The sequence below is a fragment of the Pedobacter africanus genome, assembly GCF_040548825.1.
GTDB lineage: Bacteria > Bacteroidota > Bacteroidia > Sphingobacteriales > Sphingobacteriaceae > Pedobacter > Pedobacter africanus_A.
Map to the genome: position 1 here is coordinate 1 of NZ_JBEPSL010000004.1, position 230,686 is coordinate 230,686.

General features: G+C 43.6%; 169 protein-coding genes (1 of these 169 cut by a window edge). 56 read left to right on the forward strand and 113 right to left on the reverse strand.

From position 1 onward, the window contains the following. Positions 1-207 precede the first annotated feature (207 nt). The 5 genes from uxaC to ABIE26_RS19790 all read right to left on the reverse strand — a co-directional run bounded on the left by uxaC (position 208) and on the right by ABIE26_RS19790 (position 7,794). Entirely contained in the window at positions 208-1,608 is a 1,401-nt protein-coding gene (uxaC, locus tag ABIE26_RS19770) for a glucuronate isomerase (RefSeq protein ID WP_310145117.1), read from the reverse strand. A 52-nt stretch (positions 1,609-1,660) separates the two neighbouring features. Beyond that, positions 1,661-3,313 (reverse strand): UxaA family hydrolase, encoded by a 1,653-nt coding sequence (locus tag ABIE26_RS19775; protein WP_310145118.1) that lies wholly within the window; start codon positions 3,311-3,313, stop codon positions 1,661-1,663. Beyond that, positions 3,310-4,827, reverse strand: coding sequence for a tagaturonate reductase (locus ABIE26_RS19780; protein ID WP_310145119.1), 1,518 nt, complete (start codon positions 4,825-4,827; stop codon positions 3,310-3,312). The genes ABIE26_RS19775 and ABIE26_RS19780 overlap by 4 nt, the downstream gene beginning before the upstream one ends. Positions 4,828-4,968: 141 nt before the next feature. Next, the gene (xylA, locus tag ABIE26_RS19785; protein ID WP_310145120.1) at positions 4,969-6,297 is read right to left on the reverse strand and encodes a xylose isomerase; all 1,329 of its coding nucleotides are present in this window, start codon (positions 6,295-6,297) and stop codon (positions 4,969-4,971) included. A 24-nt stretch (positions 6,298-6,321) separates the two neighbouring features. Further along, on the reverse strand, positions 6,322-7,794 hold the full coding sequence (locus ABIE26_RS19790) for a xylulokinase (protein WP_310145121.1): 1,473 nt from the start codon (positions 7,792-7,794) through the stop codon (positions 6,322-6,324). A 91-nt stretch (positions 7,795-7,885) separates the two neighbouring features. On the opposite strand from ABIE26_RS19790, the gene ABIE26_RS19795 reads away from it, so the two are divergent. The 12 genes from ABIE26_RS19795 to ABIE26_RS19850 all read left to right on the forward strand — a co-directional run bounded on the left by ABIE26_RS19795 (position 7,886) and on the right by ABIE26_RS19850 (position 22,650). After that, positions 7,886-8,920: a LacI family DNA-binding transcriptional regulator gene (locus tag ABIE26_RS19795; protein ID WP_310145122.1), complete on the forward strand. Its 1,035-nt coding sequence runs from the start codon at positions 7,886-7,888 to the stop codon at positions 8,918-8,920. Between the two features lie 171 nt (positions 8,921-9,091). Next, a complete protein-coding gene (locus ABIE26_RS19800) occupies positions 9,092-9,976 on the forward strand; it encodes an aldo/keto reductase (RefSeq protein WP_310145123.1) in 885 nt (294 codons plus the stop codon). A 120-nt stretch (positions 9,977-10,096) separates the two neighbouring features. Further along, the gene (locus tag ABIE26_RS19805) at positions 10,097-12,940 is read left to right on the forward strand and encodes a TonB-dependent receptor domain-containing protein (RefSeq protein WP_310145124.1); all 2,844 of its coding nucleotides are present in this window, start codon (positions 10,097-10,099) and stop codon (positions 12,938-12,940) included. A gap of 34 nt (positions 12,941-12,974) precedes the next feature. Then, positions 12,975-14,216, forward strand: coding sequence for a hypothetical protein (locus ABIE26_RS19810; protein ID WP_310145125.1), 1,242 nt, complete (start codon positions 12,975-12,977; stop codon positions 14,214-14,216). Between the two features lie 109 nt (positions 14,217-14,325). Further along, on the forward strand, positions 14,326-15,252 hold the full coding sequence (locus ABIE26_RS19815) for an outer membrane protein assembly factor BamD (protein ID WP_310145127.1): 927 nt from the start codon (positions 14,326-14,328) through the stop codon (positions 15,250-15,252). Continuing rightward, positions 15,252-15,578 (forward strand): DNA-directed RNA polymerase subunit omega, encoded by a 327-nt coding sequence (locus tag ABIE26_RS19820; protein ID WP_084241569.1) that lies wholly within the window; start codon positions 15,252-15,254, stop codon positions 15,576-15,578. Before ABIE26_RS19815 ends, ABIE26_RS19820 begins: the two co-directional genes overlap by 1 nt. A 23-nt stretch (positions 15,579-15,601) precedes the next feature. After that, positions 15,602-16,795: a bifunctional phosphopantothenoylcysteine decarboxylase/phosphopantothenate--cysteine ligase CoaBC gene (gene coaBC, locus ABIE26_RS19825; protein WP_310145128.1), complete on the forward strand. Its 1,194-nt coding sequence runs from the start codon at positions 15,602-15,604 to the stop codon at positions 16,793-16,795. Position 16,796: 1 nt separating this feature from the next. After that, positions 16,797-17,705, forward strand: coding sequence for a DUF4835 family protein (locus ABIE26_RS19830; RefSeq protein ID WP_310145129.1), 909 nt, complete (start codon positions 16,797-16,799; stop codon positions 17,703-17,705). 87 nt (positions 17,706-17,792) lie between these two features. Continuing rightward, complete coding sequence (locus ABIE26_RS19835; RefSeq protein ID WP_310145130.1) at positions 17,793-18,176, forward strand: BlaI/MecI/CopY family transcriptional regulator; 384 nt, start codon at positions 17,793-17,795, stop codon at positions 18,174-18,176. Between the two features lie 2 nt (positions 18,177-18,178). Next, complete coding sequence (locus tag ABIE26_RS19840) at positions 18,179-20,005, forward strand: M56 family metallopeptidase (RefSeq protein ID WP_310145131.1); 1,827 nt, start codon at positions 18,179-18,181, stop codon at positions 20,003-20,005. 105 nt (positions 20,006-20,110) lie between these two features. Further along, entirely contained in the window at positions 20,111-21,772 is a 1,662-nt protein-coding gene (gene recN / locus ABIE26_RS19845) for a DNA repair protein RecN (protein WP_310145132.1), read from the forward strand. Positions 21,773-21,831: 59 nt separating this feature from the next. Further along, on the forward strand, positions 21,832-22,650 hold the full coding sequence (locus tag ABIE26_RS19850) for an enoyl-ACP reductase FabI (protein WP_310145133.1): 819 nt from the start codon (positions 21,832-21,834) through the stop codon (positions 22,648-22,650). A 45-nt stretch (positions 22,651-22,695) separates the two neighbouring features. Here the strand turns inward: ABIE26_RS19850 and ABIE26_RS19855 are convergent, their stop codons facing one another. The 8 genes from ABIE26_RS19855 to ABIE26_RS19890 all read right to left on the reverse strand — a co-directional run bounded on the left by ABIE26_RS19855 (position 22,696) and on the right by ABIE26_RS19890 (position 39,827). Further along, positions 22,696-24,732, reverse strand: coding sequence for a hypothetical protein (locus ABIE26_RS19855; RefSeq protein WP_310145134.1), 2,037 nt, complete (start codon positions 24,730-24,732; stop codon positions 22,696-22,698). A gap of 11 nt (positions 24,733-24,743) precedes the next feature. Then, positions 24,744-32,180 (reverse strand): hypothetical protein, encoded by a 7,437-nt coding sequence (locus tag ABIE26_RS19860; RefSeq protein ID WP_310145135.1) that lies wholly within the window; start codon positions 32,178-32,180, stop codon positions 24,744-24,746. A gap of 112 nt (positions 32,181-32,292) precedes the next feature. Then, a complete protein-coding gene (locus ABIE26_RS19865) occupies positions 32,293-33,969 on the reverse strand; it encodes a hypothetical protein (RefSeq protein WP_310145136.1) in 1,677 nt (558 codons plus the stop codon). Positions 33,970-33,980: 11 nt separating this feature from the next. Next, a complete protein-coding gene (locus ABIE26_RS19870) occupies positions 33,981-35,360 on the reverse strand; it encodes a hypothetical protein (protein ID WP_310145137.1) in 1,380 nt (459 codons plus the stop codon). Positions 35,361-35,403: 43 nt separating this feature from the next. Continuing rightward, the gene (locus ABIE26_RS19875) at positions 35,404-36,012 is read right to left on the reverse strand and encodes a hypothetical protein (protein WP_310145138.1); all 609 of its coding nucleotides are present in this window, start codon (positions 36,010-36,012) and stop codon (positions 35,404-35,406) included. Between the two features lie 99 nt (positions 36,013-36,111). Next, positions 36,112-38,223 carry a tetratricopeptide repeat-containing sensor histidine kinase gene (locus ABIE26_RS19880; protein WP_310145139.1) on the reverse strand — a complete coding sequence of 704 codons (2,112 nt, stop codon included), beginning with the start codon at positions 38,221-38,223 and terminating at the stop codon, positions 36,112-36,114. 1 nt (position 38,224) lies between these two features. Continuing rightward, the gene (locus ABIE26_RS19885) at positions 38,225-38,941 is read right to left on the reverse strand and encodes a LytR/AlgR family response regulator transcription factor (protein ID WP_310145140.1); all 717 of its coding nucleotides are present in this window, start codon (positions 38,939-38,941) and stop codon (positions 38,225-38,227) included. Between the two features lie 70 nt (positions 38,942-39,011). Beyond that, a complete protein-coding gene (locus ABIE26_RS19890; protein WP_310145141.1) occupies positions 39,012-39,827 on the reverse strand; it encodes a helix-turn-helix domain-containing protein in 816 nt (271 codons plus the stop codon). Between the two features lie 136 nt (positions 39,828-39,963). Between ABIE26_RS19890 and ABIE26_RS19895 the strand changes: the two genes are divergently transcribed. After that, on the forward strand, positions 39,964-41,037 hold the full coding sequence (locus tag ABIE26_RS19895; protein WP_310145142.1) for a PA0069 family radical SAM protein: 1,074 nt from the start codon (positions 39,964-39,966) through the stop codon (positions 41,035-41,037). On the opposite strand, the gene ABIE26_RS19900 is transcribed toward ABIE26_RS19895, so the two are convergent. The 16 genes from ABIE26_RS19900 to ABIE26_RS19975 form a co-directional block, all read right to left on the reverse strand. Beyond that, a complete protein-coding gene (locus ABIE26_RS19900) occupies positions 41,012-41,983 on the reverse strand; it encodes an FAD:protein FMN transferase (protein ID WP_310145143.1) in 972 nt (323 codons plus the stop codon). The genes ABIE26_RS19895 and ABIE26_RS19900 overlap by 26 nt on opposite strands. A 45-nt stretch (positions 41,984-42,028) precedes the next feature. Beyond that, the gene (locus tag ABIE26_RS19905) at positions 42,029-43,348 is read right to left on the reverse strand and encodes a Gfo/Idh/MocA family protein (RefSeq protein WP_310145144.1); all 1,320 of its coding nucleotides are present in this window, start codon (positions 43,346-43,348) and stop codon (positions 42,029-42,031) included. A 40-nt stretch (positions 43,349-43,388) separates the two neighbouring features. Next, positions 43,389-44,354 (reverse strand): formylglycine-generating enzyme family protein, encoded by a 966-nt coding sequence (locus tag ABIE26_RS19910; RefSeq protein ID WP_310145145.1) that lies wholly within the window; start codon positions 44,352-44,354, stop codon positions 43,389-43,391. A gap of 200 nt (positions 44,355-44,554) precedes the next feature. Next, entirely contained in the window at positions 44,555-47,095 is a 2,541-nt protein-coding gene (locus ABIE26_RS19915; RefSeq protein WP_310145146.1) for an ATP-dependent Clp protease ATP-binding subunit, read from the reverse strand. A 427-nt stretch (positions 47,096-47,522) separates the two neighbouring features. After that, positions 47,523-50,267, reverse strand: coding sequence for an MGH1-like glycoside hydrolase domain-containing protein (locus ABIE26_RS19920; RefSeq protein ID WP_310145147.1), 2,745 nt, complete (start codon positions 50,265-50,267; stop codon positions 47,523-47,525). A 14-nt stretch (positions 50,268-50,281) separates the two neighbouring features. Next, positions 50,282-52,078 carry a RagB/SusD family nutrient uptake outer membrane protein gene (locus ABIE26_RS19925; protein WP_310145148.1) on the reverse strand — a complete coding sequence of 599 codons (1,797 nt, stop codon included), beginning with the start codon at positions 52,076-52,078 and terminating at the stop codon, positions 50,282-50,284. Positions 52,079-52,095: 17 nt separating this feature from the next. Then, a complete protein-coding gene (locus tag ABIE26_RS19930; RefSeq protein ID WP_310145149.1) occupies positions 52,096-55,233 on the reverse strand; it encodes a SusC/RagA family TonB-linked outer membrane protein in 3,138 nt (1,045 codons plus the stop codon). Positions 55,234-55,250: 17 nt separating this feature from the next. Continuing rightward, entirely contained in the window at positions 55,251-57,026 is a 1,776-nt protein-coding gene (locus ABIE26_RS19935; RefSeq protein ID WP_310145150.1) for a RagB/SusD family nutrient uptake outer membrane protein, read from the reverse strand. 11 nt (positions 57,027-57,037) lie between these two features. Beyond that, positions 57,038-59,848, reverse strand: a complete 2,811-nt coding sequence (locus tag ABIE26_RS19940; protein ID WP_310145151.1) for a SusC/RagA family TonB-linked outer membrane protein — start codon at positions 59,846-59,848, stop codon at positions 57,038-57,040. A gap of 15 nt (positions 59,849-59,863) precedes the next feature. Next, positions 59,864-61,015: a hypothetical protein gene (locus ABIE26_RS19945; RefSeq protein WP_310145152.1), complete on the reverse strand. Its 1,152-nt coding sequence runs from the start codon at positions 61,013-61,015 to the stop codon at positions 59,864-59,866. A gap of 51 nt (positions 61,016-61,066) precedes the next feature. Then, positions 61,067-62,152 carry a hypothetical protein gene (locus ABIE26_RS19950; RefSeq protein ID WP_310145153.1) on the reverse strand — a complete coding sequence of 362 codons (1,086 nt, stop codon included), beginning with the start codon at positions 62,150-62,152 and terminating at the stop codon, positions 61,067-61,069. A 194-nt stretch (positions 62,153-62,346) separates the two neighbouring features. Then, positions 62,347-62,931: an RNA polymerase sigma factor gene (locus ABIE26_RS19955; RefSeq protein ID WP_310145154.1), complete on the reverse strand. Its 585-nt coding sequence runs from the start codon at positions 62,929-62,931 to the stop codon at positions 62,347-62,349. Positions 62,932-63,016: 85 nt separating this feature from the next. Beyond that, a complete protein-coding gene (locus ABIE26_RS19960) occupies positions 63,017-66,427 on the reverse strand; it encodes a SusC/RagA family TonB-linked outer membrane protein (protein ID WP_310145155.1) in 3,411 nt (1,136 codons plus the stop codon). Between the two features lie 12 nt (positions 66,428-66,439). After that, positions 66,440-67,594 carry a FecR family protein gene (locus ABIE26_RS19965; RefSeq protein WP_310145156.1) on the reverse strand — a complete coding sequence of 385 codons (1,155 nt, stop codon included), beginning with the start codon at positions 67,592-67,594 and terminating at the stop codon, positions 66,440-66,442. A 68-nt stretch (positions 67,595-67,662) separates the two neighbouring features. Continuing rightward, on the reverse strand, positions 67,663-68,553 hold the full coding sequence (locus ABIE26_RS19970) for a PorP/SprF family type IX secretion system membrane protein (RefSeq protein ID WP_354376246.1): 891 nt from the start codon (positions 68,551-68,553) through the stop codon (positions 67,663-67,665). Positions 68,554-68,565: 12 nt separating this feature from the next. Beyond that, positions 68,566-79,935 carry a Calx-beta domain-containing protein gene (locus tag ABIE26_RS19975; RefSeq protein WP_310145159.1) on the reverse strand — a complete coding sequence of 3,790 codons (11,370 nt, stop codon included), beginning with the start codon at positions 79,933-79,935 and terminating at the stop codon, positions 68,566-68,568. Positions 79,936-80,471: 536 nt separating this feature from the next. Here ABIE26_RS19975 and ettA point away from each other — a divergent pair. Further along, positions 80,472-82,148, forward strand: a complete 1,677-nt coding sequence (gene ettA / locus ABIE26_RS19980) for an energy-dependent translational throttle protein EttA (protein ID WP_310145160.1) — start codon at positions 80,472-80,474, stop codon at positions 82,146-82,148. Between the two features lie 110 nt (positions 82,149-82,258). Here the strand turns inward: ettA and ABIE26_RS19985 are convergent, their stop codons facing one another. The 8 genes from ABIE26_RS19985 to ABIE26_RS20020 form a co-directional block, all read right to left on the reverse strand. Continuing rightward, the gene (locus tag ABIE26_RS19985; protein ID WP_310145161.1) at positions 82,259-82,693 is read right to left on the reverse strand and encodes an energy transducer TonB; all 435 of its coding nucleotides are present in this window, start codon (positions 82,691-82,693) and stop codon (positions 82,259-82,261) included. Positions 82,694-82,813: 120 nt separating this feature from the next. Further along, the gene (locus ABIE26_RS19990; protein WP_310145163.1) at positions 82,814-84,235 is read right to left on the reverse strand and encodes a serine hydrolase; all 1,422 of its coding nucleotides are present in this window, start codon (positions 84,233-84,235) and stop codon (positions 82,814-82,816) included. Between the two features lie 60 nt (positions 84,236-84,295). Beyond that, positions 84,296-84,799, reverse strand: a complete 504-nt coding sequence (locus ABIE26_RS19995) for a SixA phosphatase family protein (RefSeq protein ID WP_310145164.1) — start codon at positions 84,797-84,799, stop codon at positions 84,296-84,298. 72 nt (positions 84,800-84,871) lie between these two features. Then, positions 84,872-85,795 (reverse strand): TIM barrel protein, encoded by a 924-nt coding sequence (locus tag ABIE26_RS20000; protein WP_310145165.1) that lies wholly within the window; start codon positions 85,793-85,795, stop codon positions 84,872-84,874. 177 nt (positions 85,796-85,972) lie between these two features. Then, the gene (locus ABIE26_RS20005; RefSeq protein WP_310145166.1) at positions 85,973-86,791 is read right to left on the reverse strand and encodes an alpha/beta hydrolase; all 819 of its coding nucleotides are present in this window, start codon (positions 86,789-86,791) and stop codon (positions 85,973-85,975) included. Positions 86,792-86,803: 12 nt separating this feature from the next. Then, on the reverse strand, positions 86,804-87,673 hold the full coding sequence (locus ABIE26_RS20010) for an ROK family protein (RefSeq protein ID WP_310145167.1): 870 nt from the start codon (positions 87,671-87,673) through the stop codon (positions 86,804-86,806). A gap of 97 nt (positions 87,674-87,770) precedes the next feature. After that, complete coding sequence (locus ABIE26_RS20015; protein ID WP_310145168.1) at positions 87,771-89,504, reverse strand: OmpA family protein; 1,734 nt, start codon at positions 89,502-89,504, stop codon at positions 87,771-87,773. An 11-nt stretch (positions 89,505-89,515) separates the two neighbouring features. Continuing rightward, positions 89,516-90,520 carry a PorP/SprF family type IX secretion system membrane protein gene (locus ABIE26_RS20020; protein ID WP_310145169.1) on the reverse strand — a complete coding sequence of 335 codons (1,005 nt, stop codon included), beginning with the start codon at positions 90,518-90,520 and terminating at the stop codon, positions 89,516-89,518. Between the two features lie 149 nt (positions 90,521-90,669). Here ABIE26_RS20020 and yiaK point away from each other — a divergent pair, with 149 nt between their 5' ends. Then, entirely contained in the window at positions 90,670-91,656 is a 987-nt protein-coding gene (gene yiaK, locus ABIE26_RS20025) for a 3-dehydro-L-gulonate 2-dehydrogenase (RefSeq protein WP_310145170.1), read from the forward strand. A 7-nt stretch (positions 91,657-91,663) separates the two neighbouring features. Here yiaK and ABIE26_RS20030 read toward each other — a convergent pair whose 3' ends face one another. From ABIE26_RS20030 to ABIE26_RS20050, 5 genes are all read right to left on the reverse strand, one after another. Next, a complete protein-coding gene (locus tag ABIE26_RS20030; protein ID WP_310145172.1) occupies positions 91,664-91,957 on the reverse strand; it encodes a pyrimidine/purine nucleoside phosphorylase in 294 nt (97 codons plus the stop codon). A 45-nt stretch (positions 91,958-92,002) separates the two neighbouring features. Continuing rightward, a complete protein-coding gene (locus ABIE26_RS20035) occupies positions 92,003-92,557 on the reverse strand; it encodes a hypothetical protein (RefSeq protein WP_310145173.1) in 555 nt (184 codons plus the stop codon). Between the two features lie 16 nt (positions 92,558-92,573). Beyond that, positions 92,574-93,464 carry a PorP/SprF family type IX secretion system membrane protein gene (locus tag ABIE26_RS20040; RefSeq protein WP_310145174.1) on the reverse strand — a complete coding sequence of 297 codons (891 nt, stop codon included), beginning with the start codon at positions 93,462-93,464 and terminating at the stop codon, positions 92,574-92,576. Positions 93,465-93,488: 24 nt separating this feature from the next. After that, on the reverse strand, positions 93,489-101,294 hold the full coding sequence (locus tag ABIE26_RS20045; RefSeq protein ID WP_310145175.1) for an MBG domain-containing protein: 7,806 nt from the start codon (positions 101,292-101,294) through the stop codon (positions 93,489-93,491). A gap of 120 nt (positions 101,295-101,414) precedes the next feature. Beyond that, positions 101,415-102,362 (reverse strand): helix-turn-helix domain-containing protein, encoded by a 948-nt coding sequence (locus ABIE26_RS20050; protein WP_310145176.1) that lies wholly within the window; start codon positions 102,360-102,362, stop codon positions 101,415-101,417. A 462-nt stretch (positions 102,363-102,824) separates the two neighbouring features. Between ABIE26_RS20050 and ABIE26_RS20055 the strand changes: the two genes are divergently transcribed. Then, complete coding sequence (locus ABIE26_RS20055; protein ID WP_310145177.1) at positions 102,825-103,538, forward strand: 2OG-Fe(II) oxygenase; 714 nt, start codon at positions 102,825-102,827, stop codon at positions 103,536-103,538. Between the two features lie 4 nt (positions 103,539-103,542). Continuing rightward, positions 103,543-104,151 carry an alpha-ketoglutarate-dependent dioxygenase AlkB family protein gene (locus ABIE26_RS20060; RefSeq protein WP_310145178.1) on the forward strand — a complete coding sequence of 203 codons (609 nt, stop codon included), beginning with the start codon at positions 103,543-103,545 and terminating at the stop codon, positions 104,149-104,151. Here the strand turns inward: ABIE26_RS20060 and ABIE26_RS20065 are convergent. The 5 genes from ABIE26_RS20065 to ABIE26_RS20085 all read right to left on the reverse strand — a co-directional run bounded on the left by ABIE26_RS20065 (position 104,148) and on the right by ABIE26_RS20085 (position 107,211). Beyond that, on the reverse strand, positions 104,148-104,357 hold the full coding sequence (locus tag ABIE26_RS20065; protein ID WP_310145179.1) for a helix-turn-helix domain-containing protein: 210 nt from the start codon (positions 104,355-104,357) through the stop codon (positions 104,148-104,150). The two genes, ABIE26_RS20060 and ABIE26_RS20065, sit on opposite strands and share 4 nt — an antisense overlap. A gap of 2 nt (positions 104,358-104,359) precedes the next feature. Further along, on the reverse strand, positions 104,360-105,079 hold the full coding sequence (locus ABIE26_RS20070) for a DUF2975 domain-containing protein (protein WP_310145180.1): 720 nt from the start codon (positions 105,077-105,079) through the stop codon (positions 104,360-104,362). 326 nt (positions 105,080-105,405) lie between these two features. Beyond that, positions 105,406-105,657: a DUF1456 family protein gene (locus ABIE26_RS20075; protein WP_310145181.1), complete on the reverse strand. Its 252-nt coding sequence runs from the start codon at positions 105,655-105,657 to the stop codon at positions 105,406-105,408. A gap of 1 nt (position 105,658) precedes the next feature. Then, positions 105,659-106,966 carry a DEAD/DEAH box helicase gene (locus ABIE26_RS20080; protein WP_310145183.1) on the reverse strand — a complete coding sequence of 436 codons (1,308 nt, stop codon included), beginning with the start codon at positions 106,964-106,966 and terminating at the stop codon, positions 105,659-105,661. Between the two features lie 26 nt (positions 106,967-106,992). Further along, positions 106,993-107,211 carry a hypothetical protein gene (locus ABIE26_RS20085; RefSeq protein ID WP_310145184.1) on the reverse strand — a complete coding sequence of 73 codons (219 nt, stop codon included), beginning with the start codon at positions 107,209-107,211 and terminating at the stop codon, positions 106,993-106,995. A 220-nt stretch (positions 107,212-107,431) separates the two neighbouring features. On the opposite strand from ABIE26_RS20085, the gene ABIE26_RS20090 reads away from it, so the two are divergent. Continuing rightward, positions 107,432-107,905, forward strand: coding sequence for a ribonuclease H-like YkuK family protein (locus tag ABIE26_RS20090; protein WP_310145185.1), 474 nt, complete (start codon positions 107,432-107,434; stop codon positions 107,903-107,905). Here the strand turns inward: ABIE26_RS20090 and ABIE26_RS20095 are convergent, their stop codons facing one another. The 7 genes from ABIE26_RS20095 to ABIE26_RS20125 form a co-directional block, all read right to left on the reverse strand. Continuing rightward, positions 107,906-108,487, reverse strand: coding sequence for a DUF4468 domain-containing protein (locus tag ABIE26_RS20095; RefSeq protein WP_310145187.1), 582 nt, complete (start codon positions 108,485-108,487; stop codon positions 107,906-107,908). It abuts the gene before it with no gap. 59 nt (positions 108,488-108,546) lie between these two features. Then, entirely contained in the window at positions 108,547-109,605 is a 1,059-nt protein-coding gene (locus tag ABIE26_RS20100) for a porin (protein WP_310145188.1), read from the reverse strand. Positions 109,606-109,661: 56 nt separating this feature from the next. Then, entirely contained in the window at positions 109,662-111,038 is a 1,377-nt protein-coding gene (locus ABIE26_RS20105) for an ammonium transporter (protein ID WP_310145190.1), read from the reverse strand. Positions 111,039-111,389: 351 nt separating this feature from the next. Further along, complete coding sequence (locus tag ABIE26_RS20110) at positions 111,390-112,343, reverse strand: TIGR01212 family radical SAM protein (protein ID WP_310145192.1); 954 nt, start codon at positions 112,341-112,343, stop codon at positions 111,390-111,392. Positions 112,344-112,380: 37 nt separating this feature from the next. After that, entirely contained in the window at positions 112,381-113,181 is an 801-nt protein-coding gene (locus tag ABIE26_RS20115) for a glycoside hydrolase family 16 protein (protein WP_310145193.1), read from the reverse strand. Positions 113,182-113,267: 86 nt separating this feature from the next. Next, positions 113,268-114,923 (reverse strand): RagB/SusD family nutrient uptake outer membrane protein, encoded by a 1,656-nt coding sequence (locus tag ABIE26_RS20120; RefSeq protein WP_310145194.1) that lies wholly within the window; start codon positions 114,921-114,923, stop codon positions 113,268-113,270. A gap of 21 nt (positions 114,924-114,944) precedes the next feature. Then, positions 114,945-117,983 carry a SusC/RagA family TonB-linked outer membrane protein gene (locus tag ABIE26_RS20125; RefSeq protein ID WP_310145196.1) on the reverse strand — a complete coding sequence of 1,013 codons (3,039 nt, stop codon included), beginning with the start codon at positions 117,981-117,983 and terminating at the stop codon, positions 114,945-114,947. 244 nt (positions 117,984-118,227) lie between these two features. Here ABIE26_RS20125 and ABIE26_RS20130 point away from each other — a divergent pair, with 244 nt between their 5' ends. Beyond that, a complete protein-coding gene (locus ABIE26_RS20130; protein WP_354376247.1) occupies positions 118,228-121,161 on the forward strand; it encodes a triple tyrosine motif-containing protein in 2,934 nt (977 codons plus the stop codon). A 2-nt stretch (positions 121,162-121,163) separates the two neighbouring features. Here ABIE26_RS20130 and ABIE26_RS20135 read toward each other — a convergent pair whose 3' ends face one another. The 4 genes from ABIE26_RS20135 to ABIE26_RS20150 all read right to left on the reverse strand — a co-directional run bounded on the left by ABIE26_RS20135 (position 121,164) and on the right by ABIE26_RS20150 (position 124,612). Next, complete coding sequence (locus tag ABIE26_RS20135; protein WP_310145199.1) at positions 121,164-121,709, reverse strand: hypothetical protein; 546 nt, start codon at positions 121,707-121,709, stop codon at positions 121,164-121,166. Between the two features lie 47 nt (positions 121,710-121,756). After that, a complete protein-coding gene (locus ABIE26_RS20140) occupies positions 121,757-122,287 on the reverse strand; it encodes an OmpA family protein (protein ID WP_310145200.1) in 531 nt (176 codons plus the stop codon). 352 nt (positions 122,288-122,639) lie between these two features. Then, entirely contained in the window at positions 122,640-123,461 is an 822-nt protein-coding gene (locus ABIE26_RS20145; protein WP_310145201.1) for a sterol desaturase family protein, read from the reverse strand. Further along, positions 123,461-124,612 (reverse strand): TlpA disulfide reductase family protein, encoded by a 1,152-nt coding sequence (locus tag ABIE26_RS20150; protein ID WP_310145203.1) that lies wholly within the window; start codon positions 124,610-124,612, stop codon positions 123,461-123,463. The genes ABIE26_RS20145 and ABIE26_RS20150 overlap by 1 nt, the downstream gene beginning before the upstream one ends. Before the next feature lie 125 nt (positions 124,613-124,737). On the opposite strand from ABIE26_RS20150, the gene ABIE26_RS20155 reads away from it, so the two are divergent. Continuing rightward, entirely contained in the window at positions 124,738-125,196 is a 459-nt protein-coding gene (locus tag ABIE26_RS20155; RefSeq protein WP_310145205.1) for an LEA type 2 family protein, read from the forward strand. Here the strand turns inward: ABIE26_RS20155 and ABIE26_RS20160 are convergent. From ABIE26_RS20160 to ABIE26_RS20200, 9 genes are all read right to left on the reverse strand, one after another. After that, positions 125,193-127,103: a TlpA disulfide reductase family protein gene (locus ABIE26_RS20160; RefSeq protein WP_310145207.1), complete on the reverse strand. Its 1,911-nt coding sequence runs from the start codon at positions 127,101-127,103 to the stop codon at positions 125,193-125,195. The two genes, ABIE26_RS20155 and ABIE26_RS20160, sit on opposite strands and share 4 nt — an antisense overlap. 11 nt (positions 127,104-127,114) lie before the next feature. Further along, a complete protein-coding gene (locus tag ABIE26_RS20165; protein ID WP_310145209.1) occupies positions 127,115-127,930 on the reverse strand; it encodes a hypothetical protein in 816 nt (271 codons plus the stop codon). A gap of 10 nt (positions 127,931-127,940) precedes the next feature. Then, on the reverse strand, positions 127,941-129,362 hold the full coding sequence (locus ABIE26_RS20170) for a RagB/SusD family nutrient uptake outer membrane protein (protein ID WP_310145211.1): 1,422 nt from the start codon (positions 129,360-129,362) through the stop codon (positions 127,941-127,943). Between the two features lie 12 nt (positions 129,363-129,374). After that, positions 129,375-132,938 carry a SusC/RagA family TonB-linked outer membrane protein gene (locus tag ABIE26_RS20175; RefSeq protein ID WP_310145213.1) on the reverse strand — a complete coding sequence of 1,188 codons (3,564 nt, stop codon included), beginning with the start codon at positions 132,936-132,938 and terminating at the stop codon, positions 129,375-129,377. Between the two features lie 31 nt (positions 132,939-132,969). Then, positions 132,970-134,109, reverse strand: a complete 1,140-nt coding sequence (locus ABIE26_RS20180; RefSeq protein ID WP_310145214.1) for a TlpA family protein disulfide reductase — start codon at positions 134,107-134,109, stop codon at positions 132,970-132,972. Positions 134,110-134,206: 97 nt separating this feature from the next. Further along, positions 134,207-135,334 carry a FecR family protein gene (locus tag ABIE26_RS20185; protein WP_310145216.1) on the reverse strand — a complete coding sequence of 376 codons (1,128 nt, stop codon included), beginning with the start codon at positions 135,332-135,334 and terminating at the stop codon, positions 134,207-134,209. A 6-nt stretch (positions 135,335-135,340) separates the two neighbouring features. Further along, positions 135,341-135,889 (reverse strand): sigma-70 family RNA polymerase sigma factor, encoded by a 549-nt coding sequence (locus tag ABIE26_RS20190; protein WP_310145218.1) that lies wholly within the window; start codon positions 135,887-135,889, stop codon positions 135,341-135,343. 27 nt (positions 135,890-135,916) lie between these two features. After that, the gene (locus tag ABIE26_RS20195; protein WP_310145220.1) at positions 135,917-137,992 is read right to left on the reverse strand and encodes a carboxy terminal-processing peptidase; all 2,076 of its coding nucleotides are present in this window, start codon (positions 137,990-137,992) and stop codon (positions 135,917-135,919) included. 4 nt (positions 137,993-137,996) lie between these two features. After that, positions 137,997-139,682: a trypsin-like peptidase domain-containing protein gene (locus tag ABIE26_RS20200; protein ID WP_310145222.1), complete on the reverse strand. Its 1,686-nt coding sequence runs from the start codon at positions 139,680-139,682 to the stop codon at positions 137,997-137,999. A 143-nt stretch (positions 139,683-139,825) separates the two neighbouring features. Here ABIE26_RS20200 and ABIE26_RS20205 point away from each other — a divergent pair, with 143 nt between their 5' ends. Continuing rightward, positions 139,826-140,242, forward strand: coding sequence for a hypothetical protein (locus ABIE26_RS20205; RefSeq protein WP_310145224.1), 417 nt, complete (start codon positions 139,826-139,828; stop codon positions 140,240-140,242). 68 nt (positions 140,243-140,310) lie between these two features. Here the strand turns inward: ABIE26_RS20205 and ABIE26_RS20210 are convergent, their stop codons facing one another. Together ABIE26_RS20210 and ABIE26_RS20215 are read right to left on the reverse strand one after the other, a co-directional pair. Then, a complete protein-coding gene (locus ABIE26_RS20210) occupies positions 140,311-140,940 on the reverse strand; it encodes a DUF6266 family protein (protein ID WP_310145227.1) in 630 nt (209 codons plus the stop codon). A gap of 489 nt (positions 140,941-141,429) precedes the next feature. Further along, on the reverse strand, positions 141,430-141,978 hold the full coding sequence (locus ABIE26_RS20215) for a fasciclin domain-containing protein (protein ID WP_310145229.1): 549 nt from the start codon (positions 141,976-141,978) through the stop codon (positions 141,430-141,432). Between the two features lie 110 nt (positions 141,979-142,088). Here ABIE26_RS20215 and ABIE26_RS20220 point away from each other — a divergent pair, with 110 nt between their 5' ends. Together ABIE26_RS20220 and ABIE26_RS20225 are read left to right on the forward strand one after the other, a co-directional pair. After that, the gene (locus ABIE26_RS20220; RefSeq protein ID WP_310145231.1) at positions 142,089-142,637 is read left to right on the forward strand and encodes an RNA polymerase sigma factor; all 549 of its coding nucleotides are present in this window, start codon (positions 142,089-142,091) and stop codon (positions 142,635-142,637) included. A 1-nt stretch (position 142,638) separates the two neighbouring features. Further along, complete coding sequence (locus ABIE26_RS20225; RefSeq protein WP_310145234.1) at positions 142,639-143,469, forward strand: anti-sigma factor; 831 nt, start codon at positions 142,639-142,641, stop codon at positions 143,467-143,469. A 5-nt stretch (positions 143,470-143,474) separates the two neighbouring features. Here ABIE26_RS20225 and ABIE26_RS20230 read toward each other — a convergent pair whose 3' ends face one another. From ABIE26_RS20230 to ABIE26_RS20265, 8 genes are all read right to left on the reverse strand, one after another. After that, positions 143,475-144,323 carry a ferritin-like domain-containing protein gene (locus ABIE26_RS20230; RefSeq protein WP_310145236.1) on the reverse strand — a complete coding sequence of 283 codons (849 nt, stop codon included), beginning with the start codon at positions 144,321-144,323 and terminating at the stop codon, positions 143,475-143,477. An 11-nt stretch (positions 144,324-144,334) separates the two neighbouring features. Further along, positions 144,335-145,024 carry a ferritin-like domain-containing protein gene (locus tag ABIE26_RS20235; protein ID WP_310145238.1) on the reverse strand — a complete coding sequence of 230 codons (690 nt, stop codon included), beginning with the start codon at positions 145,022-145,024 and terminating at the stop codon, positions 144,335-144,337. Between the two features lie 83 nt (positions 145,025-145,107). Next, positions 145,108-146,625, reverse strand: coding sequence for a SusD/RagB family nutrient-binding outer membrane lipoprotein (locus tag ABIE26_RS20240; protein ID WP_310145239.1), 1,518 nt, complete (start codon positions 146,623-146,625; stop codon positions 145,108-145,110). Positions 146,626-146,648: 23 nt separating this feature from the next. Beyond that, complete coding sequence (locus ABIE26_RS20245; protein ID WP_310145241.1) at positions 146,649-149,963, reverse strand: SusC/RagA family TonB-linked outer membrane protein; 3,315 nt, start codon at positions 149,961-149,963, stop codon at positions 146,649-146,651. Between the two features lie 19 nt (positions 149,964-149,982). Next, positions 149,983-151,050, reverse strand: a complete 1,068-nt coding sequence (locus ABIE26_RS20250; RefSeq protein ID WP_310145242.1) for a FecR family protein — start codon at positions 151,048-151,050, stop codon at positions 149,983-149,985. 65 nt (positions 151,051-151,115) lie between these two features. Further along, a complete protein-coding gene (locus ABIE26_RS20255) occupies positions 151,116-151,652 on the reverse strand; it encodes an RNA polymerase sigma factor (protein ID WP_310145244.1) in 537 nt (178 codons plus the stop codon). A 73-nt stretch (positions 151,653-151,725) separates the two neighbouring features. After that, on the reverse strand, positions 151,726-152,037 hold the full coding sequence (locus ABIE26_RS20260; protein WP_310145245.1) for a hypothetical protein: 312 nt from the start codon (positions 152,035-152,037) through the stop codon (positions 151,726-151,728). Between the two features lie 103 nt (positions 152,038-152,140). Then, the gene (locus tag ABIE26_RS20265) at positions 152,141-153,583 is read right to left on the reverse strand and encodes an APC family permease (protein ID WP_310145247.1); all 1,443 of its coding nucleotides are present in this window, start codon (positions 153,581-153,583) and stop codon (positions 152,141-152,143) included. A 340-nt stretch (positions 153,584-153,923) separates the two neighbouring features. On the opposite strand from ABIE26_RS20265, the gene ABIE26_RS20270 reads away from it, so the two are divergent. Next, entirely contained in the window at positions 153,924-156,221 is a 2,298-nt protein-coding gene (locus ABIE26_RS20270) for a sodium-translocating pyrophosphatase (protein ID WP_310145249.1), read from the forward strand. A gap of 164 nt (positions 156,222-156,385) precedes the next feature. Then, entirely contained in the window at positions 156,386-158,083 is a 1,698-nt protein-coding gene (locus ABIE26_RS20275; RefSeq protein WP_310145251.1) for an amino acid permease, read from the forward strand. 70 nt (positions 158,084-158,153) lie between these two features. Here the strand turns inward: ABIE26_RS20275 and ABIE26_RS20280 are convergent, their stop codons facing one another. Further along, a complete protein-coding gene (locus tag ABIE26_RS20280) occupies positions 158,154-158,360 on the reverse strand; it encodes a hypothetical protein (protein WP_084241276.1) in 207 nt (68 codons plus the stop codon). Positions 158,361-158,515: 155 nt separating this feature from the next. On the opposite strand from ABIE26_RS20280, the gene ABIE26_RS20285 reads away from it, so the two are divergent. Then, a complete protein-coding gene (locus ABIE26_RS20285) occupies positions 158,516-159,085 on the forward strand; it encodes a MarC family protein (protein WP_084241277.1) in 570 nt (189 codons plus the stop codon). Between the two features lie 3 nt (positions 159,086-159,088). Here the strand turns inward: ABIE26_RS20285 and ABIE26_RS20290 are convergent, their stop codons facing one another. From ABIE26_RS20290 to ABIE26_RS20305, 4 genes are read right to left on the reverse strand one after another with little or no spacing between them, the layout of a single operon-like run. After that, complete coding sequence (locus tag ABIE26_RS20290) at positions 159,089-160,252, reverse strand: RsmB/NOP family class I SAM-dependent RNA methyltransferase (protein WP_310145254.1); 1,164 nt, start codon at positions 160,250-160,252, stop codon at positions 159,089-159,091. Continuing rightward, complete coding sequence (locus ABIE26_RS20295) at positions 160,249-161,469, reverse strand: ABC transporter substrate-binding protein (protein ID WP_310145256.1); 1,221 nt, start codon at positions 161,467-161,469, stop codon at positions 160,249-160,251. Before ABIE26_RS20295 ends, ABIE26_RS20290 begins: the two co-directional genes overlap by 4 nt. Beyond that, positions 161,426-162,952, reverse strand: a complete 1,527-nt coding sequence (gene guaA / locus ABIE26_RS20300) for a glutamine-hydrolyzing GMP synthase (RefSeq protein ID WP_310145257.1) — start codon at positions 162,950-162,952, stop codon at positions 161,426-161,428. The genes ABIE26_RS20295 and guaA overlap by 44 nt, the downstream gene beginning before the upstream one ends. Before the next feature lie 8 nt (positions 162,953-162,960). Further along, positions 162,961-163,383, reverse strand: coding sequence for a deoxycytidylate deaminase (locus ABIE26_RS20305; protein WP_310145259.1), 423 nt, complete (start codon positions 163,381-163,383; stop codon positions 162,961-162,963). Positions 163,384-163,556: 173 nt separating this feature from the next. Here ABIE26_RS20305 and ABIE26_RS20310 point away from each other — a divergent pair, with 173 nt between their 5' ends. After that, a complete protein-coding gene (locus ABIE26_RS20310; protein WP_310145261.1) occupies positions 163,557-164,183 on the forward strand; it encodes a LysE family translocator in 627 nt (208 codons plus the stop codon). 100 nt (positions 164,184-164,283) lie between these two features. Next, the gene (locus tag ABIE26_RS20315) at positions 164,284-166,014 is read left to right on the forward strand and encodes a trypsin-like peptidase domain-containing protein (protein WP_310145263.1); all 1,731 of its coding nucleotides are present in this window, start codon (positions 164,284-164,286) and stop codon (positions 166,012-166,014) included. Between the two features lie 65 nt (positions 166,015-166,079). Here ABIE26_RS20315 and ABIE26_RS20320 read toward each other — a convergent pair whose 3' ends face one another. The 14 genes from ABIE26_RS20320 to ubiE all read right to left on the reverse strand — a co-directional run bounded on the left by ABIE26_RS20320 (position 166,080) and on the right by ubiE (position 179,643). Beyond that, positions 166,080-167,981 carry a class II glutamine amidotransferase gene (locus ABIE26_RS20320; RefSeq protein WP_310145265.1) on the reverse strand — a complete coding sequence of 634 codons (1,902 nt, stop codon included), beginning with the start codon at positions 167,979-167,981 and terminating at the stop codon, positions 166,080-166,082. Between the two features lie 146 nt (positions 167,982-168,127). Beyond that, positions 168,128-168,958 (reverse strand): glutamate racemase, encoded by an 831-nt coding sequence (gene murI, locus ABIE26_RS20325; protein WP_310145266.1) that lies wholly within the window; start codon positions 168,956-168,958, stop codon positions 168,128-168,130. A 57-nt stretch (positions 168,959-169,015) separates the two neighbouring features. Next, positions 169,016-169,552 (reverse strand): OmpH family outer membrane protein, encoded by a 537-nt coding sequence (locus ABIE26_RS20330; RefSeq protein WP_354376248.1) that lies wholly within the window; start codon positions 169,550-169,552, stop codon positions 169,016-169,018. 63 nt (positions 169,553-169,615) lie between these two features. Next, on the reverse strand, positions 169,616-170,146 hold the full coding sequence (locus ABIE26_RS20335; RefSeq protein WP_084241286.1) for an OmpH family outer membrane protein: 531 nt from the start codon (positions 170,144-170,146) through the stop codon (positions 169,616-169,618). A gap of 111 nt (positions 170,147-170,257) precedes the next feature. After that, complete coding sequence (bamA, locus tag ABIE26_RS20340; RefSeq protein ID WP_310145269.1) at positions 170,258-172,825, reverse strand: outer membrane protein assembly factor BamA; 2,568 nt, start codon at positions 172,823-172,825, stop codon at positions 170,258-170,260. Positions 172,826-172,887: 62 nt separating this feature from the next. Further along, entirely contained in the window at positions 172,888-173,628 is a 741-nt protein-coding gene (locus ABIE26_RS20345) for an isoprenyl transferase (RefSeq protein ID WP_310145270.1), read from the reverse strand. A 19-nt stretch (positions 173,629-173,647) separates the two neighbouring features. Then, on the reverse strand, positions 173,648-174,445 hold the full coding sequence (locus ABIE26_RS20350) for a DUF6089 family protein (RefSeq protein WP_310145271.1): 798 nt from the start codon (positions 174,443-174,445) through the stop codon (positions 173,648-173,650). Between the two features lies 1 nt (position 174,446). After that, complete coding sequence (locus ABIE26_RS20355) at positions 174,447-175,328, reverse strand: NAD kinase (RefSeq protein WP_310145273.1); 882 nt, start codon at positions 175,326-175,328, stop codon at positions 174,447-174,449. 30 nt (positions 175,329-175,358) lie between these two features. Next, on the reverse strand, positions 175,359-176,021 hold the full coding sequence (locus ABIE26_RS20360) for a CBS domain-containing protein (RefSeq protein ID WP_310145275.1): 663 nt from the start codon (positions 176,019-176,021) through the stop codon (positions 175,359-175,361). Beyond that, the gene (locus ABIE26_RS20365; RefSeq protein ID WP_310145277.1) at positions 176,021-176,785 is read right to left on the reverse strand and encodes an alpha/beta fold hydrolase; all 765 of its coding nucleotides are present in this window, start codon (positions 176,783-176,785) and stop codon (positions 176,021-176,023) included. Before ABIE26_RS20365 ends, ABIE26_RS20360 begins: the two co-directional genes overlap by 1 nt. A gap of 108 nt (positions 176,786-176,893) precedes the next feature. Further along, entirely contained in the window at positions 176,894-177,340 is a 447-nt protein-coding gene (locus ABIE26_RS20370; RefSeq protein WP_310145279.1) for a GatB/YqeY domain-containing protein, read from the reverse strand. 10 nt (positions 177,341-177,350) lie between these two features. After that, on the reverse strand, positions 177,351-178,106 hold the full coding sequence (locus ABIE26_RS20375) for an SDR family NAD(P)-dependent oxidoreductase (RefSeq protein WP_310145281.1): 756 nt from the start codon (positions 178,104-178,106) through the stop codon (positions 177,351-177,353). 66 nt (positions 178,107-178,172) lie between these two features. Then, positions 178,173-178,901 carry an outer membrane beta-barrel protein gene (locus ABIE26_RS20380; protein ID WP_310145283.1) on the reverse strand — a complete coding sequence of 243 codons (729 nt, stop codon included), beginning with the start codon at positions 178,899-178,901 and terminating at the stop codon, positions 178,173-178,175. Between the two features lie 10 nt (positions 178,902-178,911). Next, positions 178,912-179,643 carry a bifunctional demethylmenaquinone methyltransferase/2-methoxy-6-polyprenyl-1,4-benzoquinol methylase UbiE gene (gene ubiE, locus ABIE26_RS20385; RefSeq protein ID WP_310145284.1) on the reverse strand — a complete coding sequence of 244 codons (732 nt, stop codon included), beginning with the start codon at positions 179,641-179,643 and terminating at the stop codon, positions 178,912-178,914. Between the two features lie 52 nt (positions 179,644-179,695). Between ubiE and yihA the strand changes: the two genes are divergently transcribed. The 5 genes from yihA to ABIE26_RS20410 all read left to right on the forward strand — a co-directional run bounded on the left by yihA (position 179,696) and on the right by ABIE26_RS20410 (position 186,105). Next, complete coding sequence (gene yihA, locus ABIE26_RS20390; protein WP_310145286.1) at positions 179,696-180,325, forward strand: ribosome biogenesis GTP-binding protein YihA/YsxC; 630 nt, start codon at positions 179,696-179,698, stop codon at positions 180,323-180,325. A 15-nt stretch (positions 180,326-180,340) separates the two neighbouring features. Further along, complete coding sequence (locus ABIE26_RS20395) at positions 180,341-181,207, forward strand: UbiA-like polyprenyltransferase (protein WP_310145288.1); 867 nt, start codon at positions 180,341-180,343, stop codon at positions 181,205-181,207. A gap of 5 nt (positions 181,208-181,212) precedes the next feature. Further along, entirely contained in the window at positions 181,213-182,928 is a 1,716-nt protein-coding gene (locus tag ABIE26_RS20400; RefSeq protein WP_310145290.1) for a M3 family oligoendopeptidase, read from the forward strand. Between the two features lie 56 nt (positions 182,929-182,984). Beyond that, on the forward strand, positions 182,985-184,934 hold the full coding sequence (locus tag ABIE26_RS20405; RefSeq protein WP_310145291.1) for an amino acid permease: 1,950 nt from the start codon (positions 182,985-182,987) through the stop codon (positions 184,932-184,934). 241 nt (positions 184,935-185,175) lie between these two features. Further along, a complete protein-coding gene (locus ABIE26_RS20410; protein ID WP_310145293.1) occupies positions 185,176-186,105 on the forward strand; it encodes a glycosyltransferase family 2 protein in 930 nt (309 codons plus the stop codon). A gap of 18 nt (positions 186,106-186,123) precedes the next feature. Here ABIE26_RS20410 and ABIE26_RS20415 read toward each other — a convergent pair whose 3' ends face one another. The 5 genes from ABIE26_RS20415 to ABIE26_RS20435 form a co-directional block, all read right to left on the reverse strand. Then, on the reverse strand, positions 186,124-186,597 hold the full coding sequence (locus ABIE26_RS20415; RefSeq protein WP_310145295.1) for a DUF4625 domain-containing protein: 474 nt from the start codon (positions 186,595-186,597) through the stop codon (positions 186,124-186,126). 11 nt (positions 186,598-186,608) lie between these two features. Beyond that, positions 186,609-187,520, reverse strand: coding sequence for a DUF4625 domain-containing protein (locus ABIE26_RS20420; RefSeq protein ID WP_310145296.1), 912 nt, complete (start codon positions 187,518-187,520; stop codon positions 186,609-186,611). 55 nt (positions 187,521-187,575) lie between these two features. Beyond that, positions 187,576-189,795, reverse strand: coding sequence for a TonB-dependent receptor (locus ABIE26_RS20425; protein WP_310145298.1), 2,220 nt, complete (start codon positions 189,793-189,795; stop codon positions 187,576-187,578). A gap of 66 nt (positions 189,796-189,861) precedes the next feature. Next, positions 189,862-190,221, reverse strand: coding sequence for a hypothetical protein (locus ABIE26_RS20430; RefSeq protein ID WP_310145300.1), 360 nt, complete (start codon positions 190,219-190,221; stop codon positions 189,862-189,864). 69 nt (positions 190,222-190,290) lie between these two features. Further along, positions 190,291-192,249 (reverse strand): KUP/HAK/KT family potassium transporter, encoded by a 1,959-nt coding sequence (locus tag ABIE26_RS20435; RefSeq protein WP_310145301.1) that lies wholly within the window; start codon positions 192,247-192,249, stop codon positions 190,291-190,293. Positions 192,250-192,567: 318 nt separating this feature from the next. Here ABIE26_RS20435 and ABIE26_RS20440 point away from each other — a divergent pair, with 318 nt between their 5' ends. The 4 genes from ABIE26_RS20440 to bcp all read left to right on the forward strand — a co-directional run bounded on the left by ABIE26_RS20440 (position 192,568) and on the right by bcp (position 195,937). Next, complete coding sequence (locus tag ABIE26_RS20440) at positions 192,568-193,029, forward strand: T9SS type A sorting domain-containing protein (protein WP_310145303.1); 462 nt, start codon at positions 192,568-192,570, stop codon at positions 193,027-193,029. Positions 193,030-193,129: 100 nt separating this feature from the next. Beyond that, the gene (locus tag ABIE26_RS20445) at positions 193,130-193,741 is read left to right on the forward strand and encodes a fumarylacetoacetate hydrolase family protein (protein ID WP_310145304.1); all 612 of its coding nucleotides are present in this window, start codon (positions 193,130-193,132) and stop codon (positions 193,739-193,741) included. Positions 193,742-193,746: 5 nt separating this feature from the next. Continuing rightward, positions 193,747-195,471 (forward strand): M23 family metallopeptidase, encoded by a 1,725-nt coding sequence (locus ABIE26_RS20450; RefSeq protein WP_310145305.1) that lies wholly within the window; start codon positions 193,747-193,749, stop codon positions 195,469-195,471. Between the two features lie 4 nt (positions 195,472-195,475). Beyond that, positions 195,476-195,937 carry a thioredoxin-dependent thiol peroxidase gene (gene bcp, locus ABIE26_RS20455; RefSeq protein WP_310145307.1) on the forward strand — a complete coding sequence of 154 codons (462 nt, stop codon included), beginning with the start codon at positions 195,476-195,478 and terminating at the stop codon, positions 195,935-195,937. A 260-nt stretch (positions 195,938-196,197) separates the two neighbouring features. Here the strand turns inward: bcp and ABIE26_RS20460 are convergent, their stop codons facing one another. The 3 genes from ABIE26_RS20460 to ABIE26_RS20470 all read right to left on the reverse strand — a co-directional run bounded on the left by ABIE26_RS20460 (position 196,198) and on the right by ABIE26_RS20470 (position 200,211). Beyond that, positions 196,198-197,094 (reverse strand): DUF4886 domain-containing protein, encoded by an 897-nt coding sequence (locus ABIE26_RS20460; protein WP_310145308.1) that lies wholly within the window; start codon positions 197,092-197,094, stop codon positions 196,198-196,200. An 81-nt stretch (positions 197,095-197,175) separates the two neighbouring features. Continuing rightward, positions 197,176-198,567 (reverse strand): response regulator, encoded by a 1,392-nt coding sequence (locus ABIE26_RS20465; protein WP_310145309.1) that lies wholly within the window; start codon positions 198,565-198,567, stop codon positions 197,176-197,178. A 357-nt stretch (positions 198,568-198,924) separates the two neighbouring features. After that, positions 198,925-200,211, reverse strand: a complete 1,287-nt coding sequence (locus tag ABIE26_RS20470) for a sugar MFS transporter (protein ID WP_310145310.1) — start codon at positions 200,209-200,211, stop codon at positions 198,925-198,927. A gap of 229 nt (positions 200,212-200,440) precedes the next feature. Here ABIE26_RS20470 and ABIE26_RS20475 point away from each other — a divergent pair, with 229 nt between their 5' ends. The 6 genes from ABIE26_RS20475 to ABIE26_RS20500 are packed head-to-tail and all read left to right on the forward strand — an operon-like array spanning position 200,441 to position 205,052. Beyond that, a complete protein-coding gene (locus ABIE26_RS20475; protein ID WP_310145713.1) occupies positions 200,441-201,307 on the forward strand; it encodes a transketolase in 867 nt (288 codons plus the stop codon). Positions 201,308-201,309: 2 nt separating this feature from the next. Next, on the forward strand, positions 201,310-202,269 hold the full coding sequence (locus tag ABIE26_RS20480) for a transketolase family protein (protein ID WP_310145311.1): 960 nt from the start codon (positions 201,310-201,312) through the stop codon (positions 202,267-202,269). A 17-nt stretch (positions 202,270-202,286) separates the two neighbouring features. After that, on the forward strand, positions 202,287-202,847 hold the full coding sequence (locus tag ABIE26_RS20485) for an RNA polymerase sigma factor (protein WP_310145313.1): 561 nt from the start codon (positions 202,287-202,289) through the stop codon (positions 202,845-202,847). A gap of 34 nt (positions 202,848-202,881) precedes the next feature. Then, positions 202,882-203,376, forward strand: coding sequence for a hypothetical protein (locus tag ABIE26_RS20490; protein WP_310145314.1), 495 nt, complete (start codon positions 202,882-202,884; stop codon positions 203,374-203,376). A 10-nt stretch (positions 203,377-203,386) separates the two neighbouring features. Further along, complete coding sequence (locus tag ABIE26_RS20495; RefSeq protein ID WP_310145315.1) at positions 203,387-203,845, forward strand: hypothetical protein; 459 nt, start codon at positions 203,387-203,389, stop codon at positions 203,843-203,845. 16 nt (positions 203,846-203,861) lie between these two features. Then, positions 203,862-205,052 (forward strand): aspartate aminotransferase family protein, encoded by a 1,191-nt coding sequence (locus ABIE26_RS20500; protein WP_310145316.1) that lies wholly within the window; start codon positions 203,862-203,864, stop codon positions 205,050-205,052. Here ABIE26_RS20500 and ABIE26_RS20505 read toward each other — a convergent pair. The 4 genes from ABIE26_RS20505 to ABIE26_RS20520 all read right to left on the reverse strand — a co-directional run bounded on the left by ABIE26_RS20505 (position 205,049) and on the right by ABIE26_RS20520 (position 211,482). After that, positions 205,049-205,969, reverse strand: coding sequence for a DUF58 domain-containing protein (locus ABIE26_RS20505; protein WP_310145317.1), 921 nt, complete (start codon positions 205,967-205,969; stop codon positions 205,049-205,051). The two genes, ABIE26_RS20500 and ABIE26_RS20505, sit on opposite strands and share 4 nt — an antisense overlap. A 67-nt stretch (positions 205,970-206,036) precedes the next feature. After that, entirely contained in the window at positions 206,037-206,354 is a 318-nt protein-coding gene (gene trxA, locus ABIE26_RS20510) for a thioredoxin (RefSeq protein WP_310145318.1), read from the reverse strand. A gap of 135 nt (positions 206,355-206,489) precedes the next feature. Further along, complete coding sequence (gene dnaE, locus ABIE26_RS20515; RefSeq protein ID WP_310145320.1) at positions 206,490-210,920, reverse strand: DNA polymerase III subunit alpha; 4,431 nt, start codon at positions 210,918-210,920, stop codon at positions 206,490-206,492. 76 nt (positions 210,921-210,996) lie between these two features. Continuing rightward, positions 210,997-211,482: a lipocalin family protein gene (locus ABIE26_RS20520; RefSeq protein WP_310145321.1), complete on the reverse strand. Its 486-nt coding sequence runs from the start codon at positions 211,480-211,482 to the stop codon at positions 210,997-210,999. Positions 211,483-211,632: 150 nt separating this feature from the next. Here ABIE26_RS20520 and mdh point away from each other — a divergent pair, with 150 nt between their 5' ends. Both mdh and ABIE26_RS20530 read left to right on the forward strand, forming a co-directional pair. Continuing rightward, positions 211,633-212,571: a malate dehydrogenase gene (mdh, locus tag ABIE26_RS20525; protein WP_310145323.1), complete on the forward strand. Its 939-nt coding sequence runs from the start codon at positions 211,633-211,635 to the stop codon at positions 212,569-212,571. Between the two features lie 11 nt (positions 212,572-212,582). Beyond that, positions 212,583-213,008: a retropepsin-like aspartic protease gene (locus tag ABIE26_RS20530; RefSeq protein ID WP_310145324.1), complete on the forward strand. Its 426-nt coding sequence runs from the start codon at positions 212,583-212,585 to the stop codon at positions 213,006-213,008. A gap of 30 nt (positions 213,009-213,038) precedes the next feature. Here ABIE26_RS20530 and gyrB read toward each other — a convergent pair whose 3' ends face one another. After that, positions 213,039-214,997: a DNA topoisomerase (ATP-hydrolyzing) subunit B gene (gyrB, locus tag ABIE26_RS20535; RefSeq protein ID WP_310145326.1), complete on the reverse strand. Its 1,959-nt coding sequence runs from the start codon at positions 214,995-214,997 to the stop codon at positions 213,039-213,041. A gap of 189 nt (positions 214,998-215,186) precedes the next feature. Here gyrB and ABIE26_RS20540 point away from each other — a divergent pair, with 189 nt between their 5' ends. Next, positions 215,187-215,783: an OmpH family outer membrane protein gene (locus ABIE26_RS20540; protein WP_310145328.1), complete on the forward strand. Its 597-nt coding sequence runs from the start codon at positions 215,187-215,189 to the stop codon at positions 215,781-215,783. A 66-nt stretch (positions 215,784-215,849) separates the two neighbouring features. Beyond that, positions 215,850-216,332, forward strand: a complete 483-nt coding sequence (locus ABIE26_RS20545) for a nucleoside deaminase (protein ID WP_310145330.1) — start codon at positions 215,850-215,852, stop codon at positions 216,330-216,332. Positions 216,333-216,336: 4 nt separating this feature from the next. Here ABIE26_RS20545 and ABIE26_RS20550 read toward each other — a convergent pair whose 3' ends face one another. Further along, positions 216,337-218,247 carry a TlpA family protein disulfide reductase gene (locus tag ABIE26_RS20550; protein ID WP_310145331.1) on the reverse strand — a complete coding sequence of 637 codons (1,911 nt, stop codon included), beginning with the start codon at positions 218,245-218,247 and terminating at the stop codon, positions 216,337-216,339. Between the two features lie 113 nt (positions 218,248-218,360). On the opposite strand from ABIE26_RS20550, the gene ABIE26_RS20555 reads away from it, so the two are divergent. Continuing rightward, the gene (locus ABIE26_RS20555; RefSeq protein ID WP_310145333.1) at positions 218,361-219,095 is read left to right on the forward strand and encodes an EcsC family protein; all 735 of its coding nucleotides are present in this window, start codon (positions 218,361-218,363) and stop codon (positions 219,093-219,095) included. Here the strand turns inward: ABIE26_RS20555 and ABIE26_RS20560 are convergent. Next, entirely contained in the window at positions 219,092-219,490 is a 399-nt protein-coding gene (locus ABIE26_RS20560) for an RNA-binding S4 domain-containing protein (RefSeq protein WP_084241326.1), read from the reverse strand. The genes ABIE26_RS20555 and ABIE26_RS20560 overlap by 4 nt on opposite strands. 74 nt (positions 219,491-219,564) lie before the next feature. Here ABIE26_RS20560 and ABIE26_RS20565 point away from each other — a divergent pair, with 74 nt between their 5' ends. The 8 genes from ABIE26_RS20565 to miaA are packed head-to-tail and all read left to right on the forward strand — an operon-like array spanning position 219,565 to position 226,594. Further along, positions 219,565-220,383: a 2,3,4,5-tetrahydropyridine-2,6-dicarboxylate N-succinyltransferase gene (locus ABIE26_RS20565; protein WP_200815718.1), complete on the forward strand. Its 819-nt coding sequence runs from the start codon at positions 219,565-219,567 to the stop codon at positions 220,381-220,383. Continuing rightward, positions 220,384-221,322, forward strand: a complete 939-nt coding sequence (locus ABIE26_RS20570) for a glycosyltransferase family 2 protein (RefSeq protein ID WP_310145337.1) — start codon at positions 220,384-220,386, stop codon at positions 221,320-221,322. It abuts the gene before it with no gap. Positions 221,323-221,332: 10 nt separating this feature from the next. Next, the gene (locus ABIE26_RS20575) at positions 221,333-222,139 is read left to right on the forward strand and encodes a glycosyltransferase family 2 protein (protein WP_310145339.1); all 807 of its coding nucleotides are present in this window, start codon (positions 221,333-221,335) and stop codon (positions 222,137-222,139) included. Next, positions 222,136-222,957 (forward strand): glycosyltransferase family 2 protein, encoded by an 822-nt coding sequence (locus ABIE26_RS20580; protein ID WP_310145341.1) that lies wholly within the window; start codon positions 222,136-222,138, stop codon positions 222,955-222,957. The genes ABIE26_RS20575 and ABIE26_RS20580 overlap by 4 nt, the downstream gene beginning before the upstream one ends. Before the next feature lie 11 nt (positions 222,958-222,968). Beyond that, positions 222,969-223,535 carry an L-threonylcarbamoyladenylate synthase gene (locus ABIE26_RS20585; protein WP_310145342.1) on the forward strand — a complete coding sequence of 189 codons (567 nt, stop codon included), beginning with the start codon at positions 222,969-222,971 and terminating at the stop codon, positions 223,533-223,535. A gap of 26 nt (positions 223,536-223,561) precedes the next feature. Continuing rightward, entirely contained in the window at positions 223,562-224,968 is a 1,407-nt protein-coding gene (locus ABIE26_RS20590; protein WP_310145345.1) for a CCA tRNA nucleotidyltransferase, read from the forward strand. A 57-nt stretch (positions 224,969-225,025) separates the two neighbouring features. Next, positions 225,026-225,676, forward strand: a complete 651-nt coding sequence (locus ABIE26_RS20595; protein ID WP_310145347.1) for an IS1096 element passenger TnpR family protein — start codon at positions 225,026-225,028, stop codon at positions 225,674-225,676. 9 nt (positions 225,677-225,685) lie between these two features. Continuing rightward, positions 225,686-226,594 carry a tRNA (adenosine(37)-N6)-dimethylallyltransferase MiaA gene (miaA, locus tag ABIE26_RS20600; protein ID WP_310145348.1) on the forward strand — a complete coding sequence of 303 codons (909 nt, stop codon included), beginning with the start codon at positions 225,686-225,688 and terminating at the stop codon, positions 226,592-226,594. Here the strand turns inward: miaA and ABIE26_RS20605 are convergent. Together ABIE26_RS20605 and rpoC are read right to left on the reverse strand one after the other, a co-directional pair. After that, positions 226,591-226,905 carry a DUF3467 domain-containing protein gene (locus ABIE26_RS20605; protein WP_310145350.1) on the reverse strand — a complete coding sequence of 105 codons (315 nt, stop codon included), beginning with the start codon at positions 226,903-226,905 and terminating at the stop codon, positions 226,591-226,593. The genes miaA and ABIE26_RS20605 overlap by 4 nt on opposite strands. A gap of 102 nt (positions 226,906-227,007) precedes the next feature. Beyond that, on the reverse strand, positions 227,008-230,686 hold the 3' portion of the coding sequence (gene rpoC / locus ABIE26_RS20610; protein ID WP_310145352.1) for a DNA-directed RNA polymerase subunit beta'. The gene runs 608 nt beyond the window's last position; 3,679 of the gene's 4,287 nt are visible here — the last part of the coding sequence; its start codon lies off the right edge, out of view; the stop codon is at positions 227,008-227,010.

Here is a 230,686-nt window from a genome sequence, read left to right on the forward strand (position 1 = left end):
TCACATCAGACACACATTCTACACACTTTCTTCACAAAAAGGTACCCTTTTGTGGCTTTGGTGTGAAGCAGGGGTGAACAAGATGTGAACATGCACGCGCTTTGTGAAGAAAATAGCACCTCCAGGTGCCACATAAAAAAAGCCCCTAAAACTTTCAGGTCTTAAGGGCCAATCTAAAATTAATAAAAAGTAAGCTTACACCAAGTCCTAAAACTTAAAATACGCCTTCGCATTATTGTAGCAAATATCCTGAATGACTTTTCCAAGCCATTCCCTATCGTCCGGTAATTCACCCTTTTCTACATCTTCTCCAAACAGGTTACACAAGATCCTTCTGAAATATTCATGGCGCGGATAAGAAAGGAAGCTTCTGGAATCGGTCAGCATCCCTACAAAACGACTCAACAGCCCCATATTAGAAAGCGTATTGATCTGTTTGATCATTCCGTCCTTTTGATCGAGGAACCACCAGCCCGAACCCCATTGCACTTTACCTGCAACTGTTCCATCATTATAGTTACCGATCATGGTTGCCATTAATTCATTGTCGGCCGGATTAAGGTTATACAGTATGGTCTTTGCCAATCGGTTCTGACCGTCCAGGTTATTCAGGAAACGCGACAATTGTTTGGCCTGACTAAAATCACCGATCGAATCAAACCCCGTATCAGGTCCCAGCTGAGTCAGCAGTCTGTCGTTGTTATTTCTTAAAGCGCCCAGATGGTATTGCTGCACCCAACCCTTTTCATGGTCCCAAAGTGCAAATTCGAACAGCATGGCTGATTTAAACTTCAGTACCTCTTCTAAAGTCAGCGCAGTATTGCTCCGGATCTTTACAAAGATCACCTTTACTTCCTCGAGGGTATAATTTTCAGCATAGATCTGTTCCAGCCCGTGGTCCGAAACCGTACAGCCATTGGCTGCAAAATAATCATGGCGGGCCTTCAGCGCTGCGAGATAGTCGTCGAGGTTATTGATTCTTGAGCCCCACAACTCCGCAAGCTTATTGATATAAGCATTCAAACCTGCAATATCATCTGCATTCATGGCTTTATCAGGTCTGAAAGCGGGGAAGATTTTAATGTCTACACCATCGTTTTTAAGTTTTTGGTGAAATTCCAGGTTATCCAGCGGATCATCCGTAGTACACAATGTCTTCACATTCATTTTGCGCAGCAGGTTCAGCACAGAATATTCTGGTGTCTGAAGTTTGGCAGTACATTCATTGTAAATACGCTCGGCGTTGGCGGGCGACAAGACATCATACACTTCAAAATACCTTTGCAGTTCCAGATGGGTCCAGTGGTATAAGGGATTCCTTAAAGTATAAGGAACGGTTTCGGCCCATTTCTTGAACTTTTCCAGATCAGAGGCTCCGCCTGTAATATAATATTCATCTATACCGTTGGCACGCATGGCACGCCATTTATAATGGTCGCCATAAAGCCAGGCCTGGGTAATGTTCTCAAAATTGATGTCATTTGCCATTTGTTCAGGGATCAAATGGTTATGATAATCTATCACCGGCATCTGTTTGGCAAAATCATGGTACAGCGACTGGGCTGTTTTGCTTTCCAATAAAAAATTCTCGTCTAAAAATTTCTTCATACAATAGTTATATAAGGTATTACGCTCTTCATTCAATGTTTTTCCGGTCTCTTTATAACGAAACCCCTCTCTTCCATGGAATAAAATCGTCTTGAACGTGGCGCACAGCACTTACCGTGGTTACCCCGCTGGCTACGTCAATCACATAGTTTAAAATTCTGCTCCCAGCCTGCTCTATGGTTTCTTCACCTTCAATAATCGGCCCTGTATCCAGGTCGATGATATCGCTCATTTTGTTAAACAGTTTGGTATTGCTTGATATTTTGACCACTGGTGCGATAGGGTTTCCGGTTGGTGTACCCAGTCCGGTTGTAAAAAGCACCACGTTTGCACCTGAGCCTACTTCTGCTGTTGTAGATTCCACATCGTTACCAGGTGTACACAACAGGTTTAATCCGGGTTTAAATACTTTTTCAGGATAATCCAATACTGCAACTACCGGAGAGGTTCCCCCTTTTTTGGCGGCTCCGGCCGATTTAATGGCATCGGTGATCAGGCCATCCTTAATGTTGCCCGGTGAAGGGTTCATATCAAACCCAGAACCTGCTTCCGTAGCCCTTTTGCTGTAGGTTTTCATCAGGTATTCAAAGCGCTCGGCATCTTCCTTATCTACACAGCGGTCACTCAGGTTCTGTTCTACCCCACAAAGTTCCGGGAATTCAGCAAGGATTACCGATCCGCCCAGTGCAACCAGCAGATCTGAAGCGTAACCAATTGCCGGGTTGGCAGAAATACCTGAAAAACCATCTGAACCACCACATTCCAGGCCGATACACAATTTACTTAAGGGCGCCGGTTTTCTTTCGTTGGCGTTGGCCTGGATCAATCCGGCGAAAGTCTGCTTTATGGCCTGGCTTAGCAACTCCGACTCTTTACCTATAGTTTGCTGATCCAGTATATATATAGGTTTATCAAAATTTCTGCTTCTTTTCTCTATTTCTTCCTTAAGGATACTTACCTGAGCATTCTGGCAACCCAGGCTCAGCACTGTTGCTCCTGCTACATTGGGATGGGTAATGTATCCGGCCAGCAATCCACATAAGGTTTCTGAATCCTGACGGGTACCGCCACAGCCACCTGTATGCGTTAAAAACTTGATCCCGTCTACATTGGGGAACATGCGGTTCTGTTTTTGGGTTTGCTCCGAATAGGTAAGCTGGGCATTCAGGATTTCACTTACACCGGCACCTTTTTCATAAAGGGCCATCAGTTCTTTGGCCTGCTGCTGGTAAGTTTCATTTCTTCCATAGCCGAGGTTATTCATCAAAGCTTCCTGTAGTACTTCCAGGTTCCTGTTCTCACAAAAAACCATCGGAATCACCAGCCAGTAATTGGCCGTTCCTACCTGCCCATCCGCACGGTGAAAGCCTTGAAAGGTTTTATCTTTCCAGGCTTCAACATCAGGTTTATGCCAGTCTACGTGCACATCAGTTGTATTAAATTCAGTTGCCGCATGTTTAATGTTGGCCGTGGTTAAAATAGAACCCACCGGAATGTCCATCTGGGCCTTACCTACCAGAACGCCATACATGACTACTTTATCTCCGGCGGCCAGGTCGGTAGTCGTAAACTTATGTTTGGCCGGTACGTTTTCTGTCAGCAAATAAGATTCACCTTCATAAACCACTTCGTCTCCTTTAACAAGGTCGGCAAGCGCAACCAGCACATTATCCTTAGGATGAACCTTTAATATTCTCTGTTTCATTTTGATACTTCTAATGTCTGATCAAGTCTGGCCAGAGCACCAGCCATACCATATTTCAATATATTGTTATAATTATCTTTTACAGCTTCATTAAAACCTGCCAATGCAGAGAGGTCCTCGCCCCACAACTTTCTGTCGATCAACATTAAATTTACATAATCAGATTCTTTTTGCTGTGCTGCACTGTAGAAATACTCTGCCTCATCATCGGTTATGGCGTAGGTATGACCATTGTAGTTCCCAAAGTACTGGTTACCTTCTTTTTTATCTGATTTCATGAATAGCAAAAATGCTGCAAAGCCAAAGGCAATGTGTGATGGTACCTTTTGAAACAGTTTATAGTAGTTTAGCAGAACAGGTAGTATTCTAATTTTCATTTTCATGGTATACTGAAACGTAATGTTGATCCACAGGTGCTGTATGCTTGGGTTCGCAAAGCGATCTATTACGGTATTGGCAAAAGCCATAGCTTCGACCTCAGCCACTTTATAAGGAATGGCCCCCGCAATCTCATGCATCATCAGTTCATTTACGTAATTCCGCGTTGCTTCATTGTTCATGGCTTTGGTTACAGTATCAATACCCAGCAGGTAAGCGATACCGGATGTAAGTGTATGTGAACCATTCAGCAAACGTACTTTCAATTCTTTAAATATCTCGATATCCGGTCTTACAATAACACCATGATCTGCCGCTTCAAGATTTAAAAGTTCAGAGACTTTCTGATTTCCCTCAATAGCCCAAAGCCTGTAGGGTTCGGCCATAATCAGCAGCTGGTCTTTATACCCAAGTTCTGCTTCCAGCTTCTCAAATGACGCAGTATCGGGCTTACCCGGCACAATACGATCAACCAGTGAATTACAGAAATGGACCTTTGTATCCAGCCATTTCACAAATGCCCCCTCCAGTTGGTTAAAAGTGATAAGCTGGCGCACAATGGTCTCCAGCTTTTTTCCATTATCTGATATCAGTTCAGTTGCAATTACGGCCAGTTCAGCATCTGCACTTTCACCCAGCGACTCATAGCGGGCATATAAAACAGCCAATAGTTTTGCAGGAAAAGATACTGGCGTTTTTTGATGGATACTTTCTTCTACCAGTTGTATGCCTACTTCTGTGGTGTTGGAGACAATAACCTTTAACAATGGCGAAACCGCAATATCTAATATTTCGCCCCATTGCTGATCAGCAACAAGCACGCGGCTGATGGCTGACGAGATGATATTTTCTTCAACGGGATGCCCGTTTTCTATGCCCCTTACACATATAGTATATAAACCATCCTGTTCCTCAAATTCTGCTGTCCCACCTTTGCTGGTTGATTTTACCACGGCCACCCGGCCATTAAACAATCCCTGTTTATTGGCCTTATCTATAAAATAATCGGGCAGACCACGCAACAGCACACCAGTTCCGAATTGCAGTACTTTTTCAGGGAGGTTAAATAACTCTTCCCGGGGAAGCTCAAGGTTAGCAGCTTTTATGCTGTTTAAAGCATTTTTTGATAAAATCATTTTGTTCTTATATAAGGTCGCAAAACAATTCTACGCAATTATTACTAGTTAAAAACCCTGTTTTGGGGTAATTATTTACGCAAACGTTATCGGTAACGTTTGCGTTGAAGGTGAATTAGAGTGCTATTGCCGGCATCCGTTTTAAATGTACCTGTTGATCAGGTTTTCCAGATACTCCTGTTTTCCACTGATTGTCTTCGGTTCTCCATTTGACAATGCATAATCGCGCAGGTCCTCAAGGTTCAGCCCCCCCTTTTCAAATACTTTGCCTTTTCCACTATCGTACGAGACATATCTATCCGCTCTAACTTTTTTGTATTCTGAGTGCTGTAGGATATTATCGGCAATTAGCAGCGCCCTGGCGAAGGTATCCATTCCACCAATATGTGCATGAAACAGATCTGCAGGGTCGGTTGAATTCCTTCGGATCCTGGCGTCAAAATTTATCCCACCTCCCTGCAGCCCTCCGGCTTCCAGGATAATCAGCATCGCCTCGGTAACCTCGTTAAGGTTATTTGGGAACTGGTCTGTATCCCATCCGTTCTGATAATCGCCACGGTTGGCATCAATGGAGCCCAGCTTACCGGCATCGGCTGCAACCTGCAATTCGTGCTGAAAGGTGTGCCCGGCAAGAGTTGCATGATTTACCTCCAGATTAAGCTTAAAATCATCGAGCAGGTTGTATTGCCGCAAAAAACCAAGAACTGTCGCTGCGTCATAGTCGTACTGGTGTTTGGTTGGCTCGCAAGGCTTGGGCTCGATAAAGAAAGTACCTCTAAAACCGTTTTTACGGGCATAATCTTTTGCCGCATGCAAAAATTTTGCAAGGTGTTCCTGTTCGCGTTTCATATCAGTATTTAGCAAGGTCATATACCCCTCACGGCCTCCCCAAAACACATAGTTTTCTCCATCTAGCGCTATTGTTGCATCCAGCGCTGCTTTTACCTGGGCAGCGGCATGCGTCAACACATGAAAATCAGGGTTCGTTGCGGCTCCGTTCATATATCTCCTGTGGGAGAAAAGATTAGCGGTGCCCCATAACAGTTTGATGCCGGTTTCGGCTTGTTTGGCCCTGGCATAATCAGTCATCAGCTGCATTCTTTTCTCATTTTCGATGATATCATTACCATAATCAATCACATCTACATCGTGAAAGCAATAGTAAGGAAGATTCATTTTACTTAAAAATTCAAAAGCGGCATCCATTTTAGCTTTTGCACGGTCGAGTGGATCGGATTTAACATCCCAGGGAAAAAGATGAGTCGGACCGCCAAAAGGATCTGAACCATTTCCACAGAAGGAATGCCAGTAGGCCCCGGCAAAGCGCAGGTGGTCTTTCATCTTTTTTCCGGCAACCAGTTGATCGGGATTGTACCATCTGAATGCAAGAGGATTGTCTGTACCCTGTCCTTCGAAACCGATCTTGCCAATTCCTTTAAAGTATTCTGCTTCTGAATTCCATGTAATCATGTGTAATAAATATTAGGTTTAAAATTAGGTCAGTTGTTTTGTTAAGAGTTCCTTCCAGTCCAGGTACTGTGCTTCCAGGTCTACCTGCGGATCTATCAAGCTGGATTTTTTTTTACTGCTGAAAGCATCACTTGCAGAAGTAAATATTCCGGCACCGATACCAGCGCCTATCGCAGCGCCATAACTGCTATCATTGTCGTACAATTCAACAGGAACACCTGTAACATTCACAAATGTCTGCGTAAAAACATCACTTAAAAAGAGATTGGAGCGTCCTGCCCTGATTATTGCAGGGATCATTCCATTTTCTTTTAAAATATCCAACCCGTATCGGAATGCAAAAGCGATTCCTTCCTGAACAGCACGAAAAATATGTGCACTGCTGTGTTTGTTCAAGTCTAACTGCTGCAAATGCGCAGCAACTATTTTGTTGTTTAGCATGCGTTCTGCGCCATTCCCAAACGGCAGTATGCGTAAACCTTCGCTTCCTGGGCTTACATATTTTGCCGCTTCATTCATGGCTTCGTATCCCATTGAGGGCGCAAGATTGTCTTTAGCCCATCTGTTCATGCTGCCAGTACCATTAATGCACAGCAATACGCCTAGGCGCTGTCTGGAGGAACTATGATTTACATGTGCAAAAGTATTTACACGTGAGGCTTTATCGGCCAGCAACTGGTCTGTTACCCCATAAATCACACCGGAAGTACCCGCAGTAGCTGCCACTTCTCCCGGCTCGGTTACATTTAAGGATAAGGCATTGTTGGGTTGGTCACCGGCTTTATAGGTTACTGGTATGCCTCGCTTCAGACCAAGAAGATTGGCAGCCTGTTGTGTCAACTGGCCATGTTCAGAAAAAACATCTTTTATTTCAGGGATCAGCGCATTGTCAAAACCAAAGTACCTCATGACTTCAGTTGAAAGCTTGCCTGCTTTGAAATCCCAGAAAATCCCCTCAGACAATGCTGCAACGCTTGTGCTCACTTCTCCTGTCAGTTTCATGGCTATAAAATCTCCGGGCAGCATTACTTTCACAATTTCTCCGTAAATTTCGGGTTCATTCTGCTTTACCCAGGCCAGTTTAGCAGCTGTAAAATTTCCTGGGGAATTCAACAGGTGCTCCAGGCAAAAGTCCCTTCCTAAATCATTGGAAGCTTTATCGCCAATCCCGACCGCCCTGCTGTCGCACCAGATAATACTGTTCCTTAAGCTCTGTTGTTTTTTATTCACCATCACCAGGCCATGCATCTGATAGGCGATGCCAATTGCAGCGATATCTTCCGGATCATAAGTGCATCGTGCATTACAAATTGCAATGGCATTTTTAACGTTCTCCCACCATAAGTCGGGTGATTGTTCGGCCCAGCCTTTACAGTGGCTGATAATTTCAGATTCACTTTCGGGATAGATAGCATGAGCAAGGGTATTACCTTTGGTTGCATCGATTACAGAAACTTTTATAGAAGATGTACCTACATCAATACCAAGTAGCAGCATTCATTTTAAGAGTTGGTTAAACGAAAATAAGCAAATACTTATTATTTGCAATCGATTGCACAAAATATATTTTACCATATTTACTTTCTGTATGAAGAACCATAAAAGGACAACCATTTACGATATCGCAAAAAAACTGAACCTGAATGCTTCATCGGTTTCAAGGGCATTAAATAACGATTCCAATATCAGCGAGGTTACGAAAAAGCTGATCCTGGACACAGCCAGGGAACTGAATTATAAGCAAAACAGCCTTGCTTCAAATCTTCGCAGGGGGCATAACCGTACCATTGGTGTGATTGTTCCCCATATCAATCAGAATTTCTTTGCTAATGTAATTGCCGGAATAGAGGAAGTAACTTACAAAAAAGGTTACAGCCTGATCATTTGTCAGTCTAACGAATCCTACGAGCGGGAGGTTGACTGTGTGAATACGTTAATTAACCAGCATGTAAATTGTATTGTCATTTCAGTTAGTGCCGACTTTAAAGAAGATACCCATTTAAAGAGTATTGTTGAACATGGGATTAAGCTGATCCAGTTTGACCGCGTGGCCGACAATCTGGATACTTATAAGGTAGTCAATAACAATGAACAAGCCTCAATGGAAGCTGTAAGCCATATGATTAAAGAAGGCTATAAAAGAATCGCACTATTGGAAGGCCCTCAGAATCTGAATATATTTCGCCAGCGTAAATCAGGCTATCTGGCAGCATTAAAAAAACATGGCATTGCGGTTATACCAGAACTGATTATAGAAAATGCCTGGACCAAGGAGCTTGGTGCAGCTGCCACAAGGAAACTGCTTAGTCTTACCCAGCCACCTGATGCCATTTTTGCGTCTACATCTGATTTTTCGGCTTTAGGCGTACTTGAAATTGCCACTAAAATGAATATCCCCGTACCTGAAACTTTGGGTATTTGCGGGTATTCCAACGAGGCGTTTACTGAGATCACAAGTCCGGCAATCACCACCATTGATCAGCACAGCATTACCATGGGCCAGACCATTGCCAACCTTTACTTCGACGAAGCGGGTTCGGGAACGGAAAGTCTAGGGAATAAGGTGATTAACATACAGCCGGAACTGATCATTCGCAAATCTACCTCCAAATGTAATGTTTGAAGCTTTTGCTTTAAGCGACATTACCGATAGGCCTGACCATATTATTTCTACAGCTTTCAGTCCTTAAAGTACCAGGCACATTTATCTGTCAGCATAGAACAAATTTAAAATGCATCTTTGATTTGTTCTCAAAAAAGGTCATATTGGTCGTGTTACAATAAGATAAAGCATATGCAAAAAGTTTACATGGGTGATTCCGGCGTAAAAGTTTCTCCGGCAGTTTATGGATTTTACAGGTGGGACGAGGTTAAGGATCCCGGAACAGTATTGAAGAGCACGGTTCATTTATGCCTTGAGCTGGGCATCAATACTTTTGAACACAGTGCCGGTTACGGCTCTTTTGCCTGCGAAGAACTTTTTGGTAACCTGATGGCCGATGGTGCATTTAAAAGAGAAGAAGTGGTGTTGTTCAGCAAATGCGGCTTAAGGGTTCCACATCCTCAGACGCCTGAAGTAAGGGTAAGACATTACGACAGCTCTTGCGCCCACATCACCAAAAGCATTGAAAGCTCATTGAAAAAACTCCGGACGGATTATCTGGACATTTTTTTATTGGACACGCTTGATCCGATATCTAACCTTGAAGAGACCGCCCTTACACTTGATAAATTAAAGGAATCCGGTAAAATTAAAAACATTGGCGTAGCTAATTTTACGGTTTTCCAGCACCAGCTGCTGGCCTCTTATCTAACCAAACCCATAGTAACCAACCATATTGAACTGAACCTTTTAAGCACCCAGGCGCTGGACAATGGTCAGATAGATTATATCAAACAGCGTTATATGCGCCCTCTGGCCTATGCTCCGCTGGCGGAAGGCAGAATTGCTACCGGGACCGACCCTCAAGCTGTCAAAGTACGTGAAAAACTTGAAGAACTAAGTGTCAAATACAATGCAAATATTGAGTCCCTTGCCGTAGCCTGGCTGGTAAAACTTGGCGCATTGCCTCTTATTGGAACTACCAATGAACAAAGGATAAGAAATGCAGCAAATGCATTTACCATTGATCTGGATCATCAGGATTGGTATGCCTTATATAACATCAGCAGAAGCTAATCAATAATCATTCTACAGAAGGCTTGTCTTTTTTAAAGATATTGTTACCTTTGCGCGTTTATTTTTATTTAGATTCAAAATAAATAAGAAGAGCGAAGGGGAATAAAGACAAAGCTTTATATGAATAGAATTTTTACGATTTTAGTTTTTTTCATGTGCCTGACTGCGGTTGCAAATGCGCAGTTAATTAAGGGTGTTTTATACGATAAAACCACTGGACAACAAATTCCGGGGGCAAGTGTGTGGCCAAAGGAACGCTCAAAATCCGGTGTTATTACTGATGCACAAGGCAAATTCAGTATCCATCTAAACGGCGGAGAGCACCTGATAATCAGAATGGTTGGCTATAAAGATTTTCAAAAACATTATGCCATAGTCCCTTCTGATTTACAGGAGATTTATCTCGAGCCTGGTTTGGCCCTGAACGAAGTAATGGTAACTGCGAGTCTGGCCAACTCCAGGAGTAAAAAAGCTATAGGAACCAATGTGGATCACATCAACGCTGCTGATATCGTAGCTACCACCAACCCCGCATCCCTGGCTAGTCTGGTTAACGGCAGGATCAGTGGGGCGCAGGTTTACAACACCAATGGTAAGGTGGGTATGCCCATCCGTTTCGACATCCGCTCTGCTGCTACATTCAGCATGGAACGCGACCCTTTAATTTTTATAGATGGAGTACGCTATAATAATGGCAACACAGCTGATGTGAATTCGTCGCAGGAAGCCATGAGCGCCCTGAACGATCTGCCGATGAACGACATTGAATCTATAGATGTGATCAAAGGACCGGCCGCGGCAGCCTCTTATGGTGCAGAAGCTGCGAATGGTGTGGTAATTATCCAGACAAAGCGTGGTTTGAGTACTAAAAAGGGAGTTGCTGTAAATGTAAAGTATACTGGTGGTTTCAATGAACTGGCCAATAAATATGATCAGTTTGTAAATAATGGTCCATTAAATGACTTTTTCATTAAAGGACAGCAGCATCAGCTCTATACCAACCTTACTGCACAATTTGAACCGGGGAACAGTCTCTTCTTTTCGGCAAACACCAATAAAAACACCGGGATAATCCCCGGAAATACCGATGACAGGCAAACCATCCGTGCAGGATATGAGTTTACAAAAGATCGTTTTAAATTGTCGTTAACTGCAGGATATGTGAACGGAAAATTAAGCATCCCTCAGTCGGCCTCGGGACGTGATGATGCCATCTGGAATCTGATGCGCGATCAGAGCCCATGGCCTTTTATTAGTGAGGAAAGCTGGAGGGCCATTCAAAAAGAATATCAGAATGACCGTTTTACAGGTAGCTTGAAACTGGGTTATACACTACCGCTTGAAATTAAAGTGGAGACTTTACTGGGGTTCGACCTGAACCAGATCGACGGATTGAACTATCTGCCTTATGGCTATCTGCAGGGCACCAATAATACGGGCTCCAAACAGGTGAGCAACCGCAAAAATGAAAACATGAACTGGGATTTTAAATTGTCCAGAAACTTTGTTTTTGATCCGAAATGGCAACTGAATGTCTCTTTACTCTCGCAGCTTACCCGCGCTACAGAAAAGGTAGACGGCATCAGCGTTCGGAATTTTGCTACCCCTGGCATCAGCAATATCGCCTCAGCTGCCGAAATACTGAGCACTACCGACACCTATTTTGAAAAACGCACGCATGGTTTATACGGAGAAGCTTTTCTGAATTACGACAATCGTTTGTTTGTGAATGCAGGTGTGCGCAGGGATGTTTCCAACATGATCGGGAGAAATGTGGCCAGCATCTGGTACCCTACCGTTAGTGCAGCTTACAACATTGCTGATATGGGTTTTCTGCAGGGCAAAGTGGAAGAATGGAAACTGAGGGCTGCTTATGGCGAATCGGGCCGCCTGCCCTACCCAAATGACGCACAAACTGCCTACCTGGTAGAAAACTCTTCTTTCGGAACCGTAGTGAGGCCGTTACGAAAAGGAAACCCCGACATTAAACCCGAAAGAACCGGAGAACTGGAATTTGGAACAGACATTACCATCTTTAAACAAAAAATAGGCTTTACTTATTACAGGCAAAATACCCGTGACGCCATTGTTTATACTACATTACTTCCTTCTTTGGGCTGGCCGTCGAGCTTAAGCGGCGACTATCCGGAAAACATCGGAAAAATAAAAGGCCAGGGAATTGAGGTAACCTATAACGGTCGTCTGTTTACCAGTACAAATAAGAAACACAGTCTGGACTTGTTTGCCATCTTTAACCACCAGTCGAACGAAGTGGTAAATGCTGGTGGCAGGGAGTTATTGAATACCGTTAACCTGATCCGCGAAGGATTACCTGCTTTTGCATTCTATACAGGTGTTGCTGAAGGTGCAGTTTTTAATGGCAGTGGTGTGTATACCGGCGCCAAAGAAAGTGCCCCTCAGGTACTGGGCAAACCCTTCCCTACCTTCAATGGTTCTTTTGGCTTTAACCTTCAGTTGATCAGCAACTTCCACCTGCAATCTTTATTTACCTATTCGCAGGGGGCAAAAGTTTACAACATCTCGATGCGTAACGTAGCCAGCCAGGGTACCAACTTTAAAGCCAGTGAAGCTTTAAAAGCAAAACTGGCTACCCAGACTCCGGGATCAGCAGATTATATAGCTACAGCAAATGAATTGTCCAAATATGCCGGCCCTCGTGGCAATTTTATTGAGAAAGCCGATTTCATCAGATTGAGTAACCTTACACTTTCTTACGACCTGGGCAGCTGGGCCAAAGCACAAACCAAAGGCTTGTTAAAACGCTGTGTCGTTTCTGTAACGGGAAACAACCTTTGGCTGAAAACCAATTATGGAGGTGCCGAGCCGCAGATCGACTCTCAAGGTGGAAGCAAACGTACCCGGGGTATCAGTTATTTATCGAGCGACTGGACGGCAGTTCCGGCTCCCCGCAGCTATGCATTTAGTTTAAATATTGGATTTTAACCTGGTCTGAAGGCAGATCATTATACATAAAGGTATGTTAACAGTTATAAAGAGTTTTTGGAAAATCGGAACCCTACTGGTGGTTTCCGCATTACTTACTTCATGCGACAAATGGGTAAACGACACCAAATTGCCAGACAATACAATTGACGAATCGCAACTGAGCGGCATTGACATGCTGGGTAAAATTGACAAAGGAAATTATGTTTACGGGCCGGTAATAGCAGGTGTATGGCGTGCAGGAGCTACATCGGCTTCAGATTTACTGGTAGCTTCGGGAGCAATAGCAGACGAGATCACTTCTACCGCTGTACCGAATTCTCCCTTTTATAAAGAACTGGATGAAGATAAGCTTAGTCCCGATAACACTTCCCTTTTCAGCACCTGGTCTAACGTTCAGAACTATCGGGCACGCGCTGAAGATGCCATACGCATTGCAGAGCAGCTAAACCCAGGCGAAGCAGATCAGCAGAAAGTGAAACAGGCAGCGCTGGTAAACGCCCGCCTACATGCAGGCTATGCCTGGCTGTTGATGGCCGACTATTTTAGTGTAAGCAGTACCAACAAAGTAGTTTATGCCGACAATAAAGCGGTATCTCATCAGGAAGCCTATGCCAAAGCCCAGGCTTATTGGGAACAGGCCATTCCGCAAGCCAGCGATGCGAAAAAAAGAATGCTGCATTCGTTATTGGCCAAACTGGGTATCCATACCGGAAATTATGCGCTGGCCGCGCAACACATTGGTTCATCATTCGGTACTGCAGAGAATTTCAGCTTTTTAAATACAGTAGGCACAGTAAGCAATGGATTTTTCAGCGCATTAAGCATCAATTCCAGGGATGCGGCTGTTGATCCAACATTGGTAAGCACATTGATAACCACAGCCGATAAAGCAAGGAACCCGGTAGTAAAGGCAGCAAAAGGGCATTGGTCGCTCACACTATTCAAAGAGAGGGATCCTTTACTGGTAAGCGACTATGATGAAATGCAACTGATCCGGGCCGAACTTGTGGCAAGGGGATTACTGAGCGGAAATGCAACAGACCTTGTTAACTCGGTTATCTTGAAGTATGATGCATCGGGAGCCTCAAATAAGCCAGCAACACCGGCACTTACCTTACAGGATATTACAGCAATCCGCAGGATATACCTGTCCTGGAAGGGTACCCGTTTAATTGACCTCAGAAGGTTTGGCATAGATGGTGATTTGAACCCGGGCTTTACTAAACGAAAATGGCAATGGATAGGTGTACCGGAAATTGAAACACAGAAATAAGGTTTGTGTTAAAAAGTGTTAAGGCCTTGTTAAGGTCAAAGCCTTTACATAGCTTAGCGTCCTGTTATTTTTAATTGACGTTGTCGTATTATTACCTTATCTTTGCAGAATGTTTAAAATTAAACACGTATTACTATTCAGTTTCATTATTATAGCCCTAAGCATTGCGGGCTGCAAAAGCCAGTTTGAAAAGATCAGACTGAGCAATGACGTAAAGAAAAAATATGAAGAGGCGATGCGCTTGTATAACAAGAAAAACTATTCAAAGGCCTTGATCCTGTTTGAAGACCTTTCTCAGAAATACAGGGGAAGAGCGGAAGCCGAGGAGTTGAATTACCATTACGCGATGACCCTTTATAAATTAAGGGACTATACCACTGCAAGATACCAGTTTAAGTCGTTTGCCGACACCTATCCAAGCAGCAGATATGCTGAGGAATGCAGGTATATGGGCGCTTATTGCTATTACCTGGATTCTCCGGCCCCTAGTCTGGATCAGGAGAATACCTATAAAGCCATTGACGCTTTACAATTGTTCATCAACTTTTACCCTAAAAGCGAACGTGCAGCAGATGCAGCCAAATACATTGGTTTGTTAAGGGCCAAGCTGGAAGATAAAGCTTATACAAATGCCAAGCTTTATTACGATCTGGGCGGTTACGATGTAACCAATTATAAAGCTGCTGTTATTGCATTAAAAAATGCACAGATCGATTTCCCTGACATTAAGTATGCAGAAGAAATGGACTTTCTGATCATCAAATCTCAATTTGCTTATGCAAAAAACAGCTATGAGACCCGTCAGGAAGACAGATTTAATGAGGCCATTACCTATGCGGACGAATTCATTGAAGGCCACCCGCAGAGTAAGCTGGTTGAAGATGCAAAAGCTTTAAAAAAAGATAGTCAGGCTGGAATAGAGAGCGCGAAAAAATTCCTTGCCCAGTTGGCAAAAGATCAGGAAAAATATAAAGCAATGTTGGCAAAGGATGCCAAATCGGACAGTACAAAGACAATAAAAACACCCATTAAATAATGAATACGAATAAACCAGCAGTACCGAATACTACGGTAACCAGAAATGTTAATGATCTTGATCAGAAAACAAAAAATATCTATGAGTCTCTGGTAATCATTTCTAAAAGGGCTAATCAGATCTCCAACAACATGAAAGAAGAATTACACGGCAAACTGGCCGAATTTGCTTCTTCTAATGACAACCTGGAAGAGATTTTTGAGAACAGAGAGCAGATTGAGATCAGCAAGCATTATGAGCGTTTACCAAAACCAAGCTTAATTGCTATTGATGAATTCCTGAACGATAAGGTCTACTTCAGAAACCCTGCTAAAGAGCAACAATAAGACTACGCATAGGGGTTAAATCCATGCTTAAGAATAAAAAAGTAATCCTTGGCGTTTGCGGCAGCATTGCAGCATACAAATCGGCTATACTGGTTAGGTTACTGGTAAAGGCTGGTGCAAACGTTAAGGTAATCCTTACCGCCGATGCGGCTAATTTCATTACGCCGCTTACCCTGGCTACGCTCTCTAAAAATCCTGTTTACACCCAATATTTTGAAGAAGAAACCGGTGTCTGGAGTAACCATGTAGAATTGGGTCTTTGGGCCGACATAATGGTTATTGCCCCCGCCAGTGCCAATACCCTGGCTAAAATGGCTTCAGGTTTATGCGACAACTTACTTACCGCTGTCTATTTATCTGCCAAATGCCCGGTATACTTTGCTCCGGCAATGGACCTGGATATGTGGAAACACGAGAGTACAAAAAATAACATTTCAAAGCTGCTTTCTTATGGGAACCAGGTGATACAACCCGGGAGTGGTGAATTGGCCAGCGGCCTCTTTGGTGAGGGTAGAATGGCCGAACCCGAAGAAATTACAGCATTTTTGTCCACGCAAATACAGGCCGCTCTTCCGCTTACCGGCAAAAGGATTTTGGTTACCGCTGGCCCAACCTATGAGGCCATAGACCCGGTGCGTTTTATTGGCAACCATTCTTCAGGTAAAATGGGTTTCGCTATAGCCGACAGGTTTGCCGCATTAGGCGCCGAGGTAACCCTGGTTACGGGACCTACTTCCCAGATCAGCACTTATGAGCTGAACCGGATTGACGTAGTTAGTGCGGCAGATATGCTTGAAGCCTGCAAAGCTGAATTCAGCGCCGCCGATATTACAGTAATGAGCGCCGCAGTTGCCGATTATATGCCGGTAACGAGGGCAGACCAAAAGATCAAAAAAACAAATAACGAGTTTAGTCTGGATCTGAAAAAAACAACCGATATACTGGCTACCCTCGGTGCATTAAAAACAAACAAACAGTTATTGATAGGCTTTGCCCTGGAAACCGAGAATGAGGAAGAATACGCCAAAGCAAAGCTGGCAAAAAAGAACCTGGACCTGATTGTCCTTAACTCGCTTAACGATAAAGGTGCCGGTTTTAAAAAGGATACCAATAAAATAACTATCTTTAATAAAGCAGCTGAGAAAACTGTATTTGAAATGAAATCAAAAAGCGAGGTTGCCGTTGACATTTGTAATGAAATATTAAAATTGTTATAGCATGAAGAAACGCTGCTCATTCATTTTCCTATTGTTTTTTTGCTGCTGCAGCTGGATACAGGCACAGGAACTGAATACCCGGGTACAGGTAATGGCCCCTACCGTTCCCAATATCAACAAAAAAAACCTGGAAGTCCTTCAGAATACCATCCGCGAATTTTTAAATAACAATAAGTGGAGTAATGAAGCTTATGCTCCGGCAGAAAGGATTGAGTGCAATTTTGTAATTACAGTAACTGCATGGGACGGCAGTTCGGCTTATAAAGCAGAAGCGCAGATCCAGTCGAGCCGCCCTGTTTACAATACAGCGTATAACAGTACACTGCTGAACATCAGTGACAAGGATTTTGACTTCAATTATAATGAAGGACAATCCCTGGACTTCTCTGATCAGAATTTCATTTCCAATTTAAGTTCCCTGCTTAGTTTTTATGCCTACACCATTATAGGCCTGGATAAGGATAGTTTCAGTAAACTTGGGGGCACACATTTCTATAACAAAGCGCAGAATATCTTAAATGTTGCCCAGGTATCCGGAAATAAAGGCTGGAAAGCTTTTGACGGCCTTCGGAACCGGTACTGGCTGAATGAGAACCTGCAAAACAAAAGTTTCGAGGAACTGAGACAGTTCATTTACGATTACCATTATAACGGACTGGACCGCATGCAGGAAGATCAGTCGAAAAGTGCCAAAAAGATCATCTCTCTCCTTTCCACTTTAAAACAAATGGACAAGCAGAAACTGGGTTCTATTTTTCCGAACATGTACCTCGCTACCAAAGCAGATGAACTGGTAAATGTCATATCCACACTGCCTGATCCGCAGGATAAACTAAAGGCTTACAACCTTTTATCTGAAGTTGATCCGGCCAATCTAAATAAATACGAAGCCTTAAGGGCCAGTCGCTAAGGACTGATTTGTAAAAAAATGTTAAATTATTTTGCATCTACGAATAGATTCGTATATTTGATTACGAAACAATTCGTAGATATAGATATGACAACAGCAACAAGCCCTAAGCCTACCGAAAGTGAACTTGAGATCCTGCAAATCTTGTGGGACAAGGGCAGCTGTACGGTAAGGGAGGTGCATGAGGTTTTAGAAAAAAATAAAGATTCGGGCTATACTACCACACTTAAACTGATGCAGATCATGCATGAAAAAGGGCTGGTTGCCAGAGATACCTCATCGAAGACACACATTTACCGCCCCCTGGTAAACCAGGAAAAAACACAACAGCACCTGGTCAATAAAATGATTGACAATGTTTTTAACGGTTCTGCTGCCAGGCTGGTGATGCAGGCCCTGGGAAACCATACTGCAAGCAAGGAGGAGATTGATTCAATAAAAAAATATCTGGATGAATTAAGCAATCAATAAAAATGGAAGCAATTGTAAACAACCTGATCAAAGCTATTGGATGGAGTATCTTTCATTCCTTATGGCAGGCCGCAATTATTTACGGAATATTACTGGCGGTAGTTGGTCTTTTTCCAAACCTGACGGCCAGATTAAAACATAACCTGGCCTATGGGGCCATGTGTCTGATGTTTGCCGGTTTCTGCATCACCTTTTTCGCTGTGTTTAAATGGCCAGCTGAAAACCAGCCAGTGCTTATGGGCAATGCCCCACAGGGAATAAACGCAGCACAGGAAATGACTGGTTTCCCAGCCACACTCAGTAACCAGACTGAACAGCTTTTCCCCTACATTACCGCTATCTATGGTATCGGCATATTGTTCCAGCTGCTCATCCTGGCTGCGGGTTATAAAAGACTACAGGCTTTAAAAGAGTCCGTTAAAAATCAGGTCCCCTCCTCCTGGGAGCAGATTTTTGAGGAAATGACAGCCAGGCTGGGCATCCGGCGGCCTATTGGTTTTTACCTTTCCGAACACGTGAACATCCCATTGGTGATAGGGTATTTCAAACCGATAGTCCTTTTTCCGATGGCCCTGGTTGCCCAACTGGACATCCGGCAGGTAGAAGCCATATTGATCCATGAGCTCTCTCATATCCGCCGAAACGACTACCTTTTAAACCTGATAAAAACAGCCATTGAAACCCTGATGTTCTTTAACCCATTCATCTGGTTAAGCAACAGGTTCATCAATATTGAAAGGGAACACGCCTGCGATGACCTGGTATTAAAACTAACAGGAACGCCATTAACCTATGCTCACGCCCTGCTGAAACTGGAAATACTTAAAGATAAAACTACCCCTGCCTTATCTATGGCTGCCAGCGGCAAACAACAACACCTTTACCAGCGCATTAAAAGAATCACAGATATGAAAACAAATTATATGAACGCAAAGCAACAGCTCTTTGCCATTACGCTCACTGTAGCGACTGTAATTTCGTTGGCATGGATCGGCCCTGCCAAAACCGAACCTGAAATTATAAAACCAGGTGTAACGCATAAACAGCCCGCACTAAAACGGGAGGCAAAAAGCCCTTTTGAACCGGCGCTGCTAAAACAGGAAGTTAAATCTGCAGCAGACGAGGCAAAACAGGATACCACAAAGAAAAAACGCAAATTCAGGATCATTACCATCGACCCGCAAGGCAATAAAAAGGAGTACAATTCCATAAAGGAAATGCCTGACAGCCTGAGAAAAGAGGTGGTAAAAGAGACGTTCAGTGATATGGATAATTTTCACCTGAACTACAATTTCAAAACAGGCTTAGATACCATCATCAGCAAAAGCATGCATTTCATGAAATCACCAGAATGGCAGGCAAACATAAAAGCAATGTCGGAAGACATGGCAAAAAAATTCAGTTCGGATGAATGGAAAAAACAACAGGACCTGATCAGGAAACAAACTGCGGAAATTCACAAATATTTCAACTCTGAAGATTGGAAAAAGCAGCAGAAAGAACTAATGGAACAGGGCAAAAACGCTAAACTTTATTTCAGCTCACCAGAATGGAAAAAAGCCCAGAAAAAAATGGCCGAGGACGCAAAAAAGACTCAGGCAGATTCAAAACTAATCCATGAGCATATTTCTGCCCAGATTAAAGATGCTCAGGAAAAAGCAAAATCGATACAGGTTTACCTTTCTTCACCAGAATTGAAGAAAAAACTGGATGAAGCTAAGGCCCTGGAAAATTCAGCTGAGTATAAAGAACTAAAAAAGAAATTTGAAGCTGAAGTTGAAGCTTTAAAAAAGAAAAAAGCGGGCCAGCCAGACAATTCCCCTTTTTAAACTTTGTACTAATTTTTAGTACCATACACACAATTGAAGGCAGGAGATAATCTTCTGCCTTTTTTTGTGGTTCGTCGTTAAACTTTTTCTAATTTAGCAGTGTATATGCTGCAAAAACTTTCCATCCGTAATTACGCTTTGATTGACAGTGTTGAACTGGAACCAGACAAAGGCCTGAACATCATCACCGGAGAAACTGGTGCCGGTAAATCCATCATGCTCGGGGCACTGTCGCTGATACTGGGCCAAAGGGCCGAAACAAAGTATTTCTTTAACCAGGACAGGAAATGTATTATTGAGGGTCAGTTCTTATTAAATAACAATCTGCTCCGTCCCCTTTTTGAAGAAAACGATCTGGATTTTTATCCTGAAAGTACTTTGAGAAGGGAGATTTCTACTGATGGCAAGTCCAGATCATTTATCAACGATACCCCTGTCACACTCAGTGTGATGAAACAGATTGGAGAGCAGCTCATAGACATCCATTCGCAACATGCCACGCTTGAAATCAGTGATCCTGAATTTCAGTTGTCAGTTGTAGACACACTTGCAGATCACGCCATATTATTGTCTGATTACCGCAGCCTTTTTAAAACCTATAAGCAGCAGCAAAAACACCTTAATGAGCTGCAGGCAAAGGCCGATGAAGCGAGAAACAGACAGGATTATGAGCAGTTCCTCTTTAATGAACTTGAGCATGCCAACCTGCATCCGGCAGAACAGGAAAAACTGGAAACCGAATTGCAAATGCTCAACAATGCTGAAAGCATTAAAAGAAGCCTGTTGACCAGTTACCATTTACTAAGTGAGCAGGAAAGTGCCGTACTTTCCATTTTGAAAGAAGTGGTAGGGCAGCTGCAAAGTGTAGAAAAATTTAACCCTGCTTATGCAGAACTCAATGAGCGGCTACGTTCTTCCCTTATAGAGATTAAGGATATAGCCGAAGAAACATCCGTTCTGGAAGACAATATTGTTTTTAATCCTGCACGCATTGAAGAGATCAATACCCGTCTGGACCTCATTTATGGTTTGCAGCAAAAACATAAAGTGAGCAGTATTGAAGAATTAATTGCAATACAGGAGCAACTATCGGCAAACCTGGCCAATCTGCTGAGCAGCGACGAGGAGATAACCCAACTAACCAGAATACTGAAAGAAACGCTCCTGGAGCTGGAACAAATGGCTGCAACCTTGTCTGGCAACCGCCAAAAAGCCATCAGCACTACAGAAAAAAGTGTTGGAGAAATATTGCATCAGGTGGGCATGCCCAATGCGAAAATAAAAATTGAACAGCAAACCACCGCAGAACTCAATAAAGACGGGAAAGACCTGATCGTCCTGTTGTTCTCTGCAAACAGTGGTCAGCCCCCTGCCCCTGTTGGTAAAGTAGCATCCGGTGGTGAGTTGTCACGCTTAATGCTGGCCATTAAATCCATTATGGCCCGACATACCTCTTTACCTACCCTGATCTTCGATGAAATTGATACAGGAATTTCAGGTGAAACCGCTTTACGGGTTGGAGATGTGATCGGCGAACTGGAGAAAAACATGCAGGTGATCTGTATCACCCATCTTCCGCAGATCGCTGCCAAGGGTGATGCCCATTATTTTGTATATAAGAACGAAGAAACCGACCGTACCACGACCGGTATACGCAGGTTAAGCAAGACAGAGCGTATAGCTGCCATTGCCGAGATGCTGAGTGGTAAAAGCCCTGGTGCCTCTGCTCTCGAAAATGCAAAAGACCTGCTGGGCTACAAAAGCTAGATGCGGCTTCGGGCAAAAGAAAAATTCCTTAACTTCGGCCTGTTTTAAAACAAAATACTATGTACAACTTATTAAAAGGTAAACGCGGCATCATTACCGGCGCATTAGATCAGAATTCAATTGCCTGGAAAGTGGCCGAAAAAGCACATGAAGAAGGCGCAACATTTGTTTTGACCAATGCTCCTATTGCCATGCGTATGGGAGAGATCAATGCCCTGGCTGAAAAAACAAATTCACAGATTGTTCCAGCCGATGCAACCAATGTTGATGAACTGACCAACCTGTTTACCCAATCACAAGAAATATTAGGCGGCAAAATAGACTTTGTACTGCACTCCATAGGAATGAGCGTTAACATCCGCAAAAAGATACCTTATGTGGAGTCCAACTACGATTATTTCATGAAGGGGATTGATGTTTCCGCTTTATCATTTCATAAAATGCTTGCTGTTGCAAAAAAACTGGATGCCATTAACGAAGGGGGAAGTGTAGTGGCCCTAACTTATATGGCTGCCCAGCGCACCTACCCGTTCTATACAGATATGGCCGACATCAAAGCAATGCTGGAATCTATTGCCCGCAGTTTTGGCTATCATTACGGATTGGAGAAAAAAGTAAGGATCAATACCGTTTCCCAATCGCCAACCAAAACAACCGCAGGAACAGGAATCAAAGGTTTTGGCGACTTCTATGATTATGCCAACGCCATCGCCCCATTGGGTAATGCCGATGCGGAATCCTGTGCAGATTACTGTATCACCCTGTTCTCTGATCTTACCCGCATGGTAACCATGCAGAACCTTTTCCACGATGGAGGTTACTCTTCAACAGGGGTAAGTGATGTGGTGATGCAGAAAATGGGGCTGGAAGAACAATAAATATTTTTATATAAATCCCCGCAGTTCACAACCAGCGGGGATTTTCTATTCATAAACCTTGATTCCGACAGCATCCGTCATTCTACTCTTTTTTCCCAGCTTGTTTTCTATCTGTACCTGATAGTAATAGGTATTGCCAACAGTAACTTTGGTATCTGCAAAATTCTCGGTGGTGGCATTCAGGCTGGCTATTTCTTCGGTTTCTTCCCTCCCTTCGGTACTACGGATTATTTTCACCGACTTTAATTCATCACCTACCGGATTGTTCCATTTTACAGCTACTGCGGCACCCGAACGGAACACCCTGACATTAGCCGCTCCGTTTATAACATGTGGTTGGATGGTAATACCAGCCTCCAAACTCGGACTGCTCATTGTCTCTTCATCATTACCTACGGTTCTTAAACTATAGTAATAAACCATATCTGTTTTAACTGCACTATCCCTGTAAGTATTGGTAACCGGATCCAGCAAGCCCAGCCCCAGGGGCTTTAAAGGCTCTGTCACCGTGTCATTTATAGCTTTTGCCCTGCGATAAAGCATATAGCCTTGCACAAATGGAGACTCGTTGCGCATATCCGGCCAAGAAACCCGCAACACACCCCTTCCCTCATTCATTACAGTAAGATCATGTGGAACAGGCAAAGGATCAGGTCCCTGAATATGCGCAAAAACCGGCTTACTTAAATCACTGAGTTCATAAGATGTGTTCTGATCACTCACTGCATAGGCATACATACCGGGTCCCATATTTTTCGCCAGGGTATCTGTATAAGAAACGATAGCGCTATCGGTAATAATGACAGGGCTTATCCTTTCCATCCGCTGCGTTTTACCCACAGAACGGTAAACATAATAAGCGCGGGTATCCTCTTCTGTGCGTTCCCAAACTAAATTTACAACATTCTTGCGCTGCATCAAACGTAAATTTTTTGGAGGAAAATAGTTACCACTGCTGGCTTTCAATATACCGGATACACGCGGTGAAGCTGGCGATTTTTCGTAGGTACCATTTAACCTGATGGTATAATAATAGGTTTCTACAGGGTTTGCATAATGGTCTAAATAAGTCGTATCTTTTGGAGACACGCTGGCAATTTTGACATAATTGCCATCATAATCGGCCCCTTTAAAGATATCTATTGAAATCACATCTTTACTGTCCTTTAAATTCCAGCTCAGCTGTATGGCCTTTTCTTTCTCAACAGAACTGGTTTTAAAATTCATTACTGAGGGAATTATACTTTTATCAGCGACATTAAAGGCACTCAGTTCAGCAGAAAAACCACCTGTATTCCCAGCCGCATCAACTGAACGAATGGCATACGTATAGGGAACTTTCTCAACGGTAGTTTTGTCTGTAAACTGAAGGATCAAGGCACTGTCCCTGGTTAAAAAAATGGGTTCGCCCTGTACCTCTTCAAATCCTTTACGCAGGTAATAACTTCTGAAAATCCTGCAGCTATTCATTAAACCCCGGTTTACCACACTGTATTCACCAGTTATGGTGCCATTTACAGATCTGATGCTCAGAGGGCTTAAATTTGTTTCGGGGCTTTTGCCCGGAAAGTAAGTTTCTTTACTACTGCTTTCACTAATCACTTCCTCTTTACTACCTATCACCTGTACTTTATAGGCGTAACCAATTGCACTGTCCGCAGTACTGTCGTACCAAGCTGTGCCATTTGCCTGACGCAGAGGATAGTTTTCTAACATCTCATTGGGTAAATTTACCGTAAGTACATCCGTTAATCTGTCCCATACCAATTCAAGACCGGCATCTGCCATCGGACTGGCGGTTAAACCAGATAACCCCTGAATCTTCAGCAGCTCGCCTCGCAGCTCCTCCTTACTTTCAGGAAATCTTAAATCAACCTGTTTTACCCAGGCTTCTTTATTTTTTTGGCGCAATACCCTGTAGGTAAAATCCTTTGGCAGCTGCTTTCCGCACAATACCCAGATACCTTTTGGCCCAGCATGGGTACTTACGGTATTGTTCTGTGCATTTACCAGTGTTATATTAAGCAGCAGCACAACAGCAAACATAAATCTTTTAAAGCCAATTTTATTTGAAACTAACATAGTTATAGTGATTATTTTGGTAATGGACATTCTGACATTCCTGTATCTTTTCCAAGGAAGAAGTTGATGCTGGTATTTTTAGGTTGATACCGGAACCTTACCCCGGCATCAACAGAACCATCAAATGTTAAGGTTTCTACCAAAAGGGATTGTTTAATCTTATAGCCCAGGGTCATACCTGCACTACCCGCAATACTAAAGCCTTTTGGGTCATATCCGCCCGAAGCAGTAATCCGCGCTTTCATAGATCCGGAAATTGATGTCCCGGTTATGGCGCTCATACCTGCACTTACATCAGCGTGTGCACTAACCAGGGCCCTGAAGTCGGGTTTATTAAAGTTAGCACCAATTGAGGCTTCTACACCTACTACTGCATTAAAATAGATGGCAGCAACGCCAACATCAATGCCCTTACGTTCGTTAATTATATCATAACCTCCGGTTAAAAAGAAACCCTTGAAATTGTCACGGTTATCCTGAAGCCAGCAGATATTTTCTTTAGCCCTGCTATACTGGGTTACCTTTGCAATATTGCCCTCATTAAGGTTAGCGTTTGCAAACAACACGCCTACATTAAAGGTCCCAAAGCCATCAACAGGAAAAGTACCTGTGTTCAATTGTCCGGCCCCAAGTACCAAGAAGCCCTGGCTACCACCATACCCGACTTCAACATCCCCTGAGAATTTATAGCTTCCAAACGGCACTCCATTCATCCGCAGGCTTCCGGTCATCCTTCGGCTTTTAAAGTCGTACAGCATCTGAACATCTCCCAAAGGGGTTGAAATTTGTTCGACAGAGATGCCTTTGGAATTCGCCTGAATCTCTCCGAGCACTTCAAAATCGTAGATTGGCTTTTTAGTAACCAGTGCTGTCGACTGTGGATCATTTAATTCGCCTGAAAATTTGAGGGTGGTCCAGTCTTTATTCTGAACTTTCATCCCATTCTTTTCCAGATCGTCTGAGATCTTTAAAGTAAGATTTGTAGTACCTGGCTCGCCTTCACCATCTAAATTCAGCACACCTTTATCCAGAATGATCCTGCCTTCGTTCCCCAATCCGAATTTTAAGGTACAAGGTATAGGGTTCAGCTTACCGGGTTCTACAACGGTGCCCCTGATACTGGTAAGACCTTTAACATTGGGATCTATCGAAGGCTCCTTCTGATCATTTGCAAACTGCACATAGCCTCTACCTTCAAAGCCCATTTTAAAGCTCTGCGTCCTCATGGTCATACTGCTGCCTGACTTTTCAAACAGCAGGTCTAGCGCTGCATTATTTACACGTGGCAGGTTAAAAGCAGCCTGGCCAGCCAATGAATAACTACCCACATTACTGGTAACCGAGGCCGGAAAAAACGTAAATTTTGGGTTGTCATACAATGGAATTCCTTTTTCGGCACCCGACAGGCTAATGATATCTTCTTTATTGTAACTAATGAGCTGGAAATAATTGACCTTTAAATTCGTGCCCGGAAATTTATTCGGCACCACAGGTATCGCAATGGTTGCCACCGGATCTGCACCAACCGGTGTTGCCGAGAAGCGCCAGTGAGGCCCCTGATCGCTACCACAAGCTTCATCAAATACCAGGTTAAAATTGGTTTTCGTTTTGCTTATACCTGTTAGCGGCAACAGCCCTCCTCCCAGCGATAATTTGCTTAAATCAAAATCTTTAATCACGCACATATCGCTACGCAAGTTAAAAGTACCTACCGGAATATCTACCAGACCTGTTTTGATCAATGAATTGGTAGAATAAATCCCCCCTTTTTCCGGATTAAGCTCCCAATCCCTCACCTCCAATTTCCAGGTTTGGAGGTTTACAATCAGCGGATCGGTTTTTTTAGCAGGATATATTTTATTCCCGTCCAATACCAGGTCATTGATATCAATATCTACCGTGCCGGGGGTACTTTTCGGGACAGTACCTTTAAAATTAATATCGAGGTGTATCTTACCATCCTCGCCGATATAAGATTTCTTTGCATTCGCAGTGGTTTTGAAGCCGATAAAGGAGAAACTGAGCGACCCGCCGGTCTTGTCTGACAAATAATATTCAGCAGTTTCTTTGGGACCACTATAGATAGCAGAAATTTTAGTTTTGTTCGGTTCTCTTGAACTATTACCAGGCTCAGAAAGATAAAACTGGATTGGTTTGTTGTACCCTTCCTTTGCAGGGTCTGTTTGCGTAAAATTGAGATAAGATGCAGGAAAATTAAAAGAATTATCTGCGATGCTTACCCTTGCCACAACAGCCCCCCCTTTACTGGTAGATTGAATCCCTAAAACCGCACCGCTTGTTCTTTCCAGCAATACATTATATTGGTCGCGGTATTTCATTTTCAGTTCTTTCAAGGCATCAAGAGGTACAATATCAGTGGGCTGATAATTATTCCCCCCGTCAAAAACAATGTCACTAATCCTCAATTTGGTATCCGGGTTTAGCCAGCCGAATGCGGAGTTGTTTTTACTCAGGTCCACAATGCCTGTAACCAGCACTTTATTGTCCGGCAGTTTTTTTATTTTCTCAACGCTAAGCGGAAATCCATAAACCTGGTTAATGAGTGGTCCGTCAAAAGTGTTTAACGCAAAGTCTGCATTGGCTGCTTTATTGATAATCTGAACCGGCCTTGCCGCTCCGTTTACCGTAACATTTGAAGCCATGGTTACATGGAGTGTAACATATTCATTGTTAGCCATGGGCAGACCCTTTATTTCATAAAAGCCATTTTCGTCGGTGTAATCTTCCAATGCCGCCAAATCCGTTTTTACAAGCCCCGCCGACGGTGAGGCTTCCGAGGCAGAATAATCAACATATACCCGGGCATTTTTAGCAGCAATACCATTTAAAGTTACCTTGCCGCTTATTTTTGCCCCTTTCTCCACTGTTACTGGGTAAGTAAACTCTTTGTCTCCCTCTTCATTACTGATGCTGAAAATTTTAGGAATATAACCGTTACCTTTCTCATCCGCGATTTGAATGGTGTAGTTATTTACAGATACATTCTCAAATTCAAATTTAACTTTGGAATCCAGACTAAGTTTGCTCAATACGGTACCATCAGTATTGTTGACATCATTATTAATCGTAATACGGATATCGGCGTTAGGAACTTTCTGCCCGTCGGTTGTGGTAATATCAAACAACATACGATGCTTACGGCGTTTTAAAATAAAGTTTTTGACAAACGTACTTCCTTCCGTAATGGGCTCAACAAGCACTTCAACAGGAATGAATGCCGGGTCAACAGGAATAATTTTTAATTTCTGGGTTTTACCCGCTGCCACAGCCAAACCCGCAACATAGTTTTCCACTGCGGCTTTTCCAGCAGGCTGCTTACTCACAATCAGATAATCGTCCTCCCGTATCACATAAGCGTCAATTGCTACCGGTAAACTGCCCGAACCGGTTTCTCCCATTACCTGTCCTTTAATCGTCGCCCCGTAAGTTTTTTTGATAATTACGTCATAGTTCTGTCCGTTGGCTTTCAATATCCTGAGCGCATTTACTTTTGTTATATCGCTTAGCTTTCCTGCATCCGGATTACTGTAGCCCTTGGGTGATGCCGACACAGAAAAACGATCACCATCAGTCCAGCTAAAGCCATCAATTGATGCGTTGGTAATTTCAAAATACCCATTTTCATTGGTAATTATTGTTTTCGGGGATTTGCTGATTATTTTTTCTTGTTTGCTGTTTTTATCGTACACCACCAGGTTTACCGGGGCGGCAGGTATGGCCACACTACTGTTGTTGTCAATTACCCTACCCGAAATGCGGCTTGGCGACAGTCTCACGTCAATCTTTGTACTTGTACCATCACTAAATAACTTTGTGATGATCGGGTCAAACCTTCCGCCATTTCCATCTGGGCCCGGGGTAATAATGGCCCAGTACTCTCCCTTTTTCCATAACCTTTTATTGCTCAGGTTGAAGGTCCCGGTGTTTCCTGATCCCATTACAATACCCACAGATTCCTCCAGCACCCATTCTACCTCACCATCGTAACCGCTGGCCTGGGCCTGCGCACTTTTCCAGGTACCGCCCCCATTTTCAGCTTTTGAAAAATATTTAGGTGTATTGTCATTATACCCAGTATTGATTAATTTCTTGATTGGATGGATGGAAGACCCTTCACCAGGGGGATAAGTACCCGCGGCGGGCCTTTTCTTTTCTGGTCTGAAAAGCACCAGTTTAGCACCATTTAGCCCGCTGTTATCCGGCGCATTGACCACGTCATACCATTTTGAATTTGAATTTTTAACTACCGTAGCAACCTTGGCGCTTACTTCTACCTTATGTTCCTTAATTTCATCAATATTGATTACCGAAACGCCCAGATTAACACTGCCAAAAGGCTGTACAACAAAATGGTCAATGGTATTGCCTGCATCATTATTGATTGTACTTACCGGTACAATCCCCTCAAAAGCAAAGTACCTGGTCAACACCCCTGTTTCAGCCATAGGTCCGGTACTTAAGCTGTTGTCATCTTCTTCAACTATGGCAAACGGGCCGGAAATATTACCCAATCCACCTACATTAACTTTACCCATTTTTGCTGGTGCCGACAATTGCTGTATCTGTAAATTCACAGGGTTTATTGGACTACCACCGGATTGAAATGGATTCCCTCCGCTACCACCTACTCCATATTTTGCAGTCAGGTCCGCAGCTCCTGCACCTATAACAATCACCTCCAAACCTCCCCCTTTATTGTCTGCCCCGGCAGATTCACCGGTAAGCACCCCTCTTCCGGTAGCCTTCCCTAAGTCTGCAATCTGTCTTTCCAGCATCTTGCTGCTCCCCTTATCGGTCAGCATGGTCCCTGTCTTAGATTGTTCTTTTAGTTTTTCAATCATTGCGGCCTGCGCCGCCGCTTCTTTCGCTGCTTTTTCGGCAGCTATCTCGGCACAGGTCGGACCAACTGGTACATTGCTTGTGGCAACAAGCTCAACATTGTAGTCTTTCATTTCTACAAAGTCAAAAATAGAAAGGTCGTAATTCCCATCCTTATCAGTAACTCCCGTAGCCACTATCTTATCAAAATTACTGCCTGTCCCGGGTATATTCACATATCGGGTCTGTCCATCAGGCCCGGTTATTTTTTGCTGCACAGCGCTGGGATAAACCTGACAGTTATCATTCGCAATAACCTGACTCGCAAAACTATTTTTATTGGTCATTTTAACCGTAAAGGGCTTATTGGCATAGGGATACAATACCCCGGGTGCACTTGGCCATTGCTGCATAATCTTACCTTTAATACGTGCAGTAGGCGGTTTTTTAGAAACCATCGTGTAATTAACGCTATTGGTATATTTTACCTTTACCGCAGCAGACATCCCCATACTGGTGCCCAGCCACTGTTCCGGAGCTGCAAGATCCTCTTCAGCAGGTGCTACAGCCCTGATGTAATACTCATCCAGGTCAGCGTATCTGAACAGCAGTCTGTCAAAAACGACCTGGGCCTGCCCCTCTTTAATAAAAGACTTCGCTTCTGCCACCAGGATATAATCTTTTGGCACTTTAAACAAGGGGTTCTTCAAACCAATATCGCCCTCATACTTCGGTACAAATTCAGACTTTACCTTTCGGTAAATACCCACCAGCACTCCGGCACCAACTTTTGATTGAGAATTGATCAGGCCCTTATCTACCGTATAATTCTGGGACACATTTTTACCGTTTTCGTCCTTAAAAGTCCCTGTATAATCTCCTCCGAATTCTTTAAACAATTTAACCGTAACTGTTTGATGAAAAACATTGGTATTGATATCCTTTACATCTAAAATATCTTGTGTTTGTTTAACGCTATTTCCATCAGAGCCGATAATTATTTTTGGGACATTGATCAATTTATTCTTTACCCGGTTCTGATAATAACCGCTGTTAATTGCTATGGCAAGGTATTTAAGGCCTGTATCTGCTGGCAATTGGTCTATTTGCGCAGTAAAATTCCCTTCGGCATCGGTAGTGGCATAAGCAACAGGTTGCGGAACCGATTTACCATTTGCCAGCACCACACGGTTTTTATCCAGGCCCTCATCAACATTTTTTACAACCTGCAGGCTAATCGAAGCTTTATTGGCCCCATAATATTTAAGTTCATCAAAAGTATAATTTAGTTTTCCTTTGACGGTTAATTTAGGGGTCGTCATTGGAGCTTCGTCCACTAACAGCCAGTCGCATGACTCTGTTCTTGAAATTTGTTTCCCGTTTTCATTCGAAGCTGTTAAAATGAACTTATAACTTTGCCCTGTAACCAGCCCCAGTTGCTGTGCCTCCTGCTTGTTAAGGTTTAAAGCCTGCACAGGCGCATCTATTTTTAAACTAATTACGCTTTTGCCTAAACTCCCCTTCTGCCTGTAAATACTTAAATTATAACTTTTTATATTTTCATAGCCAAAATTATCAGCACCGCCTTTAGGTTTAGCGGCTGCATTTACTTTAACCCTGGTATAGTGTTTTAGCAGGTTGCTGTCTAAATTCCCAAACAACCTTATGCTTTCTATCTGGTCTTTCCATAGCCAGTTAAAATACAACCTGGTGTTGGGGCCAACTGTTACTTTACCCGTTCCGTTTTTACATACCGGAGAAATGATATTTAACAGGTCTGGAATTATATTGGGCCGGTCCACAATTGCAAGCTGATCAGAACTACCGTATACAAAAACACTGGCCTGGCTTTTGCCATCGTTCATGAAACCGGTTTTACCGCTAGGGTCTGAAGCAATAACCCTCCACGCATACTTTTTCCCTACCTTTAAAGGTATGTTTGCTGTGCCATACCTGTAGCTTGTACCAATCACTCTTTGATTTAACATTGGAAAAGTTGCGGCATTTAAAACCTGGTTAGGATCGGCTGGTACATCTGGCATTTGCATAAGCTGAATAATGTATTGGGTGTTCATAGGAACAGTACCAGCATTTATCCAGTTAAAACTAACGCTCTGAGGGCTAACGGCATTTACCTTTTCAAAGGCCATGGGCGATATCAATATAGGGGCATTGGGATAGCTGATGTCAAATTTTGTACAGCCGGCATCAGAAATAGTCTGATTGCTGTTCATGTCTACTGCCTGAATGCAGAAATCGTAATTCCCTTCAGGAAGGCGTGAAGTCTGAACCAGTTTTACCTTATTAACCCCATAAACATTTAAAGAATTGAGGTCAAATATATCCTTTAACGCTGTCCCGTTTAACTGTTTCGTTTCGTTAGGCTGCAATACAATAGGCTGTAAAGGCGTATAGGTAGACTTGGTAGAAACTGAAATGCCATTGCTCCCGGTTAGCTGTCCCTTTAACTTTACATTTTTTGGAGTGGTTGTTAAATTTCTCAGAATTAGCAATACTTTCCCGGCATTTGCGCCGGAGTAATCAGAATAATAAGGCGAATATGGCGGCTGAATATTCACGGTAACAGTAACCTGAGCCGCTTGTCCCATTGCGTCATGATTCACAAAAAAGCAGGTCAGTAATAAGCATAAGGGTAGGATAAGTCTTTTCAAGTCTTTAATCAATGATAAAATATTTTGCATGGCTTAGCTTATTTAATGATTAAAAGGAATGAGTTAAAGAGAGGTTGCTATAAATTTCATTGAACGAAGGGAGGGTAATATCTTTTGAATTACTCCTGAGGTAATTGACCGATAGATTAGCCGCATTTCTTTTGGTAAAGCGGAAAGAACCATTAAAACTGCCATTTAAGATATTCCCGGCATCTTTTCCATTATTTTTCTGTTGCTGGTAACTCAGCATTGCATTCAGGCCCAGCTTTCCTTCTAACAGATCTTTACTTGCGCCAACAGAAGGTCCAAAGAACACGGTATGCCCCAGATAAATATCAGCAATCGTGTAATTAAAGGATGTGTTAAAATTCAGGCCCTTTCTGGGAAAGCCCAACTGATAAGATAAATTGGCCATTTTACTGTCAGACTGGCTTTGGGCTGAAGTAAATTTGTTTAAATCAACCAATGCCTGAATATTGCCCACCAGAATAAAACTGTGTGAAATCAGAGTATCGGCAATGCTGTATCTCAACATAGCATTCAGGTTATGGTTGGTTTTCGCTACCCTTAAAGTGTCAACCACGGGGTTTAAGCCCCTGTCCTGGGTAACCCCATAATTGGAATAACGCAGGTCGATACCAAACTGCTGTTTGTTATAGGATGCATTTATTGAGCCTATTTTTCTGTTCGACTGATACGCCTTATCATGTAAAAGATTATCGTTTTGCAGGCCAAAAGTACCGTTGAGCTGCATCTGCCCTTTCAAAAGTTTAACACCCCCTTCAAGGGTATAATTTTGTACATCGTTTTCGAAGTAATAAGCGCCCATTGATTTAAAGTCAGGGTCTATCCGCTTGTATTTTACCAGCACATTATAGTTTTTGCCCTGGTAGCCCAAACTGGTATGCCCGGCAGTTAACAATTGTGTGGATGCATTGAGTGTAATGAGGTCTTTAATAAAATCTACTTTTTCCAGTTTCAGATTTTTAACCGTATCAGCCAGCAGGTTACGGGTAAATATGCTACCTGCGGCTTCCATATCAAATGTAAAATACTTTAGAAAACTGAACCTACTGGAAATCCCTAATACCAGGTTTTCAGAGGGAGTTAAGTTAAAAGAACTGGGTTGGTTTTTTATAGAGCCAACCTGGTCTTTTCCCTTTACAACAATCACGTCCACATGGTTTCGCTCTGTTCCCCAGCCCAGTTTAGCACTAAAGCCCTTACGACGGTAGGCCGGTGTCTGAGAAAAAGCAGATACCTGCAAAGGGTCTTCTTCAACAGCTTTATTGAAACGACCATAAATAAATCCAAACCTCAGTTTACCAGGGTTTAGTTCCAGTCCGCCACCCAAAAAATTATAGCCCGCCAGTGTATAGGGCGACCATTGTATACTTTGCCAGCCTGCATGCAGGGTAACCCATTTGTAAGTAGGACTGATGCCATACTGATTAAAAGGTTGTGTAAAACCTCTTTGCTGGTCGCTAACCACCACACTAAAGGGGAAAGCAATACCATACAAGGAAATGGTAGGGGCACCATTGAAAAGGTAAGAGAAAGCCCTTTGTCTGGCCGGGATACCGCTTGAACTATAGGTCCCCAGCCCTAAGCCCAAGGTGCCATTTATGGTAAATGGTTTTTGCTTAACCAGTTGTTCCACATCCTGCGCAGCAAGGTATCCGATATTCAGCACCAGGATAAAAGAGAAAATCAGCAAGGTTTTCATAAAGAAAGTAATTAATAGAGCTGTTTAAAATCTCTCTCCTGTAAGTTGAGCTGCTGCATTGTTTTCTGCATAGGCGTATTACGGTTAACACTGCTGATTACGCCTGTAACCGTTTTCGGAATTATTACAAACCTGATCTTACTAAATCGCCGCGGTTCGTTGTCTTTTCCAGCTGCCGTATTCGCATAAATACGTATGGTAGCTTCTGTGGCTGTGGTGTTGAGCGTGTAATTGTAGTTGACATAACCATCCAGAGAACTAAAAGGTAGCGCTACCCATTCCGCAGCCAAAGGCGTAGTAGTATATGGCATAAACAGTGCATAAACCAATACAGCAGCACCATTAATGACAGGTTGTGTGGCAGGTGCAGGTATTTTAAACACTGTGGTTGAATCGTTAGAATTTCCATTCTTTATCATCCGCAACCTAAAATCGTATCTGTTATCGAAATCCACAAAATTCCACGAAAACGTACTTATATCCTGTGTTTCAAATGTATAAACGGTGGCACCTACACCGTCCGATCCTCTTAAGGAGGTGCCTACTGGCCATACGCCATTAACTTTTGGCCCATATATCACATAATTGGATAAAGCAATATAAAAATCTCCATCGTTTCCTATGGTATTTTGAGGCGCATTTAAACCGCTTAATATGGTATTTCCATTTGTTCCGTTGGTCCCATTTATTCCGTCATTACCATTTACACCATCGGCACCTCTAAGGGAAATACCCCCACCCCAGCCATCTACAGATTTAGGGCCATACATGGACGCCGTACTGCGATTAAAGTAATAATCTCCGGTTTTACCTAATGCCAGATCAGGCGCCCCCATACCGCTGTAAATGATGGTTCCATCAGCTCCGGGAGGACCAGCAGGCCCTTGTGCACCAGCTGTACCGCGCAACAAAATGGGGATGCCCCAACCATTAGCTGCCTTTGGCCCATATAACTGGTAATTGGTTTTATCCAGGTAATAATCGCCTGCAACGCCCATACCGGCTGTCGGAATACCATTGCCACTCAACGTTGTACTTCCATTAACCCCATTTGTCCCGTTTGTACCATTGGTGCCATTTGTTCCGTTGGTACCATTTGCACCCATCAGGGTAAGCGGGGTACCCCAACCGCCGGCAAGCTTGGGGCCATATAAATTGCCTGTGGCCTTGTCCAGATAATAATCTCCCAGGTTACCGGTACCAGCAGCAGGAACACCGGTTCCGCTATACATGACACTCCCATCTTTTCCTGCAGCACCTACGGCGCCGGCATTGCCTGTTGCCCCCTGAGGACCGGCAGGTCCCTCGGGACCTACCAAACCTTGTTCAGAGCAAGCGCTCATCATAATATACAGACTGAATATAATAACAGATAAGTATTGCTTTTTCATAATAATAGATAATAAGGATGATATACTTTGTTGGTTGATTTGATCAAAATGCCGGGTTAATTGAATCGGGGTGGTAGATGACCCTGAATTTCCCCTCTGCCAGTTTACTGGTTCTATTCGGATTCGTTTCATAGGATGCATACAATACCGGAGAAAATGTTCCCTCGATCACATAAGCTGTTTTATCACTTTTATCCACTTTTGTAATTTGTACAGCATTTTCCTGCACCGTTACCTCTGAGTTTACACTGGCCATTTCCCTGTCAGAGCTTTTGGCCTCAGGATAATAAAATATACCGCTTAAAATGCCATTATCGTTATTCGTGGACGGGTAGTTACCGGGTACAATTTTATCTATCGTATGAAAAGATAAATCCATTCTCGACCCATCCGGCGCCTCGGCAAAAATGGAGAACTGCCGGCTCAGCGTTTTATAACTTAAATTATAGGTGTTGTATGCTTTGGATGGAAAGGCCTCCCATAGAACTCCATCTATTTTAACAGAAAAGTACTGATCAGTGTCCCTTTTCACATCAGCCTTAACTTCCTGTTTACTAGTCCCGGAATTTGTGCCACACGATCCTAGGAAAAGAGCAACAGACAGCAAAAAATAACTGCCTGTTGATTTGATAAACTTGAACCTGCTTTTCATTGGTATATGTTTTTATTGACTAAATCTAGGTTCAGAACAATAAAAACCCCGGTACTAATCTACCGGGGTATCGAAATAATCGGTGAACGGATGGTGTTTTTATAAAAAGATAACCTGTATGGTTGTGCCCTCAGTATTACTCGTAATCTTCAATACTGCATTTATTTTGAGCAGGAGTTCTTTTACGATCAACAAGCCATAGCCAGAGGATTTACTTTTTACATGGTTATTGTTCAATAACTCTTCAATCTTGTCGCGCGGAATAACCTCTCCATGGTTTAATATAGATAAGAAGGATTGTTTCTGGTCGTTCAGTCCCGCATTCAGATAAATAACACCACCGCTAAAGGCATGATTAATGGCATTCTGAAGCAAATTGCGCAATACAATCGTCAGTAAATTCTGATCAGTCCGGATATGGCCGGGACCGGAAGCTATGCGGATTTCTAATTCTCTGACCTCAGCCTGCCCCAGCATCAGCGAAGTCGTTTCCTCAAAAAGTTCCTGTATATTGACCTCATCGGTGTTCAACTCAAAGTTGTCCATCTGACTCTTAGACCAGATCAGCAGGTCTTCCATAGTTTCCAATAAATGGGATGAAGATTGCATCAGCCGCTGCTGGTGTTTCTTTTTCTCTTCCTCTGGCATCAAACCGGCCTGCTCCTGTTGTAATTTCAAAAAGGTAAAAAGCTGACTTACAGGGCTACGCAAATCATGCGCAATAATGCCAAAAAGCTTTGTTTTTACTTCATTGGCATTAGTTAACTGCTCGTTCAGCGAATCCAGTTCCTTGTTCTTCTTATCCAGCAAAAGATTTGCTTTCTGTTTGTTCCTAAAGTTCAGGTAAATTAACGCCAGGGCCCCCAGCAACAGCAATGCGCCGCCAATCAATAACCAACGTGTAACGGCCTCCTGTTTTAATTCCAGCTTTTTAAGTTCATTTTCCCTGTTCAGTTCTGCTATCTTTTTTTGCTTGAAATCGTTCTGAAACCTGGCTTCCATTTCTGCCAGGTTCAAGGATATTTTGCCCTGGCTCAAGGAATCAGAAACCATTACATATTTGCCAAAATAGGCTGCAGCATCAGCATCCTTACCCGATTTGATCAGTACTGCGGTCAGTGATCTCAGCAAATCTGCATATTGCTCCTTATTGTAAATGCGCGCGCCGTGTTCTGCCATTTTATAATACTTAACGGCTTCCGCATACTTATCCAGTTGTTTATAATAATCGCCGTAGGCAATATTGACCGATGATGCCAGCAGCTCACTGTTGTCTAATCGCAGCTGTTTACCGGCTTTATCTACATACAATTTAGCGGCTTCGTAATTACCCGCCTTTAATTCCAGTGTGGCCATTTCAATATTCGAAGAAACCAGCTCTGACCATCGGGAAGGTTTTGTACCTGCAGCTTTATGCAGCAACCCATAATACTTAAGCGCTTCTTTTTTGTCGTTCAAAAGGCTATACGTTCTAACCAGCTTGCCGTAGGCACTGATATCGTAAATGATAGACAGGTTCAAATAAGGCCGGGCCTCGTTTAAATATTCCAGGGCTTTGTTAGGCTGCTTTAAATACAGGTAAATCTCTGCAACCATCATCAGGATCACCCCATAGTCCAGTTTCCTTTTTATAATTTTTGTGGTATCGGCAATGGGTTTATGTAAAGCTGCGCTTTTCAGAAAATTGCCCAGGGCAATACTATAATAAAATTTCTGCTGCTGGTTGTACAAACCCAGGTTATAATATACATCCCCTTTGTTTTTTAAAGTGTCTGTGCTTTCTGCAAGCAGTTTCAATTTCTGTGCAGCTTCATCGGCCTTACTTTGCAGACCCATGTAATGATATACGGCAACCAGGTTCCCCAGAGGCTTTAAACTGCTTTCCAGCAAATTTGCCTGTGTAGCTTCGGCATATGCTGCTTCAAAATGTAGCCTGGTTTTAGCAAAATTCTGCTTGTAGTAGTAGCCCGTACCAATTGCCTGGTTAAAAAAGAACCTGTAAGCATGCTCTTTTGCAGTGGTAAGACGCAAACCTTCTTCCGCAGTACCGATCAACTGGTCCAAACTCTCGGGTTTCCCCGATAATACAGCACCAATTGCTTCACAAGCTTTTTTCTTTTCTTTAAGTAACTTAATATGCTCAGTATCCTTTGCCAGGCAAACTGCACTTAAAAAAAAAGCGCATACAATCAACAGTGTTCTGCTATACATCTCAATTGAACTTAAAGGCCGATCTGGCCTGACTAAGGTAGGTTTTGCCAACAGGCAGCATTCCGGCACCCATATCTATTTGTTTTACATGAAAGCATTGTACCTTATTTATCGCAATTACGTAGCTCCTGTGGATCCGCATAAATTTACCTGCAGGTAACGACTCCAGAAAAACAGACAGGGTTGCCAGAGTCAGATATGTCCTTTTTTCTGTTACAATCTTTGTGTAATCGCCAAAAGCTTCCAGATAGATCACCTCACTGGCCTGAAGCCTGACCGTCGTATGTCCTTCTTTAAATACGATTTGCTCAGAATCAAACAAAACATCGTAAGACCTTGCCTTTTCCCTGAGCGACAAAAAATCGTCTAATCGGCTTACACAAGCATTAAACCGCTCTGTTTCCAACGGTTTTAGGATATAGTCGAAGATCTTTAGCTCAAAGCACTCCAGTGCGTATTCCGGATGGGAAGATATAACTACACACAGGGGTACACAGCCGTATATACTTTTAAACAATTGGAGGCCACTTACATCCGGCATGTCAACATCAAGAAATAAAAGGTCTGGTTTGTTCGTGCCTATGCTTTCAAGGGCCGCGGCCGCATTTTCATAGCTTCCCAGCAACCTGATATGGCTAAATGGTTTAAGCGCTGTTTCGACAGCTATTCTGTCTAAATAACTGTCATCAACAACAATACAGCTAAGGGTCCCCATCATAAAAACGTTACATTTATTCATCCGAAGGTAGTGCTATGCTGAAACTACACATAGTAAAAATCGACGGATTTTAGGTTATCGGATTGAAAAACTGGCTTGAGTGCCACTCAGAAGGTGTGCATCCATAAAAGCGCTTAAATTCTTTAATAAAATGGTTCTGGTCAAAAAAACCATAGGTATAAACCAGTTCCTGCCAATCCGTATGCTGCTGCCTGCCTATAAAACTATTGATGTGATTGAAGCGGACAATACGGCTAAATGTTTTAGGGCCAAACCCCACCTTTTCCCTGAACTGATCCCCCAGTGTAGTTGTAGACATCCCAATACTTCTTGAAAGTTCTTCAATCCTGATGATCCCCCGGCTTTTCTGAATCGTTTCACACGCATAGGCAATCCGGTCAACGTCAGTTTTTTCAGTCAAAAGCAAACGCTTCAGAAGCCAGGCTTCCAGGAGCTCAATAACCTTAAACGGGCTATGGGCAACCGCTCTAAGCTGTTCAGTTAAACTTATAGTCTCTGGGAACAACAATCTCATATCGGTACCCTGATTGGCCAAATACCGTTGCGGAATCTTAAAAAATTTAAAGGCCCCATAGGGCTTAAATATGATCTGGACAAATTTCTTAGGGAAACGGTCAAAGACCCTGCCCTGGTCAATCAATCCTACAAAACAAAGCGGGTAACCCGAAATCTCCTCGACTCCGGTTTCACGGAACTGATGGTACTCATCTAAAACAAATGACATCTGCGTATGCGCCACCGGATAAATACTCAATGAAGTAAGATTATCGTCGATCGCACCAGGCCCCATATAACAATAGTGCTGTACATAAGGCTGAAGCACCGGATGAGGGGCAAACACATTGATGTTTACATTATCTTTCATAGTTCACAAGCGCGCCATTTATTTCAAAAACCATTATAAAAATAAGTAAAAAAAAGACGCCAATACTATTCCTTTCATTCAAAATATTTTATCAACATTTTGAATGAAATACTAATATTATTAGTATTTTTAGCTAATGATATTAGAAGACGAAAAACCGGATAATTATGTGAAAGGAAGGGGTGCTCAGTTCAATCCTCATAACCGTTTTGCAAAAAACGATTATGTGAAAGATCATGAAGAAGCCATCGACGACTGGGAAGAAGAAGACCATAAGACCACTTTCATCTTTGGCAAGTCCAAATCTATCGTCAACAAAGTAGAAAGCCCAGACGTTGGTATGGCCTATTCACTCAATCCCTACCAGGGCTGCGAGCATGGCTGCACCTATTGCTATGCCCGGAATGCACATGAATACTGGGGTTTCAGCGCTGGTCTCGACTTTGAACGTAAGATCATTGTTAAAACAGATGCACCAGAACTTTTTAAAAAGTTCCTTCAAAAGAAAGGATGGGATGCTTCGGTTATTTCTCTATCAGGCAATACAGATTGTTATCAACCTGCAGAACGTAAGTTCAGGATCACCAGGCGGCTGCTCGAAATTGCATTGGAATACCGGCAGCCTATTGCTATGATCACCAAAAACGCCCTGATATTAAGAGACATTGACCTCCTCACCGAAATGGCTAAACTAAACCTCTGCATGGTGTACGTATCCATCAACAGCCTCAATGAACAGTTGCGGCAAAAAATGGAGCCCCGCACCACAACTGCAAAACAGCGGCTTAAAATAGTAGAGCAACTGAGCAAAGCCGGTGTACCTATGGGCGTAATGGTAGCCCCGCTTGTCCCTGGATTGAGCGACCATGAGATCCCTGCTATACTGAAAACCATAGCCAATTGTGGCGCTATAGCCGCTGGTTATACCGTGGTCAGGCTTAACGGGGCAATCGGAAGCATATTTGAAGACTGGCTCCGAAAAAACTATCCCGATCGTTTTGAAAAGGTATGGCACATGATCCAGTCCTGCCACGGGGGGAATGTAAACGACAGCAGGTTTGGTGAAAGAATGCGGGGCGATGGCAATATTGCTAAGATGATAAGAGATAACTTTAAACTGCATTGCCGGCTAAACCACCTGAATGAAATAAAGCCATCCCTGGATTCAAGCCTTTTCCGTGTGCCTAAAGATCAGTTAAGTATGTTCTGAACCCCTTTGTAAGCGTATCGGCAATGCTGCCATCTTTACGATGATAAATGATATAAGCTTCCATACCTTTCCGGGCATTCACAAATTTTAAGGCCTCGTCTACATCCATAGCCATTATGGGACTATCATAACCATCGGCTGTCATCGCATCTTTGGCATAAATGGTTACACTGATCAATGCGTTCTCAATCGGATAACCTGTTTTGGGATCAATTAAATGGGTTATTTTTTTTGCCCCTTTTTGCAGATACTTTCTATAATTTCCAGCGGTAGTTATTGCCCCGTTATTGATCTTCACTACATGCCTGATCACCGGTTCTGCCCCGGCCGAAACAGCAGGACCTTCAATTCCTATACGCAGGGAAGTACCATCGGGCTTAGGGCCTTTCATTCTCAACTCGCCCCCTATCTCTACAACAAAGCAGGATATTCTTTTTTTCAACAGGTAGCCCGCAACCACATCTACACTATAGCCCTGGGCAATCCCGTTAAGGTCAACCTTAATACAGTGCTTGCTTTTCTTCAGATAATTTCCTTTCAGGCTCAGGTTGTTCATGCCCACACATCCCAGCAGTTCCTTAACCCTGGCACTATCCGGGAACTTACTTACCGGTTTTGCACCGAATCCCCAGGCTTGTACAAGCGGCTCAACCGTCGCATCAAATTTACCCTGCGTATCCTTATAAATGTCAAACGACCTGCGCATCACCTTTGCAAAATGCGGATCAATAAAAAGACCATCTTCTGTAGCATTAAACCTGCAAATTGCAGAATAAGGCTTATATAAGGACATGGAGGAGTCTATAACACTCAAAATACTATCTACTGCCCTTTTGGTAACGATACTATCAACAGCAAAATACTTTACTGTATAATCCGTTCCCTGGGCATAGCCATGAATGCTATACTCCCGCAGCTCTTTCTTTTCATGAAGGAGAAAGAACAACGGGAGTAATAATAAAATGATATATTTCTGGATAAGCAGCAAACCTTAAACCACTTTGGTTTTTCCCGGAACAGGAACCGGGTACAATCCGTCCGCATCAGGCATCAGGCGCGGATTGGCATTCCAGCTCAACGTTTCAGGCATCAGGCTATTGTCGGCCTTTAATGCATCATCCCATTTGATCACCTGTCCGGAATAAGTAGCATACCTGCCAATGATAGCTGTAAAGCAGCTTTTAGCAGCCCGCTCCGCATCCTGGAACTTAAATTCACCCTTGGTTATAGCAGCAAACAGCTCATCGTGCTCGGTCTGATAGGGATTAGGGTTTCCTTTTGTAGGGTGGTTGTATATTTCCTTGCCTTTATGGTCCCATAAAACTCCGTTATGTCCTGCCGACAGGTAAACCCTTCCTTTGGTTCCCTGAAAAGTCTCATCCACACGGTTGGCAGTACCTTCAAAATGCCTGCACTGGCTATAGATTACAGCACCATCGGCATAGGTCAGCTCCACGGCATGGTTATCATAAATCTCACCATAATCCTTACCTGTTCTCCAGGCACGGCTTCCGGTTCCCTGAACCGAAACCGGATAAGCATTTTTAACCCAGTTTGCAATGTCTATATTGTGTACGTGCTGCTCTACAATGTGGTCACCACAAAGCCAGTTAAAGTAATACCAGTTACGCATCTGGTATTCCATCTCTGTCTGGTTAGGCTGGCGCTTTTTAACCCATACCCCACCACTGTTCCAGTATACCTGTCCGCCAACAATATCGCCAATCGCATCGTTCTGAATGCGTTTCAATACCTCTCTGTAATTTGCCTGGTATCTGCGCTGCAAGCCTACCACAACATTTAATTTCTTTTGTTTGGCTATTTCCGCTGCCGCAAGCACCTTACGGATCCCCGGAGCATCAACAGCTACCGGTTTTTCCATGAAAACATGTTTCCCTTGTTTTACCGCCTCTTCAAAGTGCATCGGGCGGAATCCCGGAGGCGTAACCAGCAATACCACATCAGCAAGGGCTATAGCCTTCAGATAAGCATCAAAGCCCACAAACCTGCGGTCCTGCGGAACATCTACTTTTTCTTTAAACCTTTCCGCAAGCTTGGTATAGCTGCTGTTCAGCCTATCCTCAAAAGCATCGGCCATAGCTACCAGCTTAACATTGGCTTTGGTACCAAGGGCCTGGAAAGCAGCACCCGTTCCACGGTCGCCACAGCCTATTAAAGCAATTTTAATGGTATCATCGGTAGAAGAATGTGCTCCGGCAAAAGCAAACTGATCTAACATTACCCCTCCTGCAACCAGTGCAGAGGCTTTGAGAAATTCGCGGCGTTTATCCCGCAGTTCAAGGTTGTTCATTTTGGTTGATTATTTGGTTTTTAAATTTGTGAGTTAGGTATTAATAATCTGCTATTGGTGCTTTATTGTAATAGGCATCAATTTCAGCTTTCGATGGGGCTTTCGCCGGCCTCACCAACCTGATGCCAATAAAAGGTGCTTCCGGAAACCACCAGTTGCTTTTTGGAATCTGTGGATCCAGTTGCTTCCACACCGGATCAGAAGGCAACCTGGATGCAGAACGAACGTCCCTGGCCGCATCATCATACGAGCCTCCGCGAATCACATTGGCATACAATTTATTGGGAACAGCAACCGGGTTATTGGCTTTCTCTCCCTTTACACCTGCATAAAAATCAGGCACATACTGGTCATAAGTCCATTCGCCTACATTTCCGTACATATCATACAGGCCCCATGGGTTGGGTTGTTTTTTACCTACGGGATGTGTTTTACCCTCACTGTTTGTTTTATACCAGGCATATTCACCCAGCTTCGATTCATCATCCCCAAAAAAGTATTCTGTAGCACTTCCTGAACGGCTGGCATACTCCCATTCCGCTTCGGTAGGCAGGCGATAAAATACGCCTGTCCGGGCATATAACCATTTACAAAATTGTATGGCATTGTAATGCGTCATCGCCAGGGCAGGATGGTTTTCCTTTCCCATCCCAAAGGTCATATCCAGATAAGGTTTGGTTGGCCTGGTCACAGCATCTACATTTGCAGGTACCGGGCCTGTGCTGTGCGTAGTCTCATAATCCTTATACAAAAAGGGCTCAAATATATCCCAGGTTACTTCCACCGCACTCATCCAAAAAGGATCAAGCTTAACTTTGTGTACCGGCTGCTCATCCGGCTTTCCTTTTTTACTGCCCATTAAAAACTCTCCGGCAGGGATAGCTTTCATTTCAAAGCTTAGCCTGGTGCCGTCAATCTGTTGTGTGTAGGCCTCATGTTTTTCCTGGGCAGTGGCCTGGACAACAAAGAAAACAAGGGGCAGAAACGTGGATATTCTAGACTTCATTTGTTAATATTTGGTACAATTGATATTTAACCCTAACCTATTTTCTATCTAAAATAGAGGCATTTATCTGAATAACCAAAATCTATTTTCACAAATTGTGTAAAAATAACACTAAGTAAGATAAAGTAATAAAAATTAACCCATAAAAAACCCCGGTCAGCTTTTCGCCAACCAGGGTCTTCTCTCCATCTCTCCGCACCTTATTCTATACTACCTTCTTCTTTTTTCTTTTTTTTACCCGGACTTCTGTTCTCCACCACAATCTGTTCTGTTTCTTTATTGTAGTCAATTTCCAGAATATCCCCGTCGTGGATCTCGCCTTTAAGGATTTCCTCGGCAATAGGATCCTCCAGGTACTTCTGAATGGCACGTTTAAGCGGCCTTGCACCAAAGTTCGAATCAAAGCCTTTATCGGCAATAAAATCTTTGGCTTTATCGGTCAGCTTCACCTCATAACCTAAATTATGTACGCGGCCAAACAATGATTTCAATTCTATATCAATGATTTTGAAGATCTCTTCTTTACCCAATGAATTAAACACCACCACATCATCCACACGATTCAGGAACTCAGGGGCAAAAGCACGCTTCAAAGCATTCTCAATTACACCTCTTGAATGGGCATCTGCCTGATTGGTTTTTGCCGAAGTAGAGAAACCTACTCCCTGTCCGAAATCTTTCAGCTGGCGCGCGCCGATATTAGAAGTCATAATGATGATCGTATTTCTAAAATCAACTTTACGGCCCAGGCTGTCTGTCAACTGCCCTTCATCCAGCACCTGCAACAGGATATTGAATACATCAGGGTGTGCTTTTTCAATCTCATCCAGCAAAATTACAGCATAAGGTTTTCTGCGCACTTTTTCGGTCAGCTGCCCGCCTTCTTCATAACCCACATATCCCGGAGGCGCACCCACTAAACGTGATACCGCGAATTTCTCCATATACTCGCTCATGTCTATCTGAATCAGTGAATCATCACTGTCGAACATGAAGCGGGCAAGTTCTTTGGCCAACTCAGTTTTACCCACCCCTGTCGGACCTAAGAAAATGAAAGAGCCGATAGGTTTTTTAGGGTCTTTTAATCCGGCCCTTGTACGTTGTATCGCTTTGGTCAGCTTTTTAATCGCATCGTCCTGTCCAATGATCTTGGCAGCAACTGTATCGTACATGTTCAGCAGCTTAGCGCTGTCTGTTTGTCCAACACGTTGCAAAGGAATCCCGGTCATCATCGAAACCACTTCCGCAACATTGTCTTCCGTAACGGTATAACGTTTTGTTTTGGTTTCTGCTTCCCATTCGGCCTTCGCACGGTCAAGCTCTTCCAAAAGGTTCTTTTCAGTATCCCTTAGTTTCGCAGCTTCTTCGTATTTCTGGCTTTTTACAACTTTATTTTTTTCAACTTTAATCTCTTCAATCTTGTTCTCAATGCCAATGATATTTTCAGGAACATGGATATTTGTCAAATGCACCCTTGATCCGGCTTCATCCAAAGCATCAATTGCTTTGTCTGGTAAGAACCTGTCTGTAATGTACCTTGAAGTTAAGGCTACACAGGCATTGATGGCTTCATCCGTATAAGTTACCCCATGGTGATCTTCGTATTTCTCTTTGATACGGTTCAGGATCTCGATGGTTTCATCAGGTGAAGCAGGCTCAATCATTACTTTCTGGAAACGACGGTCTAAAGCCCCATCTTTTTCAATATACTGACGGTATTCATCCAATGTGGTAGCACCTATGCATTGTATTTCGCCCCTTGCCAGTGCAGGTTTAAACATGTTCGAAGCGTCCAGTGAACCGGAAGCCCCGCCAGCACCTACAATGGTATGGATTTCATCAATAAACAGGATGACGTCTGTAGATTTCTCCAACTCGTTCATCACGGCTTTCATACGCTCTTCAAATTGTCCGCGGTACTTGGTACCTGCAACAAGTGATGCCAGATCTAAAGTAACCACACGTTTATTGAACAGCACCCTCGATACTTTACGCTGAACGATACGCAGTGCCAGCCCTTCTGCAATGGCCGACTTACCTACACCCGGCTCACCAATCAGGATTGGGTTGTTCTTTTTACGGCGCGACAAGATCTGTGACACACGTTCAATTTCTTTTTCGCGGCCCACAATCGGGTCTAAACGTCCTTCTTCCGCAGCCTTGGTCAAGTCTCTTCCAAAATTATCCAGAACCGGGGTTTTAGATTTGATATCAGATACCTTTTTAGGGCTGCTGAATGATTCTTCTTCGCGGTAGTCATCATCTCCACCTGTTGATGCACTGTTTTGCGTTTCGTCTCTGAATCCGTTTTTATTCACTTCAACCTCCTGTTTAAATATCTCGTAATTGATGTTAAACTGTAACAAGATCTGCGAAGCGATATTATCATCATCGCGAAGGATAGAAAGCAACAGGTGCTCTGTACCTATCAAATCGCTTTTGAAGATCTTTGCTTCAAGATAAGTGATCTTTAAAACCTTTTCTGCTTGTTTGGTTAAAGGGATATTCCCCAGATTAACCGTTACACTGGACGTACCCCTAACTGAATCTTCTATTGAACGACGAAGTTTTGAAGTATCAACACCTAGTGATTTTAATATCTTAATGGCCATACCATCGCCTTCGCGAATAAGGCCTAACAAAAGATGTTCTGCGCCTATGTAATCGTGACCTAGTCTCAGGGCTTCTTCCCTGCTAAAAGAAATCACGTCTTTTACTTGTGGAGAAAATTTAGCTTCCATATATACCTTTCTAAATCAGGAATGCTCTAAACTATAAAATTTGTTTTATAAATGAGCACCTGCATTTTTATTATTTTATCAACAATTACGCCATAGCGGTGGAAATAGATGTTGTAACTGCCATTATTTCAGAAAACTTACCATGTTTTGACTTAAAACACGCGCCTACGTTTAAAGGTACCACAATTTCAGCAAGCCTGCATACCCAATTGAAAAGGTTTATGACATTCAGTAAACACAAGCCTGTATCAACTGCAGCAATTCGGCCCCCTTTAGGTTTCCTGTCAAAAATGGCTTTCCCTCCTCTATTTCCTAGCAAAATGACAGCTATCCCATTTAATTGTACTAACGTATTGGCACAAAGTTTAGTTTTTTTAGGCAACGTAATATCTTCGTTATCGATAAAATACGGTATATATAGCTTTTTTTATTTTTTCATAGCCTGAATCGTTAGTGATACATCTTTATTGCTTGCAGGCAGGGTAATCTGGAGCAAACCAGCATAAGGCACGTTGGCTTGCGCCGGTTTCCCATTTGCCAATACCTCATACTCAAATGCCGGGTTCATACACACCAGAAAGCTTCTGGCATGGGCAACTGTGGCCTGGTCAAAAGAAAGATTTGCTTTGTAAGCCGACTGCTTAACATTGAATTCCTGGTCCCGAACCCATATTTCAAAACCGGTAGTTACAGTACCCGGCTTAAAATAAGCCGAAAACCAGGACAGCACTGGGGAGGAGAGCCCTCCAAACTGATGCCAGCCTGCGCCCCGCCCTGTTTTGGCAGAGAAATATTCAAATGTCGCGTACGAGTTATCGACCTCTTTCTTAAATACGTCCAAACCTTTCAACGCTATTTTCTGTGCCAGATCAAAGCGCCCAAGATCAAGCATGGCCTTCCATGCAAACCACTGGTGCGGCATCCATACCGAACCGTTCCAATAACCTATCGGCTTAAAATACGGGGCCGACTGGTCAACCACACATATACCGGAAGGTGTCCACATGTGTTTTTCTGAGAAGATCTTTTCTATCAATCTGGCTTCCTGTGCCGGTGTGCAAATACCAGCAAAAAGCGGATAGGCTCCATCCAACCCCATATTGTGGTCCTCACCACTCAGTGGGTCCTTAAAATGTCCCGTCGGATTTCCCTGTTTATCATGCAGCACGTAACTGAAATACCCTGAGTTTTCATTCCATGAATGCTGCTGCAAAGCTGTTGTAAATGCTTTAATATCGGCATCGTAAGCGCTCAAATCCCTGTCTTTCTTTAAGGCAATGGCCGCCATTCTCAGCATTTTTGCAATCCGGATGCTATAAGCATTATTCACCGCAGCGGCAACTTGTTTAGTGGCCTTTTGCTCATGAACAGTCACCTGTGCAGGGTAGTCGTCCCAGCCGCCCGAATTGTAAAAATAATCCCAGGATGTCAGCATATCCGATTTTAATGACCTGGTGGTTGAACTGCCGTAACGCCCGGCCATAAATTCATAGTAACGCTTAAGGCGCGGATAGAAATAAGCAAGGGCCTCGCGCGATTGTGTTTTGTTCCAAAGATCAAAAAAAGCATAGATCTGCACCGGGTATGGGGTACCGTGCTGGATAAATGCATTCTGGTTCCCCTCAGCAGTGGTATATACGTTGATGCACTCAGCCGCCAGTTTTGAACTGATCTCATTTAGCCCCACCGCAATAAAACCAGAGTCCCAGGTGTACAGGGAATTGTACCATTTGCCCGGAGTAAAATGACGGATATAACTGTTTTGGGTATACACCGGGTACATAATATTGGTCATGAGGGTTGCTTTGAGTATCTGCTGGCTAAATGCATATTTTTCACCCGCAGGCAGCAGTTCCGTATCAGTCGGAGTCCCCTTTATAGCTATCACCTTTTGCTTCAGTTCATTTAACCGGCCCAGTCCTTTTTTTACCTGTTCATAACCGCCTTTGCACAATAGCGCATAAACCGTTTTCTCTTCATGGGCATCCAATTCCACAGGTCGGATGTAAATATTCGCGAAATTTCCCTTGTTGTTCCCCACAAATGTTTTATGCGTCTGGTTATTTACATGACGTCTGAAAAAATAGTCCAGTTCATCGTTTTTAAATTCCCTTATCCTGGCGTTGTTGTCATCCCAGGCTATTCCATAGTAATTGGCGATCTCCTTATATTTCAGCACCAGTGTTTTCGAATCCATATCTTCTTTTACCTCGGGAGTAAACTGCTTCTCCAATGCCACTACCTGGGGCAATGGGTCACCTGAGGGCACCAGCGCAAAGCCGTTAAACTCTACTACATCCCCAGCCTCAGATGCTAGCCAAAACGCCTTCAAACCTGGTTTAGCAACACGATAAGGAATCTTTAATTGCTCCAGGTTCCCCGTACCTTTTAACCTGATGCTTTCAGCTATCAAACCACCTGTATGAAAAACCTGGCTTGTGCCTTTTTTCATGCGGTAGAACAGGATCAGCTGGCCTTCCAGCTGCCTGTCGTTTAATGAAACCTGGTAATCTACCCTGTTACCTTTTGTACTGCTAAACGCAGCGCCAATGCCCCGTCCATTTAGGAGTGCTTCGTTTCTCAGTTCAGCGGCCAGCCATCCATCATAAACCAGATTGTCACGTGGTCCGGGTTTGGCAAACTTAAGCGATTGATAGTCCACTGCGTTTATCCACACTGAACCCTTTCCCAAATGAAGGCCATACAGAGGATAGTTTTCGGGATAATCCAGGTACGACATCAGGTTAATGTCCATACTTTGCGGCAAGGCCGTGTTATTCACGCATTGTACAGCCACCAGTACCGATGAAGAATCGATTACTTCATAAGTTACGTCGGCATAAGCTTCATCCTTCCAAAGCAATTCATGCCTGAATGTATATTTTGTTAATTCGTCATTCGATTTCCAGGGGAAATAATCCGATTGCAGCAAAACATGTGGAACAGAAGGCTTATATCGGTACAGGCCCGGAAAGACCGAAAAATCAAACCGGATGCCCGACTTAAATTCCGGAATATGTGAAATTCCTGCATATCGCTTGGAATATGGCCCCCACGCTGAAAGCAACATGTCGTGCGTAGTATTCAGCGCTTTGAAATCAGTCATTTTCTTTTGCTGCGCAAAAAGCAACACCGGCAGGCATAGGGCAACAATTTTAAACAGTACTTTCATGGTTAAGTTATCATTTACCAGTCTGGATTTTGAACCAATTTCGGATTTGCCTGTATCTCTGCCTGCGGTATTGGCATGCGGTACATCTTTGAATCGAAGTACCTGTTGTCTATGGTCTTGATCTGGTACTGTACAGCAGTTGGGGAAACCCAAACCGGAATCTGTGCCTTGATGTCGAGATCGGGTGTCAGCTTCCAGCGGCGCAGGTCCCAGAACCAGTGTTCTTCAAAGCAGAATTCCACCCGGCGTTCGTGCCTTAATTTCAAGCGAAACTCCTCCTTGCCAAGCCCCGAGGCAAGCGGAGGCATTCCACCGCTAAGCCCCATATACTCCGGTTTACCTGGAGGGTATTTCGCCCTGGTGCGCACTTCGTTCAGCGCATCCAAAGCAGTTCGGGTTAAACCCGGCCCTGTACCTTCCGGTCCATACACTTCGTTCATCGCTTCCGCATAATTCAGTAATATTTCAGCATACCGCAGGTAGGGATAATTCTGATTGGTACGGGTACCGGCCGAAGGGCTGCGTGCGTTCCAGGTTACGTTCAGGGTCAGGTCACAAAACTTCACGTTAAATACATAAGTGTTGTAAATGCTGGGCAGCATATTGTGGGCCGGCGTTTTTGCCACCCCAGCAGCCACATCGCCAAATTCAGCAGTTTTGCCCAGTATCTGTGCACCATTGTAAATACAATCACGGTAAAAACGTGGGTCCCTGTTCTTATAGGGGTCCTGTAAATTATGCCCCGAGGCCGGATCATCAACCGAATAGGCTACACCATTTTTCAGCACCTCATATTCCTTCACCATATTATACGTTACCTGATTGGCACCGCCCAGTGCGTAGGCCCCGGTACCATTGTACAAACGGTAAGGCACATTGGTAGCACTGAAATAGGCCATCGGCTCCTGCATGCGGGCGTATATGATTTCAGTATTGGTGCGTGTATTAAACAAAGTGGCAATATCCTGGTGCAGCTGGTAGGCATTCAGGTTCATTACCGCCTGCGCGGCCTGTGCAGCTTTAAGCCATTTTCCTGCATCATATTTCCCGTTAAAAGGTGAATCGGCCGGGCTGCTGCTGTCATTCCAAAGCGGACTTGCTGCATACAGCAGCATTCTGGCTTTCAATGCAAGGGCTGCTCCCCTGGTAGCCCTCCCCAGTTCGTTATCTGTATAAACTGGCGGCAAATCCACCGCGGCCTCATCACATAACTGCACAACATAGTTTATCGTTTCGTCAAAAGAGCTTCGTGCAACAGTAACATCATCCAGGGGATCTACTACCTTTTTAACCAGGGGCAGGCCACCAAATTCTTTGGCCAGCTCGGCATAGTTAAATGCCAGCAGCCACTTTGCTTCGGCCTTACGAATTTTCCGGGTAGTCTCATCATAATTAAACTGGGGGTCCAGCGGCACCTCATCAATATGTGCCAGAAAAAGGTAACAGGCACGGATGGCCACATAACCGTCCCTCCAGTCGCTATACGAAAATAAACCGGTACTGCTGGGTGTCAGCGAACCTGCATTGTAATCGCGTACGGGAAGGTTGCCCTGAATATTGCTCGACCCATTTTCCGTTCCTACATCAAGCAGGTAATTGTGCCTCCAGCGCGAACCTGCAAAGTCTGTTCTTGGCAGCACCGGAAGTATCTGCCGGTAAATGTCCATTAAAAATTTATCGCTGTTGGTCGCATTGCCAAACACATCACTTATTCCTCTGCTGGCTGTAGGATCCAGCAGGTCTGCCCCGTCTTTGGTGCAGGACAAACATGCGGTCATTACAAAAGTCACAACTAAAAATATCTTTCTCATAATCTTCATTCTGATCCTTAAAAGGTAATGTTAAGCCCGAAAGCATAGAATTTATTTTGTGGAGAATACACTCCTGTTGATGCACCGTTTGTCCCGGGAGCATCCGGATTGCTGGAACCAACGTACTCGGGGTCGATATGATACTTTTTCATCCCCGAGAAGGTAAGCAAATTAGAACCGCTTACAAAAAGCCTCAGCGCCGATACCCGGAGTTTTTGGGTAATGGTTTTAGGGAAATCATACCCCAGTTCAACAGCCCTTAGCCTCAGGTATGCTGCATTCAGTTTATGAAAGGTAGAGGCCAGCCTGGTCTGCGGGGCGCCCCCAATCATCAGCAACGGATACTTAGCCGTGGCACGGGTATCCAGCCCACGTTCCGGATCATATACCCAGCGGTCTTCCATCTGAAAGGGCTGAACGTTATTTGCAAATTCATACCGGATGGCACCTGATGGCCGATAAGCGACATTCGAAGCCCCATACCAGTTGGTTGAAAGATAAAAGCCTTTATAATCTGCCCCAAATGTAAAGCCAAAGGTTATCTCAGGTGTTTCGGTATAACCCTGATAAGCCATATCATCGTTATTGATCACCTTATCTCCATTCAGGTCGGCAAACATCAATTCCCCAGCACGCACCCCTGAAGGTTTGGCCACATCCGGGTTCAGCAGGTCCTCCTCACTGTAAAACTTACCCGTCCAGGTATACAGGCTTTCTGTCCCAATGGGATGTCCCGTTGCGTATTGCCAGTCATACTTCTGCTTGGCTTCCCCCTTGAAAATCACTTTATTTCTCACAAAGGTATAATTGCCCCCAAGGTTATAACCCAATCCCCCTATCTTGTCGGTATAACTCAGCGACAGTTCCAGGCCTTTATTATCTACCTTACCAATATTCAGTGCCGGAAGTTTGGCCGTAGTCAGCCCGGTATAAATAGGAAAATCAGACCGCTGGGCAAGGATGTCGTTCCGTTTTTCATAAAACAAATCCCCGGTGAAACTCAGACGGTTGTTAAACAACTTTATTTCCAGGCCAAAATCAAGTTTGCGTGCCGTTTCCCAGGTTACCAGATCGTTTCCCAGCATACCTTCTACCAAACCGATTTGCGGGGTACCTGCACCCGTTCCCAGGTTATAATAACCATTGAGCGTATTATCTGTAGCAGGAGCTGATGGGGCTGCAAAATTATACTGGTAAAAGTACAGCAAACCGCCGTTCAGCCTGTCGTTCCCTACTTCACCATAGGAAGCCCTCAGTTTCATGAAATTAATAAGCTTCAGGTTCTTTTTCATAAAGTTCTCTTCCGAAAGCACCCAGCCCAAAGCACCTGCCGGGAAAAAAGCATAACGGCGGCCTTTCTTAAAAGCATCAGATCCGTTGTAGCCAAGATTGGCCTCGGCAAGGTACTTGTTTTTATAAGCATAAGTCATACGGCCAGCCACGCCCTGAAAATAACGGGGCAAAGCGGCTTGCGACTCGTTGGTTGATTGTGTCAAAACCCCCATCGCAGTCAGGTGGTGGTCATCAGCAATCGTTTTATCATAATTCAGTGCTGCCTCTATCTGCTGCGTCCGTCCAAAATCCTGAAATTGCCCACCTACCGCACTATACCAGGGTAATACTTCGGCCCTTTCCAATGTATAAATACCAGTTGAACGCTCATAGCTAAATATAGCGGGGTTTCTGTTCAGCTGCCTGGTTGATCCATTGCCAAAAGTCATCCCATATAAAGCACGAAACCACAAGCCGGGGGTAATGAAATCCAGTTTCTGGTTCAAAGTAAAATTCGACTCTATGCTATTGGATAACCGCCGGATAAAACCACCGTCATACAGATCAGACAGTGCATTCCAGCCAGAAATTGCTCCTGCCCCAGCGTTATAAGAACCATTGGGATTGTACAATTGCCCTTCATTGGGTCTTCTCGTTACAATGTCGTACCAGGCCACACCGTTTACCCGCTGTCCGCTGCTCTCAGCTTTAATGGGTGTATTCAGGTCATTTAGCCTTCCGTTAAGCTTCACGCTGAGTTCCGTACTCTTGGTAATGGAAAAGTCCAGGTTCGACCGAAGGTTGTAGCGTCGGTAATTATAGTCGGTATTGTTTTCCTTACGGCCAACAAAAATGCCGCCCGACTGGTTATATTCTCCACCAACATAATACCTTATCCGTTCAGTTCCACCCGAAATATTGGCCACATGCTGCTGCTCCATAAAATGATTGTTCTTTAGCACGTCGGCCCAGTTTACGTCCGAATGCCCGATAGGATCCTTTCCGTTACGGTAAAGTTCCAGGTCTTCAGCTGTATATAAGGTAGAAAGATTTGCATTTTTCATGGCTTCATTGTAAAGCGTAGCATAATCATAAGACCCCAGAAACTTCGGAAAGTCCATCGGCTGCATTCTCCTGAACTGGCTGGTTACGCTAACCCTTGGCTTACCGGCCTCGCCTTTCCTGGTGGTGATCAGGATAACCCCATTGGCTCCTCTTACCCCGTATATTGCGGTAGCAGAAGCGTCTTTTAAAATGGTAAACTGTTCAATATCCTCTGGATTGATCCTCGAAAGGGAACCTTCTACCCCATCAATCAAGATCAGGGCACCGGTCGCATTCAGTGTAGATTTTCCACGGATATAGATCTGTGCGTCATCAATGCCGCCATTAGAGTACCTGTTTTGTACCCCACCCACCGCACCATCCCCCATACGGGTGATCAATCCGGGTACACTGCCCCCCAAAGCATTGCTTAGGTTGGAGGGGGCAGCCCTGCGCAATTCCTTTACATTGATATTAGAAATTGCCCCCACCACACTTGCTTTCTTTTGCGTACCATAGCCTACAACTACCACCTCATCCATCGATCTTGCGTCTTCCGTAAGGCTTACGTTAATTACTGTGCGCCCATTAAGCGGCATTTTTTTTGAACTGTAACCTACCGAGGAAAAGACAAGCACCGCATTGGCATTAGGCACGCTAATGGTATACTGCCCCGAACCATCTGATGTTGTTCCCAGTCTGGTTCCCTCAACCACAATATTTATTCCCGGCAGTCCGGCCCCCTGGCTATCTGTAACCTTCCCCTTAACGCTCAATTGCTGCGCCATGGCATCTAAAAAAATGATGCTGAACATCAATAATATAAATAATTTCTTCATAATTCCTTTGTTTAGATTTACCAACCTGTGTTTTGCACCAATCCCGGATTTCTGCTGAGTTCCTCCTGAGGGAAGGGGTAATAATACATTTTGGATGTAAACACTCTCGGTTCTACCACCTCGGGCGTATAGCTGTATGTAGTGGCTCCCGTTTTCAGGATTTTCAGGCCCGATACGGGTTGGTTGAGTACCGATTCCGCTATTTTCCACCTCCGCAGGTCCATATGGCGGTGTTCTTCAAAAGCCAGTTCAATACGCCTTTCGTGACGGATGGCCGACCGCATCAGGGCCTGTGTAGTGGCCTGCGGCACAGTCAGGTTACCCGTTAAGCCTGCGCGGGTGCGGATCAATGCAATGGCCTGCCTTGCAGTCAACCCGTAGGTAGCGGCATTATCCGGCCCATAAGCCTCGTTCATGGCTTCTGCATAATTCAGCAATACCTCGGCATACCGGAACAAAGGAAAACAATGATTTGTATTGCCTGTAGGTGCAACCCAGCGGGCATTTACATTCAGGAATTTCCGCAGGTAGAAACCGGTGCGGGTTGGGTTGGTACCAACTTTGTCTTTTCCACCTTCAAATGTCTCTACAAGGGCCGATGTCCCGCTGTTCATCCAGGTGGCACCATTAAAAATAATACTTTTGCCAAAACGCGGATCTCTGTTGGCAAAAGGGTTTGCCGCATGCGCGGGATTATTCCAGTCAAACGGCACCCCCGTAACCATTTCATAGTCATTTACCAGGTCCAGTGTAGGGCAGGTACCCCCTAATCCACCACTGATGCTTGGCAGTCCGTTTAAACGCTCGATGGTATTGTTTGCCGGTTCCATTTTCGAGAAAATGATCTCGTTGTTCCCTGCAATAGTGGTAAAAAAAGCTTCATAACCGGCACCTGATGTACCCGCAGGATATAAGCCGTACACATTGGCAGCTCCGTCTTTAAGGTTAATTACCGCAGCAGCAGCCTGGGCCGCGGCTTCCCATTTTGTCACATCAGCAGCAGTGTTGTTTAGCGGACTGGCCGCGTACAGCAGCAAACGAGCTTTCAGGGCCAGTGCAGCGCCACGCGTAGCCCGGCCAAAATCTGACGTTGAAGTCGGATATACCAGCGGCAGTAACGGTGCCGCTTCGTTACAGAGCTCAGTTATATACTTTACACAGTCTGCATAAGAACTTTTAGGAATGTTCATATCATCAGCAGCGCTCAATTGCTTTTTCACTATCGGGTATCCCCCGAAACGTTTCAAGAGTTCGAAATTGAACAGGGCCCTCAAAAATATAACCTGCCCATGATATTGGTCGCGCTCAGCAGCTTTCAGTTCATTGGCCCCATTACCAATAATCAGGTTAGGCCCTATATCTTCAGTATAATTAAATGTACGTCTGATGCCTGCGTACATGGTCCGGTACGGGCTATCCCATAAATTTGCTGCCGAAGAATTCCATTGCCCGGCACCCCAGCGCTCAGCAGCCGAATTGCGTGTGGCATGTACAGCCTCATCAGTGGCAGATGCCAGCATCGCTGTAAAGGCACCCGGAGCAGGCACACCGGGTGTAGCACCGGCCGCACCGCTGATCTCGTCATTACTGCCGGGGTTTACATCCATACGGTTATAGCCCCTGGGCACAAAAGTGTACAGGTTATTGATAAATTGCAGTACCGTTACCTTATTGCCATAAATTGAACTTGCCTGCGGAAAATTAGCCGGTACAGCATTGATGTTCTCTTCAGAACAGGATTGAACCAACAGGGCCATTGCAAGGCATATCATAGAAAATATTGTCTTTTTCATCTCCGTCACCATTAAAATTTAACATTAAGCCCTACACTAAAAGAGCGTTGAAGCGGATAACTCAAACCGTTATCCTGGGCCTCCGGATCCTTCTGTTTTACCTTATCCCACAAAAACACATTATTGCCATTCACAAACAGACGTGCGGTCGATATCCCAATTTTGTTCAGCACACCTGCAGGCAGCATATAACCCAGCTCAACATACTTGAGCCTTAAAAACGAATTGTCCCTTAACCAGTAAGAGTTCTGCACAAAGTTGTTGGTATTGTTTAAGGTCAGCCGTGGATAGGCGGCCGACTGCCCTGAACCCGGCGTCCACCGCTGCAGGTGGTGCTCCAGTACATTGCCCCTTCCGCTATTGGTAAACTCATTATAGGTAGCACCCGAATTATAGGTAGTACCCCTGGCCGTTCCCTGAAAAAATACATTCAGGTCAAGCCACTTGTATTTTAAACCCAGATTAGCCCCATAATTCACTTCAGGAATTTTAGCATAACCTATAGCCATGATGTCGTTGTTGTCGATCACATTATCGCCGTTTAGATCTTTGTACTTCAGATCACCGGGGCGCTGTGTCCCTAAGGAAGACTGGTCAGGAAGACTGGCAAAATTGTCTGTTTCTGTATAAAAACGATCAAAAACGTAGCCCATCCTTGTCCCCCTTGGGTTACCGGTCTCGTACATCCAGGGATAATTCCTGAATTGCTCGGCCTTTTCTGTAACCTCGTTTTTTGCAGATGAATAGGTAGCCGTTATGGAATATTGAAGTTCGCCCGCCTTATCTGCCCAGCCGGCCCCAATTTCAAACCCGCTGTTTTTAAAAGTACCAATAGGGGCCACAATTGGCGCCCCGTACATGGCACTGATGGCATTAGCGACCAGAATGTCATTTGTTTTCTCATTGAAATAATCCAATGAAGCATTAAACCTCTTGTTAAACAGGCTAAAATCAAGACCCACATTTGATTTCAGACTTTTTTCCCAGGTAATAAAGGGATTCCCGATCTGGCTCTGGAACACGCCTTGTGTATTGGCGGGTACTGTACCAAAAGCAGCGCCCCCAACCCCTGCTGCGCCCTGAGTGTAGGCATTCAGGTAGTCGAAATATACTCCGTTTGCCAGCGAACCTGTCCGCCCGTAGGAGCCCCTGATCTTTAAAAAGCTGATGAAGCTATCCTTCAGGAAAGCCTCCTCTGAAAGGATCCACCCGGCCGATACCGCAGGAAAAAAACCATAGCGGTTGCCCTTAGGGTATTGCTCGCTTCCCTGCAGCGCAGCCACCATTTCCAGCAGATACGTGTTTTTAAAGCGATAAGAAATCCGGCCTTTAGGCCCCTGGAAATTTCTGGTCAGCTCTGTCGAATTCCCATTGTCCAGCTGTTGCCTTTCGTACATCAGCATTGCAGCAATGCTGTGCTCACCAAAAACGGCATCATAGTCAAGCGTGGCCGAATGATCAAAAATCCGTTGCCTGGCCGTGTAGCCCCCCGAGCCCGTTCCCTGGGTCCCATCGGTCCCAAGCCTGGTATAGGTAGCAGGATGGCTTCCGGCGTTTAAGGAATATACCGCAAAGGTCTTGCTCCGGCTAAACTGAAGTTCGGCATAGCTGGTAAAACCCAGGTTGGCCCTCAGCTTTAAGCCTTTCAGCAGGCTATTGAAATCGTAAGTCAGTTCAGAAAAAGTAGACAAAGAAGTAATGATGTAATTGGAATAACCGCTGTAATTGAGCATTCCGTAGGGGTTATTGGTATAAGTCAGGTTCCCTCCAAGTGATCCGTCGGCGTTTTTGAGGGGATAAGCATTGGCAGGCGTGCTGTACAAAGCACCAAAAATCGTTTCATCATAACTGTCGCTATAGGCACCCGGCGCATTCCTTTTTTCTCTTTTAGACCTTACATCTGTAAACAGGCTCAGGTTCTTTGTGATGTCCAGATCTATGTTCGCCCTGACGTTCAATACGTTCAGGTTGGAATTGGTGTTATAGGTATTGATATTTTTATCCGTATTAAAAATACCATTGTCATTTAAGTAGCTGGCCGAAAAGTAGTATTTCGCCTGCTCTGTTCCACCTGTAATGTTCAGGTTGTTCCTGGTTTGCAGCGAGAATTTTTTCAGCAATGTTCCGGTCCAGTCTACATCCGGATACAGGAAGGGGTCGCTGCCACTCCGGAAGCCCTCCAGTGCCGCAGCGTTGTATTTTGGTGTAGCTGCCGGATTATCGTTCAGCTGTGCTTCATTGTACAGCAATGCATAATTGTAGGCGTTCAGAAATTTGGGTGCCCGTGTAGGCTGCTGAAAAGAAGATTCTACATTATAATTTACCCTGATCTTTCCGGGCTGACCTCTTTTGGTGGTGATGAGCAGCACACCGTTTGCAGAATTCAATCCCGACAAAACCGCAGCGGCAGCATCCTTCAGAACGGTCACACTTTCTATGTCATTTGGTTCAAGCATGGTCACATCGTCCATCCTGCCATTGATCAGGATCAGCGGCCTTCCGGTCCCGTTAAAAGAATGAAAGCCCCTGATCTGGTACGAATTTTCTTCTGTGCCCGGCAGGCCGTCGAGCTGACTTACAAAAAAGCCCGTTGTGCGTCCTGAAAATGAGTTTAACCTGTTGGTACCCGGCACATTGCTTACCTCGGCCCCTTTTATTTCGGAAACTGCTCCTGTAATGTATTTTTTGTGCTGACTGCCATACAATAGCGGTACCGGCTTGTCCAGGCTATCGGTTTTCTTTTCCTGTGCTTCGGCCTGGTAACAGGAGAACAGCAGGAACCCTGCGGCGGCTATGCTGAGTTGTGTAATTTTTTTTATCATATAAATGACGTTTGATTAAGATCCGGGAATAGTTGTAAAGTCAAACAATTGTATTTGAAACCTTGGATAGCCGCCACTTTGCGGCCCCGTAGCGGGCGGATTTTGCGACTCCATACCTACCACGCCACGCATATCGCCATTATCGTCAATAATCTGCATCAAGGCCGAAGGATGCATATTGCCATTATAGCCCGGCCAATGGTTGGCGGTTGTTCCATTGTGCGACAGGCAGGCGCAGAAATTTATCCAGGCCATCTGCCGGCCATTGTTATTGCTCGACATATGGTAAATGATGCCTTCCCTTGCAGTGGCGCAGGATCCGGTACAGGCCGTACTTGGCTTCCAGGCATGCTTTGTATTTTTTGGATTTGGATTGGAAGGCGTGGTAAAATCAGCCAGCCCCCAGGCAGCACCAGTCCATGCACTTGCGGTTGCAGGCGTAATGGTAGTCACTGCCGGAGGCCCGTCATTGTAGGAAACCATTACCCTTCTGCCGGTTGTACTGGTAACAGACAATGTGGGCACATCACTGATGGTTTTGAAAGTACTCCATGCCGCATTACTGCCATAACCGCGACCATGAGTCACATTATAACTGGAAGAGGCCGGAACAAACTTCAGCCTTGCCAATCCGGGTTCCGGAAGGCTTACATCCCAGCTTTCCGAATGGCCTGCCCCAAGGCCCGATGTCCAGCTGATCACCAGCCTTCCTGTTGTGGTGTCATAGGTATAATCACCAGCCCAGTTGGCATATACTCCTGCCGGAACCATCCAGCCATAGGGTGTATGATTGTTTACTGTTTTGGTTACCCCATCAAAAGTACAGGTATGTGTGCCCAGCACCTGAACGTCGTGTTTATCATTATAAGACCAGGACCAGAAGGTTGCGGCCACAGTGCCATTGGTTTCATTAAATGTCCAATTGCCCAGTCTCACCCAGGGCGTGGTATCCATATTGCCCAGGGTTACCGAAAAGTTCTTTTTGCCCTGCGGCAGCGGCTGGGCAGCAGCAACCTTGCTTACCGAAGCCAGATGCCTGCTGCTTTCCTTACTTTCGGTAGCAACCTCTGCAGCCTGGTATTTGCTGCAGGATTGAAACGAGAACTGGACAACGAATAAAATCGTCATATACGCCCAGGCACGGGAATTAATGTTTTGCTTTTTCATTGTGGTGGTTATTTCTGTTTACGTTAAAAGTTGGTTAGGATGCTTTTGTTGTCATTGAAAATATTCCTTAAGCTGGTATTGATAGCCAACCGACCCGGGCTCATCCTGCTGTTCTATTCCCACAAAGCCCCTCATATTGCCATTGTCATCAATGATCTGCTGAAAAGCATACGGGTGTAAATTGCGGTTGTACGTCGGAAACTCCTCGTTGGTAGGCAGGCAGGCACAAAAATGGTTGTAAACCATACTCCGGCCATTGTTATTACTGGCAAGGTGATAGATGATGCCGTTTCTGCTGGTTGAGCAGCCATCATCGCACACATCATCAGAGCTGGGCAACAGCGCATGCAGGGTATTGCCATTGGCCGATGCGGTAAAAGGCGATAAATTTAGTTTATCGGCCTTCCATGCACCGGTCCCAATGGTGTCTATATAGATAGTAGTCCCGTTTTTAGACCAAACGGCGATCCTAAAACCACGATAAAGTATACGGGGCACCTGCGCAACTGTTTTAAAGGTACTCCATGAGGCATTGCTGCCGTAACCCCTGCCATGGGTAAGTCCGTAATTGGAACTTCTGAGCGATACTTTCGCGCTAAAGGCATCAGGATTGCTTACATTCCAGCTTTCCGTTACCCCTGTCCAGGGCGCATCCCAGGCAATGGAAAGTATACCTGTGGTTGCATTGTAGGTGTACGCACCTGTCCGGCCAAAATACTGGGCCGCGGGTAGCATCCAGCCTGTAGGGGTATAAGGATTGGCTGTCCTGCTGATGCCCTCAAAAGTGCAGGTATGTGCATTAAACAACGTTTTGCCCTTTTCATCTGCCGTATTCCAATCCCAATAGGTAGCAGCCACAGTTCCGGCGCCGGCGTTAAATGTCCAGTTGCAAATCCTGACAACGGTTGCTCCTGCAAGGTCCATATTGCCCATTACTGCTGAAAAACGGGCTTTACCACCTGGCAGGTCCTGGGCTGTAGCCACTAAGGCTGCTGAATTGCTTTGCTTCCGCTGCACACTTTCAGGATCATCGGCAACAGGTGCCTTACTTTTGGTACAGGATAGAGATAAGAGCGAAAAAACTAAAAAAGTCATTGCGTACATCAAAGTACAACGGGTTAGGTTTTGCTTTTTCATCGTGGTGGTTATTTCTGTTTAGTTTGTTTGGCAGTAAAGCCTGCGGCGGCATTGTACCTGAATTTTAGCCACACCGCATGCTGTCCGGCAAACCAAAATCCAGATCAGCGCCAACCCGCAGGTTTTACTGACTTGTTAATAATAAAACAGTTAGCCCTGCACCTGGTAGTAGAAGAGCGCTTCAGAAATTTTATTTATGGAAAGAAAATGAGCAGGAGCACCACTCTGGTCAGCACATCCAGCTTCAGCTTGATCATCCTTATGGCATAACCAATCTGCTTTTTTACCGTTTTATCGGAAATATCCAGTTCGTCTGCAATCTCCTTATGGGAGAGGTATTGTTTACGGCTCAGTTCAAACACCTGACGCATTTTATGGGGAAGGGCCTGAATTTCTTTTTCAACAATCAGCAACAGTTCTTTTTCGTCTATCTGCTCTATAGTGCCGTTACTTGCCTCCTCAGCAAAGGCGGCCAATCCGCTTAAATAATCCCGGCGGACTTTCCTTTGCTGTATCAGGTTGATGATCTTGTTCCTGGCGGTGATGTACAGGTAACCCGAAAGGTTGTTGCTAAAGGGAATGCTGGCAGCCCTGGTCCATACCGAAGCAAAAAGTTCCTGTACCAGATCTTTAGCATCGTCTTCATCCCCCAGCATTTTTAATGCATGGAAATACATAGTCTTCCAATACCGTTCGTAGATTTCAGCGAATGCGGCACGGTCTCCTGATTTTAAGCAATCCAGCAGTTCCCGATCAGTATATGATTTGTAGGCCAGCATGAGGTTCTGTTGTTACGAATATACTATAGAAATATTTAATATACAACAATTGTTTACGTCACCGAAGCTATAAATCAATAAAAGATCAAAAGACAATATTAAGCCCCAGCGCATAGAATTTATTTTGCGGGGAATACACTCCCGTTGATGCCCCGTTGGTACCTGCTGCATCCGGATTATTGGCGCCGATATATTCCGGATCGATGTGGTATTTTTTCATGCCCGAAAAAGTAAGCAGGTTGGAGCCGCTTAGAAATACACGCAATGCGGTTACCCTAAGCTTTTGTACCAGGGGCTTTGGGAAATCATAGCCCAGCTCTATTGCCCTTAACCTCAGGTAAGCTGCGTTCAGTTTATGGAAAGTAGAAGCCTGGCGCGTTTGAGGTGCAGCGCCCACCATCAGCAAGGGGTATTTTGCAGTACTCCGGGTATCCAGTCCGCGTTCCGGATCGTAAACCCAGCGTTCGGCCATCTGGTAAGGCTGGATGTTGTTCGCAAACTCGTACCGTATGGCTCCTGAAGGCCTGTAGGCTACATTCGATGCGCCATACCAGCTGGCAGACAGGTAAAGCCCCTTATAATCCAGGCCGATATTCATGCCATAAGTTATTTCGGGTGTTTCTGTATAACCCTGGTAAGCCATATCATCGCTATTGATCAGCTTATCGCTGTTCAGGTCGGCAAACATGAGTTCCCCAGCCTTGGTTATCCCTGCCGGCTTGGGCACATCGGGATTTAGCAGATCTTCTTCACTGTAAAACCTGCCCGTCCAGGTGTACAAACTTTCCGTCCCAATGGGGTGGCCGGTAGCGTACTGCCATGCATATTTCTGACTGGCCTCACCGCGGTAAACAATTTTATTGCGTACAAAAGTATAATTGCCCCCAATATTGTAACCAAGCCCCCCTGCCCGGTCGGTATAACCTAAAGAAAATTCTATTCCTCTATTGTCTACCTTGCCAATATTCAGGGCCGGGAGCCGTGAAGTTGTTAACCCGGTATACATGGGAAAATCTGCCCGCTGCGTAAGGATATCGTTCCGTTTTTCATAAAATACATCCCCTGTAAAACTCAAACGGCCGTTAAATAATTTCAGGTCCAGCCCCAGATTGGTTTTTCGTGCCGTTTCCCAGGTTACCTGGTCATTCCCCAAGGTGCCCTCCACCAATCCAATCTGCTGTGAACCTGCACCAGTTCCCAGGTTATAGTATCCGTTTACCGTATTGTCGGAGCCTGGAATTGGCGAGGGTGCCGTGAAATTATACTGGTAAAAGTACTGCAGGCCACCATTGAGCCTGTCGTTCCCAACTTCTCCATAAGAAGCCCTCAACTTCATAAAACTGATGAATTTCAAATGTTTTTTCAGGAAATGCTCTTCCGAAAGTACCCAGCCCAATGCCCCTGCCGGGAACAGGGCGTAACGACGGGCTTTATTAAAAGCATCAGAGCCATTGTAGCCCAGGTTCCCTTCGGCCAGGTATTTATTTTTATAGGCATAAGTAACGCGCCCTGCCATCCCCTGGAAATAACGGGGCAATGCGGCCTGCAATTCATTGGTCGATTGGGTAAAAACACCCATGGCGCTAAGGTGATGGTCAGCTGCGATGACCTTATCGTAATTCAGGGCCAGTTCAATCTGCCGGGTACGCCCAAAATCCTGAAACGGGCCACTTACAATACTGTACCAGGGCAATATTGCCGGTTTTTCCAGCGTATAAATCCCGTTAAGGGGATCGTAGCTAAAAATGCCCGGGCTCCGGTTCAGCTGTTTGGTAGAGCCATTGCTAAAACTCATGCCATATAAGGCCCTGAACCACAACCCAGAGGTAATAAAATCAAGTTTCTGGTTTAAAGTAAAATTTGATTCTATGGTGTTAGACAGCCGCCTGATAAAGCCACCGTCATACAAATCGGCCAGCGTGTTCCAGGTGGGGATGGCTCCCAGTCCGGCGCTGTAAGACCCGTCGGGATTGTAAAGCTGCCCCTCAATCGGTCTTCTCGCTACAATATCGGCCCAGGCCACCCCGTTTATCCGCTGCCCGCTGCTTTCGGCTTTAATAGGGGTATTCAGGTCGTTCAGCCGCCCATTTAATTTCACACTCAGTTCCGTACTTTTGGTAATTGTAAAATCCAGGTTCGAGCGCAGATTGTAACGCCTGTAATTGTAATCCGTGTTGTTCGCCTTGCTGCCCACAAAAATGCCGCCCGACTGGTTGTACTCTCCGCTGATATAATACCTTACCCTTGCTGTACCTCCGGATATACTGGCCACATGCTGCTGTTCCATAAAATGATCCTTCATCAATACATCGGCCCAGTTGACATCTGAATGCCCGAAAGGATCTTTCCCGTTACGGTACAGTTCCAGGTCCCCGGCCGTATACAGTTCAGGGAGATCAGCATTCCTCAGCGCCTCATTGTACAAGTTTGCATAATCATATGAGCCCAGGAACTTCGGGAAGTCCAATGGTTTCATCCGCCTGAACTGACTGGTCGCACTCAGCTTAGGTTTGCCCGGCTCGCCCCTCCTGGTGGTAATCAGGATTACCCCATTGCCCCCTCTCACACCGTATATCGCTGTAGCAGAAGCATCTTTTAACACGGTAAACTGTTCAATGTCTTCCGGGTTCATGCGCGAAAGCGATCCCTCCACCCCATCAATCAGCACCAGTGCAGCCTGGGCATTCAGGGTAGATTTACCACGGATATAGATCTGTGCATCATCCAGACTCCCATTTGAATAACGGTTTTGCACTCCGCCTATAGCCCCATCGCCCATGCGGGTAATCAGTCCGGGCATACTTCCCCCAAGCGCATTGCTCAGGTTAGAGGGCGCTGCCCTTCTCAGCTCTGGCAGGTTGATATTGGAAATGGCCCCTACCACGCTTGCTTTTTTCTGAATTCCATAGCCCACCACCTGGAGCTCGGCTATGGCCGCGGCATCCTCTGCCAGGTTCACATTTAACTGTGTACGTCCGTTTACGTTTAGTTTCCTGGCTGTAAAGCCAACAAAAGAAAACACCAGCACAGCCTTAGGGTCTGGAATCTTCAGGCTATATTCACCGGCAGGACCGGAAATGGTCCCTATATTGGTATTTTCGATACGGATGGTAGCTCCAGCCAGGGCCAGTCCTTTGTTATCGCTCACCGTCCCTTCCACCCTTAGCGGCAAGTCTTGCTGTTTTGGGGCAGCAAGCCCTGCAGCCTGTTTTTCTTTCCTTACCAGAATATTGTTCTCCACAATTTTAAAGGTATAGGGCAGATCTTTAAAACAGTGTTCTAATGCTTCGGCAATACCCAGGTCTTTAACCTTTATATCAATTCTGATTTCGGGAAGTGCCCTATCTGTATACAGGAATACATAGCCGGTCTGTTTTTCTATCACCTGAAAAACCTGCGCCAGCCTGATGTCCTTTTTATCCAGCGTAACCTGGGCCTGGGCCTTAATGCCTATCTGAACTAGAGCTATGGTTATCAACAGAACAATCAGTTTCATAGCCCGGGTTATTTATTGGATCACAATGGTCTTTTTCCCTTTTTGTTTCCTGGTATCTGCAAGTTTGTAATTCACATTGAAATAACTCAATGCCTCCAGCATTTTCAGTATATCTACATTCCGGTACATTTTGCCCGAGAAGGCCATTTCCGGAACATTGCCCTGGTATTCCACCTCCACATCGTACCACCTCGAAACCTGTCGCATCACCGTCCTGATGTCCGCATCCTTAAAGTAAAAATAGCCCCGCTTCCAGGCAATAACCTCTTCGGCATCCACGGACTTTACGCCTATTTTCCCGTTCAGGACCCTTGCCTGTTGCCCGGGTTTCAAAATACCTTCAGTCTTACCGGTCGAAACCTTTACACTACCTTCCAGCAGCGTGGTATTTACACTGGCCTCATCGGGGTAGGCCATCACATTAAAATGTGTACCCAGTACACGGATATTTGTCTTTCCGGCGGCTACGTTAAAAGGTTTGGCCTTGTTTTCAGCAACCTCAAAATATGCTTCACCGGTCAACTCTACGTTTCTTTGGGCAGTTTCGAAGCTTGTAGGGAACCGGATCGAAGAGGCCGCGTTCAGCCAAACGATAGTTCCATCGGGAAGTACAACCCGGTACTGCCCACCTTTTGGCGTGCTGATGGTGTTGTATTTCGCAATGGCATTGCCGACCCCATCCCCGGTCTTTGCCGAAACATGGTAATTCAGCTGCCCATCGCCCAGCTTGCTGATCAAAGTACTGCCTTGACTGGCCAGCGTGCCTTTGGCCGCCTTGTCTAAAATAATCTTAGAGCCATCGTCAAGCGTAAGTACAGCCTCGTTTCTTCCCGGTAGTTTACTGTTATTCACCTCTCTCACAAAAGTAGCTGGGGGTTCAGGTTTATGGGTATAAAAATAAAGCCCGGCACTCATCAGCATAAATAAAACAGCGGCCGCTGCAATCCACATCTTAGGCTTTCGTCTGCTCGTTTCGGCCGAAAGTCCGGCCCGTTCCACCACTCCGTTCCATATTTCACCTTTGGTATCATCCAGGCCCTTTACATTGGGAACAGGCTTGGCGGCCAATTCACCGGCATACCAGCGTTCAACAATTGCCTTTTCTTCCGGTGTACATAAATTTGCAGCATATTTATCAAACAACTCCTGCGCTTCTTTCTTATTCATTAATGATTTTAGTAATGTAATAATAAATAACAGCTAAGCATGGCCCTGGTAGTAGATGATCTTAAAATTTATTTATTAAATATACTATAACTGATACCGAGTTCATAATCGCCGGTGGTGTATCCCTGTAATGGTGATGTATTAGTGGTATACATACCGTTAACTGCAAGCCTATTGTTCCAGTTAATACCTATTCCAAAGGTGGCGCTGCCAGCACTATGGTAAAGGGCAAGCAGGTTTACCTTGCTGACAGTAGGAGAACTAAATTCAAAATTTACTCCTGCATCCAGTAAATTGCGATATCCGTTTACACCGCGATAAACAACTTTAGGTTCGGCCGTTGCAAAACTTAAAGGTATGCGGTAACTAACTGCCGTGAAGAATATCGGCTGGTCTGAAGCATGATAGGTATCTTTTTTGAGCAGGCGCTTTAAATTGGTTAGCGCACCCTGTACCTGGAGCCTGTCTGTCCTGTATGCTATCCCAAAATCCCCATCCAGATACGTATCACGCATATTTACCCCATATACGTCCAGATCGTCATAGTCGCCACGCATAGCGGCAACATTGATATCGTCGTCAGCGAATGACAAAGATAGACCAAAGCTAAGTTGACGGCTGGCCTCATCCAAGGGAAGATGATAGGCAAATGAGGCGGCCGCACGGGTACGTTTAAGCAGCCCCGCACGATCATTATGGACTTGAAGGCCCAATGCGGCCTTACCGGCAAAGCCATAGTCGGCCGTTACAAACTGGCTAAACGGCGCACCCGGCATGGTGCTGAACTGCTGGCGTATTCCGGCGTTTAAAGTAAGCTGCTGCTGCAACCCTGCCATTGCAGGGTTGGCCAGGTACTGGTTCTGATAATATACCGCAGTCATTGGATTGAGCTGGGCATTGCTTTTTACAAAAGGAAAAATTATAAAGAGCACCACAATATACTTATTCATTGTTTTCATTGTCGCGATGTATTAATATTTTCTAACAATAGATATAAACCCTCTTTTTGGTTTCACGCCCTTACCCAGTTCTATAATGTAATAGTAGGTTTCTTCGTGAAGCGGTGTACCGTTTATGGTACCATCCCATTCATTATTATAACCTTTCTTGCTGTAAATTGCCCTTCCGGCACGGTCAAATATGCGGACCTCATTGTTTGGATACATGTCAATGTTCTGGATCACAAAGAAATCGTTCTTGCCATCGCCATTAGGGGTAAGCACGTTATTGGCTACCAGGTTATAATCTTCAATTACGGTGATAGTAATAGATTGTGTGCTGGTACATCCGGCAGCACTGGTACCTGTTACTGTATAGGTGGTGGTTTGCGCAGGGCGTACAGTAAGTGTAGCAGAATTCTGGCCGCTGATGATACCGGCTGCATTTGCCCAGGTATAACCCGCGGCCCCACTTGCCCTGAGGTCCAGTGTTTGCCCCTTACTTACACTTGTTCCCGGGCTGGCTTCAATAAGCAGTTGCGGGAGCGGCGAAGCCACCAGTGTAAAGCTGCGGCTAAAGGTATCGGTTCCTCCGTTTGCTGTGCCACCATTGTCTTTAACCGTTACGGTAATCAATGCGGTTCCGCCGGCACTATTGTTAAGTGTATAGTTCAGGACAGCATTGCCACCCACCAGCTGCGTCACTGAAAGCGCCGAAAACAGGCCCGGATTGTTACTGCTTACACTTAAAGTAATTGTCTGGTTTGTTTCCGTACCTGCAGTGATGCCACTTAGTGTAACATTTTGCGTGGCAGTGGCAAAACAAGCCTGCTGGTTGGCAATAGCTGCCAGTGTTGGTGCAGTATTAGGCGGCACCAGAACAGTTAATACCTGTGTCACATTTGCAGCAGCATGATAAATAGCATTACCCGCCTGCGAAGCGGTGATGCTGGCAGTACCTACCCCTATAATGGTTACGGTATTTCCTGAAACCATAGCTACCGCAGGGTTAGAGCTGGTAAAAACTACAGGGTTTCCTGAAGCACCACCGGTAGCACTGAGGGTAAATGCCGGATCACCAAACGTTTTAACAGGTAAAGCGGTGAAGGTAATCACCTGGTCCATCTTATCATCATCAGTAATGCTGGCTGTTGCTGTAGCGCTGCTGCCTGATGCGGTAAAAGTAAAGTTTGCTGATGTTCCTCCGCTAAGCGTTAAAGTAAGCGTTTCTGGTGTTTCATACACATTATCATTTATTACAGTTACCGGAATGGCTACCGCGTTCTGTCCGGTTGGAATAACAGCTGAACCTGTTAGTGCCGCGTAATCTGTTCCTGCCGTGGCCGTGCCAGATACTGTATAGTTTACTGTGATTTGCTCAGCAGCGGTAATGCCAGCAGGCAAGCCTATATTAAAGCCCCCATTTGCTGCCGGTTCGGCGGCATCTGCTGTTTTACTGATCAACAAAACTTTATTTAACGTTGTATTTTCATCATCGGTAATGTTCAATGTAGCGCTGCCGTTGCCGGTAAATGCAAAGCTGGTGCTGCTGCCGCCGTTCAATGTTACAATCACCGTTTCAGTTTGTTCTATAAGCTGATCATCAGTTACCGTCAGCGGCAGGCTAACGCCGTTTTGTCCGGCTATAATCACTGCAGTACCCGTTAATGGGGTATAATCTGTTCCTGCAGCAGCCGTACCGGTTACCGTGTAGTTTACGGTAATGTTTTCGGTGGCGGTAATGCCTGCAGGCAGACTGATGTTAAAACCACCATTTGTTGCCGGTTCTGCTGCATCGGCTGTTTTACTAATCGCCAGGACTTTATTCAGCGTTGCATTCTCGTCATCTGTAATGTTAAGCCTGGCGCTGCCGGTACCTGTAAAGGCAAAGTTGGCGCTTGTACCTCCGTTTAGGGTTAGTATAACCGTCTCTGTATTTTCCATGATCTGGTCATCGCTTACTATAACAGGAACCAGTACACTGTTCTCGCCCGCCGGAATGGTAATGGCACCGCTTATCGGGCTGTAATCCACACCGGCCGTAGCTGTACCGCTCATGGTATAGTTCAGTGTTATAGCCTCAGGAGCCAAGATGCCCGCAGGCAGGCTAATGGCAAAGCTGCCATTTGTGCCTGGTTCGGCAGCGTTTGTTGTGGCACTGGCTGTAACAACAAAATTGGCCGGGTTGCTGATGTCATCATCTGCAATATTTATCGTGACGTTACCGGTAGCGGTAAAGCTGAAACTGGTGCTGCTGCCGCTGGTTAAAGTGGCTATTACGGTTTCATTGCTTTCTATCAACTGATCGTCTGCAACAGTTACCGGAATCGCTATACTATTGTTTCCAGTCGGGATAACTGCCGTTCCACTGAGTTCATCGTAATCAACACCGGCAGTGGCTGTACCACTTATGGCATAGCTTACAGTGATGTCTTCCGTGGATGTCACATTTTCAGGGAGCGCAATGATAAAGCCGCCCGGTGTATTCGGCTCGGTGGCATCTGTATCTTTGCTGATGCTCAGGACCAGGTTGGCAGGTATACTCTCATCATCTGAAATATTCAGGGTCACAGTACCTGCACCGGTATAAACATTAGCCGGGCTGCTACCTCCGCTGAGGGTTATTGTTACGGTTTCCAGAGGTTCTATAAGCTGGTCGTCTATTACAGAAACAGGTATTGTTACACTGTTTCTACCTGCCAGAATTGTTGCAGTACCCGGCAGGGCTGCATAATCTGCATCCGCCGTGGCACTACCAGACACAGTATAGTTAACCGTAATGTTTTGTGTAGCTGTAATGCCTGCCGGCAGCGCAAAAGTTATGCGCCCGGAGGTGGAAGGCTCTGATGCATCGTTTAGTTTGCTGATGCTGAGGGCCAGGTTTGCAGGTATGTTATCCGCATCTGTAATATTCACTGTCGCATTTGCATTTGCTGCATTTGGTGTGAAAGTGAAACTGCCGGATCTGCCACCTGTAAGGGTTAGGGTTACCGTTTCAAGGCCTTCTATAATCTGGTCAAGCGCTGCACTTACGGGTATTTTTACTTCATGATCCCCTGCCGGGATCACTACTGCACCCGTTAAAGCGGTATAATCTGTACCATTAGTTGCTGTACCAGTCAAGGTATAATTTACAGTAATGGTTTCTGTTGCTATGGTAGTTGTACCTGGCAGACTGATGATAAATTCACCATTGGCACCACCTTCAACGGCATCGGCTGTCTTGTTAACAGCCAGTTCAAGATTAGCCGGTGCATTGTCGTTGTCTGCTATAGTGGCCGCGGCAGGAGCACCAAAAGTATAGGTAAAATTGGGGGAAGTAACGCTTGTGATTGTAATAACTACGTTTTCTGTGCCTTCTATGATCTGATCGTCTACCGGGTTGCCAATCAGGCTTATGCCGTTCTGTCCTGCGCCGATCGTTACTGCACCGGTAAATGCGCCTGTAGGTATCCTTGTATAGTCCGTCCCATTCAATGCTGTACCGCCTATTGTATAATTAACTGCAATTGCTTCGGAAGTACTTATGCCGCTGGGAAGGTTGATATCAAACCTGAAACTGCCGGTGGATGCAGGGAGCCCCTCTTCGCCGTCGCGGGCGTTTGTGAGGCTTATTGTGCGGTTGGCTGGTGTATTTTCATCATCAGTGATGTTCACTGTAACGGCCCCACTACCAAATGTGAAGGTTGAACCAGGGCTTAAACCCGCGGTGTTTATACCTGAAGGAGCCACAATCACAGTTTCAGTTTGCTCAATTATATTGTCGTTAACCACGCTTACCGGTATATCCACATAGTTTTGACCAGCCGGAATAACTATAACAGGAAAGTTGAGATAGTCAGTACCTCCGGCAGCAGTACCACTACGAAAAACATTTACAGTGATGTTAACCTGACACAGGATATTTGGCGGCAGACTGAAACGGACGTTGCCATTGGTCCCTGGTTCTGCTGCATCAGCAGTTTTTGTAAGGGTTACCACCCTGTTCGCGGGGATATTTTCATCGTCAACGATATTTAAGCTTGTTGAACGCAAAGCTGCATTGGCAGAAGGAACAAAGGTAAAACTGGCCGAATTACCACCTGTCAGCGTTAGTATTACCGTTTCATTTATCGGTTCTATTAACTGATCATCCTTCACCAGTACGCTTACAGGGATGCTGCTTTGCCCTGCCGGGAGCACTACAGTGCCACTTAAGGCGGTGTAGTCTGTTCCACTAGTCGCAGTACCCGCAATTGTATAATTTACGGTGATATCTTCAGATGATGTAATGCTGGCTGCCTCAAACCCGATGCTGAAGGCACCGTTGCTGCCCGGTTCTGCGGCATGCGCAGTCCTTACAACCTTTAGGGACTTATTGCCTGCAACATTATCATTATCAGCAATATTCAATGAAGCAGTTTCGCTGCCGGTTGCAGGGGTGTATGTTCCGCCGGTACCTGTACCGCCAGTAATGGTTAGTGTTACTGTTTCAGTGAGTTCAATTACGTTATCGTTTACTGGTGTTACTGTTACAGTTGTACTGTTCTGGCCAGTGGCAATGGTTGCCGTTCCTGTCAATGCAGCGTAATCAGCAACACTTGTAGCGGTACCGCCAAGAGTATAGTTAACATTAACCGGGGTAGTGGCAGTAATACCGTCAGGCAGTTTGATGGTAAAGCTACCGGCTGCCCCACCTTCTGTGGCATTGGCAACAGCTACTACGGCCAGTGTCCTGTTTACCGCAGTGTTGTCATCATCTGCTATGTTCATGGCGGCGGTCAATGCAGCCGGATCGGCTGTATAAGTGAATGAGTTGCCATCTGTACCACCTGTAAGGTTAAAGATAGCTGTTTCCGTACCCTCAACTATCTGGTCGTTAATCACAGAAACCGGAAGGGACACACTGTTGGAGTATGCAGGAAGCGTTATCGTAAATATCGAGTAATCCGTGTTACGCGTTGCGCTACCACTCATGTTGTAATTAAGCGTAAGGTTGGCACTTGATGTATAACCTGCAGGCAGGCTTACCGTAAAACTGCCATTGGCACCAGGTTCTGCCGCATCGGTTGTTTTTACCACCTTCAATATCTGGTTGGCGGCCAAATCATCATTATCGGCAAGATTTACCATGATATCGTCGTTTGCCAGGTCCGGCGGAAAGATGAAGGCGTTGCCTCCGCCATCGGTAGCGCTACCCGATAGTAATGTGAATACCACTGTTTCTGCTGTTTCAATGATTTGATCATCTTTAACATTCAGGTTAACAGTAACGCTGTTCTGATTTGCAGGGATGGTAACGGTTCCGATGCCCTGATAATCGATGCCCGATACAGCTGTACCCGAAACACGGTAACCTACAGTTACCGGCCATGCAGAGGTTGCCACACCGGCTAGTTTTACAAGGAATGAGCCATTGGTTGAAGGTTCGGCGGCGTTTGAATTGGTAAAGACCTGCAGCGGCGTACTGCTGGCGGCATTGGCATCAACAATGTTAACAACCGCACCGTTTCCGGCCGGATCTATCGCGTACAACTGAGATGCCGAAATAGCGCTTGTCAGGTTCAGTATCATAGCTTCAGGACCTTCAATGAGGCCATCGTTAGCTGCATTCACATCAATGTTCACCGCATTGGCACCGGCAGGGATAGTAATGTTTCCACCGGTAACACCAGGCAGTGTATAATCAGTATTACGTATTGCGGTACCAGTATTGGTAAAGCTGATTGTTATATCTTCCGCACTGGTAACACCCGGAGGCAATGATATCCTGTACTGACCGTTCGTACCACCTTCAATGGCATCAGAAACTTTTGTAAGCAATACAAGCGTGCTGTTGCCGGCAGCGTCATCGTCCGTAATATTGGCAGTCGCGCTGCTAATTGCTGCCTGTGTGTAGCTAAAGTTTGCGGATGTGCCACCCGCAACGGTTAGAACTACTGTTTCTGTGGCCTCTATCACACCGTTGTCTACAATCGTCACCGGCACCTGCACACTGTTCTGACCTGCAGGAATGATGATAGATCCGGCTATTGCCACGTAATCACTTCCCGGTGTGGCCGTCCCTCCCACTGTGTAGGTAACGGATATGTCTTCTGATGCAAGCAGGCCTGAAGGCAGGCTCACCGTAAACGAACCGTTTGTAACAGGTTCTGCACCATTCTGCGCAGTCACTGTCAACGTCCTGTTGCCCGGGGTGTTGTCTTCGTCGGTAATATTGAGACTTGCATTGGAAGCTGACGCATTGGGCGACAGTGTAAAAACCGTACTTCCGCCCTGACTGGCAACACCACCGGTAACCGTCAGTATAACCGTTTCTGTTTGTTCAATCAAATCGTCATTGATCACGTTTACAGGAACCTGTATACTGTTTTGACCAGCTGGTAGTGTAATGGTAGTGGCGGGAGCGTTATAGTCCGCACCATGTGCAGCTGTGCCTGTAAGCGTGTAGCTAACTGTAACTGGCAGGGAACTTACATAGCCTGTTGGCAAGCTGATGGTAAAACTACTGTTGGTACCTGGCTCTGCAGCATTGCCATTACTGGCTACCGAAAGCTGCCTTGTGGCCACAGTATAATCATTGTCGGTCTGGATCAAGGTGGCCGCAGCATTGGCGCCATCCACTCCAAAGTTCCCGGCAGTAGCAGTTGTACCGCCTGTTATTGTTAATATAATATCTTTAGTTTGTTCGATGATCTGGTCGTCCAGGGCTTTCACATTGATCACGATACTGTTTTGACCTGCCGGAATGATTGTTGTTCCAGTCAATGTTTCATAATCAACACCATTGGCGGCAGTTCCGCTCATGGCATAGGCAACAGTAATAGCTTCCGGTGCCTGTACACCATTAGGCAAAGCAATGGTAAAGGTGCCTGTATTCGCGGGCTCATTTGCATTGAGCTGAGCTGTTGCGCTCAGCAAGCGGTTAGCAGGAACATCGTCGTCATCAGCAATCTGCACAGTAACATTTGCTGCTGCGCCATCTATTGTATAGGTATAATTAGCGGAAGTACCGGCAGTTAAAGTTGCAATAACGGTTTCCGCGCTTTCTATCTGTGTATCGTTGATTAAATCAACAGGAACAGCAACACTGTTTTGACCTGCTACAATAGTTGCAGTTCCAGTTAGAGCGGTATAGTCACTGCCTGCAGTAGCAGTACCTGTAACGGTATAGCTAACTGTGATATTTTCTATGGCGTTTACACCTGCCGGTAAACTAATGGCTAACGCACCAGGGGTAGCAGGTTCTGCAGCGTCGGCAGTTTTGGTAATGCTCAACACCCGTTTTGCCGGATCAAAGGCATCTACCGTAAGGGCTGTTGTAGTGGCAGCGGTGCAGCCACCTGTACCGGTAACAGTATAAATAATGTTCACTGTTCCAGCGGCAACACCGGTAACGAGGCCACTGGCATCTACCGTAGCTACAGCAGTATTACTGCTGCTCCAAACACCACCTATAGTAGCGTTGGTTAAAGTAATGTTGTCTCCTGCAAATACCGAGTTTGGTCCTGCAGTAGTTGCCACAGCTGGCGTGGCATTTACGGTTACGGTTTGTTGCAGGGTTCCTGTACAACCGTTACCATTGGTTACAGTATAAATGATATCGGCCGTACCAGCTGCAACTCCGGTTACCGCGCCACTGGTGCTTACAGTAGCCACAGCGGTGTTGCTGCTGCTCCAAACACCACCGGCAGTGGCGCTGCTTAAGTTTGTTACCGCGCCGGTACATACATTGGCTGTGCCAGTGATCGGTGCAATTACCACATCGCTTCGGGTGATCACAATTTCATCCGTACGTGTACAGCCATCAGGGTAGCTTACGGTTACTGTATAAGTGCCAGGAGCAGCTACAACTAAAGTTGGATTGCTGCTGCCATTGCCCCAGGTATAAGTGGCCAGTGGAGAAGCAAAGAAACCATCGGTTTTAATGGTATAAGGGAACTCGCCTGCACAGAGGATTTTATCTGGGCCAAGACCTACAATAGGCGTTGAACCGTTGTACGGGGCAATGTCCCAGTTGGTATTACCGCCCAGGTTTTCACTATGTTCCAGTGCCTTAAACGGGGTAGCGCCCGTGGCAGTTATATTGCGCAACCTCACATAGTCAAAATTAACTTCACCGGCCGTTTTTGCAACGGTAAAGGCGCCAGCGGCTGAGCTTGTGATCTCAGTAAGGTTACATGGGGTACCACTACCAAACCAGTCTTTGGTAATGGTAGTAGTAGAACCGCTCAGGAAAGTATATACCCTACCCGGAGCAAAAATCAGTGTTTCGATGGCATTGCCTGTACCATTGATCGCACCCCTGCCTCTATATTCCAAACGGCCAATAGTATTGTTAGCACCAATGTAAGCCTGGGAGGTGTTAGAAGCATTACTGAATAAAAGATCTGTAAAGGTAGTGTTGAGGATCCCAATATTGGTGGAACTTGCTGCGAGCACATCTACTTTATTGTATACCCCACCATTAGCTCTGAAAATACCTGCTTTTATACTTGAACCAGCAGCCTGCAATGACTTAATGCTACCAGTATATTGCCAGTTTGCAGTAATGTTGGCGTTCCTGATGTCAAGACTCGTTCCTTGCGTGCTTGAATTGTCGGTAATCACTGATACCGCGATGGTACGACCATTTAGGTTAAGCGTACCACTATTTATTACCAACACAGCATTGGTATTATTGTAATCTCCGAGGAAAGTTAAGCCACTACCAGGTTTGATAATATCCATGCTAAAGGTACCAAGGGTAGCATTGTTAGGCGTGAAGGTGGCATTGGCTGGTCCCATAAAAGCAACCCTGATGTTAGGGCTTAAAGCTGGGCTCAGCACCAGATTACCCCATATTTCCAAAGTAAAGGTGGCGGGTTTGGTAAATGTTGGCGCATAGGCAGCGCCTGTCCAATCCATGTTTCGGCAATAAGCATTTCCTGCTGCGATGGTCACAGCGCTGCTGCCGGTAGTAAAGCTGTTCGCGTCAAAGAACACGTCATTGCTTACCGTTGGTACACAAGCACCACCTGTTCCCCCGCTGGAAGTACTCCAGTGCGACGAGTCATTCCAATCGCCCGAACCACCTACCCAGTAACGTGAGCCACCAGCAGAAGAAGTGAAGACAAAGCCCGTATTGCCACCCGCATCTGCACCAGCTACCGACACAGGTACACCAGCTCCCGTAGCTGCCATGTTCTGCACATACACATTGTTAAAATCTTGTGTAGAGGCAGGCCCAAAGTTTAAGGTTGCTGAGGTACCCTCGAAGCCCCTCATTTCTCCTAAACCTTCACAATCAGGATTATTGAAACGGAAAAGCCCATTAATGGTTTGTCTGTTGCGGAAATTGTAAGTGCGTGAAGGGCTCAACAATAGGTTAGTTATGGTATTGTTACCCATAAAAGTTACCCCGCCGCATCTTACATCGAGTGTACCAATAGTGTTGCCACCCGCACCGCTCAATGCAAATACTGAAGAAGTAGAACTGGTATTGGTAAACACCAGTTCGCTGATGGAGGTACCTGTGATGTTAATGGCATTTAGAACGGTGTTGCAGTGAACTTTTGGATAGGTTAATCCGTTTACCACAAAATACACCTTGGCGGTAATAAATGAGCCAGCCGCGTTGTTGACAAAGGTGCAGTTTCTTGAATCGTTAGCCCAGTCATTTACCGTGATGGTGGCATTACTGAAATCTGTACTACGTACATTGGTTGTTTGACTTCTGATTTCTGCAATGTTTATGCTGCGTCCCGGCATCAACAGTTTGCCGCTGGCCAATCTTAAGCTGCAGGCAGGAAAGGTCAGGTCATCAAGAATAGTAAGCCCGCCATTTACGCCTGTTTTTTCAATATTGAACAAAGGGTTACCCAGGCTGGCCCCATTAGCGGTAAATGTAGATGCCTCGGTTCCTTTGAGCAGGTAAATCCCCCTCAAATATTGAGTGTTTGCCGAGGCCAGCGTAACTGTAGGACCTAACACAATAGAGCCCCAGATTTCCATCGTATATCCGCCGATATCTAAAACCGGCGAATTGGTCACGTTAGTCCAGGTCATGTTATGGCATCTTATAGTACTGGTTGCCATAACCGTTTTACTCACACTGGTAAAACCACTATTGGCATCGAATATGACATTGTCTGTAGTAAAGGGCACACAAGCCCCTCCTGGCCCGCCGCTTGTGGCGCTCCAATGGGCCTTATCATTCCATTCGCCTTCGCCTCCTACCCAGTACAGGGTAGCATTGCCTCCCGTCCTGGGCGTGAAGTTGAAACCTGTATTACCACCCCCGTCTTCTCCAACTACTGCAATAGGGATTATACCGCCTACAGCTGTAAGACTGGTAATCAAAACGTTTCGTATATCGGCAGTAGCACCCGCTCCAAAAGTGAGTCTGGCATTTGCATCTGCGCCCCTTAGTTCGCCCATGGCATCACAATCTGCAGTATTGGCCTGTATTGAAGTATTGATGGTATTGTTACCATGAAAGATGTAACCCTTTCCTGGGGCCAGTATCAGGGTGCCAATCACGTTGCCAGCACCAGCTATACGGCCTCCCCCCTTAAATTCCAAACGACCTATGGTATTACTTGCTCCTATCCTTTGAGTGCCAATCTGTCCTGCCTCAGCAGATAGTATGAGCTCCTCAAAGGTGTTGCCGTAGATGTCCATGTCTGGATTGTTCCGGGTTGCAATCACTTTTGCAAACGTAAGACCGCCAGAGTGAAACATATCGGCAGAGATGGCAGACCCTGTAGCCGTAAGTGTCATGTTTGATCCCTTTGTATCCCATGTAGCACCTACTGTAATGGTCGAATTGGTAATGTTCAGGTTTCTCACACCTGTTCCATTTGCCACAAAATTGGAGATAGAGTGACTATTCCCCGATAGGTCTAAGGTTCCTGCGGTTAGCGTAAGGTATTGAACCGCTAAATCAATTTTTATCTCATCTAGCAAGGTGAGCGACCCACCAGGTTTGTTGACCACAAAAGAGTTGTAATAACCTGCCTGATTAATCCTTGCTGCACCATTTGTACGGAAAGTAGCATTGCTGTTCCCTGTGAAAGTGAGAGCCATAATGGCGTATCGAACCGGAGCTGCCAGTTCAAGGTTACCGTTGATCTGTAACTGGAAACTGCCCGTATTCCTGAATATGGCCGCGGCAGTGACACCGTTCCAGGACATGTTACGACAGTAGGCATGGCCGCCGGTTGGCAAAGTAACCAGAGTGTTGTTGGCTAAACCACTATTGGCATCAAAATAAACATCATCTCCGGTACCCGGCACAATGGATTTATTGGCTACGCCACCCGAAACGGATGCCCAATGGTTGAGGTCGGTCCAGTTACCTGCACCGCCAACCCAATAGTAGTCGGCCGCAAAAGTACAGGTTACAAATAGCATAAGAATGCTGGAAAGAAGGAGTCTTTTCATTTTATATAGGGAATAGGTTGAAAACATGGGGGCATGATGCGATCAGAAAGCCACAGACAGGGCGTCATTGTTCCGCCTGCATTGGTTTCTAATGCTGTCCTTTAATAGATTGGATATAGCTTTGTAAATACGTGTTTCTACAAAGCCTTAGATGCTATATCTTAGGAAAGATGACTGGTTTTTTTCTTCGAAACTGGCTGGCCTGTACAGGGCATACCATTTGGTGGTGATCAATCTTGTTGGCGTTCATAAGGGATTAATTTAGATAAGCGCTGCTTGTAGTAATCAGATCCAGAAATACTTAAGCATTTGTTTGGCCGTAAGCAAAATATCGGAAATATTTATCTACGGTTATTGCCTGCAATTTACAAGCTTTATTAAGAAATATTATTTTCTAAATGTAAAGAAATAATTACAAAAACTATTAATTATGACATTTAACTGGTTTTAAGCAAAAAAAAGATATAATATTCTACTATTACGTAATATTAATGATCCCCTTCAGCTATTAGTTTACCTTTCTTATCTTTGCCCTCATGGACGAAAAGATCATATTCTCAATGGCTGGGGTAAATAAGATTTACCCACCTCAAAAACAAGTTTTAAAAAACATTTACCTGTCCTTTTTCTATGGTGCCAAAATTGGCGTGATCGGTTTAAACGGATCGGGTAAATCCTCACTTTTAAAAATTATAGCCGGCCTTGATAAATCCTTCCAGGGAGAAGTGGTTTTCTCGCCCGGTTATACCGTTGGCTACCTGGCACAGGAACCTGAGCTGGACAATGATAAAACCGTAAGGGAGGTTGTAGAAGAAGGCGTAGCCGAAATTACTGCCATCCTTAAAGAATACGAAGAAGTTAACGAAGCATTTGGCCTGGAAGAAAACTATTCTGACCCGGACAAAATGGATAAACTGATGGCCCGTCAGGGCGAACTGCAGGACAAAATTGATGCGGTTAATGCCTGGGAACTGGATGCCAAACTGGAAAGGGCGATGGATGCATTGCGCTGTCCTGATCCTGAGACCAAAATTGCCGTACTTTCAGGAGGTGAGCGCCGCAGGGTTGCGATGTGCCGTTTGCTGTTGCAGGAACCAGATGTATTGTTACTGGATGAGCCTACCAACCACTTAGATGCAGAAAGCATCGACTGGCTGGAACAGTTTTTACAAAACTATAAAGGGACTGTTATTGCGGTTACCCACGACAGGTACTTCCTTGACAATGTGGCCGGATGGATCCTGGAGCTTGACCGTGGCGAAGGTATTCCATGGAAAGGCAATTACTCTTCATGGCTGGACCAGAAAGCCAAACGTTTATCTCAGGAAGAAAAAACAGAAAGCAAGCGTCAGAAAACCCTGGAACGTGAGCTGGAATGGGTGCGTATGGCGCCAAAAGCACGTCACGCCAAGTCTAAAGCGCGATTGTCTAACTACGATAAACTGGCTTCCGAAGATACCAAGGAAAGAGAAGACAAACTGGAACTGTTTATTCCTGCAGGCCCGCGTTTGGGTAATGTGGTTATTGAAGCCAATAATGTAACCAAGGCTTATGGCGATAAACTGCTGTTCGAAAACCTGAGCTTCTCCTTACCTCCGGCAGGTATTGTAGGAATTATTGGGCCCAATGGTGCAGGTAAAACCACCTTGTTCCGCTTAATTACAGGCCAGGAAACTGCTGATACAGGTACTTTCCGCGTTGGCGAGACCGTTGCCCTCGGTTATGTAGACCAGATGCACAACGACCTGAACCCTGAAAAAACTGTTTACGAGAACATTACCGACGGGCTGGACAATATCCAGCTGGGCAATAAGGCCGTAAACGGAAGGGCTTACGTTTCCAAATTCAATTTTAACGGAGGCGATCAGCAGAAAAAAGTGGGTATCCTTTCGGGCGGAGAGCGCAACCGGGTACACCTGGCCATCACTTTGAAAAAGGGTGCCAACGTGCTGCTGCTGGATGAGCCTACCAACGATATCGACGTAAACACGCTGCGTGCATTGGAAGAGGCATTAGAGAACTTTGGCGGTTGCGCCGTAGTGATCAGTCACGACCGCTGGTTCCTTGACCGTATCTGTACACACATCCTTGCCTTTGAAGGCGAATCGCAGGTTTACTTCTTTGAAGGGAACTACAGCGATTACGAGGAAAACCGTAAGAAAAGACTGGGCGATGTAACCCCGCACCGGATTAAATATAAGAAACTGGCTTAGTGCTTATCTAAACAGGCTTCATCTTCTATATTGCTTTATGAAAAGAGCAGTTTATTGAAAAACTGCTCTTTTCATAAAGCAATTTTTGTATGGTTACATCACAAATCACCTTACTTCTGAAGATTGATAAGAAAGGGAGCAATAAACCTTACAGGAACCTTTTTCCCATTACACCTCCCCGGTTTCCATTTTAAAGTTTTGGTCAATACACTTAAATACTCCTTTTCCAACCTGGAATTGTCTTTTGCTAACTTTTTATAAATGCCAGCATTTCTGACATTCCCCAAAGTATCCACTATAAAAACAAGAGTTACTTTACCTTGCAAGGTTTCAGAATTGCTGGTGTCATATTTAACTCTTGTGGCAAAAAAAGAAGAAAAATTGCCATACCCACCAGGGTATTCAGGCATTTCATCAACGGAGGTATAAACAAAAGAACGCATCGTTTTATCATAATACTTTTCACAAGGGGCCTGCTGGGCCTCGCTATCCTTCTTAAAAAGAATAATCCCAATAAAACACAGTGCAAAGATTAGATATTTCATATTTTTTATTTTCAGGACATGGTTTTGCCATTCGAATCTTATAACGCAATTTAAAGATTATCTGTGATGCATCCAGAAATTACCTAACCAATCGTTCTCATTAAGCTAAAGGGCTTAATATTATTTTAAAAACCTCTCTCCGAGAGCAGTAACATCCTCTGCTGCGTTAGACAGGATCACTATTGCTGTCTGCCTTTCCGGATCAAACCCAACGAAAGATCTAAAGCCACCTGTACCACCCGAATGATGCAGGTAATTATGCCCACTGTTCCGGCTAATCCTCCAGCCCAATCCCATGCTTTGAGTGGCACTGATAAAAGTGGGCTGATGGCTAAGCGCTATAGCTTTACCCAAAGCACCTTTCATTTCCACTTGGGCGCGGGCGTATATAACCATATCGTTCAATGTAGATCGAAGCGCTCCTGATCCTTTTAATGAAGCAAGGTCCCAGGGGCCAGTTGCTTCGCCAGTTTCATTATAACCCTGCGCAAAATTCTGTTGTGCAGCACCATCAAGGGCAACGTTGGTATGATTCATACCCAAAGGTTTGCAGATTCGGCTTTGGATCAATTCTTCAAAACTGCGGTTAAGCCTACGTTCCAGAATTGTGCCCAACACTCCTGCACCATAATTCGAATAAGAAAACACGCTGCCCGGCATAACCGAGGGCTGATAATGCATCAGGAAACTGTACAGAGAATCTGGAGTATAATGTTTATAAGGATCTTTTGGATCTACTTTGGCATTAAAAATATTGGCAGGCAGCCGTGGAAAACCCGAAGTATGATTGGCCAGGTGTTGTAATGTGATGGGTTGGTCCCGGAACTTAAGTGCAGGTATGGAATCCGGCAGGTAAAGGTTTATCGGATCATTGAGCTTCATTTTGCCTGCAACAACTTCCTGAGCGAGTACCAATGTATTGAAAGTTTTTGTGACAGAACCTATTTCAAAAATGGTTTGTGCTGCATCGGGCAATTGTTTTACCGTCTTATTCACCGAACCGTAACTGTATTTACGCACATGGCCTTTATTGATAACTGCCAGCACCAGTCCGCAGGTATTTCCTTTTTGAATATAAGGCCTTACAGCCCGCTCTACCATAAGATCAAGAGAGTCTTTGAGCGGATTATTGCTGGCTACCTTTTCAGTTTTGTTGGAAATCACAATTGGGACAGCGGCAAAATTGAGCCTATCTATCTTGCCCTGCTCATTTAGCCTGATGGAAAATACCTGTTGGGAATTCTCAAAAACAGCAAGATAGTCCAACCCTTTTTCATTCTTTTCTTTAAAAGTGTTGCTTATCCAGTCGCCCGTTTTTGCATGGAACTTGTTCATTCCAAGTGCAAATTGTTTCCCCGTCATTTTTTTCTGAAATACTGCAGAGGTTAAGGCGTATATTTTTTCGGGTTGATGTTGGTTGAAATTGCTCCTTACCTGTGCTACGATACCGTCGTAGTCTTTCGCCTCCTGTTGGGCATAGGTAAAACTAACTGTAAAAAACGCAAGAAAAAGGCAAAGCTTAAAGATCAGGGATTTAGGCATATCTATACTTCTAAGGTTCTCAAGTGGTATATTCAATTTGAGATCAAAAAAGCAGATTTGTTACATAATGTCCCCGTAAGTATTCATATCCAGTGCCATAAGATCTGCTTCCAGGGTAATGTGAAAGATGTTATTGAATTCTTTTTCTCCTATGGTCGCAACAGGGCGGGCAATGCCAAAAGCTTCTACAATTTCCAGAATGGTGTTGGAGTGTCCGGCGATAATTACTTTTTTCCCGGAATAATCTTTCCTGATCTGCTTAGCCAGCTGTGCAACATCGTTATAATCTACCAGCTCAATGCCTTTTGCTTTTACCAAAGGCACCAGGGTTTGCCTGGTTCTTCTATAAGGGGTGGTAAAGGCCTTGTCTAACTTAACATCGGCCATATAATTCACTAATTTTTGTGCTCTCTTCTGGCCTTCAGCAGACAAATCCGGATTTGTGTTCTTAGGGTCACTATTGTCCTTTTCAGCATGGCGCACAATCCAGATTTCAGTTTTTTGCGCCACAGCCAGTTGTGCAAATACAAATGTGAGGGATAAAAGTATAAACAGTTTTTTCATCTGTATATAATTTATTTTCAAATTATGATAAGGCTACCTCGAAAACCACCGCTTTTAAAATAAACAGGGAACTTATTTTCCCTGTTTAAATACTTTTTCCAGCAAGGCCTTGGTTTTCCTGATCCCTTCATCTTCCAGCTCAACGGACCCGGCTGAATATTCAATCCCAACAATACCACTCCATTTTGCAGCCCTGATGATGCTGAACATACGGCTGTAATCAATGTCGCTTTCTTCGCCATCGGCATTGAATTTCATCGACTTGGCACTTACCCCTTTGGCAAAAGGCATCATCTCCTGAACGCCCAGGTATTTATCATACTCCTTGCCATTGCCAAGACCAAAATTACCGAAATCGGGCAGTGTACCACAAAACGGACTGTTTACACCTTTTATTACAGCACTCAGCCATTTGCCATCCGAAGAATAACCGCCATGGTTTTCTACAATAACATTGATCTTGTGCTTTTTACCATATTCCGTTAAACGGCCCAGGCCATCAATAGCTGCAGCCTTTACCTCTTCGGCAGTACCCTTACCTGCAGCATTTACACGTATGGTTTTGCAGCCCAGGTATTTGGCAGCCTCTACCCATTTGTAGTGGTTCTCTACCGCGGTATGCCTGGCCTTGCTGTCCAGATCGCCCAGGTTCCCCTCACGGTCTACCATGATCAGGTGGTTCTGGATCCCCTCCGAATCGGTACGGTTCTTTAACTCTTTCAGATAAGCAGGGTCTTTTTCCTTACCCTCAAAAAACACACTTACATACTCTACAATATCAATCCCAAAGTCCTTTTTTGCCTTCAGTGGAAAATCAAGGTTATTGAGTTTTTTGGCAAACAGGGTGTTGTGCAGCGACCACTCGGCCAGGGAAATGCGGAAAGTCTCCTTTTTGCCTATACTGAAAGCCTCCAGGGGCAATACCGAAGCCAGGCCTGCTCCTGCCGTTAACATTCCTAAATCTTTAATAAAATCTCTGCGGTTCTTTGTTTCCATATGTGTTTGTTTTTGATTGCGGTTAATAATGATTGCGGTTATTATAAATTGTGGTTAAACAACTATGAGGGGCCACTCAGAAGAAAATATACCTTCTCAGAGGAGACCTAGCGTCTTTTTAGTTTTTTCAATAGAAAAAACTAAAATTATGCAGGCTCCGAAGAGAATGGTTTATTTTCACTTCTTATTAAAAAAATCATTAAAATAAAGCAACTGGTATTTTATGGCATTGGTCCAGTATTCCCAGTTGTGCGTACCTGGCCTGATGATAAAATCGTGCGGAATGTTATTGTACTGCAGTTCCTCATGAAGTTTCATATTCACATGGTAAAAGAAATCTTCTTTACCACAATCAATAATAAGTGCAAGGCGCTTGGGCACCAGTAAATGCGTCATGTTAACAATGGTGTTCTCTTTCCAGCGTTGCGGAAACTGGCTGTAAGTGCCCAGGCGCTCTGCAATGTTCCAGTTTAAAGGAAAGGGCGTAAAATCTACCCCTCCGCTCATGCTGCCCGCAGCACCAAATACATCCTGATGCCTGAAAGAAAGGTACAGCGCCCCATGACCACCCATGCTTAGGCCTGTAATGGCCCTGCCCTTGCGGTCTTTGATGGTTTTATAGCGGCTATCTATCCAGTTTACCAGTTCTGTGGCCACATAGGTTTCATATTTCCAGGCAGGATCAACCGGGCTGTCGAAATACCAGCTGGTCACATTGCCATCGGGGCATACCAATATAGTCTGGTACAAATCTGCATATTCGGCCAGTGCAGGCACTTTGGTAATCCAGTTGGCATAACTGCCACCAGCCCCATGCAAAATATAAACTACAGGATAGTTTTTGCTTTCGCTGTACTTATCGGGTGTAACCACTACTGCCTTAATGTTCTTTTTCATGGAAGCACTATAGGTTTGTACCGTATCTACCTTAGCAGCAAAAGCTAGCTGGGTGCCAAACAGCAAAACAAGGCACCATACAAATAAAGATCTGCTCATTTTTTAAAACGACTATTGATTTAACCATATGCATGCAGCGCCTACCAGCGCTGCACTTTCCCACATCCTGGTTTGAGTGATGACTACATTTTTATTGACGATGAGCTGCTCCAGGCGCGGCATAAAATGATCCCAGGTACGGGCAATATTACCTCCTATAACCAGCACTTCAGGATCTTCATCGGCAATGAAATCATTGATAAAAGCAGCCAGGTTGGTTGCAAATTCATCAAATATCTGGTTCTTTAAGTCCGGCTCTGCGGTATTTAAAAGTTCTTCCACATTTTTAAGCTCATGCCCGGTAAGCTCCTGGTACCTCCCTAAAAACCACCTGGTAGAAAGGTATTCTTCGGCATGCTGGTCCAGAAAAGGCAGGGCTGCCCGGTTTACATCTACAACATCGCCTTTGCAATTACTGGCCGAGCCTAAGCCCGTACCTAAAGTAATCCCAATTGCTTTGTGCTTACCCGCTGCAGCACCAGCGGCAAGTTCGCCCCGCAGGAAAGCCTCGGCATCATTGATAAAAATAATATGGTCACGCGAAATGCCCAGGCGTTCAGACAACACTTTGCCTACATCCATGCCATACAATGAATCGTATTTCTTTACATTTTTAAACAAGGCTATGCCCTCCTGGTAATTAAAAGGGCCCGGCATGGCAATGCCTATTTTGACTTCCCCCGCAGAAAAACCTGTTATCAATGGCTGCAATGCAGCTGCCCAGGCATCAAAAATAACCGGGGCACTGTCTTTAGATGCCACGCGCTCCCGCTTCAAGCTATCTTCAATTACGCTATAAGCAGTACAATCTACAAGCGCGGCGGTGATGTGCGAACCGCCTATGTCTACACCAATAAAGGGTACCTGTTTGTTTAAAGCCATGTGAAAATTTAAAATCTGGTTCTCTTTTCAAATAAAGCCATTTAAAATGCTTTATTAAAATGTTTTAACAGATTTTTTAAAATTTTAATTAATGCTTTTACTCTCCCCTGGTAACCTTAAACTCCGTTCTCCTATTGGCCTGATGTTCAGCATCGCTGCATTTAACCCCATTACCGCAGCTGTTCACCAGCATCGTTTCCCCATATCCCCTGGCACTTAGCCTGCTGCGTTCAATACCCTTGCTGATGAGGTACGCCACTGCCGATTCGGCCCTGCGCTGAGACAGGCGACGGTTGTAATCGTCGTTACCCCTGCTATCGGTATGCGAACCGAGCTCAATGTGCATTGCCGGATGTCCATTTAATATGGTTACCAGTTTGTCCAGTTCTCTTGCGGCATCAGGCCTGATGTTTGATTTGTCAAAGTCGTAATAAATGTCTTTCAGCACATAGGTCTTCCCTACTTCGTACTTTATGGTATCCACCGGTTTTGGAGGCTCAGGCTTAACCACTTCAGGGGCTTTGTAGCTAAAGCTGTAAATGTCATCATCTCCAAGCCCCCCCTTACGGTTGGAAGAAAGGTAACCAGTAAGGCCGTCTGCTGTGCTGAAATAAAAATCATCATAGGTGGTATTTACGGGATATTTCAAATTCAGCGGGGCCGACCAGCTGGCTTTCTCTCCTTTGCTGGTATAAATATCATAGCCGCCCATACCTGTTTTACCTTTGGATGAATAATACAAATCGCCCTGCGTTCCTAGGGTGGGGAAAGATTCTTCTTCGGCGGTATTGATGGCCGGGCCGCAGTTTAAAGGTTTGCCCCAGCTGCCATCACTTTGTTTTTCGCTAAACCAGATGTCTGTTTTGCCCACTCCACCCGGCATATCGGAAGTAAAATACAGCACACTGCCATTTTTAGAGAGCGCTGCATTGCCCAGCGAGTAAGCCTTTACATTGTTATAAGGAAAGTCTTTGAGGTAGCCCCATCGGCCATCTGTTTTAACGGCAATGATCAGTTCCAGCCTGCGTGTATACAGACGTTCATCGTTTTTCTGCAGCTTTTTATCTATCGGCAGGGTATTGGCGTAAGCACGAGTAGCAATGGTTACATAAGCGGTATCTTCTGTGGCGTTGAGCACCATGGGCCCTACGTGGTAATCGGTAATAAAAGAAGAGTAGGCTTTGCGGAGCACCGGCAGCTCGTTGATTACCTTACCGTCCGGACTGGCAGAAAAGAGTTTGAGCCATGGATTGCCGTTCCAGCGGTAAATGTCGTTGTATTTCAGCAGGCTGTCTGCAGGCCGCTCCGAAGTAAACACCAGGCCGCGGGCCACACCATACCCCAGGCCCCAATCGGCATACTTGCTGTTCAGCTCCTTTGCATTGTTTACGGTATAACGGCTGGGCTGGTTTAGCCATACAGCAGCACTATCGCAGGAAGCTGTTTTTAAGGACACTTCTGCCGCCACACCACCTTTAGTGCCATAGGTTTGGTATGCAGCTTTGGCGGCTTCAAACTTCTGATTGGTCAGCAAAGCTTCGGCATAATAATAATGCGTAAGCAGTTCTGCTTTAGGGTCTGCTGCTGCAAGGGCATACCACTTTTCGGCCACCGCATAATCGTTCATTTTGCGGTAGCAGGTAGCCAGCCTTTCCAGCAGCTTTACATCGGGGTTCTTTTTAGTGGCCAGGCCGCTGTACAGCCTTGCCGCATTGTAGTACTGGTAACGGCTAAAGAGCAGGTCGGCCTGCTGCCTTTTGCTCAGCTGTTCCTGTGCCTGAGCAAAGCTGCCCAGCATAATGAGGATATGGAGAATGAGGATTCTTTTCATGGTTGTTCGGCTTAAAAATAACGTGGACTCAACACTCTTTCTTTTTTGCCCTGCAGGCTAAAGCTTACCGAGATCTCGTGCGATCCCTGCTGATAGTTAGACAGCTTACTGGTGGTATAATCGTAGGAGTAGCCTACCCTGAACCGGGGGTTGATAAACACCTCTACAATGCCCGAAATGGCATCGTTCTGGTCCAGCCCGTTCTGCAGGTTGGTTTTATCCCAAAGCTTAACCCCGGTACGGTAAGATGCCCCCACCCATACTATTTTATTGATGAGCAGGTAGGTATTCAGGTCCAGATTGGTTGGCCCTTTGAAGTCTTCCTTGATCATAAAGGTAGGCTTCAGGTCAAACGATTCGGACAAAGGCAGCATCAGCCCTCCGGTTAAATAAAGGTGCCGTACCTGTTTGATGATGCGGTAGCTATCTGTAGTTACCATATCGCGGCCGGTGGTAAGGAGGTCTACCGCCGAGGCTCCGATATAGAACTTAGGGGTATAGAAATAGATCCCAAAGCGCAGATCGGGCGAGAGCTTGCTCTGGTTGCCCACAGGTATGGTGCCATCGCCCGGATCGGTTGCAATGAACTTTGATCCGTCCAGGTTGTACTGCGTGGCTCCAAAAGCAAGGCCAAAACAAAGGCGTTTGGTATCGTCTTCGTCTATGCGCAGGCGGTAGGCATAGTTTGCATATACCGATGAGGTATTCTGCGGGCCAAGCCTGTCGGTAGTCGCAATCAATCCCAGCCCTACTTTCTTATCCGGGTTACGGGTAAGCCCGTCAACCGATGCTGTACCGGTGCGCGGCGCCCCGTCTATGCCCACCCATTGCGAGCGGAAACTGAGGTTTACGGTAAGGTCTTCCTTATAGCCTGCATAGGCCGGGTTAACCGCCAGTCCGTTAAACACATACTGACTAAACTGTATGGTTTGCTGTGCATTTACAGCGGTTGTGCTAAATACATTTATACTTAAAAGGAGCACAAACAGTACGCTATGTCTTTTTAAATCTTTCATATCATTTGCATGAGCCTAACCGGGGCAAGTGGGAAACAATTTACCTTTAAACATCAGCAAAAGGACTAATTCGTTTTGTTCTTTTTGTTCATTTAATGGAATTTACGGTGCTGATAAGGAGTAATATTCCCTAAATTTGAAACAAGACCATGATACGCATACCATTTCATGAGCTTAAAAAAGAATTTGAAAGGGTTCTTTTGAAGCTGTCCTTTTCTGCCGCAACGGCAGAAATTTGTGCTGATATATTTGCATCAAATAGCAGGGACGGCGTGTACTCACACGGCCTCAACAGGTTCCCTGTGTTTGTTAAGCTGGTGCAAAAGAACCTGGTATTACCAGATGCAGTTCCTTTGCTGATAGAAAAATTTGGCACTATTGAACGTTGGGACGGAAATGCCGGTCCTGGTATGTCCAATGCAAAGCATTGTATGGATCGTGCTATTGAACTGGCCCGAACAAATGGTATTGGCTGTGTAGCCCTTAGAAATACAAATCACTGGATGCGGGGCGGAACCTATGGCTGGCAGGCTGCAGAAGCAGGCTGTATTGGCATCTGCTTTACCAATGCCACAGTAAGCATGCCTGCCTGGGGCGGTAAAGAACCCGTTTTAGGTAACAATCCCTTGGTTATTGCCATCCCCAGGGAAAACGGACATGTGGTGCTCGACATGGCAATGTCACAGTTTTCTTATGGCAAAATGCAGGAATATGAGTTAAAAAATGAAATGCTCCCATTTCCGGGCGGCTATGATGAACAAGGCAATTTGAGTAAAGACCCTGCTGCTATCCGAAAAACCAGGTTAGGCCTGCCTATTGGTTTCTGGAAAGGTTCCGGTCTGGCACTTGTATTGGACCTGCTTGCAGTGGCCCTTAGTGGGGGGAATTCTACTGCTAAAATAAGTACACGTTCAGATGAATCAAATGTATCCCAATGTTTCATCTGCATTTATCAGCCAGACCTGCACGCGTCTTTAATAGAGGAAGTCCTTACGTATACCAGAAATAGTACACCGGTTAATCCCGGGATTCAGGTAGCCTATCCTGGAGAACATACCTTAAAAACCCGTCTGGAAAATGAAAATCTGGGAATACCTGTTGTAGAAAAGATCTGGGAACAGATTAAGGCGATGTAGTACTACTTTATCCGTAATAGCACAAATATGCGACATCAGTATCACATATGATATCAAATGAAACTCCAGACGCTACTTCAAATTTATCCTGAGGCTGGTATTGCTGGTAACCTTTATCGTCCAATTTTACGTTCATCGTGCCGGATATAACTACCATTACTTCAGGGCTGGAAGTCGAAAAAGTGTAATTTCCTTTTTTCATTACCCCCAGTGTGGCTTTCCCCTTTTCGGTTTCCAGGCCAAGGCTTTGAACTTTGCCTTCAAAATATACGTTATGTGGTATCTGCTGATCTGCACTCATGATTTTTAGTTTGATTTTTTCTCAGCGCAAAGTACTAAAATATTTTCATGACCTGCACAGAATTGCTATAGCGGTATCCAAGTCAAAATTGAATTTATGGTATAGCGTACCATACATCTGGTCATCACAACCCAGAAAATAAACCAGGTCTTTGGCGTACACCATTCCAACACATCTGCCGCGTTCTGCAAGGGGAAGAAATTCCAGCTTTTGTTTCTGCAATGTTTCCAATGCCTCTAAAACCAGTTGTTTTGGATTTAAAGAAAGCTGGCCATTGAAAGCTTCGGTATAAGCTTCGGTTTCTGTTATGAAGGACCGGATTTGTTTATTTCGAGGCCGGGGATTGGCTGACAGTGCCGGCTTGCTATCTGGAAGGATAAGACCATCTGCATTGGCGTAATCCATTAGTATAGCCAGTGTATATTTAGAAAAAGAGTGCTGTTTTTTTGCAAATCCAAACACTCTTTTTAATGTGGTTACACTGATATGCCTGTTTAAGGATTGATTGATGCCATTTGCAATCTGCTCGCAATCGCGGGAGGTAATGTGATCAAGTCCCGTTTTTAAAAGCACCCGTTTTCTTAATTCATCATACATCATTCCGTTTCACAATTTGTTACTTACTCAGGTTCAGCCTCAGATTCAGCTCAAAACTGCCATTGGTATAACCACTCAAAGCCGATGTTTGTGTAGTATATGTTCCGCTGATCAGGTATTTTTTTCTGAAATCCATCCCCAAACCAAAGGTTGCATTTTCGGTGCTGTGGTACATGGCCAGTAAAAATACCTGTTTGTTGGCAATACTGAACTGCGAACCCGCATCCCAGATGTTGTCAAAACCTTTTACGCCCCTGTAGGCAACTTTCGGCTCCATGTCTATACCTTCTGGTCCTTCACTAAGCTGGATCTTATAACTGGCGGCAGTGTAAAATGTTGCCACATCGGCCAGTTTGATCACATCCTTTTTCAGCACGCTTTTCAAATTGGGCACCGAAGCCTGAATGTTCAGTTTATCTGAGGTATAAGCGATACCAAAATCACCATCCAGATAGGTTTTGCGATCGTTGTACTGCCCCACCATCGGATCGTTCGGATTACCATAAATGTCCGCATTTTCCAGTCTTTGGCTCATGAAACCCAGGGAAACGCCAAAGTGCAGTTTATGGTTGTTTTCGCTTAACATCAGATGATAGGCATAACTGCCCACCACCCGGGTTTGCCGCTGCAAACCTGCACTTTCATTATTTACAGAAAGCCCTATCCCAACCTTGTTGAACCCATAATCGGCTGTCAGGTTCTGGGTTAAAGGCGAGCCAGGTACATTGCTCCATAACTTACGGTAGGCACCGTTCAGTTTTAAACCCTCACCTGCCCCCGCGAAGGCAGGATTGATGAGGTATTGATTGGTATAATACTGTGCTGATAGCGGGTTTAACTGCGCCTTTATGGTTGTGGTACTGATGGCAGCAATTGCCACCAGTACCAGTTTTTTAGTAATCCTCTTCATTTCTTATTTCTTTGATCTATACCCTTATTCATTTCTTACAATGGTAACGAAACCTTTAAACACCCTTGTTCTGTCACCAAAATCAATTATATAATAATAAGTACCTTCTGCTAAAGGCAAACCATTCAAGGTTGCATCCCAGCTGTTGTCATATCCCTTTTTGCTGTACACTAATCTTCCCGTGCGGTTAAAGATTCTCACTTCATTATTAGGATAAAAATCAATATTGTCGATCACCCATTTGTCGTTAACCCCGTCGCCATTCGGACTCATGATATTGGTTGCAGTGATTTTAGCGTAATCTTCTACAACTGTAATGGTGATTGATTTGATTTCGCTACATCCGCTGGCATTGGTAACCGTGACAGTGTAAGTAGTGGTTTGGCTTGGCCGTACTTCCAATGTAGCAGTGTTTTTCCCACGTACGATTCCGTTAGCATCTGCCCACACATAATTGGTGCCTCCTGTTGCAGTAAGTACAGCTGTTTCGCCTTTGCTAATTGAAATCCCTTTATCGCTGTTTATAGAAACAACCGGCAGGGCATTCACAGTAATCACAAAACTCTGGGTAAAGGTATCTGTACCACCATTGGCAGTGCCGCCATTGTCTTTAACGGTTACTGTAACTGTGGCAGTTCCGGCTACAACCCCTGCTTTAATGCGATAGTTAAGGCTTCCGGTTGCACCAGTTCCGCTAACCGTTAGGGCATCAAACAGGTTGGCATTGCTGCTGCTCACTGTTAATGTTGTGGTTTGTGCAGTTTCAGGCCCGGAACTGATACCGGTTAAAGCTACTGTTTGCGCTGCTGTAGTAAAGCAGATGGTTTGATTATTTATTGTAGCCAGCGTTGGAATTTCATTCACATCACTTAAAGCTATGTTCAACACTTTTTCCAGGCTCAAGCCATATTGTGTAGTGCTTTTTACACGTACACTATAGCTGGCTTTGTTTTCAAAGTTAAGTGCTGCTGCAGTATTGATCTTGTTGCCGCTAACAGCAAAAAGTGCATTGTCGGCATCGCCTGTACCCGCAACCAGTGTATAAGTAAAGGTAGCACTCGGATCATCCGAAGTGCTGCTCAGGGTGCCGGCATTGCTACCACCCGCACTGTTCTCGTAAAGGATTACCCCGGCCAGACTGATGTTGGTTGGTGCACCTCCTTTTACTTTAAGTGTACCTGCTACGTAATTGAAGCTATAGTTCACTGCTGCAGCTCCGATGGCTGTAATCGGGTAGTCTCCTACCGGGCTTGCAAGCGTAGCAGTAGTGCTTACTGTTGGCGCTGTAGTTAACACCGTATTGGTTTCGCCGTTCACAAAGCCTGAATAGCTTGCCGTAAGTGCAGGATTGGCTGTGCCGGCAAACCGCTCTTTGTTATCGGCAGTAATGGCCAGGGCTTTCTTATTTACGGTTAAAGCTCCATTGTTATAACTGATGCTGTAGTTACCCAGGCCAGTTCCTGTTGCCGCCGATGCTACAATCGGGTATGTTGAGCCTGTAACTGTTGCCGTAGCTACTGCACCTGTACTGCTTAAAATTATACCGGTAACGGTATTGCCATTAACCAAACCAGTCGCTGTAAACTCAGTTCCTGTAAAGGTTATAGCCTCACCATAGGTTTTGCTGCGGTTATCAGCGGTTATGGTCAGTGCTTTTTGTGTTATAGTCAGTGTACCATTTGGATTGCTTACCGTATAGTTACCTAGTTTGCTATCCGGGTCGGCCAGTGTAGCTACGATCGGGTAAGTTGAACCTGCAGCCGCAGTTGCTACTGCGCCTGTACTGTTTCTTGTTAAGGTGATGTTGTCACTGTTCTGAATACCGATAATGCTTCCTGAAAAATCAGCATCTGCAAGTGCGCTTCCATAAACTTTAGAACGATCAGTATTGGCCACAACTAGGCTTGCCTTGTTAACAGTTAATGCACCATTTACATAAGTAATATCGTAGTTGCTCAATCCTGTTCCGCTTGCAGCTGTTGCCACGATAGGATAAGTGGAACCAGCTACTGTTGCTGTAGCGGCAGCACCCGTACTGTTTAAAGTTACACCAGTAACGGTATTGCCGTTAATGAGGCCTGTTGTTGTAAACTCTGTGCCTGCAAAGGTTATGGCCTCACCATAAGTTTTGCTGCGGTTGTCAGCGGTGATGGTCAGGGCTTTTTGGTTTACAGCCAGCGTACCGTTTGGATTGTTTACCATATAGTTGCTCAGTTTGCTATCTGGGTCAGCCAGTGTAGCAACAATCGGGTAAGTTGAACCTGCAGCGGCTGTTGCTGCTGCGCCTGTACTGTTTCTTGTTAAGGTGATGTTGTCACTGTTCTGAATACCGATAATGCTTCCAGCAAAATCAACATCTGCAAGTGCGGTTCCATAAATTTTAGAACGATCAGCATTAGCCACAACTAGGCTTGCCTTGTTAACAGTTAATGCACCGTTTACATAAGTAATATCGTAGTTGCTCAATCCTGTTCCGCTTGCAGCTGTTGCCACGATAGGATAAGTGGAACCAGCTACTGTTGCTGTAGCGGCAGCACCCGTACTGCTTAAAATTACACCAGTAACGGTATTGCCGTTAATGAGGCCTGTTGTTGTAAACTCTGTGCCTGCAAAGGTTATGGCCTCACCATAAGTTTTGTTGCGGTTATCGGCTGTAATGGTCAGCGGTTTTTGTGTTACAGTCAGCGTACCGTTTGGATTGTTTACCATATAGTTGCTCAGTTTGCTATCCGGGTCGGCCAGTGTAGCTACAATTGGATAGGTTGATCCTGCAGTGGCAGTTGCTGCTGCTCCGGTACTGTTCCTGGTTAAAGTAATGTTGTCAGCATTCTGAATACCAGTAAAGCTTCCAGCAAAGTCAGCATCTGCAAGTGCGGTTCCATAAACTTTAGAACGATCGGTATTGGCCACAGTCAGGTTTGCCTTGTTAACCGTTAAAGCACCATTTACATAAGTAATGTCATAGTTGCTCAATCCTGTTCCGCTTGCAGCTGTTGCCACGATAGGATAAGTGGAACCAGCTACTGTTGCTGTAGCGGCAGCACCCGTACTGTTTAAAGTTACACCAGTAACGGTATTGCCGTTAATGAGGCCTGTTGTTGTAAACTCTGTGCCTGCAAAGGTTATGGCCTCACCATAAGTTTTGCTGCGGTTGTCAGCGGTGATGGTCAGGGCTTTTTGGTTTACAGCCAGCGTACCGTTTGGATTGTTTACCATATAGTTGCTCAGTTTGCTATCTGGGTCAGCCAGTGTAGCTACGATCGGGTAAGTTGAACCTGCAGCCGCAGTTGCTACTGCGCCTGTACTGTTTCTTGTTAAGGTGATGTTGTCACTGTTCTGAATACCGGTAATACTTCCTGAAAAATCAGCATCTGCAAGTGCGCTTCCATAAACTTTAGAACGATCAGTATTGGCCACAACTAGGCTTGCCTTGTCGACCGTTAATGCACCGTTTACATAAGTGATGTCATAGTTACTCAGTCCTGTTCCGCTTGCAGCGGATGGCACAATTGGGTATGTTGAGCCAGCTACCGTTGCATTAGCTGCTGCACCCGTACTGTTTAAAGTTACACCGGTAACGGTATTGCCGTTAATGAGGCCTGTTGTTGTAAACTCTGTGCCTGCAAAGGTTACTGCATCACCATAGGTTTTGCTACGGTTATCAGCAGTAACGGTAAGTCCTTTGTTGGTTACCGTCAAAGCACCGTTTACATAGGTAATGTCATAGTTGCTCAATCCTGTTCCGCTTGCAGCCGATGGCACAATAGGATAAGTGGAACCAGCCACTGTTGCAGTAGCTGCTGCACCCGTACTGTTTAAAGTTACACCTGTAACCGTATTGCCGTTAACCAGACCAGTTGTGGTAAACTCCGTGCCTGCAAAAATCACTGCATCACCATAGGTTTTATTGCGGTTATCAGCAGTGACGGTCAGGGCTTTTTGGCTTACAGTCAGCGTACCGTTTGGATTGTTTACCGTATAGTTGCTCAGTTTGCTATCCGGATCGGCCAGTGTAGCTACAATCGAATAGGTTGAACCTGCAGCGGCTGTCGCTACTGCTCCGGTACTGTTCCTGGTTAAAGTAATGTTATCACCATTTTGAATACCGGTAATACTTCCTGCAAAATCAGCATCGACAAGTGCAGTTCCGTATATTTTAGAACGGTCAGTATTGGTCACAGTCAGGTTTGCTTTAGCTACAGACAGGCTTTGTACCACGTCTGGAGCTGCGTTATAGTCCGCATTTCCCGTTTGGCTTGCTGTAATATCTGTACTTCCTGCTTTTAGTATATGTGCGGTATTTCCGGTGATGGAAACTACGGTCGGATCTGTTGCAGTATAGGTAATGGCCAGGCCTGCCGAAGTATTTGCATTTCCTAAACTGAAATCGGCTTCTCCATATGTTTTTGAGGCAATGGTGCCAAATGAGATGGATTGGCTGCCTTTATTTACATTCAGGCTAAAATTGCCCGTTCCGGTATTGCTGCAGGCGGCATCAGTAGCAGTAATATCAAAGATAAAGGTTCCTGCTTCTGTTGGGCTGCCTGATAAGGTTCCGCTTGCCGAGAGTGTTAATCCCTGCGGCAATGCGCCTGAGGTTACTGCGTAAGTATAGCTGCCGCTTGCCCCTGTAGCACTAACCGTTTGGTTATAAGAAACAGCTGTAGTTGCTGCAGTTAGGCTTATGCCAGCTAAAGTTACAACTGTAGGCTGGTTAATAACAAAAGTCCTTTGTGCCTGACAGCCATTGGCATCGGTAACAGTAACGGTATAAGTTCCTGCTGCAAGGCCGGTTGCCGTAGCAGCGGTACCTCCACTTGGCGCCCAGCTGTAAGTATAGGATGGCGTTCCCCCGGTTGGCGCTACAGTTGCGGTACCATTAGAACCGCCATTACAAGAAACATCCGTCTTACCGCCGCCTGTGGCTACACTTAATGCCGTTGCTGGCTCATTGATGGTGAAGGTTCTTGTAGTTTGGCAAGCGTTCGCATCAGTAATGGTACAGGTATAGGTTCCTGCGGCAAGGCCGGTTGCGGTAGCAGCGGTACCTCCACTTGGAGACCAGCTATAAGTATAAGATGGTGTTCCACCCGTGGGTGCTACTGTTGCTGTACCATTGGAACCACCCTTACAGGAAACATCGGTTTTACTTCCAGCTGTGGTATTTAACGCAGTAGGTTGAGTAATGGTAAAGGTTTTGGTGCCCTGACAGCCATTGGCATCTGTTACAGTTACCGTATAAGTACCCACTGCAAGGCCGGTTGCCGTAGCAGCAGTACCTCCGCTTGGAGACCAGCTGTAAGTATAGCCTGGTGTACCGCCTGTTGGAGATACAGTAGCTGTTCCGTTGTTCCCTCCGTTACAAGAAACATCGGTTTTGCTACCTGCAGTAGTATTTAATGCTGATGCAGGCTGGTTAATGGTAAAAGTTTTGGTGCCCTGACAACCATTAGCATCTGTAACCGTAACTGTATAGGTTCCTGCGGCAAGGCCAGTAGCTGTGGCATTGGTTCCACCACTTGGTGCCCAACTATAAGTATATGATGGTGTTCCCCCAGTTGGAGATACGGTTGCCGTACCATTAGAACCACCCCTGCAAGAAACATCGGTTTTACTTCCAGCGGTGGTATTTAAAGCAGTAGGTTGAGTGATAGTAAAGGTTTTGGTACCCTGACAGCCATTGGCATCTGTTACGGTTACCGTATAAGTACCCACTGCAAGGCCGGTCGCCGTAGCAGCTGTGCCTCCACTTGGCGCCCAGGAATAAGTGTAGCCAGGTGTACCACCTGTTGGAGATACAGTAGCTGTGCCGTTGTTCCCTCCGTTACAGGAAACATCTGTTTTGCTACCTGCAGTAGTATTTAATGCTGATGCAGGCTGGTTAATGGTAAAAGTTTTGGTGCCCTGACAACCATTAGCATCTGTAACCGTAACTGTATAGGTTCCTGCTGCAAGGCCAGTAGCTGTGGCATTGGTTCCACCACTTGGTGCCCAACTATAAGTATATGATGGTGTTCCCCCAGTTGGAGATACGGTTGCCGTACCATTAGAACCACCCCTGCAAGAAACATCGGTTTTACTTCCAGCGGTGGTATTTAAAGCAGTAGGTTGAGTGATGGTAAAGGTTTTGGTACCCTGACAGCCATTGGCATCTGTTACGGTTACCGTATAAGTACCCACTGCAAGGCCGGTCGCCGTAGCAGCTGTTCCACCACTTGGAGACCAGCTGTAAGTATAGCCTGGTGTACCACCCGTTGGCGATACAGTAGCTGTGCCGTTGTTCCCTCCGTTACAGGAAACATCTGTTTTGCTACCTGCAGTAGTATTTAATGCTGATGCAGGCTGGTTAATGGTAAAAGTTCTCGTGGTTTGGCAATTATTTGCGTCTGTAATTGTACAGGTATAGCTACCCGCAGCAAGACCTGTAGCTGTAGCAGCCGTTCCACCACTTGGAGACCATGAATAAGTATAGGCAGGTGTTCCTCCTGTTGGTGCTACCGTTGCTGTACCATTAGATCCCCCAAAGCAGGAAACATCGGTTTTACCGCCACCAGCTGCAGCGCTTAATGCTGCCGCAGGCTGATTGATGACAAAGGTTTTTGTAATCTGGCATAAGATGGCATCAGTAATTGTTACGGTATAAGTACCCGCGGCAAGGCCGGTTGCAATTGAACCGGTGCCGCCAGATGGTGACCAGCTGTAAGTGTAGGAACCTATACCTCCGGTAGGTGATACAGCCGCAGAGCCGGTACTGGAACCGTAACACAAAACATCACTTTTTGCGGTTGAGGCTGTAATATTAGAAATGGTTAATGTGGCCTGGTTGGAATTGGTAAAACAAGAAGACGTACCGTTAATTGCTTTACAGCGATACGTGTATCCACTCATCGTAGCAAGTGCCCCTGTAATAGTCAAAACATTTGTTGTCGCGTTTGAATATACCCCGCCATTGGTAATATCCGTAAATCCGGACCCGGTATTTACCTGCCATTGAAAACCGGTGGCTCCGGTAGCATTAGAAGTAAAAGTAGTGTTGTTACCATTACATATTGTTCTGTTTGGAGGGTTTGCGGTAATTGTGGGTGCTGTACAAGTTGGGGTTTCGAACAAACGGAAATTGTCAATAGCGAACTCTTCTGTAGCTGCGCCATTGGAAGAGCCCCTAAACCGCAACTCTAAAGTTGTTCCTGTACCTGTAATAACACCAGAGTATTCGGTGAAAGTTTTGGTCAGTAATGCGCCTTCCGCCAAGTCATCTCCCGTTATTTCTAGTGCCAGCTGACCGTTAAGAGTATTGTTGGAAAAAAAACGGACTAGGCTGATCCAGGCACCACCGTCAATTCGATATTCTACCAGCATAAAGTCTGCAGGGGCAATAGCTGGGCCTTCCCAGGTAGTGCCTGAATTTTCTGCGGCAAATAATCCTTTGAAAGTCATTCCTGTTTTTCCGGAAATATTGATGGATGTCCAGGTAATATTTTGCTCAGGGCTTTGGCCGCCGTTTACTCCGGTAAGTGCTGCATCAATATCTTCAGCAGCCCAGCATTTACTTCCTTCCATTCCGATATAAGCTCCGTTTTGAAGCATAATACTTGTTGACGGAACAGCATCTGTTCTAAAAAAATAACGTGTTGCCGGTGATCCCCAGCTATTTTCGACCGAAGGGGTTCGTGTCCCAGAAGAAGGAGCACCAGCATCTTCAAAGTTGTCTGACCAAAACTGAGTCTGAGAAAATGTCGTTATTGATAAAAGGGACAACATGAATGTTAGCAGCATTTTTCTGGCAGTTTCCATTTTACCAGGAATGCAAGGGAGTAAAGTTCTTTTCATACAGGGAGGAATAAGAGTTATTTTAGATGCAGCCAAAACTATTGAACCTATTATAGTAATAGTTAAAACAGAGCATCAATTTTCTCTAACTATTCAATGGTTGCAATAGAAATTTTGCAGTTAAGAACCTTTTTTCTGAGAAAAATAAGCTTTGGGCATTAAGCCTGTCTCTTTTTTAAAAGCATTATAAAATGTACTAAGGCTTTTAAAGCCTGACTCCTGGGCAATAGCCTCAATAGTCATTTTTTCTGATTTTAATGGGTATTGCTCCATAAAATGCCTTACCCTGTAACCATTGATCCAATCGCGGAAATTTTTCCCTATATGGTTGTTCACGATGAAAGAGCAGTGATGAACCGGTATATCAACTGCAGTAGCCAAATCTACAATCTGAAAATCGGCTATCAGATAAGCCTTATTATTTTCCATAAAGGCTTGCATCATCCTGGCGTATTCGGAACACAATTCTGCAGGTAATAAGTTGGTCTTTTTTGTAGGGCTGGCCGGAACAGTAACCAGTTCAGCCTGTTGCGTCTTGATGTCCTCCACTTTGGCTAAGCCGCTGTCGGCCGGCATAAACAGATAACGGTAAAAGATTTCTGGCCTGTGAAGCACAAATACCATAACAAACAGCATTACCAGGCAACCAATAATTACATATACAGAATTGGGGTGAGCGGGTTGTAAGCCCCCGGAAATCAAAGGGATAAAACTGATGAGCTGAAAAAAAGTAGCTGCCCTTATTAAAATAAGTATCCAGCGCTTGCCTGGATCTTCGTCTTTTACAGCTTTTAGCTTTGCTGATCGCAGCACCACACACCAGGCTGCAGCCAGGTATCCTAATACCAATAAAGGCCTCCCAATGTAATAAAAGTACGCCGGCAAAAGCCCGCTTCTTTCTGTAATGAACAGCTGTTTATTGTTTGTAATCTGCTTCAAAATGGAGTCCCAGTCAATAAACGGCCCAAATCCCAGGGGCAATACATGGATGATGAATAATACAACGGGAATAAAATGCAGCCACTCAAGAACCGACAACCGTTTATCATCACTTATAAAGTGTTTCACATACAGAAAAAAACATGCCGGCGCTGCAAAATACAGCGGAGTAAACAACTGGTGAAAAAAAGAAAAATAGGCTTGCTGTTTCGAATGAACCAATAGCAAGACCAGCATCTGCCCAAACCTGGAAAAAAATATAACTCCGAGTAAACAATTTAAGGTCCTGCTACCCCGTTTTGCGAAAAACAGGTTAAATGAAAACAGGAACAAAAAAAAGCAGACTATACTAGTCAGGAAGTTCAAAAAGCCCATACAAAGCGGAAAGATATAGGTTTTTCATTATATGGCCACTATATTCCGCTATTAAGAAATCAATACCATTGAGTAACAGGGTTTAATTTTTATGAAATGTCAATAACCTAAACTATCGAAAAGTAATATGCAGGCCTGGAATTCAACAACAAATACGCAAGAAACGGGTTTTCAAACCAATCCTCTCCTCTCATATTTGTATCAAATCATTTAAAGATGGAAGATATCATTAAACAGCTGCAGGCAAAAAACTGGGATGAGATTGCTGAAAATCTTCATACCAAAGGCTTTTCTATTGTTGAGAACGTATTGAACACATCACAATGTGAAGCACTTAAAGGGCTGTACGCGGCAGACAACATGTACCGTAAAACAGTGATCATGGAACGTTACAGATTTGGGATTGGCGAATACAAATACTTCCGCTACCCCCTGCCCCAGCTGATTACCGACATCAGGGAAACAGTATATCCCTACCTTGCAAAGGTAGCCAATAAATGGATGGAGATATTAAACATCGCTACAACTTTCCCTTTGATACATGAGGAGCTGAAACTGCAATGCCATCAAGCCGGACAAACCAAACCCACCATATTAATTCTGAAATACGGAAAAGGAGGCTTCAATACCCTGCATCAGGATTTGTATGGTGACATTTATTTCCCTATCCAACTTGTATTATTCCTGAACGAACCTGATCAGGATTTTACCGGAGGCGAATTTGTAATGACCGAACAAATTCCACGGGCTCAATCAAAAGCGATTGTACTTAAGCCCAAAAAAGGAGATATGTTGTTATTTACCACTAACTTTAGGCCTGTAAAAGGAAGCAAAGGCTATTACAGGGTAAACATGAAGCATGGGGTAAGCGAGCTGCACAGCGGCAACAGGCATACTTTAGGCATCATTTTTCATGACGCGTTGAGTTAAAAAAATGGATTTATTTAATACAGAATTTAAAGGTTCCCAAAACCTATTGCCCTATGGCGGTACGGTACTTTACTACGGCAAATTAATGCCCCCGCAGAAAGCAAACCATTACCTGAATGCTTTGCTGGATAAGATTGAGTGGAAAAATGATGAAGCCATCATTTTAGGCAAGCATATTTTCACGAAGCGCAAAGTTGCCTGGTATGGCGATCTTGATTTCGAATATACTTATTCCAACACCACCAAAAGGGCATTACCCTGGACAACCGAACTGCTGGAGCTTAAAGCCATAGCAGAAGAAAAAACAAGCGAAACTTTTAACTCCTGCCTGCTCAACTTATACCACAGCGGTGATGAGGGTATGGCCTGGCATAGTGATGGAGAAAAAGACCTGAAAAAAAACGGTGCAATCGGCTCGCTAAGCTTCGGTGCAGAACGGAAATTCTCTTTTAAACATAAGCAAACCAAGGAAAACATTTCTCTGATCCTGGAACATGGCAGTTTACTGGTAATGAAAGATGCCACTCAAACCAATTGGCTGCATAGGCTTCCTCCTACCAAACTGGTTCATAAGCCCCGGGTAAACCTTACCTTCCGGACTATTGTTACCTAAGCCTGATCGCTATATTCCAGAATGTCGCCTGGCTGGCAGTCCAGCGCCCTGCAAATGGCATCTAAAGTTTCAATGCGTATGGCCTTGGCCTTCCCGGTTTTTAGAATCGAAAGATTTGACATGGTGATGCCTACTTTTTCGCTAAGCTCAGTTAATGACATTTTTCTCCTGGCCAGCATTACGTCAATGTTTACGATTATAGGCATCTTTAAATAGTTAAGTCGTGTTCTTCTTTCAATTGCTTGCCTTTCTTAAAGGCGATGTACAATGTTGCAAAAATAATCCCGATGGCAAATGGCTCCGCAAAACCTTTCCAGGCTTCCGGGCTAAGCCTGATATCTGGCGTAAAATAGTTGTAAAAGACCAGTCGGAGCAATAGGTTTAAGGAAAAACCAATTATAGGAGGTAAAAAACAACCCAACATTAGGTTTCTCAGACGAATAAGATTCATTTCTGAAAATGGATCTCCTTTACAAATATCCAAAAGCATTTTAAAAAAACTCACCAACATGAAACTAATGTAAAAAAGCGACAATCCTATGCCCAGCACAGCAAAAATTGGCTTTACAATATCCAGTGTTATCTTGGTTACCGGAATCATCATATTTTGCTTTTCCTTGTCATAACGGAAAGGCACAGGAACATCCGCTTCACGACAGGTAAATTCAGAAATCTTGTTCTGATCTACTTTTTTTAATTTACAAATCCCCTTTCTTAAAAATGATTGTCCATTTTTTACATAATATATAGTTGGATTATTACGAGCTCCCGTGTCTAGTTGCCACCATTTGAGCCTGATCAGATAATCCATTTCGGTTTTTTGATCAAAAAACCCGAAAAAAGTCTTGCAGGTATCACATCGCTTTTGTATCAAAAATCCTGTAAACCAGGGATCAACACTCCATGAGGTACGCATTCCGTTTTTCATTTTTCGGGTTTGCTGGATGCTATCCGTCAGTTGCCTGTATTTGTAATTCGGCAAAGAATCTGATACAACCGGGTCGATAGGCTGAAGCCTGCTTGTTATCTGACAGTAAGAAAAATCAGAATAATGAAAGTTTGAAATCAAGCCATACCCAATAATAAGCAGGAAGACCGAAAAGGCAAACAGAAAATTGTTTAAGCGTCTGCGGAGAAAGTTAAATTTCATAATCTTGTAGGTTTACACCACAAGTATAAACATTATTCAATAAATATTTATTGATTTACAATAAATATTTATTGAATAATGTGAAATTCACTTCTTAATGAATGTTAAGCACCCGGCTTAGATGGCTCCTGCTTAGCTGGCCTCGGGCCGCGTTTGTAGATCACCAGCCCGTTTAAGAAATTACGCAGGATCTGATCACCACAAGGTTTGAAATTGGGATGGTCACTACTTCTGAAAATATCTCCAAGCTCACTTTTACTTACCTTAAAATTTACCAGCCCCATTATTTTTATAATGTCATCGTTGGTAAGTGACAAAGCTACCCGCAGCTTTTTAAAAATATCATTATTGCTCATATTACATCGCTATTTCTATTTTTACCTTTTTGTTCTTTATTCTTTCATTTGCCAGCAGGCTTAATACCCGGCCAACCAGCTTCCTTTTTACCGCTACATACGAAACCTGATCCTTCACCTCTATTAGCCCCACATCATCTTTTTGCAAACCACCCTTCTTTAACAGCAGCCCTACAATATCTATTTTGTTTACTTTATCCTTTTTGCCGGCGGCAATGTATAAAGTCTGCCATTCACTATCCCGGGGCAAAGCAAAGTCCCCCTCCAGCCTTTCGGTTTCGATATCTGCTTTCAGAAAAGGATATTTTTCATCATCAGCAATAACAAGGTAAGCGGTCCCACTAGCGTTCATTCTGGCTGTACGCCCATTGCGGTGCAGAAAAGCATCTTCAGTATAAGGTAACTGATAATGAACAATGGATTCCACTTCAGGTATATCCAGCCCCCTGGAAGCCAGATCGGTGGTGATGAGGATCTTAATGCTGCCATTCCTGAATTTCAGCAAAGCCCTTTCCCGTTCATCCTGCTCCATACCGCCATGAAATATATCGTGTGCCAGGTCCTGGTCTATCAGCAAATCGCTGATCCTATCTACCGTTTCCCTGTGGTTACAAAAAATAAGGGTTCTTTTATCGCCTATCTTACAGATCAATCGCAACAAGGTATCCAGCTTGTCTGCAGCAGTAGTAAGCACCTTTTTCAGCTGTAAATCAGGGCTTGCTGCTGCATCCATTAAAAAGTTGATCTCCACAGCATTTGTTATGCCTGTAAAATCAGGTATTTCAGCCATTGCCGTGGCCGAAGTGAGTATTCTTTGTTTTAAAGAAAGTAATTTGCGGATGATATAAGACATATCTTCCTGAAAACCAAACTCCAGGGCCTTGTCAAATTCATCCAGCACCAGTGTGCTGACAGCAGATTCATCAAAATTATCGTGACGAAGGTGATATGCAATCCTGCCCGGTGTGCCTACGAGCACTGCAGGCGGCTGTTCAAAATTATTGCGTTCTGTTTTTACCGGATGACCACCATAACAGCAATTAATTTTGAAACCGGTTCCCATTTGCTTAAATACGGTTTCTATCTGCAATGCAAGCTCTCGTGATGGCACAAGAATTAATGCCTGTACACCTGTTGCCTTATTATCTAAAGCATGTACCACCGGCAGCAGGAAACCCAGCGTTTTACCAGATCCTGTAGGGGCCAGCAAAATAAGATCACTCCCATTTTTTGCTGCAGCCAGGGTATTTAGCTGCATGGGGTTGAGTGAGGCAATTTTTAATTTCTCCAGTATCTTTTCTACCGTCATGGCGCAAAGATAGTGGAATTAGCGCATTAAAATTTGAGATACTTCTTTCTTAAGTGCTTCAGAGAGCCGTTCAATTTCACATCCAGGTTCATGAGCATATGACCTCTTTCCGCAATCCAGGTGGTCATTCTCCTGTTTACGCGTTTCAAAGGCGTGTAAACCCGCTCTTCTATCATTTCACTATAATCAGCCGATGCCCTGCTCTGCTGCAGCAAATAAAATTCATTTAACAATTCTGTTTTCATAATGCTTATATTTAGTTAGCCATCTGTTTTCATTAACGAAGGCGTTCATCTGTTAGTATAACAACACGGCATTAAAAGAGTTTCAACACCGCATTAAACTGTTGACAACTAGACAATTGTTAACAATTAAACAACCATAAATTAACACATTTTCAATTTTATCCCCTTATTTTTAGGAAACCTGAATACGGGTTGTTTATAACGATAACACCAATAACGTATGACCTGGAAGAAATTTAGCGGCGAGATCATTCACTCGTCTATCATCGAAGAAGTAGAAAACGCCATCATCAGAGAAAGCGACAATGGTTACCGGTTAAAAGTTTGTATCGGTACAGATTCGCAGGTAAAGGGCCCGCTTACTGATTTTGCCACCGTAATTGTTTTGCTGAGAGAACATCATGGGGGCTTCATGTACATCCATCAGGAAAAAACAGCACAAAAAATGAGTATTAAAGAACGAATGCTGGTGGAAGTTCAGAAATCTATTGAAACCGCATACTCCATCTGCGACCTGCTGGACTTATACCATGTAGACCTGGAGGTACATGCAGACATCAATACCAACCCCATGTTCAAATCGAATAAAGCGCTAAATGAGGCCATGGGATACATTTTAAGTATGGGCTTTATATTTAAGGCCAAACCCGAAGCATTTGCCAGTTCTACCTGCGCAGATAAAATGGTGCATTAATTACCATTTTTGCGTAGAGATTACAGGTGTGTTTTTAACAGCCAAACCATTGGCAGCGGTCGAATCTGCCATAGCGCTTTTAAACCTCGCAGCTAACAAATTGGCTTCCCTCGTAGTAGCCTTGATATAACCCGCCCATTCGGCGGCATTTAACTTTCCCGGTTTCCTTTCCAGCGGAGTCCCTATATTTGTTGAAGCAACAAAATTACCATAACGATCTCTCTGATAAGGAATAAACTCAAAGTCTGTTAACCAGAAGCGGTATTTGCCATCCCGTGTTTCGGCATAAAAATTATACTTTACTTCGCCCGAAGGACGGCTTAAAACCAATGCCGTTTTATGGATGACCATCTTTCCGCCTGCCTGGATCGCAGAATCACTTTCGGCCGTAATTTTAAAAGCCTTAGTCGCAGAGTTTAAAAACCCTGCTGCTCTTGTATTTAACGCTTCCGCTGAAACGTCCCTTAAAGAAACCACCTCATAATAAATGAACTTACCACGTTCATCATTAGACAGCGGTTTATCCTGCCCTATGGCAACACCAGCAAACAACACCAACACCAATAAAGGAAGAATTTTCATGATATCAATTTAAAAAGCCACCGGAAAATTCCGATGGCTTAGGATTAACGTAATTGAGATTAAAATGCATATACTACAGCAAGCGAGAATTGCGACGCGTTTTTTGTTGCTGTTAAATTACTTTTTGCAAACATATCGGCAGTGCCATTGTCATATCTTACTTCAGGGATAAAAGTTAAGCCACCTGATTTGATATTTGCAGAAAGCGTTACAGCAGCTACGGATTCGCCGGGCACCACGTTTAAATTAGCGCCGCCATTTACTTTGTCTTTAGTGCTAAAATACTCACCCCTTAAACCTAACGAAACAGCAGGTGTAAAAGCATTTTGCAGATAAAGCGCTCCGCCGGTATAACCACCGCCATCGTTACCAATGGTATAGTCTGCAGCATTAAGGCCAATTTTAACTTTCTCTGTTACCTGATACGAAGTAGTCAGGTCCAATATCGTGCCCACACCAACAGCGCCTACTGATTTACCCGAAAGCACATTCAGGTAGGCAGTCCAGCCCTCAACAGGCGACACCGTTAACTGTGCACCAATATGAGATACCCCATTAAAGTCCTGGTAAACATTCCAGTCATTGAACAACCCCAGCATTAAACTCACCTTATCGGTAAAGGCATACGACCCCTTAATACCCGCATTCTGGAAAGGACCAGAACTGAAAAGATATGAGGTTGAGTAGTTGAAGTTACCAGTTGGGGCAATCACCTCATACCCGATAAACGTACCCATAAAACCCGCTGTTACCGTAAATTTATCTGTAAAAGCATAAGAGGCGTACAAATTCTGAATATGAAAGCTGTTGGTCCCTTCATTGTAAGAACCATCCGAGTTGAGGATAGACTGAAACTGCCCGCGTGGTCCAAAAGACAGTTCTCCAACAAATGAAGCCTTTCCGGTTGTTTTCTTTAGCGCCAGATCAATCATTCCAAGTGAAATGGAATTCTGTTCGTTGGCGAAACTGGTAGCAACGTTAGGCATCTTGGCAAAATCGTACTTGAAATAAGTATCTACCGATCCGGAAATCTGAAGTGGCGCTTCAGCAGTTTCCTGAGCAAAAGATACGGAAGCGAACGTTAAAGCGGCTAAGGTTAATACGGATTTTAATTTCATAATCAGTTTGGTTTGAGGTTGAGGTTGAGAATTTAGATGATTAAATATGATGTGAATTAAAAGGTATTTTCGATCTCCTGACCAGTTGCTGCAACGATCAATGTACCTTGAGTATATTTTTCGTTGTGCTGACTGGCATCCAGACCTTCTTCTTCTTCTTCTGATGTTACGCGGATTGGCTGTACCAGGTTAATCAGTTTAAAAACGATGAAAGACATTACAAAACTGAAGATCACCGTGATCAGCACTCCTTTTAACTGGGTGATAAAGAATGAAGGGTTACCATACAGCAAACCATCCACTCCGGCACTGTTTACAGTTTTGGTAGCAAATACACCAGTTAGCAGCATCCCAACAATACCACCTACACCATGGCAAGGAAATACGTCGAGTGTATCGTCAAGGCTGGTCCTTTGTTTCCAGGAAACCGCCAGGTTAGAAATTACAGCTGCAATTGCGCCGATAAAAATAGCCGAAGGGATACTTACAAAACCTGCACCAGGGGTGATGGCTACCAGACCTACAACTGCGCCGATGCAAAAACCAAGTACAGAAGGCTTTTTGCCTCTTGACACATCGAAGAACATCCATGATAAACCTGCCGCCCCGGCAGCAATGTTTGTAGTAATGAAAGCAGAAACGGCAAGGCTATTGGCACCCAGGGCAGAACCGGCATTAAAGCCGAACCATCCGAACCACAGTAAACCTGTGCCGATCAATACATAAGGAATATTTGCAGGTGGCACCTCCTGATGTTCCATGTGACTTTTTCTTCTTTTAAGCACCATTGCACCGGCCAAAGCAGCCATACCTGCAGAGATGTGAACTACAGTTCCGCCAGCAAAATCCAGCACACCCATTTTAAAAAGAATACCCTCAGGATGCCATGTCCAGTGCGCCAACGGAGAATACACCAGTAGCGAGAACAATACTATAAATAAGATATAGGAAGTAAATCGGATACGTTCTGCAACAGCACCAACTACCAACCCCGGAGTGATGATTGCAAACATCAGCTGAAATACAGCAAATAAAGACAGAGGAATGGTTGCTGCCAGGCTCCATGAAGGACTGGAGTTTACACCCTGAAAAAAGAAAAAGGTTTTAGGGTTCCCGATAATACCACCAATACTCTCTCCAAAAGCAAGACTAAAACTAACTACTACCCATAGTACTGAAATTACTCCGGCTGCAACTACGCTTTTAATCATGGTAGAAAGAATGTTTTTACGGTGAACCATACCGCCATAGAAGAAAGCAAGTCCTGGAGTCATTAAAAACACCAGCGCTGCAGCTATTAATACGAATGCAATATCAGGCGCACTGTATTTTCCCTCGTCAAAATTAGGAAGAAGAGGAATAAATAGAGCAATAATTGCAATTCCCATCAAAACTGCAAAGGGCCCCCACTGTTTAAATAAAACTTTTGCCATAATGTTAGATTTTACTAGTTATAATTATTAGTTTATTTGATTTTTTTATAAAACTAGCAATTAATTCTAACAAATAACATTTAATTTCAACAAATTTCAACGAAAACGTTGTAATTTTAATCAAAAACCACACAAAAACATACAATATTGTCAATTATAAAATACTATTATTGAATAATTTCAATTTTACAAACAAAAACAGCTGTATTTTTTGATAAAAAAATAAAAATCACACAAAAACAAAGAAAATAAACCAGACAAATCAATAAAAACACAAACAAAATACTCATGAAACAAAAAAAAGGCAGGAAAAACCTGCCTTAGAGAATATAAAAACTATTTAAATGTTTATCAGATTACAGGCACATAGGCACTACCTTGCACCACGCCCCGCTTTTCAATTTCCTTATCTATATAAGTTTGAATGGCTGATTTGTTCAGCCCCCAGTTAGGTGCAATCAATAAATCCCAGTCTGAAATACCAAACAATCGCTGAATTACGATGTCTGGTCGCAATAAAGGGATCAATTTGCAGAGTAAATCGGTATATTCTTCAAGAGAAAAGAGTTTGAAAGGCTGTTTTTTGTATTTAACCCCCATTATTGAACCCTCAACGATGTGAAGATGGTGAAACTTAACAAATTTTATCTGGGGAAAACGATTGATTTCATGGATATATCCCAACATCATTTCTTCTGTTTCCCATGGAAAACCAAAAATGGTATGCACACAGAGGTCTAGCTTGGTATTGTCCAGTAGTTTAACAGCTGCTACAAACTCATCGTGACTACAGCCTCTGTTGATCTGATTCAGGGTTTCGTCATATATAGACTCCATTCCCATTTCCAGATCTACATCAAACCTATCGGTATAACTTTCCAGCAGCGCTACTTTTTCTGCATCAATGCAATCCGGTCTTGTCCCCACAGCAAAACCAACAATATCATCGGTATTTATAGAAAGTGCCTCGTCATACATCATCTTTAAATAATGTACCGGTGCATAGGTATTGGTATTGGGCTGAAAGTAAACGATAAACTTGTCTGCCTTATAAAAGTTCTTTCCGCGCTCCATACCTTGTTCCAGCTGCTCGCGAATGGTTGGGAGCTTACGCGAAAGTTCAGGAGTAAAAGAATCTACATTACAATAGGTACAGCCACCATAGCCTTTGCTGCCGTCGCGGTTTGGACAGGTAAATCCACCATCCACAATCACTTTAAATACACGCTGCCCTTTATATTTTTCTTTAAGGTGCGTACCGTAATTATTATATCCCTTTATGCCTAAATCTACCGGAGTTCCCAATTGCTGTTCTTTTTCTGCAAAAATACGGCTTTTATATTTATTTATAAACCCTTACATAATCTACTTCCATTACAGCCGGGAATACCTGCTCATCTACCCCTTTCATTCCACCAAGATTTCCGCCCACAGCAATGTTCAGCAACAAATAAAATGGGTCGTCAAAAGGCCACTCCGCCTTGGTTTTATTTTCATTGCTTACAGAATAGTATACTTTATGATCCAACATAAAATCTATTTTTTCAGGCGTCCATTCTATGGAATACGTATGAAAACTGTTATAGGGATCCTTGATTTTTGCAGTTACCCCTTTTTGGGTGCCCTTAATATGGTTATACGCAGCCGTATGAACCGTACCAAAGATAGAATCCCTGTTATACCCCACATGCTCCATAATGTCAATTTCTCCACATGCAGGCCATCCCGCATCTTTAATATTAGCCCCCAGCATCCATGCAGCAGGCCACAATCCTCTTCCTGCAGGCAATTTGGCATTAATTTCAATCTTCCCATACGCCCACTCTGCCTTGTCCCTGGTTACCAAACGGGCAGAAGAGAACATTTTACCTCCAACAGCCTCCTTTCGGGCGATAATGAACAACTTTCCATCCCTTACCACTGCATTTGAAGTGTCTGCCCTGGTATAATATTGGAGTTCATTATTGCCCCAGCCATCCCCGCCAACATCATACCCCCACTTTGCGCTATCAGGCAAGCCATTATAATTAAACTCATCGGCCCAAACGAGTGTATAAGATTTTGCAGGTGTCTTCGTCTTTTTTACCTTACATGCACTGAAGAAACAAGCAGTAAGAGCAATCAATAATATATTTCTAAACATATTTAATAGTTTCAGCATGAGGCGTGCCCAGTCCTCTTTAAACCGGACACGCTTTCTCAAATCAATAGAACGGTTATAGGTTTTACCTATCTGGCATAACCATCGTTTTGCGGATAATTTGGCCCAAGCAGATTCAACTCTGATCTTGGGATTACCCAATTTACCATATGTGGCTTCATAGCCCGCCGTGCATCAGTCCGGTAAGGAAAAGGATCAGCAGGCGTATTGGCATGACCGGCTGAATTTTCGGCCGATAAATCTCCGGCTTTGCCATAACCGGCATGATCTGCAATATAGTCATATAGTTTCCCCAATCTTTTCAACATATATAAACGTTTTCCCTCGAAGGCCAGTTCCCTGGCCTGCTCATCCAGAATATCCTCTATCTTAACCGTTCCGGTTAGCGCCACAGTATTTGCCCTTTGCCTTACTTTATTTAGATACAACAAAGCCTTGTCGTTATCATTCAGCATCATATTTGCTTCGGCTGCAAACAAGTAAGTTTCGGCCGATCTGTACATGGCTATATTTTTAGTCTGCACATCTTCAGTAGGGATACCATCGTCGGGGAAATATTTTTTGCACCCCGCATTCAAACGGATAAAGAAGGCATTCCTGTCGGCGGCCGCAGGTGCAAACTCGGCCCATGAACTGTGTACAATTTTCTCGCCCAGGACTTTACCCGCAGGTAGTGTTGCCGCATCATTATATACATAATCCTGAATATAATATGATCCTTTAATTCTTGTATCATTAGGATCCTTATGGAGTAAATCCCGCAGGTAATTGTTTAAAGTAAGCCAGCCAAATCCTCTCCCTCCCTGCTCTATACTATACTTAGAACCAGGAATCAATTCAGCATAGTTGGGCATCAGGTTAAAGTTGATCTTATGCGGTGTACCATTTACCAGTGCTTTCCATTGCAAGGCCCAAAGGGTTTCCGAATGCTTCAGGTCTCCTTTAAAAACCAATCCCGGCTGTGCAGCAAGGTTGTGAAAACCGGAATTGATAATGGCTTCAGATTGTAATTTAGCTTCCGCCCAGTTTTTTTGCCACAAAGCCACATCGGCCTTAACATGCCTGGCTACTCCTTGTGTAATTCTTCCAAATTCAGTTGTTGTCCAGTCCAGGTTTGCGATCGCATAGCTCAGATCCTCGTTAATCAGTTTGTAAATATCAGCTACTGGTGTTTTATCCTGAATGATGTTCAAGGCATTTTCAGGTGTAGTAGGCTCTGTAGTCACATAGATATTGTTAAACAATTTGTACAGGGTAAACACCGAATTGGCCCTGAAGAACTTAGCTTCTGCTATGACCCTTTTTTGTCTTTTCTCCTCCATGCCCTGGATCTTATCCGCAGCCCTGATCAAAGCATTTGCGCGGTCAACAATCCGGTAATAGGTTTTCCAGTAATCAGAATATACCTGGCTGTTATCGGCTGTTGTACCATTAAACATGCGTCCATAATTGGCGACTTCTGCGTTTCTGTTAATGGTAAGGTCATCTTTGGCATCCAAAATGATAGGATTTGATCCATTGTTGGACAGGTTCTCGTAAAAAGCGCGCTGGAAATTATACAAACCAACTACCCCGGCTTCAAGGCCCTCGGGCGTATTGTAAACAAAATTTGCAGTAAACTGCGATGTAGGTTCTTCTTTCAAAAACTTTTTACAGGAAGACAGGCATATCACTGCAGTTAGCAGCACCAAACCCATTTTTATAGGTGTGAAATAAATTTTCATCTCTAATTAGCTTTAAATCAATTAAAATCCAATATTTAACCCCAATGTAAATGCCTTTGTATCCGGAAAATCATTAGGGTTGTTTTCCGGACTATACGATTTATAATCAGTAAAGGTTAGCAGGTTGGTTGCCGTTAAATAGATCTTGGCATGGCCAATATTTACCTTGTTCAGCAATGATACAGGCAAATTATAACCAAACGACAATGTACGCAGCCTTACATAAGAGGCGTCTGCAACACCCATAGTCCCTATATTTGCAGGTGCGTTATTCAGATTGGGCCTTGGATGCGTAGTTGAAGGGTTTTCTGGTGTCCAATAGTTTACCTTTATGCCGTTTCTTACCGACTGCAAGGTACCTCCCTCATTAAAACTGGCCAGGAACGGATTGTAGCGGGTTGTCCCTTCGACAATGTAAAGATCAGCAAGCAGTTCAAAACCTTTATATTCAAAGTTGGTTGATAAAGAGCCGTACCATTTAGGGTCGGTCCGGATCACCACATTGTCGAGGTCGTTGATCACCCCATCGCCGTTCACATCTTTAATACGGATAGCGCCCGCAGTTAATGTAGCTACGTTCTGAAATGGTGTTACTGTACCACCCAGCGTTCCCTGCGCAGATGCCAGAGCTTCTTCATCTGACTGAAAAATTCCATCAAACAGCATGGTCCGGATCACATTGATCGGACGACCAACAAACCTGTTCCGGCCAATATCATCTTTTGCGTTTCCATTTATGTCAACGATCCCTGTTTTAACAATCTGGTTGGTATTTTTGGTAAAGGATGTAGTAACCGACCAGCGTAATCCTTCTTTTCGGATAATATGCCCTGTCAGCAAAAGCTCCATACCTTTATTCTTTGATTCAGCGCCATTGGTGATGGTAGAACTGAACCCGGATGTTCCCCCAAGTGAAATATCAGCCAGCAGATCGGTTGTATGTGTATTATAATAGTCTAACGATCCGGTAATCCGGTTATCCAGCAAACCAAAGTCTAAACCGGCGTTAAATGTGGTTGAGGTTTCCCAGGTTAAATTTGGATTCGGTAATATGGAACCGGGAAGATTTCCTCCAACAATGGCACCTCCAAATATATAAGGCGTCGCGTCTACCACACCAAGTGTTGTAAAAGGGCTGAGCGATTGGTTACCAACAGCACCATAACTGGCCCTGAACTTTAACTGGTTTATGGCCTTTACACTTTTAAGGAAAGATTCTCTATGCATTTGCCAGGCAACTGAAGCTGCAGGAAAGAAGCCCCATTTTTTATTTTCGGCAAACACTGAGGCCCCGTCCCGCCTTGCAGTCAGGGTCACTAAATACTTATCCATTAAATTGTATCGCGCACGACCTAAAAACGAAGATAGACGGTATTGTTCTTCTGCCCTTGTCGTTTTGAAATTCAGGGCGTTCGTAATCCCGTCATAACCCAGCAGATCGTTACCAAAACCGGTCCCTGTAGATTCTGTTCTTGAAGTATTGCGCTGATTAATAGACTGCACCAACGTAAAATCCAGCTTATGGATATTTCCTATCTGTGCATTGTAATTCAATATGTTCTCGATCAGATATTCTTCTCTGATCGCATTCGCAACCGTTGCACTGCCATTCGGTGTTACACCTGCCGAATGTAGTTTAGAAATATACCGTCCTTCATCGGCAAATCTTCTGCTTGCCAGGGTATTCAGCTTATAGCTGAAGTTGTCTGTAAATTTGTAGTTTCCTACAACATTCAGATTATAGAAATTGGTTTTGATGTCATTGGCAGATTCCCGGATGTTCCAAAGCGGGTTGACGGTGCTGCTGCTTGCGTTGGCACCTGCAACGTTCCGGACCAGGTTTCCATTCACATCATAAGGTCCTGTAAAAGGCGAAATCGTGATAAAATCCAGGTTGGCAGATTCCCTTCTTTGCTTATCAGTGGCCATATTGATATTGGCTTCAATACTTGCCCGGTCGTTTATCTTCTGATCAATATTAAATCTGAAAGAGCCTCTTTTGTATCCTGAGCTTGGTAAGAGACCTGATTGATTAAAATAGGTAGCACTGGTAAATACCTTTGTTTTTTCATTGCCCCCGCTTAAACTCACTGTATTACTGCTGATCAATGCATCTCTTAAAACCGCATCTTCCCAGTTTACATAATTCCCTGCCTTAAAATTAACATACTCCGGTGCCTGGGCAGTACCGCCAAAATTGATTTCATCAGGACTATAATCTTTACCTCCCGGGTTAATAGACCTCCGGGCCTCCCTCCTTAGCTGAGCGAATTCCTCTGCACTATACAGATCAAAGTTTTTGGTCAGTCTTTGTGTAGTCAGGTAGGAACTCAGTCCGATTTTCACTTTACCTGAGGCGCCCTTTTTTGTAGTGATCAGGATAACCCCATTGGATGCCCTTGCACCATAGATAGCCTGGGCCGAAGCATCTTTTAACACTTCCATTGAAGCAATATCATCAGGATTTACATCATTGATGTTCTCTATCGGAAAACCGTCCAACACAATAAGCGGATCATTTCCACCCCGGATAGAGTTCCTTCCTCTGATCTGTATGTTGGAAGTACCCCCGGGCCGGGCCGAGCCCAGGGTAATCTGTACACCGGCTGCCTGGCCCCGCAGCATTTCGGCGACATTGGTAGTCGGGATAGCTGTAGCTTTGTCTATACTTACAGTGGCTACTGCCCCACTCACATCACTTTTTTTCTGGGTTCCATATCCTACTACAACCACCTCCTGCATCTGCTCGCTGGACGGCTGCAGCACCACATTTAAGATGGTCTTTCCGGCAACCGGCAGCTCCTGAACCAGGAACCCCACATAAGTAAACACCAGTACATCTGCATCAGAAACCAATATTTCATACTTACCATTGATATCCGTAGATGTTGTTTTCTGGGATCCCTTCACCTTAATACTGACGCCTGGCAAAGTAGAATTATCTGTCCCGTCTACCACCTTTCCGGTGATTGTCTTTTGCTGGGCAAAAGAACAGATGGAAGAAAACAGGAGGATGACCAGGATCATCAGTCCGGATCTATTTTTGTAGTTCTCTCTCATAAATTTGCTTGTTTATAATTTAAATTGGTTTTTATTTGGTTAGTTTATACCTACTCCGGGCTCAACACTCCAAATTTATCCAGAAGCTTTTCAGGCGCAGAAAAACAACCTACTATAAAAACAATACACCAGAAATTAATTTCCAGGCAAGCCCTACAACGCCTACTACAATAGTACTACAAAATTATAAAAATCATGCTTATCCGGCATTTCAACCGGGGTAAGACATCAGTTTTTCCCGCAAATGACAGCTACAAGCATTTTTAATATTATTTTAGCACTCAATATGGGGCAACTGATCAAAAATCTGCTATTTACTGTTGTACTAAGTTTATCAGCGTTTCTCCTGAAAGGTCAAAATCCTGTTGGTTTACCTCAGATTGTAAACTACAGCAATACCCTTTATAAAGGTGGCATCCAGAATTGGGATATCCAGCAGGATAAAAATGGATTGATGTACTTTGCCAACAACGATGGGCTCCTTACTTTCAATGGAAGGTACTGGAAACTCTATCCCCTGCCAAACAGAACAATCATCCGTTCGGTAAAGGTAGATGCTGATGGTAAAATATTTGTAGGCGGGCAAGACGAACTCGGTTACTTTTCTGCTGACAGCCAGGGAATACTCAGATATACCTCTTTAAAGCAGCTCATCCCTCAACCTTACCGGCAGTTTTCCGATATCTGGGACATTGTTATCCTTAAAAATCAGGTATTCTTCAGAACTGTGGAGAAGATATTTTTATATAAAGACAAAGCCATAAAAGTTTACCCCTCAACTGAAATATGGGATTTCATGGGTAAAATAAATGAGCAACTGTATGCCCAGATCAGGGGCAAAGGATTATTTCAGTTTAGAAACGGCACCTGGCAACTGGTAAGCGAGAACAACATCCTGAAGTTTGGAACCGTGACTTCCATACTTAGCTACAGTGCCGATACATTCCTGCTCACTACACTAAAGCATGGCCTGTTTTTGCTTAAAGGAAATCAACTGATCAAAAAGAGGACCCCTATAGATCAAACCTTATTTAATGATCGTATATTTTGTGCCATTAGACTCAATAACGATCAATTTGCGCTGGGTACTACATCCACAGCCTGCATTATCATAGATAAAGAAGGTAATCCACAGCAAAAGTTTTCCTATGAAGAAGGTCTGCAAAAAAACAATATCCGGAGCCTTTTTGTAGATCAGGACCAGAACCTGTGGCTGGGCCTTGACGATGGGATAGATTTTGTTGCTTATAACAGTCCGGTTAAACAGATTTTTCCCGACAGAAACAAGCAGGTGACAGGTTATGCCAGCCGGATTTTTAACGGGAACCTCTATATTGGAACCTCAAACGGTCTATTCTATAGCCCACTTTCTCCGGGAGTTAAAGACTTCAGCTATTCTAAAAACAATTTCCGGGAGGTCAGCAATACCAAAGGCCAGGTATGGAGCCTTAACGAGATTAACCAGCAACTGCTCCTTGGCCATGAAGATGGCGCTTTTATAATTAAACAACAAAGGGCAGAACCGATATACAGCAATATTGGCACCTGGCTCTTTGAGGCGGTATCAGCCCTCTACCCCAGCCCCGGCATTATTTCAGGAACATACAATGGACTGCATCATATCGGGTCTGACGACTCCGGATTTGCAGATAAAGGTACCGTCAAGGGCCTCAACCAGCCACTCCGCTTTATTCATTACGATCAGGGCAGCAATACCGTATGGGCCTCACATCCTTACCGGGGCGTATATAAACTGGAATTGAATACAGATAAAACCAGCATTCAAAGGCAGCAGGTGTTTACCAGTAAAAACGGTCTTCCATCAACATTGAACAATTTTGTATTCCACATCAAAAACCGTGTTGCGATAGCTACCGAAAAAGGGATCTACGAGTATGATGCCATAAAAGATCGCTTCTCTCCTTCCGCATTCTTCAAACCCTGGTTCCGGGAAAAACGCATCCAATATCTAAAAGAAGACAATGAAGGGAATATCTGGTTTGTAAGCAATAATGAGCTTGCAGTAGTCGACTTTCAGCGACATACAAAAGACAATCTTTTTACTATTGTTTATTTCCCTGAGCTCAATTCAAAGCTTGTAGCCGGATTTGAAAACATCTATCCATACGATGCCGGAAACGTCTTTGTAGGGGCTAATAAAGGTATTTACCACATTAATTATTCAAAATATACCCATAACGTCAAAAAGCTGAACGTCCTTATCACCCAGGTAAGCCTTTTTGGCAAAAAAGACAGTATCATTTATGGCGGCTATACGACAGGTCAAACCAAAACTGAAGTTAAAAAAAGCCTGAATTCGCTTCGGTTCGAGTTTTCCTCCACCTTATTTGAACAGCAAAACAACATTCAATTCAGCTATCAACTGGAAGGATTTGACAAAAGTTGGTCGGAATGGTCTGCAAAAAGTGAGAAAGATTATACAAATTTACCATATGGGATTTTTACATTCAAGGTAAGATCAAGGAACAACCTTGGCAGTGAAACGGCTCCGGTCACTTATACCTTTACCATTTTACCAGCCTGGTACCAGTCTAACCTTGCCTATCTGATCTATCTCGTTCTGGCAACAGCATTTGTCTATCTGCTCATTAAATGGCAGGCAAAAAAACACGGGAAAGCGCAGGAAAGACTAAAACAACTGCACCAGCTGGACATTAAAAAATCGGAAAGCGAGATCATCCGACTGAAGAATGAAAAACTTGAAACTGAAGTCAGCTTCAAAAACAAAGAACTTGCCATCACTACCATGCACCTGGCGCAGCGTGGCAAGCTCCTGTTGCGAATTAAAGAGGATCTTTACGGCCTGCAGAAGCCGGAAGGCGATACCAGACACGCAGATAAAATTAAGGGTCTGCTCAAATTGCTGGACGATACTGAAAAAAGCAATACCGACTGGAACCAGTTTGCTCTTCATTTTGACCAGGTACACAACAATTTCCTGGGCAGTCTGAAGCAAAAGTTCCCCAACCTGAGCCAGAACGATCTTAAAATGTGCGCTTACCTAAAAATGAATCTTTCTTCTAAAGAAATAGCCCAATTGCTGGGTATAACCATACGAGGTGTTGAGGTGGGCCGCTACAGGCTCAGAAAAAAACTGAACCTCGCCTCAGAGGTCAATTTATTCGACTATCTGCTTCAGATTACCCACGACAGGTAAACTTACTTGTCTACCCGCATGGCTTCAATCTCAGTCATGTACCGGGTAAGCGCGGCTTTATAAGTCAGGTTTTCAGATATCAAACTTCCTAAAAAACCTTTAAAATCCTCCAGATCACCAGTTGTGAAGCCCATGCGTACAAACAATTCCTTATCAGACTCCCAGTTGTCAAGATTGACCTTTTTCGCCGCCATTTCCTTATAAAGTACCAGCCCTTTTATAAAATCCTTATAGGCCAGCGTTTTTTTAAAGGCTGCAAAATATTCGATAAGGGTGCGATAGGTGGCAGGTTTACCTATCCTTACCTGATCCAGCATTAGTGCACCAAGCATAGGGCCTTTTAAAAATACGCTGTCTATACTTTCAAAATTGCCGCAGTGTTTCAGTATCCTGATGTCTTTTTTTAAAAGGCTGTCTTTATCTGATCCTTTATGCCGCACAAAATAAGGTTCTTTGTCCAGGAGTTTCTCACAATCTGTAACATCCTGGGCTTTTACAAAAGCGCAAAAGAAGACAAACAGAACGGCAATCGGGTATTTTAAAGACATAACAAGGTTAAAACACAAAGGTACGGCTGCAAAAAACAACCTGCAAACTAAGGATTGATTTTAAATTCAACCCTTCTGTTTTGAATTCTACCTGCCTCATCATCATTTGAAGCTGCAGGCACTGTAGCACCAAAGCCTTTAATAGAGAGGTTTGCCGCATTTACCCCGGCATTGACCAGGTACGATTTTACAGAATTGGCCCTGTCTACCGATAAAGACATGTTGTGCTCTGCAGAGCCCTCAACAGAAGAATGTCCATTTAAAATAAACCGGACACTAGCGTCTTTTTTCATTTCTGCTGCAATTTTATCCAGTACGGCAAATGATTCTGTTTTCAGCACTCCGGAGTCAAATTCAAAGTATACCTTATCGAAATTATAATTTGGCTTTTCTTCAACCGGGGCTGGCGCAGGTTTAGGAGCCGGAGCAGGTTCTGGCTTTTTCTCTTCAACCGGCGGCGCGGGTTTTTCAACAGGGGGAGTTGGCTTGGCAATTGCCTTCTTTGTTTTACAGGACTGCGTAGAAATTGTGAACAGGCCAATTGCGGCCAGCAATAATGTGGTTCTTAAATGTTTCATTCCATAAAAACGCAGATTTTACGCAATTAGTGCCAAAGACGTTATATCCCTGTTAAACCAGCTGCCATATCAGGATCAGGATGAGCAACCCGATTAATATATAGGCTGTAGTAAAAAACAAGGTCATCTGTGGTTTTGAGAGGTTCATAATTCAGTTTAGCTGGTTAATCTCCTGCAAAACTCCTGAATTAATTCTTTAGCACAAAGATTCATTTCGTTCATTGCGATTGTATGACATGCGCAATTGTTCAGCAATGAACAAAAAATAATTATTTTTTTGTTGGCGGAATAATCAATTATTCGTACATTAGCAGTGAGAGCGTTAATTTAAGCGGGGATAACCACCACAGGTTTATTCCCGCTTTCTTTTTTTAGCATAACCGGGATGCTGAATGGCAGCATTATATGAGGTACTTCTGCTTGCCTGAATCTTGTCGTATTCTTTTACATAATCCGGATGTTCGGTTTTAAGTATCCTGTCCCATATCCTAAAGTACAGTCCATAATTGCCTCTAAATTTATGGTGATGTAAATTGTGGTGTACCGAAGTATTCAGCACTTCAAACAGCCAGGTATTTCTAAACCATTTTGGTGCAATTTCATAGCCCAGGTGTCCATAAACGTTAATGATAAATGCAGAAAGCACAAACATTTCAATCATAATGCCATGCACCGGAACCAGAAACACAATGGCCAGCAAAACCCCTCCTTCAATCCAGGCCTCAAAAAAATGGAAAGAATAGGATGTCCAGGGCGAGGGGTTATTAGACTTGTGGTGCAGCAGGTGCACACGATTAAACAGGGCTTTATGATGCATCAGCCGGTGCATCCAGTAAAAATACGTATCGTGTATGACCAGACAAACCGGTAAACTTAAAAAGAACCACCATAAAGAATAATCACTTATTTTATCGTACACCAGGGTATGTGCCTTAAAAGGTGTAAAAAGAACCAGGTAGGCTATAACCACATGGATCATTGTTGTTTGCAGGGAATGAAGAATGTCGCGTATAAAACTGGCACGTGGCGCGTTCTTTTTCTGAATTTTCGCTTTATGTATTTTTTTGGCAAACAGCCAGTAACATAAAGCAAATGCAATACCTGCTACTACAAAATACCGGATCGTTGAGATCCCGAGCATCACAACCATCCTCTCTATTATCCCTTCTCTCATTACTTACCGGGAGCAATTTCCCCTAACAGTTCTGCTAACTTCTTAGTCAGCTCATTTCCCCTCAGATTTCTGCCCAATATTTTCCCATCAGGCCCGATAAGGAAATTAGTAGGTATAGCCTGTACAAGATACATTTTGGCCACCTCATTCTCACCTCCTTTAAGGTCCGAAACATTGGTCCAGGTTAGTCTATCCTCATCAATAGCCTTCAGCCAGGCTTCTTTTTGCCCAGGTTTATCTAACGAAACACCCAATACTGTAAAGTTTTTATCTTTGTACCTGTCGTACATATGCTTAAGCCGTGGATTGTCGTTCCGGCAGGGTACGCACCAGGAAGCCCAGAAATCTACCAATACATATTTACCTCTGAAATCTGACAACTTTACAGGCTTCCCGTTTACATCGTTCTGTGTAAAGTCAGGTGCAGGTTGTCCTATGGCGAATGTTTTCCCACTTAAGATCTGCTTTTGAAGCTGCTGACCTATAGAAGAGTTCCTTAGGCGCGGTGATAAACGGGAAAAGTCAGCATCTGAACTTGCGGGGTCTAAAGCTTTAAACATATATTCCTTAAACAACATCAGGCTGAGAAAGCAATCCGGATTACTGCGCACAAAATTTGGCGCTACCTGATCCATTTCCGCTTTAAATTCATCCATCCCCTTCTGAAAAGGTTCTGCAAATGCCTGGTCTTTCTGCTGCTCAATTGGAGCTGCATAAAATGGCTTTAAAAATTCTTTAACTTTCGCATTAATGGCATCCCTTGAAGCATACACCTTTAGCATAGCATCAGCGATTTCGCCGCCGCTTACCACTGCAGGTTTAATCGAGTCACTTTTGGAAACAATGTTTATGTTGCCGGGTTCTACATTAAAAGTAAGCAGGTCCGTTTCTGTTCTCCTGCCCGGTTTGGCAGGGGCAAGCTTCTTTTTAAGCTTAATAAATCCTTTTACTGGCTCTCCTATTTTTCCTTTGAAGGTAAATAGACCATCTTTGATCTCCGTAGAGTCTGTAATGAATTTATCATTTACCGTGTAATAAAGCACAGCTTTAGAAGGCACGGCCGTGGGTTTTATTTTACCATTTATGGTAAAGTTTTGTTGGGCAAAGCCAGCAAATGGCAGCATACATAGCAGCAAGAGAACTTTCTTCATTTTTTGTTTAGGTTTTGGTATACTGAATAGGCGAACCTGGACCAAAAAAGGGTGAAGAGAATAAAAAATATTTCTCTTCACCCTTTTTAAAGCCTTCTGCGCCTTTATCAAAAAACCTAAACACCATGTTCAACAAACTTAATCTAATGCTTGCCTTTAGCGCTACACTTTTAAGCTGTGCACCTTTTAACAAACCTCAGTTCAGGATGCCAGCCAGTCTTGATGTTGAGGTACTCAAATGGGAAGGAAGTCATCCTACCATTCGTACTAAAGCAATTTGTTACAACCAGAACAAAATAGGCTTCACGTTTAAAGGTGGCGAAGCAACCATTTACCTGGATACGCTAAAATTGGGCAAAGCCAAAATAGACACCAGCTTTTATGTACCTGCAGGTTCAGAATTTAAAGTCCCTGCCTACCTGAAAATAGACATGCCTTATCTTTCTACCCATGGTTTAAGGCTCGATGGCACAATAGTAACGATCCGGGGGAAATTTAAAGGCAGTGTAATGGGAATTGTCAAAACCATGGATGTGAGCTACAAAGGCAAACATGACATTAATTTAATCATGAAGCCTTTTTAAAAGGCTTCATGATCTAACAGTTTTCTGATCAGCACATCCATTTCATCATTTAACCCTGCAGTTACCCGCATCAGGATTTTCCCATTTTTATCCAGCAGCAGCTTGGTAGGAAAAGTGGTGATGCCATAGGCCTTAACAATATCAGTGTCTCCCGTTCCTTCGTCGTTCAGCACGTGCACCCAATTTGCATCATCTTTGTTTATGGCATCCAGCCAAGCCTGCTTTGCTTTTTGCAGGTCCTTATTCTTTTCATTTGCCACGGCAACAATCTCCAATCCCTTAGACTTGTACTTTTCATATAGTGTTTTCAGGTGCGGATGGGTTTGCCTGCAGGGCACACACCAGCTTCCCCAGAAATCGAGTAAAACCAATTTACCCTTGTAATCACTAAGTTTTATGGTTTTACCATATTGGTCTTTCCGGCTAAAGTCAGTGGCCTTCATCCCCGTAGGGGTTATTTTCATCCTATCAATCCGTTCTTTTATTTGCCGGCCGATAGTCGTATTTTTCAACCTTTCCGACAAGCCTTCATAGGCCTGCGCATAACTGTCAGCTGAATACATTAATTCAAGTGTACTGAGTTGGTATAAGCTGATAAAAGAATCGGGGTTTGCCGCAATAAAGGCTTGTTTCATTTTCAGTTTTTGTGCAAAAAGTGAACTCCCCTTAGTAGCCAGCAGCTGTCGTAAAGCAGTGCTGTCTTTTTTATAATCAAGCTTACCTATTGCTGTGCTGAGTGCACTTTCGCCAATATCTGTTTCCAGGATGCTATCTAGCTGCCGGTATTGGGCCATAAAACCTTCTTTATTTAAATTCTCCTTCTCCAATGCTGCCAACATTACCTGCTGATTAAGATCGGATAAACGGCCTGTGCTTTTCAAGTCTGGCTCGGCCGAAGGAAGCATTTTATCCCGCATTATTTTTGTGCGCTGTGCTGCATTAAGCAAGATGCCATCGGGCCCTATAACAAAACTTGCAGGGATCAATGTGATGTCATAAAGCGCCGCAGCCTTGTTTCTGGCTGCTCCCAGATCTGCAACCTGTAGCCAGGGTACATTATCTTCCTTTATTGCTTTTAACCAGGCAGCTTTATTCTTATCTAATGAAACGGCCAGTATGACAAACTTTCCTGTCGGGAACAACGCATCATATATCTCCTTTAGGTGTGGTTGAAGCGCCCTGCAGGGCTTGCACCAGCTTGACCAGAAATCGAGCAGCACATACTTGCCTCTAAAATCCGACAGTTTTATCATCCGTCCCTCCTGGTCGGGCAGTTCAAAATCAGGGGCTATCTGCCCATCTTTTACAGACAGAAAAGTTTTTATGGCCTGGCCGAGTTCTTTGCCGGTTCTTGTTTCCCTTAATGCACGCGACAATCCGGGATAACTACTGACCACCATTTTATTTCTCGGTCCAAGATCTGCCATCCAATCCAAACTTACCCGCGACGCAGAATGTTTTGCTGTAAAAGCTGCCATCAGCTTGGCTTCTCCTTCTTTTGTAACATTTTTTGCAGTGCGTATCAACTTCAGCTTCTCCTGATTATCGGCATTTAATGGTGTACCCCAAACCCTGGCATTGGCAAGGGTATCTTTCCCCTCTAAGTGGACTGTCCCTGTTTCAAGATATACTGGTTGCGTATCGGTTTGTCCTGAATCCTGAAATTGGCCATGGCGCCCCAGCAGTAAGGTGGCCGCCTGAGGTTCATTGCACACTCCGGAAAATGCAAATACCCCCCGCTTTACCGTGCAGGAATCTGTAGCAAAGTTATTGCCCTTTTTATACACCAGGTAAACTTTGGCTTTGGGTGGCAAACCCCGGAGCAAACCCCTGATGTGATATTTTTGTTGCTGGCTAATTCCTGCAAAAGGAATCGCCAGCAGTAGTAGACTTACTATCTTTCTCATTTTTTTACGTTTTAACCTTTAGCTATAGCCTGCAGATCTACTCCATATACTTCTTTAAAATAACTGATCACGGCATTGTATTTCAACCGGAACTTACCTGCCGGGTCATTGGTGGCCGTAAACACTGTTTGCTCCAGTTCTTGCGGGGTTTGCAGGCTCAGGTTATAGATATAATCCAAAAAATCACCGTATACGTTCTGTTGTCCTGAAACGAGCGTAAAAACACCATAGCTTCTCCTGTTGGCCGCAGTAAGCGTAGTATAATCAGTAGCTGCAACAAAAGCCGGGGGCAGTGCAATCTTATTATAAGAAACAGCCTGTCGCCAGAACTCACGGTTCAACTCTCCCTTCATAGTTTTCAACTGGGCTTCGGTTAATCCGGCAAGTGTGCTACCTGCACGGCCAAAGGCAAAGTGGCTGTATGTACTTACAGTGTTGATATAGTTGTCCTGGGTTACTCCTTTGATCCTTGCAGCTAAGATGATCTTATAAGGCAGCGCCTTTTTGAGAAAAGCAGCAGGATAAAATTTAAACAGGTACTTATCCAGCGCGGCCAGGGCCGGTTCAACATAGTTTTCATCACCTTGCTCGGCCGTATACGCGATAAGATTGGTGATGTTCCACCTAAAATCCTTTTCGGTAAACCGGTACAGGATATAAGTACCATAATTCTGATAAAAATCAACGATAGCCTTGTCGTAAGGGTGGTTTCCCTGAGGCAGGGTATACATGGGTTCAACCACTATGGGTTGCATCGCTGCTTCTTTACTGCAGCCGGCGGTAAGCAAAAGAGCTGGCAGCAGGTAGGTTAACAATTTTAATTTCATAACGGTTGGTTTATTGTCCGCTCCGGACAGCCGGTGCAGGGTTTGGTATTAACTTAGGATTGTTATCCAGAACAGATTGCGGAATTTGCAATAAATAAGCTGGGTCGCGTTCCTGAAGGATATAAGTTAGTGTCTGCCCGTTGTTTTCATGGAATATGTGCCGGATAGCAGGCATGCCCGAGCGGCGAAGATCAAACCAGCGGTGCGATTCCTCGTTAAATAGCTCCCTGCGTCTTTCATCTGCACATTTTTGCAACAGGTCATCGGCCCCGGTACTTCCCAGGTCCTGATAGCTGGCGCCGCTGAAGCGTTTCTTTCTGAGCGTGTTCAGGTCATTAAGTGCCAGCTGGGCACTAGCCGCTTGTCCGGTTTTATTGAGCTGTGCATAAGCTTCGGCACGGTTTAGCAGGGCTTCGGATACCCTGAAAGTATGGCCCACCTTGTCTGAATAAATTAAACCTGGATATTTGATTGAGCTTGCATTGCTGATGTAAATGGTCCTTCTCAGGTCCCCTGTTTCAAATAAAGCCAGCAGTTCATCGGACAACCTATAGTTTTTCTCTTCATTCGTTCTCAATATCACTTCGTAAGGCGAGCCGTGCCCCCAAATGGTCTCGGGATTCCGCAGGTCAACGACAGGCTTGGTGTTCTGGTTTACCGAGCCCCAGGCAGGCAGGTCCATCAGGGTAGATTTTCTGTTCAGCACATTGGTGGCCGCATCTACTGCTTTCTGCCAATTGCCCATGTACAGGTTTACGCGCGAGGCCAGCAAATAACCTGCGATGTGGCTAATGCGGTACAGATTGTTATTTGTACCACTTCTTTCCATCAGTGCAATGCCTTTGTCCAGATCGGACAGGATCTGCCGGTATACCTCGGCCACGGTATTTCGGGGTTTTCCTTCGAGTGATAAACTTCCACTTAACATTAGCGGCACACCCAGGTCCTGCTCCGGATCAGACAGCCGGTCTGTATAGGGTTTACCATAATAATTAACCAGCATAAAATAATAGTATGCACGCAAGAGGTAAGCCTGCCCCTCTACATTTTCTATTTCAGTAGTGGTACCAGTTACTTTAGGTGTATACTCGAGTATCATATTGCAGGTCATAATCATAGGATACATTATCCCCCAGGTTCTGGCACCAGCCAACTGTTCCGGCAGGATAGCGGTTTCAGGCTGCCAGGTGTAAGCACCAAACCGCACCCGGGTTTCAGGAGTATAGGCATTGTGCACTATGTCATCGTCCATAAAGCACATGAAATCCTGTAGGCTTGTAGATCTGTAGGCTGATCCGATCAGCAATTCGTTCAACGCAGAGGCAGTCCGTGGAATGATATCCGTTTGCGATTGTTCCTCCAGAAATTTTTTGCAGGAAGAAAGCGGTAAGATTGCCAGAAGCATTAATGAAATTAGTATAGGTCTTTTCATCTTTTTTGTTATTTAAAAGGTCACATTTAAAGCCATGCCAAACATTTTACTAATAGGCAGTGCCGTGCTACCTGCCCCGTCTATTTCGGGGTCCTGCCCTCTAAGTTTTTTATCAGCTATAACAAATAGATTAGAAGCTGAAGCCGACACTGAAACCTGTTTCAGCCGCAGTGATTTAACCAGTTTATCGGCCAGCCTATACGAAAAATCGATATTGTTACACCTCAGGTAACTTCCGGAAACCAGGTTGATATCTGAATAGTTGTACATGATATAACGGCTCAGACGTTCCGCGGTGTTGAGCTCGCCCACATAAGTATCACTGGTCTGCAGCAGATTTTTGGGATAAGAAGGAATGTCAGTAAAAACCTCATCACCGGGCTTCCGCCAGCGCTGCGCCAGGATAGCAGGAACATTCTTTTCAGGCATCGGAATATGTACACTGGCATTGCTGTAAACAGGGTTTCTGAATTTTACAGATCCTATTTTATAATTAAAATTCATTCCGAGTGAAAAAGCCTTATAACGCACATTGGTATTGAGTCCGCCACTAATCTTGGCTTCCTTAGTGCCGAGTGGTTTCATAAATTGTTTTAAACCCGTAACAGGCTGCCCGTTGTTATCGTCAACACCGTGAAACTCGGGCATGCCGTCAACCGCGCGTAAACCTTTATATGAAAAACCATAAATGGTACCTATGGGCATCCCTTCTACCAATATCGTTCCGTTAAAATAATCGTAGAATACCGGATTGATTTTTGATATGGTCCCCTGTTGGAGCTGATTGTAATTTTTGGCCCCGTTCACTGACATTCGCCAGTCCAGATCTTTATTGCTAACCAGGTTAAAGCCGAGGGCCATTTCATAGCCATAATTTCTGATGTTTCCCCCGTTGATCAGCATGCGCCGCACGCCGTACTCCATTGCTATAGCTCTTGAAACAATGGCATCAGTTGTCATTTTGCGATAGTAACCCAGGTTAAAATTCATAAAAGAGCCGAATAAGGCACCACCAACTTCCACATTCACACTCCTGGTTTTTTCCCACTTCAGGTTGGGGTAAGCCAATGATTTGACAATCAGGAAATACTCATTAGCGGCAGCATCGAACGCGGAGCTCCCATCGTTCATAGAAAGCACGAGATCAGGCCCCACACTGGAAATGACGTTACCTTGAAAACCATAGGAAGCTTTTACATTCAGATCACTGATGATCTTATTTCCTTTCAACCATTCTTCGGCACTGGCATTCCAACGCCCGGCTACGCTCCAGACCGGCAAAAACCGTTGATTGGCATATTGTCCAAAGCGGTTAGAAGCATCTGTCCTGATGTTTCCGTTCAATATATATTTACCTGCGTAGCTGTAAGTGGCTATACCAAATAATGACAAGGCATTCTCTACTGTATTCGTTTTTTTAGGGCTCACCAGCTGGAGCGAATTGGCAGTCAGCGCAAAAATTTCGCCACGGTCACGAAAATAGCCAGGAATAAGATTACTGAAGCTCTGGTTCCGCACCGAGCGGATTTCCTGACCTGCTACCAGATTGATCTGGTGGTTTTCCGTAAAAATACTACGGCTGAAATCGGCCATATTACGGATAGTATAATTATACACAGATGAATTTGAAGGTAGAAAAATGCCACCAAAAGGCAGAATAGAATTCAATTCAGCCTCGCTCCCAGGGGCAACCGACCCAAATTCATAACCTCTTCTGCTCGCAGCGTTGTTGCTCAGCTCTGTAGCATACTGCTCGGCATTTTGCATACCTACGGTTCCGCCCGCCAGTGAAGTTAGTTTTAATCCCCGTGCCAGCAAATAACTCAGATCGATGGTTGCGCCAATCTTGGTATCTTTAGTCTGGTTGCCGGTTTGCCGCAACTCGTTCAGCATGTTGAAATTAATTGGCGAACCCAATACACCCGGAAGGATTTCAGCTACTGTAGGATAGGCCAGACCGGCTGGAATAGCCCGGCTTGTTTCCAAGGCATAATCAAGTGGATTTTGACCAAAGTAGCCTGTCGAAGCGCGTTGGCTGGCATTCAGGTTCAGGCCCAATTTCAACTTCCTGCTCAAATCTGCATTGAAACGCATTGAGGTACTGCCTTCTTTATAATCGTCCAGCTTGGCAACCCCCTGGCTACCCATATACGATACCGCAGCATAATAACTTGTCTTATCATTTCCGCCTGAAAAGCTGAGGTGCTGTGCATTATTGAATCCATTGCGGAACAGCAGATCAAACCAGTCTGTATTCATTTGTGCAAGATCATTTAGTTCCTGCTGAAATTCGCTTTCGGATATCTTTCTGTTGATGAGATCCTGAAAGGCACCCTCATACCCCATTTTAACGGGAACGCTTCTGTAAAGATAACCATCTTCATACATCTCGCTAGAAAATTGCAGCCGCTGCTGTGCGTTCATCAATTGCAACTGGCTGTATTTCGGCCGAAAAGATAACCCATAATTGCTACTATACCCAACTTCCAGTTTACCATTTTTTCCTTTTTTGGTGGTAATAACGATCACACCATTGGCCGCCCTTGTTCCATAAATCGCGGTCGCAGAAGCATCTTTTAAAAAGGTAATGCTTTCCACATCGTTCACATTTAAGCCCGAAATGCTGTTTCCGGCCAAACTGCCTGATGCCATTATCCCATCCTTCATCAAATACAGGTCCCGGCCATTCGGTTCTATTCCAAGCAGGTTCTCCGGATTCAGCCCATTAGGGTTTTCACGAATTATACCATCTACAACGATAATAGGATTGGCATTTCCTACGAGGGTAGACGTTCCACGCATACGCATAGTGGGTATCGCATTCGGACTGCCTGAGGTTTTTACCACATTGAGGCCTGCCACCTTGCCCTGCAGCATGGCGGTAATGTTGGTTGCACCATTTTCCTTCACTTCAGCCCCCTTCAAGGTCACCGTCGAACTGGCAGACAAACGTCTGTTAACCTCCTGATAACCGGTAACAATTACCTCATCCATTTCATTCAGATCTGGCTGCAAAACAACCCTCATGGTTTCGCCAGGCAGGGGCTTAAGGGTTCTTTTCTGAAAACCCACCGACGAAAAGGTGAGCGATTTGCCCTCTTCAAGCAGCGTGGTAAATTTACCTTCCAGATTGGTAATGGTATTGGCCTGGGTACCTGTTATATTTACAGTTACCAATGCCAAAGGGGTACCTTTTTCGTCCTGAACAATTCCTTTAATGGTATTGTTGATCTTTGCATCCTCATCTCCTTCTTCCCGCGGGGCAATCACCATGACATCGTCCTGCATTACAAAAATAAGTGAAGAGCCCTTCAGTAAACGTTTCATCAGGATTTTCAGGGGTTCTTCTTTTGCTGTAAAACTGATCCTGGCAGAATTTTTCCTCAACACCTCCTGATTGTACACAATCTTAACCGCCGTCTGTTTCCTCACTACCTGGATAATTTCTTCGAGCGTGCCGTTGCGGACGTTGATAGTTACCTTATCTTCCTTTTTCTGCTGCGCAGCTGCATGCTGTTGAAAAGCCAGGAAAATCAGGCAGCAAACCATACAAGCTGTCCGATAAAAATGGTTCATATAATTGGTTTAGTGGTTCAAAATTTATCTTTTATTTCATCAGTTGGTTCAGCGCTTTCTCCAGTACTTTGTCTTTTAAAATGGCACCGGGTTCCCTTAATCCCATCCCAATGATAATTCCATTCGGATCAATTAAAAATTTGGACGGGATCCCCTTAACTTTATAGGCTAGCATTGCGGTGTTCTGATCGCCTTTTAAATCGCCAAGCTGAATCCATGGCATATTTTCTTCAGCTAAAGCCTTTAGCCATTTACTTTTGTCGCTGTCAATAGAGATGCTAACAAAACTAATATTTTTACCTTTCATTTTTTCGTACACATCTTTCAATTCAGGAACATCTCCCCTGCATGGCCCACACCAGCTAGCCCAAAAATCAAGCAATACGTATTTGCCTTTAAAATCTTTCAGGCTAACCATTTTTCCATTTGTATCAGGTTGTGAAAAATCGGGTGCAGGCTTTCCAATCCATTGCATTTCAGTGCCTGTAAGGGAACGCAGCATAGTTTTAGCCAGATTATTATCATAAGCTCTTCCTGTAAACTTATTCAGGTAACTAATTTTTTCACTGGCAGACAGCATTTTTGGCAAAATGGCGTTCATCACGTAGGCAGCACCTGTTGAACCTAAATGTGTGTCCATAAATTGCTTTCCGTTTGTGGCAATCCTGGTAGCCAGCACCTTAATCTCGTCGGACAATCTTTTTGCGGCCTCTTTATCACCTAGTTTGTTGGCTTCATTAAAATCTGCTGTTAAGTCATCCATCTGACGCACCAGTTCGTGGGTGGGTTCCATTATTTTTTCCATTTCCATCCAATCTGCTACAAAAGCGTCACCGCTAAAAGTTGCGCCTTTAAAGCCGGTACCATTACCGCCTTCGATGTGCATTTTTCCAGGCTGCATTACCATAAACATGCCCAGCCCGTTTTTTTCAGGGTCAAGTCCGGCCTGCAAAATGAAAGTACTGCCTCCGTTTTGCACATCAACAGAGATTGAAAATGCGTTGTCTTTCACAACGGTAGAATCCTGGGCCTGCGAAAAAGCATTCCAGACTAAAACACGGTCTCCGTTTACCAGTTCTGGCATCTTAGCCGTAATTTGTACTTTATCCTGTCCGGTAGCGCCCAGCGCCATCATGGTTAAGCCCAATACAGGCAATAGAATTTTTCTCATAATGTTTAGGTTGTTTAAAGCTATAGGCGAAGGCTAATGCAAAAAGGGTGAAAACAATTTCAATTATTTTCACCCTTTTCATTTAATGAGAAAAAAACTAGCGTTGTTTTACCTTGATTACATTTCCGTTATTTACAAAATCGACCTGGTCGCTGCTAAACCTGATGTTATTCAAAATTTTATTCAGGTCGGCCTGTTTTGGCATATCTACAGTAAAATGCAGTTTCTTAAGGCTTTCCTGCTCAAAAATAAAACTGACATTATATTCGCGTGCCAAACGCGTAGTGATCTCGTCAAGGGTATTGTCGTTAAAATAAACATCCTGATCTTTCCAGGCGGTATAAAGGCGCAAATCAGTCTCTGATTTGGTTAATGAACCACTTTCCTGATGATAAACGCCCAGTTCGCCGGGCAGCAGTATTAAAGAATGGTTACCCGCCTGTAAACTGATCTTACCGTGGTCCAATGCTGTATTTACCTGATTACCAAAGGTACTAACGCTAAAGGCCGTACCCAGCACTTTTACATCCATAGCTTTCAGGTGCACTATAAAAGGTCTTGCAGCATTATGCTTTACCTCAAAATAAGCTTCTCCTTCAAGCGTAACCTCTCTTTTGCCCGCAGCAAATGGAACAGGGTAGCTTAAACTGGAGCCTGCATTGAGCCATACGGTTGTTCCGTCACTCATTTCCATCCGGGTATATTTACCTTTTGGCACAAATAACACATTTGTATGAAGTTCCTGTCCTTTGGCAGCAAGGGCTGTTTCTGGTTTGTAAACCAGGTTGGTACCGTTTAAGGCTGCTCCCTCCGTTTTTAAAAGTTCAGCTTTACCAGGATCCAACTCTACAGTTTGCCCGTTGGCCAGCGTAAGTTGCACCTGATCGCTTACAGGAGCAACTGAAGGATCGCCCTGCCGCAAAACCAACCACCAAACCGGTGCCTGTATCAACAGAAATATTGCAGCTGCCGTTAATATTCGCGACAACTTCCACTGTTTTACAGCTGCATTTTTTTCCTGATAGCGTTGCTTCAATTCTTCCCAGCCTTCCTGTACCGGAAATTTATGCCGCGGATCTTCTTCTTTTATCCTCATATTTATTTCTTCTGCCAGCAGCAACACCTCCAGTTCTTCCTGATTCAACTCTTCGTCCTGATGAAGATCATTCTTACCTTCCAAATGCTTTAACAGCTTATCCCAGTTTATTTTTTCTTCCTGTTCCATGTCCTGCTAATAAAATCCTAACCATACACCTATTACCATGATCATCCTGATGAGCGACCGGCATTCCCTCCGTAAAAACTCATAAGATAACTTGATGTGTGTTTTAACTGTATTGACAGAGATGTCCAGCTGCGCAGCAATCTCTGTGTATTTTAAGCCTTCCTTATTGCTCAATAAAAATACAAGCCTGCGTTTTTCAGGCATCTGTCCAATAATAGCCCACAGCTCTCTGTCACGCATATTTTCCTCGTTCTGTTGGTCTTGCTCCTGCTGGCTAACCAGATGCGCTGCTGCCTGAAGCAACAACCCATCATTGAAGTCTACTTTTCTTGCTTTTTTTCGATGGCTCAATGACGCGTTTCTGACCGCCCTGAAAGCATAACTCTTAAAATTTGTATGCACAGCTATGATGGAGATTTTATCCAAACAGTACAGAAAAAAATTCTGAACAATATCTTTAGCTACTTCCTCATCGTCTACAACCCTATAAGCCACTGCACATAAAAAGGAATAGTGTTCTTTAAAGAGCGCTTCTATCTTTAAGAGATCTGCCATTGGCCTCAGTATTTAAAGTATTCTGTTTTATTTAAGCATCATTAACCTGTTTATCACATCCAGCGTCTTATCTACATATATGTCTGCCGAAACTTCTTTAGTCCATTTAGGGTACCATTTTTTCCCAGCTCCTTCATAACCTGGGCTGGCTGTAACTTTCAATCTTTTGGCCTGGGGTAACCTGGCCATATCTTCAATCTTTTGACTATAAGCTGCCAGCGCCTGCTGCTCTTTCACAAATTCCAGCGGTTTCAAACTAACAGGTTTCAATTGTTGTTCCGATAGCAATTTACTATTTTCGTCTATAACTTTAAAGGCATCTAACTCCCCAACTGCTTCTTGCCCCAATTTTTTCACTTTATTATAGGTAGCGGCATCATAATAAGGTTTGTAATTTGCCGGTGAAATGCTGTCCCAGGGCAATGCCGAATCCAGATTTTTTTCACGGCTCTCCAGATAGGCCAGTTTTCCTGGCAGCACTACATCTGATGCAACCCCCCTCAATTGGGTGGAAGCTCCTGTTACTCTATAGAAACGATACTGGCTGATTCTTATAGCCCCATAACTGATGTTGGGAATTCCTTTAGCTTTGTTACCCATTTTACCCATTGGTAGGGTTGGTTGTGCCGTTCCTTTTCCGAAAGTAGCCGGAGCACCAATAATCAGTCCTCTTTTATGGTCCTGTATTGCGGCTGCAAACAATTCTGAAGCCGAACCACTGTGCTCATTGACCATCACCACCAGAGGCCCCGTATAGATCGCTTTTTTATCGGTTGTTGGGGTATAAAGAGCATTCATTTCCTTAACCAGCACTTTTGGCCCCGGCCCCAGAAAAAAACCTGCTATATCTACAACTTCATCTATAGAACCGCCCGGATTGTCGCGCAGGTCGAATACAATTCCTTCTACTTTAGCATCTTTCAATTTCAAAATTTCAGTCTGAACGTCAACAGCTGCACGGGCACCCTTTGCATCGTTTACATCTACATAAAACTCCCTTAAATACAAATAACCTATTTTCCGGCCATCTTTCCGAACAATTGCGCTTCTGGCTTTGCTCTCCTCTTCGTTCACCTCTGCACGCTTTAGGGTCACAACTTTCTGCTGGCCGCTTGCTTTTAACAAGCCCAGTGAAACCTCCGTGTCCTTATCGCCTTTAACAAGATCGGCTACTTCCAAAATAGGCTTTCCTATGACATCGATCTGTTCACCGCTGGTATTGCTGACACTGATGATACGATCGTTCACATCAATCAGCCCACTACTCAGTGCCACACCGCCGGGTCTCAATGATTTAATGAAAAAATCGCCTTCCTTATCCTGCAGTTCAACGCCGATGCCAAAAAAACGTTTGGCCATTCTGGCATTCACACTTTTTGCCTGAAGTGGGGGAAAATAGACCGTATGCGCCTCTACGGCCAGCGTAACCGTATTCAGAAACTGGCTAAACTTATCTTTTTGAGCCGTTGTGGCCATTAAATTTTTAAAGGTGTTGCCCACCCAGCGTGCTACTTTGCTCCTGGCTTCCTGCTCTAAAGCCGGGCTGGTCATTTTCCCTTTGTTTAAGTCCATCATTTTCTTCAGTACCAGGTATTTGGCCCGCTGCTCCCATAGTTTATCCAATTCGGCCTGGGTACTTGCAGATTGCCTTAGTTTGCCATTAAGCTGTAAGGATTCAGTTACGGAAAAGTCGAATGGTGCGGCCAGCACTTTGCTATATCCAGCAGCAGCAGCCTGCAACCTTTGCTGATAAAGTCCGAAAGCTGCATTAAAAAAGGTCAGCATTCCGTTGTTCAATTCATCATCAATCAACAGTTCATAGCTCCTCAATTTCTCAAAATCACTTTTCAGAAATACATCTTTATTCGGATCAAGGTTTTCCAGAAATTTCTTCCAGATCATTTTCGAGAAATTATCATCAATAGCCTTCGGGCTGATGTGGTTTTCTTTCAGATTTCTTATTACGTTAAGCAACGTAGCTTTTTGCACTTCTGCAGTATTGGGGGCCTGAGCCTGCACAATAATAGGTGGCAAGGTTAATACACAAATTGCTGCATAAGCCGCCAGATGCTGCAGTACATTAGCATATTTTATAATGTTCATAAATTTAGTTTTTGATGGATTCGATAATGAATTTGCGTAACTGAACAGCAGGAATAGCCAGGCTGCTGGTACGGCTGAAACGAGCGATGTTTATACCATAAAATTTTCCATCAACACCATACAATGGCCCCCCACATGCTATAGGCTTTAATCGACCATCGTGGATCATCACTTTGCTAAATCCCGAATAGCGCCCGCTCCTTCCATCTGTAAACTTTAACGCTATATGCATTTCCGATTCCGGCGTTATTTTTACTGGTACACGTTTTTCAAAAGCTACCCCTCTTCTTGAAAGCTGTAAAATTGCCGTATCTTTTAAAGTGTAACTGTCAATCTCATTATCAAGATCTTCTACTGTAAGGATTGGTTTTCCGTTAATGCCCAACAATTCATCGTCTTGGTACACTGAAACGGAACTCGCTGTCCCAAAGGGGTTCACCTGGGCCACTACCACTTTTCCGGCCACCGTCTTTGCGGTAAGGCCTATAGAAGCCGTACCCGGAGCTTTGGCAATGTCAATCAAAGTATTGCCTATTGTACTGATGCAATGGTTTCCATTCAACTGCGGTGAAACCAACAGTTTACCCAAATCATTAAACTTAATTTCAACATCCGAAACAGTTTTCAGGTCTATCCCCCCATTTAATTTCCTGTCAATTTGCAGGAGTACCAGGTCATTTTTAACATCACGACTGATCACTTTTGCCGGCACGAGCTGAGCAGGCCCCAGTTCAACCATTGCAGGAATCCCTACCATTGAACTTTTACTGATCAGAAGGCTTTTATCTTTTAATTTTTTGTCTTTAATGATTCCATCCGTTTTAATTAAGGTACCCAGAATACTGGCTTGAATTTTCTTATTTTTATAGGGGCTTTTGATATTAAAAATGGTTTTGATAAGCCTGTCTTTCAACGATTTATTTAGCATGATGTTCAGCTCCCCAATACCAACTAAGGTGTTCAGTTGCCCAGGTTTCGGGTCAGCCTCAAAATCGTTCTCTGCAGGGAGCGCTGCATAGTTTTCAATTTTATTGAGTGCATTCCAATATTTTCTGTAAGTATCTACAGGTACCTCAAAATTGGCATCCAAAGAGAGATCGACCCTGCTATGCAGCCCAATTACCCTGCCTTCCATATCAAATAAGGGACCTCCTGAATCTCCGGGTTCCATTAAACACGTTGAGCGTAAATAACCGTTTGGTGCTTTGAGTTCTGCTACGTAACCCAATCTGACGGTTGGAGTTTTAGCCCCCACTGTACCCGGATACGAGATACTGATGCAGGGCATATTCTTCTGTAATGAAGATGACCATCCCATTGAAGCGTACGGCCACGTTCCTTTCTCAGTAATTTTTAGCATTGCCGCATCATTCGAAGCAATCCTTCCCAGGCCACGGGCCAGTTTCTTTGTACCATCAGGAAAAGTAATCTGATACAGAGTTCCTGGTGAAACAGCATGTGCAACAGATAAAACATATCCTGCTGTATCAACTACCACGCCACTAAAAATGCTGGCTCCAGATGCACCAGTGGTGGCGTTGTAAAGTGCAATAGCTACCGAGGCCTGATAGGCCTTCTGCACAACTTTTTGCACATGTGGCTCCAGCTTTTTCAGGTCAACACGACCGGTTTGTGCGTCCAGCTTAAAGCAGACTGCCAGGGCGGCAAGTAAAAGTAATAATCTATTCATATAGTTTAGGTTCGTTTAGCTTAAGGCGAACAGGCACCGAAAAAGGGTGAAGCCCATCAGAAAAAAAATCCAGAATTAACCAATAACGTTATCTGGTATGGTATTTGCCCGGGTATTCGATTTTACATTTGCAAAAATTACTTATGAAAACAAACATCCTTATCTTGTTTTTTCTTGCTGCTACAAGCTTACTCTTCGGTTGTTCCAAAGACAAAAATGATGGCCCAGGTACTGAATACACATATAAACTAAGCGGGCCCGGCACTGTAAAAGTTCAGGTTCAATATACCCCTACACTTACCAATCCGAATATGACGGAAGTACCAGACGAAACCATGTACGAAGAAATGGTAACACCACCCTGGCAAAAGACGGTAAGCATCCATAAATATGTTTCGGGCGTAGGCTTTTCGGCCAGTGTTAGTGAGGGCAGCCCCGGAGCAAAGTATACCATTTCTGTGTTGAGCAACGATGGCACCACGTTAAAAACGGCTGATTTCACATTAGATGCCTATGGCGATGGGGTGATGTTGATCAACTACTACCGGAACCAGCCGTAACTCCCAGAAGTTAAGTAAACCCAAAAATAAAGAGGGCGCATTCTAGCACCCTCTATTATTTGGTTCAATTAATTAACCGTTACCCAAATACTATCACTTATACGCTTCCCGTCGCTGCTTTTAAAAGCAATGTAACAGTGCAGCTCCTTACCAGCATATTCTGGCGGCAGTCCCATTACATCTGTGCCCTTACTTCTGCGCGCACCAGAAAAGAAATAAGTGGCTTTGGCCAGTTCCGGGCAGTACACCAGTAACATTGCCCGGTCGTTTTTAATGCCCCAATCCATATTGGGGTCAACCAACCAGGTAAAGGTTAACAGCGAGCCTGTTAAATGAACAGCGGCTGCAATGGCCGGTTGTAGCCCGCCCATGCTTACCAATGCCTTACTGTAATCCAAACTCATATTCGGATATTCGCCCTGCAGGGCATGTTTAATGTTGTAGGCCGTAGCCGCATTGTGCGGATTTTTATCTGTACCGGCTACTTCCAATGCAAAACCTACATTAATAAAAGGCAGAATGGATTTTAAAAAAGCGTTCGTTAAAGTAAGTTTTTGTTGAACTGCCAATTGGGCAGTTGTTGGTGCTTTGGTGGTCCGTCCTATTTTGCGGATCACCTGTTTTCCCTTAAGGTTATAACTTACCAGATTGCCCAGCTTTCCGTTAAAACCTTCAAAGAGACCATTTAATCTGGCCATGATGTTGTGAATTTATAGATATAGGTACACTCGTTACCCAGAACGAATGTGAGCGGTCTAAGCCTCCCGATAATTACCAACTTACAATAAACCTGCCAAACCAAATATGTGCCTTCTGTTCGACGTACCTTAACCCTGCGTTAACCCTGCGCTTTGGGCTTTGGCTGGGTATGGCAGGAATTGAGCAACCCCTGAAAAGGCTAAAGGCTAAAGCAAGGCCGTATCAACCCCTCCCTAACACCGGCGCAATGCCCCCGAAAAACAAAACACACCCTTAACGCACTTAAAACGAAGCCCGAACACACCATATCTGTAATAAGCAGTTTCTAGTCCAGATTGTCTATACACCATAGGTTGTGGTGTTTGGCGAAAAACAAGTCATAAACCTACTATCTATCACTATGCTGATTGGGTAAAACAATAACAAACAAAAGGTTCAGAATCATGATTCTGAACCTTTTGATCTTCCACAATTAACGCTGTATTTAATCAAGGCATTAAAACAGTGTCAACAACATGGATCACGCCATTTTTCTGCATTACATCGGCAATGGTTACCGTACTTAACCCTCCTTTTTGATCTTTCAGCACCATTTTATCCCCCTTCATCCATGCCCATAATTTACCTCCACTTACGGTAGTCAACTCTGCTTTCCCCTTCCCTTTTTTAATTGCGGCAGCAATTGTTTTGCTGTCCATTTTTCCGGCTACAACATGATAGGTCAGGACTTTGACAAGCATATCTTTGCTTTCCGGTTTCAGCAGGGTAGCAACAGTTCCGGCAGGAAGCTTATCAAAGGCGGCATTTGTAGGCGCAAAGACCGTAAATGGCCCCTCTCCTTTCAAAGTACTAACCAGCCCCGCGGCTTTAACGGCCGCAACCAGCGTGGTATGGTCTTTTGAATTCACCGCATTGTCAACAATATCTTTGCTGGCATACATGGCTGCACCGCCTACCATAGGATTTTTCTGTGCGTAAACCTGAGTTGTAAATGCCAGGGCTGCCAGGGCAATTACAGATAAAATAAATCTTTTCATCTTCTTTTTTGTTGTTAATGTTTAAAAGAGATACGGATTATCTTCTGCACCGGATTTCGGTTGAAGTATTATTTCTCATTTACCTCATTTTCTGTATATTTAAATACTTGATGGCCGCAAAAAAAATCTCCCTTCCAGAAGAAGAACTGATCAGTAAACTGAAAAGTCAGGATACCATAGCCATGCAGGCCTTGTATGACATGTATTCAGCAGCACTGTTTGGGGTGATCTCAAGACTGGTACCGCAAGCAGAACTTGCTGAGGATGTATTACAGGAGACTTTTATAAAAATATGGAATTCTGCAGGCAGCTACGACAGCAGTAAAGGCCGCCTCTTTACCTGGATGATGAACATTGCACGAAATCTGGCCATTGATAAACTGCGCTCTAAAGATTTCAGGAATTCAAATAAAAACCTTGAGCTCGATAATAACGTAGATGCTATTGACGGGCAAAATGAAGTAACTTTTAATGCAGATGCCCTTGGGATAAAAGAAATGGTTACGACACTTAAACCAGAGCTTAATGCCGTATTGAACATGGTGTATTTTAAGGGGTATACGCACCTGGAAGCTGCAAAAGAATTAAATTTGCCTTTGGGTACAGTGAAAACGCGTATCAGGATGGCAATAATGGAGTTAAGAAAACAATTTAATTAAATTGGAAGAGTTAAAAGCATATATGGAATCGGGCATACTTGAGCTTTACGTTCTGGGGCAGTTAAATGCACAGGAACAGGCCGAAGTAGAAGCAATGGCAGCAAAGTACCCTGAAATAAAACAGGAACTGGAAGCCATTGAAATTGCCATGGAACAATATGCGCAGCAACAGGCCGTAGAACCTTCGGCAGCTTTGAAAAGCAAAATATTAAACCAGATAAGCCAGGAACCTGTAAAAGATATCACCCTGCCTGCTCCGACCAATTATGCAGCCTACGAATCAAAAATAAGGACATTACGCATCGCGCTTGCCGCATGTGCGTCTTTACTTGTGGTTAGTGGTGTGATGCTGTATCAAACCCATAATCAGCTGGGTAATGCCAAAGATCAGATTGCCAGCCTGAGCCTTGAAAAAGAACAATTTACCACTACGGTAAGCCACATGAGGCAAACCAATAACGACCTGCAAAAAATTGCAGATATGCCAAACGATCCGGATTGGAAAGTTGTAAAACTTGCAGGAACCAAAATGGACCCTTCAGCAAAAATGATCGTATACTGGCATATAAGCGGCAGGCATGTAATGGTCGACAATTCAAAAATGGGCCTTCCTGCAAATGACAAGGCTCACCAATACCAGCTTTGGGCATTGGTAAATGGCAAGCCTGTCGATTTAGGTGTATTTGATGTTAAGGCTGACAGCACACACCTGTTGCTGCAGATGAAAGAAATTGCTTCCGCGCAGGCCTTTGCCGTAACCCTGGAAAAACGTGGCGGAAGCCCAATCCCTACCATGGATAAGATGGTGGTAATGGGTGGCGTTTCAATCTGATATGGCTATTTGATAAACAAACCGGCAATAGCCAGTACCTGTGCGGAATTCAATGGTTCATCAAAAGATTCCACTGCCTTAGCTTTAGTAACACCGGTAGCGATTCCGGTAATCGTAACACCGGTTTGTACGTCCAGGTCTTCTCCGGCATATACCGCATCAACCTGAGGTATGCCTGTGTCGTTTGCACCGCCTCCTGTGCCCAGACTGATCCAGGGCTTGATCGCTGCACCGCCGCCATTCAATCCTCCTGAACGCATGAAGCGGATATGCGCGGCATGACGGGCTTCGACCGAATGGATCTGAAGTGCGGTAGTAAGGACAGCATTTCCTTTAAGCACACCTGCCTGTCCTTTATAGGCCCTTACACCCGTATCTTCGAATGCTTGTGCCACCGCCAGGAAGGTTTGATAACTGGTATATACATCCGGAAAAGTTCCTTTTGCAGTAAAATCAAAATCAGTATAAGCCAATGCCGGCCGCGCAGCAGCGCCCAATGCACCCTTTAATAAATCCACGTGCGCTTTTTCGTGATCGCGGATGGTGGTGATTGCGCCAACAGCAGGTGTACCGGCCGGAATGAGCCCGGGAGCAGCTACCACTGCATGGTTGTAAAAATGGTATTCCAGATATTCCAGTGTTAAAGCAAAGTTCAGCACTTCATTTACTGTAGCTGGCGCGGTTTGCCCATATGCTTTCTGAAATAAGGCACCCATTGCTAAAGGCATAGCGGACAGGGTTATTTTTTTGCTCATGTTGAAAAAATCCTTCATGGCAGCCCGTCTTGGGTTTAATCGCTCATAGATCTCAGCATCAACTTTTTCTATTTCTTCTAATATATTTACAATATTCATGGTTTCTGGTTTTAAAGGTTAATGAGGTTGATTTTGGTTTTTACATACTTACCTGCAATGGGCAGCACTTTATCGGGGCTTAGGGCAGCATCCAGTCCGCCGGCGTTGTTGGCACCGAGCGCAGTTAGCGTGGTCAGGTCTGCAAAACTGCCATAAGATACCAGATCGCGGACATAGGAAGCGTGACGGGCCTCAACAGAAACAATTTTTCCGGCCGCCAGCAGGAAGTTTGTATCCTTAAGGCGTACACCAGCACCGTTATAAGCTGCAACTCCTAAATCCTCAAAGGCCATAGCCGCCCCCAGCACACTGGCACGGTCTGTAAAGTTGATGCTCGAAAAGTCTACTTCCAGGCTGCCTATTGCAGCTGTACCCAGGGCTTTTTTGAAGTATTCCCGGTGTGCAATTTCGTGGAACTGAATGTCCTGAAAATAAGCTTTCTCAGCTGCGCTAAAGCCAGATGGTGGCGCCGAAGCAACCTGAATGTAGAAAGCAGCTTCCAATTGCTCCAGGGCGTAAGCATAGTTCAATACACCAAAGTCATCTTTAAAATCCAGTAAAACACCATCAGGAACATTGGTGTGCCTGTCTTTTTTGCAGCCAACGGCTACCAGTGCCATACCAGCAGCGCCGGCCCCTGCATATTGCAGAAAGGACCGGCGCTGTAGTGGGGTCGTAAAAATCTCTTGTAAGTTTTTCATAATTGTTGGGTTTTAAGTTCTCCTGAGGCCGCAGGCCTCATTTGATCATACTTACGAGAGAAATGTGTGTCCGGTTTTCCGCTTTAACGTTTATCCCACCAGACTTTAGAAAGAAAGGAATCACCGTTGGACAAACGACCGACAGCTGTATTGTAGTTACTGGTATTCAGCTGCGACTCGCGGGTAGAGTAAATCGCCCTGCGCGGAATCTGCCCATTGGTAGAGCCCAGGTTACTGCCAGGGGTTAAAGCTGGCAAGCCGTTTCTTCTCCATTCTGCAAACGCTTCATAGTTTCTGCCGAAAAGATGGATCCATTTCTGGGTCATGATCCTGTCCAGTTTCTGAGCATCGTTAAGTCCTGTAAAAGAAAGTACAGCGCTATCGTATGCCGGAGGAATGGTGTTAATGTTATACGGAGGCAACTGCAAGGCGGCCGCTACCCCAGCTTTAAAAAAGCCTTCGGCAGCTGTAGTTTGTGCACCCCAGCCCAGCAATGCGGCTTCGGCCTTAAAAAAGCAAACCTCTGCATAAGTAAGGGAATAAGCCGGAATAGGTGAAAAAGTACGGCTAAACCAGGTACTCAGCGAAGCGGTTGAATAGTTATTCCTGATGACCTGCGACAATTGTGCATCGGTCAAAGCTACACCCAACCCTACATAATCTGGCTGTCCGGCGTTTACGTTGTTTACCGTTAACTGCGCCAGCAACGGCAAACGCGGATCATTATAGGTTTTTAGCCTGGTTACCAATGCAGCTGCAAGATACCTCAGATCGGAACTGCCCGTAAGGAACTGCTGCAGCATAGGATTGGCATTTGTAGTTTGTGCATCGCTAAAAGTTGGCACCGCAGCATTGTCTGTATTTGAACTGAACAGCAAAGCGGGTTTGCCCATTGCCGATTCCACAGTTGCCCTGGCCAGGGTAGGATTTGCATAACGCAGCCTTAAGCCTAAGCGGAGCTTTAGCGAATTGGCATATTTGCGCCAGGAATTGATGGCGGTTGAACCTTTATAAAAGAAATCTGCCGTGCCATAGTTTTCATCGGCATCATTCAGGTTGTTCATCGCTGCGTCAAGGTCAGCAATTAGCGAAGTGTATATGCTTTCCTGGGTATCAAATGCAGGTGTGACGTTAATGGCGGTTGCGTCTTTGGAGACCTCTGAATAAGGAATATCTCCGAAAAGATCGGTAAGGCGCTGCCAGATGCTGATCTCATAGATCCGGGCAATGGCCAGTTTTGTTCTTCCTGAAGCATCGTTTTCCTTGCCTGCCAGTTCCAGACGGATCTGTCTGAGGTCACGGATCATACCGTAGTGCTGTTCCCATATCGCATCTTCTGAAGATTCGATGTATCTTGATACAGGTACTACCGCTGCCCCGGCCCAGTGCTGTACCCAGGAACCAAATTTATTGTTGGGCAGCTCGCCGCCTTCAGCAAAAGTACCGTCTTTTAATACCCTGGAGAACAACAGGGAAGGATCAATAGTGGTAATGGAAGTTGGTGGTGTGTTCAGCTTTTCAAAATCTTTGGTGCAGGAACCTAAACCAGCAACAATGGCTAAACTATATAAGCTTGTTTTGATGATATTTTTCGTTTTCATAATTTCTAATGCTAATGGTCAGGTTAAAGTCCGATACTCAGGTTAAATCCGATGTTCCTGAGCATAGGCAAAGAGGTAGACTCGATACCAATGGAAGAATTGGAAGTATTAAAAGAGGCCGACTCTGGTGAGAAGCCATCCGTTTTACGCTGGAAGTAAAACAGGTTACGCCCGTACACACCAACCGAAGCATTCCTGATTCGTTTGCCCGGTAAAAATCTGGCCGGAAGCTGATAACGCAGGCTCAGCTCCCGCATGGCAATATAACTGCCATCATTCAGCATCTCTTCAGACACCATTACCTCCTTATCGCTGGCTACTACATTCCAGTAGTCCTGAGCCTTTACCGTTTTGGTATTGGCCACGCCCGTTCCGCTCCAGCTGCCATCGGCATTTTTTACCGCTACTACACCTTTTGCCAGGTAAGAGCCGTCCCTGCCCGCTAAAGTTTTCTTCGTGGTTCCATAGATGATCTCTTCGCGGTTACTCTGAGAGAAGATCATGCCACCCTGGCGGATATCTATCAATGCATTCAACGTCAACCCCTTATAAGTAAAAGAGTTAGAAAATCCACCCAGCCAATCTGGCTGCGCGTTGCCAATCGTTTCCTGTACCCTGCTGGTAGTGGTTAAAGGTAAACCGGTATTCGGGTCTATCAGGCGGTTTCCATTTTCATCTTTTAACCAGGCAAACTGGGTCCCGATCAACTGTCCGAAAGGTTTGCCCACTTCGGCAACCACATTGATCCCCCGGTCTGAGCCCAGCAAAAACGTTTCTACGCCCGGATAAAGCGACATCACCTTATTGGTATTTTTGTTGTAATTGAAGGTAGTTTTCCAGGTAAAGCCTGACTCCGTTTTAATTGGTGTAGCATTTAAGGAAAGTTCAATACCACGGTTGCGGATTTCGCCGGCATTGATGCGCATCACGGTAAACAAACTTGATGGCGACACCGGAACATCCAGTATCTGATCTTTGGTAGAAGCCTGGTAAACTGTAAAGCCTAAACCGGCCCGGCCCGACCAGAACTCCAGATCTGCACCAAATTCAATAGAGGTAGTCAGCTCATTGGTTAAGTTCTTATCCGGAATAATGGTGGTAAAAGAACCCAGCGGAACGCCTCCGTGTGTAAACTGGCTTAAACTATAGGTACCTGTTAACTGATAAGGATTTCCGGAGCTGCCGGCCTGTGCCCATGAACCCCTTAATTTGAGGTAACTGAGTACATCGCTTTTAAACTTAAGCGCTTCGGAAGCAATAAAGCTGGCACTCACAGAAGGATAAAAAAATGAATTGTTTTCTTTTGACAGTGTGGAAGACCAGTCGTTACGTGCCGAAAGATCCAGGAACAGGTAGTCCTTATAGGAAACCTGACCGGAACTGTATACTGAATTGATCTCTGACTCCGTTAAACCGAAAATATAGGAATTGGTGAGAGTATTGTTGATCACATAAAGGTCTGGCACGATGAACTGGCTTCCCGAGTTACCGGTTTGGCGCAGGTAGCGGCTCAGGTGGCTGGCACCTACATTAAGGGTAAAGCCCAATCCATTTTCCAGTTTAAAATTACTGTTCAGCAAGGCATCGTAATTGTCTTCCCTTACACGGATCACCGTTTCGCTCATATCACCCTTGCGGTTTAAGCTCTGGTAAGTATTTACCGCACGGTAACGCAGGCGCTGATCGGTATAAAAATCTGTGCCTCCGGTAGCAGTCAGCTTTAGCCAGGGAGCAAAATCGTACGACAGCCTGAGTAAGCCGATTACACGGTCTCTCCTGTCCGTATTCCTGGTTTCCCTGATGGTCCAGTAAGGATTGGCTGTTGAACTGTTGGTGGCATATGTTTTTTCAAGGCCGGCAAAAATATTGGTATAGCCCAGTTGTTTGGCTACATCATTTGCGGTCCATTTGTATTGTTCAATGATATCCATAGGGATACTCCTTGGCTGGCTGATCAACAGGTAAGCCGGATTGTCAGACGCATCAGACAAAGTTGGCCGGTTTGTACCGTCCTGCATAATGTAATTCAGCTTGGCATCCAGGTTAAATTTATCGGTAATTTTAGCCTGGGTACGCAGGTTAAAATTGTTCCTGTTGATGACATTGGTAGGCACATACCCATCTATATAGGTATTGGCATAAGAGAACCTGTAATTTACCTTTTCATTACCGCCCTCTACACTAATGTTGTTGGTAAATTGTTTTTCCGTCTGAAAAAACGCGGTATAAGTATCTGGCTGCGGTGTAAGGGAAAGCAGGTTGCCCCATTGGTCTTCATAAGCCTGACCTTCCATTTTTGGTCCCCAGCTGGATCGGGTAAGCCTGTCGCGACCGGCACTCATCTTCGGTGTTCCCTGAATATTGCCTGCAATGGCCTGGGCCATCGTAATGATGGTTCCATCTGCCCTTCTTAAATGGGTAAAATTACCGTTCAGTCCCTGGGCATATTCATTTTGAAAATCGGGGGAAACCAGTGCGTTTCCTAAAGAAAAATCAGTATTGAACTGAATGTTCATTCCTTTCCCCGCTGCTCCGGCCTTGGTGGTAATTAAAATTACACCATTACTTCCGCGCTGGCCATATAACGCAGCGGCATTTGGTCCCTTCAGTACGGAAATGGTCTGTATATCATCCGGGTTGATATTGGAAATACCATCTCCATAATCAGTACCACCTGTACTTGAAGCAGAACCGATGTTCTGGTTGTCTATCGGCACCCCATCTACCACATATAAAGGCTGGCTGTTCCCGATCAGGGAGTTATTGCCCCTGATGATCACCTTGGATGAACCTCCCGATCCTGAAGCTGCCCGGCTTACCTGCACGCCCGAAACCTTTCCGGACAGTGTATTGGCTACGTTTGCTTCCGCTCCCTGGGTAAGTTCATTTCCTTTCAATTCGGCCATGCTATAGCCCAGGGCCCTTTTGTTACGCTTTATGCCCAGAGCTGTAACTACAACCTCGCCCAAAGCCGCTGCGTTTTCTTCCAGCACTACTGCAATGGATATTTTATCGGTAAGGCTGATGGTATAACCTTCCATTATCTTTGGTTTGTACCCAATTGAAGTAAAGGTAATGGTGTAATTGTTACCCGCAGGTATGCCACCTATAGAGAACATACCCTGGTTGTTGGTGCTGGTGCCTACACTGAATCTGGTAGTCTTGTTTTCTATTCTCACAGAAACCCCTGGAAGCTGTACGCCCAGGGCGTCCTTTACAACGCCTGTTGCTGTTGCACCAGTTTGTGCAAATACCCTGCTATTGCCTAAAAGCAAAAAACAGCAGCATAGCGCGATGCCGTGAAAAACATGCCTGGTTTTTAATAAAAATTGATCCATAGTTTGTTTGTTTGGTGAATTAATTGGTTGATTGTTTAGTGGATTGCAGTGTCAGGATATAAACGCTATCCCTCTTTTCTATATTTAAGTGGTTCAATAGTGCAATTTCATTCAAAATAAGGGCTACCGTTTGTTCATTCCGTTTAAACGTTCCTGTAAAATACATGCCCTTTACCTGGGTTTTATCAAACCGGATATCAGCAGAAAAATCGCCCTGCAGCACACCAAAGATCTTAGCAAGCGACTGGTTCCGGAAGGAGACCTCGGTTGAGCTGAGCACAGTTTGCCCATTAGGTTCTACATTTTTTGGCGGTAAGGATGGCCGGTCTGCATTTTTAATCAGGGTAAGTCCGAAGTCTACCTTATCGATCAGCAGTTTATTTCCAGGCATCAGATAGGTCTTCTTCATTCGCCGGGCGTTAATACTGCTGTCGGGCCCCACGACAACCTTACCACTGTGCAGCAATACACTTACCCGGCCTTCACCCTCTGGTGATGAAACCGTGAAATCCGTACCCAAGGCAGTGGTTACAGTTCCGCCTGCATATACATGGAAAGGACGTAACTTATCTTCTGCCACCTTAAATCTTGCCGTTCCTTTCAGTTTAAAGTCCCTGCTTTTTTTACTGAGCTGTTCCAGGTAGCGGATTTCCCCCCCTGGTTTTAAAAAAATGACTGAACCATCGGCTATATGTAATGCCATTTCTTCTTTGCCATAATTGATTTTAACCAATGTAAAAGCCGTGACGGCCTCCCGTCTTTGCAATGGGATCTGCTGATCTTCACTACTGCCCATCCACCATGCCAGTCCCAACACCAGTAACAAAGAGGCGGCAACCAAAAGGCCGATGCGTAAAAAAGAAGGTCTGTTTTGTTTGGGCTTCGTTTGTTCCAGAATAGCTGCCAGCAGTTGTTGTTTTTTAGCAGCTGGCAATAAAAATGGTTCTTCTATCTGGCCTGGCAGTTCCAGGGGAAGCAATTCTTCCAGCTTAGGCGGATTCGCCTCTAAATATTCAGCGACCCTAAGCGCTTCCGCTTCGGTGCATTGATTACGGAAAAATTTTTCTATCAGTGTATTGTCAATCATATATCGACAATACGTTTGTAAGAAGGCTATCCCCTAATGAGCTTTTTATTTTTTATGCAGCATATTTAATAAATGGTCAGCAATACCATCAACAAGGTAAAACGGCGAAGGTACTTTAATGCAAGGCCAATGTGGTTTTCCACAGTTTTTGAAGAGATACCGAGTTTTTCGGCGATCTGCTGATGGGAAAGATGCTCGGTACGGCTCATCAGGAATACCTGTTTGCGGATCGGCGGCATATTTTCAATGGCTTTGCTGAGCAATTGCAGGGTTTCCCTATTCTCAAAATTGTCTTCCATGAAATCCCTGACTTTCTTTTGCTGCAGCTCATCAAGGCAGCGACGCGTGCGGGCCGCCTTTCTCAATTCGTCTATAAAGATGGTCCGGGACATTCTGAACAGCAGCACATGAAGCGGATATTCTTCGGAAAGACCTGCCCTTTTTTCCCAAAGACGTACAAAAACCTGCTGCAAAACTTCATCCGCTATTTCCTCAGAACGGCATTGCCGGAATATAAAGGCATATATCTGGTCGCTCCACTGGTGATAGGCCTGTTCAAAGGTCTTTACGTTGCCGTTCTTAATGGAAAGGATTTCGTTCATTAAATGAAATATATACAATTCCTGACGCAATAAAAAACGAAGCAGTTAATAACTGGAATTTACCTTGTACCTGCTAGGACCTTTCTATCATTCCAAAAGCAGAGGCTTTCCATTTGATATAACCCAGCCGTCCGCATTGCTCGGCTACTTCAGCCTCAATAGTCGCCGGCACATCATTTACGATCATCCAACGGATACTGTATTTGCTATTGTAACTGATATAGATGACTACATCATCAAACAAAGGTTCTATGGATTCCAGGCCTTTTAAATGTACATCCTGGAGCTCTTTTGCAAATCGGGTAAGTCTTTCATTCATTACTTTTGCCAGGGGAGCGGCTGGCTTGATATCGGGTTCTATGATTGGGAGTACAGTTACTGTCATCTGCTAAAATCTCAGGAAATGCTATAATTTTTAGCAAAGGTAAATATTATTCCCGAAATATTTGACATGCCAGGGTCAATATGAAATTATTTGATCCAGGTACTTATTCCTTTTGTTTGGTCAGGTAATACACCGGAATTCCAATCAGCATGATCAGTACCCCCCATCCACAGGTATCCGTTTTATAAATAAGCAGGGCGATACTCAATGCCGAAGCCAGCACTATGTACAATAAAGGCAAAAAGGGATAACCAAAAGCCTTGTAAGGACGCTCCGCATCCGGCATCTTTCTCCTCAGAATGAAAATGCCATAAATGGTAAGGATATAAAATATGAGAACGATGATCACTACAAAATCAAGCAACGCCCCATACTTCCCGGTGAGGCATAAAGCCGAGGCCCATACTCCCTGTACCCAGAGTGCCCAGCCCGGAACATCAGATGCATTTAGCCTGGCGGCGCTCTTAAAGAACAACCCGTCCTTAGCCATGGTATAGTACACCCTTGCGCCCGCCATGATTAAACCGTTGTTGCAGGCAAAAGTAGAGATCATGATCATCACTGCAATAATTATGGTACCTGCCTGTCCGAAAATATACTGGGCAGCTACTACGGCCACCCGGTCCGACTTTGCGGTTGTAATTTCATCCAGCGGCAGCACCGCTACATACATCAGGTTGGCCAGGATATAGATGATGCTGACGATTAAAGTCCCTAAAAACAGGCTAAGTCCCACGTTTCGCTGCGGGTTTTTGATCTCTCCGGCAATAAAGGTTACTCCGGCCCATGCATCACTTGAAAAAAGGGAACCCACCATTGCCGCCGCAATTCCCGACAGCAATAAGCTTCCGCTGATGGGGCTCCAGTTCATGGTTTCCAAGCTGAACGAGCGGGTTTCCCAGGCATTTGCCCAGTTGGCATTCCATACGTCCGCCTTTGCTGCCAGTGTAAAACCAAAAACAATTAAACCAAAAAGTGATAAAATTTTGATGATGGTAAGTACCGTCTGCAGGATTTTGCTGTCTTTTACGCCCTTACTATTGATATAGGTAAGAAAAACAATGGTAACAATAGAAACCAGCTGGGCAGCGCTGATGGCATAAAACTCTGGTACGCCCTTATCGCTTGTCCCTGTCTGGATTTGCCATAGGATGTTATTTTCACTAAAAGGTTCAAAAAGATAGGCTGCAAATTTAGAGAAGGCAACACCTACAGCGGCAATGGTTCCGGTTTGTATTACAGCGAAGAGGCTCCAACCGTATAAAAATGCGATCAGTTTGTTATAAGCTTCTTTCAGATAAACATATTGTCCGCCAGCCTTTGGGAACATGGCACTCAACTCGCCATAACTTACTGCAGCAATGACAGTGATAATTGCTGTTACCACCCAGATCAGGGTAAGCCAGCCGGCCGATCCTACCTGCCTGGCAATGTCGGCACTTACAATAAATATACCTGAGCCGATCATAGAGCCCACAACTAGCATCGTCCCGTCTAGCAGTCCGAGCTCTCTTTTAAAGGAACCATCCTGGTTTTCTTTCTCCATTTGTTTGTTTGGTTGGTTTGGTTTTAAAGGGCTTTTACCTTTTAATTCTGGTTGGTAAACACGCCCTTACTGATGCTAATATATCTAAAAAACATTGTTGTGCAGTAAAATGCAAATAATTAAAAAATTAAAAGCTGCATTAAACGGGCAAAAAAGCACAATGCCTTATATTTTCAAAAAAGGATTGCAATCAATTGATTAAAAATTTGTTAATTACGTTTACTCAGTTATTTTTGTTTTTAGCCTGTTGGACTAAACACGTTGCTGAGTAGCGTAAACACAACCGGAAAAACCAAACAAACAAAACAAGTTAAACAACCTAAACGAGAAGAATTAAAGTATGGAGTTTTTACAAAACAATTTAATTTATCTGATCCCTGCTATGGGCCTGGTTGGCATCCTGGTGATGGCCATCAAGAGTGCATGGGTAAACAAACAGGACGCAGGAGACAAGAACATGCAGGAGCTGGCCGGCTACATTGCTGATGGAGCCATGGCCTTTTTAAAAGCCGAATGGAGGGTATTGAGCATTTTTGTTGTATTTACAGCAGCTTTACTTGCCTACTCGGGTACCATACATGAAGTAAATGGTGTAGCCTTACATTCAAGCTGGATCATTTCCGTAGCGTTTATCATTGGTGCAGTATTTTCTGCCACGGCAGGATATATCGGCATGAAAGCCGCCACCAAAGCAAATGTACGTACTACACAGGCTGCCAGGACCAGTTTAAAGCAGGCCTTAAAGGTATCGTTTACTGGTGGTACCGTAATGGGCCTGGGCGTTGCCGGTCTGGCAATATTAGGCCTGGGCGGTTTGTTTATTGTTTTTCTGCAAATGTTTAATGTGGTTTCGGCCAACAGCGTTGAAATGAAAACAGCCATTGAAGTACTTACCGGCTTTTCGCTGGGTGCAGAGTCTATCGCGCTGTTTGCTAGGGTTGGTGGGGGTATTTATACCAAAGCCGCCGACGTGGGTGCCGATCTTGTAGGTAAGGTGGAAGCAGGTATTCCTGAAGATGATGTGCGTAATCCTGCAACTATAGCAGATAACGTGGGTGACAACGTGGGTGACGTTGCAGGTATGGGCGCCGATTTATTCGGTTCTTATGTAGCAACCATCCTGGCCACCATGGTATTGGGACAGGAAATTGTGGTTGATAAACTAAATGGCATTGCTGTTGATAACCTGAACGGTTTTTCACCGGTATTGCTACCCATGGTGATCTGCGGGCTGGGCATCTTGTTCTCTATTGTAGGTACCTGGTTTGTACGCATTAAAGGCGAAGACTCAAATGTACAAACCGCCTTAAATTTAGGTAACTGGGGATCCATAGTCATCACTGCCATTGCTTCTTATTTTGTGGTTACAGCCATGCTGCCTGAACATTTACATTTGCGCGGGGTTAATTTTACCAGCCTGGACGTATTTTATTCCATCATAGTAGGTTTAGTGGTAGGTACATTAATGAGTATCATTACCGAATATTATACGGCAATGGGCAAAGGCCCGGTTAATTCAATTATCCAGCAATCTGCTACCGGTCATGCTACCAATATTATTGGTGGTTTGTCTGTAGGAATGAAATCTACTGTTGCCCCTATCCTGGTGCTTGCCGGAGGGATCATCTGTTCGTATGCTTTTGCAGGTTTGTATGGTGTAGCCATTGCCGCTGCCGGCATGATGGCCACTACAGCTATGCAATTGGCTATCGACGCTTTTGGCCCTATTGCCGATAATGCAGGTGGTATTGCTGAAATGAGCCAGCTGCCACCCGAAGTACGTGAACGTACCGATAACCTGGATGCTGTGGGTAACACCACTGCTGCAACAGGCAAAGGTTTCGCAATCGCTTCTGCGGCATTAACATCACTGGCCTTATTCGCTGCCTTTGTTGGTGTTGCCGGTATATCGGCCATCGATATTTATAAAGCCCCTGTATTGGCCGGTCTGTTTGTAGGTGCCATGATTCCTTTCATTTTCTCGGCACTGTGTATTGCAGCTGTTGGTAAAGCAGCGATGGATATGGTGCAGGAAGTTCGTCGTCAGTTCCGCGAAATTCCCGGCATTATGGAATACAAAGCAAAACCTGAATATGAAAAATGTGTAGCCATCTCCACCAAAGCTTCTATCCGGGAAATGATGCTGCCGGGTGCAATCGCACTTTTAGTTCCGATCATCGTTGGATTTGGCTTTAAAGGCGTATTTCCTACCGTAAGCTCGGCCGAGATATTGGGTGGTTTGCTGGCTGGTGTTACCGTATCGGGGGTATTGATGGGAATTTTCCAGTCGAACGCAGGAGGTGCATGGGACAATGCAAAAAAATCATTTGAAAAAGGTGTAGAGATCAATGGCGAGATGCATTATAAAAAATCGGAACCACATAAGGCTTCTGTAACGGGAGATACCGTTGGAGATCCGTTTAAAGATACCTCCGGTCCTTCGATGAACATCCTGATCAAACTGATGTCTATCGTTTCACTGGTCATTGCGCCATACATCGCAGTCGGGGTTTCAGCAGAACATGCCAGGGTTAAAGAAAAGGTTGAAATTATGACTAAACCGGGCAGTCCGGTAAAAGTGGCTGCAGCCACACTGGCCATTAAAAGTGTTAAGGACAGTGTAACCACATACCAATAATATTATATTGTTACTATTAAAAGGGATTTCTAAAAAGAATCCCTTTTATATTTAGATATATTTTCTTTAGGTTTGACAGGATTATGATACGTAAATGACAATCATAAAAACATTAAAATATTAAACGGCATAAAAAACTAACTTATTAAACTAAACCACAAATTATGAATTTTAGAAAGTCGATTGACTTACTCACCAAGGAAGCAGCTGAGAGCGGTGAGGGAACGCTAAAAAGAACACTTGGACCGGTAAACCTGGTAGCTCTGGGTATTGGTGCTATTATTGGAGCGGGGTTATTTTCCATAACCGGATCCGCAGCCGCCAATAATGCCGGTCCCGCCATCACCATTTCATTCATTATCGCAGCCATAGGTTGTGCTTTTGCGGGCTTGTGCTATGCAGAGTTTGCTTCTATGATACCAGTGGCGGGTAGTGCTTATACCTATTCTTACGCTACTATGGGCGAATTTGTAGCCTGGATAATTGGCTGGGATCTGGTACTTGAATATGCCCTGGGTGCTGCAACCGTTTCCATAAGCTGGAGCAGGTACCTGGTCAAGTTTCTCGGTTATTACGACATCCATCTCCCCGCGCAGGTGACCATGTCGCCTTTTGAACACGCAACCCTGTTGGATGGTACTGTGGTTTCTGGTATGTTTAACCTGCCTGCCGTGTTCATCATTATCGTGATGTCCTTCATCCTCATCCGCGGAACAAGTGAATCAGCTTTTGTAAACGGGCTTATTGTTGCCGTTAAAGTAGTGATTGTATTTATCTTCATCTTTTTAGGATGGAAATATATAAACGCTGAAAATTATCAGCCTTATTTTATTCCTGGTGATAAACCCGGCCACGAGAGTGTATTTACACATGGATGGGGAGGCGTCATCAGGGCGGCCGGAATTGTATTTTTCGCCTATATAGGTTTTGACGCAGTTTCGACTGCAGCCCAGGAAGCTAAAAATCCTAAAAAAGATATGCCTATAGGTATCCTGGTTTCCCTGTTTATTTGTACCATATTGTATATTCTTTTTGCACATGTTATGACGGGCGTTGCCAATTATGACATGTTTAAAGGTCAGGATGGTATTGCACCTGTTGCTGTTGCTATTGATAACATGGGCGCAAAAGATGCCTCTGGTATGGTTACACCAGCCTATCCATGGTTAAATAAAGCAATTATATTTGCAATTTTAGGCGGTTACGCTTCTGTAATCCTGGTGATGCTATTGGGCCAGTCGAGGGTATTCTTCTCTATGAGTAAAGACGGATTACTGCCTAAAGTATTTTCAAGCGTACACCCAAAATACAGTACACCTGCAAAAAGCAATTTACTATTCATGGTATTTGTAAGTTTGTTTGCTGCCTTTGTACCAGCTACCGTAGTTGGCGAGATGACCAGTATAGGTACTTTACTCGCGTTTATCCTGGTATGTATTGGTGTAGTAATTCTAAGAAAAAGGATGCCGGATTTGCCAAGGGCATTTAAAGTACCTATGGTGCCTTTAATCCCGATATTGGGTGTTGCCGTTTGTCTGGGTATGATGGTGTTCCTGCCATTGGATACCTGGGTACGTTTATTGGTCTGGATGATTATCGGCTTTGATGTTTACCTGTTCTATGGCATGAAAAACAGTTTACTGTCCGACAACAACCAGGTTACTTTAATGAAAAGTACCCGCACAATATCATGGATAGGGGTTGCTTTAACGGCCCTGCTGATCGGAGTAGCCATCATCCACCACCACATTACCGATGGAGCTGATACAGGCCTTTATTACTTCTCATTGGTTTTTGCAGCAGCACATTTCATTCTTTATGTTTTTAAAGCAGCCACAGCCGCCAGTGTAAAAGCAAAGTAATTGCAATAAATAAAAAAGCCCTGTAAGCAAAACTTACAGGGCTTTTTTCATGGAATAACAATAAGCCTGATTAAGTCAGCTCTACGCATTCCACACCATTTTCTGCCAGGATAAATTCTACAATATCTGCACAGGGCACTGTAGAGGCAACTTTAAGCAATTTATCTTCAAATGTGAACAGCCAGTTCTTTTTTCCAAACAACAGGTTTAAAACTGGTTTTACAGAGATCAGGTCAATCCGTTTTTGTACTGAGGTTTTAAAGACTAGCATATTCATCGTTTATCAATTTAATAGGATAAAGATGGGGTGTAAGTATGAATGTATAAAGGCCATTGTGCCGGGAGTGGTAAAATCTCCGGTGAACAACACAAAATTGCCGGTAAAACTCTTGCGTTTTTTTTCGTACTTTGTAAAATAAACATCTAAATGTTATGGAATTCAATTTCAGCCAAATTCTCTCGACCACAATGGTACTCTTTGCTATCATTGATATTCTTGGCGCTATTCCTATTGTAATAGAACTCAGGAAAAAAGCCGGTCACATTCAATCAGAGAAGGCAACCATTGTGGCCGCTGTACTGATGATCATCTTTTTATTTGCCGGAGAAACGCTGCTAAAAGTCATCGGTCTGGATGTTGCCTCTTTTGCCATCGCAGGTTCGATGGTGATCTTTTTTATCGCCATGGAGATGGTACTGGGCTTGACTATATTTAAAGAAGGCGATGCACCTGAGACGGTATCTATAGTACCCCTGGCTTTTCCATTGATTGCCGGGGCAGGAACAATGACAACACTGCTTTCCTTAAAAACCGAATATGCTACCCAAAACATTATTGTCGGCATTATCATCAATATGATTTTTGTTTACTTTGTATTGAAGAACACAGAACGCCTGGAAAAGTTATTTGGTAAATCGGGATTGAATGTGCTAAGGAAAGCTTTTGGAATTATACTTCTGGCCATAGCCATTAAACTGTTCCGCAACAATACAGGTTTATAAATTCTACAGCTTGGTTAACCTGGCTACGAACATGGTGTCGGCCTTATTGTGATAACCTTTTATCACTTCCATTTTTTCGAGTTTTAGCGGCAGGTTTTCCTGCAGCCAGCTTACCACTTCCTCATTTTCCTGCTTAAATACAGAGCAGGTAATGTAAACCAATGGCTTTCCTTCTTTGAGGTATTTAACCACATTTGCAGCAATGCTCTTTTGCAACCTGGAAAAGTAGTCAATTTTATGCGCACTAAAATAATATAGCATTTCTGGTGTTCTGCCCCAGGTTCCTGACCCCGAGCAAGGTGCATCGAGTATGATACCATCAAATTCATAATGGTGCAGGTCCGGATCATTATTTTGAAGGAGATCTAACACTTTCTTTTGGTATTTTTTTAATCCGGCTTCCTGAAAACGTTCCTCCAGGTTCTGCAGGCTACCCTCCCTTACATCGCTGACCAGCAGCTCTACTTTAGGTTCCAGATCGAACAAAAGCAGCGACTTACCACCCGATGCGGCACAGCAATCCCACCACTTATCCCAGGGTTGAGGTTGAAAGAATGTGCCGGTTTTCTGTGAAGAAAGGTCCTGCACCTGGTAGTTTTTGCTATTGGCCAGCACCCTATCGAGCTTAGTACCATTTGGCAATGCAAGTGTGGTGTCTCCCAATTCTTCTGCCGTTATCCCCTCTTGCTTCAATATCCCGGTTAACTTCTGCATCTCCCCTGCATTTACCCTGAGAAACAGATCGGGTTGTGTAAAAAAAGAAATATAAAAGTCGTGTCGTTCTATAGCTTCAGAAAGGTTTTCATAAAAGCTAAAGACATCCTTCAGGTCGAACTCAGGGAAATGCTGCTGAACCAACGACAGCTTTTCGGTAACAGAGCTTTCTACATGCTCCTTTAAAGCCGGCAGAAAGCTTTCTATAACCAAACTGCCTGTTTGACTGCATAAAAAATCGGCTACCGCCAGCCGAAGGGTATAGTCAGCTTTGATCAGTGCCTTTCCCAGCCGGAAGAAGTTATAAATATACCTGCTGGCCCAGCGCCTGTCTGACGACCCCATCTGTTTGTTCCGCTTAAAATAAACGAACAGAAAGCGGTGCAGTGGTTGTGAACCGTCGTAACTTTTAAAGATCTGATCAAATGCCTTGAGCTGGTGTTCTACCTTCATTCTATCACATTTAAAGCAAAATTTTTATACCGCAGCAACATTAAACTGGTATTGATATAACCAAGCCTTTCATGGTGTTCAAAGCGAAAAGAATTCTGCAAACCCCTATATTTATCTTTAGTCAGGTACTTCTGGTACTCAGGCCCATGAGCAGAAAGCAGTTTACCAAAATAAAAGCCTACATCAAATCCTTTAAACGAATATTCGCCTGGCTCGAAATTGAAGAGCGCCCTGTATTTTCTGATGAATGCATTGACCTCAGGTCTTGTATAATCAACTTTATAGGAGGAGGAAATAATGGTATTGAAAGCCTGCAGCTGATCGATATTGTAATTCTGCTTCATCCAGTCGGGATGTCCGAAAAGCGTTGCATTAAAACCCGCCTTTTTCATTTTCATCAGTTTATCTAATGTGGGAACTACAAATTTCCGGTCAGAAGAGCTTACCATAATTACATAGTTACGTCCCTTTATGATTTTAGGTTCCATGCTAAAGACAGAGGCGTATTCCTGAAAGGTAAATCCTTTACCTGTGAAATACAACCTTAAAGGTTTCGCCATTACTTCATCACTGGCACTTTTTGGATTGATGAGCACCACAACTGTGTTTGCAGAGTTGTAATTTTTAGAAATATAGTTCCCTATCTTTTCTGCATGCAGATCAACGTTATTTACAATAGAGATCAGGTTGGGGTTTCCAAACTCATCCGGATGTGCCGCCGAAAGCGGGTTAACGACCAGGATGTTCCTTGAAATAGAATAATTGGTAATGTATTTCAGTCCATCGGGAAATACCGGCCCTACGATCAGATTGCTCCCCAGCAGCCCGCCATTGTCTATCAATTCCCTTATCTGCGTATTGTTATCCTGGGTATCAAAAACCTTTAGCTTGAAGTTTTGCCCTGTAGCTGCTGCAGAATCTATCCCGAGTTTAAAGCCCTGGTAAAAGTCGATGGCCATTGCGGCTTTTTCTACATCGGCCTTGGTAGCCGTTTTTAGTTTGATCTCATTTAACCTGAAAGGGACAAGTAGCGAAAGACTTGCCTGCTCAAACTTTACAGCAGGCTTTTCAGTTTTCGTTACTTCTTTAGGCGCTTCAGGTTTCCGGGCTACGGGTTTTATTTTTGGCGAACAGGCCGCCAGAAACAGTGTCGCAAGGATGAAGAACCCATATCTATTCCCACTCAATTGTTGCAGGTGGTTTTGAACTAATGTCATATACAACGCGGTTAATTCCTTTTACTTTGTTAATTATTTCATTAGAAATTTTTGCGAGTACGTTATAAGGCAGATGGCACCAGTCGGCAGTCATCCCATCAACAGATTCAACAGCACGGAGGGCAATCGCATTCTCGTAAGTGCGTTCATCACCCATTACCCCTACCGATTGAACCGGAAGGAAAATTGCACCTGCCTGCCATACTTTATCGTATAAACCAGCTTCTTTTAAATTGTTGATATAAATAGCATCAGCTTCCTGAAGGATCGCTACCTTCTCTGCGGTTACTTCGCCAAGAATCCTGATGGCCAGACCTGGCCCCGGGAAAGGGTGACGGCCAATGATAAAATGCTCCAGGCCTAAAGAAGTTCCAACTCTTCTTACTTCATCTTTAAACAAAGTGTTCAATGGCTCAACGACTTTTAATTTCATAAAATCAGGTAAACCGCCTACATTGTGGTGCGACTTGATGGTAGCTGACGGCCCTTTTACCGAAACAGATTCGATAATATCCGGGTAAATGGTACCCTGCGCCAGCCATTTTACATCCTGTACCTGGTGGGCCTCATCGTCAAACACTTCGATAAATACCCGTCCTATAGCTTTACGCTTAAGCTCGGGATCAGAAACCCCGGCAAGCTGGCTCAGGAAACGTTCCTTGGCATCAACACCCTTAATATTTAAACCCAGATGTTTGTATTGTTCAAGTACAGCTTCGTATTCATTTTTCCTCAACAGGCCATTATCTACAAAAATGCAGTGCAGGTTTGTCCCAATAGCTTTATGCAATAGTAATGCAGCAACACTGGAATCTACCCCACCCGAAAGTGCAAGTACAACTTTATCGTTCCCCAACTTTGCTTTCAGGTCGGCAATAGTTGTTTCTACAAAAGCATAAGGGGTCCACTCCTGCTTACATCCGCAGATATCTACCAGGAAATTCTCTAAAAGCTGCTTGCCATCTGTACTGTGTGTAACTTCAGGGTGAAACTGTATACCATAAGTCTGCGTATCTTTGACCTGATAGGCAGCAACCTTTACACTATCTGTACTTGCAATCAGTTCAAAACTCGCCGGTATTTTCGTAATGGTATCGCCATGCGACATCCACACCTGGGAATCAGAAGCTATATTTTTTAACAGCTTGTTTGTTGTGGCAACAAAATTCAGGTTTGCACGGCCATACTCACGTGTGGAAGAAGGCTGAACCTCACCACCAGAATGCTGTGCGATATACTGAGCTCCGTAACATACGCCCAATACAGGCAGATTACCAAACTTTTTAAGATCTACCTGTGGTGCATCTTCCTGGCGCACAGAATAAGGGCTGCCTGAAAGGATGATACCTTTAACCTCTGAACTAAGCTCAGGAATGTTGTTAAATGGATGAATTTCGCAATAAACGTTTAACTCGCGTACCCGACGGGCAATTAACTGTGTATATTGGGATCCAAAATCGAGAATAATGATTTTTTCTAGCATGGCCAAAGTTAAGCATACTTAATCACTTCCACACCAAATCTCTTCAAAAAATCCACTCCTTCATCACTTGGCAGGCCTTTATACTCAGCGTAAGAGTCGCGGTAATAAACCATTCTGATGCCGGAAGACAAGATCAGGCGTGCACAGGCTATGCATGGTGATAAGGTGGTATATAGCGTTGATCCTTCAATTTTAGAGCCGTTCTTTATACCATATAGAATAGCATTCTCTTCGGCATGCAATGCCAAAGAGCAGCTGCCGCGCGAATCACGGGCGCAACCTGCTTCGGGCCACTCTTCATCGCAATTGTGGGTTCCGGCAGGTGGGCCGTTGTAACCTATGGAAATGATCCTGGTATCTTTTGTCAGCACCGCACCCACATGCGCACGTACACAATGTGAACGCCCGGCGAGGTCGCCTGCCAAATTCATAAAAATATCGTTAAAACTCGGTTTTGTACTCATGCTCGTTCCTTGAGCTTCCAATACTTTAAATGTATCAAAAGCGTTATTTCCTCAGCAAAGATGCACATAAATTAGAGTAAAAAAATGGACGCATTTTATGTTTAAAGTTGCATATTAGCACAATATTATACATTAGGTGAATGTTTGAAGCAATATTACAGGGGATAGGTGCGGGTATTTTATTTTCTTTTTTAACAGGACCAGTGTTCTTTTCAATGATTAAAACCAGCATTGAAAAAGGATTCAAGGCTGGTTTCTCTCTAGCCATAGGTGTGATTCTAAGTGACATTATATTTATCAGCCTAACCATCTTCAGCTCTCAGTTTGTAGACTACAATTCTAAATACAATCAATACATCGGCATCATCGGAGGCTTATTTTTATTCGGCATCGGCCTTTATTACCTCATCAAAAAAGTAAGAGTAAGCTACGATATATCGGAAGACCTGAAGGTCAGGAAGAGAGGCTACATCATCAAGGGTTTTTTCATGTGCCTTTTATCACCTTCTACCCTTATGTTCTGGATTATGGTAGGTGGCATTGTATCCGTGCACCTGCATTACGAAATGACAGAAAAAATTGTCTTCTTTATTATTGCAATGGCCACCCAATTGTCTGTCGACTGTGTAAAAACCTATTATGCTGCCAAGCTGCGGTACAGAATAAAAGAAAAGACCATTCAGAATTTAAACCGGATAGCCGGGGCAGTGATCCTGCTGTTTGCGATCAGGCTGTTTGTTGAAGTCCTGATTAAATATTACAGGTAATCAAAATATTACGAAGCAGGTTTAAACTTAAGCCTGCTGTTATGGTCAATTGGTTTAACTAAACTTTGGTCTTCAAAAAGACCTGATCATAAAAACTTGTATGAAGAAATTATCATTTTTACTCCTTTCGCTCCTGTTTACCGCACAGACATTTGCCCAAACGGGGAATTTTGATTTTAAAAAGCTGGAAAAGGACGTCCGCCAGGTTGTGCAGGAGGCCTATCGTGCATCAGTTTACATTACTCCCTACGATTCTGTGTCAAACAGGGCTACAGGAGGTTCCTTCAGTGGGGTGGTGATCGATACTGCCGGCCATGTCCTTTCTGCAGCACATGCAGTTAAGCCGGGAAATCTGTATGAGATTACCTTTCCTGACGGCAAAAAATTTAAAGCTGCAGGATTGGGGAGAATCCCCCGGAATGATGCAGCCATGCTAAAAATCAAAGAGAAAGGCAGCTGGCCTTATGCCCCGATGGGCTGGTCATCCTCATTAAAAAAAGATATGCCCTGTGTCAGCATTGCCTATCCGGGTACAGTGGCTGCTAAAACACCTACCGTGCGACTTGGCTATATTGCCGAAACTGAAACCAAAGAGGGTTTTATCCGTTCAACCTGCCTCATGGAGCCCGGAGATTCCGGGGGACCGGTTTTTGACATGAAAGGACGTGTAATTGGTCTTCATAGCAAAATAGACTTGTCTTTAGATGACAATTTTGAGATCCCGGTGGATTTGTACCGGAAGTACTGGAACGCCCTGACTAAACCGGCAAGTTATAACGAACTTCCGGAAGCGATAACAGTGCCCGCCGATCCGCAAGCGCAGGAACTGAAAGTCATGCCGGAAATTGCGCAGCTTAATATCCACTCTGAAAAGCCGAACGAACGCTTAAACAAAACGAGTTTCAAATTGAAGAGTACTTCAGGCAGTACTGAATTACAGATCCTGGGAACATTGATCAGACCAGAGGGATTTCTTCCCGAGACAGCTGTAAAAAGCAAGAGCTTTTTACTGAGCAAAAGCTCAATGGTAGGGGACCATCCAATAGTTGAACTGTCTGCCGCAAAAAGCGCAACAGCAAAAGTAATCGGAAGAGATGAAGCCAATGACCTGGTATTGCTGCAGGTTGATCATAAATTAAAAGACGGAATTGCATTGGGAACCATAGCAATAGATTCGGTGGTTTTTGCCGATCTGGGTAAATTACTGATTTCTCCGCAGCCAGGCGATGGGGTTCTGGTAAGTGTACTCGGCAATACCCAAACCAGTATCGCCAAAGGACCAAATCCTGCATTTATTGGTATTGGCACCAATCTAAAAGACGGAAAAGTAGTTATTGCCAATATTCAGCCAAGAAGTCCGGCCAGCACAGCCGAATTGGAAACCGGCGACGAGGTGTTGTCCTTTAACGGAAAACCTATCCTGAACGCCGAAGACCTGGGTAAAGAGATGGCTGCTTATAAGCCCAGCGATACGGTTAACCTTCAACTATCCAGGGCAGGCGTGCCTTTTTTTAAAAGAATTGCATTAAAGCCAAGAAGAATGGCAGAGAGACACATCGCCTATCGTTTTACAGATGGCCGCAGCGAACGCCGTACAGACTTTAGCAGGGTCCTTATACACGACGGGAAATTAAAGCCTTCAGCATGTGGCGGCCCCCTTTATGGCATAGACGGGAAGTTTTATGGCATCAATATAGCAAGATTAAGCCGGACCAGCAGTCTGGCGATTCCAGCGGCAGTAATTCAGAAATTTGTTAAACAATCACTGACCGGACTGAAAGAGCAGGCCATGCTCAACTACACAACCTTTGATGCGACCACCTGGCAATAAAAAAAGCAGGGCTAATATAGCCCTGCTTTTTTTATTATTAAGCGTTCTGATCAAGATGCGCTCTATTAATACGCTCGCTGGTTATTTCCTTCTTTCCAGTTCACGAAAGCTTTATTTACCACTTTATTTCCACCCGCTGTAGGATAATTTCCGGAGAAATACCAATCTCCGCTATGATTAGGGCAGGCTACATGTAAATTGTCAAGGGTTTGGTAAATGACCTGAACCTCTGCTACGATATCTGCCGGCGTAATGATCTTAGTGATCTGTGCTGAAATTTCTTCCTGTGTGAAAGGTCTGTAAATGTCTTTAACATGATTTACAATCTCTTCTTTAGGCAGCAACAAAGAAGCCTTACATTTCTGATAAACCTCTTCAATTACATTATCCATTCCTCGCTCTTTTAACAATTGTATCGCAGCTTCGAATGCAACAAACTGTCCCATTTTAGACATATCTATACCATAGCAATCAGGGTAACGGATCTGTGGTGCCGAAGAAACGATAATGATCTTCTTAGGGTGCAGCCTGTCAATGATCTTAATGATACTTTGCTTCAGGGTAGTCCCCCTAACGATAGAGTCATCTACAGCTACGAGTGTATCGGTGTGGTTTTTTATGACACCATAAGTGGTATCATAAACGTGCGCTACCATGTCACTCCTATCCGCATCCTGGGTGATAAACGTTCTTAGCTTCACATCTTTGATAGCCAGTTTTTCAACTCTAGGGCGCATCGAAAGCAGTTCGTTAAGCTCCTCATCGCTTAAGGTATCTTTCCGGTGCAGTAAGGTTTCTTTCTGTACTTCCCTGATGTGAGCGTGCAGGCCATCAACCATTCCATAAAAGGAAACTTCAGCAGTATTTGGAATAAAAGAAAAAACCGTATTCTTTAAGTCTGCGCTTACCGCATCCAAAATCTGCCTGCACAATAAAGCTCCAAGGTGCTTTCTTTCTTTATAGATTTCAGCATCGCTGCCTCTTGAGAAGTAAATCCGCTCAAATGAACAAGCTCTCTTTTCCTGGGGTTCCCTGAATATTTCCTGACTTACCGTACCGTCTTTTTTAACGATCAGTGCATGGCCAGGTTCAATTTCTTTTACATTCTTGAACTGAATATTAAATGCCGTTTGTATGGCGGGTCTTTCCGAAGCTGCAACCACAATCTCATCATCAGCATAATAGTAGGCCGGACGGATACCGGAAGGATCACGAAGAATGAAAGCATCCCCGTTACCAACAATACCTGATATCGTATACCCTCCATCCCAGTTTTTAGCAGAACGTTTTAAGATTTTAGCAATATCCAGGTTTTGGGAAATTTTTTGGGTGATGGCCACATTATCCAGTCCTTCTTTTTTATAGGCATCAAAAAGTTCCTGGTTTTCATCGTCCAGGAAATGACCGATCTTTTCCAATACAGTTACCGTATCGGCTTTTTCTTTAGGATGCTGTCCAAGTTCATATAACTGCTCCAGTAATTCATCCACATTGGTCATGTTGAAGTTACCGGCAATTACCAGGTTCCTGGTCATCCAGTTGTTTTGCCTTAAAAAGGGGTGACAGTTCTCGATACTGTTTTTACCATGTGTGCCATACCTTAAATGGCCCAACAAAACTTCACCGATAAAACTTACATTTTGCTTTAACCACTCTGCATCCTGCATCAGTTCAGGCGTTTCATTCTGGATATCTACAAATTTGTTTTGTACATAACCAAAGATATCGGCCACTGCATTTTGTGCCATGGAACGGTACCTGCTGATGTAGCGGTTACCAGGTTTAACATCTAATTTAATAGTGGCAATACCGGCACCATCCTGTCCACGGTTGTGCTGCTTTTCCATTAAAAGATAAAGCTTGTTTAGTCCGTAAAGTGCAGTCCCGTATTTTTCCTGGTAGTATGAGAGCGGTTTTAAAAGGCGGATAAAGGCAATTCCGCATTCGTGTTTTATCGAGTCACTCATTCGTGTGTATTGTTTTGAGCCGCAAATTTACCGTTAATAATAATCAGAACCTAGAAAGAAATAGAAAGTTTATTTTTAGATTATAATTGATGTTCGAACATCAATTATAAGTTAATCTACCTCCTCTAAACTGAATTCTGTTAACATTAAGCTTTCAGATTTACGTGACTCGAAACAACGGCTGCACCGAAAAAGATAGAAGCATGTGCATCAAAAGCAGCTGCATCGCCCGAAGTAAAAAAGCTGGTTGTATGACCTTTGTCAATTCTGGATGCTATTTCAGGATGATTTTCAAGGTATAAGCAGAGACTGTTGGCCACAATGTCATCCTGTGCCAATAGTTCAACACCATTGGGGAGTATTTTTTTTATCTTGGGTACAAGCAAGGGATAATGTGTACAGGCCAAAACGATACAATCTATCTGCTCGTCTTTCTGCATCAACTGGTTAACATATTTTACAACGAAGTAATCTGCCCCTGGATTCAGGTGTTCATCGTTCTCGATCAGCGGTACCCACATCGGGCAGCTTTGCTGGGAAATGGTTATCTCCGGAAAAAACTTATTGATCTCCATCAGGTAAGATTCAGAATTCACGGTACCCCGCGTTCCCATTATTCCTATTCTTTTAGTTTTGGTAAAACCACCTACAATCTCTGCTGTTGGCCTGATTACACCCAGTACCCTGCGATCAGGATATTTAAAGGGAAGAACATTTTGCTGAATGGAACGCAGCGCTTTTGCAGATGCAGTATTGCAGGCCAGGATGACCAGAGGACAACCCTGTGCAAACAACCATTCCACGCATTCCAAAGTGTATTGATAAATGGTTTCAAAAGAGTGATCACCATATGGCGTACGGGCATTGTCGCCCAGGTAAATGTAATTGTACTGTGGTAACTGCCGGGCTATCGACTTAAATACGGTAAGGCCACCATAGCCCGAATCAAAAATACCTATAGATTGCTTATGCTCCATAATAAAAAAGGGACCAAGCGCTATCGCTTGGTCCCGCAATTTAAATATTTTTTATGCTTATTTCTTAGGAGCAGTGGCTGTTGCAGCAATACCTAATTTAGCTTTTACAGCAGCAGTGATATCTTCACCACCGTCCCAGTAAATTAAAGCCTGGTTTGCAGTATCAAATACATAGGCAAAACCTTTTTCTTTAGAAACCGCTTTAATGGCAGCATCAGCTTTTATCTGAATAGGGTTAAATAACTCCTGATTTTTAGTTTCAAGTTCCTGCTGTGCCTTTTGCTTGGCCTCGCCAATACGTTTTTCAAGATCCTGAAGTTCTGCTCCCATAGTCTGCAGTTCTTTGCCTACTGCTTCTTTATTGGCCTCGCTAAGTGTTTTTTCTTTATCCTGAGCCGCTTTTAGCTTTCCTTGATACTCAGTTATCATTTTCTCAATATCTGCCTGTTTGGTCTTTTGCAATGCCTCTATTGAAGTACGGGCTGCCTTAACTTCCGGCATTGCCTCAATAATTAGTTGGGAGTTTAAGTGTGCCAGTTTTTGTTGTGCATTAGCCATATTAGCAGTAAATAAGAATCCTGCTCCTAAAAACAATGCGGTAATTAACTTTCTCATTCTATTTTTTTTAATAATTGTTTCTAATTTATGTTAATATATTTATTTAATCGCTGATTGTGGCTTGTAGCCTAATCTTTTAATAACTTCATCACTCACATCATACCCGCTGCTTGCGTAGATCATCATGGTAGCTTCACTGCTCTTATCGAAAATAAAATCAAGCAGTTTTGTTTTGGCTACCTCGGCAACGGCTTTGGTTACGCTGTTTTGAATAGGGCTAAGCAATTTGGTACGGGCCTGGAACAACTCTCCCTCCGGACCAAAAATTTTGCGTTGAAATTCTTTTGCCTGTTTCTCCTTTTCTATAATGTCGTTTTCCCTCCTTTTACGCATATCTTCAGTCAGCAACACCTGATCTGCCTGATAGGCCTTATACATTTTATCAATTTCGGTAAAATTGTTATCTACCTGCTTTTGCCATTGCTGCGACAAAACATTCAGCTGATTTAAAGACGACTTATAATCCGGTAAATGTTTCAGGATATATTCTGTATCCACATATGCAAATTTCTGTGCAAATGCCCCACTGCCTATAAACAGCAAGATGCAAATTAAAATATATTTTTTCATCGGTTTCTTTATTTTTTTAACGTTATGATGCTATCCTCTATAAGTTCAAAAAACTAAGATAAGCTTATTAAGAATTACTTAACAGGCTTATCTTAGTTCGTTTATACTTTATTAATTAAACCCGCCAAGCTGTTGGGCTATACTAAAGTGGAACTGCCCTTTATTGGCATCTGGCGAACCTGGAATTTTATCAAATCCATACCCCCAATCTATTCCTAACAATCCAAATATCGGCAAAAATATCTTTGCTCCAAAACCAGCTGAACGTCTGACATTAAACGGGTTAAAATCTGCAAACTTATTCCAGGTATTACCTCCCTCTGCAAATGCAGTTAAAAATGCTGTTGCCTGCTGGCTCGCAATTACCGGGTACCTTAATTCCATTACATATTTTGTAAAGATAGGACTACCGGATTGCTGTGCGATCTCCGCTCTTGAACCTACCGGGATTACAGAATTATTGGCATATCCACGCATGGCGATCAATTCAGAACCCTGAAGGAAGTCAAATCCCTGCATACCATCGCCACCCAGTTTAAATCTCTCGAAAGCTGATTGGCCAACTGCTGAGTTATACGAACCCAGGAAACCGAACTGCGCCTGTGCCTTAAATACAAACTTACCTGCAAGCTTCTGGAACCATTGAGATTCAAACTTCCATTTATGATATTCTGTAAACTTATAGCGCTGCTTATCTGAAGCTGTAGCATAGTTTACATTATTCAGCAACGAATATGGAGGGGTTGCCTGTATCGTAAATTTAAAGTAAGAACCGCCCGTAGGGAAGATAGGGGAATCCCTTGAGTCCCGGCTCAGTTCCTGCGTTAGGTTAAAATTGTATGAAGTACCGGTACTGAATAAAAACCCACCGTAATTGTTCAGAATATATTGTTGCGCATTGATCGCGTGGGTTAACTGAAAGTAGTTATCCGGAAAGTTCAATCTTCTTCCCAAACTCACGGTAACACCGTTTAAACGGATTTTTGAATAGCGGCTATCCGATTCACTGATTGTACCGTAATAGCTTCTTCCACCGTTAGACTGCAGGGAAGTAAAAGCACTTATCCCAAAACTGATCGGTTTTTTACCGCCCAGCCATGGCTCCGAGAATGAGAAACTATAAGACTGGTAATATTTTCCATTGGTCTGACCACGCAGACTTAATTTTTGTCCGTCGCCTTTTGGTAAGGGTTTGTAAGCACTCAAATTAAACAGGTTCCTTAAAGAGAAGTTATTGAACGTTAAACCCAGCGTACCGATGATATTACCACCACCAAAACCACCTGAAAGTTCGATTTGGTCTGAAGGTTTCTCCTCCACTGTATACTCAATATCCACTGTTCCATCCGCAGGGTTTGGCTTAGGCACAGGATTGGTTTTCGATTCATCAAAGTTACCCAGCTGCCCAATCTCACGAACAGTACGGATCAACAGATCTTTGGAGAATTTTTCTCCTGGTTTGGTACGGATTTCACGTCTCACTACACGATCATTGGTAATGGTGTTTCCTTTAATAATGATCCGGTTATTGGTGTACTGCGGACCTTCATAAATCCTCATCTCAAGCTGAACGGTATCTCCTGCGATCTTAGTTTGAACCGGATCTACGTTAAAGGTGAGATAACCATCGTTAAGGTAAATACTCGAGACATCGTCTCCATTAGCACTGCCTCTTAATTTTTTCTCTAATTTTTCTTCACTAAAAACCTCTCCTTTTTCAATGCCTAAAGCTCTTTGCAGGAACTCTGTAGTATATTTGGCATTTCCCACCCAGCTGATGTCGCCGAAATAATATTTAGGTCCTTCAAAAAGATCAATTTTAATACCTACCGCCTTATCGCTATACTGATAAATGCTGTCCTTTAAAATTACCGCATCCCGATAACCTTTGTCATGCATTTTTGCAATCAGCTTGGTTTTATCTTCGTCGTACTTTTCTTTATTGAATTTCCCGGAACCAAATACTTTATAAAAAGCCTGCTGCTTTGTTTTCTTTAAAAACTTACGCAATTTGGCCGAAGAGAAGTCTTTGTTTCCGGTAAAATTGATCTCATGAACTTTTACCTTCCTACCCTTATTTACAGCTACCTGTAATATCACACTATTGTCCTGACTGGGATCGGGCTTGGTCTTATAATCCACACTGGTAAAGAAATACCCCTTTTCCAACAAAAACTTTTTAATTGTTGCTGTAGTGCTGTTGTATAGGTTGTCATTAATGATGGCTTTACCTGCCTTCTCACCCAGTTTCTCAAGAATATCTGTTTTTTGTGATTTACTAACACCGGTGAATTCAAAAGAACTCAACCTGGGGCGTTCCACAACTTCAATATCAAAATATACCGTATCTTCCACTATTTTCACAATATCCAGCTGAACATCGTCGAAAAGGCCCTGGGCCCATAGATTTTTGATTGCATTGGCCGTAGCCTCGCCCGGAAGTATTACCCTTTCGCCTGGAATCAACTTCGAGAGCGTGATGATTACTTCTTTATCCAGATACTGTGTCCCGGTTAAAGTAGTGCCACCAATGATATACTCTTTAGGGTTGAAATAATCCAGGTCAAGCCCCTTAACTTTTAAGGAAGGAGTTGCGGGGTTGGTCTGAGGACGGGTGATCTGTGCCATTGTTGGTAAGCCAATCAATAACAGTAATATAAGTTGGTATATTCTTTTCATTTACAATCTAAAATCGATGCTAAGTTAATTTAAACACATGTTAAAAAGTGTTAAAAGTAAAATTAGTTCAATTGTTCACTAATTTTACCGAAGCGGCGTTCGCGTTTTTGGTAGTCTACAATAGCCTCAAAAAGGTCTTCTCGCCTAAAGTCGGGCCACAGTTTGTCTGTAAAATATAATTCGGTGTAGGCCATTTGCCACAACAAAAAATTACTGATCCTGTGCTCGCCGCTGGTCCTGATCATCAATTCCGGATCGGGCATATTTATCGTCGTCAGCTGGGCTGAAAAATGTGATTCGTCAATATCTTCTATGTTTATCTGCTCATCTTTGACCTGCCTGGCCAGCTTTTTTGCAGCTTCTAAAATTTCCCATTTTGCGCTGTAACTCAGGGCCAGCGTTAATGTACAATGCGTGTTACCAGCCGTCTTGTCCATTGCACTCTTCAGGTCATCAATACACTTCTGAGGCAGCGATGCGATATCGCCGATGGCATTCAGCCTGATGTTATTTTTAGTAAGTGTTTCCGTTTCCTGGTTGATGGTGGTAATCAACAGCTCCATCAATGCGTTCACTTCATCTACAGGCCTGTTCCAGTTTTCTGTAGAAAAAGCATATACCGTTAAGTATTTAATACCAATTTCAACGCAGCCTTCAACAATATCTTTTACAGACAGTACACCGCTCTCGTGACCAAAAACCCTGAATTTCCCCTGATTTTTTGCCCATCTGCCATTCCCATCCATGATAATGGCAATGTGCTCAGGCAGGCGTGTCATGTCTATTTGTTCTTTAAATCCCATTTACTTTCCGCAAATATGCTTAAAATGTATAACATTTTTGGGACACAAAGGTATAAGATATGCCAATACCTACAAACATATATGTATCTCTTTTTCTAAAATCGCCCCTTTGGGTGCCCGGAGCGCCATAATTTGGTACTAATGAGGGATTTGATAATTGCTGCCGGATAGCGAGAGCACCGTCGTTTGGCCATGCATTCGTAGCCGGATATATCCCGCTTACATCGTCCAGATAGTCGGAATAAGCAGTCCGGTAACCAATCTGAGAAAACAGTCCCCAGTTTTCTTTCAACTGTAATTTAATTCCGACGCCATAGGGTATCGTCATGGTATAATGCCGGTATGCCCCGGTCTGGCCCTCCGTCTGATAATACCTCAAATTGTATTCGGTATCGTTATAAGTGGCCTTAGGACTATAAAACACGCCCCCTATTCCAGTAAAGATATAGGGTGTAAACTTTTTGGTCCCACCCCCGGCAAAATAATTCAGAAAATTAAAGTCTACCTGTAAACTCACTTCGTTCAGCACAGTTTTAAAGTTGATGTTCCGGTTCCTGAAATCTTCATTTTCGGAAACCGCATCGTTGGCCCTGATCTTCCCATAAGTATAATGAAGCCCTACAGCCCAATAGGCATCAAGGTTGAGTTTTGCGAAAGCGCCTGCCGACATCCCACTTATTTTAAGCGGTTTTGTCTGATTAAGATCTCCTATATAACCCGCTCCTCCGCCCGTTACACCAATTTCGAAGGTCTGCGCATTCGAAGCAATCCCCCAAAAAAAGCCCAAAAGGCATATAAAAGACCGGATATAAGGCATATTAATAATTCCGGGTATCTATACCCCAGAGTAATTTATTTCTTAATGTTGTCAGATAGCTTTCATTGTTAAGCCTGATTAAATTTACATGAAAAGCTGCTTTATTTAAAGTAATTTTTACCGAGCGGTCTACCGTCTCAGTTCTGGAATCACAAGACACCAGGAATTTCGCACTTCTGGCCTCTACTTCAAACCTTAACGTCACATCGTCGGGAATAATTACCGGCCGTACATTCAGGTTATGCGGCGCAATAGGCGTAATTACAAAGTTCTGAGAGCTTGGAAAAATGATAGGACCGCCACAGCTTAAAGAATAGGCGGTCGAGCCGGTTGGTGTTGCGATGATCAAACCATCTGCCCAGTAAGAGTTCACAAATTCATTATTCATGTAAGCATGAATGATCATCATCGCAGAATTGTCCCTTCTATGTATGGTAATGTCATTCAGTGCAAAATTCTCTTCTCCAAATAAGCTGTAGCTGGATTCCAGGCTAAGCAGGGTCCTTTTATCCAGTGAATATTCCTTATTCTTTAAAGCTTCGATTGCAGTTTTAATTTCATCTTTATTGATACTGGCCAGAAAGCCAAGCCTGCCAAAATTAATACCGATTACAGGTATTCCGGAGTCACGGATCAAGGCTAGTGTATCCAGCAAGGTACCATCACCACCCAAACTGACCAGCACATCTGTTTGCCCAAGCAGTTCGGTATGGGCTGTAAAAACCTGGATATGATCGGGTAATTTAACCTTGTCCCTGATAAAATCCAGGTATTTCTTATAAACAAGTACAGGTGTTTTATATTGGTCAAGCACATTAAAAACTTCCTGAACATAGGGCAGTACACTGTTGTTAAACTCTCTACCGTAAATTGCAATCTTCATTAAGTTTTTTGTTTTTTAGGATGTATAAACTTATACATTTAAATAATTCATGAACGAATTGAACCTATCTTCAGTCCCATCATCAGCCTTGGTGCTGTTAAACACCGCCTTAACCTGATAGTTATAGCGTTCAAAAGAAGCAATGATTCCAGACAGTTCTGTTTTATTGATCTTAAGGGTAACTTCAAGTTTTGTTGAATCCGGAAAGGATTGTACATAGGAAGACAGTACCTGCGCATTATCTGCTTCTACGATCTGCGCCATATGGGCTAAAGAATTATTCCTGTTGCCGATCTCCAGCACAATAATTCCTCCAGGCTCTTTAACTGCAAAAATATCAGAAGCATAAGCCAGCAGGTTATTAATGGAAATGAGCCCCAGGTAGTTTTTCTTATAATCCAGCACAGGAACCACAGAAAGGTTCAATTGGTTTAAAACCCTGATGATATCATAAACATGGGCATCTTCATAAACAAAAGGATTCAAAAGCGAGAGCGAAAGGCTTCCGATAGCCACTGTTCCGTCCCTTACTTCGATCAGTTCATCCTCGGCAAGCAAACCCAAAAACTGGGTTTCATTTACAATCGGGAGGTGTGATAGCTTGAACTCAGTCATCCTTTCCAAAGACTTTTGAACCGAATCAGAGGTCTTTAAAGGAGGGATTGAGTTTGATATGAGTTCAGATGCCAGCATTATTTAAGTAAAATTCTGTTTAAAAATTTGTCCAGGTATTCATTAAATGCCTCCGGACGCTCCATCATAGGGGCATGTCCACATTTATCCACCCAATTTAGCTCAGAATTGGGCAAAAGCTCATGAAATTCTTCAGCAACATCTGGTGGGGTTACCTTATCCTGCATTCCCCAGATTAAAGAAACAGGGATTGTAATCCTGTGAAGATCTTTAGCCATATTATGGCGTATGGCCGATTTCGCCAGCGCCAGGATACGGATCACCCTCGACCGCTCATTTACCGTTTTATAAACCTCATCCACCAGCTCTTTTGTAGCTGTTGCAGGATCGTAAAACGTAAATGCTACTTTTTCACGAATGTATTCGTAACTCTCCCTTTTCGGAAATGAACCTCCAAAAGCGTTTTCATACAAACCAGAGCTCCCAGTCAGTACAAGCGCCTTTACATTTTCCTGATGTGCGATGGTAAATACCAGGCCAACATGTCCACCCAGAGAATTACCGACCAATACAGCCTGGTTAATTTTTTTGTGCTTTAAAAATTTATTAAGGTATTTAGACAAACTTCTTACACCCAAAGTCAGAATGGGGAGTTCATAAATCGGCAAAATAGGTACAAGAATGTGGTAACTATCTTTAAAACGGTCAATAACAGGCTCCCAGTTACTCAATTCTCCCATCAAACCATGAAGTAATACCAGGGTTTCACCTTTTCCGGCCTCTATATACTTAAACCCGCCTTCGTCTATTACTTCGTATGTCATATAAGTGTTTTGTATTATTGCTACTAAGTTAGTAGAGTAAAATTAATTTAAGGTAATTTAATCTATTAATTTATCGAAATTTTGCAATTCTTTAATTTGCAGCACAATTTATGCCAATTGGCGTTTTACGATCTCCGCGATCAGTTTTCCATCAGCCTTACCTGCCAGCTCTTTGTTGGCAAGCCCCATGACCTTACCCATATCTTTTACAGAAGCAGCACCTGAACGCTGTATAACCTTTGCAATGATCTGCTCAATTTCAGCTTCATCCAGCTGTTTAGGTAAAAAAGCACTGATTACAGCGATCTCTTCCTCCTCAACACTACTCAGGTCTTCCCTACCCTGCTGTTTATAAATATCGGCCGACTCTTTTCTCTGTTTGATCAATTTTTGTAACAGCTTCAGTTCTGCTTCTTCAGTGATTTCCTCAGACGGGCCTTTTTCTGTTCTTGCCAGTAACAAGGCTGCTTTTATGGCCCTTAACCCTCTTAGTTTTGCCTGGTCTTTGGCCAGCATGGCCTGTTTTATTTCCTGATCTATTGTATTCGATATCATGTCTTTCAATTTATTTTCTGTCTATTATTGTACCCGTTGCCTGGGCAGTCGGCATAATGAGCATATCGTTAATGTTTACATGGGCCGGCCTGCTTACCACAAACCAGATCGCCTCTGCAATATCGTCTGCGATCAAGGGTTCCAGGCCGTCGTACACTTTTTTTGCCCGCCCCTCATCCCCTTTAAAACGTACTTTGGAGAATTCGGTTTCTACCATACCGGGATGAATGGCTGTAACCTTTATTCCATGCGTCAGCAGGTCGATCCTCATACTTTTACTCAACGCATCTACAGCATGCTTGGTTGCACAATAAACATTTCCGTTCGGATAAACCTCTTTTCCGGCAATAGACCCGATATTGATGATATGCCCCTTCTTTTCTGCTACCATCCAGCTGGAAACTATTTTTGTCGCATATAACAGACCTTTGACGTTGGTATCAATCATGGTGTCCCAATCGGCTATGCTCCCTTTATGAATAGGGTCCAGTCCCTGGCTCAGTCCGGCGTTATTGATCAGAACGTCAACTTTTTTCCATTGCCCAGGCAGGGTCTCCAATACGTAAGATAGGTTTTCAAAGTCCCGCACATCAGCCACAATCCTTTTCGTTTCGATGGCGTATTTGTCTTCAAGATGCTTTGCGTTTTCCAGAAGCAGCTGCTCCCTTCTTGCAACCAAAATTAGATTGTATCCCTGAGCAGCAAACAAATGCGCACAGGCCGCTCCTATACCCGAGGTAGCCCCGGTGATTAATGCTGTTTTCATCTGAATAAGTTCTTTTATCAATAGGTTATGGTAACAGACAAAGCTATCAATTTTTTATTTGGCACGTTACTCAAAAAATAAACTGAAAGTAACATGACGCAACATCAATTTGTCGATGGGGGCTGAAAAGGGGCTGGGGTCATTTTTCAAAACATCATTAAAAGAATAAGACAATTTAATTTCGGGCGACATTTTGAAGTATTCAAAATAAAGATCGAAACCAAAGCCTGCTTCGTACGACAAAAAGTTCTTCTTATTCTTTAAAAACTTTTCCATTGGCGCATTGGGCGCATCATTGGTTCTTTTTTTTGACGCAATATCCATCGAATATTTAGCACCGCCAATTACATAGGCCCTGAAATTGTTTCTCCTGTCAGATTTAATTTTAAGGCTCAGGGGAAGATCAATCATAGTAGCCTGTACCTTTTTTTCCAAGGGATCAGCTATCCCTTCAAAACTATAATAGGCCAGTCTGTCGTTAAAAATAAGGCTTGGTGTAAAACGGATATCTGCATTTTCGATGATACGCTTGTTCATAACGAAACCTATACCAAATCCGGGCGAAGATTTAGAAGATACGGATTTCAGCGGCCCTGACACCGGCATTCCACTGTCAGGATCGGTAAACGGCTCCCTCCAGTCCGGCTTTTTTAAAATCTTAAATTCTGAAGAAATGTATTGAAAGGTAAAACCAAAATGAAGTTCATTGTCATCTACCCCACCGCCCCAATTCTGAGCTTTAACCGTGCATACAGCTAAAAGAAATCCGAGCAGCAAGTATAATTTAAGCTTCATCAGGCAACATTTATTTTAGACCCGTATAAATCGCACTTATTCCAAAAGTAAGACGAATATCCTTATTTCTTTTAAAGCCAACTTTATCCATCAACCGGATAAAATCGTTACCATCCGGAAAAGCCGCCACAGACTCAGGCAGATAACTATAAGCACAGTTATCCTTAGAAAACATTCTGCCGATCATTGGCGTAACCTGGTTAAAGTAAAAATTATAGGCTTGTTTTACCGGAAATGCCCTTGGCTTTGAAAACTCAAGGATCACAATTTTACCACCAGGTTTCAGTACCCGGTACATATCGGCAAGCCCTTTTTCCAGGTTCTGGTAATTCCTTACCCCAAATGCCACGGTTATGGCGTCAAAATGGTTATCGGCAAATTGCAAACCTTCGGAATCACCCATCTGAACTGAAAAAATATGTTGCAGGTTACGCTCCGAAATTTTTTTACGGGCCACCTCCAGCATACCTTCAGAAATATCTACACCAATGATTTTTTCAGGCCCAAGGATATTGATGGCCTCAAAGGCAAAATCACCTGTACCCGTAGCCACGTCCAGCATAACCCTTGGTTTAACAGACTTCAGTTCCCGTATTGCTCTTTTTCTCCATAGGATATCAATACCCAAAGAGAGGAAATGATTAAAAAAATCATATCTCCCGGATATCTTATTAAACATAGAGGCCACTTGCTCCTTTTTCGTCGCGTTTTGAGATTGGTAGGGTGTAATATTTTCGTTCATGGTAAGTGGCAAAGATAAGTATTGTTGAATTCTAATTTTCTACCTTTGTCAAATGATTATAAAATCGGCATCATTTATTTGTAGTAATACCAAGGTTTCTGCCCTACCCATTGCCAATATGCCAGAGTATGCATTCATCGGCCGTTCAAATGTAGGAAAATCTTCTTTGATCAATATGATCGTAAACCAGCACGGACTAGCCAAAACTTCGCAAAAACCGGGAAAAACACAACTCATTAATCATTTCCTGGTCAATGAAAAATGGTATATTGTAGATTTGCCTGGCTATGGTTATGCTAAAGTATCTAAAAGCAGCCGGGAAAAGTGGGAAAAATTTATCCGCAACTACATCACAAAAAGGGAAAGCCTGCAATGCGTTTTTGTACTGATAGACAGCCGGCTGGATCCGCAAAAGATAGACCTAGAGTTTTGCTGCTGGCTTGGCGAAATACAAGTTCCTTTTGCACTGATCTTTACCAAAGCAGATAAACAATCAGCAGTAAAAACCGATCAGAATGTCTCCTCGTTCAAAAAAGCATTAAGCGGCTGGTTTGAAGAAGTCCCCCCCTATTTTATAACTTCCGCAGAAAAAGCGCTAGGAAAAGAAAAAGTACTGGACTTCATTGAACAGGTAAATCACGATTTTCTGATGCCCGATCTGAATCCCGGGACCAATCCTTAAATTTTATAAATTCACATGAAGAAATATTTCTCATTGGTCTTATTTGCCCATTCTATCTTTGCCCTTCCATTTGCATTGATCGGTTTTTTTTTAGGTGTAACCACAACCGACAACCCTTTTAACTGGTTAAAACTGGTTATGGTTTTACTTTGTATGGTATTTGCGCGTAATGCGGCCATGGCTTTTAACCGGTATTTAGACCGGCACATTGATGCCAGAAACCCACGTACACAAACGCGTGATATCCCTGCAGGAAAGGTATCCGCAAATGAAGCCCTTTTGTTTGTGATCATCAACTGCATTCTTTTCATCATCACAACTGCCTTTATCAATAAGCTTTGTCTCTACCTGTCGCCGGTTGCATTATTTGTCGTACTTTTCTATAGCTATACCAAAAGGTTTACCGCCTTATGCCATCTGGTCTTAGGCCTTGGCCTTTCGCTCGCCCCCATTGGAGCTTATATTGCGGTAACCGGCGTTTTTGGCCTTGTTCCTGTATTGTATTCATTTGCAGTACTTTTTTGGGTTAGCGGCTTTGACATCATTTATGCATTGCAGGACGAGGATTTCGATAAAAAAGAAAGGCTGCACTCCATACCTGCAGCCCTTGGCATAAAAAATGCATTGAATCTTTCTGTATTCCTACACGTTTTGTCTGCATTGTGCGTTATACTTCCGGTATTTTTTACCAGTTTCAGCTGGGTATATTACATAGGTGTTGCATTTTTTTGCTGCATGTTAATTTACCAGCACCTACTGGTAAAACCGACCGATATCAGTAAAGTAAACAGGGCCTTTGCAACAACCAACGGGATTGCCTCCGTAATTTTTGCGGCCTGCTTTTTAATTGATGCCTTTTTAAGAACCAATTTTAATTTTTAGATCCAATGATCAATCTGACCATACCAAAGAAAAAAAGAGTTTATATCCCTCAGGACCTTGAAATTAAATGGGAGAACCTGGAACCCGTTTTTAATGAACTGCTCGCCCGCCAGATCGACAATGTGGCCGGACTGGAACAATGGCTGAAAGACAAAAGTGAACTTGAGGCCGCCCTTGAAGAAGACTTTGCATGGCGGTACATCAGGATGAGTTGTGATACTGCTAATGAAAACCTGGTTAAAGATTTTCAGTATTTTGCAACAGAAATAGAACCTAAAATTGCACCGGTAGCAAATCAGCTGAACCAGAAGTTTAACGACAGCCCATTTATTGATGAACTGGACCAGCAGAAATACTTTGTGTATATCCGGGCAATCCGGAAAGCCCTGGAAATTTATCGCGACGAAAATGTGGAACTGCTCACCAAACTGCAGGTTACCCAGCAGAAATACCAGGGCATTACCGGGGCAATGAGTGTAACCATCAATGGCCAGGAATACACACTTGAGCAAGCTGCCAACTTTATTAAGGAAACAGACAGGGCAGTAAGGCAGCACGCCTGGGAAACGATACAGCAACGTCGTTTGGTCGATAAAGACGAGTTGAATATACTTTTCGATGAGTTGATCGTTTTACGCCATCAGGTAGCCTTAAACGCAGGTTTTGAAAATTACCGCGATTACATGTTCCAGGCATTGGGCCGGTTCGACTATACGCCACAAGATTGCTACCACTTTCATGAAGCCATTGAAAAACTAATTGTTCCCATCCTAAAAGAGCAGGCCGAAAAAAGAGCTGAACTTTTGAATATCCCTGTATTGAAGCCCTGGGATATGGACGTGAGCACCACCGGAAAGGCGCCGCTAAAGCCATTTAAAAACAGCGAAGAGCTGGTGAACAAAAGTATTGATTGTTTTAACGCCATCGATCCGAAATTAGGCCATATGCTTTCGATCATGAAAGCAAATAATCTTTTTGATGTAGAAAGCAGAAAAGGCAAAGCACCAGGTGGATACAATTACCCGCTTGCCGAAACCGGGGCTCCATTCATTTTCATGAATTCTGCCAACTCCTTCCGCGACTTAACCACTATGGTACACGAGGGTGGCCATGCTGTACACACCTTTCTTACCGCGGGTCTGGAGCTGAACGACTTTAAACATTGTCCTTCAGAAGTTGCCGAACTTGCCTCCATGAGTATGGAACTGATTTCTATGGACAACTGGGAGATTTATTTTGACAATAAAGAAGAGCTGCTCCGTGCAAAAAAAGAACAATTGGTTGATGTACTTAAAACCCTGCCATGGGTAGCGGTTATTGATCAGTTCCAACATTGGATCTATACCAATCCGGGGCACAATTCTGCCGACCGGGAGGAAGCCTTTAAACAGATTTACACCCGCTTTGGTGCCGGATTTGCAAACTGGGAGGGACAGGAAAAAGAATTTGGCAATACCTGGCAAAAACAACTCCATCTTTTTGAAGTACCTTTTTATTACATCGAATATGCCATTGCTCAATTAGGTGCAATAGCCATCTGGAAAAACTATAAAGAAAACCCGACCAAAGCATTGCAGCAATATTTAGAAGCGCTGTCACTCGGCTATACCAGACCAATCAATGAGATTTATGAAACCGCTGGTATAAAATTCGACTTTAGCCTGGGCTATATTGAACAACTTGCATCTTTTGTAAAAGATGAATTGCAGAAATTAGGTTAGTTTACAAACTAAATTTATAAGTTTGGATATACCAAACTAACTGACAAAACTAATTTATGCTTGAAAAACTGTTCAGGAAAAAGTCTATTGACAAAATATTGGCCGATGCCGAAAAAGGATACGGTGAACATTCAACCGCTCTTCACAAAACCCTTGGGGTAAGGGACCTCACCGCATTTGGTATTGCAGCCATTATTGGAGCAGGAATTTTTAGCACCATTGGAAAAGCCAGTGCCGACGGCGGCCCTGCAGTAATATTCCTGTTTATATTTACGGCTGTCGCCTGTAGTTTTGCTGCCTTTGCCTATGCAGAGTTTGCTTCAATGGTTCCGGTTTCCGGAAGTGCCTACACCTATTCATATGTTGCCTTTGGCGAACTGGTAGCCTGGATCATCGGCTGGTCGCTCATCATGGAATACGCCATTGGAAATATCACGGTGGCCATATCCTGGTCGGATTATTTCACCGGACTCCTCTCTTCCATACAAATTCCGGCACTAAATATAAAAGGTATCCATTTGCCCGATTGGATGACTATGGATTACCTGACCGCTTACAATGGGCACAAACACGCAGAAGCACTGATCAGTGCGGGAAAAAACTTCACCGACCTCGACGATGCCACCCGCATAGCAAATAATGCCTGGGCAACCGCTCCCAGAATTGGCAGTTTTCATCTGGTAGCAGATTTACCGGCCCTGGCTATCATCATATTCATCACCTGGCTCGTTTACAGGGGTATGAAAGAATCCAGAAATGCCAGCAACGCTATGGTGGTTGTAAAACTTGCTGTTATTCTGCTGGTGCTTGCCGTAGGTATTTTTTATGTAGACACCAGCAACTGGAACCCTTTTGCACCCAATGGTGTATCGGGTGTATTAAAAGGTGTATCCGCCGTATTTTTTGCCTATATCGGCTTTGATGCCATTTCAACGACAGCCGAAGAGTGTAAACATCCGCAACGCGATCTGCCCAGGGGAATGATGTGGGCCATAGTCATCTGTACGATATTGTATGTAGCCATTGCCCTGGTGCTTACCGGCATAGTTAACTACAAACTATTGGCAGTTGGAGATCCACTTGCCTTTGTATTTGATCAGATAGACTTGAAACTGATGAGCGGTATTATAGCGGTAAGTGCGGTATTTGCTATGGCGAGTGTACTACTGGTATTCCAGATGGGACAGCCAAGAATATGGATGAGCATGAGTCGTGACGGCTTGCTGCCCAAATCGTTTTCTAAAATACATCCAAAATATAAAACCCCTTCTTTCGCAACTATAGTGGTTGGATTCGTAGTAGCTGTGCCTTCTTTATTCATGAACCTGACGATAGTGACCGACCTCTGTTCAATTGGTACCTTGTTCGCCTTTGTATTGGTTTGTGCAGGCGTACTGGTCTTACAGAATAAACCTGAAGTAAAAAGGGGAAAGTTCAAAATTCCTTATATCAATTCAAAATACATCATACCATTATTATTTATTGGTATGCTGGTAATGGGATTTACACTTTATAAAAAGGAAACCACCGCTTTTGTATTCAATCAACCCATAATCAATGGTCCGGTAAAAGTCATCACTTCTCTAAACAACGCAGAAAGGCAGGTTATCAAAGAAGAAATTAAAGCGGAGCAGGCAAAAGTAAATCTGATTGGTCACAACATAGATATTGAGGCATACCTGACTAAACTGAGCGAACAGGAATACCAAAACTTTATTGATAAATCTGCAATCAGCCCCGAAAAGAAGTATGAAACCGGTTGGAGCCTTTTCAGACATAAAATTCCGATGTGGATATTTTTGCTGATCAGTGTAGGTATTACCTGGTTTTGCGTTACCAAAAACCTATCACTAATTCCGGTATTAGGGCTGATCAGCTGTCTTTATATGATGTGTGAACTGGGTATTTCTAACTGGATCGGCTTCGGCATCTGGCTTATTGTTGGATTGGTGGTGTATTTTTTATACGGCTATAAAAACAGCAAGTTAAATGACAAAGAGAATTAAACCATACAAAGAAGGCTCCGGGGAGGAGCCTTTATTGTTGATCGTCCGACCAAACAATTATAGGGATAATTAGGAGGGCAACTCAATGATGCTCAATATTTTTCAAAACAATTAACGACGAGCATTCGTAATTTAAAAACAAATTACCGATCTAATATATAGATATATTCTTATATTTTATAATAAAACGTAAAAACTTTTCATTATTCACTATTTTTGATAACAAATTAATTTATATCCAATGCCGCACACTGCGCCAATTGCCTTGTTTGTATACAATCGCCTGCAGCATACACAGCAGGTAATAGCTGCCTTAAAAGATAACCACTTATCACAGGATAGCGAGTTGTATATCTTCGCGGATGCACCAAGGCATGCCGAAGCAGCTCAGCAGGTTGAACTCGTCAGAAACTACCTGAACTCGATTACCGGTTTTAAAGAGGTTCATATTTGTCTTCGTGAAACCAATCTCGGTGTAGATGAGAACATTATGCAAGGTGTAACCGAAGTGATTGGCAAGCATGGCAAGGCCATTGTTGTCGAAGACGACCTGGTTACCTCGCCCTGGTTTCTGAAATACATGAATGAGGCACTCGACTTTTACGCGCACAAAGATGAGGTCGCATCAATACACGGCTACCTGCTGCCCATTCAGCAAAAAATGGAGTCAGCTTTTTTTCTGAGGGGGGCCGACTGCTGGGGCTGGGCCACATGGAAAAGGGCCTGGGACCTGTTTGAAAGAGATGGCGCCAGCTTATTGGAGCAACTCGAAAAGCGGGGCCTTCAAAAAGAATTCGATTTTAATAACGCTTATCCCTACTTCAATGCCTTGAAACAGCAGGCCATAGGGAATACGAAAGAATGGGACATCAGGTGGTATGCCAGTATGTTCCTAACAGGAAAACTGACACTCTACCCTGCTCAATCGCTGGTAAAAAATATTGGTCATGATGCCAGCGGTGTACATTGTGGCACCAGTGATGTCTTTGATGTGCCACTATCGCAATCCCCCATTGCTGTCGAAGTTCCTATTGTTCACAATAAAGCTGCTTTCCAGGCCTTTTCCCTTTTCCTGAAACACCTGTCTTCCATAACTTTTCCGCAAAAAAGCTGGCTATCCAGGTCTTTCCGGAATGTTAAAAATTTAGGGGCAAAACTTCTTGCCCGTTAAGCCCCCTTGCATTCAAATTTAACGAATCTTTATACTCAGCCCTTTAATGGTTTGCCAGCCCTCTTTATCGGTTAACCTGATCATAAAATGATAATCACCTGGATCAACATCTGCTGGGACCGTTATTTCTGCGTTGGTCTGATAGGTTTTTAGTCCGGCAGGAATTGGAAAGCTCTGAATCAGCAAAAACGGTTTTACCGGCTTTTTTACAGGATCCAGGCTACAATCATTAACCTCGGTACTATGTGTGTGCTGGTCAAAATTGTGATGAATATCCACACTTACAGCGCCCAACTGCACATTGTCACTAAGGTATGCTTTGAATATGTATTTTTCGCCGCGCTGCAATACGCTGCATTGCTTAGGAAATGCATCTCCAAGCGAGATATCTATCGTCGGGTATTCGGTATCCAAAGCAGCTTCATCCTTGCTGCAACCAAAAAGTAAAGCTGCACTGGTTAAAGCTAAAAATATCGCTTTATATTGTTTCATGGTTTTAAATTTTAGTAATTAATGGTTATCGGGATGGTTTTGTAAGCATTTACGTTATAGGTGGTATTTTTATACAACATCACCCAGTCATATTTCCCTGTTTCCCATGCTTTGCTACCGCTTATAGCATTTGCAAGGGGTTCATTGTTGTCTTTCTCGGCGCCAATAACAATGTCCTGACCTCCCCATACCTCATTGATCTTTTTCAACGAGGATATTTTTGAAGCAGCAGGCAGGTCTTTGTGTTCCACTTTAGTGATCACGATAGCCTTGCTCAAATCCAGTTGGTCAACTGTCTCCGGAAAATGATTGGCTGTTCTTTTGATCAGTACCGAATAAAGGATCCCATCTCCTTTGATTTCGCTAACCTGGACATTTGCCTTTAATTCATCTCCTTTTTTAAAGATCAGTTCTTCAACCCATGTTCCCATGTAATAGATCATAGTACCGTTCCTTGAAATGATATCGCGGCCAATTTTAGGATCTACAGGCATGTTTGCAGGATCAATAATGTTCAGGTCCTCTTTAATTTCAAGTTTCGTCCCGTTTTCGTCCAGCACTATAAAGCAGAAATCATATTTGCCTTCGGGAGCTTCCAAAGGAATGGTAAAGTGTTTGTGCACGTTCGTATTCTTTACGCCACTGTATTCTGCCCAGTTCAGTTCAAATTTCCAGACAGCATTATACTGCAGTCCACTTTTCTGTAATATCTTTACCTGAACATCTTTTATCCTGTCAGCAGCTGTTACATCTGCATTGAAATGGAAATCCCTTCCTCTGAGTGCCTGCTTGTTTCCCGAGCCAATCTCTACGTTTGTAGCGGTAGGTATGGCTTTTACGGGTTCTGCTGTTTTTTCTTTTTTACAAGCTGTAAATGTGCCGGCAAATAATAAAAATGCCAGTATAATATTAGATGTTTTCATATTCATTTGCTTTCTTAATATCAATTGATAATTCGGTGTAATTAAATTTTAAAACTCAGGGATTCGCTTTCAGGCTGAATGGAATTTTCAGGGAAAGGACAATGTTCCGGCCTGCCTCAGGAAGTTCAATCAGCCGGTAAAAACTGGTATGGTTCAGGTAGCTTGCATTCAGCAGGTTCTGAGCTTGTAAGCTGATCTGCAGGGGCCGTCCGTAAAGGCTCATTTTTGTTCCAGCCTGCACATTGATAACCTGGTAACCTGGCGTTTTCTTCTCCGGTGGCACAATGTTATTTTGTCCTGCAGTTACCCGGTAATCTACCGAAAAATAGGTGTCTTTAAGCCCTTCTTTAAGGAATGGCGTATAGGTAAGGTTAACCAGTACTGATGCAGGGGGTGAAAACGGCAGGGTATACCCTTTTTTATCACCAGACAGCTGCCTGGCATTCAGGTATTCACCCAGCAATTCCGTAGTTAAATTGCTCAATAAAGCATACTTAAACACCACTTCTGCACCATAGCGCATCACCTTGCTCTGGGCATACTGAAAGATCTGATTACCTGCTCCATAATGGTAATCATGGTTAGCAGTAGGGTTCAGGTAAATGTAATTGGGGAAATAATTATAAAAGGGGCTGATTTGTACTGACCATTTGGGTTGTTTCCAACTCAAAGTGATGTCGGCCTGGTACGATTGCTCTGCAGAAAGAGAAGGATCGCCTCGTTCGTAGCTGAAATAGTGATAGTTTACGCCGTTTGCACTTAGTTCTTTAGCTATCGGCATTCTGAAACTTTTACCTGCATTTGCTTTCAAGGCGAGCTTTTCAGTATGATAATTCAGTCCCAGCGACCATACAAAGCTGTTAAAGCTCCGGTCCAGATCATCGGCACGTACCAGTTTCTGCGATACCGTTGCGCTGGCATTTGGGATATCAGAGCTAAACCAATCCGTATATTTAAACATACGTACCCTGCCGTAATCGTACCTCACGGCCCCATGTAAAAACAACCCCTCATTTAACTTCAATTTATCGTATACAAACACACCTGCTGTAGTCTGTTTAAAAGAAGGAACCAGGAAAGTCCAGCCATCGATACCGTTGTCCTGGTGCTCAGTGTTTAGCCCTGCCATGATGGAGTGCTTGCCAATGGAAATGTGATCGCGAAGGTTCGCAGTATATACCCGTTTGTCAAACTCTCTTTCCAGGTTCGGGGATATGGTCATACTTTGCGGATAAACAGGTGGCATATATCCATGGTTCACATAATGGCTGAATTCCTGACGGAAGTTTCGCTGATAACCGAGTTCCATTTCCAGTTTGTGATTGGGCCAGGTATATGCACTACGGTTAACCAGTTTAAAATGATTTACTTTCTGACTGGGCATCAATATGTCCCTGTCCGATGCATCGTGCAGCTCCGCGTCAACCCTCCTGGGCTCCAATCCATGTGCATTGGCAAAAAAACCGCTCTTGCTAAAAGTATTGCTCAGGTAAAAAACAGAGCGGAACTTATTGCCTGCATAACCTGCATCCAGGTGGATATTGTTTTCTCTTCCGGCGGTATTTCTCAAATGGTTACGATACAGTTGTACTGCATAGTCGTACACATAAACCCGATCAGCCGGAACCTTATAATCTCCATAATTCTGGTAGGTAAACCGTGAGCTGGCAAACCAGTTAGATGTACGTCCGTATAAATTTACTGAGCTGCCGTAAAGCTTGTTATTTGTTTTACCGATCAGATCTACAGAACCACCCAGGGAATTCGGAGCGGGTATCTGGCCAGGCTTCACTTCAATGGCACCACCAATGGCATCTGATCCGTAAATAAAAGAAGCTGCTCCCTTGATAAGTTCAACTTCTTCCGCAGCAAACTGATCAATTTCCAGTCCATGATCAGTTCCCCACTGCTGCCCTTCGTGCTTTATGCCTTTGTCCAGCACCACCACCCGGTTAAAGCCCATACCTCTGATTAATGGTTTCGACTGCCCAGAGCCTATCCCTATCGTCTTGATACCTGGTAAACGTTCCAGCGTTTTCATCAGGCTGCCACCCAGGTTGCGCTGAATAAATTCAGCGTTTACCAGCTCAACATTGAGCGATACCTCCTGCTTTTTTAATTGCATACGGTCATCCTTAACTTTTACTTCAAGCAGCTGCCGTACCGGAAGTTGAACAGAATCAGCTCCTGCAGACCGAGCCTGCTGTTTAATTTTTTGCGCATAGGCGGCATTGGCCAGGCAAATGACCAGCACGGTATATAAAATAAGTTTCATTCTCAGAAAAATTTTGGAAATAGCAATAGTATCCGCACTGTACACAGTGTGTTACAAGAGATTAGCTTAAAAGATTACATGAGATGGCGGCCCCTTGTTTGTAAAGCCCTGCCGGATAAACTCATAAGTACCTGCATATAGGTATCCACCTGTGCTGGCCAATAAAGGTAAAAGTTGCACCTGTACACAGATGGTATCAGTGCAAATTTCCTTTCCTTTTTTATGGATAAGGTAGTCGCAAACCTTGCATTTTTCAGCCTGAAAATTGTGTTGTTCTTTATGCTTTGTTCCGAAATGTTCGCACTTTACCTGTTCAGGATGCAAATGAAAACTCTGTACCAAAGCAATGAATAGCAAATGGCATACAAGAAAAACAGCGCCTGTCTTGTTCAGTTTATCTACAACTTTGTTTTTTTGCCTCTTCACAGATGCATCAAAGTTGCATTAATTATTTTAAACTTTATAGCTTTCTGCTACTTTTTTGCAGAAATTAATTTAGACAGGTAACCTGTTCAATTCTATGTCATCCGGGGTTACAAATATCAGAGGTACTTTTTCAACATCAACGTAGCTGGAATCCAGCCCAAAACTCCGCTCCTCCGAAAGGCTTAAACGTTTGAGGATAAAATAATAATCCATAATCGTACGCTCGTAAAGGCTAAGTTTAGAGAATTTGGACAAGTGTTTTTCTAAAAGAACAAACCTGAAATCGCCGGCAATTTTGTGTTTGTTCAGCGAGGTATACTGACTGGTTATATCTACTTCGCCATTCTTTACCAGCTCCTCAATTACCTTTCTGTACAACAGGTTAACTCTTTGTTCTACCCTGAAGCCTAATTTGAAATCGATCCGGATCAGCTTACCAGGGATCAGGAATTCTACCTTATAATCTCTCGTAAACGGCTCATCCACTACATCAACGTGCACCAGCCAGTACACATCTGCCCTTTTAGGTTCTTTCTGAATAATGGAGTAGATAATTTTTGATTCGATCTCTGTTTTAAAGTTGGCACTGGTTAGATATACCAGTTGAGAAGAATATTTCGGCACAGAGGTATCTTCACTCAACTCTTTGATGATCTGATAGTAGTCCTCTATTTCAACATATTTAACAAATCTGTTCTTGATCTTCCGAGCAACATACCAGCTCCACATAACGGTAAACAAAGCTGAGCCGATAAGAACCGTAACCCATCCCCCATGCAGGAATTTAGCCATATTACCTACCAGGAATGTCATTTCCAGTGCCATATAAATGGCCAAAAATATCCCGATAACGTACACCGGGACCTTTTTGCGCTTCATATAAGCAGCGATAAGGATGGTGGTTGAAAGGAAAGTAAGGTTAATGGCCAGGCCATACGCGCCCTCCATTGCACCTGAATTCTTAAAAATCAGGACAATAACGATACAACCAGCCCACAGGATCCAGTTGATAGATGGCACGTAAATCTGTCCCTTTTGGTTACTCGGATAATTGATTCTTACTTTTGGCCAAAGGTTTAATCTTACCGCTTCCGAGATAAGCGTAAAGGAACCCGTAATCATAGCCTGACTGGCAATTACGGCAGCCACAGTTGCCAGGGCAACCATAAAAAGCAAATAAGATGCAGGAACAATTTCAAAGAATGGGTTTAGACCGGGATCATAGTTGCCGTGGTGCAAAATCCAGACTCCTTGCCCGAGGTAGTTCAGAATCAACATTGCTTTCACAAATATCCAGCTGATCCTGATGTTGGATCGCCCGCAATGTCCCATGTCTGAATATAGGGCTTCAGCCCCGGTTGTACATAAAAATACACCGCCCAGGATTAACAACGCCTTAGGATTATTTACCAGCAATTCAAAAGCATAATATGGATTCAATGCTTTAAATATGCTGAAATCCTGTACTACGAATAATAAACCCAGCAGCCCCAGTGCACCAAACCAGAGAAACATAATAGGTCCAAAAAGTTTGCCTACCAGATTAGTTCCAAACTGCTGGATTACAAACAGCCCTGTTATGATGGCAAGAACAATAGGTATTACGCTTACCGTTGGGAATTTTAACTGTAAACCTTCAATGGCAGAAGTAACGGTTATACTTGGCGTAATGATACCATCAGCAAGTAAAGCACAACCTCCAACTACTGCGGGAATAACAAGCCATTTTGCATTCTTTCGTACCAGTGAATAAAGTGAAAATATCCCCCCCTCACCTTTATTATCGGCCCTCAATGTGATGGCAACATATTTTATAGTGGTTTGCAGCGTTAATGTCCAGATGATGCAGGACAAAGCGCCAAGTACAATATCGGGAGTAATTACCTGCGGGTTCGGGGCTTTTACTACTGCATTAAAAATAGCTTTAAGGGTGTAAAGAGGAGAGGTACCAATATCGCCGTATACAATTCCTAAACTTACCAGTAACCCGCCGGCTGAAAGCGTGTTGAAATTTTTATGACTTGACACTATTTAATAATATAAATTGATACTATTTAACAAAACCATTGTGTATTTGTTCTTAAAAACATTACAGATTTAATACAAATCAGGGGGCAAAAGTACAGTAAATAAATATAATTCAATCCATTAATCTTCAAGAAGAATTTTGACCCCTTAAAAAACCGCCGAGGGTATTAAACGGTTAAACATGTTAAATATTGTTAAATCTGAAAATAGTAAGTAAAATCATTGACTTTTTAATTTTATTATTTATATTTTTGGCTACCAAACATGAAGATACAACGAAAAGTCACACGCCTCCTTAATATTTCCTGCATAGTATGCATGAGTATTTTGTGCAGTGTGAGTGTTTTTGGTCAGAAGGCAGATAGTTCCGCCACCGGTATCAGAGCAAAAAAGATCAATAAAACCCCGCAGATTAAAGCAAATATCCCTACTTACAAACCAAAATACAACTTCGGATATATCCAGTACAACGACATTATCTCCAACAGCAAGAGTTTAAACAGCGTTAAACAGGAAAAAATTCTCTCTGTGTTAAAAGTATATCCTAATCCCGTTGACGACCAGATTAACCTGATCCTGAAAATGGATAGGGAATCAAATCTCTCTGTGAAGATCATGGATTTACTCGGCAACGAAGTCGTTACACTTTCTAACGAGCGTATAGCGGCCGGCGAGCAAACCAAAAGCTATACCATCCCCAACCGCTTAAACGCCGGAATATATTTCCTTAAAATAATGTCCGGCTCAGAAACTGTAGTCAAACGAATTTCAGTTTTGTAGGCACCTTATCATTGTTCCCACCTAATTCTTTAGTATTTTTGAACCATTAAGCTTATGATGGCTTAATCCTTGTTAGCTATTTCAAAAATACCGATCCCGCATGAAGATAATTGCCATAGGACGCAACTACGCCGAGCACGCCAAAGAATTAAACAACCCTGTACCTGACCAGCCGGTCATATTTTTAAAACCAGATACCGCGGTATTAAAAGACAACAAACCTTTCTACATCCCTGAATTTTCGTCAGACATCCATTACGAGCTTGAGGTCGTCTTAAAAATCTGCAAAGAAGGTAAGCACATCTCCGAAAAATTTGCCCATAAGTATTATGATGAACTTGGCCTGGGCATAGATTTTACCGCGAGGGACATTCAAACTGCTCATAAAGCCAAAGGCTTACCATGGGAGTTGGCAAAAGCATTCGATCATTCCGCGGCCATCAGCAATTTTCTCCCTAAAACACAATTTGAAGATATCTGCAAACTTCAGTTTGAACTAAAAGTCAATAGCAGCAGCAGGCAAAACGGCAATACAGCGAATCTGTTGTTCTCTTTTGAAAATATCATTGCTTTTGTATCTCAGTATATCACTCTTAAAAAGGGCGATCTTATATTTACCGGTACCCCGGCAGGTGTTGGAAAAGTAAACCAGGGCGACAGGCTGGAGGCCTGGCTGGAAGGGCAGCAATTATTGAGTTTTGATATAAAATAGGGCTAATGATTAGAATATGTATCCTCCTGGCATTCCTTGCCCTGCAAACAATTGGCCTTCAGGCACAGCAACTGTTCAGCAATAACAAATACCCACTGGTAGATTTCCGCCCACCCTTAGATATTGTCCCGCCTGCCCTTGCAGGATCATTTGGCGAGCTTCGTGCCAACCATTTCCATTCAGGGATGGACTACCGTACCAACCAGCGCGAGGGTTACCCTGTGTATGCCATTGCGGATGGTTATATCTCGCGCCTTCGTGTGCAAAACAGCGGTTTTGGATTGGCCTTGTACATCAATCACCAAAATGGCTACACCTCTGTTTATGGCCACTTACAACGTTTTGGCCCTAAAATAGCGCAACAGGTAAAAACCATCCAATACCAGAAAAAATCGTATGAGATTGATGAATTTCCCAATTCCCTGCAGATCCCGGTCCGCAAAGGCGAGGTCATCGCCTATACCGGAAATTCGGGCAGCTCTGGCGGCCCACACCTGCATTTCGAGATCAGGGATACCAAAACAGAGGCAACCATCAATCCTCAGCTGTTCGGACTGGAAATCCCCGACAACATCCCTCCGGTTATCTATTCCATGTATGTGTATCGCCTCAACAAAAAACCATTTAACGAATTTACCCCAAAACAATACTTCCAGGTTGTTGGTGCCGCCGGAACTCATCACTTAAATAAGGTAAATACCATTAATCTTGGCGGCGAAGTAGGCTTTGGCATCATCACTACCGATAAACATAACGGGGCATCGGGCACCAATGGCGTTTATTCTATAGAATTGGAACTGGATGGAAAGCTCGTTTACGTATCTTCCCTTGAAAAGTTCTCTTTCGACAACAGCAGGGGGATCAATTCGCATATCGACTATCCTACCTACCTCAACACCAAAAGAAGCATCCAGAAAAGCTTTGTAGACCCGGGCAATCCCCTTAAAATTTATAGTAACCTGGTAAACAACGGAAGAATAGAATTCACAGACGGGGCTAAACATCAGCTAAAATATACCGTTACAGATGGCAAAGGCAACAAGAGCACCCTTGCATTTAACGTACAGGCCGATGCCAGCGCTACAATTAGCAGCCCCGATGCTCCTGCGGGCAGCCTAAACTATTCCTATGCCAATCAGAACGAATTCAACAACGACGAAATAAAGGTCATCATCCCTAAAGGAACGTTATACAATGACCTGAATTTCATTTATAAAAAATTACCAAAACCTACTGCAAATGCCTACTCGGCAGTTCACCAGATCCACAACACCCTTACGCCCCTGCATACGGGCTTTGAGCTTTGGATAAGGGCCGACAGCAGTTTAAACAAATACAAAGACAAAGCACTCATTGTAAATACCGGTCGCTCGTCGCAAGGCGGTTATTTTGAAAATGGCTATGTGAAAGCTAAGCCCCGTACTTTTGGCAGCTATTTTATTACGGTAGATACCATTCCGCCTACAATTACACCAGTAAACATAGCCGAAGGCAAAAGTATGGCTGGCATCAGCAAGATGTCTTTTAAAATACGGGATAACCTGTCGGGAATCAAAAGTTTCAACGGCTACATCGACGGAAGGTGGATTTTAATGGAGTTCGACACCAAATCGGCATCTTTGTGGCATAGCTTTGATGACAAAACAACACCGGGCAAACATACCCTTGAAATAATTGTTTCTGACATGAAAGACAACAATAAAAACTATAGCATAACTTTTTATAAATAATATCATGAGCGAATTAAAAGAAGGCCAGAAAGCACCGGACTTTAAAGTAAAAGACCAACATGGGAATACGATCTCTCTAGACCAGTTTGCAGGAAAGAAGGTTGTACTTTATTTCTACCCGAAAGATGATACACCTGGTTGTACTGCCGAGGCCTGCGATTTCAGGGATAATTATCAGGGATTGACTGATAAGGGCTATGTGGTTCTGGGCGTAAGTGTAGATGATGAAAAATCGCACAAGAAATTTGCAGACAAACACAACCTGCCTTTCACCTTACTTGCCGATACCGACAAGAAAATAGTAGAAGCCTATGGTGTTTGGGGAGAAAAAAACATGTATGGTAAGAAGTACATGGGTACCAATCGGACAACTTTTGTAATTGACGAGAACGGCATCATTGCCCATATCATTACAAAAGTAGACACCAAAAACTCTACCGCACAGGTATTGGAACTTACAAAATAACTCAACCTATATTGACAGCACCTAAACAGGTGCTGTTTGCAATGGTCTTACTTTCAGCTGCTATAAATCCTTCCCTTCTCCTTCCTGGCTCTGATCATACACCTTAGCCTCCAGGGATCCTCTTCATAGTCTCCAGGGGATCTCTTCGGGAAACGATGACTGAAGGGCGGCCTGAGTACGTAGGTGTTGCGGCTGGAGAGCGATGGGGATAAGGTACTACTAAGGAACAGGACAGGAACAACTATAGAACAGCAGGGAATTTAATTCCTGAACGCTACTTCTTTCAAAAATCCTGCAAATTCATCCGATACAGCATCAGGTTTGAACTTGAGCTGCGTTGGATTTCCCTTAAACAGGTGGTTGTACCAAACCATACCTGCCAGGTAGCAGCCTGCCTCATTTGCATGGTTGGGATCAAACTGCAACTTCTTGTCTTTTTCCCAGCGGTACCCAACATTTATAGAGTTTTCCTGTGAGGGCAAAGCTGGATATACCGGATTGGCATAATCAAATGAAGTATCTTTTTTAAATCCCCATTTGCCATCGGTAGCAACCTGAAAAAAAGCATCTCCAGAGGGAATAATAGGTAAATTACCAAGGTCCTTTGCCAGATGGTGGTAGGCAGCCCTTGATTTTTGCCACATTTCCTTATTGTCTTTTGCCCGCTTTTCTCCACCTATCATCCCCCAGTTTACCGCATCTGCGCGGTAGGCCCATGTTTGATGTACGTATATTCTGGCATCGGGCTGGTAACTTTTAACCAGATCGTAGATGTTTTTGGCAAAAGGCTGATAGCTTGCTTCATCGCCAGACAATAAAGAATACTGCTGCATGGTAACAATATCCCATTTTTGCGATGACAGTAACTGCCTTAGGGATTTACCTTTGTAAGCTTTGCCCCTGTTGGTATCTAAATTATTTACCAAAACGGAATCCCAATGGCGTTTTAAGGAGCAACCGCCCATTTCTGCTCTGCCTAAAACAAGGTTTACATGAGCTTCTGCTGCCATTTGAGGCAAATAACGTGAGGCATTTTGTGAAAAACTATTGCCGATCATCAATACCCTTAAAGTCTTGCCGACCTGCTGTGCATTGAGCTGCAGGCACATCGCAAGAACCAATACGGCAACCAATTTTATCCTGATTAACATTTTCATTTTTGTCATTATAATTTTATACTGTTACACTGGCTAATATTACTCAATAAGATTGAAAAAACCTAGTTTGGGGAAGGGGTATTAAGCCAGGGTCTCTTTTTTAGCCACCAGGGTTTGTATCTTTTCGTACAATTCGTTGGCATGAAAAGGCTTGGACATATAATCGTTCATACCAATTGCCAGGCATTTCTCCCTTTCGCCCTTTATGGTGTGGGCAGTCATGGCCAGTATCGGAACTTCTTTTTTGCCTTGTTTCATATTCCTGATGTGGATGGTGGTTTCGTAACCATCCATTTCAGGCATCTGAAGATCCATCAGGATGATGTCAAAATCTTCATTTTTGTATTTATGCAGTGCTATCTTTCCATTTTCCGCAACTGTAGTCTGGTATCCCCGCTTCTGCAGCAGCTTAATAACCAGCAACTGGTTAATGGCATTGTCTTCTACGATGAGTACACTCAGATCCTTACCGGTTTCCGATTCTGAAACAATGCACAGTTCGTTATAAGCCGACCGCTCCCAGTCTTTACCGGCATGATCTTTAAGGAACGATAGCCTGAAACAAAACTCAGAACCTTCGTCAGGCGCGCTTACCAATTGTATGGTTCCCTCTTGTAAAGTAATCAAATGTTTTACGATGCTTAACCCTATTCCCGTACCCCCAAATTTCCGTTTCATGTGATTGGTCCCCTGTTCAAAAGGATTAAAGATCTTCTCATGTTGTTCTGCCGGTATACCTATGCCGGTGTCTTTCACCTTAAACTCAATCACAATATGATCGTCATGGTCCGACACGGCTTTTGCAGAGATCAATACGCCCCCGCTTTCGGTAAACTTAATGGCATTGGAGGTGAGGCTCAGCAGAATCTGGGTAAGCCTTACAGAGTCACCATAAATGGAATCCGGTATGTTGGGATGTATGGTATAGCTCAATCCGATCTGCTTTAACCTGGCATTGGATTCCATGAGCATGCAAATAGACTGGATGGTATCCCTTAAATTGAAAGGAAGGCAGACAAAGCTGATCTCACCGGTTTCTATATTGGCAAAATCAAGGATATCATTTAGAGTAACCAGCAAATGGTCGCCCGATTTAATGATCATTTTAACCGATTCCAGCTGTTCCTTATTGGTTAAGGACTCCTGAAGGTGCCTGGCAAATCCAAGCACAGCATTCATTGGCGTACGGATCTCATGGCTCATGTTAACCAGGAAATGCTGCTTTACCTTTTCGTAATGCGCTGCCCGCTCCTGTTCCTGTTTAAGGCTTAAACTGATGCGTTCAATTTCTGCAGTCTGATATTGCTGGATATTGGCAAGCTCATTGAACGTCCACATCAGAATGGCCAGTTCATGGGTCGAACCCGTATCCATCCTTGTTTTAAGCAGCCCTGCTTTAACCTGCCCTGCGCCGGTAACGATGTCCGAAATAGCGCTTTTAAGACGCTTTCTTATCGACAAAGCAAAAGCCATACACAGCAGTCCGATTACCAACGAAAGGATGATGACAAGAACCGATGGAATTTGAAAATAGAGTGTACAGATTTGCAGTGCGACCAGCAAAGTTACAAGACCAATTGTGAAATGTAATTTCCTTGATATGGACACATCATTCAACCTCCCTGATAGACCGGAAATGAACATAGACAAGCTCGTTAATAAAAATGTTAAAACTCCCTGTATTTTACACGATAGGTAAAAGTAACCTTTTGCGGCAAAATACATTGTTTAACAAGCTGTTCATTTTGTTCAAGTGCGAAACACCCTACAAAAACAAAACCGGTATAATTCATTAAAATTATACCGGTTTGAAATAATTAAGCAGTATTCCTAGTGGCTTTTACCAACTTTGTGGCCTGCTGAAGCAAAGTATACGATATACAGGTATGCCGGTAACATGGCATACAGGAATGCATGCTGGAAGTCGATATGTAATTTATCTTTCATAAACCCATATACCAAAGGCCATATAGCCCCGCCTGCAATACCCATGATCATAATTGCAGAGCCGGTTTTGGTAAATTTACCCAAACCTTTGATGCCCAATGGGAAAATAGCAGGCCACATTAAAGAGTTGGCCAGACCTAACAAAGCAACAAACCAGAAAGAAATTACACCCGAGGTAAACACCGAAAGCACAGTAAATACAATACCTACGGAAGTACAGATCCTGAGCGCAGCTTGCTGACTGATAAACCTTGGGATGGTGATGATACCGATTAAATAGCCTACAAGCATAAAGCCTAAAGTAAATGCGGTAGCGTTATCCCTGAATACATGCGGAACTGTTCCCAGTTCACGGGCATAAGTACCGATGATATCTCCGGCCATTACTTCAACCGCCACACAGAAGAAAATAGCAAGGGCGCCTAAAAACAAATGCGGATAGCTGAATATTGTTTTTTTAGAATGAGCAGTAGATTTTTCTGAAACCTCTTCTTCTTCCATATTTACTTCCGGAAGTTTAACAAACTTAAGCACTATTGCAAATAAGGCCAGTACAACTGCCAATGCAATATAAGGTGCATGAAGCTGCCTTAACAATTCATCTAAGATGGTTTGTTTCTCAGCTTCAGACGCTGCCTGCGCCAGTCGTGCCTCGGCTGCATTTGCTCCTTTTAAAAGCAGGGTGCTCAATACAATTGGCGCCACCATACCCGCTGTTTTGTTACAGAAACCAGCAATTGATATACGTTGTGCAGCACTGTCAATTGGCCCGATGATACTTAAATAGGGGTTTACCGCAGTCTGCAAAAGGGCCATACCCGAGCCCTGCACAAAAATTGCCGTTAAGAAAAGACCATAGCTGCTTTTTTCTGCAGCCGGAATGAACAACAAAGAGCCCAGGGCCAAAATCACCAAACTCCACACCAGACCATTATGGAAGCCTATTTTTTTAAGGATCCATGAACTTGGGATGGCCAGGAAAAAATAAGCTATATAAGAGGCGAAGGTTACCAAATATGCCTGCAGATCGGTTTCCAGATCGAATGCTTTTTTTGCAAATGGAATAAGGGAGCCATTAGCCCAGGTTACAAAACCTAGGATAAAAAACAGTGCACAACATATTACCATTGGAAATATCGCCGTTCTGCTTTGGGGTTGAGTTGAATTCATGGTTCGGGTTTAGTTTTAATTTTGTGTATTTTACTTTTTTAAGTATTTTAAAAACTTCTGGCTCTAAAAATATAAAATTTCATGGAATAACCGGCTTAATTAACTTTTTTTACGCAAACGTTTGAGTGAAAAAAGGGGAATTAAAAACAATCCCCGCTTTTTTTATGAATTCAGCGAAGTTTAGGCCTAAATCACTTAGCCCCAAAGTATTTTTAATTACCTTTGCTGTATTAATCAACAACCCCAATTAATGAAACATACAATTAGTGAATTAGAAGATATCGCCGCTCAGGTAAGACGGGATATCGTGAGAATGGTACATGCCTGCCAGTCTGGTCACCCGGGCGGATCATTAGGCTGTGCAGATTTTATGACTGCATTGTATTTTGAAATCATGAACCACTCTACTGATTTTAAAATGGATGGAAAAGGCGAAGATTTATTTTTCCTTTCAAACGGACACATCTCACCGGTTTTTTATAGCGTTTTGGCCAGGTCTGGTTATTTCGACATAGCCGAGCTTGCTACCTTCAGAAAACTGAATTCGAGGTTACAAGGGCACCCCACTACACACGAAGGTTTGCCTGGCATAAGGGTTGCTTCTGGTTCATTAGGCCAGGGCCTGTCAGTAGCCATTGGTGCTGCACAGGCAAAAAAATTAAATAAAGATCACAACTATGTATTCGTATTGCTTGGTGATGGTGAATTACAGGAAGGCCAGAACTGGGAAGCCATTATGTATGCTCCTTTCAATAAAGTGGATAACCTGATCGCTTCAGTTGATTATAACGGACAACAGATAGACGGGCCAACTGAAAAAGTATTGTCGCTCGAAAACCTTCAGGCTAAATTCGAAGCTTTCGGCTGGCATGTAATCAATTCTGACGGTAACGATATGGATGCTATTGTTAAGGCGCTGCACTACGCAAAATCGCTTTCAGGCAAAGGCAAACCAATTCTGAATTTGATGAGCACGCAAATGGGCTATGGTGTTGATTTCATGATGGGATCACACAAATGGCATGGTGTAGCCCCGAATGACGAGCAGCTTGCTGCAGCTTTAGCCCAATTGAGTAGCACCCTTAAAGATTACTAAGCATGAAAAAGTATACATACACAGAAAAAAAAGATACACGTTCTGGCTTTGGGGCCGGATTGCTTGAAGCAGGAAAAAGAAACCCCGAGGTGGTAGCGCTTTGTGCCGACCTGGTAGGCTCCTTAAAAATGGATGCCTTTATCAAGGAATTTCCTGAACGCTTTTTCCAGATTGGAATTGCTGAAGCCAATATGATAGGTATTGCCGCTGGTTTAACCATCGGTGGAAAAATTCCTTTTACCGGAACTTTTGCCAATTTCTCGACAGGCAGGGTTTACGACCAGATCCGTCAGTCTGTTGCTTATTCAGACAAAAATGTTAAAATATGTGCCTCTCACGCCGGTTTAACCCTGGGTGAAGATGGCGCTACACACCAGATCCTGGAAGATATAGGCCTGATGAAAATGTTGCCTGGCATGACGGTAATCAATACCTGCGATTACAACCAGACCAAAGCTGCAACTATAGCAATTGCAGATCACCATGGCCCTGTTTACCTGCGTTTTGGACGTCCGGTAATCCCTGTTTTTACCGATCCTGACCAAAAATTTGAGATAGGTAAAGCCTGGATGGTAAACGAAGGTAAAGATGTAACCATTATTGCTACCGGTCATATGGTATGGAAAGCGATTGAAGCAGGTGAACAGCTTGCCGAACTGGGCATTGATGCTGAAATCATCAACATCCACACCATTAAACCGCTTGATGAAGAGGCCGTACTGAAATCTGTTAAAAAGACCGGCTGTGTAGTTACTTGCGAAGAGCACAATAAATATGGAGGACTGGGAGAAAGTGTTGCACGCCTGCTTTCAACCCAATTGCCAACGCCGCAGGAGTTTGTTGCCGTGAACGATAGCTTTGGCGAGAGCGGAACCCCTGATCAGCTGATGACAAAATATGGCTTAGACACTGTAAACATTGTAGAAGCAGTGCAAAAAGTGATCAAAAGAGCCAAGCAATAAAAGCAGAACAAAAACCGATGAAGCAGGTTGAAGATTCAGAGATATTGGAGAAATTCTCAGCGGCAAAAACCCGCGATGAAGGCTTTAACCTGCTTCTTGCTAAATACCAGCAAAAAATATACTGGCATGTGAGGCGGCTGGTAATTGATCACGACGATGCCGACGACCTGGTTCAGGATACCTTTGTTAAGGTTTGGAAAAACCTCGATAAATTTCGCAGCGACGCCCAGCTTTACACCTGGATCTATCGCATTGCTACCAATGAATGTATTACTTTTCTGAACAAAAAGAAACAAAGAAACAACACACCGCTCGAAGAAGTATCTGCAGAATTGTCGGAAACGCTTGTAGCTTCTTCTCATTTTAATGGCGACAAAGTGCAGCTGAAACTTCAGCAAGCCCTACTTACCTTACCCGAAAAACAACGCCTTATATTTAACATGAAGTATTATGACGACCTGAAATATGAGGAAATCTCGGAAATTACAGGCACCAGTGTTGGGGCGCTAAAGGCCTCATTTCATATTGCAGTAAAAAAAATTGAAGCTTTTATGCTGAATGAAAACATTAACTTTTAAACCTTTTGGCTTATAATGTATCAATATATGTGTGATGGAAGATAATTTAGAAAATAATGGGTTCAGTGTTCCGGAAAATTACTTCAATACGCTTAACGACGCTATTGATGCCAGGATCCGGGCTGAAAAAATAAAGCTGCTGGCACCAGCTGAGGGCTACTCCGTGCCGGAGGGTTATTTTGAAAAACTACAGCTTAACATTCTGGATAAAACAGTAAATGAGAAAAAACCGCAGGCTAAAGTGCTGCGTTTATGGCGTTCAAGTCTTTTAAAATATGCTTCAGCAGCCTGTTTTGTAATACTCAGCGCTGTTGGTTTCTACTTTTACCAGAACCACCAGAGCACTAAGAATAAGGCCCGAAACGAGCTGGCTGCCGACCTTCTACTCTATGATATAGACGAACAGGTGATTATTGACCACATTGAGGCCAATGACCTGAGGGCCAGGGACCCAAAACATTCAAATGTGGAGCTGGAAAACTATATACTTAATAATTATTCTCAGAATGACATTGCATCGGCATTTTAAATATACACTCATGAAACAACTTTTGGTTACGCTTTTGTTTATGTTTCCGGCTCTGGTTATGGCGCAAAAGTATACCGAGCGGATGAATGATGAGATTGAAGCCTATAAAATCGGCTTTTTAACCCAGAAACTTGACCTATCGGCTGATGAAGCCAAAATTTTCTGGCCGATATACAACAACTGGCAAAAGGAACAAGATGCCCTGCGCAAAGAGCGCGTGCAGAAAATGATCAATTACAGAAAAATTACTGAAATCGAAGAATTATCGGATACCGAGATACAGAATTTAATTGAAAATAGCTTTAGCATCAAACAAAGGGAACTGAACCTGGAGCGTAAATATTATTACAGGCTCAAATCCAGTTTACCAATTAAAATAGTAGGCAAATTTTACCGTGCTCAGGAGGCCTTTAAAAAAGAAATCCTTGTCAAATACAGATTTAACAACGCCAGGCCCCAGCCAAATTAATTTTGTATTTTTGGGCATGCTTACACAACGCCAGTTATTTCTGCAACACAACGCCCAGACAACCTTAGCACCTCTTCTTTTAGAATTTAACAAAGCCCGGGGCATGTATTTGTATGATGCTGAGGGTAAAAAATACATGGACCTGATTGCAGGCATTGGCGTAAGCAATGTGGGCCATTGCCACCCGGCAGTTGTAGCTGCTGTACAGGAGCAGGCGGCCAGCTACATGCACATCATGGTATACGGGGAGTTTGTGCAAAGCCCCCAGGTAAATTTTGCCAAAGCACTTTCGGATGTTTTACCCGAAAACCTAAACTGTACCTATTTTGTAAATTCTGGTACCGAAGCAGTTGAAGGGGCAATGAAACTTGCAAAACGTTATACTGGTCGTTCCGAGATCATTTCCTGCCATCATTCTTATCATGGCAGTACCCAGGGCGCACTTAGCCTGATGGGAAATGAAGAATTTAAGCAGGCTTACCGACCATTGCTGCCAGGTGTGAAGTTCATCAATTACGACATGCCTGAAGACCTTGATTCAATAACCGAACATACCGCAGCAGTGTTTGTGGAAACCATACAGGGGGAAGCGGGCATCAGGGTGGCAGATAAAGCCTGGTTTAGCGCCTTAAGAGAGAAATGTACGGAAACTGGAACTTTACTGGTACTCGACGAAATCCAATGTGGTTTTGGACGTACGGGAAAAATGTTTGGTTTTGAGCATTTTGACATCGTTCCTGATATCTTGCTGCTGGCAAAGGGAATTGGGGGCGGAATGCCCATCGGCGCCTTCATCAGCTCCAGGGAAATTATGCTGTCCTTGGCCACGAACCCGATATTAGGGCATATTACCACTTTTGGTGGGCACCCGGTTAGCTGTGCAGCGGGCCTGGCCACATTGCAGACCATTTTAAAGGAAGATATAGTTTCGGGAGTTACTGCAAAGGGTGAATTGTTCAAAAAACTCCTGGTACACCCGGCAATTAAAGCTGTGCGGGGCAAAGGCTTAATGATGGCCATCGAGTTTGAGAATTTTGAGCAAAACAAAAAAATAATTGATGCCTGTATTGCAGACGGACTGATCAGCGATTGGTTTTTACATTGCAGCAACGCCATGCGTATAGCACCGCCCCTGATCATTACAGAAAAAGAAATTGAGTGGGCCTGCCACCTGATCCTGAAAAATGCAGATAAAATAACTGTTTAGTTCATCTTCTGTCGCTTGATCAGATAGGCCTGTAATATGGAATGGAAGCCCTCAGCTATATCTGCATCGATCATATCAATTTTATACTGTGTACATTTTAGTGCTATCGCCTGCCGGTATTCCTGCATCCTTAAAAGATAGGCATCTTTCACTTTCGAAGCATGTGTTTTTAATACCGCACCCGTTTCCATATCTACAAACTGATAAGGGCGGTTTTCAAACCTGAAATCTACCTCCCGGGCTTTGTCGGTTACGTTAAAGAGGATGACTTCGTGTTTATTGAATTTGAGGTGCTGAAGGGCAGAAAATAAACCATCTATCCGATGTTCGTCATGCACAGTGCTCATCATATCGCTAAAGACAACAACCAGCGATCGTTTATGAATGAGCTCTGCTACCTGGTGCAGTGCCTGCTCCAGATTGGTCCTGATGTTCATCTGTTCGGCCTTCAGGATTTCTTCAAGTTTTGAAAACAGATATTTCTGATGTGTGGTGGTTGATTTAGCTGGTGTATTTAACAAAAGATGGTCTGTAAAAAGGCTCAGACCAAATGCATCACGTTGTCTTTTTAACAGGTAAATCAGCGACGCCACCGCCTGTACAGAAAAATTGAGCTTATGGTATTCCTTCAATGGAAAATACATCGACGAGGAGACATCAATAACAAACTGGCAACGTAGATTGGTTTCCTCTTCATAACGTTTACTAAAAAGTTTATCTGTTTTGGCATACAGCTTCCAATCTATATTCTTAACATTATCGCCTGTATTGTAGAGCCTATGCTCAGCAAACTCAACAGAAAACCCATGAAAGGGGCTTTTATGCAATCCGGTAATGAAACCTTCGACTACCTGCCGGGCCAGTAGTTCGAGGTTGCCGTTAAAATGTAAACTTTGTTCATCAATGGGCGACTGCATGGCGTAAATATAAAAAAAGCGTCCATTATTAATGAACGCTTTTTATGATCGGCAATGATATATATGCTTACAATTGTTTTTCTAATTTTTGTGCCAGTACAGATTTAGGAACTGCACCAACTTGTTTATCTACTACTTCACCGTTTTTAAAGTACAATAAAGCCGGGATGTTGCGGATACCGAACTGAGTAGAAATTTGAGGGTTGTTATCAACATTAACCTTTCCTACAAGTGCTTTTCCTTCGTATTCTTTTGAGATTTCATCTACTACCGGACCTACCATACGACACGGACCACACCATTCTGCCCAAAAGTCAACCAAAACGGGTTTATCTGATTTTAATACAACTTCCTCGAAGTTAGCATCTGTGATTTCTAAAGCCATAATTCTATTTTTTTAATTTTAGTTCTCTTTAATTAGCTTGCCCGAGTACGATCTGGTTTATTTTATACAACTCTTGCAGACTACAAATATATTATCAATTGTAATGCCATCAACTGCGCTAATGCCATTATGACATTAGTTCAACTTAGCGATTACGTTTAAAGCATTCAACTGTGCCAGAAAATCATTGGTAGGATTGATCCTGAGTGATTTCGAAGGTAGCTTAACCATTACATTCTGTTCCCTGTCGTATACATCAAAAAGCAATTGACAGTTCTGCTGTTCTGTACTGGCTTTATTGTTTTCAAGAATGGCCAGTACCTTGTTCATAAAATCGTCGTTAACCTGCTCTATTGGCACTTGTATGGTTACGCTTTTGGCCAGTTTATCCCTTAATTCAGACAGCAGGTTGATCGAAGTGATCTTAAACTCCCAATCGCCTTCCTTTCTGAACCGTTCTCCAACCCTTCCTCTGATCTGGAGAAAATACCCGTCGGTAAGGAATTGCTTAAACTTGATGAAGTCATCACCAAATAAAGCCAGCTCACTGGTATCGTCATAATCTTCAAATACCATGGTACCGAAAGGCTTGCCAGTTTTTGTCATTCGCTGAGCAGCAACAACTACAAGTCCGCCGATAACAAGTTCCCTATTTTTAATACTTTCAAATTCAGCCAGAACTTCTTCATTGGTATCGCCGGTCCTAACCTTATTCACCAGGGCCAGATGTTTTACCTTATGCTGGCAGAACTCTTTTAGTTCCAGCCGGTAATTGTCGAGTGGGTGACCGGATAAGAAGATCCCTATGGCATCTTTCTCATACTTCAATCTGTCTATCAGGCTCCATTCCGGCGCTACGGGCAAGGCAGGCTCCAGAATCAGATCGGCCACTGATCCGCCAAAAAGTGAGGATTGGGAAGAAGATTCATTGTTCTGAAAATCGTTGGCATATTTGATCACTTTTTCAATGCCATTCATCTTATCGTTAACCCCTACAAAAAAATATTGTGCACGATGATTGCCAAAAGCATCAAAAGCCCCGCTATAGACAAAGCTCTCGTAAGCCTTTTTATTTACTGTCCTGGTATTGGACCTCCTGGCAAAATCGTAAAGATCTTTGTAAACGCCGTTTTCATTCCGTTCATCTATAATACTTTCTACGGCCTTATCGCCCACCCCTTTGATACCTGATAAACCGAACCTGACTTCCCCCTGGACATTTACTGAAAATTTAATCCCCGACTCGTTTACATCGGGCCCCAATACCTGAACACCCATTTGCTTGCACTCTTCCATAAAAAAGGCAACCTGTTTGATGTCGTTCATATTGTTGGACAATACCGCAGCCATATATTCTGCCGGATAATGGGCTTTTAAGTAGGCTGTCTGATAGGCGATCCATGCATAACAGGTGGAGTGCGATTTGTTAAAAGCATAAGAAGCAAAGGCCTCCCAGTCTTTCCATATTTTCTCCAGCACAGTTGCATCATGACCTTTTGCTGCCGCCTGTTTCACAAATTTAGGCTTCATCTTATCCAGCACGTCCTTCTGCTTTTTACCCATTGCCTTACGCAACACGTCGGCCTCACCCTTGGTAAACCCGGCAAGTTTCTGCGACAGGAGCATCACCTGCTCTTGGTAAACGGTAATTCCATAGGTTTCTTTCAGATACTCTTCGCAGGCGTCCAGATCATATTTAATTTCTTCTTCACCATTTTTCCTGCGAACGAAACTTGGAATATACTCCAGCGGTCCCGGACGGTATAAGGCGTTCATGGCAATCAGATCCCCAAATACAGTTGGCTTTAGCTCTTTCATGTACTTTTGCATACCTGTACTCTCGTACTGGAAAATCCCGATGGTTTCACCTCTCTGGAAAAGCTCATAGGTCTTCTCGTCATCAATAGGAAAGTTATCGGGGTCAAGCACAATTCCATGCCTGGATTTCACCAGCTTAACTGTATCCTTAATCAGGGTTAATGTTTTAAGCCCCAAAAAGTCCATTTTTAACAATCCGGCACTTTCTACTACCGAGTTGTCAAATTGGGTAACATAAAGGTCAGAATCTTTTGCAGTAGCTACCGGAACAAAATTGGTAATGTCGCTCGGCGTAATGATTACCCCACAGGCGTGAATCCCGGTATTTCTTAAAGACCCTTCCAAAACCTGCGCCTGCTCAATAGTTTTAGCACCCAGATCTTTACCTATCGCCAGATTTTTAAGCTCTACTACCTTTTCATATTCATCGGCACGCAGGGCGTCTTTCAAGCTCTTCTCGTCAAGGTTAAAGATCTTGGCCAGCTTCATGTTGGGTATGAGTTTAGCAATCTTTTCTGCTTCAAAAAGTGGCAGATCAAGCACCCGGGCTGTATCCTTTACGGATGATTTTGCAGCCATTGTACCGTAAGTAATGATCTGGGCTACCTGGTTGGATCCGTATTTCTTAATTACGTAGTCCATTACACGTCCCCGACCCTCATCGTCAAAATCGATATCAATATCGGGCATGGATACACGATCGGGGTTTAGGAAACGTTCAAAAAGCAGATCGTATTTAATGGGGTCTATATTGGTAATCCCAAGACAATAGGCCACTGCAGAACCTGCAGCCGACCCCCTTCCAGGTCCAACCGAAACATCCAGATTCCTGGCCTCGGCAATAAAATCCTGGACAATCAGGAAATACCCGGGATAGCCGGTTTTCTCGATGGTTTGCAGCTCAAAATCCAGTCGCTCTTTAATATCATCCGTGATTTCGCCGTACCGCTTTTTAGCCCCCACATAAGTAAGATGCGCAAGGAATTTGTTCTCACCCCGTTTACCACTATCAGTTTCATCTTCCTTCACCAGAAACTCTTCAGGGATATCGAATTTAGGTAAAAGTACTTCCCTGGCAAGTTTATAGATTTCTATTTTATCTATTATTTGCTGGATGTTCACAATCGCCTCTGGCAAATCTGCGAAGAGATTCTTCATTTCCTCCTGCGATTTGAAATAATATTCCTGGTTCGGCAAGCCGAAACGAAACCCACGTCCGCGACCTATAGGAGTCGCTTGTTTTTCACCGTCCTTTACACACAATAAAATATCATGTGCATTGGCGTCTTTTTTATTGATGTAATAGGTGTTGTTGGTCGCAATAAGTTTTACGTCATGTCTTTTTGCAAGGGTAATCAAAGAAGTATTCACAATGTCCTCATCTTCCTGATTATGGCGCATGAGCTCGATATAAAAATCGGCGCCGAACTGTTCTTTCCACCAAATCAAAGCCTCCTCAGCCTGTTTTTCGCCCAGGTTTAGCAACTTACTGGAAACCTCTCCATATAAGTTACCTGATAAAACGATAATATCTTCCTTATACTGCTCAACAACAGCTTTATCTATCCTGGGGATATAATAGAATCCTTTGGTATACGCAATAGACGACATTTTGGCCAGGTTATGATAACCATTTTTATTTTTTGCCAGAAAAACCACCTGGTAGCCATTGTCTTTTCTGCTTTTATCTTCATGATTGTCGCAAACAAAAAATTCACAGCCTACGATTGGTTTAATGATCTGTTCCTCGGCAGCCTCTCCCTTTTCAATAGCTTCAGCATTCCTGGCTTCTACTCCCTTATTGTGGTTCAGTACCTGATTTACAAAGTGGAACGCCCCCATCATGTTCGCATGGTCTGTCATGGCTACCGCAGGCATTTTATGGGCTGCCGTTGCTTTAATGAGTGCGGGGATATTGATGGTAGATTGCAATACAGAAAACTGGGTATGGTTGTGTAAATGCGCAAAATTTGCAGTGGCCAGTTCGCGTTTATTTTCCTCAAGTGTACTTTTGGAAATTTTAGGTGCTTCGGCCTGCTGCAAACGCTTCCTGATTTCATCAGAAGCAGCCTTCAGGTTAATGTGATTTAAACCAACGCGTTCGAATACCTGGGGTGTATTTTGTTTGAAGCGATTAAGATAGTCCGGATCTGCCTGCAGCTGTTCCGGCCGGAAAGCATCTATTTTTATCAGTTGTAAGAAACAACGGGTAGTCGCTTCAACATCGGCCGTTGCATTGTGTGCTTCGGCAAAAGGTTCACCAAAAAGGTATTGGTGCAGCTCCGTTAAAGTTGGGAGTTTAAACTTCCCCCCCCTTCCGCCTGGCAGCTTTAATAACTCGGCGGTAGTTTCGGTACAGGTATCCAAAACAGGCATTTGGGCCATCGGGCTTTCTACGCCCATCCGGAAAAACTCGCAGCCCATGATGTTCACATCAAAGCCAATGTTTTGTCCGACAACAAACTTTGCTTTGGACAGTGCAATATTAAATTTCTCTAAAACCTCTGCAAGCTCTATACCCTGCTCTTCTGCAAGTTCAGTTGAAATACCGTGAATCCTTTCGGCATCGTATGGAATATTAAAGCCATCTGGCTTCACCAGGTAGTCCTGATTTTCGATCAGGTTACCCAGTTCATCATGTAATTGCCAGGCAATCTGGATACACCGTGGCCAATTGTCTGTATCAGTGATTGGTGCATTCCAATTGCGGGGTAAACCTGTGGTTTCGGTATCAAATATTAAATACATAGCTGTACAAAAATACAGATTTTACCTGCCTTATAAGTTCGCCAATTGAATTTATATTGTAAAAATGAATATAGATTTAAGCATGTTCTTTCTCTGGTGTGGGCTGGGCTGCCTTATGTTCCTGGGAAACCAGTTTAGCTGTAGGATAACCTCTTTTTGTACAACGTTCAATCAGCTCATTTAACAAGTTTTTATCCATTTCCGGTTTACGTGCCATGATAAAAAGATATTTGTGCTTAGGATGACCAACCACAACATAGGAATAATCATCTGCAAGTTCTATAATCCAGTAATCTTCTTTAAAAGGCCATACAAACTGGGCTTTAAACCTGGCATTTCTGCTGCCCCTGACCACAAAAAGTTTAGACCTGAAGTATTTACGTTTTTCCTGACCGATCACCTTATAAGTAGTAAAAACAGCATAATAACCATCCGGATGAATTACATAAGTTTCAATCGTTTCCCTCCAGTGTTTATCCATAAAAGTAGGAATGGAATACAGGGAAAACCATTTTCCCGCATATGCCATAATATCTACCCCTTGTACAGGTTGGTTTTCCATAAAGTTTCCTCCGATGATCTAGTTTTGGCAAATGTAAATTCTTTATCATAAAACCCCTAAGGAAGAATAAAGTTTTCAAAAGCATTTTTTAAACTCATGTAATTTTCTAACTTCGAACAGAAGGTAACATACATAAAAAATTAAATATTTATGAAGATAACGGTTGTAGGTGCCGGCGCTGTAGGCGCCACTTGTGCAGATAATATTGCCAGAAAAGAATTAGCTGAAGAATTGATTCTGCTGGACATTAAAGAAGGTTTTGCGGAAGGAAAATCAATAGACATGATGCAGACAGCCGCTTTACTGGGCTTCGATACTAAAATTAAGGGTGTTACCAACGATTACGCCGCCACTGCAGGTTCTGAAGTTGTGGTGATTACCTCAGGCTTGCCCCGCAAGCCCGGCATGACACGTGAAGAACTGATCGGTACCAATGCCAATATTGTGAAAGGTGTTACTGAGAACATTTTAAAATACTCACCAGATACCATCATCATTGTGGTTTCCAATCCAATGGATACCATGAATTATTTAACCTTAAAATCATCGGGATTACCTAAAAACCGTATCCTGGGAATGGGAGGGGCATTGGATTCATCCCGTTTTAAATATTATCTTAGCCAGGAACTGGGCTGCTCTCCTGCAGACCTGAACGCTGTGGTTATTGGTGGCCATGGCGATACCACTATGATCCCTCTGATCCAGCATGCAACCTGGAACAGCATTCCGGTGAGCCAGCTGTTAAACAAGGAGCAGCAGGATAAGGTGGTTGCCGCCACTATGGTTGGTGGGGCGACACTGACAGGCTTAATTGGTACATCGGCATGGTATGCGCCTGGAGCTGGTACAGCGGCAATGGTAGAAAGCATTGTACGTGACGAGAAGAAACTGATTTCATCGGGCGTTTACCTGGATGGAGAATATGGGCAAAAAGACATCTCCCTGGTGGTTCCGGTCATCATTGGCAAAAATGGAGCTGAAAAGATACTTGACTTCAAATTAAGCGAGGCTGAACAGGCGGCTTTCAACAAAAGCGCAGATGCGGTACGCAATATGAATGCAGTATTGACCGATATGAATTTAGTGTAGGGGAGTTTTGAATGAGGACAATTGCAGTTCCCCTTACCCTGATCAACTTACAAGACGATGGTTTCCACCTTTTGGTGGAAATTGTTGTTTTTGGACAAAAATTATTAGCTGTTGTAGATACCGGAGCTTCCAGATCTGTTTTTGACAAATCCTTTATTGAAAGTAACATCAAAGGACTGGAACATACTGAAGAAACTCATGCCACTACCCTTTTTACTACTTCAAGCACTCTGCAGGCCAGTATTCCCAAAATAAAAATAGGCAGCCTGATCTTAAAAGACTATGAAGCTGTAGCATTAGATCTTAATGCGGTAAACCAGGCCTATGAAGGTTTGGGACATCCTAACATTATGGCAATTATTGGCGGCGACCTGCTGTTGAAATATCATGCGACGATCAATTACCGTAAAATGAAACTATTTCTTTACAGGACATAAAAAAGGCCCCTTTACAGAGGCCTTTTTAGACTAAGCATCAATCTTAGCATACTTTGCATTTCTTTCTATAAAATCCCTTCGTGGAGCAACCTCATCTCCCATCAACATAGAGAAAGTATGATCACATTCGGCAGCATTTTCTATCGTAGCCTGCATTAAGGTACGTGTCGCAGGATTTAATGTAGTATCCCACAACTGTTCAGCATTCATCTCTCCCAAACCTTTGTAGCGTTGAATGTGTACACTTTCTTCTTTACCTGCACCTTTTAAACGCTGCACAGCGGCATCACGCTGTTTATCATTCCAGCAATATTCAAATTCCTTACCTTTTTTTACCTGGTATAATGGCGGCGCTGCAATGTAAACATAACCGGCTTCAATAAGCGCTTTCATGTACCTGAAAAAGAAAGTCAGAATAAGGGTCGTAATGTGAGATCCGTCGATATCAGCATCCGTCATGATCACGATCTTATGGTAGCGCAGTTTAGCCAGATTTAAGGCCTTATCATCTTCTTCGGTGCCAATACTTACCCCAAGTGCAGTAAACATATTTTTGATCTCGTCATTTTCATAGATCTTATGTTCCATTGCTTTTTCAACATTCAGGATTTTTCCCTTTAAAGGTAAAATGGCCTGGAAGTTACGGTCGCGGCCCTGCTTGGCCGTACCACCCGCAGAGTCACCCTCCACCAGGTACAGCTCGCATTTTTCCGGATCGCTATCTGAACAGTCGGCCAGTTTACCAGGTAAACCAGAGCCGCCCATTACACTTTTACGCTGAACCATCTCGCGCGCTTTACGGGCTGCCGCACGTGCTGTTGCGGCCAGAATAACCTTGTTAACGATCATTTTGGCCTCTTTAGGATTCTCCTCAAGATAAATACCCAACGCTTCTCCAACAGCAATATCAACCGCACCCATCACTTCGGAGTTCCCGAGTTTGGTTTTTGTTTGCCCTTCAAACTGTGGCTCCTGTACTTTAACAGAAACAACGGCCGTTAATCCTTCTCGGAAGTCATCACCGGTAATTTCAAATTTAACATTTTTAAGCAGTCCTGATTTATCTGCGTAAGCTTTTAATGTTCTGGTCAAACCTCTTCTGAAACCGGCAATATGTGTCCCTCCCTCGTGGGTGTTGATATTATTTACATAAGAATGTACGTTCTCGGAATAACTATCATTGTATTGCAAAGCCAGTTCCACCGGAATACCATTTTTAATACCTTCAACATAAATCGGTTCAGGAATCAGCGATGGACGTGTTCCATCAAGAAACTGGACAAACTCCTTTAGCCCGCCATCTGAATGAAACAATTCCGAAAGAAAGGAACCATCTTCCAATACTTCACGTTCATCAGTCAGCGTCAGCTTAATCCCCTTATTCAGGAAAGCCAGCTCTCTAAGCCTGCCTGCCAGAGTATCGTAACGATACTCTAAGGTTTGGGTAAAAATTTCCGGGTCGGGTTGAAACGTCTGTATCGTTCCGGTCTTATCAGACACTCCTATTTCCTTCACATCAAACAAAGGCTTACCCCGCTCGTACTCCTGGGTAAAAATCTTTCCTTCCCGGTGAACTACAGTTTTCACATGGGTCGACAATGCATTTACACAACTTACACCCACACCATGCAAACCACCAGATACTTTATAAGTATCCTTATCAAATTTACCACCCGCGTGAAGCACCGTCATTACGATCTCCAATGCCGATTTCCCTTCCTTTGTGTTGATTCCTGTTGGGATACCACGGCCGTTATCCTCAACAGTGATCGAATTTCCTTCATGAATAGTTACATAGATATCTGTACAATACCCTGCCAGAGCTTCATCAATTGAGTTGTCGACAACCTCATACACCAGGTGGTGCAAACCTTTGATTCCGGTATCTCCTATATACATAGAAGGGCGCTTGCGCACCGCTTCCAAACCTTCCAATACCTGTATATTATCTGCCGAATAATTTGACTTTGGATCTTTTTCTTCGCTCATATTTTTCTATAAAACAATAAGATTCAAATTTAACCAATTATGGTCAATTTAAGGCAAATGTGGATAACTATTTGACCAAATAATGGCTGAAAAACGTCCTAAAAAACATAATCTTTAGGATACTAATTTTGAAATTTTATATTTGCCCTAATCAACGTTACATTTGACAAATAGAACAATTTACAATAGATGAAAACAACATTCAAATTAAGCAGTATTGCGACAGCAGTTGCCATAGTTTCTGTTATGGCTTCTTGTCAGAACAAAGAAGAAAAGGGGGCTACTGCTAAAACACCAGAGTCGGCAGCAGTTGCAGCTACAGAGAAAATTGTATATGTAAACTCTGATTCATTGCTGACTAAATATCAGTATTTCAAAGACCTCAAAGTAAAGATGGATGCCAAATCTAAAACGGCACAAACAGACCTTACTTCCAAACAACAGGCCTTCCAGCGTGAAGTTGCCCAATATCAGCAACAGGCTAATACCCTTCCTGCCGATCAGAGGGCTTCCACAGAAGAAAGATTGGCCCGTAAACAGCAGGAATTACAGGCATATACCCAAAATGCAGGCGCAGCCCTTCAAAATGAGCAGGCCGCTGAAAATGAGAAGCTATACGATAAGGTTGCGGACTACCTGAAAGGATATGCTAAAAAGAAAGGTTATAAAATGGTACTTACCTATGCTAAGGGAAACAGTGCTATTTTATTTGCTGATGAGAGTTTAGATGTGACCAGCGAGGTGATTGTAGGCCTTAATGAAGCCTATAAAAGTGATAAAAAATAATACAAGCTATAATATTGAAAATGCCCTCGCTTAATCGGGGGCATTTTTTTTGTAGTATATTTAAGTATGAATGAAACGAGTGAACACGAGAAGTTTATGAAAATAGCCATCCAGGTTTCCGAAAAGAATGTATTGGAAGGTATTGGCGGCCCGTTTGGCGCTGTTGTGGTGAAAGCCGGAAAGGTGATTGCAAAAAGTGCCAACAAGGTGACCTCCACTAATGACCCCACTGCGCACGCCGAGGTTTCTGCCATAAGACTGGCCTGTAAAAAACTAAAGACCTTCGACTTAAGTGGCTGCACCATTTACACCAGCTGTGAACCCTGCCCAATGTGCCTGAGTGCCATTTATTGGGCAAAAATTGACATCATTTATTACGGAAACACAAAAGTCGATGCTGCAGCCATTGGGTTTAATGATAAATTCATTTATGACGAGCTGGACAAACCAATGCATAAACGTATCCTCCCGGTTAAACAAATATTGAGAACAGAAGCACAAAATGCCTTTAAGCTGTGGGACCAAAGTGCCATGCGTATAGATTACTAGACGCTTATTTACTTTGATGAGATGACAGGCCAATCATGGTATCCAGCTCTTTTACTACCGCATCTGCAGATCCCGAAAAACCCACAGATTTGAAACGTATGTTCCCATCAGGGCCTATGATAAACTTAGTAGGAATCCCATCTACTTTATAAGCACTTACTATATCAAATTTTGATGGGTCCTGTTTATTTTTAGTATCAAATAAAACATTAAATGTCACCTTCTTTTCTGCGATAAAATCTTTCACCAGCTTTTCCCTGTTGTCTTCCGTTTGCCAGGTATTTACAAAAAGGAATACAACATTAGGGTTATCGGCGTATTTGGTAACAGCTTTTTGCATCCCCGGAAATGATGCAACGCAAGGGCCACACCAGGTTGCCCAATAATCAACAATAACCACTTTTCCTTTTAGGGCCGACAACCTTACTGTTTCACCCTTTAAATTTACCAGGGAAAAATCCGGCGCAGGCTCATTGATCATCTTTTTGCTCCATTCTTCACGTTCTTTTACCATTGCCTCTTTTTCAACACCGGCAATAAAGGTTTCAAAAGGAAGTTTAAGCTTTTTATTTTCGTAAAGCACCCTGAACCGTTCCTTCATCTTGTCGGTACCTTTACCTGCTTTCAGAAAACTTTCTGCCATAGTAAAGGCTTTGTCTTTGCTGCCAGACAGGTCCAGGTAAGTCACGTAACGTTCGTTACCTGCGGCGTCATTAAATGGCATTGCTTTTTCCTGATAAACCACAGCTTCTGCATTTTTTCCGAGGTTATGCAGCAACAGCGCGTAGGTATCGGCATACATTGCGTAACTGCGGTTCAGCCCCTTAAAATACTCTTCTCTTGATGGATAGAATTCGGGAACTGGCTCTTTCTTTGCAGCATCAATAAGATCCAGTGATTTTTTTGAAAGGTCGGCAGCAAAGGAACTTTGTTCATTTTTCTCAGCCAGAGGCCAGGCCACTGAATTGTAGAGACCGGCCAGTGCTATTTTATTGGAAATCTTATCTGCATAAATTTTAAATTTATCATAGTTTTTTTCTCTGGCATATTGACCTGCCAGCTTTTGAAAAATCATAGCAACCTTATCCTGGTCAGATTTCTTATTAAGGTCTAGATCAAATTTCTGAATCAACTCATTTAGCTTCTGCTCCGTTACAGTGGCAGACTTTTCGGAATACAACTCGTTTAAAGCACTCCCAAATGCCAGCGAACCTTTAGGAAATCTTGTAATGATCCTATTTTTAAGAGTATCCGATTTTGCCTTTTGTTTTAAAGTACCGTACAGATTGTGTACAACCGCAAGATTTTTTTCAGCTTCAGGTTGTATAGCCAGCAGTCGGCTGATGTTTTCTTCTATTAGCTTTCCACCAGCCTCTTTGTTTATCCTGTACTTCAGGCCCAAATAAGAGCTCAGATATTTTTCTTTTAGCTCCGGTTTTATTTTAAATCCTTCTTCATAAGCAGAAACAGCTTTTTCAGGGTTGGTCTTCATTCCGAGATAGTAAGATCCGAAGAAATCGTACAAATAAGCCTCGTTGGTATAAGCTTCCCCTGGTATTTTGCCTTTTTCAGACAACTTAACATAGTATCCTTCTGCATTGCTATCTTTTATTTCTCCCGAAGAAAATGTTAATGCAACCAAAGTTGTACTATCAGTTGTAGGCAAATCGGCCTCATAAAGCTCCCCCACTTTTACCAGGTTCACAACTGTTGGTCCGGGTTGTTTTTTTGCAAAAACAAATGCCTTGCAATCAATTTTTTGCTGTCCCGAAAGCTTGGTACCAGCAGGGTTATAAGTGAATTTAACGATACTCCCCGCCTCGGGAAACGCCTGCTCAAATTTTACGTGCTGACTGAAAACTAAAAGCGGTGCAGCAAACAGCAGCAGAAGGCAAATACTTTTAATAAATTTCATAATCAAGAGGTTAAGGTTGAGAAAATATAAACTAAATATATAGTTTTCCATTCAAAAAAGAAACAATTCCTAAAAAAAATGATCTCATCAAATAATCGTAATTTTGTTTAGCCATGAAGTACGAAGAAAACATACGAATAGAGCTGGAATTCTGGAAAATGGAAATGATGCGCAAGCCTACTTTTCTAAACAGGGTTACCACTGGTGTGCAAAAAAAGATCAACGGCTATATTCCTGACAAAGTACATAAAGTCATTACTGAGACCATCAAGGCTATGGTTAAAACTGTTCTTTATGGCTCAACTTATACTACCAGTTCGATGCCTCCGGAGGACATGAGTATTCTTCACCGGGATTCTCTTGTACAACAGAAGATAGACAACTACTGTAAAACCGGGGCTGCTGAAGGTGGCATTACCGGGGCCGGTGGTTTTCTGATGAGTATGGCAGATTTCCCAATCCTGATTGGAATTAAGTTTAAAATGCTCTTTGAAATTGCTTCCCTGTATGGTTTTGATGTGAGGGACTTTAGGGAACGGATGTATATATTGTACATCTTCCAATTGACTTTTTCGAGCAAACAAGGTACAACAAAAGTATTTCTGCATCTTCAAAACTGGGAAGCGCAATTACTTACACTCCCTGAAAACCCGGAAGATTTTGACTGGCAAACATTTCAGCAGGAATACCGCGATTATATAGACCTGGCCAAGCTGGCCCAGCTACTTCCGGTAGTGGGTGCCGCAGTTGGTGCGGTCGCCAACTATCAGCTCATTAAAAAACTGGGAAAAACTGCTATGCAGGCTTATAGAATGCGCTTGATCGATCAGCAGCGGCTAATCCGTTAATCTTCCTCAAACATCCCTCCCAAAAGGTCGTCAGTTTCACGCCTATCTTTTTTGGTAGGCCGCCCGGTCCCCCTGTCTCTTCTTAGTGTTGGCGCATGGAACATCGATTTAAAAGCATGAGTTTCCTCAACCGGGGTAATGTCTTTATACTTGGTTACTGCAATCTTGGACTCTACCCTGTTGTACAACAATTCAACCACTTCAATCACTTTTTTTTCAATACCTTTAGACACCTGGTATACATCGCCGGGCTTCACAACTGCCGAAGGCTTAACGTTCTGTCCGTTTAACTTAATACGTCCCGCTTTACAAGCCTCAGTAGCCAGACTCCTGGTTTTAAACAGTCGTATGGCCCATAAATATTTATCTATCCTAAGTTTTTCCTGTTCGGTCATAACGCACCAAAAATAGATAATATTAAAGGATTATGATAAAATTCGTTTATTTTGTCAAAAAATAACAAACAATCATGATAGCACAATTAAAAAAGTTAGTAGAAGCCGCTTGGGAAGACAGAACTTTATTAGAATATAGTGAACATTGCGAAGCAATAGAAACTGTAATTATGCAGCTGGACAAAGGAGAGCTGCGCGTTGCAGAACCAATTTTAAACTCCTGGGGTGTAAATGAATGGATAAAAAAAGCCGTGATCCTTTATTTCCCGATCAGACAAATGAAAGTTATTGAAACCGGTCCCTTTGTGTTTCACGACAAAATGAAACTGAAAACCAATTATAAGGACCTGGGTGTACGGGTAGTTCCCGGTGCCAGCGCCCGTTATGGTGCATACCTGGCAAAAGGTGTAATCATGATGCCATCTTACGTAAACATTGGCGCCTATGTAGATGAAGGTACAATGGTGGATACCTGGGCTACAGTAGGATCATGTGCTCAAATCGGAAAACACGTTCATTTGAGCGGTGGTGTAGGAATCGGTGGTGTATTGGAGCCGGTACAGGCATCTCCTGTAATTATTGAAGACAACTGCTTCCTTGGGTCAAGAGCCATTGTAGTAGAAGGTGTAAAAGTAGAGAAAGAAGCGGTACTGGGTGCAAATGTAGTGTTAACGGCCTCTACAAAAATTATCGATGTTACCGGACCAACCCCGGTTGAATATAAAGGTATTGTACCGGCACGTTCTGTGGTGATCCCGGGTTCTTATGCCAAAAAATTCCCGGCGGGAGAATACCAGGTACCATGTGCATTAATTATTGGTAAAAGAAAAGAGTCGACAGACAAGAAAACATCACTGAATGATGCATTGAGAGAAAACAATGTAGCGGTATAGATGAACACTTTAATTGAAGGGGAGAATAGTGTGCTGGTATCCATTGCAATGTGTACCTACAATGGCGAAGTTTTTTTAGATCAACAGATACAATCCATACTCAACCAGACTTATACCAATCTGGAACTGGTTATCGTTGACGATTGCTCTACCGACGGAACCTTTGAATTGTTGCAGTCCTGGCACACTAAACACCCTTCAAAGTTTAAAATATTCAGGAATGAAAAGAACCTGGGCTACAATAAGAACTTTGAAAAAGCCATTTCTTTATGCTCTGGAGATTTTATCGCCATATCTGATCAGGACGACATCTGGCTTCCCGCCAAAATTGAGAAGCTAACCCATACCTTCACAAAAGACAATATTGTACTGAGCCACTGTGCATCTATTCACTTATTGGGAAATAAACTAAAATCCAAATCTGGTGTGCTACGCTGGGAAAGGCATTTTTCTGGCAATAACACCTCAAGCCTGTTTTTGTTTAACCAGGTGCAAGGACACAATATGATGTTCAGAAAAACATTGGTTCCGTATATTTTACCGCTGCCACCTGATGTTTATTACGATTGGTGGATAGCTGTTGTAGCTACCTGCTATGGCAGTATCAGTTCTGTTCCGGAATATCTGGTACAACACCGCCTCCACCGCAACAATGCCTACTTTCAAAAAGGAAGAAAATCCAAAAAGGAAGACAGGTTATACCTGCTGAATACACTAAAAGCATTTTCGGGCATCGGGCAAATGGAACCCGCCACTCGTCAATTTTTAGCTGAGCTGATACAGCAGATCTCTGCCAGTGTAAATACTTTTAATCATAAATTTGATTTTAACCTGTTTAAATTCGTTTACAAAAACAGATGGGCCATTTTTGGGCATAAAAAAAGATTTTTCCCCGAATGGTCATTGCTAAAAGCTTCTTTTAAATACTCAAAACCTTAACACTTGCGCAATGAATAACTGTAGTCTGATCATTTCAACCTATAACTGGCCCGAAGCACTGGAGCTTTGCCTGGAAAGTGTGAAAAATCAGCTTGTAAAACCCTTTGAAGTCATTATTGCCGACGATGGTTCTACCCATCAGACTAAGTTAATCATAAAAAAGTACCAGGGTGAGGGCTTGTTAAACATAGTACATATATGGCAGCCCGACAACGGATTTCAGCTCGCCCAGATCAGAAACAAAGCAATTGCAGCAAGTACCGGAGAATATATCATTCAAATTGATGGAGATGTAATCCTACATCGTCATTTTGTAGAAGACCATTTAAATGCCGCAAAAGCAGATTGCTTCATCCAGGGCTCCAGGGTAATGCTGGGCATGAAGGTTTCGACAAAATTGCTCCGGCAAAAATCTATAGAAATCAATCTGTTTGGTTCTGACATCAAAAGGAAAGAGAATGGTATCCGTTTGCTGTGGCTGAGCAAGCTCCTTCAAAAAAAATACAGGAACCGTTATCCGATCTATTGGGCCAGGGGAGCAAACATGTCGTTTTGGAAAAAGGACCTCCTTCTGGTTAACGGCTATAATGAAAATTTTACAGGTTGGGGTGATGAGGACAGTGAACTTACTTTAAGGCTCTTAAACTCGGGCAAAACAAAACTATACCTTAAATTTGCAGGAATAATCTATCACATTTATCACAATGAAGATGCTTCGAAGGCCAAGTCTTCGAAAAACAGAAGTTTATTGGAGCTTGCGTTTTCCAATAAAATTGTCTCTACTGATAACGGATTAGATAAATATCTTCAAAAATGAAATCCAACAAAGAAACACTTCCTGGTTGTTCACTAATGATTGCCACTTACAACTGGCCGGAAGCCCTGGATCTTTGTTTAATGAGTGTATTGAACCAACACCATTTACCCAACGAAATCATTGTCGCCGATGATGGTTCTACCAACGAGACCAAAGAACTTGTTCAGCGAATTGCCAGGCAAACAACTGTGCCGATTGTACACATCTGGCATCCCGATGAAGGCTTTCAATTGGCAGCCATTAGAAATAAGGCGATTAAGGCGGCAAAGTACGACTACCTGATCCAGATTGACGGAGATATTATACTAAATGAATATTTTATCCATGACCACTTAAATTTTGCGGCCCCCGGAACTTTCTTATGTGGAAGCAGGGTATCACTTTCCCCTCAAAAAAGCACCAGATTACTAGCGAAAAAACAATTCAGGTTAAAATATGCCGACATGCCATTTGCTACCATATTCAATAGCTTCAGATCGGCGGTTTTAAGACGGCTGCTGGCAGACCGATATAAAAAAAACAAACTTCATGCGTTAAGAGGCTGCAATATGTCGTTCTGGCGCAATGACCTGCTTCAGATAAACGGGTACAATCAGGACATTACAGGCTGGGGTAGTGAGGATTTTGAACTCGCGATACGGTTAATTAATAGCGGTATAAAAAAGAGGTTCCTTAAATTTGGGGGAGTTGCGTACCATATTTATCATAAAGAAAACAGTAAGGATAAGCTCCAAAAAAACACCGAAATACTGGAGCAGACCATAAAAAACAAAAACACCTGGATCAATCATGGAATATCCGGTATAGATTCACAATAAGATCTGAAAAAATGCTGAAACAAGAAATCGAAAAGGCGCTGACTGTTTTAAAAGATGGAGGGGTGATCCTCTATCCTACCGATACGGTATGGGGATTAGGCTGTGATGCAACAAATGAACAGGCTGTTGCCAAAATAAACGACATCAAAGGCCGTGCAGCAGATAAAAGCTTCATTATACTTTTAGATACCGATGCCAAACTGCAAAGCTATGTAAAAGAAATACCTGATGTTGCTTATGACCTGATCGAATATGCAGAAAATCCGCTAACCCTGGTGTTTCCAAATGCAAAGAACCTGGCAAAAAATGTGATAAATGCGGATGGTAGTGTGGGCATCAGAATTGTTAAACATGATTTTTGCACTCAACTCATCCAAAGGTTCCGAAAACCGATCACCTCTACTTCAGCAAATATATCAGGGCAACCAACCCCTCCTTTTTTTGATGACATCAGTGATGAAGTAAAAGCTGCAGTAGATCATATCGTAGATTGGGAACAAGCGCTTAAAATCAACAAAAAGCCCTCAACCATAATGAAATTAGCTCCTGGTGGTCAATTTTCCTTTATTAGAAGGTAAGTTTTACTACTTTTGTAAACTCATCAATGGAACAACACCTGCAACATCCTGTTTTTAAAGCCCTTGCCGATATTGCGCATTTAAATCATATCGAAGCCTATGTCATTGGCGGCTATGTCCGGGATATTTTCCTGAAAAGGCCCTCTAAAGATATTGACATAGTAGTACTCGGAAATGGCATTGAATACGCAGAACTGGTAGGACGACATCTTAAAAGCAAGGTGGCGGTGTTCAAAAACTTTGGTACTGCAATGTTAAAATTCCAGGATCTTGAAATTGAATTTGTAGGTGCAAGAAAAGAATCTTATCGTTCTGATTCCCGCAAACCTATCGTTGAAAATGGAACCATCGAAGACGATCAGCTCAGGAGAGATTTTACCATCAATGCCCTGGCCATCTCTTTAAATAAAATGAGTTATGGACAATTGGTTGATCCCTTTGATGGCTTGGCAGACCTCAAAGAAAAACTGATCAGAACGCCGCTCGAACCTGAGCTCACCTTCTCCGATGATCCGCTCCGAATGATGCGCGCTATCCGCTTTGCAGCCCAGCTTAATTTTACAATTGATGAAAAGGCGCTCAGTGCAATAAAAAAACAAAAAGAGCGGATCGCTATTGTTTCCAAAGAAAGAATAACCGATGAACTCAATAAAATCATTCTTTCAAAAGTACCTTCAATAGGATTTAAATACCTCTTTGACACCGGACTTTTACAACTTATCTTCCCGCAGATGGCCAATCTGTACGGGGTTGATGTCATTAAGGGAAAAGGGCATAAAGACAATTTTTACCACACCCTGCAGGTACTCGACAATATTTGTGAAACCACCACCGATCTATGGCTGCGATGGGCTGCAATTTTACACGACATTGCCAAACCAGCGACAAAGCGTTTTGAGGAAGGCCATGGATGGACATTTCATGGACATGAAGATAAGGGGGCCAGGATGGTACCCAAAATATTTGCGGAGCTCAAATTGCCGCTAAACGAAAAAATGAAGTTTGTACAAAAACTGGTACAACTTCACCTGCGGCCAATAGTTCTGGCACAGGAACTGGTTACCGATTCAGCAGTGAGAAGGCTTTTGTTTGACGCGGGAGAAGACATAGAAAGCTTAATGTTGCTTTGCAATGCCGATGTCACCACCAAAAATGAATACAAGATAAAAAAATACCGCAACAACTTTGAACTGGTTAAACAAAAACTCAAAGATGTAGAAGAACGGGACAAAATCAGGAACTGGCAACCTCCCATTACAGGAAATGACATCATGGAAATTTTCGGATTATCAGCAGGAAGAGAAGTTGGATTGATCAAAAATGCCATCCGGGAAGCAATTCTGGAAGGAGAAATTATCAATACCTACGACAGTGCATTACAGTTTATGCTCGAAAAAGCTAAAGAATTTGGACTGAAACCGATAAAGCACTGACACAATTATAGAAAGTATATTTTATTTTTTAATTTTATACCTAGAAAATAGGCTCAAATGGCAATTTATAGATTTAGAATAAGTTTCGAAGATTTCGATGAAGTAGTAAGGGAAATAGATATAAAATCCACTCAAACCTTTGAAGATTTGCACAAAGCAGTACACCGCTCAACCGGATACTCTCCAGAAAAATCTTCGTCATTTTTTGTTAGTACAGATAACTGGATTAAAGGCGATGAAATCGCTTATCTACCGGTTCAGCGTAAAATTGAAAGGGGTGTGGCTTTAATGGAGAACTCCAAACTAAGTAAATTCATTGAAGACCCACATCAGAAATTCTACTACATCTATAATTTTGATCGCCCCTTTGATTTTCATGTTGAACTGATCAAGATCATTCTTGAAACCGATCCTAACATCGAGTATCCATTTCTGGTAAAAAGTACCGGTGAAGCGCCTAAAATCATTGACAAAAACAATTTTGGCGCTGTTGCTGTATCCTCAGCTGCTGCATCTACTGAATTTGATTTCCTGAATGAAATGGATTTTGTGCCCGAGGATACTGAAGAACTCGAAGCTATGGGGGGCAGAGGGATCAATGCAGAAGAAACAACCGATGACGATACAGAAGAAGAATCTGAAGAAAATGATGACTTTTCAGATAATGACAATTACGAAGACGAAGAATACAAAGAGGATGACTATTAATGCCAGGTTATGGCATTAGGTAAAACATTGATTGTAGTTGTAGGTCCGACAGGGATAGGAAAAACAGCCCTGGCTATCTCATTGGCCAGGCATTTTAACACTGAAATCTTATCCGCAGACTCAAGACAATTTTTTAAAGAGATGGAAATTGGAACGGCAAAACCTTCAACTGAAGAGCTTGCTGCCGCACCGCATCATTTTATCAATTCTCATAATGTTGATACCCTTTTTAGTACTGGTGATTTTGAAGTACAGGTTATTGATCTCCTAGAACTTCTGTTTAAAAAGCATAAACTGCTGATCATGGTTGGTGGATCAGGTTTATATATCGATGCGGTTTGTAATGGGTTGGATGATCTCCCTGACACTGATCTGAAAATCCGGGAAATGCTGAACCTGCAGCTTGCAACGGATGGCCTGGAATCCATCAAACAACAGCTCATTGAATATGATCCGGAGTACTACAGTAAAATAGACCAATCCAATCCTCAAAGAATGATACGCGGACTAGAATTTTTCCTTTCTACAGGAAAAAAATTATCCCTCTATCAGACCAACAGCAAAAAAGTAAGGCCTTTCAATATCTTGAAAATAGGCTTGAATATGGATCGCACCGAACTGTACAACCGCATCAACCAACGTGTAGATCACATGATGCAGGCGGGCCTGCTGGAGGAAGTTAAGGATCTGCAACCTTACAGGAAATACAATGCCCTCAATACTGTCGGTTATTCTGAACTGTTTTCCCATCTAGATGGCGATATCACCTTAAAAGAAGCTGTTGACCAGATTAAACAAAATACACGGCGCTTTGCCAAACGTCAACTCACATGGTTCAGAAGAGATGATAGCATTGCCTGGTTTGAACCTGGTCAGGACAATACCATCATCAATTATATCTCGCAAAAAACGAATTAAGCCTGGGCTGCAGGGCCACCAAAATTCATCGGAAAACCCGGAGGTTCTTCCTGGGTTTTAATCCGTCCATTCGCTGCTTCATATTTTTCAATATTATCTTGCATAGCAGCAGCCAGTCGTTTGGCATGCTCCGGTGTCAAAATAATCCTTGATTTTACCCTTGCTTTTGGTACACCTGGCATTACCCTTATAAAATCAAGTACAAATTCGGTATTGGAATGTGTAATAATTGCCAGGTTAGAGAATACGCCCTCAGCGATTTCCTCCGAAAGCTCAATATTTAATTGATTGTCGTTGTTTTGTTCTTCCATACAACAAACTTAGGTAACTGCAACAGCATTAAGCATTTTTTTTCAAAAAAAATCCCCCGAACCACTTATGGCCGGGGGATCTTAAGGAAATATATTTAACTATTAAGCTTCTACCTCTTCTTGTTTTGAAGCTAATAACTTATCGTATTCTTCCTGAGAACCTACAATAATACGCTCATATCCACGTACACCTGTACCTGAAGGAATCAAATGTCCAACAATAACATTTTCTTTCAATCCAAGCATGCTATCACGTTTACCAGCAATTGCTGCTTCGTTCAGCACTTTTGTAGTTTCCTGGAACGATGCCGCAGAAATAAACGACTTCGTACCCAATGATGCACGTGTGATACCTTGTAGTATTGAGCTTGCAGTTGCAGGTCTCGCATCACGTACTTCAATCTGTTTCATATCTTTACGTTTCAATTGAGAATTCTCATCTCTCAATTTACGCAATGAAATGATCTGACCAGGTTTTACAGTATTGGAATCACCGGCTTCCACAACAACTTTTTTGTCATAGATCTCGTCATTCTCAACCATGAAATCCCAACGATCAACAGAGTTATTCTCTAAGAAACTGGTATCTCCAGGGTCCTCGATGTGAACTTTCTGCATCATCTGGTGTACAATTACCTCAAAGTGCTTATCATTAATTTTCACACCCTGTAAGCGGTAAACCTCCTGAATACCATTCACCAGGTATTCCTGAACAGCAGCAGGTCCTTTAATTGCCAGGATATCTGCCGGAGAAATTGAACCATCTGATAAAGGCATACCTGCTTTTACAAAGTCATTGTCCTGTACCAAAATGTGTTTAGACAATGGGACCAGATATTTCTTAACCTCACCATCTTTAGATTCAATGGTCATCTCACGGTTACCACGCTTTACACCGCCTAAAGTTACTACCCCGTCAATCTCCGTTACAACGGCAGGATTAGATGGATTACGTGCCTCGAAAAGCTCAGTTACACGAGGCAAACCACCTGTAATATCCCTTGTTTTTCCTGTTGCACGAGGTATCTTTACAAGGATTTGTCCAGGCTGCGCCATATCACCCTCGTCAATTGCAATGTGTGCACCAACAGGGATGTTATAGTTCCTGATCAGGTCTCCTTTTTTATCTACAACCCGTACTGAAGGGTTTTTCGTCTTATCACGCGTATCGATAATTACTTTCTCACGGTGACCAGTTTGCTCATCTGACTCCTCGCGATAAGTTACACCCTCAACAATTGCCTCAAATTCAATTTTACCAGCAAATTCTGAAATGATAACCGCATTGTACGGATCCCACGAACAAATCCTGTCACCTTTGGTAACTTTAGTACCGTCCTCAACGTATAAGAACGAACCATAAGGAATATTATTCGTCATAATTACTTTGCCAGTTCCGGGCTCAACAATTTTGAACTCACCTGAACGGCCAAGTACAATATTGGTATCTCCTTCTTCTGTTTTTGTAACAACTGTACGAACATTTTCAAATTCGATGACACCATCAAATTTAGCTGTGATCTGAGATTCTGCAGCAATGTTTGATGCAGTACCACCCACGTGGAATGTACGTAATGTTAACTGTGTTCCCGGCTCACCAATCGATTGTGCAGCAATTACACCCACGGCCTCACCTTTTTGAACACGTTTACCAGTAGCCAGGTTACGTCCGTAACATAAAGCACAAACACCTCTCTGGTTTTCGCAGGTTAATACAGAACGGATCTCAATACCTTCAAGTGGCGATTCTTCAATTGCCTTAGCGATATCTTCATCGATATCCTGCCCTGCAGCTACCAATAACTGTCCGTCCAGAGGATTAAATACGTCATGTAGGGAAATACGTCCTAATAGCCTGTCATATAATGGTTCAACAATATCCTCATTATCTTTCAGCGCTGTAGTATACATACCCCTTAAAGTACCGCAATCTTCAGAATTAACAATCATATCCTGCGCAACATCATGCAAACGACGGGTCAGGTAGCCAGCATCAGCGGTTTTTAACGCCGTATCTGCCAAACCTTTACGTGCACCGTGTGTAGAAATAAAGTACTCTAATACAGATAAGCCTTCTTTAAAGTTCGATAAGATCGGGTTTTCAATGATCTCACCACCTGAACCAGATTTCTGAGGCTTCGCCATCAAACCACGCATACCGCAGAGCTGACGAATCTGCTCCTTCGATCCACGTGCACCAGAATCTAACATCATGTAAACAGAGTTGAAACCTTGATTATCGCTTGATAGCTGATTCATTACAAATGAGGTCAGACGATTGTTAATACGTGTCCAAATATCAATGATCTGGTTGTAACGCTCATTATTAGTAATGAATCCCATGTTGTAGTTATTCCTTACCTCATCAACCTCAGCAGAAGCCTGCTCCAATAAAGCATGTTTCTCAACAGGGATGTTCACATCCTGCAAGTTAAATGATAAACCACCTCTGAATGCCATTTGGAAACCTAATTCCTTGATATCATCCAGGAATTTCGATGCCCGGGCCATACCAGTAATTTTAACCACCTCGCCAATAATATCTCTCAGGGATTTCTTGGTCAGCAGTTCATTGATATAACCTACTTCTTCCGGTACCATTTGGTTAAACAATACACGTCCTACCGTAGTTTCAATCAATTTATTCGCAATCGTACCATCTTCAAGCTTAACATTTACCTTAACCTTTATAAATGCATGAAGATCAATACGTTTCTCATTATAAGCAATGATTACCTCTTCTGGTGAGTAGAAAGAGAAATCCTGTCCGTTAACCACACGCGAAGCATCAGTTCTACGGCCTTTTGTAATGTAATAAAGACCCAAAACCATATCCTGTGAAGGTACAGTAATAGGCGTACCGTTTGCAGGGTTCAGAATGTTGTGTGCAGCCAGCATCAATACCTGCGCTTCCAAAATTGCCGCATGACCCAATGGTAAATGTACGGCCATCTGGTCACCGTCAAAATCCGCGTTAAAAGCTGTACACACCAACGGGTGTAACTGGATTGCTTTACCTTCAACCAATTTAGGCTGGAACGACTGGATACCCAATCTGTGCAAAGTAGGCGCACGGTTTAACAATACAGGGTGTCCTTTTAAAACGTTTTCCAGGATATCCCAAACCAATGGATCCTTTCTGTCTACAATTTTCTTTGCAGATTTTACTGTTTTAACAATACCCCGCTCTATCATCTTACGGATGATAAATGGTTTGAACAGCTCAGCTGCCATATCCTTAGGTAAACCGCACTCGTGTAATTTAAGGTTAGGGCCTACAACAATTACCGAACGTGCTGAATAATCCACACGTTTACCCAATAAGTTCTGACGGAAACGACCTTGTTTACCTTTCAAAATATCTGAAAGGGACTTCAAAGCACGGTTACCTTCAGTTTTCACCGCATTCACTTTACGTGAGTTATCAAATAACGAATCCACAGCTTCCTGTAACATACGTTTTTCGTTACGTAAAATTACTTCCGGTGCCTTGATCTCGATCAAACGTTTTAAACGGTTGTTACGAATAATCACACGACGGTACAGATCATTCAGATCTGATGTCGCAAAACGGCCACCTTCCAACGGAACCAACGGACGCAATTCTGGCGGAATAACAGGAACGATCTTAATGATCATCCACTCAGGGTTATTCTCGATGCGTGTTTTTGCACCACGGAAAGCTTCAACAACCTGTAAGCGTTTTAACGCCTCATTTTTACGTTGCTGAGAAGTTTCGTTAGCGGCCTGGTGACGTAAGTTGTAAGATAAAGTATCTAAA

What these genes read in the sequence shown, in the direction of transcription:
- uxaC (WP_310145117.1), bottom strand. Translation starts at nt 1,608, where the DNA reads ATGAAGAAATTTTTAGACGAGAATTTTTTATTGGAAAGCAAAACAGCC.
- ABIE26_RS19775 (WP_310145118.1), bottom strand. Translation starts at nt 3,313, where the DNA reads ATGAAACAGAGAATATTAAAGGTTCATCCTAAGGATAATGTGCTGGTT.
- ABIE26_RS19780 (WP_310145119.1), bottom strand. Translation starts at nt 4,827, where the DNA reads ATGATTTTATCAAAAAATGCTTTAAACAGCATAAAAGCTGCTAACCTT.
- xylA (WP_310145120.1), bottom strand. Translation starts at nt 6,297, where the DNA reads ATGATTACATGGAATTCAGAAGCAGAATACTTTAAAGGAATTGGCAAG.
- ABIE26_RS19790 (WP_310145121.1), bottom strand. Translation starts at nt 7,794, where the DNA reads ATGCTGCTACTTGGTATTGATGTAGGTACATCTTCTATAAAAGTTTCT.
- ABIE26_RS19795 (WP_310145122.1), top strand. Translation starts at nt 7,886, where the DNA reads ATGAAGAACCATAAAAGGACAACCATTTACGATATCGCAAAAAAACTG.
- ABIE26_RS19800 (WP_310145123.1), top strand. Translation starts at nt 9,092, where the DNA reads ATGCAAAAAGTTTACATGGGTGATTCCGGCGTAAAAGTTTCTCCGGCA.
- ABIE26_RS19805 (WP_310145124.1), top strand. Translation starts at nt 10,097, where the DNA reads ATGAATAGAATTTTTACGATTTTAGTTTTTTTCATGTGCCTGACTGCG.
- ABIE26_RS19810 (WP_310145125.1), top strand. Translation starts at nt 12,975, where the DNA reads ATGTTAACAGTTATAAAGAGTTTTTGGAAAATCGGAACCCTACTGGTG.
- ABIE26_RS19815 (WP_310145127.1), top strand. Translation starts at nt 14,326, where the DNA reads ATGTTTAAAATTAAACACGTATTACTATTCAGTTTCATTATTATAGCC.
- ABIE26_RS19820 (WP_084241569.1), top strand. Translation starts at nt 15,252, where the DNA reads ATGAATACGAATAAACCAGCAGTACCGAATACTACGGTAACCAGAAAT.
- coaBC (WP_310145128.1), top strand. Translation starts at nt 15,602, where the DNA reads ATGCTTAAGAATAAAAAAGTAATCCTTGGCGTTTGCGGCAGCATTGCA.
- ABIE26_RS19830 (WP_310145129.1), top strand. Translation starts at nt 16,797, where the DNA reads ATGAAGAAACGCTGCTCATTCATTTTCCTATTGTTTTTTTGCTGCTGC.
- ABIE26_RS19835 (WP_310145130.1), top strand. Translation starts at nt 17,793, where the DNA reads ATGACAACAGCAACAAGCCCTAAGCCTACCGAAAGTGAACTTGAGATC.
- ABIE26_RS19840 (WP_310145131.1), top strand. Translation starts at nt 18,179, where the DNA reads ATGGAAGCAATTGTAAACAACCTGATCAAAGCTATTGGATGGAGTATC.
- recN (WP_310145132.1), top strand. Translation starts at nt 20,111, where the DNA reads ATGCTGCAAAAACTTTCCATCCGTAATTACGCTTTGATTGACAGTGTT.
- ABIE26_RS19850 (WP_310145133.1), top strand. Translation starts at nt 21,832, where the DNA reads ATGTACAACTTATTAAAAGGTAAACGCGGCATCATTACCGGCGCATTA.
- ABIE26_RS19855 (WP_310145134.1), bottom strand. Translation starts at nt 24,732, where the DNA reads ATGTTAGTTTCAAATAAAATTGGCTTTAAAAGATTTATGTTTGCTGTT.
- ABIE26_RS19860 (WP_310145135.1), bottom strand. Translation starts at nt 32,180, where the DNA reads ATGGGACAAGCGGCTCAGGTTACTGTTACCGTGAATATTCAGCCGCCA.
- ABIE26_RS19865 (WP_310145136.1), bottom strand. Translation starts at nt 33,969, where the DNA reads ATGAAAACCTTGCTGATTTTCTCTTTTATCCTGGTGCTGAATATCGGA.
- ABIE26_RS19870 (WP_310145137.1), bottom strand. Translation starts at nt 35,360, where the DNA reads ATGAAAAAGCAATACTTATCTGTTATTATATTCAGTCTGTATATTATG.
- ABIE26_RS19875 (WP_310145138.1), bottom strand. Translation starts at nt 36,012, where the DNA reads ATGAAAAGCAGGTTCAAGTTTATCAAATCAACAGGCAGTTATTTTTTG.
- ABIE26_RS19880 (WP_310145139.1), bottom strand. Translation starts at nt 38,223, where the DNA reads ATGTATAGCAGAACACTGTTGATTGTATGCGCTTTTTTTTTAAGTGCA.
- ABIE26_RS19885 (WP_310145140.1), bottom strand. Translation starts at nt 38,941, where the DNA reads ATGATGGGGACCCTTAGCTGTATTGTTGTTGATGACAGTTATTTAGAC.
- ABIE26_RS19890 (WP_310145141.1), bottom strand. Translation starts at nt 39,827, where the DNA reads ATGAAAGATAATGTAAACATCAATGTGTTTGCCCCTCATCCGGTGCTT.
- ABIE26_RS19895 (WP_310145142.1), top strand. Translation starts at nt 39,964, where the DNA reads ATGATATTAGAAGACGAAAAACCGGATAATTATGTGAAAGGAAGGGGT.
- ABIE26_RS19905 (WP_310145144.1), bottom strand. Translation starts at nt 43,348, where the DNA reads ATGAACAACCTTGAACTGCGGGATAAACGCCGCGAATTTCTCAAAGCC.
- ABIE26_RS19910 (WP_310145145.1), bottom strand. Translation starts at nt 44,354, where the DNA reads ATGAAGTCTAGAATATCCACGTTTCTGCCCCTTGTTTTCTTTGTTGTC.
- ABIE26_RS19915 (WP_310145146.1), bottom strand. Translation starts at nt 47,095, where the DNA reads ATGGAAGCTAAATTTTCTCCACAAGTAAAAGACGTGATTTCTTTTAGC.
- ABIE26_RS19920 (WP_310145147.1), bottom strand. Translation starts at nt 50,267, where the DNA reads ATGAAAGTACTGTTTAAAATTGTTGCCCTATGCCTGCCGGTGTTGCTT.
- ABIE26_RS19925 (WP_310145148.1), bottom strand. Translation starts at nt 52,078, where the DNA reads ATGAGAAAGATATTTTTAGTTGTGACTTTTGTAATGACCGCATGTTTG.
- ABIE26_RS19930 (WP_310145149.1), bottom strand. Translation starts at nt 55,233, where the DNA reads ATGAAGAAATTATTTATATTATTGATGTTCAGCATCATTTTTTTAGAT.
- ABIE26_RS19935 (WP_310145150.1), bottom strand. Translation starts at nt 57,026, where the DNA reads ATGAAAAAGACAATATTTTCTATGATATGCCTTGCAATGGCCCTGTTG.
- ABIE26_RS19940 (WP_310145151.1), bottom strand. Translation starts at nt 59,848, where the DNA reads ATGATAAAAAAAATTACACAACTCAGCATAGCCGCCGCAGGGTTCCTG.
- ABIE26_RS19945 (WP_310145152.1), bottom strand. Translation starts at nt 61,015, where the DNA reads ATGAAAAAGCAAAACATTAATTCCCGTGCCTGGGCGTATATGACGATT.
- ABIE26_RS19950 (WP_310145153.1), bottom strand. Translation starts at nt 62,152, where the DNA reads ATGAAAAAGCAAAACCTAACCCGTTGTACTTTGATGTACGCAATGACT.
- ABIE26_RS19955 (WP_310145154.1), bottom strand. Translation starts at nt 62,931, where the DNA reads ATGCTGGCCTACAAATCATATACTGATCGGGAACTGCTGGATTGCTTA.
- ABIE26_RS19960 (WP_310145155.1), bottom strand. Translation starts at nt 66,427, where the DNA reads ATGAAACTGATTGTTCTGTTGATAACCATAGCTCTAGTTCAGATAGGC.
- ABIE26_RS19965 (WP_310145156.1), bottom strand. Translation starts at nt 67,594, where the DNA reads ATGAATAAGAAAGAAGCGCAGGAGTTGTTTGATAAATATGCTGCAAAT.
- ABIE26_RS19970 (WP_354376246.1), bottom strand. Translation starts at nt 68,553, where the DNA reads ATGAAAACAATGAATAAGTATATTGTGGTGCTCTTTATAATTTTTCCT.
- ABIE26_RS19975 (WP_310145159.1), bottom strand. Translation starts at nt 79,935, where the DNA reads ATGAAAAGACTCCTTCTTTCCAGCATTCTTATGCTATTTGTAACCTGT.
- ettA (WP_310145160.1), top strand. Translation starts at nt 80,472, where the DNA reads ATGGACGAAAAGATCATATTCTCAATGGCTGGGGTAAATAAGATTTAC.
- ABIE26_RS19985 (WP_310145161.1), bottom strand. Translation starts at nt 82,693, where the DNA reads ATGAAATATCTAATCTTTGCACTGTGTTTTATTGGGATTATTCTTTTT.
- ABIE26_RS19990 (WP_310145163.1), bottom strand. Translation starts at nt 84,235, where the DNA reads ATGCCTAAATCCCTGATCTTTAAGCTTTGCCTTTTTCTTGCGTTTTTT.
- ABIE26_RS19995 (WP_310145164.1), bottom strand. Translation starts at nt 84,799, where the DNA reads ATGAAAAAACTGTTTATACTTTTATCCCTCACATTTGTATTTGCACAA.
- ABIE26_RS20000 (WP_310145165.1), bottom strand. Translation starts at nt 85,795, where the DNA reads ATGGAAACAAAGAACCGCAGAGATTTTATTAAAGATTTAGGAATGTTA.
- ABIE26_RS20005 (WP_310145166.1), bottom strand. Translation starts at nt 86,791, where the DNA reads ATGAGCAGATCTTTATTTGTATGGTGCCTTGTTTTGCTGTTTGGCACC.
- ABIE26_RS20010 (WP_310145167.1), bottom strand. Translation starts at nt 87,673, where the DNA reads ATGGCTTTAAACAAACAGGTACCCTTTATTGGTGTAGACATAGGCGGT.
- ABIE26_RS20015 (WP_310145168.1), bottom strand. Translation starts at nt 89,504, where the DNA reads ATGAAAAGAATCCTCATTCTCCATATCCTCATTATGCTGGGCAGCTTT.
- ABIE26_RS20020 (WP_310145169.1), bottom strand. Translation starts at nt 90,520, where the DNA reads ATGAAAGATTTAAAAAGACATAGCGTACTGTTTGTGCTCCTTTTAAGT.
- yiaK (WP_310145170.1), top strand. Translation starts at nt 90,670, where the DNA reads ATGATACGCATACCATTTCATGAGCTTAAAAAAGAATTTGAAAGGGTT.
- ABIE26_RS20030 (WP_310145172.1), bottom strand. Translation starts at nt 91,957, where the DNA reads ATGAGTGCAGATCAGCAGATACCACATAACGTATATTTTGAAGGCAAA.
- ABIE26_RS20035 (WP_310145173.1), bottom strand. Translation starts at nt 92,557, where the DNA reads ATGATGTATGATGAATTAAGAAAACGGGTGCTTTTAAAAACGGGACTT.
- ABIE26_RS20040 (WP_310145174.1), bottom strand. Translation starts at nt 93,464, where the DNA reads ATGAAGAGGATTACTAAAAAACTGGTACTGGTGGCAATTGCTGCCATC.
- ABIE26_RS20045 (WP_310145175.1), bottom strand. Translation starts at nt 101,294, where the DNA reads ATGAAAAGAACTTTACTCCCTTGCATTCCTGGTAAAATGGAAACTGCC.
- ABIE26_RS20055 (WP_310145177.1), top strand. Translation starts at nt 102,825, where the DNA reads ATGGAAGATATCATTAAACAGCTGCAGGCAAAAAACTGGGATGAGATT.
- ABIE26_RS20060 (WP_310145178.1), top strand. Translation starts at nt 103,543, where the DNA reads ATGGATTTATTTAATACAGAATTTAAAGGTTCCCAAAACCTATTGCCC.
- ABIE26_RS20065 (WP_310145179.1), bottom strand. Translation starts at nt 104,357, where the DNA reads ATGCCTATAATCGTAAACATTGACGTAATGCTGGCCAGGAGAAAAATG.
- ABIE26_RS20070 (WP_310145180.1), bottom strand. Translation starts at nt 105,079, where the DNA reads ATGAAAAACGGAATGCGTACCTCATGGAGTGTTGATCCCTGGTTTACA.
- ABIE26_RS20075 (WP_310145181.1), bottom strand. Translation starts at nt 105,657, where the DNA reads ATGAGCAATAATGATATTTTTAAAAAGCTGCGGGTAGCTTTGTCACTT.
- ABIE26_RS20080 (WP_310145183.1), bottom strand. Translation starts at nt 106,966, where the DNA reads ATGACGGTAGAAAAGATACTGGAGAAATTAAAAATTGCCTCACTCAAC.
- ABIE26_RS20085 (WP_310145184.1), bottom strand. Translation starts at nt 107,211, where the DNA reads ATGAAAACAGAATTGTTAAATGAATTTTATTTGCTGCAGCAGAGCAGG.
- ABIE26_RS20090 (WP_310145185.1), top strand. Translation starts at nt 107,432, where the DNA reads ATGACCTGGAAGAAATTTAGCGGCGAGATCATTCACTCGTCTATCATC.
- ABIE26_RS20095 (WP_310145187.1), bottom strand. Translation starts at nt 108,487, where the DNA reads ATGAAAATTCTTCCTTTATTGGTGTTGGTGTTGTTTGCTGGTGTTGCC.
- ABIE26_RS20100 (WP_310145188.1), bottom strand. Translation starts at nt 109,605, where the DNA reads ATGAAATTAAAATCCGTATTAACCTTAGCCGCTTTAACGTTCGCTTCC.
- ABIE26_RS20105 (WP_310145190.1), bottom strand. Translation starts at nt 111,038, where the DNA reads ATGGCAAAAGTTTTATTTAAACAGTGGGGGCCCTTTGCAGTTTTGATG.
- ABIE26_RS20115 (WP_310145193.1), bottom strand. Translation starts at nt 113,181, where the DNA reads ATGTTTAGAAATATATTATTGATTGCTCTTACTGCTTGTTTCTTCAGT.
- ABIE26_RS20120 (WP_310145194.1), bottom strand. Translation starts at nt 114,923, where the DNA reads ATGAAAATTTATTTCACACCTATAAAAATGGGTTTGGTGCTGCTAACT.
- ABIE26_RS20125 (WP_310145196.1), bottom strand. Translation starts at nt 117,983, where the DNA reads ATGAGAGAGAACTACAAAAATAGATCCGGACTGATGATCCTGGTCATC.
- ABIE26_RS20130 (WP_354376247.1), top strand. Translation starts at nt 118,228, where the DNA reads ATGACAGCTACAAGCATTTTTAATATTATTTTAGCACTCAATATGGGG.
- ABIE26_RS20135 (WP_310145199.1), bottom strand. Translation starts at nt 121,709, where the DNA reads ATGTCTTTAAAATACCCGATTGCCGTTCTGTTTGTCTTCTTTTGCGCT.
- ABIE26_RS20140 (WP_310145200.1), bottom strand. Translation starts at nt 122,287, where the DNA reads ATGAAACATTTAAGAACCACATTATTGCTGGCCGCAATTGGCCTGTTC.
- ABIE26_RS20145 (WP_310145201.1), bottom strand. Translation starts at nt 123,461, where the DNA reads ATGAGAGAAGGGATAATAGAGAGGATGGTTGTGATGCTCGGGATCTCA.
- ABIE26_RS20150 (WP_310145203.1), bottom strand. Translation starts at nt 124,612, where the DNA reads ATGAAGAAAGTTCTCTTGCTGCTATGTATGCTGCCATTTGCTGGCTTT.
- ABIE26_RS20155 (WP_310145205.1), top strand. Translation starts at nt 124,738, where the DNA reads ATGTTCAACAAACTTAATCTAATGCTTGCCTTTAGCGCTACACTTTTA.
- ABIE26_RS20160 (WP_310145207.1), bottom strand. Translation starts at nt 127,103, where the DNA reads ATGAGAAAGATAGTAAGTCTACTACTGCTGGCGATTCCTTTTGCAGGA.
- ABIE26_RS20165 (WP_310145209.1), bottom strand. Translation starts at nt 127,930, where the DNA reads ATGAAATTAAAATTGTTAACCTACCTGCTGCCAGCTCTTTTGCTTACC.
- ABIE26_RS20170 (WP_310145211.1), bottom strand. Translation starts at nt 129,362, where the DNA reads ATGAAAAGACCTATACTAATTTCATTAATGCTTCTGGCAATCTTACCG.
- ABIE26_RS20175 (WP_310145213.1), bottom strand. Translation starts at nt 132,938, where the DNA reads ATGAACCATTTTTATCGGACAGCTTGTATGGTTTGCTGCCTGATTTTC.
- ABIE26_RS20180 (WP_310145214.1), bottom strand. Translation starts at nt 134,109, where the DNA reads ATGAGAAAAATTCTATTGCCTGTATTGGGCTTAACCATGATGGCGCTG.
- ABIE26_RS20185 (WP_310145216.1), bottom strand. Translation starts at nt 135,334, where the DNA reads ATGGAACAGGAAGAAAAAATAAACTGGGATAAGCTGTTAAAGCATTTG.
- ABIE26_RS20190 (WP_310145218.1), bottom strand. Translation starts at nt 135,889, where the DNA reads ATGGCAGATCTCTTAAAGATAGAAGCGCTCTTTAAAGAACACTATTCC.
- ABIE26_RS20195 (WP_310145220.1), bottom strand. Translation starts at nt 137,992, where the DNA reads ATGAACATTATAAAATATGCTAATGTACTGCAGCATCTGGCGGCTTAT.
- ABIE26_RS20200 (WP_310145222.1), bottom strand. Translation starts at nt 139,682, where the DNA reads ATGAATAGATTATTACTTTTACTTGCCGCCCTGGCAGTCTGCTTTAAG.
- ABIE26_RS20205 (WP_310145224.1), top strand. Translation starts at nt 139,826, where the DNA reads ATGAAAACAAACATCCTTATCTTGTTTTTTCTTGCTGCTACAAGCTTA.
- ABIE26_RS20210 (WP_310145227.1), bottom strand. Translation starts at nt 140,940, where the DNA reads ATGGCCAGATTAAATGGTCTCTTTGAAGGTTTTAACGGAAAGCTGGGC.
- ABIE26_RS20215 (WP_310145229.1), bottom strand. Translation starts at nt 141,978, where the DNA reads ATGAAAAGATTTATTTTATCTGTAATTGCCCTGGCAGCCCTGGCATTT.
- ABIE26_RS20220 (WP_310145231.1), top strand. Translation starts at nt 142,089, where the DNA reads ATGGCCGCAAAAAAAATCTCCCTTCCAGAAGAAGAACTGATCAGTAAA.
- ABIE26_RS20230 (WP_310145236.1), bottom strand. Translation starts at nt 144,323, where the DNA reads ATGAATATTGTAAATATATTAGAAGAAATAGAAAAAGTTGATGCTGAG.
- ABIE26_RS20235 (WP_310145238.1), bottom strand. Translation starts at nt 145,024, where the DNA reads ATGAAAAACTTACAAGAGATTTTTACGACCCCACTACAGCGCCGGTCC.
- ABIE26_RS20240 (WP_310145239.1), bottom strand. Translation starts at nt 146,625, where the DNA reads ATGAAAACGAAAAATATCATCAAAACAAGCTTATATAGTTTAGCCATT.
- ABIE26_RS20245 (WP_310145241.1), bottom strand. Translation starts at nt 149,963, where the DNA reads ATGGATCAATTTTTATTAAAAACCAGGCATGTTTTTCACGGCATCGCG.
- ABIE26_RS20250 (WP_310145242.1), bottom strand. Translation starts at nt 151,050, where the DNA reads ATGATTGACAATACACTGATAGAAAAATTTTTCCGTAATCAATGCACC.
- ABIE26_RS20255 (WP_310145244.1), bottom strand. Translation starts at nt 151,652, where the DNA reads ATGAACGAAATCCTTTCCATTAAGAACGGCAACGTAAAGACCTTTGAA.
- ABIE26_RS20260 (WP_310145245.1), bottom strand. Translation starts at nt 152,037, where the DNA reads ATGACAGTAACTGTACTCCCAATCATAGAACCCGATATCAAGCCAGCC.
- ABIE26_RS20265 (WP_310145247.1), bottom strand. Translation starts at nt 153,583, where the DNA reads ATGGAGAAAGAAAACCAGGATGGTTCCTTTAAAAGAGAGCTCGGACTG.
- ABIE26_RS20270 (WP_310145249.1), top strand. Translation starts at nt 153,924, where the DNA reads ATGGAGTTTTTACAAAACAATTTAATTTATCTGATCCCTGCTATGGGC.
- ABIE26_RS20275 (WP_310145251.1), top strand. Translation starts at nt 156,386, where the DNA reads ATGAATTTTAGAAAGTCGATTGACTTACTCACCAAGGAAGCAGCTGAG.
- ABIE26_RS20280 (WP_084241276.1), bottom strand. Translation starts at nt 158,360, where the DNA reads ATGAATATGCTAGTCTTTAAAACCTCAGTACAAAAACGGATTGACCTG.
- ABIE26_RS20285 (WP_084241277.1), top strand. Translation starts at nt 158,516, where the DNA reads ATGGAATTCAATTTCAGCCAAATTCTCTCGACCACAATGGTACTCTTT.
- ABIE26_RS20290 (WP_310145254.1), bottom strand. Translation starts at nt 160,252, where the DNA reads ATGAAGGTAGAACACCAGCTCAAGGCATTTGATCAGATCTTTAAAAGT.
- ABIE26_RS20295 (WP_310145256.1), bottom strand. Translation starts at nt 161,469, where the DNA reads ATGACATTAGTTCAAAACCACCTGCAACAATTGAGTGGGAATAGATAT.
- guaA (WP_310145257.1), bottom strand. Translation starts at nt 162,952, where the DNA reads ATGCTAGAAAAAATCATTATTCTCGATTTTGGATCCCAATATACACAG.
- ABIE26_RS20305 (WP_310145259.1), bottom strand. Translation starts at nt 163,383, where the DNA reads ATGAATTTGGCAGGCGACCTCGCCGGGCGTTCACATTGTGTACGTGCG.
- ABIE26_RS20310 (WP_310145261.1), top strand. Translation starts at nt 163,557, where the DNA reads ATGTTTGAAGCAATATTACAGGGGATAGGTGCGGGTATTTTATTTTCT.
- ABIE26_RS20315 (WP_310145263.1), top strand. Translation starts at nt 164,284, where the DNA reads ATGAAGAAATTATCATTTTTACTCCTTTCGCTCCTGTTTACCGCACAG.
- ABIE26_RS20320 (WP_310145265.1), bottom strand. Translation starts at nt 167,981, where the DNA reads ATGAGTGACTCGATAAAACACGAATGCGGAATTGCCTTTATCCGCCTT.
- murI (WP_310145266.1), bottom strand. Translation starts at nt 168,958, where the DNA reads ATGGAGCATAAGCAATCTATAGGTATTTTTGATTCGGGCTATGGTGGC.
- ABIE26_RS20335 (WP_084241286.1), bottom strand. Translation starts at nt 170,146, where the DNA reads ATGAAAAAATATATTTTAATTTGCATCTTGCTGTTTATAGGCAGTGGG.
- bamA (WP_310145269.1), bottom strand. Translation starts at nt 172,825, where the DNA reads ATGAAAAGAATATACCAACTTATATTACTGTTATTGATTGGCTTACCA.
- ABIE26_RS20345 (WP_310145270.1), bottom strand. Translation starts at nt 173,628, where the DNA reads ATGGGATTTAAAGAACAAATAGACATGACACGCCTGCCTGAGCACATT.
- ABIE26_RS20350 (WP_310145271.1), bottom strand. Translation starts at nt 174,445, where the DNA reads ATGCCTTATATCCGGTCTTTTATATGCCTTTTGGGCTTTTTTTGGGGG.
- ABIE26_RS20355 (WP_310145273.1), bottom strand. Translation starts at nt 175,328, where the DNA reads ATGAAGATTGCAATTTACGGTAGAGAGTTTAACAACAGTGTACTGCCC.
- ABIE26_RS20360 (WP_310145275.1), bottom strand. Translation starts at nt 176,021, where the DNA reads ATGCTGGCATCTGAACTCATATCAAACTCAATCCCTCCTTTAAAGACC.
- ABIE26_RS20365 (WP_310145277.1), bottom strand. Translation starts at nt 176,785, where the DNA reads ATGACATACGAAGTAATAGACGAAGGCGGGTTTAAGTATATAGAGGCC.
- ABIE26_RS20370 (WP_310145279.1), bottom strand. Translation starts at nt 177,340, where the DNA reads ATGATATCGAATACAATAGATCAGGAAATAAAACAGGCCATGCTGGCC.
- ABIE26_RS20375 (WP_310145281.1), bottom strand. Translation starts at nt 178,106, where the DNA reads ATGAAAACAGCATTAATCACCGGGGCTACCTCGGGTATAGGAGCGGCC.
- ABIE26_RS20380 (WP_310145283.1), bottom strand. Translation starts at nt 178,901, where the DNA reads ATGAAGCTTAAATTATACTTGCTGCTCGGATTTCTTTTAGCTGTATGC.
- ubiE (WP_310145284.1), bottom strand. Translation starts at nt 179,643, where the DNA reads ATGAACGAAAATATTACACCCTACCAATCTCAAAACGCGACGAAAAAG.
- yihA (WP_310145286.1), top strand. Translation starts at nt 179,696, where the DNA reads ATGATTATAAAATCGGCATCATTTATTTGTAGTAATACCAAGGTTTCT.
- ABIE26_RS20395 (WP_310145288.1), top strand. Translation starts at nt 180,341, where the DNA reads ATGAAGAAATATTTCTCATTGGTCTTATTTGCCCATTCTATCTTTGCC.
- ABIE26_RS20400 (WP_310145290.1), top strand. Translation starts at nt 181,213, where the DNA reads ATGATCAATCTGACCATACCAAAGAAAAAAAGAGTTTATATCCCTCAG.
- ABIE26_RS20405 (WP_310145291.1), top strand. Translation starts at nt 182,985, where the DNA reads ATGCTTGAAAAACTGTTCAGGAAAAAGTCTATTGACAAAATATTGGCC.
- ABIE26_RS20410 (WP_310145293.1), top strand. Translation starts at nt 185,176, where the DNA reads ATGCCGCACACTGCGCCAATTGCCTTGTTTGTATACAATCGCCTGCAG.
- ABIE26_RS20415 (WP_310145295.1), bottom strand. Translation starts at nt 186,597, where the DNA reads ATGAAACAATATAAAGCGATATTTTTAGCTTTAACCAGTGCAGCTTTA.
- ABIE26_RS20420 (WP_310145296.1), bottom strand. Translation starts at nt 187,520, where the DNA reads ATGAAAACATCTAATATTATACTGGCATTTTTATTATTTGCCGGCACA.
- ABIE26_RS20425 (WP_310145298.1), bottom strand. Translation starts at nt 189,795, where the DNA reads ATGAAACTTATTTTATATACCGTGCTGGTCATTTGCCTGGCCAATGCC.
- ABIE26_RS20440 (WP_310145303.1), top strand. Translation starts at nt 192,568, where the DNA reads ATGAGTATTTTGTGCAGTGTGAGTGTTTTTGGTCAGAAGGCAGATAGT.
- ABIE26_RS20445 (WP_310145304.1), top strand. Translation starts at nt 193,130, where the DNA reads ATGAAGATAATTGCCATAGGACGCAACTACGCCGAGCACGCCAAAGAA.
- ABIE26_RS20450 (WP_310145305.1), top strand. Translation starts at nt 193,747, where the DNA reads ATGATTAGAATATGTATCCTCCTGGCATTCCTTGCCCTGCAAACAATT.
- bcp (WP_310145307.1), top strand. Translation starts at nt 195,476, where the DNA reads ATGAGCGAATTAAAAGAAGGCCAGAAAGCACCGGACTTTAAAGTAAAA.
- ABIE26_RS20460 (WP_310145308.1), bottom strand. Translation starts at nt 197,094, where the DNA reads ATGAAAATGTTAATCAGGATAAAATTGGTTGCCGTATTGGTTCTTGCG.
- ABIE26_RS20465 (WP_310145309.1), bottom strand. Translation starts at nt 198,567, where the DNA reads ATGGCTTTTGCTTTGTCGATAAGAAAGCGTCTTAAAAGCGCTATTTCG.
- ABIE26_RS20470 (WP_310145310.1), bottom strand. Translation starts at nt 200,211, where the DNA reads ATGAATTCAACTCAACCCCAAAGCAGAACGGCGATATTTCCAATGGTA.
- ABIE26_RS20480 (WP_310145311.1), top strand. Translation starts at nt 201,310, where the DNA reads ATGAAAAAGTATACATACACAGAAAAAAAAGATACACGTTCTGGCTTT.
- ABIE26_RS20485 (WP_310145313.1), top strand. Translation starts at nt 202,287, where the DNA reads ATGAAGCAGGTTGAAGATTCAGAGATATTGGAGAAATTCTCAGCGGCA.
- ABIE26_RS20490 (WP_310145314.1), top strand. Translation starts at nt 202,882, where the DNA reads ATGGAAGATAATTTAGAAAATAATGGGTTCAGTGTTCCGGAAAATTAC.
- ABIE26_RS20495 (WP_310145315.1), top strand. Translation starts at nt 203,387, where the DNA reads ATGAAACAACTTTTGGTTACGCTTTTGTTTATGTTTCCGGCTCTGGTT.
- ABIE26_RS20500 (WP_310145316.1), top strand. Translation starts at nt 203,862, where the DNA reads ATGCTTACACAACGCCAGTTATTTCTGCAACACAACGCCCAGACAACC.
- ABIE26_RS20505 (WP_310145317.1), bottom strand. Translation starts at nt 205,969, where the DNA reads ATGCAGTCGCCCATTGATGAACAAAGTTTACATTTTAACGGCAACCTC.
- trxA (WP_310145318.1), bottom strand. Translation starts at nt 206,354, where the DNA reads ATGGCTTTAGAAATCACAGATGCTAACTTCGAGGAAGTTGTATTAAAA.
- dnaE (WP_310145320.1), bottom strand. Translation starts at nt 210,920, where the DNA reads ATGTATTTAATATTTGATACCGAAACCACAGGTTTACCCCGCAATTGG.
- ABIE26_RS20520 (WP_310145321.1), bottom strand. Translation starts at nt 211,482, where the DNA reads ATGGAAAACCAACCTGTACAAGGGGTAGATATTATGGCATATGCGGGA.
- mdh (WP_310145323.1), top strand. Translation starts at nt 211,633, where the DNA reads ATGAAGATAACGGTTGTAGGTGCCGGCGCTGTAGGCGCCACTTGTGCA.
- ABIE26_RS20530 (WP_310145324.1), top strand. Translation starts at nt 212,583, where the DNA reads ATGAGGACAATTGCAGTTCCCCTTACCCTGATCAACTTACAAGACGAT.
- gyrB (WP_310145326.1), bottom strand. Translation starts at nt 214,997, where the DNA reads ATGAGCGAAGAAAAAGATCCAAAGTCAAATTATTCGGCAGATAATATA.
- ABIE26_RS20540 (WP_310145328.1), top strand. Translation starts at nt 215,187, where the DNA reads ATGAAAACAACATTCAAATTAAGCAGTATTGCGACAGCAGTTGCCATA.
- ABIE26_RS20545 (WP_310145330.1), top strand. Translation starts at nt 215,850, where the DNA reads ATGAATGAAACGAGTGAACACGAGAAGTTTATGAAAATAGCCATCCAG.
- ABIE26_RS20550 (WP_310145331.1), bottom strand. Translation starts at nt 218,247, where the DNA reads ATGAAATTTATTAAAAGTATTTGCCTTCTGCTGCTGTTTGCTGCACCG.
- ABIE26_RS20555 (WP_310145333.1), top strand. Translation starts at nt 218,361, where the DNA reads ATGAAGTACGAAGAAAACATACGAATAGAGCTGGAATTCTGGAAAATG.
- ABIE26_RS20560 (WP_084241326.1), bottom strand. Translation starts at nt 219,490, where the DNA reads ATGACCGAACAGGAAAAACTTAGGATAGATAAATATTTATGGGCCATA.
- ABIE26_RS20565 (WP_200815718.1), top strand. Translation starts at nt 219,565, where the DNA reads ATGATAGCACAATTAAAAAAGTTAGTAGAAGCCGCTTGGGAAGACAGA.
- ABIE26_RS20570 (WP_310145337.1), top strand. Translation starts at nt 220,384, where the DNA reads ATGAACACTTTAATTGAAGGGGAGAATAGTGTGCTGGTATCCATTGCA.
- ABIE26_RS20575 (WP_310145339.1), top strand. Translation starts at nt 221,333, where the DNA reads ATGAATAACTGTAGTCTGATCATTTCAACCTATAACTGGCCCGAAGCA.
- ABIE26_RS20580 (WP_310145341.1), top strand. Translation starts at nt 222,136, where the DNA reads ATGAAATCCAACAAAGAAACACTTCCTGGTTGTTCACTAATGATTGCC.
- ABIE26_RS20585 (WP_310145342.1), top strand. Translation starts at nt 222,969, where the DNA reads ATGCTGAAACAAGAAATCGAAAAGGCGCTGACTGTTTTAAAAGATGGA.
- ABIE26_RS20590 (WP_310145345.1), top strand. Translation starts at nt 223,562, where the DNA reads ATGGAACAACACCTGCAACATCCTGTTTTTAAAGCCCTTGCCGATATT.
- ABIE26_RS20595 (WP_310145347.1), top strand. Translation starts at nt 225,026, where the DNA reads ATGGCAATTTATAGATTTAGAATAAGTTTCGAAGATTTCGATGAAGTA.
- miaA (WP_310145348.1), top strand. Translation starts at nt 225,686, where the DNA reads ATGGCATTAGGTAAAACATTGATTGTAGTTGTAGGTCCGACAGGGATA.
- ABIE26_RS20605 (WP_310145350.1), bottom strand. Translation starts at nt 226,905, where the DNA reads ATGGAAGAACAAAACAACGACAATCAATTAAATATTGAGCTTTCGGAG.